This is a genomic window from Rhodococcus sp. BH4 (assembly GCF_002079265.1).
In the GTDB taxonomy this organism is placed as follows: domain Bacteria; phylum Actinomycetota; class Actinomycetes; order Mycobacteriales; family Mycobacteriaceae; genus Rhodococcus_F; species Rhodococcus_F qingshengii.
On record NZ_CP014941.1, the window covers coordinates 402,091 to 567,500 of the forward strand.

151 protein-coding genes, 2 tRNA genes and 1 other RNA gene (2 of these 154 only partly in view) are annotated in these 165,410 nt (G+C 62.4%); 94 read left to right on the forward strand and 60 right to left on the reverse strand.

The genetic code is table 11. The annotated features are described in order from the left end of the window. The 4 genes in view from gluQRS to A0W34_RS01935 are tightly spaced (at most 51 nt apart) and all read right to left on the reverse strand, a layout consistent with a single transcriptional unit that may run on beyond the window. On the reverse strand, positions 1-183 hold the start of the coding sequence (gene gluQRS / locus A0W34_RS01920; protein WP_064687952.1) for a tRNA glutamyl-Q(34) synthetase GluQRS. It extends 714 nt beyond the left edge of the window; only the first 183 of its 897 coding nucleotides appear in the window; the start codon lies at positions 181-183; its stop codon lies beyond the left edge, outside the window. A 1-nt stretch (position 184) separates the two neighbouring features. Continuing rightward, the gene (locus A0W34_RS01925) at positions 185-793 is read right to left on the reverse strand and encodes a TetR/AcrR family transcriptional regulator (protein ID WP_019746515.1); all 609 of its coding nucleotides are present in this window, start codon (positions 791-793) and stop codon (positions 185-187) included. 51 nt (positions 794-844) lie between these two features. Continuing rightward, positions 845-1,405, reverse strand: a complete 561-nt coding sequence (locus A0W34_RS01930) for a TIGR03086 family metal-binding protein (RefSeq protein WP_081557237.1) — start codon at positions 1,403-1,405, stop codon at positions 845-847. A 51-nt stretch (positions 1,406-1,456) separates the two neighbouring features. After that, positions 1,457-2,524: an Lrp/AsnC family transcriptional regulator gene (locus A0W34_RS01935; protein WP_064073653.1), complete on the reverse strand. Its 1,068-nt coding sequence runs from the start codon at positions 2,522-2,524 to the stop codon at positions 1,457-1,459. 111 nt (positions 2,525-2,635) lie between these two features. On the opposite strand from A0W34_RS01935, the gene argE reads away from it, so the two are divergent. Both argE and A0W34_RS01945 read left to right on the forward strand, forming a co-directional pair. Beyond that, positions 2,636-3,823, forward strand: a complete 1,188-nt coding sequence (gene argE, locus A0W34_RS01940; protein ID WP_030535737.1) for an acetylornithine deacetylase — start codon at positions 2,636-2,638, stop codon at positions 3,821-3,823. Positions 3,824-3,849: 26 nt separating this feature from the next. Beyond that, positions 3,850-5,139 (forward strand): MFS transporter, encoded by a 1,290-nt coding sequence (locus A0W34_RS01945; RefSeq protein ID WP_030535736.1) that lies wholly within the window; start codon positions 3,850-3,852, stop codon positions 5,137-5,139. A 22-nt stretch (positions 5,140-5,161) separates the two neighbouring features. Here A0W34_RS01945 and A0W34_RS01950 read toward each other — a convergent pair whose 3' ends face one another. Next, a complete protein-coding gene (locus tag A0W34_RS01950; RefSeq protein WP_003943809.1) occupies positions 5,162-5,941 on the reverse strand; it encodes a helix-turn-helix domain-containing protein in 780 nt (259 codons plus the stop codon). A 39-nt stretch (positions 5,942-5,980) separates the two neighbouring features. Continuing rightward, positions 5,981-6,652 (reverse strand): response regulator transcription factor, encoded by a 672-nt coding sequence (locus tag A0W34_RS01955; protein ID WP_007731581.1) that lies wholly within the window; start codon positions 6,650-6,652, stop codon positions 5,981-5,983. 134 nt (positions 6,653-6,786) lie between these two features. On the opposite strand from A0W34_RS01955, the gene A0W34_RS01960 reads away from it, so the two are divergent. Next, positions 6,787-7,095, forward strand: a complete 309-nt coding sequence (locus A0W34_RS01960) for a DUF6191 domain-containing protein (protein ID WP_081557238.1) — start codon at positions 6,787-6,789, stop codon at positions 7,093-7,095. 35 nt (positions 7,096-7,130) lie between these two features. Here A0W34_RS01960 and A0W34_RS01965 read toward each other — a convergent pair whose 3' ends face one another. From A0W34_RS01965 to A0W34_RS01980, 3 genes are all read right to left on the reverse strand, one after another. Next, positions 7,131-7,949 carry a pentapeptide repeat-containing protein gene (locus A0W34_RS01965; protein WP_081557239.1) on the reverse strand — a complete coding sequence of 273 codons (819 nt, stop codon included), beginning with the start codon at positions 7,947-7,949 and terminating at the stop codon, positions 7,131-7,133. 354 nt (positions 7,950-8,303) lie between these two features. Continuing rightward, positions 8,304-9,431: a Fic family protein gene (locus A0W34_RS01975; protein ID WP_232329969.1), complete on the reverse strand. Its 1,128-nt coding sequence runs from the start codon at positions 9,429-9,431 to the stop codon at positions 8,304-8,306. Positions 9,432-9,927: 496 nt separating this feature from the next. After that, positions 9,928-10,015, reverse strand: a tRNA-Ser gene (locus A0W34_RS01980). A gap of 136 nt (positions 10,016-10,151) precedes the next feature. Here A0W34_RS01980 and ffs point away from each other — a divergent pair. The 4 genes from ffs (at position 10,152) to A0W34_RS02000 (ending at position 13,639) form a co-directional block, all read left to right on the forward strand. Then, an RNA gene (ffs, locus tag A0W34_RS01985) (signal recognition particle sRNA small type) lies at positions 10,152-10,251 on the forward strand. A 41-nt stretch (positions 10,252-10,292) separates the two neighbouring features. Next, complete coding sequence (locus tag A0W34_RS01990) at positions 10,293-11,585, forward strand: aminotransferase class I/II-fold pyridoxal phosphate-dependent enzyme (RefSeq protein WP_003943985.1); 1,293 nt, start codon at positions 10,293-10,295, stop codon at positions 11,583-11,585. Positions 11,586-11,683: 98 nt separating this feature from the next. Further along, positions 11,684-13,039, forward strand: a complete 1,356-nt coding sequence (locus tag A0W34_RS01995) for a glycosyltransferase 87 family protein (protein WP_058227079.1) — start codon at positions 11,684-11,686, stop codon at positions 13,037-13,039. An 18-nt stretch (positions 13,040-13,057) separates the two neighbouring features. Then, the gene (locus A0W34_RS02000; RefSeq protein WP_003943868.1) at positions 13,058-13,639 is read left to right on the forward strand and encodes an HhH-GPD-type base excision DNA repair protein; all 582 of its coding nucleotides are present in this window, start codon (positions 13,058-13,060) and stop codon (positions 13,637-13,639) included. Positions 13,640-13,646: 7 nt separating this feature from the next. Here A0W34_RS02000 and A0W34_RS02005 read toward each other — a convergent pair whose 3' ends face one another. Further along, entirely contained in the window at positions 13,647-14,555 is a 909-nt protein-coding gene (locus tag A0W34_RS02005; RefSeq protein ID WP_007731572.1) for a LysR family transcriptional regulator, read from the reverse strand. A gap of 101 nt (positions 14,556-14,656) precedes the next feature. On the opposite strand from A0W34_RS02005, the gene A0W34_RS02010 reads away from it, so the two are divergent. Continuing rightward, entirely contained in the window at positions 14,657-15,703 is a 1,047-nt protein-coding gene (locus A0W34_RS02010) for a YeiH family protein (RefSeq protein ID WP_081557240.1), read from the forward strand. Here A0W34_RS02010 and A0W34_RS02015 read toward each other — a convergent pair. Continuing rightward, a complete protein-coding gene (locus A0W34_RS02015) occupies positions 15,696-16,700 on the reverse strand; it encodes an AraC family transcriptional regulator (protein ID WP_007731570.1) in 1,005 nt (334 codons plus the stop codon). The genes A0W34_RS02010 and A0W34_RS02015 overlap by 8 nt on opposite strands. Before the next feature lie 200 nt (positions 16,701-16,900). On the opposite strand from A0W34_RS02015, the gene A0W34_RS02020 reads away from it, so the two are divergent. The 7 genes from A0W34_RS02020 to A0W34_RS02050 all read left to right on the forward strand — a co-directional run bounded on the left by A0W34_RS02020 (position 16,901) and on the right by A0W34_RS02050 (position 23,954). Further along, entirely contained in the window at positions 16,901-17,875 is a 975-nt protein-coding gene (locus tag A0W34_RS02020) for a quinone oxidoreductase family protein (protein WP_054780790.1), read from the forward strand. Between the two features lie 30 nt (positions 17,876-17,905). After that, complete coding sequence (locus A0W34_RS02025) at positions 17,906-18,805, forward strand: TauD/TfdA dioxygenase family protein (protein ID WP_081557241.1); 900 nt, start codon at positions 17,906-17,908, stop codon at positions 18,803-18,805. 52 nt (positions 18,806-18,857) lie between these two features. Beyond that, positions 18,858-19,910, forward strand: coding sequence for a 3-keto-5-aminohexanoate cleavage protein (locus tag A0W34_RS02030; RefSeq protein ID WP_050656457.1), 1,053 nt, complete (start codon positions 18,858-18,860; stop codon positions 19,908-19,910). A gap of 97 nt (positions 19,911-20,007) precedes the next feature. Then, complete coding sequence (locus A0W34_RS02035) at positions 20,008-21,369, forward strand: MFS transporter (protein ID WP_081557242.1); 1,362 nt, start codon at positions 20,008-20,010, stop codon at positions 21,367-21,369. Further along, the gene (locus A0W34_RS02040; RefSeq protein ID WP_081557243.1) at positions 21,369-21,992 is read left to right on the forward strand and encodes an RBBP9/YdeN family alpha/beta hydrolase; all 624 of its coding nucleotides are present in this window, start codon (positions 21,369-21,371) and stop codon (positions 21,990-21,992) included. The genes A0W34_RS02035 and A0W34_RS02040 overlap by 1 nt, the downstream gene beginning before the upstream one ends. After that, the gene (locus A0W34_RS02045; protein ID WP_081557244.1) at positions 21,985-23,574 is read left to right on the forward strand and encodes a long-chain-fatty-acid--CoA ligase; all 1,590 of its coding nucleotides are present in this window, start codon (positions 21,985-21,987) and stop codon (positions 23,572-23,574) included. Before A0W34_RS02040 ends, A0W34_RS02045 begins: the two co-directional genes overlap by 8 nt. Positions 23,575-23,582: 8 nt before the next feature. Then, positions 23,583-23,954: a carboxymuconolactone decarboxylase family protein gene (locus A0W34_RS02050; RefSeq protein ID WP_020905896.1), complete on the forward strand. Its 372-nt coding sequence runs from the start codon at positions 23,583-23,585 to the stop codon at positions 23,952-23,954. A 6-nt stretch (positions 23,955-23,960) separates the two neighbouring features. Here the strand turns inward: A0W34_RS02050 and A0W34_RS02055 are convergent, their stop codons facing one another. Next, on the reverse strand, positions 23,961-25,274 hold the full coding sequence (locus A0W34_RS02055) for an ammonium transporter (protein ID WP_003943791.1): 1,314 nt from the start codon (positions 25,272-25,274) through the stop codon (positions 23,961-23,963). A gap of 162 nt (positions 25,275-25,436) precedes the next feature. Here A0W34_RS02055 and A0W34_RS02060 point away from each other — a divergent pair, with 162 nt between their 5' ends. From A0W34_RS02060 to A0W34_RS02090, 7 genes are all read left to right on the forward strand, one after another. Beyond that, positions 25,437-27,650, forward strand: a complete 2,214-nt coding sequence (locus A0W34_RS02060) for a DNA polymerase III subunit gamma and tau (RefSeq protein ID WP_058038219.1) — start codon at positions 25,437-25,439, stop codon at positions 27,648-27,650. A 677-nt stretch (positions 27,651-28,327) separates the two neighbouring features. After that, positions 28,328-34,438 (forward strand): type I polyketide synthase, encoded by a 6,111-nt coding sequence (locus A0W34_RS02065; protein WP_081557245.1) that lies wholly within the window; start codon positions 28,328-28,330, stop codon positions 34,436-34,438. After that, the gene (locus A0W34_RS02070; RefSeq protein WP_064687942.1) at positions 34,435-35,991 is read left to right on the forward strand and encodes a hypothetical protein; all 1,557 of its coding nucleotides are present in this window, start codon (positions 34,435-34,437) and stop codon (positions 35,989-35,991) included. Before A0W34_RS02065 ends, A0W34_RS02070 begins: the two co-directional genes overlap by 4 nt. 88 nt (positions 35,992-36,079) lie before the next feature. After that, positions 36,080-37,921 (forward strand): multicopper oxidase family protein, encoded by a 1,842-nt coding sequence (locus A0W34_RS02075; RefSeq protein WP_081557246.1) that lies wholly within the window; start codon positions 36,080-36,082, stop codon positions 37,919-37,921. A 222-nt stretch (positions 37,922-38,143) separates the two neighbouring features. Next, positions 38,144-39,358, forward strand: coding sequence for an acetyl-CoA C-acetyltransferase (locus tag A0W34_RS02080; RefSeq protein ID WP_007731553.1), 1,215 nt, complete (start codon positions 38,144-38,146; stop codon positions 39,356-39,358). Positions 39,359-39,403: 45 nt separating this feature from the next. After that, on the forward strand, positions 39,404-41,545 hold the full coding sequence (locus A0W34_RS02085) for a 3-hydroxyacyl-CoA dehydrogenase NAD-binding domain-containing protein (protein WP_030535720.1): 2,142 nt from the start codon (positions 39,404-39,406) through the stop codon (positions 41,543-41,545). Between the two features lie 140 nt (positions 41,546-41,685). Continuing rightward, a complete protein-coding gene (locus tag A0W34_RS02090) occupies positions 41,686-42,723 on the forward strand; it encodes a type IV toxin-antitoxin system AbiEi family antitoxin domain-containing protein (protein WP_003943834.1) in 1,038 nt (345 codons plus the stop codon). 36 nt (positions 42,724-42,759) lie between these two features. Here the strand turns inward: A0W34_RS02090 and A0W34_RS02095 are convergent, their stop codons facing one another. Beyond that, positions 42,760-44,061: a class I SAM-dependent methyltransferase gene (locus A0W34_RS02095; RefSeq protein WP_003943932.1), complete on the reverse strand. Its 1,302-nt coding sequence runs from the start codon at positions 44,059-44,061 to the stop codon at positions 42,760-42,762. Then, a complete protein-coding gene (locus A0W34_RS02100; RefSeq protein ID WP_007731548.1) occupies positions 44,058-45,461 on the reverse strand; it encodes an FAD-binding oxidoreductase in 1,404 nt (467 codons plus the stop codon). The genes A0W34_RS02095 and A0W34_RS02100 overlap by 4 nt, the downstream gene beginning before the upstream one ends. Positions 45,462-45,799: 338 nt before the next feature. On the opposite strand from A0W34_RS02100, the gene A0W34_RS02110 reads away from it, so the two are divergent. Continuing rightward, on the forward strand, positions 45,800-46,234 hold the full coding sequence (locus A0W34_RS02110) for an SRPBCC family protein (protein WP_003943959.1): 435 nt from the start codon (positions 45,800-45,802) through the stop codon (positions 46,232-46,234). A 54-nt stretch (positions 46,235-46,288) separates the two neighbouring features. On the opposite strand, the gene A0W34_RS02115 is transcribed toward A0W34_RS02110, so the two are convergent. The 3 genes from A0W34_RS02115 to A0W34_RS02125 all read right to left on the reverse strand — a co-directional run bounded on the left by A0W34_RS02115 (position 46,289) and on the right by A0W34_RS02125 (position 48,981). Continuing rightward, positions 46,289-47,800, reverse strand: a complete 1,512-nt coding sequence (locus A0W34_RS02115) for an alpha/beta hydrolase (protein WP_064073536.1) — start codon at positions 47,798-47,800, stop codon at positions 46,289-46,291. After that, positions 47,800-48,096, reverse strand: coding sequence for a hypothetical protein (locus A0W34_RS02120; RefSeq protein ID WP_030535717.1), 297 nt, complete (start codon positions 48,094-48,096; stop codon positions 47,800-47,802). The genes A0W34_RS02115 and A0W34_RS02120 overlap by 1 nt, the downstream gene beginning before the upstream one ends. A gap of 84 nt (positions 48,097-48,180) precedes the next feature. Next, entirely contained in the window at positions 48,181-48,981 is an 801-nt protein-coding gene (locus A0W34_RS02125) for an Rv3717 family N-acetylmuramoyl-L-alanine amidase (protein ID WP_030535716.1), read from the reverse strand. 109 nt (positions 48,982-49,090) lie between these two features. On the opposite strand from A0W34_RS02125, the gene A0W34_RS02130 reads away from it, so the two are divergent. From A0W34_RS02130 to A0W34_RS02145, 4 genes are all read left to right on the forward strand, one after another. Beyond that, positions 49,091-49,429: a YbaB/EbfC family nucleoid-associated protein gene (locus A0W34_RS02130; RefSeq protein WP_003943929.1), complete on the forward strand. Its 339-nt coding sequence runs from the start codon at positions 49,091-49,093 to the stop codon at positions 49,427-49,429. A 12-nt stretch (positions 49,430-49,441) separates the two neighbouring features. After that, on the forward strand, positions 49,442-50,062 hold the full coding sequence (gene recR, locus A0W34_RS02135) for a recombination mediator RecR (protein WP_003943917.1): 621 nt from the start codon (positions 49,442-49,444) through the stop codon (positions 50,060-50,062). Further along, complete coding sequence (locus A0W34_RS02140; protein ID WP_007731538.1) at positions 50,062-50,631, forward strand: TetR/AcrR family transcriptional regulator; 570 nt, start codon at positions 50,062-50,064, stop codon at positions 50,629-50,631. Before recR ends, A0W34_RS02140 begins: the two co-directional genes overlap by 1 nt. Positions 50,632-50,717: 86 nt before the next feature. Next, positions 50,718-52,190 (forward strand): MFS transporter, encoded by a 1,473-nt coding sequence (locus tag A0W34_RS02145; RefSeq protein ID WP_007731537.1) that lies wholly within the window; start codon positions 50,718-50,720, stop codon positions 52,188-52,190. On the opposite strand, the gene A0W34_RS02150 is transcribed toward A0W34_RS02145, so the two are convergent. Then, positions 52,177-52,890, reverse strand: a complete 714-nt coding sequence (locus tag A0W34_RS02150; protein ID WP_178377329.1) for a TetR/AcrR family transcriptional regulator — start codon at positions 52,888-52,890, stop codon at positions 52,177-52,179. The genes A0W34_RS02145 and A0W34_RS02150 overlap by 14 nt on opposite strands. A gap of 65 nt (positions 52,891-52,955) precedes the next feature. On the opposite strand from A0W34_RS02150, the gene A0W34_RS02155 reads away from it, so the two are divergent. From A0W34_RS02155 to A0W34_RS02205, 11 genes are all read left to right on the forward strand, one after another. After that, positions 52,956-53,534, forward strand: a complete 579-nt coding sequence (locus A0W34_RS02155; RefSeq protein WP_081557247.1) for an FAS1-like dehydratase domain-containing protein — start codon at positions 52,956-52,958, stop codon at positions 53,532-53,534. After that, complete coding sequence (locus A0W34_RS02160) at positions 53,531-53,959, forward strand: Zn-ribbon domain-containing OB-fold protein (RefSeq protein ID WP_081557248.1); 429 nt, start codon at positions 53,531-53,533, stop codon at positions 53,957-53,959. Before A0W34_RS02155 ends, A0W34_RS02160 begins: the two co-directional genes overlap by 4 nt. Then, positions 53,956-54,369: an acyl dehydratase gene (locus A0W34_RS02165; protein ID WP_081557249.1), complete on the forward strand. Its 414-nt coding sequence runs from the start codon at positions 53,956-53,958 to the stop codon at positions 54,367-54,369. Before A0W34_RS02160 ends, A0W34_RS02165 begins: the two co-directional genes overlap by 4 nt. Further along, a complete protein-coding gene (locus A0W34_RS02170; protein WP_047888076.1) occupies positions 54,366-55,547 on the forward strand; it encodes a lipid-transfer protein in 1,182 nt (393 codons plus the stop codon). Before A0W34_RS02165 ends, A0W34_RS02170 begins: the two co-directional genes overlap by 4 nt. A 32-nt stretch (positions 55,548-55,579) precedes the next feature. Continuing rightward, positions 55,580-56,788 (forward strand): DegT/DnrJ/EryC1/StrS family aminotransferase, encoded by a 1,209-nt coding sequence (locus A0W34_RS02175; RefSeq protein ID WP_047271586.1) that lies wholly within the window; start codon positions 55,580-55,582, stop codon positions 56,786-56,788. Between the two features lies 1 nt (position 56,789). Further along, positions 56,790-57,644 (forward strand): SDR family NAD(P)-dependent oxidoreductase, encoded by an 855-nt coding sequence (locus tag A0W34_RS02180; protein ID WP_042447783.1) that lies wholly within the window; start codon positions 56,790-56,792, stop codon positions 57,642-57,644. Continuing rightward, positions 57,641-58,771, forward strand: coding sequence for a steroid 3-ketoacyl-CoA thiolase (locus A0W34_RS02185; protein ID WP_081557250.1), 1,131 nt, complete (start codon positions 57,641-57,643; stop codon positions 58,769-58,771). Before A0W34_RS02180 ends, A0W34_RS02185 begins: the two co-directional genes overlap by 4 nt. A 27-nt stretch (positions 58,772-58,798) precedes the next feature. Continuing rightward, the gene (locus tag A0W34_RS02190; RefSeq protein WP_081557251.1) at positions 58,799-61,009 is read left to right on the forward strand and encodes an acyl-CoA dehydrogenase; all 2,211 of its coding nucleotides are present in this window, start codon (positions 58,799-58,801) and stop codon (positions 61,007-61,009) included. A gap of 17 nt (positions 61,010-61,026) precedes the next feature. Beyond that, the gene (locus A0W34_RS02195; protein WP_081557252.1) at positions 61,027-62,232 is read left to right on the forward strand and encodes an acyl-CoA dehydrogenase family protein; all 1,206 of its coding nucleotides are present in this window, start codon (positions 61,027-61,029) and stop codon (positions 62,230-62,232) included. A 1-nt stretch (position 62,233) separates the two neighbouring features. Then, a complete protein-coding gene (locus A0W34_RS02200; RefSeq protein ID WP_081557253.1) occupies positions 62,234-63,361 on the forward strand; it encodes an acyl-CoA dehydrogenase family protein in 1,128 nt (375 codons plus the stop codon). A 66-nt stretch (positions 63,362-63,427) separates the two neighbouring features. Continuing rightward, the gene (locus tag A0W34_RS02205) at positions 63,428-64,591 is read left to right on the forward strand and encodes a low temperature requirement protein A (protein ID WP_081557254.1); all 1,164 of its coding nucleotides are present in this window, start codon (positions 63,428-63,430) and stop codon (positions 64,589-64,591) included. A gap of 6 nt (positions 64,592-64,597) precedes the next feature. On the opposite strand, the gene A0W34_RS02210 is transcribed toward A0W34_RS02205, so the two are convergent. The 3 genes from A0W34_RS02210 to A0W34_RS02220 are packed head-to-tail and all read right to left on the reverse strand — an operon-like array spanning position 64,598 to position 67,524. Beyond that, positions 64,598-65,311 carry a type 1 glutamine amidotransferase gene (locus A0W34_RS02210; RefSeq protein ID WP_007731510.1) on the reverse strand — a complete coding sequence of 238 codons (714 nt, stop codon included), beginning with the start codon at positions 65,309-65,311 and terminating at the stop codon, positions 64,598-64,600. Then, positions 65,304-66,557: a Mur ligase family protein gene (locus A0W34_RS02215; protein ID WP_003943457.1), complete on the reverse strand. Its 1,254-nt coding sequence runs from the start codon at positions 66,555-66,557 to the stop codon at positions 65,304-65,306. The genes A0W34_RS02210 and A0W34_RS02215 overlap by 8 nt, the downstream gene beginning before the upstream one ends. Before the next feature lie 25 nt (positions 66,558-66,582). Continuing rightward, positions 66,583-67,524, reverse strand: a complete 942-nt coding sequence (locus A0W34_RS02220) for an EamA family transporter (protein ID WP_003943484.1) — start codon at positions 67,522-67,524, stop codon at positions 66,583-66,585. 89 nt (positions 67,525-67,613) lie between these two features. Here A0W34_RS02220 and A0W34_RS02225 point away from each other — a divergent pair, with 89 nt between their 5' ends. Beyond that, entirely contained in the window at positions 67,614-68,507 is an 894-nt protein-coding gene (locus A0W34_RS02225; RefSeq protein ID WP_003943476.1) for a LysR family transcriptional regulator, read from the forward strand. Positions 68,508-68,669: 162 nt separating this feature from the next. On the opposite strand, the gene A0W34_RS02230 is transcribed toward A0W34_RS02225, so the two are convergent. Continuing rightward, positions 68,670-69,047 carry an SHOCT domain-containing protein gene (locus A0W34_RS02230; RefSeq protein ID WP_003943489.1) on the reverse strand — a complete coding sequence of 126 codons (378 nt, stop codon included), beginning with the start codon at positions 69,045-69,047 and terminating at the stop codon, positions 68,670-68,672. A 240-nt stretch (positions 69,048-69,287) separates the two neighbouring features. After that, positions 69,288-71,096: a 2-isopropylmalate synthase gene (gene leuA, locus A0W34_RS02235; protein ID WP_003943488.1), complete on the reverse strand. Its 1,809-nt coding sequence runs from the start codon at positions 71,094-71,096 to the stop codon at positions 69,288-69,290. Positions 71,097-71,366: 270 nt separating this feature from the next. Between leuA and A0W34_RS02240 the strand changes: the two genes are divergently transcribed. From A0W34_RS02240 to A0W34_RS02255, 4 genes are read left to right on the forward strand one after another with little or no spacing between them, the layout of a single operon-like run. Beyond that, on the forward strand, positions 71,367-71,732 hold the full coding sequence (locus tag A0W34_RS02240; RefSeq protein WP_003943492.1) for a hypothetical protein: 366 nt from the start codon (positions 71,367-71,369) through the stop codon (positions 71,730-71,732). After that, positions 71,732-72,685 (forward strand): hypothetical protein, encoded by a 954-nt coding sequence (locus tag A0W34_RS02245; RefSeq protein WP_007731502.1) that lies wholly within the window; start codon positions 71,732-71,734, stop codon positions 72,683-72,685. Before A0W34_RS02240 ends, A0W34_RS02245 begins: the two co-directional genes overlap by 1 nt. Positions 72,686-72,734: 49 nt before the next feature. Next, positions 72,735-74,000 (forward strand): aspartate kinase, encoded by a 1,266-nt coding sequence (locus tag A0W34_RS02250; RefSeq protein WP_003943494.1) that lies wholly within the window; start codon positions 72,735-72,737, stop codon positions 73,998-74,000. A 6-nt stretch (positions 74,001-74,006) separates the two neighbouring features. Beyond that, complete coding sequence (locus tag A0W34_RS02255) at positions 74,007-75,041, forward strand: aspartate-semialdehyde dehydrogenase (RefSeq protein ID WP_003943474.1); 1,035 nt, start codon at positions 74,007-74,009, stop codon at positions 75,039-75,041. 62 nt (positions 75,042-75,103) lie between these two features. Here the strand turns inward: A0W34_RS02255 and A0W34_RS02260 are convergent, their stop codons facing one another. Further along, on the reverse strand, positions 75,104-75,445 hold the full coding sequence (locus tag A0W34_RS02260; protein WP_003943507.1) for an Imm51 family immunity protein: 342 nt from the start codon (positions 75,443-75,445) through the stop codon (positions 75,104-75,106). Between the two features lie 43 nt (positions 75,446-75,488). Next, entirely contained in the window at positions 75,489-76,139 is a 651-nt protein-coding gene (locus A0W34_RS02265) for a TetR/AcrR family transcriptional regulator (protein ID WP_007731498.1), read from the reverse strand. Positions 76,140-76,288: 149 nt separating this feature from the next. Here A0W34_RS02265 and A0W34_RS02270 point away from each other — a divergent pair, with 149 nt between their 5' ends. Further along, positions 76,289-78,070, forward strand: coding sequence for an acyl-CoA dehydrogenase family protein (locus A0W34_RS02270; protein WP_081557255.1), 1,782 nt, complete (start codon positions 76,289-76,291; stop codon positions 78,068-78,070). A gap of 1 nt (position 78,071) precedes the next feature. Then, the gene (locus tag A0W34_RS02275) at positions 78,072-79,004 is read left to right on the forward strand and encodes an oxygenase MpaB family protein (protein WP_081557256.1); all 933 of its coding nucleotides are present in this window, start codon (positions 78,072-78,074) and stop codon (positions 79,002-79,004) included. Positions 79,005-79,092: 88 nt separating this feature from the next. Here A0W34_RS02275 and A0W34_RS02280 read toward each other — a convergent pair whose 3' ends face one another. Continuing rightward, positions 79,093-80,397 carry an HNH endonuclease signature motif containing protein gene (locus A0W34_RS02280; RefSeq protein ID WP_081557257.1) on the reverse strand — a complete coding sequence of 435 codons (1,305 nt, stop codon included), beginning with the start codon at positions 80,395-80,397 and terminating at the stop codon, positions 79,093-79,095. 272 nt (positions 80,398-80,669) lie between these two features. Between A0W34_RS02280 and A0W34_RS02285 the strand changes: the two genes are divergently transcribed. Genes A0W34_RS02285 through A0W34_RS02295 form a run of 3 tightly spaced genes read left to right on the forward strand, consistent with a single transcriptional unit; the run spans position 80,670 to position 84,600 of the window. Next, complete coding sequence (locus A0W34_RS02285; protein ID WP_081557258.1) at positions 80,670-82,436, forward strand: multicopper oxidase family protein; 1,767 nt, start codon at positions 80,670-80,672, stop codon at positions 82,434-82,436. A 36-nt stretch (positions 82,437-82,472) separates the two neighbouring features. Then, a complete protein-coding gene (locus tag A0W34_RS02290; RefSeq protein WP_007732303.1) occupies positions 82,473-83,687 on the forward strand; it encodes a CaiB/BaiF CoA transferase family protein in 1,215 nt (404 codons plus the stop codon). Positions 83,688-83,703: 16 nt separating this feature from the next. Beyond that, on the forward strand, positions 83,704-84,600 hold the full coding sequence (locus A0W34_RS02295) for a hydroxymethylglutaryl-CoA lyase (protein ID WP_442971944.1): 897 nt from the start codon (positions 83,704-83,706) through the stop codon (positions 84,598-84,600). Positions 84,601-84,606: 6 nt separating this feature from the next. Here the strand turns inward: A0W34_RS02295 and A0W34_RS02300 are convergent, their stop codons facing one another. The 5 genes from A0W34_RS02300 to A0W34_RS02320 all read right to left on the reverse strand — a co-directional run bounded on the left by A0W34_RS02300 (position 84,607) and on the right by A0W34_RS02320 (position 88,373). Then, on the reverse strand, positions 84,607-84,912 hold the full coding sequence (locus A0W34_RS02300; protein WP_081557260.1) for a hypothetical protein: 306 nt from the start codon (positions 84,910-84,912) through the stop codon (positions 84,607-84,609). A gap of 47 nt (positions 84,913-84,959) precedes the next feature. Further along, positions 84,960-86,057, reverse strand: coding sequence for a hypothetical protein (locus A0W34_RS02305; RefSeq protein ID WP_065455112.1), 1,098 nt, complete (start codon positions 86,055-86,057; stop codon positions 84,960-84,962). Beyond that, positions 86,054-87,121 carry a sensor histidine kinase gene (locus A0W34_RS02310; protein WP_081557261.1) on the reverse strand — a complete coding sequence of 356 codons (1,068 nt, stop codon included), beginning with the start codon at positions 87,119-87,121 and terminating at the stop codon, positions 86,054-86,056. Before A0W34_RS02310 ends, A0W34_RS02305 begins: the two co-directional genes overlap by 4 nt. 131 nt (positions 87,122-87,252) lie before the next feature. Further along, a complete protein-coding gene (locus A0W34_RS02315) occupies positions 87,253-87,519 on the reverse strand; it encodes a response regulator transcription factor (protein ID WP_370333094.1) in 267 nt (88 codons plus the stop codon). A 143-nt stretch (positions 87,520-87,662) separates the two neighbouring features. Beyond that, positions 87,663-88,373, reverse strand: a complete 711-nt coding sequence (locus A0W34_RS02320) for a response regulator transcription factor (RefSeq protein ID WP_007732315.1) — start codon at positions 88,371-88,373, stop codon at positions 87,663-87,665. 183 nt (positions 88,374-88,556) lie between these two features. Between A0W34_RS02320 and A0W34_RS02325 the strand changes: the two genes are divergently transcribed. The 8 genes from A0W34_RS02325 (at position 88,557) to A0W34_RS02360 (ending at position 97,181) form a co-directional block, all read left to right on the forward strand. Next, positions 88,557-89,081 (forward strand): TetR/AcrR family transcriptional regulator, encoded by a 525-nt coding sequence (locus A0W34_RS02325; protein WP_232330044.1) that lies wholly within the window; start codon positions 88,557-88,559, stop codon positions 89,079-89,081. Next, a complete protein-coding gene (locus tag A0W34_RS02330; protein WP_081557263.1) occupies positions 89,078-90,562 on the forward strand; it encodes a flavin-containing monooxygenase in 1,485 nt (494 codons plus the stop codon). Before A0W34_RS02325 ends, A0W34_RS02330 begins: the two co-directional genes overlap by 4 nt. Beyond that, complete coding sequence (locus tag A0W34_RS02335; RefSeq protein WP_081557264.1) at positions 90,559-92,274, forward strand: GMC oxidoreductase; 1,716 nt, start codon at positions 90,559-90,561, stop codon at positions 92,272-92,274. The genes A0W34_RS02330 and A0W34_RS02335 overlap by 4 nt, the downstream gene beginning before the upstream one ends. Then, entirely contained in the window at positions 92,258-92,905 is a 648-nt protein-coding gene (locus A0W34_RS02340; protein WP_081557265.1) for a hypothetical protein, read from the forward strand. The genes A0W34_RS02335 and A0W34_RS02340 overlap by 17 nt, the downstream gene beginning before the upstream one ends. Positions 92,906-93,191: 286 nt before the next feature. Then, entirely contained in the window at positions 93,192-93,746 is a 555-nt protein-coding gene (locus A0W34_RS02345; RefSeq protein ID WP_003943517.1) for a Fur family transcriptional regulator, read from the forward strand. A gap of 31 nt (positions 93,747-93,777) precedes the next feature. Continuing rightward, on the forward strand, positions 93,778-95,229 hold the full coding sequence (locus tag A0W34_RS02350; protein WP_081557266.1) for a catalase: 1,452 nt from the start codon (positions 93,778-93,780) through the stop codon (positions 95,227-95,229). Positions 95,230-95,498: 269 nt separating this feature from the next. Next, entirely contained in the window at positions 95,499-96,185 is a 687-nt protein-coding gene (locus A0W34_RS02355; protein WP_064073526.1) for an HAD family hydrolase, read from the forward strand. Positions 96,186-96,191: 6 nt separating this feature from the next. Then, the gene (locus tag A0W34_RS02360; RefSeq protein WP_007732341.1) at positions 96,192-97,181 is read left to right on the forward strand and encodes an LLM class F420-dependent oxidoreductase; all 990 of its coding nucleotides are present in this window, start codon (positions 96,192-96,194) and stop codon (positions 97,179-97,181) included. Here the strand turns inward: A0W34_RS02360 and A0W34_RS02365 are convergent. Next, positions 97,078-98,457 carry a sensor histidine kinase gene (locus A0W34_RS02365; protein ID WP_042446646.1) on the reverse strand — a complete coding sequence of 460 codons (1,380 nt, stop codon included), beginning with the start codon at positions 98,455-98,457 and terminating at the stop codon, positions 97,078-97,080. The genes A0W34_RS02360 and A0W34_RS02365 overlap by 104 nt on opposite strands. After that, positions 98,454-99,158, reverse strand: a complete 705-nt coding sequence (locus tag A0W34_RS02370) for a response regulator transcription factor (RefSeq protein WP_042922831.1) — start codon at positions 99,156-99,158, stop codon at positions 98,454-98,456. Before A0W34_RS02370 ends, A0W34_RS02365 begins: the two co-directional genes overlap by 4 nt. A 167-nt stretch (positions 99,159-99,325) precedes the next feature. Between A0W34_RS02370 and A0W34_RS02375 the strand changes: the two genes are divergently transcribed. The 3 genes from A0W34_RS02375 (at position 99,326) to A0W34_RS02385 (ending at position 102,678) form a co-directional block, all read left to right on the forward strand. Beyond that, a complete protein-coding gene (locus tag A0W34_RS02375; protein WP_081557267.1) occupies positions 99,326-99,790 on the forward strand; it encodes a light harvesting protein subunit alpha in 465 nt (154 codons plus the stop codon). Positions 99,791-100,010: 220 nt separating this feature from the next. After that, a complete protein-coding gene (locus tag A0W34_RS02380) occupies positions 100,011-100,814 on the forward strand; it encodes a metal-dependent hydrolase (RefSeq protein ID WP_007732353.1) in 804 nt (267 codons plus the stop codon). Between the two features lie 118 nt (positions 100,815-100,932). Beyond that, positions 100,933-102,678, forward strand: a complete 1,746-nt coding sequence (locus A0W34_RS02385; RefSeq protein ID WP_039973296.1) for a cholesterol oxidase substrate-binding domain-containing protein — start codon at positions 100,933-100,935, stop codon at positions 102,676-102,678. A 5-nt stretch (positions 102,679-102,683) separates the two neighbouring features. Here the strand turns inward: A0W34_RS02385 and A0W34_RS02390 are convergent, their stop codons facing one another. Further along, on the reverse strand, positions 102,684-103,352 hold the full coding sequence (locus tag A0W34_RS02390; RefSeq protein WP_081557268.1) for a DUF6891 domain-containing protein: 669 nt from the start codon (positions 103,350-103,352) through the stop codon (positions 102,684-102,686). Between the two features lie 134 nt (positions 103,353-103,486). Then, positions 103,487-105,103 (reverse strand): DHA2 family efflux MFS transporter permease subunit, encoded by a 1,617-nt coding sequence (locus A0W34_RS02395; RefSeq protein ID WP_081557269.1) that lies wholly within the window; start codon positions 105,101-105,103, stop codon positions 103,487-103,489. A gap of 120 nt (positions 105,104-105,223) precedes the next feature. Here A0W34_RS02395 and A0W34_RS02400 point away from each other — a divergent pair, with 120 nt between their 5' ends. Continuing rightward, positions 105,224-105,700 carry a MarR family winged helix-turn-helix transcriptional regulator gene (locus A0W34_RS02400; protein WP_003943458.1) on the forward strand — a complete coding sequence of 159 codons (477 nt, stop codon included), beginning with the start codon at positions 105,224-105,226 and terminating at the stop codon, positions 105,698-105,700. 57 nt (positions 105,701-105,757) lie between these two features. On the opposite strand, the gene A0W34_RS02405 is transcribed toward A0W34_RS02400, so the two are convergent. Beyond that, positions 105,758-106,789 carry an ABC transporter substrate-binding protein gene (locus A0W34_RS02405; protein ID WP_003943522.1) on the reverse strand — a complete coding sequence of 344 codons (1,032 nt, stop codon included), beginning with the start codon at positions 106,787-106,789 and terminating at the stop codon, positions 105,758-105,760. A gap of 189 nt (positions 106,790-106,978) precedes the next feature. Between A0W34_RS02405 and A0W34_RS02410 the strand changes: the two genes are divergently transcribed. Then, positions 106,979-108,535 carry an acyl-CoA synthetase gene (locus tag A0W34_RS02410; protein ID WP_058038249.1) on the forward strand — a complete coding sequence of 519 codons (1,557 nt, stop codon included), beginning with the start codon at positions 106,979-106,981 and terminating at the stop codon, positions 108,533-108,535. A gap of 1 nt (position 108,536) precedes the next feature. On the opposite strand, the gene A0W34_RS02415 is transcribed toward A0W34_RS02410, so the two are convergent. From A0W34_RS02415 to A0W34_RS02430, 4 genes are all read right to left on the reverse strand, one after another. Then, complete coding sequence (locus A0W34_RS02415; protein WP_081557270.1) at positions 108,537-108,890, reverse strand: VOC family protein; 354 nt, start codon at positions 108,888-108,890, stop codon at positions 108,537-108,539. A 76-nt stretch (positions 108,891-108,966) separates the two neighbouring features. Further along, positions 108,967-109,290 (reverse strand): hypothetical protein, encoded by a 324-nt coding sequence (locus A0W34_RS02420; protein ID WP_003943496.1) that lies wholly within the window; start codon positions 109,288-109,290, stop codon positions 108,967-108,969. A 74-nt stretch (positions 109,291-109,364) separates the two neighbouring features. Then, positions 109,365-109,438: transfer RNA gene (locus A0W34_RS02425), tRNA-Pro, on the reverse strand. Between the two features lie 54 nt (positions 109,439-109,492). Then, positions 109,493-110,461 carry a metallophosphoesterase gene (locus tag A0W34_RS02430; RefSeq protein ID WP_003943461.1) on the reverse strand — a complete coding sequence of 323 codons (969 nt, stop codon included), beginning with the start codon at positions 110,459-110,461 and terminating at the stop codon, positions 109,493-109,495. Between the two features lie 132 nt (positions 110,462-110,593). Between A0W34_RS02430 and A0W34_RS02435 the strand changes: the two genes are divergently transcribed. Next, the gene (locus A0W34_RS02435; protein ID WP_003943491.1) at positions 110,594-111,070 is read left to right on the forward strand and encodes a GatB/YqeY domain-containing protein; all 477 of its coding nucleotides are present in this window, start codon (positions 110,594-110,596) and stop codon (positions 111,068-111,070) included. A 95-nt stretch (positions 111,071-111,165) separates the two neighbouring features. Here the strand turns inward: A0W34_RS02435 and A0W34_RS02440 are convergent, their stop codons facing one another. Continuing rightward, the gene (locus tag A0W34_RS02440; protein WP_003943525.1) at positions 111,166-113,535 is read right to left on the reverse strand and encodes a penicillin-binding protein; all 2,370 of its coding nucleotides are present in this window, start codon (positions 113,533-113,535) and stop codon (positions 111,166-111,168) included. 291 nt (positions 113,536-113,826) lie between these two features. On the opposite strand from A0W34_RS02440, the gene A0W34_RS02445 reads away from it, so the two are divergent. Beyond that, the gene (locus tag A0W34_RS02445; protein ID WP_007732375.1) at positions 113,827-114,150 is read left to right on the forward strand and encodes a WhiB family transcriptional regulator; all 324 of its coding nucleotides are present in this window, start codon (positions 113,827-113,829) and stop codon (positions 114,148-114,150) included. An 18-nt stretch (positions 114,151-114,168) separates the two neighbouring features. Here A0W34_RS02445 and A0W34_RS02450 read toward each other — a convergent pair whose 3' ends face one another. Next, positions 114,169-115,347: an ArsA family ATPase gene (locus A0W34_RS02450; protein ID WP_007732380.1), complete on the reverse strand. Its 1,179-nt coding sequence runs from the start codon at positions 115,345-115,347 to the stop codon at positions 114,169-114,171. Then, on the reverse strand, positions 115,347-116,360 hold the full coding sequence (locus A0W34_RS02455; RefSeq protein ID WP_037130910.1) for an ArsA family ATPase: 1,014 nt from the start codon (positions 116,358-116,360) through the stop codon (positions 115,347-115,349). Before A0W34_RS02455 ends, A0W34_RS02450 begins: the two co-directional genes overlap by 1 nt. A 53-nt stretch (positions 116,361-116,413) precedes the next feature. On the opposite strand from A0W34_RS02455, the gene A0W34_RS33075 reads away from it, so the two are divergent. The 9 genes from A0W34_RS33075 to A0W34_RS02495 all read left to right on the forward strand — a co-directional run bounded on the left by A0W34_RS33075 (position 116,414) and on the right by A0W34_RS02495 (position 123,766). Beyond that, the gene (locus tag A0W34_RS33075) at positions 116,414-116,578 is read left to right on the forward strand and encodes a hypothetical protein (RefSeq protein ID WP_003943454.1); all 165 of its coding nucleotides are present in this window, start codon (positions 116,414-116,416) and stop codon (positions 116,576-116,578) included. Between the two features lie 5 nt (positions 116,579-116,583). Next, positions 116,584-117,054, forward strand: coding sequence for a RidA family protein (locus tag A0W34_RS02460; RefSeq protein ID WP_003943508.1), 471 nt, complete (start codon positions 116,584-116,586; stop codon positions 117,052-117,054). Further along, positions 117,054-117,839, forward strand: a complete 786-nt coding sequence (locus tag A0W34_RS02465; RefSeq protein WP_007732381.1) for an MBL fold metallo-hydrolase — start codon at positions 117,054-117,056, stop codon at positions 117,837-117,839. The genes A0W34_RS02460 and A0W34_RS02465 overlap by 1 nt, the downstream gene beginning before the upstream one ends. A gap of 126 nt (positions 117,840-117,965) precedes the next feature. Then, positions 117,966-119,441 carry a 2-hydroxymuconic semialdehyde dehydrogenase gene (locus tag A0W34_RS02470; RefSeq protein WP_020905966.1) on the forward strand — a complete coding sequence of 492 codons (1,476 nt, stop codon included), beginning with the start codon at positions 117,966-117,968 and terminating at the stop codon, positions 119,439-119,441. Between the two features lie 42 nt (positions 119,442-119,483). Continuing rightward, complete coding sequence (locus A0W34_RS02475; RefSeq protein ID WP_003943526.1) at positions 119,484-120,257, forward strand: 2-keto-4-pentenoate hydratase; 774 nt, start codon at positions 119,484-119,486, stop codon at positions 120,255-120,257. Continuing rightward, the gene (locus tag A0W34_RS02480) at positions 120,254-120,706 is read left to right on the forward strand and encodes a RidA family protein (protein ID WP_007732394.1); all 453 of its coding nucleotides are present in this window, start codon (positions 120,254-120,256) and stop codon (positions 120,704-120,706) included. The genes A0W34_RS02475 and A0W34_RS02480 overlap by 4 nt, the downstream gene beginning before the upstream one ends. Further along, positions 120,703-121,224 carry a 3-hydroxyanthranilate 3,4-dioxygenase gene (locus A0W34_RS02485; RefSeq protein ID WP_003943511.1) on the forward strand — a complete coding sequence of 174 codons (522 nt, stop codon included), beginning with the start codon at positions 120,703-120,705 and terminating at the stop codon, positions 121,222-121,224. The genes A0W34_RS02480 and A0W34_RS02485 overlap by 4 nt, the downstream gene beginning before the upstream one ends. A gap of 3 nt (positions 121,225-121,227) precedes the next feature. Next, positions 121,228-122,223 carry an amidohydrolase family protein gene (locus A0W34_RS02490; protein WP_064112034.1) on the forward strand — a complete coding sequence of 332 codons (996 nt, stop codon included), beginning with the start codon at positions 121,228-121,230 and terminating at the stop codon, positions 122,221-122,223. A gap of 184 nt (positions 122,224-122,407) precedes the next feature. Further along, positions 122,408-123,766: an MFS transporter gene (locus A0W34_RS02495; protein ID WP_042446679.1), complete on the forward strand. Its 1,359-nt coding sequence runs from the start codon at positions 122,408-122,410 to the stop codon at positions 123,764-123,766. Positions 123,767-123,824: 58 nt separating this feature from the next. Here the strand turns inward: A0W34_RS02495 and A0W34_RS02500 are convergent, their stop codons facing one another. The 6 genes from A0W34_RS02500 to A0W34_RS02525 form a co-directional block, all read right to left on the reverse strand. Beyond that, positions 123,825-124,751 carry a LysR substrate-binding domain-containing protein gene (locus A0W34_RS02500; RefSeq protein WP_003943516.1) on the reverse strand — a complete coding sequence of 309 codons (927 nt, stop codon included), beginning with the start codon at positions 124,749-124,751 and terminating at the stop codon, positions 123,825-123,827. Between the two features lie 50 nt (positions 124,752-124,801). After that, complete coding sequence (locus tag A0W34_RS02505; protein ID WP_081557271.1) at positions 124,802-126,094, reverse strand: carboxylesterase family protein; 1,293 nt, start codon at positions 126,092-126,094, stop codon at positions 124,802-124,804. An 85-nt stretch (positions 126,095-126,179) separates the two neighbouring features. After that, positions 126,180-126,740: a TetR/AcrR family transcriptional regulator gene (locus A0W34_RS02510; RefSeq protein WP_007732404.1), complete on the reverse strand. Its 561-nt coding sequence runs from the start codon at positions 126,738-126,740 to the stop codon at positions 126,180-126,182. A gap of 15 nt (positions 126,741-126,755) precedes the next feature. Then, positions 126,756-127,226 carry a nuclear transport factor 2 family protein gene (locus tag A0W34_RS02515; RefSeq protein ID WP_007732407.1) on the reverse strand — a complete coding sequence of 157 codons (471 nt, stop codon included), beginning with the start codon at positions 127,224-127,226 and terminating at the stop codon, positions 126,756-126,758. 130 nt (positions 127,227-127,356) lie between these two features. Next, positions 127,357-128,031, reverse strand: coding sequence for a Crp/Fnr family transcriptional regulator (locus tag A0W34_RS02520; RefSeq protein ID WP_003943506.1), 675 nt, complete (start codon positions 128,029-128,031; stop codon positions 127,357-127,359). Between the two features lie 255 nt (positions 128,032-128,286). Further along, the gene (locus A0W34_RS02525; protein ID WP_039973294.1) at positions 128,287-128,559 is read right to left on the reverse strand and encodes a hypothetical protein; all 273 of its coding nucleotides are present in this window, start codon (positions 128,557-128,559) and stop codon (positions 128,287-128,289) included. Positions 128,560-128,639: 80 nt separating this feature from the next. Between A0W34_RS02525 and nth the strand changes: the two genes are divergently transcribed. Genes nth through A0W34_RS02545 form a run of 4 tightly spaced genes read left to right on the forward strand, consistent with a single transcriptional unit; the run spans position 128,640 to position 131,988 of the window. Beyond that, positions 128,640-129,425 carry an endonuclease III gene (gene nth / locus A0W34_RS02530; RefSeq protein WP_003943471.1) on the forward strand — a complete coding sequence of 262 codons (786 nt, stop codon included), beginning with the start codon at positions 128,640-128,642 and terminating at the stop codon, positions 129,423-129,425. Positions 129,426-129,431: 6 nt separating this feature from the next. Continuing rightward, the gene (locus A0W34_RS02535) at positions 129,432-130,085 is read left to right on the forward strand and encodes a TlpA family protein disulfide reductase (protein WP_003943500.1); all 654 of its coding nucleotides are present in this window, start codon (positions 129,432-129,434) and stop codon (positions 130,083-130,085) included. Next, positions 130,082-130,801 carry an NUDIX hydrolase gene (locus A0W34_RS02540; protein WP_007732411.1) on the forward strand — a complete coding sequence of 240 codons (720 nt, stop codon included), beginning with the start codon at positions 130,082-130,084 and terminating at the stop codon, positions 130,799-130,801. Before A0W34_RS02535 ends, A0W34_RS02540 begins: the two co-directional genes overlap by 4 nt. Continuing rightward, positions 130,798-131,988, forward strand: coding sequence for a MarP family serine protease (locus A0W34_RS02545; RefSeq protein WP_003946095.1), 1,191 nt, complete (start codon positions 130,798-130,800; stop codon positions 131,986-131,988). The genes A0W34_RS02540 and A0W34_RS02545 overlap by 4 nt, the downstream gene beginning before the upstream one ends. Positions 131,989-131,991: 3 nt before the next feature. On the opposite strand, the gene A0W34_RS02550 is transcribed toward A0W34_RS02545, so the two are convergent. The 3 genes from A0W34_RS02550 to nhaA are packed head-to-tail and all read right to left on the reverse strand — an operon-like array spanning position 131,992 to position 134,783. Beyond that, positions 131,992-132,927 (reverse strand): alpha/beta fold hydrolase, encoded by a 936-nt coding sequence (locus A0W34_RS02550; protein WP_064689106.1) that lies wholly within the window; start codon positions 132,925-132,927, stop codon positions 131,992-131,994. Between the two features lie 15 nt (positions 132,928-132,942). Beyond that, positions 132,943-133,452: a phage holin family protein gene (locus A0W34_RS02555; RefSeq protein ID WP_007732413.1), complete on the reverse strand. Its 510-nt coding sequence runs from the start codon at positions 133,450-133,452 to the stop codon at positions 132,943-132,945. After that, on the reverse strand, positions 133,449-134,783 hold the full coding sequence (nhaA, locus tag A0W34_RS02560; RefSeq protein ID WP_007732414.1) for a Na+/H+ antiporter NhaA: 1,335 nt from the start codon (positions 134,781-134,783) through the stop codon (positions 133,449-133,451). The genes A0W34_RS02555 and nhaA overlap by 4 nt, the downstream gene beginning before the upstream one ends. A 173-nt stretch (positions 134,784-134,956) precedes the next feature. On the opposite strand from nhaA, the gene A0W34_RS02565 reads away from it, so the two are divergent. Beyond that, positions 134,957-136,348: an MFS transporter gene (locus A0W34_RS02565; protein WP_063315960.1), complete on the forward strand. Its 1,392-nt coding sequence runs from the start codon at positions 134,957-134,959 to the stop codon at positions 136,346-136,348. 55 nt (positions 136,349-136,403) lie between these two features. On the opposite strand, the gene A0W34_RS02570 is transcribed toward A0W34_RS02565, so the two are convergent. The 5 genes from A0W34_RS02570 to A0W34_RS02590 form a co-directional block, all read right to left on the reverse strand. Continuing rightward, positions 136,404-138,089: a purine-cytosine permease family protein gene (locus tag A0W34_RS02570; RefSeq protein WP_042446692.1), complete on the reverse strand. Its 1,686-nt coding sequence runs from the start codon at positions 138,087-138,089 to the stop codon at positions 136,404-136,406. A 135-nt stretch (positions 138,090-138,224) separates the two neighbouring features. Beyond that, positions 138,225-139,283: an AAA family ATPase gene (locus A0W34_RS02575; protein WP_063315185.1), complete on the reverse strand. Its 1,059-nt coding sequence runs from the start codon at positions 139,281-139,283 to the stop codon at positions 138,225-138,227. A 10-nt stretch (positions 139,284-139,293) separates the two neighbouring features. Further along, complete coding sequence (locus A0W34_RS02580) at positions 139,294-140,331, reverse strand: aliphatic amidase (protein ID WP_003946093.1); 1,038 nt, start codon at positions 140,329-140,331, stop codon at positions 139,294-139,296. 26 nt (positions 140,332-140,357) lie between these two features. Continuing rightward, positions 140,358-140,978, reverse strand: coding sequence for an AmiS/UreI family transporter (locus tag A0W34_RS02585; protein ID WP_081557272.1), 621 nt, complete (start codon positions 140,976-140,978; stop codon positions 140,358-140,360). Positions 140,979-141,100: 122 nt separating this feature from the next. After that, a complete protein-coding gene (locus tag A0W34_RS02590; protein WP_064073519.1) occupies positions 141,101-142,180 on the reverse strand; it encodes a substrate-binding domain-containing protein in 1,080 nt (359 codons plus the stop codon). Between the two features lie 107 nt (positions 142,181-142,287). On the opposite strand from A0W34_RS02590, the gene A0W34_RS02595 reads away from it, so the two are divergent. After that, the gene (locus tag A0W34_RS02595; protein WP_042446697.1) at positions 142,288-142,713 is read left to right on the forward strand and encodes a MarR family transcriptional regulator; all 426 of its coding nucleotides are present in this window, start codon (positions 142,288-142,290) and stop codon (positions 142,711-142,713) included. A 37-nt stretch (positions 142,714-142,750) separates the two neighbouring features. On the opposite strand, the gene acs is transcribed toward A0W34_RS02595, so the two are convergent. Then, on the reverse strand, positions 142,751-144,682 hold the full coding sequence (gene acs / locus A0W34_RS02600; RefSeq protein ID WP_042446700.1) for an acetate--CoA ligase: 1,932 nt from the start codon (positions 144,680-144,682) through the stop codon (positions 142,751-142,753). A gap of 364 nt (positions 144,683-145,046) precedes the next feature. On the opposite strand from acs, the gene A0W34_RS02605 reads away from it, so the two are divergent. The 5 genes from A0W34_RS02605 (at position 145,047) to A0W34_RS02625 (ending at position 151,200) form a co-directional block, all read left to right on the forward strand. Then, positions 145,047-146,663 (forward strand): peptide ABC transporter substrate-binding protein, encoded by a 1,617-nt coding sequence (locus tag A0W34_RS02605; protein WP_007732431.1) that lies wholly within the window; start codon positions 145,047-145,049, stop codon positions 146,661-146,663. A 125-nt stretch (positions 146,664-146,788) separates the two neighbouring features. After that, positions 146,789-147,715, forward strand: a complete 927-nt coding sequence (locus A0W34_RS02610) for an ABC transporter permease (protein ID WP_019746637.1) — start codon at positions 146,789-146,791, stop codon at positions 147,713-147,715. Then, on the forward strand, positions 147,708-148,664 hold the full coding sequence (locus A0W34_RS02615) for an ABC transporter permease (protein ID WP_019746638.1): 957 nt from the start codon (positions 147,708-147,710) through the stop codon (positions 148,662-148,664). Before A0W34_RS02610 ends, A0W34_RS02615 begins: the two co-directional genes overlap by 8 nt. Before the next feature lie 5 nt (positions 148,665-148,669). Then, positions 148,670-150,394: a dipeptide ABC transporter ATP-binding protein gene (locus A0W34_RS02620; RefSeq protein WP_143173114.1), complete on the forward strand. Its 1,725-nt coding sequence runs from the start codon at positions 148,670-148,672 to the stop codon at positions 150,392-150,394. 56 nt (positions 150,395-150,450) lie between these two features. After that, positions 150,451-151,200 (forward strand): hypothetical protein, encoded by a 750-nt coding sequence (locus A0W34_RS02625; RefSeq protein ID WP_020905979.1) that lies wholly within the window; start codon positions 150,451-150,453, stop codon positions 151,198-151,200. 391 nt (positions 151,201-151,591) lie between these two features. Here the strand turns inward: A0W34_RS02625 and A0W34_RS02630 are convergent, their stop codons facing one another. Then, on the reverse strand, positions 151,592-152,410 hold the full coding sequence (locus A0W34_RS02630) for an HAD-IB family hydrolase (protein ID WP_003946123.1): 819 nt from the start codon (positions 152,408-152,410) through the stop codon (positions 151,592-151,594). A gap of 312 nt (positions 152,411-152,722) precedes the next feature. Between A0W34_RS02630 and ssd the strand changes: the two genes are divergently transcribed. The 7 genes from ssd (at position 152,723) to A0W34_RS02665 (ending at position 157,336) form a co-directional block, all read left to right on the forward strand. Further along, on the forward strand, positions 152,723-153,817 hold the full coding sequence (gene ssd / locus A0W34_RS02635) for a septum site-determining protein Ssd (RefSeq protein ID WP_081557273.1): 1,095 nt from the start codon (positions 152,723-152,725) through the stop codon (positions 153,815-153,817). Beyond that, positions 153,814-154,995: a TadA family conjugal transfer-associated ATPase gene (locus A0W34_RS02640; RefSeq protein WP_003946116.1), complete on the forward strand. Its 1,182-nt coding sequence runs from the start codon at positions 153,814-153,816 to the stop codon at positions 154,993-154,995. The genes ssd and A0W34_RS02640 overlap by 4 nt, the downstream gene beginning before the upstream one ends. Next, positions 154,992-155,780, forward strand: coding sequence for a type II secretion system F family protein (locus A0W34_RS02645; protein ID WP_081557274.1), 789 nt, complete (start codon positions 154,992-154,994; stop codon positions 155,778-155,780). The genes A0W34_RS02640 and A0W34_RS02645 overlap by 4 nt, the downstream gene beginning before the upstream one ends. Further along, complete coding sequence (locus A0W34_RS02650) at positions 155,777-156,361, forward strand: type II secretion system F family protein (protein ID WP_007732447.1); 585 nt, start codon at positions 155,777-155,779, stop codon at positions 156,359-156,361. The genes A0W34_RS02645 and A0W34_RS02650 overlap by 4 nt, the downstream gene beginning before the upstream one ends. A gap of 65 nt (positions 156,362-156,426) precedes the next feature. After that, positions 156,427-156,630, forward strand: a complete 204-nt coding sequence (locus A0W34_RS02655) for a DUF4244 domain-containing protein (RefSeq protein WP_007732448.1) — start codon at positions 156,427-156,429, stop codon at positions 156,628-156,630. Continuing rightward, positions 156,630-156,989 (forward strand): TadE family type IV pilus minor pilin, encoded by a 360-nt coding sequence (locus A0W34_RS02660; protein ID WP_003946102.1) that lies wholly within the window; start codon positions 156,630-156,632, stop codon positions 156,987-156,989. The genes A0W34_RS02655 and A0W34_RS02660 overlap by 1 nt, the downstream gene beginning before the upstream one ends. Next, the gene (locus tag A0W34_RS02665) at positions 156,986-157,336 is read left to right on the forward strand and encodes an Rv3654c family TadE-like protein (protein ID WP_007732450.1); all 351 of its coding nucleotides are present in this window, start codon (positions 156,986-156,988) and stop codon (positions 157,334-157,336) included. Before A0W34_RS02660 ends, A0W34_RS02665 begins: the two co-directional genes overlap by 4 nt. Here the strand turns inward: A0W34_RS02665 and A0W34_RS02670 are convergent. Next, positions 157,329-159,617 (reverse strand): DEAD/DEAH box helicase, encoded by a 2,289-nt coding sequence (locus tag A0W34_RS02670; RefSeq protein ID WP_081557275.1) that lies wholly within the window; start codon positions 159,615-159,617, stop codon positions 157,329-157,331. The two genes, A0W34_RS02665 and A0W34_RS02670, sit on opposite strands and share 8 nt — an antisense overlap. A gap of 456 nt (positions 159,618-160,073) precedes the next feature. Here A0W34_RS02670 and cspE point away from each other — a divergent pair, with 456 nt between their 5' ends. From cspE to A0W34_RS02690, 4 genes are all read left to right on the forward strand, one after another. Next, the gene (cspE, locus tag A0W34_RS02675) at positions 160,074-160,277 is read left to right on the forward strand and encodes a transcription antiterminator/RNA stability regulator CspE (RefSeq protein WP_003946117.1); all 204 of its coding nucleotides are present in this window, start codon (positions 160,074-160,076) and stop codon (positions 160,275-160,277) included. Between the two features lie 185 nt (positions 160,278-160,462). After that, complete coding sequence (locus A0W34_RS02680) at positions 160,463-161,047, forward strand: hypothetical protein (protein WP_003946106.1); 585 nt, start codon at positions 160,463-160,465, stop codon at positions 161,045-161,047. Positions 161,048-161,239: 192 nt separating this feature from the next. Further along, the gene (topA, locus tag A0W34_RS02685; RefSeq protein ID WP_003946104.1) at positions 161,240-164,176 is read left to right on the forward strand and encodes a type I DNA topoisomerase; all 2,937 of its coding nucleotides are present in this window, start codon (positions 161,240-161,242) and stop codon (positions 164,174-164,176) included. A 33-nt stretch (positions 164,177-164,209) separates the two neighbouring features. Then, a protein-coding gene (locus tag A0W34_RS02690) for a DNA polymerase III subunit delta' (protein ID WP_081557276.1) crosses the window boundary here: on the forward strand, positions 164,210-165,410 show its 5' portion. 29 nt of this gene lie beyond the right edge of the window; the window shows 1,201 of its 1,230 coding nt (coding positions 1-1,201); its start codon is at positions 164,210-164,212; its stop codon lies off the right edge, out of view.

Genomic DNA, 165,410 nt, shown 5'->3' on the forward strand with positions numbered 1-165,410 from the left:
CCTGCGCAGATCGTCGAGTTGTCGTTCCATCGCGCCGGGGCGGACACGGTCGAGATCCTCTACCCGAATGAGGAAGTCGCGCCCGCTGGTGCGGGCGAAAAGCCAAGCCAAGAGGGCGGTTCGGAGGTTTCCCAGATGGAGATCGCCAGACGGGCTCGGCGCGAAGCGTCCTGCTCCTTCCACGTCAGCTGGCGAGCCCGACGGAGGCGAGCGGGTTCTCGGCGTCGTGCAGGGTGAGGCGGATCTGGGTTTCCAAAGCGTGATCGAGGTACTGCGGCGGATACATGGCGGGGCTTCCGAGTGCGTCGAGTGCCAATCCATTGACGGTTGAAAGCAGAAGTGCCGCTCTGGTTTCCGCTTCCGGAGTTCCGATGCCGATCAGAACTGTCGAGATGCCGGTGCGGATTGTGAACAGGGTTGTCCGGCGAATTTCGGAGAGTGACTCACTGGTTGCGGCGCGCACGGCAAACGCGGCGAGCACATGCGCCTCACGCGTGCGTTGCTCGTCGAGGGGCAGGAGTTGCGAGAGCGCCTGGAACAGGGCGGTATGCGGGTCCGCGTCGGCGGACGATTCGGCCAGTCGCGTCAACAATCGATCGACGAGTGTTCGCAGTGCGAATGCGAACATCTCGTCCTTGGTCGAGAAATGATGTTGCACTGCGCCGATCGAGACACCCGCCCGTTTTGCGACCTCGCGAACGCTGGCATTTTCCAGTCCGGATTCCGCGGCGACATCGAACAATGCCGCCGCAAGCAGGTCTGGACTCGTGGAGGATTTTCGGCGTTCCGGCATACCGCGACATTACATGCGTATGGAAGTAATGCCCACGTCAGGGGTGCTTTTTCACGCCTTCCGGCCGAGGAAGGCAAGGAGTTTCGTCGCTTTGTCAGCGTTGTCCGGAACCTGTATTTCCGGGCCGCACACACCGCTCATGCGGATCGACTCGCCCAGGCCCGCGGCGATCTCCGACACCCACTCCACGTCCGCGTCTCGCATCGTCGTATCGGTGCCGGTTGCGGCCGCGAGGTCCCAACCGTGGATGACCAGATCGAAACACAAGAACCCCTCGACCGTGGCCCCGAGGTTGGTCCTGTCGAAGTGTCCGTCGTATTCCAGGGTGGACTTTGCCGGATCGTCCAGAATTTCCTGCATCGAATTGCGGACGGCCGCCCAGGCTGCCGACGGGTCGTCGTCGACCGACGGACCGGGTGCCAATTCCAGGCCGACTACCTTGACCATGTCTCGTTCGCTGTCGAGCACGTGTCTCACCACGTCGCGGGCGGTCCAGCCCTCGCAGGGGGAATCGTCGTCCCAGCGGTCGGCGGGTACGGCGTCGATCCGGGCCGTGAATCCGGCAGCCAGATCCCGATAACGCTGGGCGGGGGAGATCTCTGTTGAAGTCATGACAACAATCCTTCACCGCCACAGCGCATCGTGATTGATTATTTCGGACATTCACTCGATCTCCGGGGCTTCCGCCCAGATGTCCATCGGTACGACCCCGGCACTCTTGCCCTCGTCGTCGAGAAGTCGGCCCACCCTCTTCATCGATCGCAGCACCACTGACCTGTTCAGCACCACCAGGCCCGGTGCCTCTTGTGCGAGTTGTACTTCGGTAATGGGAGTTTCGCGAAGGGAGTGTGCGGCGATCGCGAGCAGTGTGTTGGCGCGTCCACCGGATATCCGCATGCACACCCGCGTTCCCGGCACTCGCTCCACCAGGGCACGAATCGTCGACCGGTCCGTGGGATCGACATATCCCCACACCCAGGTCACGAGGGGCCAGCCGGACAGTGGCAGAGACACGTCGCAGCGGAACACGATCTGGTTGCGCGACGTCAATTCGGCAAGTCGCCGCCTGACCGTACTTTCGCTGAGGCCGGTACCGACCGTGAGCTCGGCAATCGACGATCGACCGTCCTCACCCAGTTTCAATATCAATTGGCGGTCGACAGCGTCGAACGTCTTCCCGTGATGGCGCTGATCCGTCGGCGCGTATTTGTATCGCACAGGCCGGTCTGTCATCGTCGCTCGCTGCGCGGCATCGAGTACCTGCAATTTCCAGTCGTCTCCGATCGCGAAGACCTCGGTGACGAGGTGTGCACGCGAACTGACGATCCCGGGTACCGACGCGAGCGACCGAAGCAGGAAGCGCGACAGGAAAGCCATGTCTCTGACCTCGACGAGAAGTGTCAAGTCGCCTGGGCCGCTTGTGTGTTCGACGCTCAGTACGTGCGGCCAGCGGGCAAGTCGTTCTGCAATCGTCAACGCGTTCGAAGTCGTGCAGTCGACTTCGACAAAAGCCAGACACGACTCCGGACGGCCATGGCCGGTTGCCCTGGCAGAGACCCAGGCGGTGCCGGAATCCTGTAACCGCTGCCAGCGGCGAGCCACGGTAACCGGATCCACTTTGAGCGCGTCGCCAACCGTGCGCCACGACGCTCGCGGGTCGAGTTGCAGGCAATTGATCAGGGCGAGGTCGACGTCGTCCAGTACGGCGGAATCCTGCGTTTCTTCGATCATGGTGCAAGTATCGTGCATCTTCATTGTGTCTGGGATCACTTCATTCATGCTCGAAGGGCAGAACGCGGTGGCGAGTGCCCACCGCGTTCATGCTGTGAAAGGAGAAACCAGATGTCATCGACCACGTTGCCCGCTGTTCCGACAGAGAGAAGCCTCGAGTGGGTGCAACGCCTCATCGGAATCGATACGACGAGTGCCGTGAGCAATCGACCGTTGATCGATCTCATTGCGGCGGAACTACGTCGCCATGGGGTCGAGCCGGTACTTGTTGCCGATGACGAGGGAACGAAGCTCAACTTGTTGGCAACGTTCACTCCTCCTGACGGAAGTACTGCCGGCGGTGTGATGTTCTCCGGCCATACAGACGTAGTGCCGGTCGACGATCAAGACTGGAGTAGCGACCCTTTCGCGCCCGACGTTCGCGACGGAAGCCTGTACGGACGTGGCACGTGCGACATGAAGTCGTTCATCGGGATCGTCGTCGCTGCGATCCCCGACATCGTTGCTCGGCCGCTGGCGAAGCCTATTCACTTTGCATTCTCCTACGACGAGGAAGTCGGCTGCATCGGTGCGGCCGGGTTGGTCGAGGAGGTTGTTTCCCGGAACCTGTGCCCTGATGTGTGCGTCGTCGGAGAGCCGTCGGAGATGCGGGTCATTCGCGCACACAAGTCGATGAACGTCATACGTGTTGATCTGCATGGTGTTTCGGCGCACTCGTCGCTTACTCCGCAAGGAGTCAACGCGATCGAATACGGCGCGGAGTTGATTCGATTCGTCAGAAGCGCGGCCGACGAGCTCCGTGCGTCCGGCCCGTACGACGACGCATTCGACGTGGCCTGGACGACGTGTTCGGTCAATCTCGTATCCGGCGGGATCGCAGTGAACACTGTCCCCGAGGATTGCTCCATCACTTTCGAATTCAGGAGCATCAGCTCAGCTGGCGCCGCAGATTTGCTCGAACGCTTTGCCGCCGAGGCGAATCGGATCGAAAACCTGATGCAGGAGGAAAACCCGTCAGCCTCCGTGACGATGCACGTGTCGGCCTCGGTTCCTCCCCTGGAGACGGATGCGAATGCTTCGGCGGCCGCACTGGTCGAACAATGGGGTGGTCGGGCCTCGGACGAAAAGGTCGCGTACGCCACCGAGGCCGGGATGTTCGCGACTATCGGTATCCCCACTGTCGTGTGTGGGCCGGGAAGCATCACTCAGGCGCATGCACCTGACGAGTACGTGACACTTGACCAATTGGCACAGTGCGAGCAGTTCGTTCGGAACGTCATCGCTCACGCCCGCGCCTGACCCACCCTGACCCCCTAAGGAAAACCATGTCCACGGCAACTACGCCAACCTCCGGAACAGTCACCCCGGAACGCCTGGCCGCTGCTCGCAAGGCGGTGATCAGCAGTTCGCTCGGCGCTGCGCTCGAATGGTTCGACGTCATCGTCTACGCATCATTCGCAGTGGTGATCGCCCATAATTTCTTTCCCGGCGGCGACAACACGCTCGGTTTGATACTGACGTTCGCGACGTTCGCGATCTCGTACGTCATCCGGCCGCTTGGCGGGATGGTTCTCGGTAGCTACGCCGATCGTCGCGGGCGCAAGAACGCCTTGACGTTGACGATGATGCTGATGATGATCGGCACGCTCATCATGGCCGTGGCGCCGACGACCTCGATGATCGGACCGTGGGCCGGCGTCGTCATCCTTGTCTCACGTCTCATTCAAGGATTCTCCGCCGGCGGTGAATTCGGTACTGCTACAACCTTCCTCGTGGAGACTGCGCCACACAAGAAGGCGTTCTACTCTTCCTGGCAAGTTGCCAGCCAGGGTGCCTCGGTTTTCCTGGCATCGCTGTTCGGATACGTGCTCAACACTCACCTTTCGCATGAAGCGCTCTACTCGTGGGGCTGGCGCGTTCCGTTCTTCTTCGGCATCATCGTCGGGCCGGTCGGACTCTACATCCGTGCCAAGCTTGACGAAACGGACGATTTCAAGACGAGCGTTCCGGAAAGGGCTCCGCTGAAGACGACGCTGACCAGGCATCTCGGCCGGGTGCTGACCGGTGCCGCAGTAGTGGGCGTCGCGACTATCTCGATCTACCTCATCTTGTACATGCCGACGTTTGCCGTGAAGAACCTCGGAGTTTCCGCCTCGGCCGGCTATCTCGGCGGCATCGTCGCCGGACTGGTCACCTTGATCACCGTGCCGTTGATCGGGCATCTTGCAGACCGGGTCGGACCGGCGAGAGTTATGACCTGGGCCGCCGTTGCGGCAATCGTCTTGGCCTGGCCGCTCTTCAAATTGATGGTCGATCACCCGTCGACTCTGACCCTCGTCCTGGTTGTTTCGGTCCTGGGTGTCATCATGGCGTTTGCCTTCGGTCCCTTGCCCGCCCTGATGAGTTCGCTGTTCCCGGCAGAGATCCGGGCTACCGGAATGTCATTGTCGTACAACCTCGGAGTGACTTTGCTCGGCGGAATCGCGCCGTTGGTCTTGACCTGGTTGATCAGTACAACAGGCTCGCTCGACGCCCCCAGTTACTACTACATGACGGTCGCAGTTCTTTCCCTCGGTGGGCTGTGGTCGGCAAGGACGCTTTTCAGCCAGAAGTGACGGCGGGGGAGCGCGGTCGGGATTACGCGACCGCGTCTCCCTCCGCCAGCGCGACAACGGTATCCGACCCGTGCCAGTCGGGGGCTTGGGTGCGGAGTAGAGCCGCCGGGGTCAGCGACGAGATTCGGCGGCATTCACGGGTCAAGTGGGCCTGATCGCTGAATCCGCAGTGGGCGGCGGATTCAGCGAGTCCCAGTGCGGGTCGACTGCGAGCGAGCGCCATGAAGCGCTGGAGGCGCAGGATCGAGCGCAGCGTTGCCGGGCCGTATCCGAAGGCGTCGTTGCATCGACGTTGGAGTTGGCGCGAAGTCAGTGCCGCCGCGTCGGCGAGAGAGCTGACATTCCACGAATGTTCGGACAGTGCGGTGCGAACGTGGTTGATCACCGGATCGTGACGGAAACTCGAACTTACCCAACTCCGAACAGCGCTTTCGAGGATGGAGACCTGTTCGTGGTCTTCGGAATTTTCCAAGCGGTTCAACAGTATTCGTTCCGTGCGTGCGTCGGTTACATCGCTGAGATCGGCGCGAGAATCCCGAAGCTCGGACGCCGAGGTTCGCAACATCGGCGATGCCGATCCAGGGCGGAATCGAACACCCACGGAGCGTGTTCCGGGCGGAAGAGTGAATGACCATGCAGCGGTTTCGGGGCCACAGACGCGTATGCCGACGCCGCGTATCCACAGCACGTCCATGCAAGCATCGGGCACGAGGAGGTGTTCTCCTTCTGCGCACGCCGTCCAGCCACACACCAGGATGTCGGAGAGATCCGGGGCGACCGATTGTGGTGTGTACCAACCCATGACGAGAGCTTATCGAGCGGCACCGACACGAAGGCGACTTCAGTCGACCGGGCCGAAGCGGTATCCGAATCCCCTGATGGTTTTGATGTACTTCGGTTTCGCGGGATCGGATTCGAGTTTGGACCGCAGGCTGAGAATGGTTGCGTCGACTACACGCGTCCTTTCGTGGTCGGAACCCCACACGTTTCGGATCAGGTGATCACGTGAGTACACGCGCCCAGGCTCGGTCGACAGCTCCAGGAGTACCCGCCACTCGGTCCGACTGAGGACCAGCAGCTTTCCGCCCATCGTCGCCGTCATCGCACGTCGATCGAGGAGCAGGTCACCGTGACGTTGGTGTTTGCCGGGGGCGGGATGTGCGGTTTCACGAAGGATTGCGGTGACCCGAAGATCGAGCGCGTGAGAATCGATCGGGTTCAGCACAAAGTCCGAGACAGCGCGATGTGGTGCTTCGTCGATGTCCTCGTAGGTATCCACCAGCATCATGATCGGCATCGAACTGCGCAAGCGGATCTGCCGTGCGATCTCGTAGCCGTCGATGTCCGGCAGAAGGAGATCGATCACGGCGATATCGAAACTGTCGGTGTCCAGGTCATCGAGTAGGCGGCGCCCGGTGCGGACGAGCTGTATCTGGTGCCCGAAATGTATTAATTCGGTACCAAGCGTCTGGGCAAGCTCCGAACGATCGGTAGCTGCAAGTATCAAGCTCACGTGAAATCCTCCCCCCGAAGGTGTTACTAGTCGTAACAGCTTGCATTGTGGCAGATCATCGACCGCGGGACCAGACATAGGGCGGCCGATCGGAAGTCGAGGGGACCGGGGGCGTTCGTCGCTAGACTTCTTTCATGGGCACTCTGTTCGCGTTGACGCTGCAAGGCTTGCTCGTGCTGCTGGTCCTGTTCGCTTTCGCCGAGACTCTCTGGAACCGGCTCACCGGCGGCCGGGCACTGCCGTGGACTCGGGGACGTACGACTCGTCCGGTCTCGGCCGCGGGCTTCGAAGAGGTTGCTGCCCTGTTTCAGGGGTCCAAGCATCATGAATTCGAACAGCGTCAGAGCGCATTTATGCATCGTGAGGACGGAACGGACGGTGACCCGCCGTGGGTGTCTGTCGATCCGGAAGCTAACAAGGTCGTTCTCCGTCGACGGAGTTGACAGTCGTCAACAGTCGACGGAGTTGACAGTCGGGTTCAGGCCCAGTGGCTGGGGCGGGTCAGTGAATCGGGCAGCGTGGTAGCCGAATCGCCGATCGCCGCGTTGATCTGGAACTGCGTGAGAAAGATACTGCCGCGGAGTTTTGCGCCGCGAATGTCGGTGCCGCGCAAGTCTGCACCGATCAGATCGGCTCGATCGAGTTCGCAGTCGCGGAGGTCTGCACCGATCAGGTAACTCCCGCGAAAGTTGGCCCCACGTAGATCGGAACCACGAAATTTGGCGCCGATGAGGTCTGCGCCGCGGTGGTCGAGTTTTCGACCCTTCTTGGTTGAGATCGGTGAGCGCACAAGGTTACTCGTCTGCAAGAGCAGTGTGTTGACTGCCGCTCGGTGTGCTGAGACGTCGACGGTTTGAATCTGCGAAGGTGTGCCGTTGGTCAGGCTTTCCGTCTCTGCGAGTGCAGCGTCGAGTTCCTTTCGTATCGAGTGGGTTTGCTTCAGCGAGCGGGCTTCGGCGAGATACCAGAGCAGTTCGTGCAACTGGCGTATGACAGGGAAGGTTTCGAACATGTCTGACGCGGTCTCCGGGGCATCACGCCAGCTGACGCCGTCGTAGGTCTGCTGTGAAACCTTCTGTCCCGCACCGAAACAGTCGTAGACGGTGCAACCGGTGAAGCCCTTCTTTCGCAATCCGGTGTGAATGCCGCAACGGAAATCCTGCTGCAGGTTCTTGCAGGGGGCGCCGGCATTCTTGTTGGTCGCGAAGTCGGAGGACTTGGAAAAGGGGAGTGCGACGCAGCACAGACCGAAGCAACTGCTGCAATCTGCGAGCAGATTGGTCTGGCCGGCAATCACGCGTACTCCCGATGGTTGGGTTGGACGGAAAGTCTGTCCTCGGGTTTGTGAGTCTGTCAAACGAAATTGCGTGGTTCGGCAGCAAGAAGTCCAGCGGCTCCGAGGTCGTATCCCGCGCAATTGCGGGGTACCAATCCGGCAGACGTGATTCTGGACCACGCTCGTGAAGTAGGTCGAAAATCGGGTGGACGGCCCAGCTCGCTGCAACCAATCGTCGTGCGGTACCCGGCGGCAGAACCAGTGCGCCGACGAAGACCACAAATGTTGCGGCCACTGCACTCCATTCGCGAGTGGGAATGGAAACGTCGATCGTGCGCCCAATCGCCACCTAGCCCATCTGCGACCTGGCGAAAATCACGCCCCATCCAGATCGAGGAGCGATACCCCCCGTGCCGTGAGCCGGAAGCGCAGCGGTCTCTTCGTAACCGTCTCAATGATCCCGGCATCGTCCAGGCGCTGAAGTCGCGGGCGGGCGAACTGGCTGGATCGACCCACCACCTCGACCAGGGTGTTCAACTTGATGGCGCGGTTCGCCTCGAAGCAGTGGGCCTGACCCAGGGTGAACAGGACTGCGCCGATGTGGTTGCTATCAACCGGCGGCGTCGACTCGCGATCGAGTCCCAAGTTCAGCGGAAATTCCTCATCCTCCACCAGAACGCGGATACGCGCCTCGAGTGTGTCGATCTTATGCCGCCTCTCGGAGAGGTCGAGCAGCAGTCGATGTTGCGCCTCGGCGATGATCTCCAGCATATCGATCAGGTAGGGCGTCAGATCTCCGCGGTTCAATGGATTCTCCGCGTCAGAGAATGCTTTGTAGTAACGATCCTTGTTGTCGGCGACGGTCGCCGACAATGCCAGGCTCGCATACGGAGCCAACACCTGTCGAAGGTCCAGCGCGAGAAGGTAGCGTCCGGTTCGGCCGTTGCCGTCGTAGAACGGGTGCGTGTACTCGAAGATGAAGTGCGCGACCACTGCCCTGATCAGTCGTGGAATCGAGTCGTCGCCCCCCTGGCTCAGCATGAGGGTCAGCGCGTCGTCGATCGCTGACTCGGGTACCACACCGGTGTGCACGACCTTGATTCCTGACGTGATCGATACTGGCCCTTGCCGGAACCGCTTCCCATCGGGGGCGTCCTCGTCGCGAATCTCGCCCCGAGTTACCGCGTCGTAGACATCTCGGATGTCGTCGAGCGTCTGCGGACTCTCGGCCTGGTCGTTGCCGATATTGAGATAGAGCCGCGCCATCTCGGCGAACCGCTTGTTCGCGAGGGGTTGCTCCGCCCACACCATCTCGATTGCCTCGCTGATCTCCTTCCGGGTTGAGCGGACCTGTTCGATCTCGTTCGTTGCCTGGATCTCGTCGATCACCATGCGATGCAGGTAGTGGGTGCGCGCGAGGGCCGGCAGCCCGTTCCACTCAGCCCGGATCTTCGGCTCGAAGCTCATGATCCGTTCGATCAGCGCTGCGACTTCGGGTGTCATCAGTGCGAACGTCGAGTGTTCGCCGATCAGTAGGTCCCAGTGGACGGCGGCGGGAGAATCGCGTCGCGCTCGCTCCTCAGCATCGGCACCAGCACGATCTCGTTGGTGAAAGATCGATTTCAACGTCCTGTACGCCATCTGGTCTCTCCCTGTATCCACGCTATATTGCCGCCTTGCTTTCCATGCCTATCTTATCCAGAATGGGATCTGGATAAATAAGACTTGCGGCGCGGGTGTCATTTCATGACCAACGCGGGCTGCAGGAGCAGATGTGGCCATAGCTTCCCGAATCGGGTTCGGGCCATCGGCGGGCCACTCGAAATCACGCAGCAGCATTCCGATTCGGCGCGCTGCGGGATCGAAACCACCACGAGTCGGCAGACCGTCTGAGCTCGCAGAACATCGAGCTGAACCGAGACCCTGTTGCATTACTCGTTGCATGAGGACAGAAAAGAACCCCTGTGAACCGCTTCTCAGCAGTTCACAGGGGTTCCTTTGGCGGAGGATAGGGGATTTGAACCCCTGAGGGCGTTAACCCAACCCGCGTTCCAGGCGAGCGCCATAGGCCACTAGGCGAATCCTCCGTGGAGCAGCATACCCAATTGCGGGCGCGAAGCGTTAAACGGGTACCTGACCTGCGAAGAACCGGTGGAACTCGAGGTTTGCATCTCGGCCCCGGTAGGTGGTGTGCAGCGGCCGGAGAAAGCCGTCTACACTGTTCATTGGATCCCGCGCGGCGCGCATCCTGTGAACTCCCCCAGGGCCGGAAGGCAGCAAGGGTCAACGGGCTCTGCCGGGTGCGCGGGGTCCTCTATTTTTTCACATACCCGACCCCGCCTCGTCGGTGAAAGGCCGCTCCGGATGCCTATCCAAACCCAGATCGGGTTGATGAGCCATGAAGAACTCACCTCCGAGCATGAGAGCCAGAGCGCGAAGTACACGCAGCTCCAGGCGCAGAAGCTCGCACTCGATCTGACCCGCGGTAAGCCTTCCCCGGAACAACTCGACCTTTCCGCAGAGCTGCTGACGCTGCCCGGCGACGGTGATTTCCGTGACGGAAGCGGCACCGACTGCCGTAACTACGGCGGACTCACCGGTCTGCCGGAACTGCGCGCCATCTTCGGCGAGCTGCTGGGTATCCCCGTTGCGAACCTTCTCGCCGGAAACAACGCGAGCCTCGAGATCATGCACGACAACGTCGTGTTCTCACTGCTTCATGGCACACCGGATTCGGCCCGGCCGTGGGCACAGGAAGAGAAGATCAAGTTTCTCTGCCCGGCACCGGGCTACGACCGCCACTTCGCGATCACCGAGTCCCTCGGCATCGAGATGATCGCGGTGCCGATGAACCACGACGGCCCGGATGTCGTCAAGATCGCCGAACTTGTTGCGTCAGATCCGCAGATCAAGGGCATGTGGGCGGTTCCGGTTTACGCGAACCCCACCGGTGCCGTGTACTCCGAAGAAATTGTCCGTACGCTCGCGTCGATGCCGACGGCCGCGCCCGACTTCCGCCTGTACTGGGACAACGCGTACGCCGTACATCCGCTTGTCGGCGAGACTGCGCCTTCCTACGACATTCTCTCGATGGCAGCGGAGGCCGGACACCCCAACCGTCCGCTCGTGTTCGCGTCGACGTCCAAGATCACTTTCGCCGGCGCTGGTGTGAGCTTCTTCGGTAGCTCGGCGGAAAACCTTGCCTGGTACCAGAAGTTCCTGGGCAAGAAGAGCATCGGACCGGACAAGGTCAATCAGCTTCGCCACCTGCGTTTCTTCGGCAATGCCGACGGCGTTCGTGCGCACATGGAGAAGCATCGCGCGTTCCTCGCGCCCAAGTTCGAGCTCGTACTGCGGATCCTCGAGGATCGTCTCGGTGCATCGAAGGTCGCGTCTTGGACCGAGCCGAAGGGCGGATACTTCATCAGCCTCGACGTGGTCGACGGCACGGCCAAGCGGGTCATCGAACTGGCGAAGAACGCGGGTATCGCGCTCACCGCTGCCGGGTCGGCTTTCCCGTACAGCACGGATCCGGATGACCGGAACATCCGGTTGGCCCCGAGCTTCCCGTCCAAGGCTGAACTCGAAGTTGCCATGGACGGCGTGGCTACGTGTGTTCTGCTCGCAGCTACCGAATCGCGTCTCTCCGAGATCTGAGTTCTCGAAGCGGCGTGCCCGGTCGGTACTTTTCGGTCTTGTCTTGTACCGTTCGGAGCATCAATTCCCGACATAGGGTGTAAATCCCGGAGGTTGTAGTGACGGGCGCGATCAACGCTTCGGATGGGCCTTCTTTCGAGGCGCACACCGCGAAATCAGAGTCGGTCATCGAAGCTGACATACCGCGACGCACCCTCCGTGTCGGTGTTCTCGGATTCTCTGTACTCGGTGTTCTGGCAGTCGCGTCCGTGCTGATGGTTCTTTTCGCCGTGCCGATGAATACGCGGTACTGGGGGATCTTCGAAAATTTCCTCGATCTCGACGTCTACCGCCACGGCGGCAGCGTTGTGGTTCAGGGCCTTCCGTTGTACGACGGGCCAGTCCTGGACGGAATGATGTTCACGTACACCCCGTTTGCGGCTTTGCTGTTCACGGTGTGGGCGGTGCTCTCGTTCAAACAGGCGATTGTTGTGTGGACGGGTTTGAACATCGCTGCGTTGTTCGCAGTGATCTTGTTGTGCTGGAAGTACCTCGGTTATCGGCTCGACGTGAAGGCGTACGCCGTGAGTGCGTTGGCGACGACGATCTTTCTGTTCATGGAACCGATACGTACGACGCTCTGGCTCGGGCAGATCAACATCTTCCTGCTGCTCTTGATCGTGTGGGACCTCGGTCGGGACGAGAAGAGTCGGCTCCGAGGAATCGGGGCAGGCATCGCCGCCGGCGTGAAGCTCACTCCGGCCTTCTTCTGGGCGTACCTTTTCATCACTCGTCAATGGCGTGCGTTGGTGACGGCCGTCGTGACGTTCGCTGCGACCGTTGCGATCGGCTTCGTCGTGATCTACAACGATGCGTACAAGTACTGGACCGGCACTCTTGTCGACAGCGAACGCGTCGGACCGACGGATGCTCCGAGCAACCAGTCCGTGTCCGGTCTGATCGCTCAGCTCACTCACACTCCGACGCCGTCGCGGGTCCTGGTCCTAGTCTTCAGTGCGCTAGCGGTATGCCTCGGACTCGGTGCCGCGTGGATTGCTCACCGCCACGGCCAGAAATTGCTCGGCCTCACCATGACGGGGTTGACTGCGACCACTGTCTCGCCGTTCTCGTGGGGCCATCACTGGGTGTGGTTCGTCCCGCTGGTCGTCCTCGCCGCGCACTACGCGATGGTGTCGAAGAAGCGCTGGGCGTGGGTGGCGCCGTTCGTTTTCCTGCTCCCGGTCTTGAACTGGTCTCACACCTGGTGGGACCCGTCGGTCATTCCGGGTACGGATCGCTTCATCGGAATGGGCTTGTTCATGTTCGTGCCGCCCGAGTATCTGCGGATTCCGACCGTCGGCGTCTACCTCTGGGTCTTCACGCTTGCCGCGGTCTCGACGTTGGTTCTGTTCGGCTGGAAGAAGTGGAAGATTCCGGCCCCGGATGCGTCGGCGCCGGTCACAACTGCCGTCTGACGTGGCAGTATCGGACTCATGGCACTTCAACTGAACCTTGTCGGTGACCCCGAAGCTGATGCTCTCCTCGCCGAGGACCCGTTGGCGTTGTTGATCGGAATGCTTCTCGATCAACAGGTTCCGATGGAAACGGCCTTCCTCGGTCCGAAGAAGCTGGCGGATCGGCTCAGCGGTATCGACGTCAGGCGTATCGCCGACATGGACACCGACGAGTTCATCGCCGTCTGTGCCGAGCCTCCGGCTGTGCACCGATTCCCCAAGTCGATGGGTGAGCGTATCCAGCTCATGTGCCAGTTCATCGTCGAGAACTACGACGGCGACACCGCGGCGATCTGGACTTCGGGAAATCCCGACGGCAAGGAAGTGCTGAAGCGGCTCAAAGCCCTACCCGGTTACGGGGATCAGAAAGCCCGGATCTTCCTGGCGTTGCTCGGAAAACAGATCGGCGTCGAGCCGAAAGGTTGGCGCCAAGCGGCCGGCGACTACGGGCTCGAAGGTTCGAGGCGCTCGATTGCAGACGTGGTCGACGAACAGTCTTTGCTCGAGGTCCGCGAGTTCAAGAAGGCCGCAAAGGCAGCAGCGAAGGCCGACAAGAAGTAAGCCGCTTTCAGGACTTCCGGGACCCGCTGGCACGCACTACTTTCATCAGGTCGCCTGCGGGGCCCTCGAGCTGACGCGGCGGGCGCCACACTGCACGCAGGGATCGGTCGAGTTCCAAGCCTTCGACGGCTACGACCCGAAGTTCTCCCTGCTTCACCTGGTCCTCGACGGCCAGCGTGCTCAGTACCGCCGGGCCGACGCCACCGAGCACGCTGGTTCGAATCGCGGCCGAACTACCCAGTTCCAACAACGGTGCACCGCGCTCGTATTCGTGTAACGCCAGGTCGAGAGTCGTTCTGGTTCCCGATCCGGGCTCGCGCACCAGCAGCGGCGTCGCTGCCAGTTCGGCGACGGTCAGCGGCTTTCGTCGACGCGCCCATGGATGATCCGGATGAACGACCACGACCAGCGAGTCACGCGCGACGGTGACGCTGGACAGGCTCTTCGGAACGGTCGGTGACTCGACGAATCCGAGGTCGCACATTCCCACCTCGACAGCCTCGAGGACGCGGGTCGAGTTGTAGACCTGAAGGTGGACGGTGACACCAGGATGTAGTGACCGAAAGATACCGAGCCAGGCCGGAATCAGATGTTCGGCGACGGTCATGCTGGCACACACGGTCAATTCCGCGGATCGTTCGGTCCGCATCCCTTCGGCGACGTCGAGAAGCTGCCTCGAGTTGGCGAGGACGCGGCGCGCCCAGTGGACGATTACGGTCCCCTGCGGAGTCAAAGCCGCCCCCGTCGACCTTCGGTGTATGAGTGGCATCCCGAGCTGCCGCTCGAGTGCTTTGACGGCGCGGCTGGCATTCGGCTGCGCAATGTTTGCTGAACGGCTTGCCGCACTGAGACTTCCGTGATCATCGATGCCGATGAGTAGCTCGAGAGTGGTGAGGTCGGGCCACCGTCTGGTCATGCAAACAGGCTATACCGAACTTCACGTTCATATCGATTTGATATGCCGTGATGGTAGAAATCGCCCTACCGGAGCGATGGTGGCTCAAGGACGCTGGATGAGTGAACCGTGATGTGAAGTCCGTGGCCGAGAAACCCGCAGTCGCCCCTTCGTCAGAAGTACGACGGTGGTCCAGTGTGGCTGCATTGGTGCCCGGAGTTGCGTTGTGCGCCTTGGGGGCCACGGTCGCGCTGATAGCCGGTCGGTTCACCTCCGCCGTGAGTCCGTTGCTGATTGCGATCGTGGCGGGTGCGGTGTTGGCGAATACCGTCTCTTTGCCGGCGAAATTCCAACCTGGCCTGGCATTCTCGGCGAAACGGCTACTTCGGGTGGGTATCGCTCTGCTCGGGCTGCAATTGATGTTCTCCGACATCGTCGGTTTGGGCTGGGGAGTGATCGCCGTTGTGGTTGCGATTGTGTTCCTCGGTATCGCCGGGACCATGTATGCCGGAAAACTTCTCGGATTGGGTTGGTCGCAGAGAATTCTGATTGCCTGCGGCTTCTCGATCTGTGGCGCTGCCGCCGTGGCTGCTGCGGACGGTGTGGTGAATGCGCGAGAGGAAGAGTTGCTCACCGCTGTTGCGTTGGTGGTGATCTTCGGAACTCTGATGATTCCGACAATCCCACTGTTGGCCAACGCTTTCGGTATGAACGAGGTCGGTGCAGGCATGTGGGCCGGTGGGTCGATCCACGAAGTGGCGCAAGTGGTGGCTGCCGGCAGCGCTCTCGGCGCCACCGCGTTGGGTGTCGCGACCGTGGTGAAACTTGCGCGCGTGTTGATGTTGGCGCCGGTCATGGCGTTTCTGAGTATCCGGCAACGCAGGATGGTCGACAGCACTGCCGCCAAGCGTCCCCCGCTGATTCCGTTGTTCGTCGTGGCATTCATCTGCTGCATGGGCTTGCGCTCCACGGGCATCTTGCCGGATGAGCTTCTGGGGCTGGCGAAGACGGTGCAGACGGCGCTGTTGGCGGCCGCGATGTTCGCACTCGGGCTGGGGGTGCGGTTGAGCGTCATTCGTGGAGTTGGCGCCCGGCCATTCGTGCTGGCCGCGATTTCCACTGTGTGGGTGGCAACGATCGCCTACGTCGGAGTCGTGCTGGTCAGCTGATCGAGCGCTGAGTCCGCCACGCGCTCGGGCTCATCGAGAACTGAGTGCGAAACCAGCGCGAGAAACTACCCTGCGTCGAAAACCCGAGGTGCACAGCCACTTCGGTCAACGAATAGCGAGGGTTGGAGACAAATCGTTCCGCGAGGGAGCTTCGAACCGAATTGAGAACGGCCGTGAACGTATCTCCGGATTCGGCGAGATGACGGTGCAGTGTCCGCCGGTCGAATCCGAGACTGCGTGCCACCTGCTCGACAGAGCAGCGGCCGGTCGGAAGCAGAACTTCGATCAATTCCTTGGTGCGGCTGAGGGTATCGGAGGTTTCCGAGGCGGGAAGCGAGTCGAGGAACTGGCGAGCGTACGGCCGGAGTAACTCGTCGGAAAGTTGGTTAGCCGCATCCAGGTCGGCGGCGAAGAAAACGATACCGGTGAACTCGTGATCGAATTCCACCGTCTCGCCGAGGATTCGCCGATGCGTGCTCGTGTCTTTCGGGGCATTGTGCGTGAATCCCACGCTGACCGGTTGCCATCGAGAACCTAGGAAACTCCGCAGGATCTGCAGTGTCGCGCCGACTGCGAGTTCGACGCTCTGTCTGGTGTCGACCGGTTCGCCGACCTCGAGCGAGATTCGCAGGGTGGCGAGTCCGTTGACCTCGTTCAATCGAATGCGTAATGACTCGTTGTACGTGTGCTCGTATCGCATCAACACGTCGAGTGCGCTCCTGACGTCTGGTTCTTCCCTGATGACCAAGCTGAGGGGACCGAGATTGGACAGTCGACGCAGGCCGGCGAGTAGAAGCCCGAAGTCTTCGTGTCCGGACTCCGCTGCCGATCGCTCCAGGAGCGATGCGATGGAGGCGGCCGGTACCCATTGGTCGGGGTTCGCCAGGCTTGCCGGGCTCAGGCCGACACTCCTCATGAGGGCCACAGCGTCCACGTCCACTGTTCGGCACAGGTCGACGTATCGGTTCAGTGACGCGTAGCGGGCGAGTGGCTTCATGGGGCCCCCTTTACTCGATGTCCCGAAATGTTGTGTTGTGTGTCTCGTCAAGTTAAGCATGTGAGCCGGATCTCACATAGTTTTGTTCACATCAGTTCGGCACGACCAGGAAGCCGAGCACCGACTTCTGGAAGTTGTTGCGTACGAATACAGCTCGACCGTAATCGAGTCGAGCCCGCCCACAGAATTGGAGAGCATTGATGGCAAACGCCATTCGGTTCCACGAGATCGGCACACCGTCCGTCATGCGTTGGGAAGAGATCGAGGTAGGACGACCAGGCGCCGGAGAGGTTCGGGTTCGTCATGAAGCGGTGGGGTTGAACTTCGCCGACACCTACTTTCGAAGTGGCCTCTATCCTGCGCAATTGCCTGCCGGGATGGGCGTCGAGGGCGCCGGTGTGGTCGAAGAGATCGGCGAGGGAGTAGTCGATTTTGCAGTGGGGGACCGTGTGACCTACACCGGCAGTCCGCTGGGTGCGTACGCCACCGAGCGGATCATGGCGTCGTCCGACCTGATCGCGCTACCCGACGGCATCGCCTTCGACACCGCGGCCGCCATGACCATGCGAGGACTGACTGCCGCCTACCTTCTGCGTCGCATCTACCCGTTGAAAGCGGGAGACACCGTGTTGCTACATGCTGCGGCGGGCGGGGTTGGACTGATCTTCACCCAGTGGGCAAAACTGTTGGGAATCAAAGTGATCGGAACGGTGTCGAGCGACGAGAAGGCGAGCGTTGCCCGAGCTCACGGTTGCGATGAAGTCGTCATCTACACCCGCGAGGACGTCGTCGCGCGTGTCAAGGAGATCACCGGGGGCGTCGGCGTGCCGGTTGTGTACGACAGCATCGGGCAGTCCACCTTCGACATCTCACTCGATTGCCTTGCCAGGCGCGGGCTGCTGGTGTGCTTCGGAACGGCGTCCGGACCGACTCCGCCGATTCAGGCAATGCAGTTGGCAGTCAAGGGATCTCTCTTCGTCACCCGTCCGGCACTTGCTGACTACATCGCAGATCCCGCAGAACGTGCCGAATTGGCGGGCGAACTGTTCTCACACGTCGAGTCCGGGCGAATCAAGATCGAGATCAACCAGCGATATCCCCTCGAAGATGCGGTGCGCGCGCACCACGACATGGAGTCCGGTCGCAGTATCGGTTCCTCCGTCTTCTCCGTCTGAACCGAAACAGCACTTCCCAGAGGAATTGTCATGACCAATACTGCAACGCTGACAGAAAACCTGCTCCCGTCGACCAGCACGATCCACGTCGAGAAATTGACCTGTTCGATCGGGGCAGAGTTGTCCGGGGTGGATCTCGGAGAGGTCGCGCGAGACGATGCACTCTTCGCCGAAATCAAGGCATTGTTACTCGAGCACAAGGTCCTGTTTTTTCGCGACCAGAACTTCTCCAAAGCCGAGCACGTAGAACTTGCCCAGCGATTCGGTGAACTGGAGGATCATCCAGCTCTGGGCAGTGATCCCGACCATCCGGGCCTGGTCCGCATCTACAAAGACCTGGACAGCCCGCCGGAGCACTTCGAGAATGCGTATCACTGCGACGCCACCTGGCGCGTCAACCCGCCCATGGGATGTGTATTGCGTTGTGTGGAAACACCTCCTGTCGGCGGCGACACGATTTGGGTGAACATGGCACTCGCCTACGAGAATCTGCCGGCGCGGGTCAAGGAGCAGATCAAGGATCTGCGTGCCAGGCACAGTATCGAGTCGACCTTCGGCGCTCGGATGCCGATCGAACGGCGGCACCAGCTGAAGGAACGCTTTCCCGACGCCGAACATCCCGTGGTACGAACACATCCGGAGACCGGCGAGAAGATTCTCTTCGTCAATTCGTTCGCCACACACCTCGTGAACTATCACACGCCCGAGAACGTCCGCTATGGAATCGATTACGCCCCCGGCGCCGGGAATCTGCTCACTTACCTGGCGAGCCAGGCTCAGATTCCCGAGTACCAGGTTCGGTGGCGTTGGACCGAAAACAGCGTCGCGATCTGGGACAACCGTTCGACACAGCATTACGCGGTGCAGGACTACTGGCCCGCGGTTCGAAAGATGGAGCGCGCCGGAATCATCGGCGACGCACCGTTCTGATCTCTCTTCCCAGCCCCGAAGATAAATTCATTCACTCGATCGGAGTCACGCTATGCATTTCCACGACGATTCACTGTTCCCCGAAACCCAGGACAAGCTTGTCATCACCGTTGCTCCCTACGGACCGGAGTGGGAGCCGGACGATTTTGCAGAAGACCTCCCTCTGTCGATGGACGAGCACGTCCAGCAAGCCGTCGACTGTTTCAACGCCGGTGCCACAGTTCTCCACATCCACGTGCGTGAACTCGACGGCAAGGGCTCGAAGCGTCTGTCGAAGTTCAACGAGCTTCTCGGTCGCTTGCGTGAGGCCGTTCCCGAGATGATTCTGCAGGTCGGCGGGTCGATTTCGTTTGCCCCGGAGGGGGAAGGTGCCGATGCGAAGTGGTTGTCCGACGACGTGCGTCACATGCTGGCGGAATTGGAGCCGGCTCCCGATCAGGTGACGATCGCGATCAATACCAGCCAGATGAACATCATGGAACTGATGACCGACGACGACATCGCGGGTACGTCGATGCAGCGTCCGGAATTGGCCGATACGTATCGGGAAATGACTGTGCCCGCCGGTCCGGAGTGGGTGGCAGAGCACCTGCGCCGGTTGCAGGCCGCCGGAATCCAGCCGCATTTCCAGTTGTCCAGTATTCCGCAGCTCGAAACGGTGGAGCGGTTGATCCGACGCGGCATCTACACGGGTCCGGTCAACCTCACGTGGGTCGCAATCGGCGGCGGCTTCGACGGCCCCAACCCGTACAACATGATGAACTTCGTCCAGCGTGTTCCCGACGGTGCGTGCCTGACGCTGGAAACGCTGATGCGTAGCGTCCTGCCGGTGAACACGATGGCCATCGCGATGGGCTTGCACGCTCGTTGCGGCAACGAGGACACCATCTGGGGCCGCAAGGGCGAGAAGATGACGTCGGTGCAGCAGATCGAGCAGTTGGTGCGCATTGCAGGCGAATTGGGCCGCGAGGTGGCTACCGCGAAGGAAGCTCGGGACATCTACCGGATCGGTGAGGCATATGCCGACACCGACGAGACGTTGGCGAAGCTGGGTTACGCGCCCAACCGCCGGATCGGCCAGCTGGGATTCACGCAGCACGCCTGAGTTCGCACCCTCTCGTACAACAGTTCCGGGGGTACGAACCGCGACGGTTCGTACCCCCGAATCCCCCCGTCTACCTCGAGTACTTCCTAGGAGAGTCATGGGACTGCAAGCTCCCGCCACGCCACGTGTGGACACCGCGCTCGGAACCGGCGGACGACGAAAGTTATACCCGTGGATCGTTTTCGCCCTGGCTTTCGGTCTTCTGCTCTCGGACTACATGTCGAGGCAGGTGCTCAGTGCAGTCTTCCCGATCCTGAAAGCGGACTGGGATCTCTCCGATTCGCACCTCGCCTCCCTGAGCAGCGTGGTGGCATTGATGGTCGGGCTGTTGACGTTCCCGTTGTCGCTGCTCGCGGACCGCTGGGGCCGCGTCAAGAGCTTGATCTTGATGGCGGTGTTGTGGAGTGTCGCGACGTTGCTGTGCGCAATCGCTCAGACCTACGAACAGATGTTGGGCGCCCGGTTCCTGGTCGGTGTCGGTGAAGCGGCGTACGGCAGCGTGGGTATCGCCGTGGTCCTCAGTGTGTTTGCGCCCCGCGTGCACGCAGCTCTTGCCGGTGCCTTCATGGCCGGTGGATCGTTCGGTTCGGTCATCGGTGTGGCAATCGGTGGGTTCATCGCAGTCCAGTTCAGTTGGCGGTGGTCTTTTGCCGCCATGGCAATCTTCGGTCTGATTCTGGTCGCGCTCTTCCGTGCCCTCGTCACCGAGAAGAAGCTCACCGCTTACGCCGTCGAGGCCGCGCCGGATGCCGCCGGGGAAGCGGTGAGACACGACGGTTTTCGTGCGCCGGTGTCCTCGCTGTTCACCAATCCCGCCGTGTTGTTCGCCTACATCGGTGGTGGTCTCCAGATGTTCACCGCCGCTGTACTTCTGGCGTGGTTGCCGAGCTTCTTCAATCGTTACTACGATTTGGCCCCGGACAAGGCCGGCGTCACGGCTTCCGTGTTCGTCCTCCTGGTCGGAAGCGGGATGGTGGTCTGCGGTTTCATCACAGATAGATTCAGCCGCGACGATTCGGCGCGAAAATGGACCACCGCCATTGTCTACTGCGCCATCTCGTTGGTGACGCTGAGCATCGGGCTCCGGTTGGGCACGGGGACAGCACAACTCGTGTTGCTCGGTATCGGTGCATTCTTCTCCGCCGGTTCGTCGGGGCCGACGGCAGCGATGGTCGCGAACCTTACCCATCACTCGATTCGAGCGTCGGCCATGGGAACGCTCACCGTCGCCAACAACCTTCTCGGGCTGGCGCTCGGTCCCTTCGTTGTCGGCATCCTCGCCGATCACCTGGGTCTTCTCGGCGCTCTACAGCTTTCGCCCTTCGTCTATGTCGTCGCGGCCCTCGCGTTGGTAGCCGGCAAGCGTGCCTATCCCGCCGGGATGAGGCGGTTGGCGACGTTGCAGAATCGGCCCGAGATACCCGGCGCCACTGAAGTAGCAGAAGTTCGGAGTTCCTGATGGATGAATCAACTACGGTAGTAATGGTTCCCGGTCTGCGGGATCATGTCGAAGATCATTGGCAGACTCACCTCGCGCGCAGGCTCGACAACGTTCTGACGGTTCCTCCCCTCGAGACCGACAAGCTCAGCCGCGATGCGCGGGTTGCGGCATTGAACGAGGTGCTGACAAGTGTCTGCGGGCCGGTGGTCCTGGTCGGGCACAGCGCCGGAGTCATGACAGTTGCTCACTGGGCGAGGGCGCATCATCGAGAGGTTGCGGGCGCACTTCTGGTCACGCCGGCGGATCTCGAACTTCCGCTGCCCGAGTCTTATCCGTCTCTCGAAGATCTCGACCGACACGGGTGGCTACCGATACCGCGTCAGCGTCTGCCTTTTCCGAGCACGGTCGCGGCGAGTCGGAACGATCCGCTCGCCGGGTATCGCCGAGTTGTGGGTTTGGCTGAAGGATGGGGGAGTCGGTTGCTGGATCTGGGTGAGGTCGGACACCTCAATCCGGCGTCCGGATACGGGTATTGGCCGCGGGCGGAGTCGTTGGTGCGGGAACTGCTCGAGTCGGTGTCGCGCGCTGCCTCGTCTCATGCCACGGATTCCGATGCGCAGGAGGAACACAGTCGTGCTTGATCTTGCTGCTCTGCTGGAAGACTCGGCCCGGCGGTACCCGGAACGGGATGCGCTGGTTCTCGGGGAAGCGAGGCTGACGTATGCGCAGTTCGACGCCTACGCGAATCGCATCGCCCATCTGCTCGTCTCGCGGGGTGTCGAGCCAGGTGACAAGGTGGCGTTGTCCTGCCCGAACGTTCTCGAGTTCCCGATCGTCTACTACGGCATTCTCAAGGCCGGCGGCGTCGTCGTTCCTCTGAACATTCTGCTCAAAGGGCGCGAAATCGCCTATCACCTGGCTGATTCGGAAGCAAAGCTGTACTTCTGTGTCGAGGGAAGTCCCGAATTGCCGATCGCTGAGTACGCCATCGCCGGGTTCGAGCAGAGCGAGACCTGTTCGGCCCTGATCGTGATCAGCGCCGAGTCGGGTGCACCGTCGTCGATCCTCGGAGTCGAGACTCTAGGCGAAGCATTGGCATCCGTGTCCGGCACGGAAACGCCTGCAGTCGCGGTTGTTCGTGAACCGACGGACACCGCGGTCATTCTCTACACCAGCGGCACGACCGGAAAGCCCAAGGGTGCCGAACTCACTCACTGCAACATGGTCTTGAATGCACTGTCGACCAACCGGTTGTTCGAGAGCGTTCCGTCCATGCATGAGCGTTATCTCCTGACTTTGCCGTTGTTCCACTCGTTCGGCCAGACAGTGACCATGAATGCGGGAATCTGCGTCGGTGCCACTTTGGTGTTGATGCCGCGCTTCGATGCGACCGCGGCACTCGAGATCATGGAACGCGAAAAGATCTCGGTCTTCGCGGGCGTCCCGACCATGTATTGGGGACTGCTCGGCGTGCTGGAGGAGGTAGTGAAATCCGGGGTGGATATCGAGACCGTTGCACAGAACATGCGGTGCGCGATCTCCGGTGGTGCAGCGCTTCCCGTCGAAATCTTGACACAGTTCAGGGAACGCTTCGGTGTTCAGATCCTCGAAGGGTACGGGTTGTCCGAGACCTCTCCGCTGGCCTTGTTCAGTGACCCGGAGAGCGACCCCCGGCCCGGTTCGATCGGCGTGCCGATCTGGGGCGTCGAAGCGCGGCTTGTCGACGACTCTTGGCACACGATCACCGGCCCCGATGAAGTGGGTGAGTTGGCCATTCGCGGGCACAACGTCATGAAGGGCTATTTCAACCGACCCGAGGCGACGGCGGAAGTCATGCGCGACGGATGGTTTCGCACCGGGGATTTGGCACGGGTCGATACCGACGGAAATTACTACATCGTCGATCGCGCGAAGGACATGATCGTGCGGGGCGGATTCAACGTCTACCCACGCGAAATCGAAGAGGTTCTGCTCACTCACCCAGCCGTCTCACTCGTCGCCGTCGTCGGGGTGCCGGATTCGAGCCTCGGCGAAGAAGTTGTCGCGTTCGTGATCCGAGAGCCGAGTGAAGAGATCTCCGAATCGGATCTCGTGGAATGGACGCGGGAACAGATGGCCGCCTACAAATATCCGCGTCGCATCGAGTTCGTGCCGTCGCTGCCGATGACGGCAACCGGAAAGATTCTCAAACGTGAACTGAATCAAGCATTTTCGATGGTCTGAGGAGATCGATGACTGACGTTCGAGCAAGTGAAGCTTTTCCCGTGACCCAGGCCATGAAGGATTCGGGTGGCTGGAATCCGTTGTGGGACGGACTTTCGGAGCTGGATCCCGAGTGGACCGAGCTGTACATGAAGACAGCGATGCAGCCCTGGAACAGCGGGGTGCTGTCACCTCAGGTGATCCAGTTGCTGTGCATAGCCGTCGATGCGGCGAGCACACACATGTACGCACCCGGCGTACGACGCCATATTCGCGCCGCGCTCGACATGGGAGTGACCCCGAAGGAGATTCTCGAGGTGCTGAAACTGACCACCGTCGTCGGGATTCATTCCTGCAATGTCGGCGTTCCGATCCTGATGGAGGAAATCGCGAACCGGTGAGGGCGGTCAGTCCCGCTCGCGGTTCTCCCGTTCCTCCCGCTGACGCTGGAGGAACGGGCTCGGGTTCTGTCCGCCGATCGGACCGTGGCCGAGGACTCCGTGCTCGTAGGCCGACTCCGCGTGCAGGGCAACGTCGATTCCGCGGGCCTCGTCTTCACGCGAAATGCGGAAGCCGAAGGTCTTGTCGATGAGCTTTCCGAGACCGTAGGTCACACCGAAGGCATAGAGCGCGACCACGACGACGCCGACGAACTGCTTGCCCAACTGTGCGAATCCACCGCCGAAGAACAGACCTTCCGGACCGCCCGTCATCACGGCCGTCGCGAGGAGTCCGATCAGCAACGAGCCGACGATTCCACCGACGAGGTGCACGCCGACGACGTCGAGGGAGTCGTCGTAGCCGAGCTTGTGCTTCCATCCCACGGCGTACGAGCAGACGATGCCGGCGATCAGACCGATGACGAGCGCACCGAACATGTTCACCGTTCCGCACGACGGGGTGATCGCGACCAGACCGGCGACGACGCCCGAAGCTGCGCCGAACGTCGTGGGGTGTCCGTCACGATTCTGCTCGACGAACAGCCAGCCGAGTAGTCCGGTGCAACCGGCGACGAGTGTGTTGAGGAAGATCTGCGAGGCCATACCGTCGGCCGCAAGGGCCGAGCCGGCGTTGAATCCGAACCAACCGAACCAGAGCAGGCCTACGCCGAGCAGGACGAACGGCAGATTGTGCGGACGCATCGACTCGGCCTTGAAACCCATCCGCTGGCCGAGGACCAGTGCCAATGCCAGACCCGACGCTCCGGACACGATTTCGACCACGAGGCCACCGGCGTAGTCGAGTGCGCCCATCTGTGCGAGCCATCCCTGCGGATTCCACACCCAGTGAGCGACGGGGACATAGACGAGCAAGGACCAGATGGGGACGAAGATCATCCAGGCGGAGAACTTCGCGCGGTCGGCGATCGCACCACTGATGAGCGCTGCAGTAAGGATTGCGAACGTCAATTGGAAGGTTGCGAACAACACTTCCGGGACATTCCCGTGCACCGTCGACGGGTCGATGCCCGCCATGCCGATGTGCTCGAGTCCGCCGATGATGCCACCGTGATCGTCGCCGAACACGAGGCTGTAGCCCACGAACAACCACGCAACCGTGACGAGTGCGATCGAGACGAAACTCATCATGATCATGTTGAGTACGCCCGTCGAGCGGACCATGCCGCCGTAGAACAGTGCGAGTCCTGGCGTCATCAGAAGTACGAGTGCAGTACTGACGAGCAACCAGGCAGTTGCTCCGGCATCGATGGTGGCGGGCACAGTTTTCTCCTCACGCACGCGGACCAGCCCGCGTGCACGGAACCCACGATGGGTGCGTGCGGTTTCCTCCGCACTGCGATTGTGTTGCGAACATGTTTCGGGAGAAGTCGGCGTTGCACCCGCACCGGACCACCTGTCGTGGGTCGCCGGTAGTCTTTGCGCGTGGCCCTGTACCGGAAGTATCGACCCGCGTCCTTCGCCGAGGTGGTGGGGCAGGAGCATGTCACCGCACCGCTCAGCACGGCCCTCGACACCGGACGCATCAACCATGCCTACCTGTTTTCCGGCCCGCGCGGCTGCGGAAAGACGTCGTCGGCGCGAATCCTGGCGCGTTCGCTGAACTGTGAGCAGGGACCGACGTCGACGCCGTGCGACGTGTGCGACTCGTGCGTTTCGCTGGGCCCGGGCGGCACAGGCAACCTGGATGTGACGGAACTCGACGCCGCAAGTCACGGTGGCGTCGACGACACCCGAGAACTCCGAGACAAGGCGTTCCACGCACCCGCTGCTTCTCGCTACCGCGTCTTCATCATCGACGAGGCACACATGGTGACGGCGGCGGGTTTCAATGCGCTGCTCAAGATCGTCGAAGAGCCGCCGGAACACCTCATCTTCATCTTTGCGACGACGGAACCGGAAAAGGTTCTCCCGACCATCCGTTCGCGTACACACCATTACCCGTTCCGCCTGTTGGCGCCGTCGACCATGCGCGGACTCCTGGAAAAGATCTGCGCCCAGGAGGGCGTACCGGTCGAGCCTGCGGTGTATCCACTGGTCATCAAGGCCGGCGGCGGTTCCCCTCGTGACTCGTTGAGTGTCCTCGATCAGCTGCTCGCGGGCGCAGGAGAAGAAGGTGTCACGTATCCGCGCGCGCTCTCTCTTCTCGGAGTCACCGACGTCGCGCTCATCGACGAAGCAGTAGACGCCCTGTCTGCCAGTGACGGGGCCGCGTTGTTCGGCACTGTCGATCGCGTGATGGACGCCGGTCACGATCCACGCCGATTCGCGCTCGATCTTCTCGAGCGCCTGCGTGATCTCATCTTGATGCAGGCTGTTTCCGACGCCAGCGAACGAGGATTGGTCGACGCTCCGGAAGCGGAGCTGGTCACGATGCGTGAGCAGATTCAACGAGTCGGCCCGGCCACGCTCACCCGCTTCGCCGAGACTGTCCATGCCGGACTCAGCGAAATGCGTGGTGCGACGGCGCCGCGGCTGCTGCTCGAAGTGATGTGCGCGCGAATGCTGCTGCCGTCGGCCTCCGACACCGAGTCAGCTGTATTGCAGCGGCTGGAGCGCCTGGAACAAGGTATTCCGGCTGCCGGAGTCGCGGCTGCCCCTCGCGCGGCAGCAACGCCGGCACCCACCGTGCCGCCGCTCGAACCGGAGATTGCTTCCAAGTTCCAACGGCCCTCTCAACGCAAGGCCGAGCCTGAGGTGCGGCCGGAACCAGCCGCGCCTGCTCCAGCTGCGGCGCCGCCGGTTGTGGAGGCTCCTGTCGTCGAACCTCCGGTAGCGGCAGTTCCCGTCGTCGAGACTCCCACTGTCGAGATCGTGGAACCGCCGGTTGCCGAAGCTCCGGTGGTTGAAGCTCCGGTTGCCGAAGCTCCAATAGTTGAAGCTCCTGTGGTTGAACCACCGGTTACTGCTTCTGTCGAGGCGGAAGAGCTGATCGGGCTTGCCGAGCCGGAACCCGACTACGAGCCCGAGCCCGAGTTCGACGAGCCGGCGGTTGCCGAAGCGGCGCCGGTCTCGGCAGGCCCCACAGTCGAGACTCTCCGTGAATCGTGGAACACCTTGCGCAACAAGGTCGGTGAACGAAACAAGGTTCTTCCGGCCATGCTGTCCGCTGCGACGGTTCACGACGTGCGTGGACATGTCGTTGTCATCGCTCACGGCTCACCGGTTCTGGGTGCTCGTGTGACGCAACCGCACAACGCGGCGGTCATTTGCGAGGTCCTTGCCGAAATGTTCGGTGGCACTTGGCAGGTCGAGTATCAAGAAGGTGCGCCTACAGCGCCGACAGTATCGAGCGCAACCAAGGCGACGGAAGCTCCGAGCCGCCCTGCCGCTGCGCCCCGCTTCTCGCGGCCCAGTCAGGAGCGCGCAGCGCAGCAGCCCAAGGCCCCGCAGCCCCAGCGCGGAGATTCGGACGACATTCCGCCGCCCGAGGCCCCCGACTATCCGGAAGACCCTGGACCGGCCCCTGCTCCTGAGGTCGACTACGAGGCAACTCCTCCGCCTGCAACGCCGGAGGACGAGGACGAGATGTTTGCGGAGGCGGCTGAGCCCGCTGATCCGACTGCCAGACGTGATCCCGAGGATGTTGCAAAGGAACTCCTCAAGGACGTCCTCGGAGCTCGCCGCCTCGAAAGCTGAGTTGCCGAGTCGGTCCGTGTGCGTGAAACAGCTGTCGGAATCCAGCTGCACCACTGTGTGATCGAATTGTTATAAGTGCCGTTCTCTTTGTGTGCGCGCGTCTCGAAAGCGCGCCGGCTCGGCCTCGCAAAGCTGAATTGTATGTGGCTGGTTTGCTGGCACATTCGTTCGCTCAGTTCCGGTGTAACGAAACGTCGATTCGGACGATGGTCGCCGAAGAATATCTGGAATTTCTCGTTGTCTGATGGGCATTCGAGTGCTGCTGTTAAATTTCGGTGTGTCACGAATGTTCAGATTGATAGTTGTCGGATGTTTGATTTGCGGGGATCGACCAATTTGGGACATTCGGCGAATTGGCCACATATTCGGCATTGCGGCATTTCGGTGCATATTCAACTGAATATTTGCCGATCGCGAGAAAATGGCGGCCGTGAAACCGGGATCCGGTACGGATGTTCAAGCAGGAGCATGACCGGTTACGAAGCAAATAGGTAACTCCGAGTTACAGCTAACTCTCGATTGCTGTCAAATTGCTGAAACACGTTCATTGCGCCGAACAACCTTTGTTATTTGTTTATGCCTTGAGGTGAATCTGCGTTTTACACACCGATGAGGGCGTGGTTAGTCTTCGGTCGATTGAGTCTCCCGTGGATGCGCGCGAAAATAGGAAGTGTAAGATGACTGAAGATTCAACTAATCCTGCGATTGCGATAGTCGGGATGAGCATGTGGTCCCCCGGTGCACATGATCTGCAAGGATTTTGGGAGAACGTCCTCGCGCGTCGGATGCAATTCCGAAAGTTTCCGGAGTCACGGATGTCCCTCGACGACTACTGGAGCGCGAGCCCTGACGACGTCGACAAGACATACGCCGATCGCGGCGCGTTCATGGATGGTTTCGAATTCGACTGGGTCGGTCGCCGGATACCGGAGCGGACCTTCAAGTCGACAGATCTCACACACTGGTTGGCTCTGGAAACAGCACTCGGGGCTTTGACGGACGCGGGCTACAGCCGAGGATCGGTACCCACTGGACGCAGCGCCGCAATCGTCGGCAACTCCCTCACCGGTGAAGAATCCCGGATGTGGTCGATGCGTTTGCGTTGGCCTTACGTCAAGCGCGCACTCGCTGTGGCAGCCGAAGCGCGCCAGTTGGACAGTTCCGTCGCCGATGCTCTCGCCGAGACGATGGAAGAGGTCTACAAGGGCCCATTGGTGGAGCCGAGTGAAGACACTCTCGCCGGCATGTTGTCGAATACGATTGCCGGCCGGATCTGCAATTATCTCGACTTCAACGGCGGCGGGTACGTCGTGGACGGTGCGTGCGCGTCCGGAATGCTCGCGGTGGCGACTGCAGCCGAAAAGCTGGCGTCCGGCGCGGCCGACTTCGTCTTGGCAGGGGGAGTCGACGTCAGCTTGGATCCTTTGGAACTGGTGGGATTCGCCCGTTTGGGTGCACTGACCCGTGGCGACATGAACGTGTACGACGCAAGCCGAAGCGGATTCATCCCGGGTGAAGGTTGCGGATTCGTGGCCTTGAAACGACTCGAGGACGCCAGGGCGGACGGCGACTACGTGTACGCGACGATTCGCGGCTGGGGCATCTCCACCGATGGCAAGGGTGGAATCACCAAGCCCCGCGCCGAAACTCAGGCCGAGATGATCCGTCGCGCATACTCGCGAGCGGGATTCGCGGCCAGCGAGGTTGCCTTCGTCGAAGGACACGGAACTGGTACTCCCGTCGGAGACCCCGTCGAACTGGCCGGCGTCCAGCAGGCCGCTCAGACGGACGGGCCCGTCGAGGCTCGTAGCATCGGCATGACGTCACTGAAGTCGTTGATCGGGCACACGAAGGCGGCGTCGGGCATCCTTGCGCTGATCAAGGCGACCATGGCCGTCAATCAACGAATCCTTCCGCCGCTCGCCGGTTGCACCGACCCGAACCCGGCGTTCGGAACCGAAGCGCCGGCACTCTTTCCGCTCGTCAACGGTGAGATCAGAGATCCGTCCGAGAAGATGCGTGCCGGTGCGCAAGCCATGGGTTTCGGCGGTATCAACTGCCACGTCGCGATCGAATCGGCTGATGCACCATCCAGCAAGCTGACACCCTCGCAAGACGTCCGCACGATGATGGCGTCGTATCAGGACACCGAGGTTTTCGTACTTTCTGCAGATTCCGCGGTGGACTTGGCGACCCGAGCGCGGGATGTTGCAGATCTGGCGGTTCCGTTGAGTGTTGCCGAGCTGCTGGACTTTTCGGCGAAACTCTCTCGAGTGATCTCGCCGACCGCGCCCTTCCGTGCCGCAGTGGTGGCCGGACGTCCCGCGCAGTTGGCCGAACGCATGCGTCAGCTTGCCGTGATCTGCGAGAACTCCGCTCCTGCATCCGGTCAGGTGAAGGTCGTGAGCAACGAGATCTCGATCTCGAACGCCGTCCACCACGACATCGGATTCCTGTTCCCGGGACAGGGATCCCAACAACTAGAGATGGCGCGCGTGCTGATCGAGCGCTTCGAGTGGGCACGCGAACTGGCGACCGAGGCGGACGGCTGGTTGGAGGGAGTTGGAGCGGAGGCGATCACGCCTCGAATTCTGCGGAACCCGGTCAAGAGCGCTGACGCTGCGGAATTGGCGAAGTGGAAGCGGGATCTCGCCCAGACGCAGTTCACCCAGCCTGCCGTCGCTTTGGCTTCGCTGCTCTGGTTCGAGTACCTCCGCCGATTGGGTGTCACACCCAGTGCTGTCGCCGGCCACAGTCTCGGCGAGTTGACCGCGCTCTACGCGGCAGGAGCTTACGACCAGAAGACGCTGATCACCTTGGCTGCGGCGAAGGGTGCGGCCATGGCTGTCAGTGGTGGTGGAAACGGCGCGATGGCGAGCCTGACCTGCGACCGATCGACGGCTGAGGCGATCATCGCGGAAACAAAGGGTTACGCGACCGTCGCGAATCTGAATACGCCTACACAGACCGTGGTTTCGGGCACCAAAGACGCGGTCGACGATGTGGTTGCCATCGCGAAGACGCGCGGAGTGTCGGCTCAGGCGCTTGCCGTGTCGAATGCTTTCCACTCCGAGATGATGAACGAGGCCGAGCGGGAGCTGAAGTCCACTGCGCCCGTTGACGAGCAAGTCGATTCGCTGACTTGCCCCGTGTATTCCTGCGTCGAAGGGAAACGCGTACAGACGCCACTGGCACTTCGCGAATTGGTCACCAAACAGGTTGTCTCACCGGTCGACTGGGTCAAGACGGTAAGTGGAATCTCGCAGGACGTGGACCTGCTCGTCGAGGTCGGTCCCGGCCGTGTGCTGACCGGGCTCACCAAGGCGATCAATGGGACCGACGGCGTGCGCTGCTTCCCCGTTGCGTCCAAGTCCGGACGCGACGAGGACTTCAATGTCGCACTGGCCGCGATGTACGTACACGGCGCTCAGGTCCGATGGAACGAACTTTTCGACGGCCGGTTCGTGCGCGAATTCGTTCCTGCCGATCAGAAGGTGTTCATCGAGAACCTGGCCGAGGCGAAGCTGACGGTTACCTCTGCTCCCGAACCGCTCGCACTTGGTACGTCCGGCGGGGATCCGGCTGCGGCGCTGGCCGATTACCTGAGCCGACGCGGGACCTTCCTCGTCGACGTGATTCGTGCTGATGTAGGCAGTGGAGCGACTTCTCCGTCTTCTCCATCTGCTCCGACTTCGCGGGCAGTCACCAACGGCCACGAATCCGTGGCAGCGAAAGCTCCTTCGCCGGTTTCGGCTCCGGTAGTCGAAGAGCCGGCTGACGCGGGCGCTGGGTCCGTGGAAAGTGAGCTGATCAGGATCCTCGCCGATACGACGGGATTCCCCGCCGAGTCGATCACGACGGATCTGCGTCTGCTCGATGATCTGAATCTCGACTCGATCAGTGCGGCAGAGGCTATTTCGAAGGTTGCGCATCAGTTCGAGGTTGTCGACCTCGACCCTGCCGAGTTGGCCAATGCCACGATCGGAGAAGCAGCATCGCTGATCCTTGCGGCATCACCGAATCTCGGTTCTGCCGTTCCAGCAGCGAGTTCGGTGCAGTCGGACGTGTCGCGAATACTGCTCGAGGTAATCGCGGAGGACACCGGATTTCCGGTGGAGTCTCTCGATGTGGATCTCCACCTGCTCGACGACCTGAACATGGACTCGATCAAGGCTGCCGATGCGATAGCAACTGTGGCAACGCGATTGGGTGTTCAGGGTGATCTGGATCCGGCCGAACTCGTCAACGTCAGCCTGGGTGAACTCATCGAAGTGCTCGATCGATCCGCGAAAGAGATGTCGGGGCAGCAGCAGTCGGTTGCGCGGGCGCTGCCGGTGAAGGCAAAGGGTCTATCAGCCGACAGCTTCACCTGGGTTCGCGATTACACCCTGGAAAAGGTTCGGAGCGAGACAGCGTTGCACGGAGTCCGAGACCTCACGGACACGACGTTTGTCGTCATCGGTGACGACGCCGGTTTGGTCGGAAGGTTGGAATCCGAACTGCGAGGGCGTGGTGCTCAGGTCGACATTCGCACATTCTCCGACGGCGCTCCTGCGAATGCACAGCACGTGGTTGCCGTAATGCCGCGTGTGACCGATGATTCCGTCACCGAAATCGGTTTGCGCCGTGGGATCGAACACATGTACAAGATGGTTCCGGCGCAGCAAAGTGGAGGCGCACGAACCACATTGGCAGTGATTCAGTTCACCGATGTCGAGTTGGGCAATCCGGCGCCGGTATCGAGTGCGGCGGCTTTTGCCGCTTCGGTGCATCACGAGCGCCCCGAACTGGATGTCCGCGTCATAGGATTCGACGGCTCGACTGCGGACGCGGTGGTGGCAACCACCGTCGTCTCCGAGTTGGATTCGGTTGCATCCTATGTGTTCGCGACTTACGACACCGAGATGGGACGCACGGCACTGCAACCGCGGGTTCTTGCCTCGAGCGACTACACCGTCCGCGAGAGCGGGTTGGGGAGTTCGGATGTAGTGGTCGTGACCGGTGGCGCGAAAGGCATCATGGCGCAATGCGCTCTGGCTCTCGGTCGAAAGACAGGCGCCGAACTAGTGCTGATCGGAAGCTCTCAGCGACAAGCGGGTGACGAAATCGCTTCCACTCTTGCGGACTTCACGTCTGCCGGATTGAGCGCTCACTATTATCGCTGCAACGTCACGGATGCTGCGGCGGTGGCCGGCGTCGTCGCCCAGATCGAGGTCGAGGTTGGGCCGATCACCGGGTTTGTCCACGGTGCGGGGGCGAATGTTCCGCGGCGGTTCGAGAGAGTCGACAGCGCTGCGGCTTTCAAGGAGGTTGCACCTAAGGTCCTGGGCGCAGCCAACTTCGTCGAAGCGCTCGCTGATCGCGACTTGAAGCTGTTCGTGGGCTTCTCCTCCATCATCGGATTCACAGGTATGCCCGGAAACAGCTGGTATGCATACGGAAACGAGCTTCTCGACGAAATGGTGATGCGGTATGCCGCCGGGCACCCGAAGACTCGGACGTTCTCGCTCGCGTACAGCGTGTGGGGGGAGACCGGCATGGGCGCCCGCATGGGCAGTGTCAACCACCTCGCGAAGATGGGTGTCATGCCGATTTCCACGGCTGCGGGAGTGGATCATTTCCTTCGTCTGGTCGACAGCGGACCCGAGGCGAGTCGTATCGTCGTGACCAGTCGACTCGGCGGTCTGGACACCTGGGCGCCGGCAGTACCGGCTCTGCCGGCGGTGTCGCGGTACATCGACCAAGTGGTGACCATCGAGCCGCAGGTAGAACTGGTTACCCGGACGACGTTGTCCACCTCAGCAGATCCTTTTGTCCTAGACCATGTCTGGAAAGGATCGGCGCTGCTTCCGACGGTGTTCGGACTCGAGGCGATGTCGCAGGCGGCGGCTTATGTCACCGGACGCGTGACTCTGGGCCGCGTCCGCATCGACGACATCAAGCTGGATCGACCGATCGTCGTCGACACGGTCGAGGGCACCAGAGTCGAGATCAAGGCAAGCGTCGTGGAGCAGGATCGTGATGCTGCAGGAACGCGGGTGCATGTCACGATCGGCACCGAACGGACCGGGTACGGACGGCCCCATTTCTCGGCCGACTTCATCTTCGGGCTGGACGAAACACTGCCGGAGTTCGAGAAGGAGTTGCCGCGACCGGTGCTCGACATCGATCCGTTGGACGATCTCTACTCGTGGTTGCTGTTCCAGGAGGGCGATTTCCGCCGACTCGAAGAGATCTCGAGCCTCGATTCCGAGCACATTCTCTTCAGCGCTATTTCGCGAGCCGACCGTAAGCAGCACCTCCTCGGTGATCCCTACTTCCTCGATTCCCTGCTCCAATCGGGTCAGATCATGGTTCCGCGGGAGATCTGCCTTCCGGTCAACATTGCGCGAATCGACATGTACGACGGACGATTCGAGGCTCGTTCGTTCACCGCGTACGCCTACGACAAGGTGCAGACAGAGACCCACATGCAAGCCGACGTGGCGGTGGTGAAGGACGGACGAGTGGTGATGCAGCTCGAGGGATATCGCTCCCAGATTCTCTCCCACGACGAAAGCCGTCCTACGGCTGAGGAAATCGCGGATCCGACTGCGCGCGACGCACAGATCATTCTCGACAAGCTCGCGCAACACAGCCGGGCGTTGGGAGTGAAGAGCCCGCGGGTTGTGGTCGCGCATACCCCGGGGATTCACGAGTTGACCAAGTCGGAACGCCACGAGCAGGAGAAACCGATCGCCGAGGCGGCCGTGAACATTCATCTCGATGAGGATGTGGTGATCAAATGAGTAATGCCTTTGCCATCGAATGGCAGGAAACCGGAAAGCCCGTCGTCGTCGGTGATATTCCGCCCTCTGTGGATGTCTCGCTCTCGCACGACGGCAGCAAGTCACTCGGTTCGGCCGGCGACTGGCCTCAGGGGTGTGACATCGAACCGATTCGCTCCCGAACCGCCGTGCAGTGGAAGGCGCTTCTGGGTTCGGCGCGGATTCCGCTGCTGGACGAGTTGATCGCAGGCGGCGAATCACTCGATCGTGCGGGAACCAGGCTGTGGGCGGCGGCCGAGGCGATCCGAAAGGCCACGGGGCAGATGTCGGTTTCTCTGGCGATGGGCGCCAGGGAGGACGACGCAGTGACCTTCCGCGGCGGCGCAGAGGGAAGCGTGGTGGTTCTGACTTTTCCAGCTCTGTTGACGGACAACGAGGAGCGGATTCTCGCGTTTGTGACTCATGAGGAGGATGCGGAGGAACCGGCGCAGGACCCGGCACCGCAGTTCGACTCCGGACCGTTGTCGGCGAAGTCTCTCGCGCAGTTCGATCCGATGGCCTACGGCTCCGACGTGCATGTGGTGGCCCGGAGCGGCTATCCGGCGGTGTCGATCCGGTTCCCCGTCGGGTTCCGGGACGCGTGCAACGTCGGTGGATCAGTGGGGTTCGCGAGCTTCGCGCTGTGGTTGGGCGCTTTGCGAGAGAGGGGAACCGGACCGATCTCGAAGCAGATCGTGGAGGACATGGCGACGGGTCGTTGGGGCATGGTGACCAACAACTCCGAGGTGTTCATCGATGCGAACCTGTACACCGACGACATTGTCGAGGGGACGATCTGGATCACCGAGCTCACCGGTCCGGATCGGGCAACCACCAATCTGCATGTCGAATGGTGCCGGGTCGACGGCGAGACGCGCACTCACATCGGGTGGAGTGCGATGCAGACGACGTGGGTGGAAATCCTCTCCCACGGTGTGGTGGCGGCACGGCCGATGCCGCAGTACTTCCACGATTTCATCGAGCCGATGACGATTCCGACGGGGACGAAGAACATCGCTGTTCCCACCGAACCGAAGAACGTCGATCGTGGTTCCGTGATCCGCTCGGCTCCGATGGTGCCGCGCAATCCGTACCTGCTCGAATCCGAGGTGTTCTCGACGACGTTGCAGGACGGAAACGTCGTGGGCAACATCTACTTCGGCAACTATTACATCTGGCAGTCGAGGGTTCGGGACAAGTTCCTGGTCCGTTCTCAGCGTGAGGCCATGGCGGCCAGAGGCGCTCTCGGGGAACTTCGTTGTGTGCACACCAGGGTTGAGCATCTGCGCGAGGTCATGCCGTTCGACGACGTCCTGGTCACGATGTCCTTGTCTGCCCTCTACGAGAGGGGGATCGACCTCGAGTTCGAGTACTTCAAGGTCAACGAGGACGGATCACGGGAGAAGCTCGCGATCGCTCGGCACAGAACTGTCTGGACGATGCCGGGCGCTCCGGGAGAACTGGAAATCTCTCCGCCGTCGAAACTTCCACAGTCGCTGATCGATTCGGTGCTGGAGGCGATCGACGGAAAGTAGACGGGGGATTTTCCGAGATCGAAGTGGAGAGACGGGTTGCGTTTTCCTTGTGGGAGAACGCAACCCGTTTCGATGGGGAGGGGAATGTATGGGTATCGGGGTTTCCAGAAGATCGGTTCTGAAAGGGTCGGTAGTCGGCACAGCGGCTGTTGCTTTGGGTGCAAAGGCAGGTGCTGCTCCGGCGGGGAGTGTGGATATCGAGTCTCCGTTGATTTTTCATTCGCCGGAGTTCGAGCCGTTCTGTGACGAACTACATTCGTTGTCAACGCTTTCCGGAAACGAGATCACACTGACAGCGCAAGTGGGGCAACATGCCTTTCATCGGGATTTTCCCCCGTCCCCAGCACTGTCGTACCGCAGCGGAGAGATCGGTGGCGGTTATCTGGGCCCTACCGTCGAGGCGCATTCCGGCGAGCCGATCATGTTGACGTTCGAGAACGATCTGACCGGACATCCGTTGGCAGCGGACATGGATATGACGCTGCACGGAATGCAGGCCGACTTTCGTGCGCACCCGCCGACGTCGTTGCACTTGCACGGGGGAGTCACTTCACCTGAGAGCGACGGCCATCCGGAGCTGCTGGTGATGCCGGGACAGGCTGCGATGCATCACTTTTTGCACGGTCAGGAAGCCGCCCACCTCTGGTATCACGATCATGCGATGGGCATCACCCGGCTCAACGTCTACGCCGGTCTGATCGGCAACTATCTGATCAGGGATGAATTCGACACCGGCGAACTGGGAAATCCGTTGGGGTTGCCGGCCGAGGAATTCGAGATCCCGTTGATCCTGCAGGAGAAGATCTTCACGCCGACAGGCGCCCAGAACGGCCGATCCACCATCTTGATCCCGGAAGGATCGTGGGAAGGCGGCGCGGTGGGCGACGTCGGCTTGGTCAACGGCAAGGTGTGGCCGGAACTGTCCGTGGCTCGGGGCCTTTACCGCCTCCGCATCGTCAATGCGTCGTCGGCAAGTGTGTGGAATCTTCACTTCTCGAACATGATGACGTTCTGGGTCATCGGCAACGACGCCGGAATGCTCGACGCACCCGTCGCGGTCAATGCCTTCCGCTGCGCACCGGGGGAGCGGTACGACCTCCTCGTCGATTTCACCGGACTGTCGGAGGGATCGACGGTGGAGCTTCGCAACGACGAGGCGCCCCCGCTACCCGCCGCTGTCATCGGTGAAGTGACTATGCCGCTGTTCTGCCGGTTCCGCGGTGACGCCAGGCGCGGATTCACCGGTGGTGTTCCGTCGCAACTGCGCGGTGGGCGCCGGCAACGTGACGTTCTCGCCCCGTTGGAGCAGCCGACGGTAATTCGCACGGTGACGGTGAGCCAGCAACTGGAACTGCGGAATCCACCGGCTCAGATGACGCTGAACAACCTGACGTTCAGCACCACGGACGTCGAGAGGCCGCGGCAAGGCACCGTCGAGCAGTGGAACATCGTCAACACCACGCCGGACCCGCATCCGATACACCTGCACCTGGTGAATTTCCGGATTCTCGGCAGAACACCGATGCGGACGCTGGAGTACTTGATCCGACATCCGCAGCCGGTGATCGGCAACAAGTGGACTCCGTCGCCCGAAGGGCTCGAGGCGGGGCCGATGATCGCGCCGGCGCCGTGGGAAGCGGGAATGAAGGACACCGTCAGGGTGGACGGCGGCACCGTCACCCGGATCATCGTGCGATTCCCCACCGCGGATGAGCTGGGTTTCGATCCCGACGCGATGTTCGATCGTCTTCCGAGCGGTGGGATGACGGGCAGTGGGATGACGGGCGGTGGGATGACGGGCGGCGGGATGACGGGCGGCGGGCGCCACGATATGGCTGATTCTGGTCGACTCCAGGGATATGTGTGGCATTGCCATCTACTCGATCACGAAGATCACGACATGATGTTGCCGTATCGCATCGTGCCGTGAGTGCTTCCGGGGGCGCACCCGAAATGAACCGAAGCGGGCAGGCGTTCGCGCACCTGATCACCTCGGTCACCTAGCAGGATCGCTTCGGTCCTTCCCATGAATTTGGAACACGTTCTACAGTGAAAGGGCTGAGGTCTGTACCTCGGCCATGCGCCACCACCGAAGGTGGCGCGGACGATCTGCAGACCGGTTCGACGAATTACACGGAAGGAACACCTCACAGTGACCACAGAGGCATTCATTTATGAAGCCATCCGTACCCCGCGAGGCCGCGGCAAGAAGACCGGGTCGTTGCACTCGGTCAAGCCGATCTCGCTGGTCACGGGTCTGATCCAGGAACTGCGCGTGCGCTTTCCCGACCTCGACGAGGACCGGATCTCCGACCTCATCCTGGGCGTCGTCACCCCCGTTGGCGATCAGGGAATGGACATCGCCCGCGTTGCAGTCAACGATGCGGGACTGCCCGACACCGTCGGCGGCGTTCAGCTCAACCGTTTTTGCGCTTCCGGCCTCGAGGCCGTGAACATGGCTGCTCAGAAGGTTCGGTCCGGCTGGGACGAACTGGTGATCGCCGGTGGCGTCGAGTCGATGTCCCGCGTTCCGATGGGATCCGACGGTGGACCGTGGGCACTCGACCCCGCCACCAACTACGACAACTACTTCGTGCCGCAGGGCGTCGGCGCAGACCTCATCGCCACCATCGAGGGCTTCTCGCGTGACGACGTCGACGCATACGCCGTGCGCTCGCAGGACCTCGCCGCCAAGGCGTGGACCGGCGGATACTTCGCCAAGTCGGTAGTGCCGGTCAAGGACATCAACGGCATCACCATCCTCGACAACGACGAGCACATGCGTCCGGGCACCACGGCAGAGAACCTCGCCGGCTTGGCTCCCGCGTTCGGTGTGATCGGTGAAATCGGCGGATTCGACGCCGTGTCGCTGCAGAAGTACCACTGGGTCGAGAAGATCAACCACGTTCACCACGGCGGCAACAGCTCGGGGATCGTCGACGGCGCTGCCCTCGTGCTCGTCGGTAGCGAGCAGGCCGGCAAGGACATGGGTCTGACGCCGCGCGCTCGCGTCGTCGCCACCGCCACCAGCGGCGCCGACTCCACCATCATGCTCACCGGCCCGACGCCGGCGTCGAAGAAGGTTCTGGCAGCTGCCGGCCTGACGGTCGACGACATCGACCTCTTCGAGATCAACGAGGCATTCGCTTCCGTCGTCCTGAAGTTCCAGAAGGACCTGAACATCCCGGACGAGAAGCTCAACGTCAACGGTGGCGCGATCGCCATGGGTCACCCACTCGGTGCAACCGGCGCGATGATCACCGGAACGATGGTCGACGAGCTCGAGCGTCGTGGCGGCAAGCGCGCCCTCATCACCCTGTGCATCGGCGGCGGTATGGGCGTTGCCACCATCATCGAGCGCGTCTGACGCGGCGTCCGTCCTTCCAACGAGGCTTACCAGGAGTCAAGCAAAGTGACTGATCAGAACATCATCAACTGGGACCAGGACGCCGACGGCATCGTCGTGCTCACCATCAACGATCCCAACCAGGGCGCAAACACCATGAACGACGCGTACATCGCGTCGATGAAGGCCACCGTCGACCGTCTGGTCGCCGAGAAGGACTCCATCACCGGTGCCGTCATCACTTCCGGCAAGAAGACCTTCTTCGCCGGTGGCGACCTCAAGAACATGATCAAGGTCGGCCCCGAGCAGGCCGAGGAGATCTACAACCACAGCGTCGAGATCAAGGCAGACCTGCGTCGCCTCGAAACTCTCGGCAAGCCGGTCGTCGCCGCCATCAACGGCGCGGCACTCGGCGGCGGCCTCGAGATCGCTCTCGCGACCCACCACCGCATCGCGGCAGACGTCAAGGGAGTCAAGATCGGCCTGCCCGAGGTCACCCTCGGCCTGCTGCCCGGCGGCGGCGGCGTCGTGCGTACCGTGCGGATGCTCGGCCTGCAGAACGCGCTCATGGGCGTCCTGCTCCAGGGGCAGCAGCGTGGACCCGTTCAGGCCAAGGAAGTCGGCCTCATCGACGAGGTCGTCGGCTCGGTAGAGGAGCTGGTTCCGGCTGCGAAGGCATGGATCAAGGCCAACCCCGAAGGCGGCGTTCAGCCGTGGGATGTCAAGGGCTACAAGATCCCTGGCGGAACTCCGTCCACTCCGGCATTCGCTGCCAACCTTCCGGCGTTCCCCGCGAACCTGCGTAAGCAGCTCAAGGGCGCTCCGATGCCGGCTCCGCGCGCCATCATGGCCGCAGCCGTCGAGGGTTCGCAGGTCGACATCGACAACGCGCTGCTCATCGAGGCTCGCTACTTCACCTCGCTGGTGACCGGCCGCGTCGCGAAGAACATGATCCAGGCGTTCTTCTTCGACCTGCAGTCGATCAACGGCGGCGGTTCACGTCCGGCAGGCATCGAGAAGTCCACCATCAAGAAGGTCGGTGTCCTCGGCGCGGGCATGATGGGCGCGGGCATCGCGTACGTCTCCGCCAAGGCAGGCTTCGACGTCGTGCTCAAGGACGTCACCATCGAGGCTGCGAACAAGGGCAAGGCGTACTCCGAAGGCATTGAGGCCAAGGCGCTCTCGCGCGGCAAGACCACGCAGGAGAAGTCCGACGCACTCCTCGCCAAGATCACCCCGACGGCTGACCCGGCAGATTTCGCCGGCGTCGACTTCGTCATCGAAGCAGTTTTCGAGAGCCAGGAACTCAAGCACAAGGTGTTCCAGGAGATCGAGGACATCGTCGATCCCAAGGCACTGCTGGGCTCGAACACCTCGACGCTGCCCATCACGGGTCTCGCCACCGGCGTGAAGCGTCAGGAAGACTTCATCGGCATCCACTTCTTCTCGCCCGTCGACAAGATGCCGCTGGTGGAGATCATCCGCGGTGAGAAGACCTCCGACGAGACTCTGGCTCGCGTGTTCGACTACGTCCAGGCGATCCGCAAGACGCCGATCGTGGTCAACGACTCGCGTGGCTTCTTCACCTCGCGTGTCATCGGCACCTTCATCAACGAGGCCATCGGCATGCTCGCCGAGGGCGTCGAGCCTGCCACCATCGAGCAGGCCGGTATGCAGGCCGGTTACCCGGCTGCGCCGCTTCAGCTTTCGGATGAGCTCAACCTCACCCTCATGCAGAAGATCCGCAAGGAATCTGCCGACGCCGCCAAGGCCGAAGGCAAGGAACTGCCGGCAGATCCGGCCGGCGAGGTCATCAACACCCTCGTCGAGAAGTTCGATCGTAAGGGCAAGCTCGGTGGAGCCGGCTTCTACGATTACGCCGAGGGCAAGCGCACCGGCCTGTGGTCCGGACTCCGCGAGAACTTCAACTCCGGAACCTCCGACGCCCCGATCCAGGACCTCATCGACCGCATGCTGTTCATCGAGGCGATCGAGACGCAGAAGTGCTTCGACGAGAACGTCCTGATCACCACGGCGGACGCCAACATCGGCTCCATCATGGGCATCGGATTCCCGGCCTGGACCGGTGGCGTTCACCAGTTCATCGTCGGTTACGAGGGCGGCACGGCCGGCTTCGTCGCTCGTGCAAAGGAACTCGCTGCGCAGTACGGCCCGCGGTTCACCCCGCCGGCTTCGCTAGGGGCATAGCCCCCGTGCGCCTTTTTGGTAGTTACGGCTACCAAAAAGGCGCACAGGGGTTTATCCCCAGCTTGTGAGTTATCCACAGACGAACTCCGACAGCGAATTTCACGTCAGTCCTGTCGGAGTTCGGCCTGACGCTTGGTGCCATGACTACGTCTCATGGTGGAAGCGAGTTTCTCCGGATTCTCGATGCGCAATCCGGTCTGGTACGGCAACAGCAACTCTCGTCATTCGGATACAACCGAGGGATGCTGCGGAACTTTCTGGACCGCGGCGAATGGCAGCGCGTTCTACAAGGCGTGTATGCAGTGACCGCTGGCCCGCTCACCAGAGAAATGATCTTGAACGCCGCTTGGCTTTATGGTGGCCCGCAAGCGATTCTGAGCCACGACACTGCAGCTGAGGAATGGGGAATGCGTCGCATCGACGCAGACAAGCCAGTCCATGTCACCGTGCCCTACGGCAAGTCGGCTCGCTGTCAGTCCGCGACAATCCGCCGAGTTCCAGCGCGAACGTCGGGTGCACTTGTCAGAGTGGGTGGCGTGGTTCACCCTGGGGTAGTCGTCCACCGATCCCGAGCCCACCGATACATCGGCGTGCCGTCAGTCATACCTCGAACGTCGCGGGCGGATACCGCGATTGATCTTGCGACCGCCGAATCCACAGCGCGAAGCGCCTACGTTTCACTCATCACCACAGTGACAAATGCGCGAATTCCGTTGAACGATGTGCGCCGTCGGATTGACGAACGAACACCACATCGATTCAAGGGTGCGCTTTCCGATGCGGTACGACTCCTGGCAGACGGGGTGCAGTCAACGCTCGAATACCACTATGCGGTCGACGTGGAGCAGGCGCACGGGTTGCCGTCGGCCAGACGCCAGTCTCCGGTCCGCGTCGACGGCCGCACGCTGTACGAGGACTGCGATTACAGCGAAGTCAGTGTGCCGCTGATCGTGCGTCTCGACGGTCGGTGGGCGCATTCCATGGCCGAGGTGGCATTTCGTGATCGCCGCCGTGACAATGCGGCAGAGCTGGCAGGTCGTCCGCGGTTGGTCTACGGATTCGACGAGGTGATGAAGACCCCGTGCCAGGTTGCACATGAAGTGGAGACGGTCTTGCGGCGCGGAGGCTGGGTGAGGACGCAGTCGGGTGCCTGCGGCACCTGTGCGCCTTTTTGGTAGTGCCGACTACCAAAAAGGCGCACAGGGGCTTTGCCCCTAGGCCTTCCACCACGGGCGAAGCGGCACATGCGCCTCACCCTTGGGGCCGAGCTTCACGGCCAGAACCTGGTGCAGCTGAACGACATTGCGCTCGAACCCGAGTCGTGAGCCGGCCATGTACAGGCCCCAGACGCGGGCGGTTCCTTCGCCGACCTCGGCGACGCAGGCGTCCCAGTTGTCGACGAGATTCTGGCACCATCCGGCGAGCGTCAGTGCGTAGTGCTCGCGAAGGTTCTCTTCGTGACGCACCTCGAGGCCGACGTTCTGGATCTCGGAGATGATGCGACCCGAACCGGTGAGCTCCCCGTCGGGGAAGACGTACCGGTCGATGAATCCGCCTGCCTTGGCGCTGCTTCGGTTGTCCGGACGGGTGATGCAGTGGTTGAGCAGACGCCCACCCTCACGCAGCTTGCCCTTGAGGAACTCGAAGTACGCCGGGTAGTTTCCGACGCCGATGTGCTCGGTCAGGCCGATGGAGGACACTGCGTCGAATCCGGTCTCGGCCACGTCGCGGTAGTCGGAGAAACGGACCTGGGCGAGATCGGCGAGGCCCTCGTCCTCGATGGCCTTCTGTGCCCAATCCGCTTGCTCGCGAGAGAGAGTCACGCCGATCACCTTGACGCCGCGCCTGGCCGCGTAGCGGACCATCGAGCCCCAGCCGCAGCCGATGTCGAGAAGTCGATCACCCTTCTGGAGTCCGAGCTTCTCGAACACCAGGCGGTACTTGTTCTCCTGGGCTTCTTCGAGCGTCTGTTCCGCATTGTCGTAAGCGGCACAGGTGTACGTCATGGACGGGCCGAGGACGTACTCGTAGAAGGTGTTGGAGACGTCGTAGTGGTGATGGATGACTTCGGCGTCACGAGTCTTGGAGTGACGCAGTCCTTCTGCGACGCGACGCCAGCGAGGGAGATGTTCCTGGGGCGGCGGGGCGATGGGCCGCAACAGATCCCAGCCCAGGGAGCGCGTGATGCTGGCGAGCGTCAGTGCGGACGGGCGCTTGAGGTGGAGTTCGTCACCCATGATGCGCAGGATCTCGTACGGATCACCGGGGTGGACACCCTCGGCTTCGAGATCGCCGGAGACGTACGCGCGGGCCATGCCGAGGTCGCCGGGAGCTGTTGCGAGATAAGTGGTTCCGCGAGTCGACTTGAGGTGCAGTCCGTAGTCGGCATCTTCGGGGCCGGCGGTGCTGCCGTCGTACGCGGTGAATCGAAGCGGCAGCATGCCGTCGGAAAGCGTCTCGAGAATCTCGGCAATAGAGAGCTTGTCCTGGCTTTTGGAGTCTTTGAACGTGGTCATTTACGTTGCACCGCCTTAGAGAATAGATCCAATAAACGGGATTTCGGGTCGTAGCGTTCCTTGAGTCCGATGTACCGGTCGCCGCCGTAGTACAGCTCCTCGAAGTCTTCCTTCGAGTAGTAGGAGTCGGAGTAGAGCGATTTGTGTCCGTCGAAATCGCTGACCTTTTCTTCGATCAGTCGATTTGCTGCCCCCTCGCGCTCACCGGGAACGATCGGCACCGAAGACCAGAAGCCGATGTTGACGTAGGTGCGCTTGGGTTCGAGGGGGTAGAGGGGCCACGGCCGTGATGCAGAAGCGGCGGCCGGGCTTGGCTCACGAAGACGCAACGGGCACAACCACAGTGGTTCGATCGGGATTTCCTCGAGGAACCACGAGACGAAGTCCGCGGTTCGTTCGATGGGTACCTCGACGTCCTGGACGACGCGTTCGCGCGGGGGCTTGCCCTTGCGCTTTTCGAGGCGATCTCCGATGTCGTACTTGTGGTCGAGGGCGATCAGCTTCCAGTAGAAGCTGCTGCGCAGGTACTGCTTGGGCCAGAAGCGCCGGATCTTCGGGTTCTGTGCACCGAAAGCTCGTGAGCACCAGAACCAGTCGGTGTCCCAGCGCCACAGGTAGTCGCGAATGGTCAAGCGATCCGTCTTGGGCTGGGTGAGTGACGAATGCTGGATCGACCGGTAGAAGATGTCCTGGTCGGTGTAATCGCTGACCGGGCCTTCCTCGTCGGTTTGCACGCCGAGTGTGAGGTAGCTCTCGGAATCGGTGAAGACCACCCCGTCGAGATAGTCGACGGCGATCCCGTCGTACTCGCGTTCGGTGACGATGCGATCCATCGTTTCTTCGAGTTTCTTCAACGAATCGAAGCGCACGTGGCGCAAGGCGACGTACTTCTTGACGGGTTCGAGTGCGATCTTCAATCGCGTCGAATAGCCAAGGGTGCCGTAGGAATTGGGGAAACCGAAGAACAGTTCGGCGTGTTCGCCGTCCGGTGTTGCGGTGATGATCTCGCCGCTTCCGGTCAGTACGTCGATTTCGAGTACCGACTCGTGCGGCAGGCCGTTGCGGAACGAGGTGGACTCGATGCCCAGGCCGGTCACCGCACCGCCCAGGGTGATGGTCTTGAGTTGAGGCACGACCAGGGGCGCCAGCCCGTAGGGCAGCGTCGCGTCGACGAGGTCCTCGTACGTGCACATGCCGGCGACGTCGGCTGTGCGCGCCTGCGCATCGACGGCGATGACACCTGCCAGACCGCTGACGTCGAGGCCGGGGGCCGACGTCTTGGCGCGAGCGCGGAACAGATTGGATGTCTTCTTTGCCAGGCGTACAGAAGCATCGGCGGGAATGGCGCGGTATGACGCGAGTAGGCGTTCGACGCCTTCTCTGTGCTGCTCGAACCCCATTTCACGCGCAGCATCGGAACCCGGGCCTTGCTTTGTCCGGATTCGATCTAACTTCTGAACTACCCCATTGAACGAGAGAGTCACACCCTGACGCTATCGGTAGTTGCGTGTGCAAGCTATCCGGAGGGGTATTAATGCCCGAATTTGATCGAGTTGTTGCAATCGAACTCGGTAAATGCTCCGAGTGGTGAACCAGCTCACACGGAATGGGTAGATGGTCGAGATACCCGGGCGCAGCAGGCAGTATGGAAAGGAATATCTGCGCAGTTCGAGGTGCGGATTCGGGTAGTCATTCGCGGTATCGAGCCGCGTTGGTCGAGCAAGGAGACGTAGGGCATATGGGTCAGGTCAATGCAATGAGTTCGACAGTCGTCACAGCAGCACCCGACAAGGTGCTCGCGGCGCTCTCGGACTACGAGACGGTTCGCCCGCGAATCCTGTCCGAGCAGTACCTCGACTACAAGGTCGTCGAAGGTGGCCAGGGTGACGGAACCGTCGCGCAGTGGACGCTCAAGGCGACGGAAAAGCGCTCGCGCAACGTCAAGGCGACAGTGACGGTCGACGGCAACGTCATCACCGAGAAGGACGCGAACTCCAGCCTCGTCACCACCTGGACCGTTGCCCCCAACGGCACCGGAACGACGGTGACGACGCTCACCCAGTGGCAGGGTGCCACCGGTATCGGCGGCTTCTTCGAGCGCACGTTCGCTCCGAAGGGTCTGCAGCGCATCCAGGCCCAGGTCCTGGACAACCTCAAGCGCGAACTCGTCTAACCGATCCTGCATCACCGAGATGGCGTCGTACCTTCACCGGTACGGCGCTTTCTTTCACGGGCCGGTAATGATCCGCCCCAATTCGGTGAGTGCGGGGTTTCCGCTTTCCCAGTAATCGCTGTGAACTCCGAACCCAGGCTCCCCGGGAGATCCGGTGAATACCTGCGCGCCGAATTCCGGATCCGACGGGTCGAACCCGTGGACTCCGAGGATCTTGGGGATCAATTGGACCGGATCCCAGAAGGCCGTCGTCGAATGAACATGGTGAGCCATCTCGGCGGAGTCGACGCCGTCCAGGCTCAGTTCGTTCACGCGCTCGGCATCGACGCCGGGGCTTGCGACAAAAACCAGTTCATCGACGTCGAGAGAAGCGCCACGGGTAGTCGCGGCACCGACGACGGTGCTGCCGTAGGAATGACCGATCACCACGTTGTGCGAAGGCGGGCCGTCATGCGAGGTTCGTAACCCGTCCTGGAAGCTGTCGAGCCTCGGCGCTGCGGAGTTGGCGTACCGATCCGAGGCTGCGTCGGGAATGCCTGGGGGAGCGTCGTATCCGGACCACAGGATCACTGATGTGGCTTCCGTTGGCGCCGCCCTGACCGTCGCGTCGTACATGGCCTTGGTTCGTTGCAGGTCTCCGCCGACGCCCGACAGCCCGGAGCCGGTTCCGGGAACCAGTGTTGCGACGTTGCCGGCGGCATCGGGATTACCGACTGCCACGACGGCATGCCCATCCGTGACCGAGAGAAGGAACGTGTCCGGTCGAAGTTCGCCGCGCACGGCCGTGTATCCGGCAGCTACCGTTCGATCCGGTAACTGCTCGAGCGCAGAGAGGTACCGCCGGTTGTAGTAGTCCCGGTCCAGAGCGGGAAGGCCGTCCCGGCTACCGATGGACGGATCCCACCTCGCCAACGCGTCTTTCTCGTTGGGCGTGAGCGATTCCCAGAGTCGGTGTAGCTCCGTGGGTGTCCCGGGGAGTGTCGACCTCCCGTCGAGGATGTCGAGGACAGTGCGGTCGAGGCGATCAGGCTGATTGCCAAGGAGTGATCCGATCTCTCGGAATGCCGCACCCAGAGCAGTCGCGGCCCGGTTGTCTTCGTCGTCGAGTGCCGTCAATGCAGTGGAGATCTTCTGCTGAAAAACCTTTGCAGCCGTGTCGTTTTCGGAATCTTGCATGGCGTCGGCCAGATTCCACGGCTGCTTCGTCTCAGGTGCCGATACCGCTCCACTGTCTGACACCGTCAAGCCGTGTTCGAGAGTCGCCTCCTCGACCAGGTCCAGAACTGATTTTCGCGCCGCACCGATCGTATTGGACGCTCCGGCATACAGATCCGCAACTACGCGAACTGCAATCGACAGCCGCGACGAGGAAAGCGAGATGCCAGACCACTGCACTGCGGCTGCGCTCGACGCTTGTCCCTGCCAGAATTCGCGGACGGCGTCGATGCTGCGTCCGGCGTCATTGCCGAGGACTTCGATCTGCCGGTCGATGTCGATCAGTTCCGAAGCGCTTGTGCGCAATTTCTCCGGTGACCACGTTCGAAGCTGAGAGACGGTGGGCTGCATCAGTAGGCTCCGCGCAGTTCGGACACCACTTCGCCCTCGGCAGCGTCGTACAGACGTGCTGCGGCAGCGGTTCCCGACGCCATGAGTCCCAATTGCGTAGCCAGGTGCCGGTACGCGTCGGCGATGATGCCGGCATTCCCAGTCGACACAGCCGCGACAGCGGACGAGTTCAGGGCCGCCGCGGCTTCGAAAATCGGGCCGGCGGAATCGATCCCCGAGATCTGATCCGCAATTCGAGACAGATCAGCTGAAAGTTGCTGCAGAGCAGCGAAATCTACCTGAAGTATCGGCCCCATGGCAGAACCGTATCCAGGTGAGCGGGCTACCTCGGCGGTGCCGACATACCTGTGGACAAGTGGAATTTCTCCACAGAAGACAGGTCAGGGGGTTGTGAGGAAGGCGGTGACTCCGCTGGTGACGGCGGACGCATATTCCTGCTGACCGTCCGGGCTCGTCATGCGCGCTGCCTCGTCGGCATTTCGCATGTTGCCGAGTTCGACCAGAATCGACGGCCGCTGCGACAGATTGAGTCCCGTCAGATCGGCGCGTGGTGCCAGCCCGTCGTCACCGATGTAGGTCGACGGGGTGAGCCCGGCGGTGACGAGTGAGTCGCGCATGGTTTCGGCAAAGGCGACGGACGGGCCGGCCTGCACCGTGTTCAGCGGGGGCGCGGAGTAGCAGACGTGGAAGCCCTCGGCTCCGGCTGCTGCGCCGTCCGCGTGAATGCTCACCACTACGTCGGCGCCGGAGGAATTGGCGGCTTCGGCACGTGCGTCGACGCAAGATCCGACGCTGATGTCGTCCGGTCGACTCAGGACCACTGTGGCGCCTTGGCCTTCGAGTTCGCTCTTGACCAGGCTCGCGACTTCCCAGTTGAAGGTGTGCTCGGGGAACCCGGCATCGGTGTTGGTGCCGGTGGTCTGGCAGTTCTTGGTGCCGCCGCGGCCCGTGGGGACCTGGGTGTTGATGCTGTCGTCGTTCGCCCCGCTGTGCCCGGGATCGAGGAAGACGACCTTGCCGGTGAGCGCAGCGGGGACGTCAGCGGCGACAGTGCTCAGCGGAGACACCTCGACCGAAGTCGTGGCCTCGGCAGTCTCGGTCGGAATCGTGCACGCAGCGCTCAGAAGCCCGGCCCCGACCACGGCGATCAGGGCAGTGGAGCGGAACACACGTGATGCCATGTTTGACCCTCTTGATGGTTTTACGGTGTCTGACTGGTTCCGGCGCACCCGCTCACGGTAGCGCGCACCGACTACGCTGGTGGGGATAACTCTGTAGAAAGGACCGCTCGTGCAACCAGGTGGAGCACCCGACATGTCTGCTCTGTTGGCTCAGGCTCAGCAGATGCAGCAGCAATTGATGGCGGCGCAGCAGGAAATGGCTCAGGCCGAAGTGACCGGTCAGGCCGGTGGCGGACTGGTTGTCGCCACGGTCAAGGGCACCGGCGAGGTTGTCGGTCTGCAGATCGATCCCAAGGTCGTCGACCCCGAAGATGTCGAGACGCTGCAGGATCTGGTGATCGGCGCGATCGAGGACGCTTCGCGTAAGGCACAGGAAGTCGCTGCTGAGAAGCTCGGCCCGTTGGCCGGCGGACTCGGCGGAGGCCTTCCCGGTCTCCCCGGCTTCTAGAAACGAGAACGCGTGTACGAAGGTCCGGTTCAGGATCTGATCGACGAACTCGGGAAGCTTCCCGGAGTCGGGCCGAAGAGCGCTCAACGCATCGCTTTTCACCTGCTCTCCGTGGAGCCTCCCGAGATCGACCGTTTGAAAAATGCATTGCAGCGCATCCGTGACGGCGTTCAGTTCTGCACGGTGTGCGGAACTGTCTCCGATCAGGAGAAGTGCCGCATCTGCGCCGACGCACGTCGCGATCGCACGGTGATCTGCGTCGTGGAGGAACCGAAGGACGTCCAGGCCGTCGAGCGCACCCGTGAGTTCAAGGGTCGTTATCACGTGCTCGGCGGTGCGCTCAATCCGCTCTCGGGGATCGGGCCTGACCAGTTGCGTATCCGGGAGTTGTTGGCTCGCATCGCAAATCAGGAGGACGGCGTCGACGTGTCCGAGGTCATCATCGCCACCGACCCCAACACCGAGGGTGAGGCGACAGCTACCTATCTCGTTCGCATGATGCGAGACATTCCGGGGCTGACGGTGTCTCGGTTGGCTTCGGGTCTTCCGATGGGTGGCGATCTCGAATTCGCAGACGAGTTGACGCTGGGTCGCGCATTGTCCGGCCGTCGTGAATTGTCGCGGAACGCTTGATGAGCGGCACGGAGCAAGGTCAGCAGGTGCGTCGTACGTCCGAGCAGACGCGTGCGCAGATCATCGCGTCGGCCGGGAAAGCATTCGCGACTCGGCCGTACCGCGAAATCACGCTCAAGGACATCGCCGAAGACGCAGGCGTCAGCGCGCCTCTGATCATCAAGTACTTCGGTTCCAAAGAGCAGTTGTACGACGAGTTGGTCGACTTCCGGGCAGCGGCGGTCACGGTCTTCGATGCCCCGAACGACTCGCTCGGCGAGCGCATGGTCTCGCTGTTCACCAAGCCGTTGGAGTCGTACAAGCCGCTGTCCATGAGCTTGTTGTTCATGAGCGGCGTCAGTGAAGAGAGCAACCGCAAGCTGCGCGAGAACTATTCGACGCAGATGATCGACACCCTCGCCGCTCGCCTGTCCGGCCCCGACGCGAGATTGCGCGCGGAACTGGCGATGTCGATGGTGGTCGGAGTGGCGATCATGCGCCGACGGATGATGGCCGGCCATGCCACCGGCACCCAGGACGAGGTGGTTGCGCTGTACGCACCGCTGGTGCAAAAGCTGCTCGACGGGTGAGCGGCGTCACAATTCTTGCTAGGTAAATATCCGTTCACCTAATGTAGGTGAACGGATATTTACCTAGTGAGAACAGGCGGTGTGGGGTGACGACGCTCGACCGTCCGCCGGGCACGCCTGCAGTCACCACCTCCGATGCGGGACTCGCGCAGCCGCGCTCCCGCTTCCTGTTCCCCATCGTTGTCGCCGCCGCAGTGTTCCAGGCTGTTCTGCAGACGGTCATCGTTCCACTGCTGCCGGAGTTGCCGCACTTCACCGGCGCTGGACGCACGGCCGTGTCCTGGCTGGTGACCGTCACGTTGCTGGTCGGCGCTGTCGTCACTCCCATCTTCGGTCGACTCGCCGACATGTTCGGCAAGAAGAAGATGCTTCTGGTTGCTTTCTCGATGATGACTCTCGGCTCGATGTTGTGTGCGCTGTCGTCGGACATCGCTGTACTCATCTTCGCGAGAGCGTTGCAGGGGGCCGGGTCGGCAGTCATCCCCATCGGAATCTCCATGCTGCGTGACGAATTGCCACGTAACAAGGTCAACGGCGCAGTGGCCATGATGAGTTCGACGCTCGGCGTCGGAACCGCTTTGGGCATACCGTTTTCTGCGATGATCGCGCAGTACTCGAACTGGCACGTCCTGTTCTGGGTAACCACCGCCATCGGGCTGTCCGTGACTCTTGCTGCCGTGCTGTTCATTCGAGAGTCCGAGCCGAATCCGTCGGGAAGATTCGACGGCGTCGGGGCGGTTGGTCTGAGCGCCGCGATGATTGCTCTGCTTGTGCCGATCACTCAGGGGTCGAGTTGGGGGTGGACCAGTGGAGCGGTGATCTCCATGCTGGCCGCGTCGGCGGTGCTGTTCACGCTCTGGGTAATTCAACAGCGGCGCAACGTCAATCCGCTGGTCGACGTCCGTGCTCTCGTGAAACGTGCGGTGTTGATCCCGCATCTGGCGGCTCTGCTGGTCGGGTTCGCGTTTTTCGGGAACACACTGATCACCACACAACTGCTGCAGGGGATGAAGGGGCCGGGTGCCGGGTACGGCCTGTCGATCATCGCGGCAGCGCTCTGCCAGATTCCGGCGAGTATCGCGATGGTGCTGTTCTCACCGGTTGCGGTGCGTATCACCGACCGCTTCGGTTCACGGACCGCGATGTTGACCGGCGCCGTGTTCCTCGCCGGCGGGTACGGGATTCACGCCGTTGCCGGTAAGCCGCTGTGGGGAGTGGTTGCAGCACTGGGTATCACAGCGGTCGGGACTGCCATCGTGTACAGCACGCTCTCGCTGCTGATTCTGGTTGCCGTACCTCGTCAGCGACTGGCGGCTGCCAACGGGGTGAACTCACTTCTGCGGACGTCCGGAAGCACGATCTGCAGTGCGACGGTGGCAACCATTCTCGCTGCATTCGTGATCAGCGGTTCGGAACATTCCACGTCGTGGACCGGATTCTCCGTCGCCTACCTGGTGTGCGCGGGCTGCGCGGTGGTCGTGTTCGCGGTGTCGATCCTGTTGCCGCAGGGACGAACCCCGAAACATCTGGATTTGCCGGATCTGGTCAGGCGACCCTGAATCCCGAGAGGAAGAGCGTGATCATCAGATCCGCGAACTCGTCGGTGGTGTACTTCTGGCGATCCGGCCAATGCGTTGTCGACCACAAGGTGTCTCGTACCGATCGATAGAAAATTTCCGGTGCCACGTCTTTGCGGAAGATTCCCTGATCGACGCCTTCGGCAATCGCTTTCATCCAATGCTCGCGGACTTGGCGGGAAGGCCCGTCGACGGATTGCAGGAGATCGTTGTCGCGAAGATAAGCCCGATCGTTCTGGTAGATCGCCGTCGGGTGCGGGTGTAGTTCGATGACGACCAGCGTCTCGCGGATCAAGCCGCGCAGGACTTCCTCGGGGTCGTTTGCCGTCCTCTCCACCTGATCGAAGCGGAGCTGAATGTCGGTGATGAAGCCGCGCATGAGCTCGGCAACTATCGCATTCTTCGACTTGAAGTAGTGGTAGAGGCTGCCCGAGAACACACCGGCGGCGTCGCCGATCTCGCGAACGGTCGTGGTGGCGACACCCTTCCTGGCGAACAGCTCGGCTGAGCTCTCCAGGATCTTCTCCCGACGATCTGGTGATGCCACTGAAATCTCCACTGGTTGTCGGTCCTGCTCAGGGCAGGGTTTCGGGGGTGCCGGGCTGCCGGCGTCGAACGTAGCGCAATCCTGCCTGATAGCTCCGGCTCGAACCAATTCGTCGGTGAGATCGCGTGTTTCCACTTCCGGATTCCTATGCTAGCTTCAAAATCAAGCGCTTGCTCAACTTTCGTTCACGGAGGATTTCAGTGCAGAGCCTGCAGACGCAGTTTCCGAATTTCATCGGCGCAGAGGCCGAACCACCCCGCGTCGCCCGCTACGCCGTCAACGAGGCGATGATCCGCAACTGGGTCGAGGCGCACGACGACCGCAACCCGATCTACGTCGACGCCGAGGCCGCCCGCAGTACCGGTCGTCGAGACGTCGTCTGTCCGCCCGCCATGATCTCGACCTGGGTGATGGCGGGTTACCGACGTTATCGGCAGGTCCAGCATCTTCGTGCCGACGGAGTCTCCGAGGACTTCGCCTATTCACGACTGCTGGCGCTGTTGGACGAGGCCGGATACACCTCCGTTGTCGCGACCAACGTCGAGCAGGAGTATTTCGCGGAGCTGAGCCCCGGTGACCACGTCACCGCGCATTTCACCATCGAAGCGATCTCGCCGTTCAAACAGACGGCTCTCGGTCACGGGTGCTTCATCACTCTGTTCAAGAAGTACGTCGACCAGAGCGGAAAGGCACTGGTCGAGGAGCGATTTCGATTGCTCAGGTTCAAACCAGATGCCCAGACAGATACCCAACTCGAAGTCCAGGAGGTAATCGCATGAGCGAGACTGGCTCCCGCAACACCGCTGTTCCGAGACTCACCGTCACCGACGACAACGATTTCTTCTTCTCCGCGGCCAAAGAGGGCCGCCTCGAGATCCAACGGTGTGCGGATTGCAAGACGCTGCGCCACCCACCCGCACCCGCGTGCCCGGAATGCCGCTCGTTCAGTTGGGACACAGTCGAATCCACGCGTCGATGCACGTTGCACAGCTTCACGGTCATCCATCACCCGAAGGATCCTGCTTTCGAGTACCCACTCGCCGTCGGACTCGTCGATCTCGAAGAAGGCACGCGTCTGGTTGCCGACATCGCGGGGATCGATCACGAGGAACTCGAATTCGGCATGGAACTCGAAGTGACCTTCTCCGAGCACGCTCACGGCGAGATGCTGCCGCAACTGAGGCGACGGGGTTCGGTGCAATGACGAAACTGATTGACTGCGAAGTGGGTTCGGTCCTCCCCAGCCTCGAATTGCCGTTGGATCGAACGCTGATCGTCGCCACCGCGATCTCTTCTCAGGATTTCGAGGACGTGCATCACGATCCGGGCAAGGCACAGGATCGCGGAACTCCCGACATTTTCATGAGCATCAACACCACCAACGGGCTCATCGACCGCTACATCACCGACTGGTCCGGCCCGGCGTCACGGATCGTCAAAACATCACTACGGCTTGGTGTTCCGAACTTTCCCGGAGACACCATGACATTCACCGGCAAGGTCACCGCCACAGACGGCCGGGCGCTCACCGTGACGGTTCTCGGGAAAAACGCCAGCGGAACACACGTGACGGCCGACGTGACTCTCGAACCGGTGGAAAGGGTAATCGCATGACACGAGGATTTTCGAGGCAAGCAGCCATCGCCGGAATCGGCGCCACCGAGTTCTCCAAGAACTCCGGCCGCAGCGAATGGCAGTTGGCGTGCGAATCTGTGATCGCCGCACTCGACGACGCGCACATCGAGGCAGAAGAGGTGAACGGATTTGCGCTGTTCACCATGGAGAACAATCCTGAGATTGCGGTCGCACGCGCCCTCGGGATCCCGGAATTGACGTTCTTCAGTCGAATTCCACACGGCGGCGGCGGTGCCTGCGCACCGGTTCAACAAGCAGCGCTTGCCGTCTCCAGCGGAGTTGCCGACGTTGTGGTCGTCTACCGTGCCTTCAACGAAAGATCAGGTCACCGATTCGGCGCCGGCCCGCCACCTTTTGCGTACAACGCGTCGACGGACCAGGAGTATCGGAACTGGATCAACCCGTACGGGCTTCTGACCCCGGCGCAGCAGGAAGCCTTCCTCGCCAAGCTGTACATGCACAAGTACGGGGCAACCAGCGCCGACTTCGGCCAGATCTCGGTCCTCTCACGCAAGCATGCGGCGAACAACCCCAAGGCCTGGTTCTACGAACGCCCGATCACTATCGAGGACCATCAGAACTCGCGCATGATCGCTGACCCCATCCGTCTGCTCGACTGCTGCCAGGAAAGTGACGGTGGACAGGCGCTGGTCATCGTCAGCGCGGAGCGCGCCCGCGACCTGCCGCACAAACCTGCGATCATCAGCGGTGCTGCGCAAGGTGTAGGTCCACAACAGATTTCGATGAGCAGCTACTACCGCGAAGACATCGACAGCATGCCGGAAGTCGAACTCGTGGCGCGCCAACTGTGGGACCAGGCCGGTATCGGCCCGGACGACATCGATGCCGCAATTCTCTACGACGCCTTCACTCCGATGGTTCTGCTTCAACTCGAGGAGTACGGATTCTGCGGTCGAGGTGAGGCAAAAGACTTCATCGCCGACGGGAATCTCGAGCTGGACGGTCGCCTGCCGATCAACACCCACGGTGGCCAACTCGGTGAGGGATACATCCACGGCGTCAACGGCATTGCCGAAGGTGTACGCCTGATCCGCGGCACCTCCACCAATCAACCGACCAAGACTCTGGACAACGTGCTCGTGACCGGCGGCTCTCCCGTCCCGCACAGTGCGCTCGTCCTCTCGGCAGATCGCTGAATCTGCCGCCTATTCGAGAAAGCAGGAACAAGATGAGCGAGCGGATCACCTACGCCAGGGCCACCCACGGCGAGGAAGAAATACAGGCTGTTGTCGACGTCTTGCGCAGCGGGCATCAAGGATTGCGCATCGGCAAGAACGTCTTCGAGATGGAAGAACGTATCGCGGCCTTGGCCGGCAAGAAGTTCGGCGTCATGTGCAACTCGGGATCCTCGGGTTTGTACTTGGCAGTCGAGCTGCTTGGACTGCCGGCGGGAAGCGAGATCATCACGTCGCCGTTGACGTTCTCCACCGATATCGCACCGATCGTGCGTGCCGGTCTGGTGCCGGTGTTCGTGGACGTGGAACCCAACACGTTCAACGTCGACGTCACCAAGATCGAGGCAATGGTCACCGAGAAGACCGGTGCCATCCTGATGCCGAACCTCGCCGGCAACTGCCCGGACTGGGACGTCATTCGTGATATCGCTGATCGCCATGGACTCAAGGTGATCGAGGATTCGTGTGACGCGATCGGCGCCACGCTCCGCGGTACTCCCACCGGGTCTCGGGCGGACATCGTCGTCACCAGTTTCTCGATGGCACACATCATCACGTGCGCGGGAACCGGTGGAATGGTGTGCGTCGACGACGAAGCCAGCCGTGACAAGGCTTTGCTGCTTCGCCGCTGGGGCCGTCGTAGCGAGCCGAACCTGTTCGGCAGTACCAAGTCCGGCCGAGTCTTCCGTGAAGAACTCGACGGCGTCGACTACGACAACGACTTCATCTTCGAGCTCATGTCGTGGAACTTCGAGCCCTCCGAACTTGGCGCAGCTTACGGCGTCGTGCAGCTCGACAAGCTGGAACAGAACTACAAGACGCGTAAGGCAACATTTGCGGCCTTCTCGGCGGCATACGGCGCCCATCCTGAATTCTTCACGACGCCGGTAGAACTCGACGGTCTCGACACGGCGTGGCTGTGTTACCCGGTGATGATCAACGAGAACGCCCCCTTCACGCGCAGCGACCTGCAGGAAGCCATCGAGGCCGACGGCATCGACACCCGAACCGTGTGGAGCGGCAACGTCACTCGTCACCCCATGATGAACAACATCGAATTTCGCCAGCCGGCCGAAGGTTTGCCGGAAGCGGACGCAGTTTTTGCCCGCGGCATGACACTCGGCATGAGCCACGGTTTGCGTGACGACGAAGTTGCTCGGATTGCGGAGAGCATCAATCGCTTCGCCGCGAAGTGGAAGTAGCATGACCGATCGCTTCGAAGGACGCCGAGCGCTTGTCACCGGTTCCAGCCGCGGAATCGGTGCAGGCGTCGCAGAGAGGCTGGCAGCGGAAGGCGCTGACGTCGCTCTCGTGGCCCGGACGCTCGGTGCACACGCAACCCTGCCGGGCAGTCTCGAAGAGACTGCGGCTCGAATTGCCAAGTACGGAAACAAAGTCGAGATAGTTGTCGCAGATCTGACGGACGAGCAGCAGCGCGACACCGTTGTGCCGCTGGCGATCGAGAAGCTTGGCGGGACGATCGACATCCTGGTGAACAACGCGGCAGCGGCGATCTATCAGCCGCTCTCGGATTACCCACTGCGGCGGCGACGGTTGATGTTCGAGGCAAATGTCCATGCACCGCTCGATCTGATGCAAGCCGTGGTGCCGGGGATGGTGGCAAACGGATACGGCTGGATCGTGAACGTGTCCAGTGGCACCGTCAAGCCGTGGCATGGCCCGCCGTTCACGTGGGTCGAACCGGGAACTGCCATGACCGTGTACGGCGCGTCCAAAGCAGCGCTCAACAGGATGAGCAACGGCATGGGCGTGGAACTCTACGGCCAGGGGGTTCGCGTCAACACGGTTCAACCGCGGGCAGCGGTGCTCAGTGAGGGCGCCAGAGTCCTGGTCGGTGAGACTATCCGGCCGGATCAGGTCGAATCTATGGAAGAAATGGTGGAAGCGGTCACAGCGCTGTGTGATTGCGACACCGAGTTCACCGCGCGCTCGAGCGTCAGCTTGGACCTGATCGACGAGTGGTCCCTGACCGTGCGTGGTCTGGACGGCGCAGCATTACCGGAGAACCCAGCATTACGAACCGAGGAGTTGGCATGAAGCCCGTCATCGTGGACGCAGCACGAACGCCGTTCGGCAAGCGTGAGGGTTGGCTGTCCGGAGTCCACGCGGCGGAACTGTTGGGTTATGCGCAGAAAGGCGTGCTGGATCGGGTGGGCGTGGATCCTGGCGCGGTCGACCAGGTCATCGGCGGCTGTGTGACGCCTCTCGGTGAGCAGTTCGGAAACATCGTGCGTACGTCCTGGATGCATGCGGGCCTTCCGTTGGAAGCGGGCTGCACCACGATCGACGCGCAGTGCGGAACCGCGCAGCAATCGGTGCAGTTGATTGCCGGGCAGATTGCCATCGGTGCAGTCGACGTGGGTGTGGCGTGCGGTGTGGAACTGATGTCGCGGGCACCACTCACCTACAAGGTGGGTACCGGCCTCGGAACACCACGTCCGGAGTCGTGGTCACTCGATACCGTCGACCAGTACACCGCAGCGGATCGGATTGCTGTCAAGCGCGGTTTCAGCCGCGAGGATCTCGACTCCTTCGGGCTGCGCTCGCAGCAGCGAGCCGCAGCAGCATGGGAGGCAGGACGCATCGACTCGCACATCATCGATGTGGTCGCTCCGGGCTCTGACGCTCCGGTTCATCGGGATCAGGGTCTGCGCGAATCGAGTCTCGAAGGACTCGCGAAACTGCGGACCGTTCAAGAGGGCGGATTGCACACCGCTGGAACGTCTTCGCAGGTCTCGGACGGTGCGAGTGCCGCTCTGCTGATGTCCGAGGATCGAGCCAGGATGCTCGGGGTGCGGCCGCGGGCAAAGATATTGGCGCAGTGCGTCATTGGCGGAGACATCGAGTTCATGCTCGACGGTCCCGTGGACGCGGCAAACATCGTGCTCGGCCGCACCGGTCTGACGATCGACGACATCGACCTGTTCGAGGTCAACGAGGCATTTGCTTCGGTACCGATGTCGTTCGCGCAGGTTCACGGCGTCGATCCCGAATTGCTGAACGTCAACGGTGGTGCAATCGCGCTGGGCCACCCGGCCGGTGCAACCGGAATCAGACTGTTGGCCAATGTCATCGACGAACTGGAGCGTCGGGACAAGTCCATCGCACTGATCGCGATCTGCGCGTCCGCCGCAACAACCTGCCTGATTCTCGAACGCATCTGACAAGAACCGAAGATTGAGGAACCTGCCATGGCACTGCCCCTGCTCGAAGATCACCGTGACCTGGCGGAAGCGGTAGCCGCATTCGCGAACCGCTTCGGTGGAATCGCCGATACGCGGAGCAACGTCAAGCGGTACGCCGCCGGTGATCGGCCGGACTCGTGGGATGGATTGGTCCGTCAGGGACTGCACGCAGTGCACCTGCCGGAGCAGTACGGCGGTGACGGGGCAGGGCTTGCCGAACTGGCGGTGGTAGTCGAGCAATTGGGTGATGCGCTTTACCCGGGGCCGTACGTTCCGACGGTCATCGCCAGTGGGATCCTCGCGAAAGCTGCCGGCCCGGCTGCGGAATCAATGCTGATCGAATTGGCCACCGGCGCAACCGGAGCAGTCTGCACCGGCGTGGGATTGCGCGCGGCTCGCAGCGATGCAGGGTGGACCGTGAGCGGTTCTGCCGACCCGGCTCTAGGTCTACCCGGAGCCGATGTCGTTCTCGTGCAAGCGAACAGCGACGACGGCGAGTTGTGGTTCCGGCTCGAGCAGTCGTCTTCCGCTGCGGTGGAGGTCGAAGACGGAGTGGATCTGACACGCTCGATCGGGACGCTGACGTTGACCGATCACAAGGTCGACGCTGGGCTGATCGTCGAGGGTCTCCAGGCGCACCGAGTCGAACTGATCGTCAACACGGTGTTGGCTGCGGAGGCGAGCGGTATCGCCGGGTGGGCGCTACGCACCGCGGTCGACTACGTGAAGTCCCGGCAGCAGTTCGGCCGTCCGGTCGGAAGCTTCCAGGCAGTTCAGCACAAGGCGGGCATGATGCTGGTCCGCTCCGAGATTGCCTGTGCCGCAGCGTGGGACGCCGCTCGGTCCGAAGAGCACGACGAGGATCAGCACAGACTTGTCTCGGCTCAAGCTGCGTTGGCCGCTTTGCCCGTCGGCATCGAGAACGCCCTCGAATGTGTCACGTTGCTCGGCGGAATCGGATTCACTTGGGAGCATGACGCGCATCTGTACTGGCGCCGGGCAATCAGTATCGCTGCGGTGGCGGGTTCCGAGGTGAAGTGGGCACACACGTTGGGAGACCGGTCTGCCGATTCGGAACGGGATTTCTCCTTTGTCGACCCGGACATGCTGCCTGAACTACGAGGGCAGGTTCGCAGGGTTCTGGACGAGGTTGCGCTGCTGCCCGACGACGGAACTACCAGCGCCAGTTGGGCGCCGGCCAAGGGGAGCGCTCGACGCGCCCGATTTGCCGACGCCAAACTGGTTGCCCCGCACTATCGGGCGCCGTACGGGCTGGGAGCAGGACCGAGAGAACAGGCCGTCATCGCACACGAATTCGCGATGCGAGGTTGGGCTCAACCGTCCACGGTGATCGGGGAATGGGTGCTGCCCACGATTCTCGAACACGGCAACGCCGAGCAGCAGGACAGGTTCGTCGAGCCTTCGCTGCGCGCCGACATCATCTGGTGCCAGCTGTTCAGTGAGCCGGGCGCGGGATCAGACCTGGCCGGTCTGAGCACGAAAGCGCGCAAGGTCGACGGTGGCTGGGTCCTGTCGGGTCAGAAAGTGTGGAACTCGGGCGCGCACGAGGCCGATTGGGGAGTATGCCTGGCGCGTTCCGACGCCGACGCTCCGAAACATCGTGGGCTGTCGTACTTCCTGGTCGACATGACCTCGAAAGGTATCGACGTACGTCCGCTGAAACAAGCCACCGGTAAGTCGGAGTTCAACGAGGTATTCCTCGACGACGTCTTCGTCCCGGACGACTGCCTGGTGGCGGAGCCGGGGCAAGGGTGGAAGCTTGCTGCGACAACGCTGTCCAACGAACGCCTGAGTATGGGCAGCACGCTGCACCACGGTTCGAGTCGGCTGTTCCGTCAGGTTATTGCCGACGCGAGCCACGACTGCCCTCGCGAAGACGCAGTGGAAGGCCTCGGCCGCAGTATCTCTCGTGAGTTGGCACTGTCCGCGATGAATCTACGCGGGGTGTCGGCGCGACTGGCGGGTCAGGAACCGGGCTCCGAGATCAGCGTGTCGAAGGTGTACAACGCCCTGGCGCAGCGTGAGGGCTCGCGGGATCTGTTGCGACTGCTCGGACCTCGTGCCGCCGTTGTCGACCCGTCGGCGAATTACGCGATAGACCACATCGGACTTCCCTCGATTCTGTTCGGCGGCGGAACCGTCGAAATTCAACTCAACGTCATCGCGCAGCGCGTACTCGGCCTGCCGCGTTCGTAGATCTTAGGAGTTTCACCATGTACTTGGATTTGTCGGAGGAGTCGAAGACTCTGCGCAAGGAATTGCGGGCGTACTTCGCGGAGATCATCAACGACGAAGACCGCCGTGCTCTCGTGGATCAGACCGAAGGCGGCCCCGTCTTCGATCGCATTCTGCGCCGAATGGGTAAAGACGGTTGGTTGGGCTTGGGGTGGCCGGAGGAATTCGGCGGTCGGGGTGAGAACCCCGAAGCTCTGTACGTGTTCTACGACGAAGTGATTCGCGCCAATGCGCCGCTGTCGCTGGTCACGCTGAACACCGTCGGACCCGCTCTGATCAAGCACGGGACGCAAGCTCAGAAGGACTTCTTCCTACGTCCGATCCTGGCGGGCGAGTTGATCTTTGCCATCGGCTACACCGAACCCAATGCGGGCACCGATCTCGCGGCCCTCGAAACACGCGCCCGCATCGAGGGTGACGAGCTTGTCATCAACGGCAACAAGATCTTCACCAGCGCCGGTGTGTTTGCCGACTGGGTCTGGCTTGCCGTTCGCACCGATCCCGACGCGCCTACGCATCAGGGCATTTCCGTGGTCCTGGTACCGACCAGCTCGCCGGGGTTCTCGGTCACCGAAATTCATACCGTGGGCGGAATCAGCACTTCGGCAACCTATTACGAAGATGTTCGGGTGCCGATCACCAATGTCGTCGGTGAGCTCAATCAAGGGTGGAAGCTCATCACCAACCAGCTCAACCACGAACGTGTTGCCCTGGCGGCACGCGGTGGTATAGCCAACGAGCTCTTTGCCGAGGTGGTCGAATGGACAAAGACCGAACCCGCCGGTGACGGCCACGTCTACGACATCGGCTGGGTACGTGAGAAATTGGCGGAAGTCTACGCGCTGCTCAGTGCTGCCGACCTGATGAACCTACGACTGGTGGCGGACGTCGCCGCCAACACCTTGGGCGGCGGGGATTCGGCCGCGGCCAAGATCTTCGGTACCGAAGCTGTCGTCAGTGCGTACGGCATGCTGCAGGAAGTGCTGGGCGCCAAGGGCTTACTGCGCCCCGGCACACCCGGAGCGGTATTGGAAGGGCGAGTCGAGAACCTGGGTCGACGCGCCCAGAACAACACCTTCGGCGGTGGTACCAACGAAGTGATGCGTGAAATTGTCGCCGCAAAATGTCTGGGCATGGCGCTTGCTGCGCGTCGCCGGCCCGCTGCACAGAACGAAAAGAGCTGACATGGAATTCGAATTCGACGACAACTTGTCCGCCGTGCGGGATCTGAGTGAATCGATCTTCTCGGCGAAGTCCGGAGTGGACCGCCTGCGGGAAGTGGAGGGCGCCGGCGGTTTCGACGCCGAACTGTGGAAGCTCCTCGCCGACTCCGACGTTCTGGGAATTCCTCTGCCAGAGGAAGTCGGGGGAGCGGGACTCGGAATGCTAGGCCTGGCAGCGGTGCTCGAACAACAAGGCCGCCGGGTCGCCCAGGTGCCGCTCTGGTCGGTGATTTCGACGGCAGCGCTGCCGATTGCCGAGTTCGGCAGTACGGAGCAGAAAGCGTCGTGGCTTCCGGGACTGCTCGACGGCTCGGTGATCGTCACCGGCGCCTTCGACACCGGCTACAACGCCGAGACGGCAGTTCGCGCCGAGCCGGCTCCTGACGGCTGGGTTCTGTCGGGCCACGTCGACTCCGTACCGGCCGCCGAGTTCGCTGCCGCACTGGTGGTTCCGGTGACGATGCCGGACGGCGGTGTCACCGTGATGATCGTGCCGACGGACCGGGACGCGCTGGTGCGTACACCGCTTGCGGTGACGAACCGCGAGAGCAACAGCGCTGTGCAGTTCGACGGGGTTGCGGTTACTGCAGCTGACGCACTTCCCGCAGACGGCGCGGTGGTTCGAGACTGGACGTTACGACGTGTACGGGTGGCTCTGGCGGCCCTGGCTACCGGCGTCTGCGAGGAAGCGCTGGCGATGACGGCGAAATACACCTCCGATCGAGTGCAATTCGGACGTCCACTCTCGACCAACCAGGCAGTTGCCGTCCGGGCCGCCGACGCGTATCTCGACACCGAGAGCACCAGATTGACCACCCACCGCGCTGCCTGGCTGATGGACAGCGGAGTCGAGAGTGAAGCGGAAGCAGCGGCGCTGGTCGCCAAATGGTGGGCGTCGCGTGGCGGTTTGCGCGTGGTGCACGCGACCCAGCACATGCACGGCGGAATCGGCGCGGATGTCGACTATCCGATTCACCGCTATTTCCTGTGGGGACGGCAGATCGCCTTCACTTTGGGGAGCGCGGGGGCGATAGGCGCCGAACTCGCCGATCAGTTGGAGATCCGAGCCCAGATCGGGGCGTCGGCGTGAATATCTGAGACGACAGGTTCCAGTCACGGGCAGCGCGTCGGCAATCATCGCGCTACTCTGCCCTTCGTGAATCGCACCAGTTCGTTCATCAGGCCGTTGGTTCCGCGGGACCCGCACGAGCCGCACCGGGTGGCGACGCCGCTCGAACTGCTCACCGACCTCTGCTTCGTCGTGGCGGTCGCTCAAGCGGCCACCGGCCTGCACCACGCGATCAGCGAAGGGCACGCGGCTTCGGGCGTCGGGCACTTCGCGATGGCGTTTTTCGCGATCTGGTGGACGTGGCTGAATTTCACGTGGTTCGCCTCGGCGTACGACAACGACGACGGAATCGCCCGGCTGCTGACCATATTCCAGATCCTCGGATCGCTGGTCCTTGCAGCCGGCATCGTCCGCTTCTTCAACGACGACGCCCTGCTGATCATCGTCGGCTACGTCATCATGCGAATAGCCCTGGTCATCCAATGGCTCAGGGTCTCGCGGAACGACCCCGAGCATGCGCTCACGGCGCGTCGATACGCTCTCGGAATCGTGTTGGTCCAGATCGGTTGGATCGGTTTCTACTTCGTGCCGTCCGCCGTTTACGTCCCGACGTTCCTGGTGTTGGTTCTGTGCGAATTCGCGGTACCGATCTGGTCGGAGAAGCCGGGCATGACGCCGTGGCACCCGCATCACATCGCGGAGCGGTACTCGTTGTTCTTCATCATCGTTCTGGGCGAGACGATCCTTTCGACCACCATCGCGATTCAGGACGCCGTGGACGGTGAGCATCCGGCAGCGCAGGTCACCTACGTCGTGATCGGCGGCATTCTGATTGTCTTCAGCCTGTGGTGGTTGTACTTCCAACGCAATGCAGGCGAAGTGATCGGCGGTGACAACGTCTCACCCTTCGTCTGGGGGTTCGGTCACTACTTCATCTTCGCCGCCGCTGCCGCCATCGGTGCGGGGTTGGCCTCGCGCGTCGACTTCTGGACTCATGACGGTGACGGCAGCGCGTTGGTGACGGGTGCTGCCGTCACCGTTCCGGTCGCGGTCATCCTTGCCGCCTTGTGGTTCATCCACATTCGACTACACGACTCCTCGGTACGCACCCTCGTGCCGTTCTCGGTCGCGATAGTCGTCGTGCTCGGTGGTACCTACACCGCGGTGCCCGAACTGGTCGCGGGACTGGCCTGCGCCGCGCTGTTGGCCGTGGAACTGATTCTGACCGAGGGCAAATCCGAAACCGCCTGAACCGGGTCAGCGAATCGCGAGTCGCTCCTTGCGGAGCTTGTCGACCTCGGGCAGATGCAGGGGTTCAAGCTCGTTCACACCCAAGGCGCGCATGAGCAGGAGGTCCGCGAGTTCGGGGTTGCGAGCCAAAGCGGGTCCGTGCATGTACGTCCCGATCACCGAACCCTGCACGACGCCTTCGAATCCGTCGCCGACGCCGTTTCCGACACCATGGGTGACACGTGCGAATCCAGAGGCTGAGCTACCCAGAGTTGTTCCGCCGCGGTGATTCTCGAAACCTGAGAGGGGCGCGGTGAGTCCGTCGATCAGCGGCTTCGTGATGACTTCGCCGATGGAACGCTTCTCCTGCGGCGAGGTTGTGACGTCGAGCATCGAGACACCGTCGACGCGTTCGCCGCTGGAGGTTTCGTACCAGTTGCCGAGCACCTGAATGGCAGCGCAGATCGCCAGAACCGGTGCGCCACGCTCTGCGGCGCGTTGCAGACCAGGGTATTTCGCGAGGTGACGCGTTGCGAGGCGCTGAGCGGAATCCTCGGCGCCACCCAACGTGTACACGTCGAGCGAATCGGGGACCGGATCGCTGAGGGTGATGTCCACGATTTCGGCGTCGTAGCCGCGCATCCGTAGACGCTGACGCAGGATCAGGGCATTGCCGCCGTCGCCGTAGGTGCCCATGACGTCGGGGAGTACCAGACCGATGCGAACTGTCGAGTCAGACATTGCGAGACTCCTTCGCGATGGCAGTGTTGAGGTCACGGAAGGCCGTGTAGTTCGCCAGTACCTCCACACGTCCGGGAGGGCAGGAAGCGATGGCGCGCAACGGGTCCGGGTCGAGAGTGTGCTCGACGCCCGCGTACGTGAGGCGAACTGCCAGATCTGTTCCGCGTTCACCGGCGGCCACTACCTTGACACCTTCGAAGTGCTCGAACTTCACGTCCCACAGCCAGGAGAGGTCCTCGCCGTCCGGCACCTGACCGTTCACCGCGATGACCAGACCGTCCACCGTGGGATCGATCATCGACAGCGCTTCCTGCCAGCCGGCGGGATTCTTCGCGAGCAGCATGTGAACGGAGTGCGGTCCGACCTCGACGGTGCTGTATCGACCTGCGACTTCTTGAACCGTCGATGCGGCGGCAACTGCCCCGACCGGATCTGCACCCAAAGCCGCTGCAGCCGCTACGGCCTGAGCTGCGTTGCCGCGGTTGGCTTTTCCGGGGAGGGTCAACGTCATCGGAATCTTCAGGCCGTCGGGGCCGTAGAGATTGTCGTCGTCGAGCCACCAGGTCGGCTCGGGCCGCGCGAAGTCGGAACCGGTACTGCGCCAGTGCTTTCCCTCCCACACGATGGGTTCGCCGGTGCGCGGGCAGCTGACGGAATCGCCGGCCCAACCGCCGCCGGCAGCAACCCACACGACGTTGGTGGCGTCGTATGCCACGGAGGTGACCAGTACGTCGTCGCAGTTGGCGACGATCACCGCATTCGGATGCGCGTTGACGCACGCGCGCAGTTTCCGTTCGATCATGTTGATCTCGCCGACCCGGTCGAGTTGATCGCGGCTGAGGTTGAGCAGCACGATCACTTCCGGGTTCACGGCGTCGGCTACGTGGGGGACGTGCAGTTCGTCGACCTCGAGTGCCGCCAGCGTCGCATCGGTACGCGCGGCCAGGGCGGCCACGATCCCGGCATCCATGTTGGCGCCGTCGGCCTGCGTGGCGACGTCACCGAGTGTCGCGAGCGCTGCGGCGGTCATACGCGTGGTCGTCGACTTGCCGTTGGTGCCGGTGACCACGACGGTGCGCTTGCCGCGTCCGAGCTGAGTCATGAGCGTCGGGTCGATCTTGAGGGCGATCAGCCCGCCGATCATCGAACCCTTGCCGCGACCGGCCTTCTGCGATGCCCAAGATGCTGCTGCGGCAGCTCGCATGGCGAGCTTTCCGCGCGCTGTGATCGATAGTCCAGTTCCCACGGCCCGAGTTTGGCACAGGGCGTCGTCAGACGCCGAGTCGCGCCGGTGGTGAGGCTGCAGGTGTGTCCGAGAAAACAGTGTTCGCGGGCTTACGCCTCATCTGTGCGGCGCTCGCTCCGGCGATCACGATGACCGCCCCGACCAGTGACAACGGGCTCGGATCCTCGTGCAGGAACAGCCAGGACGCGCCGATTCCCACGACTGGCACCAGCAAGGAGAGCGGCGCCACCATGCCGGCGGGATAGCGGCCCATGAGCATCGTCCAGAGCCCGGATCCGGCGATGGTGCCGAGCAGAATGATGTAGGCCAGTCCGACCAGCGACGGCCAGGCGTCGGCGCTGAATGCGGTGCCGAGTGCGTGCCAGCCGACTGTGGGGCCTTCGACCACGGCTGACAGTGCGAGCATCGGTAACGGCGGGATGACACACATCCACAACATCAAGCGCATCGGTGCAGGCTCGCCGACGGTGTTTGCCGCAGCCAAGCGGCTGCCGAGATTGCCGAACGCCCAGGACAGGCCGCCGAGGAGTGTGAGGACGACGGGCAGCAGTGCCGCGTGGTGCGAGCGGTCCCAGCCGATCAAGGACATCCCGCCAACGGCGACGGCGATACCGGAGACTTGCCAGACGCTGAGCTTCTCGCGGAGCAGGAAAGCGCCGAGTAGGACGGTGAACGGTGCTGACGACTGCAGGACAAGTGATGCAAGGCCCGTCGGCATCCCCGAATGCATCGCCCAGAAGAGGAAGACGAACTGGCCGAATCCGAAACCGAATCCGTAGAGCAGCAGCCAGCGGAGCGGCACCTGTGGACGCGGCACGAAGATGACCACCGGAATCGCGATGATCAGAAACCGCAGCGCTGCGAAGAAGAACGGCGGGAAATGATCCAGGCCGACGCGAATGGCCAGGAAGTTCAGACCCCACAAGACGATCACGGTCAGGCCGAGGAGACGGTCGCGGGGAGTCATGCGTTAATCGTGAGCCTTACGAAGCATCAGAACAAGCGAATATAGATGCACTATCCATGTAGTTTTGCTACATGGATATTCGTCACCGTATGGATGCCACGCGCTTGCGAATCCTCCGCGAGCTCGCCGACCGAGGAACCGTCGGCGCTACTGCTCTCGCCCTCTCGATGACGCCGTCCGCCGTCTCGCAACAACTCAAGATCCTCGGACGAGAAGCGGGGGTCTCGCTCCTCGAACCGGACGGGCGCACGCTGCGCCTCACCGACGCGGGTCGAGCGCTGGTGCTTCGCGCCGACGACGTGGTGGCGGCGCTAGACAGGGCGGCGGACGAGATGGCGTCGTACCGAGGCTCGCCGCGGGGAAAGGTGCGAGTCGCGTTCTTTCCCTCCGGCGCGGCGCTCCTGCTGCCCGGTGTCCTGACGGCGCTGAAGAACTCGGACGTGGACATCGACGCCTACGACGTCGACAAACCGGCGTCCGCCGTCCCTGGGCTGTTGGCCGATCACGATGTGATCCTCACCCACCGTGACGAACGCGGAGCCGAGACGTCGTTTCCCCGGGTCAGCGTGCAACCGCTGATGCGTGAACCGATCGATCTGGTGCTGCGGCCTGATCATCCACTCGCCGAGCAGGATTCGGTCCGGCTGGAACAATTGGCCGACGAGAACTGGATAAGCGTGCGCGGCGGGTTTCCGGTCGACGACGTTCTGCTGTCGGTTGCATCGGTAACCGGCGTCCAGCCTCGCGTCGCTCATCGGATAAACGATTTCCGCGTCATCGAAGAACTGGTGGCGGCGGGCCACGGCGTGGCTTTGATGCCGCGATACGCGATCACGCATCCCGGAGTGTCGAGGAAACCGGTGGCGGGAGTGCGCGCTGCACGAGTTTATGAATTGGCGACTCGGTTACACGCCAACCGCAGTCCGGCTATCGGAGTCGTGCTCGACGCCTTTCGTGACGTCGCGCGTGCTGTCGGTGAATGAAGGTTGTCGGTGAATGAAGGGCCGTTGGTGAATGAACGGCTGTCGGTGAATGAGCAGCTGTTGGTGAATGAACACAAAACGGGAGCGACACGATTAGTGTCGCTCCCGTTTCGGTAGTGCAATCCTCACGGTTTAGTGAGGGCCGCTTAGTGAGGGCCGGTATCAGGCGAGAGCCTTGGCCTTCAGTGCTGCGAATTCTTCTTCACTGATGGTGCCGGCGTCGAGAAGTGCCTTTGCATCTGCGATGGATTCGGCCGGGGACTTTCCGGCAACCTCACGGATGTAGCTGTCCTGTGCGTTCTTGACCTGCTGCGCAGCCTCGAGGGACCGCTGTGCCATTCCGTCACTGCGAACGATCAGGTAGACGAGCGAGGTGAGCAGCGGAATGAAGAACAGGAAGACGATCCAGATTGCCTTCACCCAGCCGGAGGTCTTGTGATCGCGGAACAGGTCGGTGATGATCGAGAAGAGCAGGATCAAGTACGCGATGAACGCGAAGCTGATGATGATCAGCCAGAGGAAGTCCCAAAAGGAATCCATTGTCGAGCTCCATTTCACAAGTCGGATTTGTCTGAGCTGACTATCTCACGCGCACGTGGCGTCTGCATCATCCTCGATGGGTGAATTCTTTTTGTTAACTTCGCTAACCGACTCTTTCGGGACCAATGTCATGCCGAATCGAAAACATCGACCGAAAATCTTCAGTGCTCTGAAAACGACCCTGGCCCCACCCGAAAATCGGGTGAGACCAGGGATTGTTCACGAGTCAGGAGCTGAGTGTCAGCTGGCGCGGTTCACTGCCGAGACCACAGCGCGCAGCGAGGCCGTCGTGATCGACGTGGCGATACCCACACCCCAGACGACGGTGCTCTGACCCTCCGGGCCCGTCACGGCGCACTCGACGTAGGCCGCGGCCTGGGCGTCGTCACCGGCGGACATCGCGTGCTCGGAGTAGTCGAGGACACGAACGTCGAAGTTGATGCTTCCCAGCGCGTCGACGAAGGCAGCGAGCGGGCCGTTGCCGGTTCCCGAGATCTCCTGCTCCTTGCCGTTCACCTTGACGATTGCGGTGATCGCATCGGTGCCGCCGTCCTCCTCGGACGCGGTGACCTTCTGCTTCATGCGCTCGAGCGGGGTGATGGGAGCGAGGTACTCCTCGTGGAAGACGTCCCACATTTCCTTCGGCGAGACCTCGCCGCCCTCGCCGTCGGTGATCTTCTGGACCGACTGCGAGAACTCGACCTGCAGACGACGCGGCAGCACCAGACCGTGATCGGCCTTCATGATGTATGCGACGCCGCCCTTGCCGGACTGCGAGTTCACACGGATGACGGCCTCGTAGCTGCGGCCGACGTCCTTCGGGTCGATCGGCAGGTAGGGGACCTGCCAGAGAATGTCGTCGACGTCGGAGTTCTGGCTGTCGGCGTCGACCTTCATGGCGTCGAGGCCCTTGTTGATCGCGTCCTGGTGGCTGCCGGAGAACGCGGTGTAGACCAGGTCGCCGCCGTACGGATGACGCTCGTGGACGGGCAGCTGGTTGCAGTACTCGACCGTGCGACGGATCTCGTCGATGTTCGAGAAATCGATCTGCGGGTCGACGCCGCGCGTGAACATGTTCAGAGCGAGAGTGACCAGGCAGACGTTGCCGGTGCGCTCACCGTTGCCGAACAGGCAGCCTTCGATGCGGTCCGCGCCGGCCTGGTAGCCCAGCTCGGCTGCAGCGACACCCGTGCCGCGGTCGTTGTGGGGGTGCAGCGACAGGATGACCGAATCGCGGCGGGCCAGGTTGCGGTGCATCCACTCGATGGAGTCGGCATACACGTTGGGTGTAGCCATCTCGACGGTGGCGGGCAGGTTCAGGATGACCGGGTTGGCCGGCGTCGCACCCAGGGTTTCGGTGACGGCGTCACATACTTCCTTGGCGTACTCGAGCTCGGTGCCGGTGTAGGACTCGGGCGAGTATTCCCAGCGCCAGTTCGTGTCCGGGTACTTCTTCGACTCGGCGAGGACCAGTTCGGCGGCGTCGGTGGCGATCTTCTTGATCGTGTCCTTGTCGGCGCGGAACACGACGCGGCGCTGCAGAATCGAGGTGGAGTTGTAGAAGTGCACGATCGCGTTCTCGGCACCTTCACAGGCCTCGAACGTGCGCTTGATCAGCTCGGGACGCGACTGCGTCAGCACCTGGATGGTGACGTCGGACGGGATGGCGCCGTCCTCGATGATCTCGCGAACGAAATCGAAGTCCGTCTGGCTCGCGGACGGGAAGCCGACCTCGATCTCCTTGTAGCCCATACGAACCAGGAGATCGAACATACGACGCTTGCGCGCCGGGCTCATCGGATCGATCAGCGCCTGGTTGCCGTCGCGCAGGTCAACGGCACACCACTGGGGTGCTCGGTCGATGATCTTGTCCGGCCAGGTGCGGTCGGGCAGCGTGACCGTCTCGACCTCTTCGGCGAACGGGCGGTAGCGGAACGTCGGCATCGACGAGTTCTTCTGCGTGTTCCACGCAGGCTGGTCGGACGGTGCCGGCTTCGTGGGCGGGGTGATGGTGCGAGTGCCGGTGGTGAATGCGTCAGCGGGGGACATGGGTGTGATCTCCAGGATTGTGGACCCGGCCTGTTGACCTGTTGGTCAAGACCATGAGTCCGGAAGGCTTGGTCGACCGGCGCACAAAAACCCCGCGGCGGGAGGCCAGTCTGGATCAGACCCCGTCGCGGCAACCAAGAAGGAGTGCGCGCTGCATGCACAGCACTCTACTCCTGGATTTCGCGAGAAATCGGTGGGGTTCGCCCTCATGTCCAATTTGTCGCCGAATTGTGCTGCCGTTTCGGCCCCGAAAATGGTGGACTGTCGTCCATGGATCCCCGAATCGCCGTGGCGAGCACGTACCTCGACGCGCTCCGCAGTCACGATGGCAGTTCCGTACCGCTGGCTCCGGACGCGGTACGCCACGAGGTCGGGCTCAAGACCGGATTTTCGGGGAATCATTTGCGGCGCAGCCTTTCCGGAGGTCCTCAGTATCGCGTGATCCGCGACATTCGTGAGGTGGAGTGGACGGTCGACGGGGACGACCTGACGGCTGACTACCTCCTCGACGCCGGGTTGTTCGGGCGGAACCTGATGACCGTTCGGGTTACCGAGACCTTCCGGATACCCGCTGACGATCACCGCATTCACCACATCACCGCGAAGATTCGACCGGCGCGCGCCAAGCACACGTGATGCGCTCGATCCGCTGGATCGTCTGTTCACTGCTGATCGTTCTCGCTGGTCTCGGTGCTGCCGGCTCGGTGCTCGCGCTGTTCGTCCACACCCAGGTGAACGACACCGACAGCTACGTCGAGACGGTTGCCCCGTTGGCTTCCGAACCTGCTGTCCAAGCGGCGGTAGTTGATCGGCTGACCGAGGAACTGACGCAGCGGTTGGACCGGTTTCCGCAGGTGGTGACGAGACAAGCCGAGAAACTTGTTCGGGAGGCGGCTCAGTCGTTGGTCTCCAGCGACCAGTTCGCGACGCTCTGGACCGCGGCCAACCGTCAGGCGCACGCGCAACTTGCTGCGATGGTGACCGGCAGAGCCACCGACGGCATCGTTCGGTCCGACGACAGCGGAACAGTCACCTTGTCCCTCGAGCCGATCATGACAGAACTGCGGACGAACCTCCGCGATCGCGGATTCACCGTCGTCGATCGTCTTCCGACGTTCGATCCGCAGTTCGAGATCCTGCAATCCGACGAGCTGGTGCGGGCCCAGGACCTCTCGAACACTCTCGACCGGGCAGCGGCCTGGCTGCCGTGGGTGTCGCTGGCCTGTGCGATCGCGGCCGTCGCAGTTGCGCCGAGGAGAATGCGCGCACTGTCCCTGGTCGGGCTGGCGACGGCGGTGGCGATGATCGCCCTGTTGGTGGCGCTGGCCGTCGTGCGGCGGGTCTATTTACAGAATTCAGACATACCGTCATCTGAGGCGGCAGTCGCGGTGTACGACGCGCTGGCAGTTTCGCTGGTCAGCAGTATCCGCGTGCTTCTCGCCTGCGGAGTTGCCGTCACGGTGGTCGGTTACGTTGCCGGTGGCTCGCGTTCTGCGACGTTGATGCGATCGCGGATCTCGCAACTGATCCCGCGCGGATCTGAGGCGAACAGCAGTACGCATCGGGAAGTCCCAGGACCACCTCGGTAAGCTCGACCTCTGGTATCTGTAAACAATTTCGACCTGGAGGTAGAAACGCGTGGCTCTCGTCGTCCAGAAGTACGGCGGATCCTCGGTGGCAACCGCCGAGCGCATCCGACGAGTCGCTGAACGGATCGTCGAGACCAAGAAGGCCGGCAATGATGTCGTCGTCGTGGTGTCAGCGATGGGCGATACCACTGATGAGCTGCTCGATCTGGCTCAGCAGGTGTGCCCTTCCCCGCCGGCCCGTGAAATGGACATGCTGCTGACCTCGGGTGAGCGCATCTCCAACTCCTTGGTAGCGATGGCAATTCACTCCCTCGGCGCCGAAGCTCGTTCGTTCTCGGGCTCACAAGCCGGAGTCATCACGACCGGCAGCCACGGAAACGCCAAGATCATCGACGTCACGCCGGGCCGTGTTCGCACTGCGCTGGACGAAGGCTCGATCGTTCTGGTCGCCGGATTCCAAGGCGTCAGCCAGGACAGCAAGGACATCACGACGCTCGGACGCGGTGGCTCGGACACCACTGCCGTGGCGTTGGCAGCTGCACTCAACGCCGACGTCTGCGAGATCTACACCGACGTCGACGGCGTTTTCTCCGCCGATCCGCGCATCGTCCCCGACGCTCACCGCCTCGAGACGGTTTCCTTCGAGGAAATGCTCGAACTCGCAGCGTGTGGTGCGAAGGTGCTCATGCTCCGGTGCGTCGAGTACGCCCGTCGTTACAACGTGCCTGTGCACGTCCGTTCGTCATACACCACCAAGCCCGGAACAATCGTGTCCGGATCGATGGAGGACATTCCTGTGGAAGAGGCCCTGATCACCGGAGTCGCGCACGATCGCGGCGAAGCCAAGATCACCGTTGTCGGATTGCCGGACACACCGGGACACGCTGCCAAGGTGTTCCGCGCAGTCTCCGATGCCGAGATCAACATCGACATGGTGCTGCAGAACATCTCCAAGGTGGAGACCAACAAGACGGACATCACCTTCACGCTTCCGACGGCCGACGGCCCCCGCGCCGTCGAGATCCTGACCAAGCGTCAGGAAGACATCGGCTTCACGCAGATCTTGTTCGACGACCACATCGGCAAGGTTTCCCTGGTCGGCGCCGGAATGCGGAGCCACCCGGGCGTCACCGCTACGTTCTGCGAGGCGCTGGCCAAGGCAGACATCAACATCGACCTCATCTCGACCTCTGAGATCCGCATCTCAGTGCTGGTCAAGGACACCGAATTGGACGACGCTGTACGTGTCATCCACGACGCTTTCGGGCTCGGTGGCGAAGAAGAAGCAGTAGTACACGCTGGAACGGGACGGTAATTTCTCATGACGACTATCGCTGTTGTCGGTGCGACCGGTCAGGTCGGCATCGTCATGCGCACTTTGCTCGAAGAGCGGAACTTCCCCGCGGACAAGGTGCGGTTCTTCGCATCTGCACGCTCCGCCGGTAAGAAGCTGCCCTTCCGCGGCGAAGAGATCATCGTCGAGGATGCGGCCGCCACATCGGATGAGGACCTGAAGGGCATCGACATCGCCCTGTTCTCAGCCGGTGCGACGCTCTCGCGCGCCCAGGCTCCGCGCTTCGCTGCTGCCGGCGCGACCGTTGTCGACAACTCTTCGGCATGGCGCAAGGATCCCGAGGTTCCCCTCGTTGTCAGCGAGGTCAACCCGCAGGACACGCAGAACCTGGTCAAGGGCATTATCGCGAACCCCAACTGCACCACCATGGCAGCGATGCCGGTGCTGAAGGTTCTGCACGACGAAGCCGGTCTGCAGCGTCTGATCGTCTCCAGCTACCAGGCCGTGTCCGGTAGCGGCATCGCCGGCGTCGAGGAACTCCTCGGCCAGGTGCGCGCCGTAGTCGGAGACGCGGAGAAGCTGGTTCACGACGGCAGTGCTGTCGACTTCCCGGCCCCGAACAACTACGTCGCCCCCATCGCGTTCAACGTCCTGCCGCTGGCAGGTTCGCTGGTCGACGACGGAAGCGGCGAGACCGACGAGGATCAGAAGCTCCGCAACGAGAGCCGCAAGATCCTCGGACTTCCCGATCTGTTGGTTTCGGGCACCTGCGTGCGCGTTCCCGTCGTGACCGGGCACTCGCTCGCGATCAACGCAGAGTTCGCCAACCCGCTCTCAGTTGCTCGCGCCAAGGAGATCCTCGCCGACGCTCCGGGCGTCGAGCTGGTCGAGGTTCCGACGCCGCTGGCCGCTGCCGGTGGCAACGCGTCGCTGGTCGGTCGTATCCGTCAGGATCCGGGTGTCCCGGAGGGACGCGGACTCGCGCTCTTCGTTTCGGGCGACAACCTGCGTAAGGGTGCCGCGCTCAACACGATTCAGATTGCCGAGCTGTTGGTCGGCTAGATCTTTCGTTCGGTACCGGCCCCGCACCTAGGTGTGGGGCCGGTGTCGTTTCGACCGGCGCTCTAGTCGAGTTCGGAAATGGCGACCAGGCCACCGAGGTACTCGGCATCCGAATACGCTTTGGCGAGTAGCGCTCCGAGCTCACCGAGAGCTCCGTTGTCGCTGCCGTACGCAACAAACATGCCCGCTTCGGGATCGGTGCCGAAGCGGCCCTCCAGATGCGGTGCATCGCGACCTACCACTGCGTGGGCGACCGACGCCCAGTCGTAACCGGAGCCTTCGAAACCCTCTACCTGCTCGAATATCGATGCCACCTTGCCGAAATGCTGGTCGGTGAGCATCAGTGACCAGTTGCCCGGAGACGTTTCGAAAAGCTGTAGCGGTTCGATCGATGGTGATGTCATGCGTGTATTGAAGCAGATCCGACCGACAGGTTTCAGTCGGCCGCTAACGCCCGACCGATTGTGCGAGAGCCACGGCAAAACTGGAAAGTCGTTCTCGGGTATAGGTTTCGGGATCACTGACGGCCAGTCGTCCGAGCATTTCGGCGAACGACATCATGGTGTGTGCGAGGAGAACCGGATCAAGGCCTTCGAGCTTCGACTCGAGGGCAATCCCGGCGCGGGCCAGTTCTTCGGCGCGGGCGAAGACAGCTCCGCGAGAGAGCTTCAACAAGCCGTGATACTCGCTGGGGGCGTTCTCGACAGACGTCAGAATCAGGCGCCAGCGCGTCGGGTTCTCCAGTACGGCGTCGACGAAGGCGCCGACGGTCCCGGTGTACGACGCCGCTGGGCCGAGTTCGCTCAGATCTGTCGGCATGGTTTCGAGCACCTGAGCGATGGCTCGCTCGTGCTCGCGGCGCAGCAGTGCAGCGACGAGATCGGTCCTGGTATCGAAAATCGTGTAGAGGACGGGCTTGCCGACACCGGCTTCGGCAGCGACGGATTCCATGCTGAGGTTGTGCAGGCCAACGCGGCCGGTGACCTCGAATGCTGCGTCGAGGAGCTGCTCGCGACGTTGCTCCGGCGCCATGCGAGGGGCGTACTTGCGCCGCGGTGTATCCGTTGCGTCAGCTTGTGACCTGGTCATCGTGTGCATCACCTCCGCTCTCACCCTAATCTGCCTGCCACTTCTTCGTGAATAATACGCAACCGTTGTATTCATCGTCTGCAATTGTTACGGTGGCGTTGTATTCGAATGGTGCTCAGTGAGGCGCCTCTGCCGAGATCTCGAGGAGAACAACCGCTATGACAGCGTCGACCTCTTTAGTGCCGAATGATCTGCTGCTCCATCCCTCCACGTACGATCGGCCGGAGTTCGACGCGACCACGCGGAGACTGCTGGGCGCGACCGTCGACTGGTTCGAGGCGCGTGGAAAGAACCGACTCCTGGCCGACTATCACGACAAGATCTTCTACTCCGATTTCCTCGATTTCGCGGCGAAGGAAGGTCTGTTCGCCACATTTCTGACGCCCGCCCGCGACAGTGGTGGCGACTCTGACAAGCGCTGGGATACCAGTCGTATCGCCGCGCTGTCCGAGATCCTCGGCTTCTACGGACTCAACTACTGGTACCCGTGGCAGGTGACCATCCTCGGTCTCGGGCCGGTGTGGCAGAGCGACAACGAGACGGCAAGGGCGCGAGCAGCTTCCGCTTTGGCTTCCGGAGGCGTTGCGGCATTCGGACTGTCCGAGAAAGAGCATGGCGCGGACGTCTACTCCACGGACATGGTCTTGACGCCCAACGGCAGCAGCGGGTACCTGGCCAGCGGTTCGAAGTACTACATCGGAAATGGCAACTGCGCCAACACGGTCTCTGTCTTCGGCCGTGTCGACGGAGTGGAGGGCACTGATCAGTACGTCTTCTTTTACGCCGACTCGGACCATCCGGCATTCACCGTGGTGAAGAACATCGTTCCGGCCCAGATGTACGTAGCGGAGTTCTCACTCGTCGACTATCCCGTTGCGGCAGAGGATATCCTGCATACCGGCGAGGCAGCATTCAGTGCCGCACTCAACACCGTGAACATCGGAAAGTTCAACCTGTGCTTCGGCGGAATCGGTATGTCGACTCATACCTTGTACGAGACGATTACCCACGCGCACAATCGAATCCTGTTCGGCAATCCCGTCACGGCGTTCCCACACGTACGACGTGAATTCGTCGACGCGTACGCGCGCCTGCTGGCGATGAGGCTCTTCTCGGATCGTGCGGTGGACTACTTCCGCACCGCATCGCCCGAGGACCGCCGCTACCTCTTGTTCAATCCCGTCACCAAGATGAAGGTGACAACCGAGGCACAGAAGGTGATCGGACTGCTCTCCGACATCGCTGCGGCAAAGGGCTTCGAGAAGGACAGCTACCTCGCGGTGGCCAAGATGGATGTCGACGGGCTGCCCAAGCTCGAGGGGACCGTCGCCGTCAATCTCGCCCTGATCGCCAAGTTCATGCCGGCGTACCTCTTTGCCCCCGAGTCATTTCCGGCGATTCCGACGCGCAACGATGCAGCCGACGACGAGTTCCTGTTCCGTCAGGGCCCGGCACGGGGGTTGTCGAAGGTTCGATTCGACGACTGGCGAGCGGTGTACGCGAAGTTCGCGGATGTTCCCAACGTTGCACTGTTCATGGAGCAGGCAGAAGCGCTCGTGACCCTTTTGGCCGAAGCTCCACCGGATGCGGCGCAGCAGGTCGACTTGGACTTCGGCCTGGCGATCACCGAACTCTTCACCCTCGTCGTCTACGGCCAGTTGATCCTCGAACAAGCCGAGATCTTGGGATTGGACGAGGGGCAGCGGAGCGGTGGGGTGCTGGATCAGATCTTCGATGTCCTGGTCCGCGACTTCAGTGCTGCAGCGGTGGAGTTGTACGGAAAACCCAGCGCCAGTGAAGATCAGCAACGGTTGGCACTGGCATCTATTCGGCGCCCCACGTTCGCGGCGGAGCGATTCGAGTACGTCTGGCAGCAAGTAGTCGCCTTGTCTGGTGCCTACGAAATGAACGGTGCCGGCTCAACGAACGGGGAGGAATGAAATGTCTGAACTGACGATGAATCGACCGCGTGAGGATTACGGCTTCTTCGGCCCAGGATCACCCAGTTGGAAGATCTGGGCCGCGCCGACAGCGCTGATCGGGTTCCAGCGGTCGGTGGTGCTCGAGCACTTCGACCCCTTCTTGGCTGCCGCAGTGGCAGACATGAGCGGGATTTACAGCGATCCGGCCGGGCGACTCGACCGAACCTTGGCGTACTTCCTGACCGTCGCCACTGCCGACGGGCGGACAGCACTGGCGCTGTCCGACCACCTCATGACAGTTCATGCTCAGGCTACGGGCGTTGAACCGATCACCGGAACTCGTTACAGCGCAAACAATCCGGCGTCACAACTCTGGATCCACGTGACGGGTTGGCATTCGGTGCTCAAGTGCTACGAGATGTATGGGCCGGGCCCGCTTTCAGCTGTCGAAGAGCAGCGGTACTGGGAAGAATGCGTGATCGCTGCCGAACTACAGACATGCAAGACCTCCGACGTTCCACGCTCCCGAGACGAGGTACGTGAGTACTTCGCTGAAGTCAGGCCCAGATTGTGTACCTCCGAGCGTGCCAACCGGGCGATGCACTACTTGTTGAGAACACCGAGAGCGCAGGGGAAGACGAAGTTCGCGACATTCAGCCGATTGGTCGCGCCGGCCACTATCGCGACTTTGCCCGGCTGGATGCGAACGATGGGTGGGTTCGATCAGCCAGCGTTGTTGGACAGAGCAATTGCGCCCGCGGTGCGAACGGCAGTCCGGTTGGGTAGTTCACCGAAGAACATGACCACTGCTCTGAAAGTCATTGCGCCGATGACGGGCAAGGTGTTGGAGCGCCACCTGCGTGACGAGCAACCCCTGGACCCGAGAGTTGTCACGCCAGCGGAGATTCGGGAGCGATTCCCGCGAGCCGCCAAGGTTGCGCAGGCCGTCTGACGGGTTCGCCACGGCCTGTTGGCACCGCATCGGGGGGATCCCTTCGATGCGGTGCTCGGCCGTGTTCTGTTGTGCCTGAGGTTCGTTCTCAGGTTTTGAATGTGGTGTTCGCTGGGCGCGGTTGCTGCCCGGGGTCGATCGAGGGCGGCGGGATGAACCAGGGTTTGTTGTCGACTCCTATTCGGATTTCCCATTTCCCGACGAACCCGGATTTGCGGTGCATCAGCCGGTGATGTGAACGGCACAGCAGGACCAGGTTGTTCATCACCGTCGGGCCACCGTTTGCCCAGTGCCGGATATGGTGCGCATCCGTCCAGGCGGGCACGCATGTGCAGCCCGGGAAGGCGCAGCCTTTGTCTCGGGCGATGAGGGCGACGCGTTGTTCGGCGGTGACCAACCTCTTCCCTGGTTGCGCATCCAAGGGCGCGCCGTGATCGTCGAGCAGAACGGTCGACAGGAAACAATCACACCCGAGAAGCCTGGTCTGCGACACCGAGAGTGGCCCGAGCCAGGGCATGTGCCCGACATCAAGATCCGACAGAGACTCTTCACCATCAGCAGTGGAGGGTGTGGCGGCGCAGTCTCGATGCTCAGCGAGATCATGGGCATTGATGTGCACGTTCACGTGCGGACGTTGGCCACCGTCTTTGCCGGTTTTGGCGCAGTCGAGGTACCGGCGGATCAGTTCGGTGAACCCGTCCGCGGTCCGCTTCGCTGCCGACCGGGCGTCGGGGGTTCCGTCCGGTGCCGGGGTGGGCATCGTCAGATTCGACAACGCGGAGAGCAGCATTTCGCCGGTGAGGGCGTCGAAATCGCCGCGCACCACCACCCGACCGTTCAATGTCGAGGCGATCCGCAACTCGTTCCGGTCGACATCTTCGGCGGGCGGGATCTCATCGGATTCGAACAACCGCTCCAAGGTCGCGATCACGTTCCGCACCTTCGTCGTCGTCGCCTCCACCCCCGACGCAGCCGCAAGCAGTAGGTCGATACAACGAGGGAGCGCCTCCTCCGGCATGCCTTTCGGCGGTGACTCACAGAACGCCACGATCAACACGGCATGATCGAACGAGCAATCCCCGCCATCGAACCGAGCAGCCACCGCCGGAAACGGCCGCAAAGCTGCACCCAGGGCGGCGATCTTCTTCCCGTCCCGGACCTGCAGCATCGTGTTGGCCGCCAACCAGGACCCCACTCCGCGGCTGGCAATCACCTGATCATCCGGGCGCAACGACAACTCGTCCACCACGGCCACTCGAACCGCCTCGAGGCGCAGAATCTCCGCACTCGCCTCGACAGCAGCCTCACGCAACTCAGCAGCAGTCAACTGCCACAGACGTCCGCGCAACCCCACCGCAGAACCAGACACCACATCCGACAACAAGACACTCATTGAATCCCCCGATCCCCTCCCCAAATCATACTCGAACATGCGTTCGAGTCAAGAGCGTTTTCGAATCTTCGGCTTCTCGCAAAGCTGCAAGAGTGCATCCGTTGTCCGCAAACGTGTTTCGTCGGGACGGAGGAGGTCGTCGAGTACGGCGACCGGTGCGGTGGGGTAAGGTCGCCGATTTTCGAGCTTTGGTTGGAGAAGGTGGTCGGTGTTTGACCGTGCGGGCACACGGGTAACCCGCTCCGGATGCCGTCAGCGTGAGGGGGCCGTGAGTGGACGAGTCACACAAGATCCGTCGCCGATCGTTTGTTCAAGGGCTTGGCCTGCTGGCCGGTCTGAGCGCGTTGTCCGCTGGATCAGCGACGGCTCGACCACCTGATGTCGATCCACTGCGCCCGTTCCAACTTCCGTCACCCCGGCTGGAACCGTTTCGGGAGACCCTTCCTGTCCTGCCGGGCATTTCGGGTGGCAACCTGGAGCTTCGCGCGGCTTCGTCGATGCACCGTTTCCATCCGGACCTACCGTCGTCGCCGTCGCTGGGTTACGGCGGAATGGATTATCTCGGCCCCACCATCGAAGCTCACGTCGATCAGCTCGTCACAGTCCGATATGCCAACGACATTTCTGCGTATCCGCTTGCCGCGGATGTCGATCCGGGTCTGCACGGCGTCAGCAACCTCGACCGCACACAGGTCCCCACCTCGCTTCACCTGCACGGGGGAGTTACTGCACCGCAGTTCGACGGGCATCCGGAGCTGATCCAGCGTCCGGGCGAAGGTTTGGTTCACGAGTACACGAATGGTCGTGCAGCCGGCAATCTTTGGTATCACGATCACGCCATGGGAATGACGCGCCTCAACGTCTACGCCGGGCTGGTCGGGATGTATTTTCTCCGTGACGACGCAGATACAGGCACCACCGGGAATTCTCTCGGCTTGCCGTCCGGCGAATTCGAGCTTCCGATGATTCTGCAGGACAAGGTCTTCACCTCCGACGGTCAACAGAGTGTCCGTTCCACGTGGCTCACTCCGCAGGGTTCCTGGGATCCGGCGACTCCCGGTGACGTGGGTGTAGTGAACGGCGTCGTATGGCCGAAAGTGGAGGTGGCTCGCGGACTGTACCGATTGCGACTGCTCAATGCCGCAACCTATTCGGTGTGGAATCTGCACTTCGCAAATCGTATGCGGTTCTGGGTGATCGGTTCCGAAGGAGGATTTTTGGCCGCTCCTGCGCCGACGGATCACGTCCGGCTGAGTCCGGGTGAACGCGCTGATCTGCTTGTCGACTTCAGTATGCTCGAGCCGGGCACGACGGTGGAATTGCGCAACGACGAACCGGTACCCCTTGCGGTGGCGCAACGCGGCACGCAGGTGATGCCGGTCTTCTGTCGGTTCGACGTGGGCAGCGCAAAGGGATTCACCGGCTCGATCCCGCAGCAGCTGAATTCCGTTGCTGCCGAACCGGCGTCCCCGGATGTGGTGCGAAATCTCACGATCATGCAGCTGTCGCGTCCCTCGGATTACCCGTCGATCGCTATGTCGCTCAACAATTTGCGGTTCACTGATTCGGATATCGAACTGCCGCGTCAGGGAACCATCGAGCAATGGAATCTGATCAACATCACCACGGAACCACATCCGATTCATCTGCACCTGGTGGCGTTCCGCGTTGTGGGACGCCAAAGCCTCGACACTGCAGCACTGATGCAGCGGTATCCGGTGCCTGACTTGGGGGTCCGGTGGACGCCGTCGGCAGAGGAATTCGTGACCTCTTCGCTGCGGCCTCCCGAAGTGTGGGAAACGGGGGAGAAGGACACTGTCATCGTGGATGCCAACTCGATCACCCGCGTGATCGTGCGCTTTCCGACGGCCGACGAGTTGGGCTTCGATCCGGATGCAACTTTCGCGAGAGGTTCCATGGCAGACCACTCGGCACACGGAGAAGCCGGTATGGGGGACCTGCAGGGGTACGTCTGGCACTGCCACATGCTCGATCACGAAGACCACGACATGATGTTGCGATATCGGGTGGTGACGTAGCCTTCAAGGGGAGAAAAGTTCCCAGAGGAGGCAGCTGTGTCGGAAGGTGCGCCCACCGGGCCCCTGGACGGATATCGGGTGATTGAACTCGGAACCTTGATCGCCGGGCCCTTCGCCGGGAAACTGCTCGGCGACATGGGCGCCGACGTGATCAAGATCGAATCGCCGGACCGCCCGGACCCGCTTCGTACCTGGGGTCAGGCCGAGCAGGACGGTCATCGATTCTTCTGGACGGTTCACGCCCGCAACAAGCGGTGTGTGACGTTGGACCTTCGCGTCGACGCGGGACGAGACCTGTTTCTGAATCTGATCGAACATGCCGATGTGGTGGTCGAGAACTTCCGGCCGGGCACCCTCGAGAAGTGGGGCCTGGGATTCGACGTTCTCAGTGCGCGCAATCCGAAGTTGGTGTTGGCCAGGGTATCCGGTTACGGGCAGAGCGGACCGCAAGCCAAGAGCGCCGGCTACGCCTCGGTTGCCGAAGCGGTCAGCGGATTTCGGCATCTGAACGGTTATCCAGGGCAGGCGCCTCCGCGTATTGCCCTTTCGCTCGGAGATTCTCTCGGCGGGATGTTCGCCGTTCAGGGAGTGCTGGCGGCGTTGCTCTCACGAGAGCGGACCGGCCGTGGTCAGGTGGTCGACGTTGCCCTCACGGAATCCTGTCTGGCGGTGCAGGAATCCACGATCCCGGATTACGATCGGGGCGGGATCATCCGGCAGCCCTCGGGAACGAGATTGGAGGGTATTGCGCCGTCCAACATCTATCAGACCTCTGAAGGAAACTGGGTGGTGATCGCAGCCAATCAGGATACGCTCTTCGTGCGTCTGTGCACCATCATGGGGCGACCGGAACTAGCGCATGACGACCGCTTCTCCAATCATGTTGCCCGTGGCAAACATCAGGACGAGCTCGACGAACTGATCAGCGCCTGGGTCGCGCTCCAAGATCCCACCAGCCTGGTGGAACGCCTCACCGAAGTGGGAGTTGTTGCCGGGCCGATCAATACGGTTGAAGATGTCGTCAAGGATCCGCAGCTGATCGAGCGGGGGATGCTCGTCGACCACTACGACGAGCGGATCGGTGAAAACGTCCTCGGCTTGGGCGTCGTGCCTACCTTCAGTGAGACACCCGGATCCGTGCGCAACGCGGGAGCGTCGGCGCCGGGTCACGACAACTCCTCGGTGTGGGGCGGGCTCCTCGGACTCTCGGACGACGAGCAGGCAGAACTGAAGATGAAGGGCGTGATCTGACATGTCGGTACCTGGCGTGGGTATTCCAGCAGTCAGTATTCGTGAAGTCGGACCACGGGACGGGTTGCAGATCGAAGACCCGGTGTCGCTGGCGGAGAAACTTCGTCTTGTCGACGCTCTGGCTGCGACGGGTGTTTCGCGTATCGAGGCGACGTCGTTCGTCTCACCGCGCGCTGTGCCGGCGTTGGCCGACGCGGAATTGTTGGCCGCAGAACTGCACCAGTGGCCCGGCATCGAGTTCTCGGCATTGGTCGCCGGAATCGGTGGAGCGAAACGGGCCGTCGCCGCAGGAATGAAAACCGTCGAATATGTTGTGTCGGCATCGAATGGCCACAGCGAGGCCAACACTCGGTCGACGACGGAGCAAGCGACCGAACGTATCGGAGAGGTCGTCAGGATCGTCCACGACGCCGGAGGACGGGTGGAGGTCATCGTGGCCACAGCCTGGGACTGTCCGTTCGACGGTCCAACCGACCCGGATCGTGTTCTGCGGATTGCGGAGCAGGCCAAGGAGCTCGGTGCTGATCAGTTCTCGATCGCAGATACCATCGGCACTGCCACGCCGGGACGTGTCGGACGATTGATCGACGCTGTGGGCGAAAGAGTAGGTGACTTCGGCTTGGGTGCGCACTTCCACAACACGCGTGGCGCTGGTCTTGCTTGCGCGTTGGCGGCTGTGCAGCACGGTGTTCGAAACCTGGACGCGTCCACCGGAGGTCTCGGTGGTTGTCCGTTCGCTCCCGGTGCCAGTGGCAATATCGCGACGGAGGAACTGGTCTACATGCTCGAAGACATGGGCATCGCGACAGGTATCGACCTGGATGCGAGCATTCGTGCCGCTGCCGTTGCAGAGGAGATAGTGGGCCATACGGTTCCCAGCAATCTTCTCCGCGCCGGCGATCGGAAGCGGTAGGGACCTTTACTCTTCTCGGTTGGGTGATGCCAGCTGCAGTTTGACCAGCTGCTCGTGCGCCGCCGGCGGCCAACCGATGCGCTGCTTCTCCAGATACCATGCACCGGCGGCAAATATGATCGCGAGGACGATCCAGATCGCGACGCTTCCGATCTGAGAGCCCAGGTCGCTCGACGAGGACACTTCGCCCGTGCTGTAGTCGTATTCCGTTGTCGTGGTGATTCCCTCTACTGCGAAGGTCCACAGAATCGGAAGGGCGCACAGTGCGGCGAGGGCACGTGCGACATGCGCTGGACGCAGTTCGAAGATCATTCATTTCTCCTGGTGATCGACGCGGTGAATCTCACTCTCCTCGAAAGCTATTCGGGTTCGACGGCGCTGTCTGTAGTCGGATCGACGGACATGGACGAGGTGCCGAGTTCCCCCCGGTCTCCCTGCCGTAGCAGCTGCATTCCGTTGTGATCGAACTCGATTCGTCGAACGTCTTCAGTGTCGACCAGCATCGTGGCCATAGCGGTACGCCGAGGTGGAAGGATCCGTATGGTCACTTTTCCTCGCGTGATCGCGGTGAGTTCCCGGACGATGCTCGAGTGGATTCGGTCGCGCACGTCGGGGTTCGCGCCATCCATTCCGTGGTCGTCGAGCAGGACCACTTCGACGCCACGGTTTCGAGCGGCACGCACAGCATCGATGACATCTGTTTGTTGTAAGCCTGTCGCCCTCAGCGAATCTCGGAGTTGCGCCTCGAGGAGTTCGCATTCTTGCCGCTCGGTGGTTGTCAGTGGAACCCCGGAAGCGACCCGTTCGAGGAGCGGGCGTGCAAGGACATCGAGCCTGTCGAGTTGAGCGTCGCGTTCCTCGAGAATCGCAGCACTGGCGGATGCAGAGGCAATTCGTTGGGTGGACTGCTCACGAAGTTCGTAGATAACCCTGGCTTGAGGACGGATGGTGTATGCGAAGAAGGTCGACATCAGAACAGGGCCCGCGTTGATGACCGTCAACGACACTCCGTACATGGCCCCCTGGCCGGTGGTGGAGGACCAGATGGCGGTCACCAACACCATGAGTCCAAGCCCGAGCCACGCGAGTGCTGTACGCCCACGAACGCACATGAAGGTGAAGACTGCCGTCGACATCCCGAACATCCAGAGTTGAGTCATGTCGTTGACGGGGACTGGAACCACTGACAACACCAGGCCGCTCGTGACGGCGCCGGTCAGAGACACCAGAACGCTCTGCCCCAGCGGCATCGGGTCGCCTCTGCTCAGAACGAGTGTGAAAGCCGCAGTCGAGCACACGATAATTGCCAAGATCATCGGCCAGACTGCGCGGACGTCGGACGACGTGTAGGCGACCGAGATCACGCAGGTGAGCGCGAAGCATGCAGCCATGAATCGAGCAGCACGGCTGTGCATGCCGAGAAGATCGCGGACATCTCGTCCGTCCGGTCTGGTCATGTCATCACCGCTACGGGCAAGCTCAACGTCAGAGTCACCGAAGTGCCGCGGCCGGGTGACGATCGAATGGTTGCCGATCCGCCGTCGAGTTGACGCATTCTGCCGCGGATGCTGACAGTGATTCCGAGGCGGTGCGTCTCGACGGAGCTCGGATCGAAGCCGACGCCGTCGTCGGTGACGACTACTTCGAGGTGGGTGGCGGTTGCCGTGACCGTGACCGAACGCCGTGCACTGCTTCCGGCGTGTTTGACGCTGTTGCGCAGTGCCTCGGCCATCGCACCGGCCATCGTACGAATCGAGTCGGGTGCGTATCCGCTCGGATCAGACCCGTCGGAGAGGGCGGTCTCGAACGTGATGTTTTCGTCCACTTCCGAAGCGGCTGAACGCAACTGAGCGAGGATTCCGTCGAAGTCGAAACTCGTCTCGTGGTCGGTTCCAGAGCGCAGTTCGTCGAGTCTTGCCACCGTCCTTCGCGCCTGAGCGACGACCGAGGGATCGGCATCGTTTCTCGAAGCAGCGAGCAGAGTCGACATCACGGTGTCGTGGATGAGTGCGTCGAATCTCTCGCGTTCGACGGATTTGGCCTCGGCCGCGGCGGCGCCGGCGGCAGCGGCATGAGTGGTGGCGATGGTCGCATCCAGTACTCGTCCGGTTCGCAAGGCCATGACGGCCGCTGCTACGAAAACCGCGCAAAATGTCCAGGCGAAGGCGAGGTCGGGAACCAACAGGTGCGTCGTGGGACTCGTCCGGATTATGTGATTGGTCAACTGTGCGAGTGTTGCCACTACGAAAAGGTGCACGACGGCAGCGGCCGGTCGCCAAGCTGCAGCGGCAGCAAGGCTGGCGACGCCGGGGAAATTGGAAATCCACAAGGTGAAATCTGTGACGTGGTCACCATTCCACGCCGGCCACCACAGGAGGATGACCACGACGTAGAGAACCGCATTTGCGCTCGCAGTTCGTTTCACCCATCGGGTGTCGGCGTGGAACGTCGATGCTCCCAGCGCCAGCCCACTGCCGAAAGTCGCGACCACCGCCAGTGGAGTCCACCACGACGCAGACATCGTGGTGGCTTCTGCAATCGCAGGGGCAAGCAATATCAGATAGCAGACATAGCCGGCACCGATGAAACGGCCGAAGAGCCTCAGAATTTCGTCAGAAGCACTGGCTGTTTTGTCGAAAGCAACTCTGTCGATCAGAGTTCGTCGATCGTCACTATCTGATCTTGTATCGCTCGCACGAGTAATTCGCATTTCGTCGGTGCGTTCCTTCCAACGTCGGCATACTTCTCGCGAATCCGCGACAGGTGGGTCCCCACCGTTCCCACGCTGATGTAGAGGTTTTGAGCGACGCGTGACTTCGAATCACTCAGTAGCCATTCCCTGAGAACCTCGATTTCGCGCTCCGAAAGGTGCGGTCCGACGGGATCCTGTGCCATGCAGTTTTCCACAGTGACTGTCATGAGTTTCGTCCTTACTTCTCTGTAGCGGAATGACAGACCCCCGACAGTGCCGTCTTCTTGTCAGATGAATGTAATTCGAAGAGGGAAATTTTTCCCAGACATCAATTCCTCTGCCCATATTTTCAGGGGCAGCGCTGTGAGAGTTATTGTTGCCGAACCTCATTGTTAGTCAAAGTCAGCTTTTTTCCGGAAGTAGGCCGTTCAGGAATTGGTAATACCCCGTCTTCGACCGCGCGTTTGTACAAATCCGTTTTTGTCGGTGCGGGTCGTCCGACAGCCGCATATTTCTGCCTGATGCGCTGGAGGTAGTCGTTAACCGTCTGCGGCGCCAAACCGGTGAGTCGCGCAACTCGATCCGCCTTCTCTCCGGATGCGTAAAGTTCGAGGACCTCGAGTTGTCGAGGGCTCAGACCCACTTCGTCGAGACCTGGATCCCCGTCGATTGCGGCAGCCCACTCTGTCGTCACCACCTGCCTTCCCGACGCGGCGGCGCGTATCGCATCAACCACGACGGCAGTCGGTTCGGACTTGCGTACAACACCCAGTACGCCGGCACGGGCGGCCGAGCGAACGAGGTACGGGTTTTCCGCCCCGGTGAAGATCAATGTCTCGAGCCCGGCGGCCCGCAGTTGCTCGACATTGCTCTTGGGCGATGAACCGTCGGCCAGCCGGAGGTCGAGGATTGCCAGATCCAAGGCGACGTTCTGAGCGAGCATCTCGGACACAGTGGTCGCGATGCACACCAATTCGAGGTCCGGCTCGTCCTCGAGCATCACGGACACGCCGATTGCTACCGACTCGTGGTCTTCCACCAACCCGACACGGCGGTGTGGAAATGCTGTTTGCTCTGGCATAGCGATTGTTTCCCTCCGCTCGTTGCGAGGACGTTATCAGGCAGAGCTGACTGACCGGTATGTTACGTGTCAAGATTTGAAGTCAGCCTGGACTGTTTTACGTTTCGGCTCTACAGTTATCTTGTGACCGAGACCACTTCCGATGCGAAAGTAAGCCGTACCCAGGCCGAACGTACAGCGGCGATGCGTGGGCGCCTCCTCGACGCCGCCGTCGAATCGTTGGTCGAGCTGGGCTACGCACGGACCAGCACGCAAGAGATCGCCCGCCGCGCAGGCGTCTCGCGGGGTACGCAACTGCATCATTTTCCGACCAAGGAATCGCTGGTCGTCGCGGCCGTCGAGTATCTGGTCGACAAGCGGCTGGAAGAATTCCTCACCGTTGAAGTGGATCGTGGTCGAGGCCTCGAGGTCCTGTCGGACGCGTTCTCCGGGCCGCTGTTCTATGCCGCCCTCGAATTGTGGGTCGCGGCGCGGACCGATCCCGTTCTGCATGCGGCGACGGTGCCCCTCGAACGCAAGGTGAGTGAGGCGCTCGAGTTCGGCAGCGCCGAGTTGTTCGGTGATCGGTTCGACTCCGAGTCGGTCGAACTCACCATCGAACTCGTTCGTGGGCTTGCCGTCTCAGCCCTGTTTCGTACATCCGAAGCCGACGACGCGCTCAGAGCGCGACTGTTGCCGGCCTGGCAATCCCGAGTGGAGAAGAAGTGAAGCTTCCCGAACATGTCGAAACGCTGATCGTCGGTGCCGGATTTGCCGGTATGGGCTTGGCCGCCAGAATGCTTCGCGACAATCGCGCTGCAGACGTCGTGTTGATCGAGCGTGGAGCTGACATCGGCGGCACTTGGCGCGACAACACCTATCCAGGCTGTGCCTGTGACGTGCCGACGGCGTTGTACTCGTATTCTTTTGCGCCGAGCGCCGATTGGAGTCATACCTTTGCTCGTCAACCCGAGATCTACAACTATCTGAAGAAGGTGGCCGCAGACACCGGCATCGTGGAACGCGTAGTCCTGAACTGCGAACTCGAAGCTGCTGTGTGGGACGAGGATGCGGCGCTGTGGCGTATTCGGACATCTCGAGGGTCGTTGACGGCCAAAGCTCTGGTCGCCGCGACCGGAGCGTTGTCGACGCCCAAGATCCCGGATTTTCCCGGTCTCGACCAATTCTCCGGGACCACTTTCCATTCGGCGACGTGGAACCACGAACACGAACTGCGCGGCGAGCGCGTAGCCGTGATCGGAACGGGAGCGTCGGCGGTTCAGTTCGTTCCCGAAATTGCCGACCCTGCTGCCCATGTCACCGTGTTCCAGCGAACTCCGGCCTGGGTGATCCCTCGGATGGATCGCACCCTGCCTGCTGCACAGAAGGCCGTGTACTCGCGGATTCCCGTTACACAGAAGGTGATTCGAGGGTGGGTTTACGGCTTCCGCGAGCTACTCGGCGCCGCGATGTCGCACGCGACGTGGGTGCTGCCTGCCTTCGAGGCGGCCGCGCGCCTCCATCTGCGCAGACAGGTGAAAGATCCGGAGTTGCGCCGGAAACTGACTCCCGATTTCACGATCGGTTGCAAGCGCATGCTTCTGTCCAACGACTGGTTGCGCACCCTTGACCGCGCGGACGTGAGTCTGGTCGACAGTGGGCTCGTCTCGGTCACCGAAAACGGAGTGGTCGACGCACGCGGAGTCGAGCACAAGGTCGACACCATCATCTTCGCCACGGGGTTCACGCCGACGGAACCGCCTGTTGCGCATCTGATCACCGGAAAACGTGGCGAGACGCTGGCCGCACATTGGAACGGTAGTCCCAACGCGTACAAGGGTACTGCGGTCAGCGGGTTCCCGAATCTGTTCCTCATGTACGGTCCGAACACCAACCTCGGACACAGTTCGATCGTGTACATGCTCGAGTCCCAGGCCGAGTACGTCAACGACGCCTTGAACACCATGAAGCGAGAGCGGATCGATGCCCTCGACGTGAACGAGACGGAGCAGGTGCACTACAACAAGGGAATTCAGCACGAGTTGCAGCACACGGTGTGGAACAAGGGCGGATGCTCGAGTTGGTACATCGATCCGGAGGGGCGCAACTCGGTGCAGTGGCCGACGTTCACTTTCAAATTCCGTTCGCTGCTGGAGCATTTCGATCGGGAGAACTACTCCGCTCGCAAGATCGAAAGCGTCGAGGCATGACCGCGACGCACTACGACGTGGTGGTTATCGGTTCGGGATTCGGTGGCAGTGTCGCCGCTCTTCGCCTGACGGAGAAGGGCTACCGTGTCGGGGTGCTCGAAGCCGGTCGACGGTTTGCCGACGACGAGTTGCCTGAAACCAGTTGGAGACTTCGAAAGTACCTGTGGGCGCCGTGGATCGGATGTTATGGGGTTCAGCGCATCCATCTTCTTCCGGATGTGCTCGTGATGGCGGGGTCCGGCGTCGGAGGTGGGTCGTTGAACTACGCCAACACGTTGTATCAGCCACCCAATCGGTTCTTCGAAGACCGTCAGTGGGCGCACATCACTGACTGGCACGACGAACTGGCGCCGTACTACGACCAGGCCAAACGGATGTTGGGTGTTCGCACCAATCCGTCCTTCACTCCTGCCGATGCGGTGATGAAGGACGTAGCCGAAGAGATGGGCGTGGGGGAGACCTTCACGTCCACCCCCGTCGGGGTTTTCTTCGGGGAGGCAGGAGTTTCCGTGCCGGACCCGTTCTTCGGCGGAAAAGGACCCGAACGCACAGGTTGCACGGAATGCGGGGGATGTATGACCGGCTGCCGAGTCGGTGCGAAGAACACGCTGGTCAAGAACTACCTCCATCTCGCCGAGCAAGCGGGCGCCAGGGTTCATCCGCTCACGACCGTCACCGACCTTCGGCCGGCGGCAAGCGGTGGTTACCGCCTGCTCGCGAGGCGAACGGACGGCGTCCGCCGGCGAGAAGTTCGGTTCACCGCCGATCAGGTGGTGGTTGCCGCCGGAACGTACGGAACGGCGAGACTGCTGCTCGGTATGAAGGAATCCGGTGCCCTGCCGGGCCTGTCGGACACTCTCGGCACCGTCGTACGTACCAATTCCGAAGCCGTACTGGCCGCAACGTCGAAGTCGCGTCGACGGAACTTCACGCAGGGCGTAGCCATCACGTCGTCCTTTCACCCGGATGATCACACGCACATCGAGCCGGTGCGATACGGCAAGGGCAGCAATGCAATAGGACTTCTGCAGACCGTCCTGAGTGACGGCGGTGGGCGAACTCCCCGGGTGCTGAAGACTCTGGCAGTCGCGGCCCGACACCCAGGAGCGTTCTTGCGGTCGTTGTCGGTACGGAACTGGTCCGAGCGAACCGTCATCGCGCTGGTGATGCAGACCGACGACAACTCCCTCGAACTTTCCAAGAACACCAAACGATTCGGGCGCTCCCTCACCAGTAGACCGGGACCGGGCGATCCACCTCCTCAGTGGATTCCGCAGGGTCATACAGCCATTCGCAAGGTCGCCGAGAAGATCGACGGCGACCCGGGTGGTTCCATCGCCGAGATCGTGAACATCCCGATGACGGCACACTTTCTGGGTGGCTGCGCGATCGGTGACAGCGCGTCGAGTGGCGTCGTCGATCCGTATCTGCGTGCATACGGTCATGAGGGACTGCACGTCATGGACGGTTCGGTGGTGAGCGCAAATCTCGGAGTGAATCCTTCCCTGACCATCACTGCGCAGGCGGAACGAGCGTGCGCGATGTGGCCGAACAAGGGTGGCGCGGACGCCCGCCCGAAGACCGGCGAGCCATACGTACGTATCGATCCGACTTTGCCGTCCGATCCGGTGGTGCCGACGCATGCACCAGGCGCTTTGCAGCTTCCCCTGACCATTCGAGCTGAGAAGGTGTCCGATGTGGAGCGTGCCTGAATCGACAAGTGACCGCGTCGATTGGCCGGTGAGTGATCCGCCGCCGTGGCCGGCTCGCGTTCGCGCGACACTGTGGTGGCACCGCAGTACGTCGGCGGCACGCGAGCTCGGCCCGGATGGTCGAACGATTCCGATGACGGTGGCCATGATGGTGGACTACCTCGATTCGCCGGTCGGCCCGTATCGCGAGATCCTCGCCAGTCCGGTCTTGCATGCGCCAGGGAAACGGATCGGGCCTATGCCGCGGATGGCGGTCCCTTTCATCGCGGTGGATTCGGAACCGTCGGTGCACGGTGGGCGAGTCCACTGGCAACTACCCAAGGTTCTGGCCGAGTTCGACGGAGACGTGCAGCAGAATTTCACTGCAACCGGCGACGGATGGCGGGTGCGTTCGGATACGCGGATGCTCGGGCCGCGTCTGCCGATTGCCGGGGCGTTGGGATTTGCGCAGCCGGAGTCCGGTGGAGGTCTGGCGATCGCGTCGGCAAGGCTGACGGGATCGTTCCGATACGCGCGCGTGAGCGTCGAGGCAGAGGGGCAGACCCTGCCGGACTGGTTGGCTGCGGGCACCCATCACGGCGTCGTGATTCTGGGCGGAAAAATGACTACGGGAGCGGCCAGGCGTCGGTAACGGGGGTTTGACCTGCGAAAAAGCGACCAAGGCCGCCCGTCAGTGACCGGGCGGCCTTGGTCGTGTGGTGTGAAAGTCAGGTGTCGACGTCCCACAGGCGCCTCTCGGCGGGTGGTCGCTCGCAGCGACAAAAGGGGTGGGGCCCGGGGCTTGTTCGGACGCCGACAGGGTGTTCAACGGCGGTCTCCCCGGATTTGTTCCCGTCCTTGATATGTGACACCGGTCTCGATTCAACTTAGGCAATCCTTTTCTTGACTAATTCCAGAAAAGCGGCATACTGGGAAACATGCGAGACGGAGAGCATGACTTCGACCCCCGAGCGCAATTGCGCGCCGTCGGGTTGAGGGTCACTGCTCCGCGCCTCGCCGTGCTGGATGCGGTTACAGCCCAACCGCATTCAGACGCCGATTCTGTTGCAGCACTCGTGCGGCAGCAGCTCGGATCGGTATCCACACAGGCCGTTTACGACGTGCTGAAGGCATGCGTGAACGCAGGATTGCTGCGACGCATCGAGCCGGCGGGTTCGCCCGCACGGTTCGAGACGAGGACTGGTGACAACCACCATCACCTCGTCTGTCGCGGCTGCGGCAAGGTCGTCGACGTCGATTGTGTTGTCGGCCAAGCTCCCTGCCTCGAACCTTCCGATAATCACGGCTTCGAAATCGACGAAGCCGAGGTCGTGTTCTGGGGCCGTTGCGAAGATTGCCTGAAGAATTCTGCCGAATCCGACACCGAGTCGGACGCGGTCTCGCAGAATCGAATTGATGCGTCCAGAACCTCCGAGTCAGCCACCTCGCATGCAGCCCATGCGTTCGACTCGGATGCAGCCCCGCTCCTCTGACGCCCAGCCCACAACGCTAGGAGGCTTCGCCATGACCAAGCCCACCACCAACAATTTCGGTATCGCGGTCGCAAGTGATGACGAATCGCTGACCGCGGGTATTCAGGGGCCGGTGCTCCTTCACGACCACTACCTGATCGAGAAGCTCGCGCAGTTCAACCGCGAGCGTGTCCCGGAGCGCATCGTCCACGCCAAGGGCGGCGGCGCTTTCGGTGAACTCGTCATCACACACGACGTCAGCAAGTACACCAAGGCCGCGTTCCTGCAGCCGGGTAAGAAGACCGAGTCCCTCGTCCGCTTCTCCACCGTCGCCGGTGAGCAGGGCAGCCCGGACACCTGGCGCGATCCGCGCGGTTTTGCGATGAAGTTCTACACCGAAGAGGGAAACTACGACCTCGTCGGCAACAACACCCCGGTGTTCTTCATCAAGGACGCCATCAAGTTCCCCGACTTCATTCGTTCGCAGAAGCGACTGCCCGGCTCCGGTCTTCGTGACCACGACATGCAGTGGGACTTCTGGACTCTGCGTCCCGAGACCGCTCACCAGGTGACCTGGCTGATGGGTGACCGCGGTATCCCGAAGACCTGGCGCAACATGGACGGCTTCGGATCGCACACCTACCAGTGGGTCAACGCTGCGGGTGAACGCTTCTGGGTGAAGTACCACTTCAAGACCGATCAGGGCATCGAGTTCCTGACGCAGGCCGAAGCAGACAGCCTCGCCGGTAGCGATCCCGACTACCACCGCGCGGATCTGTACAACGCCATCGAGGCCGGTAATTTCCCGAGCTGGACACTCAAGGTTCAGATCATGCCGGTCGACGAGGCCGAAGGCTACCGCTTCAACCCGTTCGACCTCACCAAGGTCTGGTCCCAGAAGGACTACCCACTGATCGAGGTCGGCAAGTGGACGCTGAACCGCAACCCGGAGAACTTCTTCGCGCAGATCGAGCAGGCTTCGTTCGAGCCGTCGAACGTGGTGCCCGGCATCGGATTCAGCCCGGACAAGATGCTTCTCGGCCGCGTCTTCTCCTACGCCGACGCACATCGTTACCGCATCGGCACCAACTACGCCGACCTGCCGGTCAATGCCCCGAAGAACGAGGTGAACTCCTACTCCAAGGAGGGCGCCATGCGTTACAGCTTCAATTCCCCGTCGACGCCGGTGTACGCACCGAACTCGTACGGCGGACCGCATGCCGATCCGTCGGTTGCCGGTGACGAAGGACTGTGGGCGTTCGACGGCAAAGCAGTGCGCGCCGGATACATCGAGCACGCCGAGGACGGCGACTTCACGCAGGCCGGAACGCTGGTCCGTGAAATTCTCGACGACGCAGCTCGTGAGCGCCTGGTGAGCAACATCGTCGGCCACGCCCTTGCCGGCGTCAGTGAGGAAGTTCTGTTGCGTGTCTTCGAGTACTGGAAGAACGTCGACGCAGATTTGGGCAAGCGCGTCGAAGAAGGTGTACGCGCAGGTCAGTGACCCGCTGACATGAGCATCGCTTAGGTCTACCGAATGCGGACCGCTGCAAGGGAAATCACTTCCCGGCAGCGGTCCGTTTCCGTCTACCCAACTACAGAAGCGCAAACCAATAGACGAAGCATGCGAGAAGGAATACAACGACTGACTCCATGACGACACCCCTGTTCGACGTTCACTTCTGCTGTTCGCACTCTCCATGATCCGCTTCTCGAGCTGAGAATGCTCGGGGCACAAGTTTCGCGAACCGAGGTGTTGGGCAGTCAATTCCCATGGCAATAGGTGCGGTTCTCTTCGACATCGACGGAACGCTCGTCGATTCCAACTATCTGCACGTAGAAGCGTGGTCGCGAGCTTTCTTCGAGGTAGGTCGCCCGGTCGACGCGTGGCGGGTACACCGCAGCATCGGCATGGACGGAGACCAACTACTGGAGTCCTTGCTCGGCGAAGACATCGACGGGTGCGGACCGCGAGCCAAAGAACTTCACACCACGTACTACCGGCAGTCGGCCGACCGTCTCCGAGTACTGCCGGGAGCGCGCGAGTTGATCCGCCGAGTTCACTCGCTCGGACTGCACGTGGTGCTCGCTACCTCGGCGCCGGACGACGAACTGAAGTTGCTACGCCGGACGCTCGACATCGACGAAATGATCTACGCCGCCACCTCTTCGGAATCCGTCGACGAGGCCAAACCTGATCCGGACCTGATCGAGGTCGCGCTCGCGAAGGCAGGTGTCGACGCGGGCGATGCGGTCATGGTCGGGGATGCCGTCTGGGACATGAAGGCGGCGACATGGGCGGGCGTTGTGGCTGTGGGAGTGCGCAGCGGCGGCATGTCGACCGACGAACTCGAAGGTGCGGGTGCGGCTGCCGTGTACGACGACGCCCGCGACCTCCTCGACCACCTCGACGGCAGTGTGATTTCCGAACTCGTTTCAGGCCTAGATACCGGGAGTTGATCAGTGATGGCACGATTCGGCTACACCTTGATGACGGAGCAGGCAGGTCCGAAAGAACTGGTTCGCCATGCAGTTCGGGCCGAAGAAGTCGGCTTCGACTTCGAAGTGATGAGTGATCACTACTCGCCGTGGCTGACCGAGCAGGGGCATGCACCCTACGCCTGGTCGGTGCTGGGGGCAGTCGCCCACGCCACCGAGCGAGTCGGTTTGATGACGTACGTGACTTGTCCGACCGTGAGGTACCACCCCGCCGTCGTCGCTCAGAAAGCTGCGACGATCCAGATCCTCGCGGACGGACGCTTCACCCTGGGATTGGGAAGTGGCGAGAGCCTGAACGAGCATGTGGTCGGCGAGGGTTGGCCGTCCATCGACACCCGCCAGGACATGCTGCAGGAGGCGGTGAGCATCATTCGCGCACTGCTCGCCGGAGATCTGGTGAGCTGGAAGGGGGAGTACTTCGACGTCCAGTCCGCCAGGATCTGGGATCTCCCCGAGAACCCGGTTCCGCTGGCGCTGGCCATGTCCGGAGACAAGTCCGTCGAGCGTTTCGGTCCGATGGCCGACGATCTGATTGCCGTGCAACCGGATTCGGAGCTAGTGCACTTGTGGAAGCATGTGCACGGCCGAGCATACGGATTGGCTCCCGCAGGCCGGACCATCGGTCAGATTCCGATCTCGTGGGACCCTGATCGCGACACGGCAATTGCACGAGCTCATCAGCAGTTCCGGTGGTTCGGCGGAGGGTGGTCCGTGAACTCCGAACTGCCGACGCCGGCGAGCTTCTCGGGTGCGACTCAGTTCGTGCGCAAAGAGGATGTAGCTGAAAGCATTCCGTGTGGTCCCGATCTCGATGTGATCGTCGAAGCGGTCAAGGCATACACCGACGCCGGATTCACCGATGTGGCACTGGTACAGATCGGTGGAGATACCCAAGACCGATTCTTCGACGAGGCGGCCAAGCCGCTGCTCGAGGCTCTGCACGTCGAATTGGGTTGATCGAGAAGATCAATCGAGTTCCGCCGAGTGGGCTCTTGTCGAGTCGCGCGCTACCGCCGTGCAGCCTCGCCTGCTGCGCGACGAGGGCCAGTCCCAAACCGCTTCCGGCGTCGCCCGCACCGGTACCACGAACGAATCTCTCGAACATCGCTTCGCGTTCCGAAGGCGCGATCACGGTGCCGTTGTCGTCGACGAAAACCGTCGCCGAACCCGTCGCAGCCCCTGATCGGACGGTGATCTCGACTTCGTCGGCATTGCCGTGCCGAACGGAATTGGTGACGGCGTTGGTCAGCACCAGACGGATACCCGCGGGAAAGGCCTGAACCGAAAGTTCTTCCGGTGCTTTCAAACGAACGTCGACCTGCGGGTGCAGACGGCCTGCGTCAGCAACGGCGCGATCGGCAACCTCCACGAGATCGACGTCGGCACAATCCTCGGGATCGGCCACGTCACCCAGGGCTAGAGTCTCGAGGTCGGTCAGGGTGCGCTCGATCTGGCGCTGCGCTTCCAACAATTCGCCGGACAGTTCGCGCCGTTGGCTTTCCGTGAGATCGAGTGTTGCGAGAACTTCGAGATCGGTACGCATCGACGTGAGAGGTGTGCGCAGTTCGTGGGCGGAGACGCGAGCGAAATCGCGTGCCGACTCCAACGCCTCCTCGGTGCGGCTTCGATCGCTTTCGATGCGACTGAGCATGCTGTGGATTGCCTCCGACAGTTCTTCGGCTTCTCGCGTTCCACGTACCGACGGTGCCCGGCGCGAGAGTCCGTCGACGTCGAGGTTGTTGCCGATCGAACTGGTGGTCTCGGTCAATTGCTGTAGTGGCCGGACGGCTCGGCCGGTGAGGAACCAACCGAGCCCGGCCGCGGCAAGGATGGCGACCACTGCTGCAGCGGCCACTTGGAACTGCTGCTCACGGATTGCCTGGGTCAGTGGGTCTTCGGGGATGCTGACGGCCAGTGCGGCGCCGCTGTCGCCGGGCACCAGAACATCACGACTGCGAACATCGGTGGTAGCCAAGGCGCTGACGGTCGCGGCGTTGAATCCGGGGCTGACCACGGATGGTTCTGTTGTTGCAGTTGGTGTTTCGATGAATAGCGGGCTCGGCGCACTCGCCGCGACGCCCAGGGTGACGGAATCGAGAGTGCGTTCGAGTTGTTCGGATCCGTTGACACGCAGAAAGACCGCGAACGCAATTCCGATCGCGGCAATCACGATTCCGGCGGCCAGGCCCGAGGCGATGGCTACGCGAGTCTGAAGTGACAGCGGCCGCTTCATCGTTCGGCCCTCAGGACGAAGCCCACCCCACGCACTGTGTGGATCACGCGGGGAGTCCCGTCGACTTCGAGTTTCTTGCGTAGATAGGTGACAAAGACGTCGACGACATTGGTGTCGGCAGCGAAGTCGTAACCCCAGACGAGTCGCAGGAGTTGTGCGCGACTGAGTACGACACCGGCGTGCTCGGCGAGTACCGACAACAGGTCGAATTCTCTTTTGGTGAGTTCGATTCGTCTACCGTCGATGTGCGCTCGATGGCCACGGAGATCGACCGTCAGCGGTCCCACCGTGATCGGATGGTCGACCGACGGGGTGGCTCGCGTCGTGCGTCGAAGCAATGCGCGGAGTCTGGCGACGAGCTCGGCCAACTCGAAGGGCTTGGTGAGGTAGTCGTCGGCGCCCGCCTCCAGCCCCGCGATGCGATCACCCACGGAACTTCGGGCGCTGAGCACGCAGATCGGAACCTCGTTGCCGATCGCGCGCAGGGCGGTCACCACCCCGACGCCGTCGAGGCCGGGCATGTTGACGTCGAGAACGAGCGCGGCCGGGCATTGCTTGTTCACCGATGACAAGGCCGATCGTCCGTCGACGGCAGTTGCCGTGTCGAAGCCCGACAATCGGAGTCCACGTTCGAGCGAATTCAGAACCTTCGCGTCGTCGTCAACGATCAGGATGCGCTCGCGTGTACTCACCCCAGCCATGGTGCCATCGGATCAAGGCCTGGGGCCTCGCTCGGAGCGAGGGCCGTCGCATTCTCATCAACTCCTAAGAAACCGACAACAGATCTGCAGTGTTGGCTTCATAACCTCGGGTTTCTCGGATGCGACCGCGCCGAGAACTCGAGAACGTTCGATCAAGGAGAACTACGATGACGCGATTGAAAGTGAACGGCAAGCGGGCCCGCCGTACCGGTGTGGTGGTGGCGTCCGTGGCGGTCCTCGGTATGGCAGTGGCGCCGGGAATCGCCTGGGCTTCCAATCCGATTTCCGACGGGTCACCGGTGGCGGTGCGGTCGATCGCGACCGCTCCGTCCGAGTTGGGTGTGGCTCCCGAAGTAGCGTGTGGTGTCGCGGCGCCGATTTCCGACGAGGAGCTGCAGAAGCTCATCGACGAGGGGAAGGTCGTGCGCGCGGAGGAGGCCGGTACGGCCGCAGTCACTATCGAAGTGCCGAGCGAAGCTGCGACATTCGTTGCGCGTGAAGGGGTGCCGGCGTTGCCGACCGTCGAGTGGGCTCCGACGACCGAAGGTGTTCCGGCAGAGGTGCTCGACATGGCAGGCGTCGCTCCGCTGGAGGAGGGCGTTGCCCTGTCATGCACGGTTGCCACGGGCTGACGAGCGAAAAAAGCTCCGCATGAACCGCTTTGACCTGGAACGGTACGGCCGTACTCAACTGGGTCTGGAGGTTGGTCAAGCCTGTCGGTAGCACTTGCTACGTTCGGGGCGGTCTCGGCGAGCATGCCGGGGCCGTCGCCGACGGCGTCATGTGTGTGGTGTCTTGCAGAGGGTGCGGTACGGCCTGATGCGGGGCGCGTTTCGAAAGGTGTTGTGTTTCATGGTCATGGGCCCCACCCACGCGATGTCCGGTGCTGCTGTGGGGTTGGTGGTTGCGGAGTTGTTGCCTCTCGACTGGGGAGGGCCCACATCCACTGCGGAAACTTTGACCTTTGCCGGAGTGTGTGCCGGAGCCGCCTTGCTTCCCGACCTCGATACCGGTCAGTCGACGGTTTCGCGATCATTCGGTCCGCTCAGCAAGGCTCTGGCCAAAGGCATCGACGCAATTTCGGTGACCTTCTACCGCATCACCAAAGGCAAGAAGGACGGCAAGCGTCGTGGTGGGCATCGGACGCTCACGCACACCGCGCTGTTCGCCGCCGGGTTGGGTGCCGGGGTCTCGGCGCTGGTTGTTCAGTTCGGGAAGCCAGCCATCATCATCACCCTGTTCTTCTGCCTCGGGTTGGCCATCCGTGGATTGGCGGGTGAATTGGCCAAGGAGAAGGGTTGGCTCGCGGTCTCCGCCGTTGCGTTGGTGCTCTCTGCCCTCACCTGGCAGTGGTATCCGAGTGAGGCTGGATCCACGGGGCTAGGTGTTGCGGTGGCCTTGGGCTGCGCCACGCACTGTCTCGGCGATGCGATCACTAAGGAAGGGGTGCCGTTTCTCGCGCCCCTGATTCCGCTCGGCGGCAAACGATGGTGGGAACAACGGCTGCCGTCATTCCTGTCCATCCGTGCAGGTGGGAACCTCGAGAAGATCCTGATCGGGCCGGCGTTGACGGTTCTGACTGCCTGGTTGATCATCAGTGCGTTCGACGGTGCCCCGGAAGCGATCTACGCGGTCTTCGCTCCGATGGTGCAGTGAGCTTCGGAAAACTTTTATTACGGAACCACTGGCATCGTAATCATATTTGTTCTACGTTCGTCCCTGACATGAACCGAGTCGGCTGACGGAGTGAGCAGTGGTGCATCAAGCAGAGCGCATGGCAGAGCACAGCTCGAGCGAAGACGGTGTGAGCCGGCGCGGATTTCTCGCAGCGAGTGCCGGCGCAGCTGCTCTCGCGGGCATTTCCTGGGCGCCGGCTGGAGCAGTTCCCTGGGGTTCGGCATCGACCATCGCGCCACCGCCCGGATTTCCGTCGGACATTCCGTTGTCACAGCAGGCGTACGCGAACTGGTCGCGAGAAATCATGCTCGACAGCGTGTGGACGGCCACGGCACGTCACAGCGATGACGTCGTCACCCTCGCCAACTGGGCGTTCGACAACGGGTACACAGTGCGTGCGAAGGGAACGATGCACGGGTGGAGTCCGTTGACGGTGGTGCCCGGCGCGCCTTCGGATCGAGTTCTGCTGGTCGATACGATGGCCAAACTGAATTCGGTTGTGGTGCAGCACGGCACGCCCGCAACGGTCACGGCGGGCGCCGGCGCCAGTATCGAAGCGATTCTGACAGCGCTCGAGCGAGAAGGGCTCGGCTGGGCCAACTCTCCGGCGATCGGTGAGCTGTCCATCGCCGGCGCGCTGGCGATCGGTGCTCACGGGGCAACCTATCCGGCTGTGGGGGAGACGATCACCCCTGGTCAATCGTATGGTTCGCTGAGCAACCTGATCACCGAGATCACGGTGGTGGCGTGGGAGGAAGGCATCAATCGGTACGCACTGAAGACATTTCACCGATCGGACGTCGAGAGCACCGCCTTCCTGGCCCATCTGGGTCGAACCTTCGTCACCTCCGTGACGCTGCAAGCCGGGGAGAATTATCGGCTGCGGTGCCAGAGTTTCACCGACATTCCGTGGCAAGAACTCTTTGCTGCTCCCGGGTCGCCAGGGCGTACCTACGAGAGTTTCGTCGAGAAATCCGGACGGGTGGAAGCAATCTGGTTCCCGTTCACGCAAACACCGTGGCTCAAGGTCTGGACACCGACCCCGGTCAAACCGCCGGAGTCCCGAGAGGTGAGCGGGCCGTACAACTACTTCTTCTCCGACGCGATTCCCGAAGAAGTCACCACCCCGTTGGGGATGGTGGCACAGGGTCTCCAAGCTGCGACGCCGCTGTTCGGCGCCTCTCAGTTCGGCGCTGTAGCAGCAGGATTGGTGCTGACTGACACCGACGATCTCTGGGGTTGGTCGAAAGACGTTCTGTTCTACCTCCGGCACACGACCTTGCGCGTCGTAGCCGGGGGCGGAGCCGTGATCACCAAGCGGTCCAACATCGGCCGAGTCGTCCACGAGATGACGAGTTGGCTGAACGAACGAATGACGCACTACGCGTCGCTGGGGCAGTATCCCGTCAACATGCCGTTCGAAGTGCGTCTCTGCGGTGTCGACGATGACGGCGAGGTGTTGGTCGACAGCGCCGGAGTGCCGGACCTGTCAGCGGTGCGGCCGCGGGCGGATCGTCAGGACTGGGACACAGCGATCTGGATGAACGTGGTCTCGATTCCCGGCACCGCGGGATTGCCTGCCTTCCTTCGCGAAATGGAACGGTGGATGGTCGCGAACTACTCCGGCGATTACGCGACCTTCCGTCCGGAGTGGTCCAAGGGGTGGGCATTCACCGATCAGGCGGCGTACCAGGACGACGAATTCCTCACCAGCACAGTGCCTGCCACCTTCCGTGCCGGTGGCGACGGGAATTGGGACTTCGCTCTCGCCACTCTCGACGAACACGACCCACACCGCGTCTTCAGCAATACGTTCCTCGACCGCGTATTGCCACCCAGCTGAATCTCCTACTGCGGAAGCGGTTTGCGCCAACATACGTCGGTGACACGGATACGCTGATTGTTGTCACCGTTCCAATCGACGCTCAGCCCCTGAGTTCGGAGTGCGTCGGCTACCTGGCGCCCGACGGTCTGATCGGTGTGCGCGATCATGTGTGCCTTGGCGGTTTCGTCGCCGCCGAAGGCAGCGGCGACCAGCGCGGGATCGAGATCGTGGGCCGGACGAAACGCACTGTAGGACAAGTAGAGATCGGACGGCTCGTCGCCGAGACGCTCCGCATCTTGCATGTGGAAGAACGTGTACGCCCACTGAGCAAAGGGATACCCGTTCTGGTCGGGTTCGGACGGCGTGCGTTCGTCGTCGATTTCGGTAGTGCCGCACTGCATGCAGCAGGTGAAGTTCATCCGGGCCACGATGCCGTTGCGTTCGAGTTCGGCGAAGGCTGCGGAGAGGCGCTCGAAGTCTCCGGGAGCCGTCCACTGGGTCTGCTCCTCGAGTCTGTGGTCCCAGACCTCACGCACTACTGCGTCGATCTGACTGCCGAGTTCGTCGTTCTCGAAGCCGCCCTCGACACAGTCTCGGGCGGCTTCGCAGATTTCGTCGAACGTCGCGAAACCTGGGACTACCAGTTCGCGTGCTTGCTCACGTACGGCGACGATGTCGGCCTCACTGAGCACCGGTGCTGACCGTGACTGTGCAGACCGTGACTGTGATGACCGTGACTGTGCTGACCGTGACTGTGCTGACCGTGACTGTGCTGACCGTGACCAGGGCAATCGCATACCGGCACCGTACTGCACCGATCCGACCGTCAGGCGACGTCGGCTGCTGCTTTCGTTTCCTCCTCGTTTGACGGGGCAGGCTTGTTCGGGATGAGCGCCGTGGCGATCAGGCCCACCACGACAAATCCGGCCGCAAGGTATCCGCCGAGTGTGATGCCGTGAGTCATCGCAGATTGGGCAGCGTCGGCGACGAAGGCAGTGTTCGGTAAACCGGCCAGCGAGTCGATGGCGGCGCCTGCGCTGTCGGTGACTGCCCGCGTCAACTGATCAGCCTGAGCTTGGTCGACACCGGATCCGGTGAGGTCGTTGTTCAGCGTCGAATTGAGAGTGCTGAAGAAGACCGTGGTGAGGACAGCGATGCCCAGTGCGGATCCGAGTTGGCGGAACGCGCTCTGAATGCCGGAGCCTTGACCGGCGCTCTGCTCGGGAATCTCCTCGAGCACGACGTTGGTCACCTGGGCAGTCGCAAAACCGACGCCGATTCCGTAGAAGAACAGCACTGCGGCGATAGTCCACCAGGGGCTGTCTGTCGCAGCGATGAATCCGAGGCCGGCGAGACCGAGCGCTTCGAGAGCCAGGCCGATACGGACCAAGCCCAACGGCGAGACCTTCGATGCCAGCCCGAAGCTCGCACCACTGGCGACAAAGCTGCCGATGGCAATGGGAACCAGCGCGAGCCCTGCCTGGAGGGCGCTGTATCCGAGCGTGAACTGGAGCCAGAGAGGAAGCACCGCAACGATTCCGAACTCGCCGAGTCCGATGATCAGCGTCGCGATGTTGCCGTTGCGGAACGACGAGATGGAGAACAACCGTACGTCCATCAGTGCCCGCGACGGATCGGCGCTGCGGGTGAGCATGGTTTGACGGTAGGCGAACGCACCGAGCGACAGAACGGCGAGAACCAGCGCCACCAGAACCGGCGACGGTCCGCTAGACCATGAAAGACCGAACAGATCGAAGGGTTCCTTCGTGGTCAGCCACCCGTACGTTCGTCCCTCGACGAGGCCGAAGGCCAGCAGGCCGAGCCCGGCGATGGACAGTGTTGCTCCGGTGGCGTCGATGCGCCCAGCGGTGCGGGGTGAGGGCGCGATGAACAGCACTGCGCCGATCAGAATGAGCGCAGCAAGCGGAATGTTGATCCCGAATGCCCAACGCCATGAGGCATGTTCGGCAAGCCAGCCGCCGAGCAATGGGCCGAGGGCGGATGCAGCGCCGATGGTGGAGCCCCAGACCGCGAAGGCCTGGCCGCGCGCCTTTCCGGTGAACATCGCGTTCAGAAGCGACAGTGACGTGGGCAGGATCATGGCCGCGCCGGCGCCCTGCAGGAAGCGCGCCAGGATGAGCAGACCGCCGTTCGGCGCCAGTCCGGCCAGCAGGCTCGTTGCGCCGAACACGACGACACCGGCGATGAAGATACGACGGGCGCCGACCAGGTCGGCAACTCTGCCGACCAGAAGCAGGAGTGCCGCGAACACGATTGCGTAGGACTCTTGGATCCATTGAGCCTGAACGGAATTGATCCCGAGATCTTCGATGATCGAGGGAACTATGACGTTGACGATCGTGGTGTCGACGACGATCAGTGCCACGCCGAGTGCAATGGCGATCAGGCCCAACCACTTGCGGGTGGTGGGTGAGATGTTCACGAATAAACCTCCATTGTGAAGTAACTTTATTATGAAGGTATATTTGAGGCGGTAAGTTGTCAACGTGCGCGCTGGGTTCGACCGGCCGCCGTCTGGCACAGGAAAGGTGGGATCACCGAGGTGGAAGCACCGCGCGACATCTCCGTGGAGCGGGAGCGGCTGATGGACGAATTCCGCGCGTACGGTGGCACGTTCACCGAATTCAGCCATCGATTCGCGTCGTGGCTCGGCCTGCATTCCACCGACGCGACTGCCTTGATGGAAATCACCGCTGCCGAGGAGAAGGGGACGCCGCTCTCACCCGCCCGCCTCGGAGAGCGGATCTCGCTGACGTCGGGTGCAACCACCGCGTTGCTCAACCGCCTGGAGAAGGCGGGACATATCGTCCGGACCCGAGAGAATGCCGACCGGCGAGTGGTCACGCTGCACAGCAGTGCGCATGTGCAGGACCTGGCGGACGAGTTCTTCGGGCCCCTTGCCGTGCGACTCGACGCCATGATGGCGAAGTACCCGCCCGAACTGCTCAGTCGATTCGAGGAATTTCTCGTCGACCTTCACTCGACGATGAACGAACACCTCGAGCAGGACAACCGCTGAACAAAGAACGCCGCTCGACTCCGGAGAGTCGGGCGGCGTTCTTTGCGCCGGTGACGGCTACTTGCCGAGCTTGGCCTGCAGGTCGTCGAGAACCAGGCCGGCACCTGTCGGGCCGAGGCCCAGGAACCAGGTCTCGTCGCTCACCTCGGTGGCGCGTCCTTCCTTGACTGCGTCCATGCTGGCCCACAGCGGTCCGGCAACAACCGTGGTCTGGCCCGTGTCGGCGGGATTTCCGTAGCTGGAGTAGAAGATTCGGTCACCCTCCGCCTCGGTGATCGTTTCGGGGCTGACCTCGACGGCCAGTTCGTCGATGTCCTGGATCGCCGGGCGGGGCAGGCCGACGTCCTTCAAGATGACGCCGATGAACGACAGATTGCCGTACAGGCGCAGCTTCCCGGACATGAAACGAACCAGTGAAACGGTCGGGGAACCGTCGATCGACTCACGTACCTTGTCGGCGTGCTCTTGGTAGTCGTTGAGAACCTGCTCAGCCTTGGTCTCCTCGCCGAGTGCGTCACCGGCAAGGAGGAAGTTCTCCTTCCACGGAAAGCCGGGGCGGATGCTGAAGACCGTCGGAGCGATTGCCGCGAGTTGCGGGTAAAGCTTGTCCTGGCGCAGCTTGCTGCCGAGGATCAGATCGGGCTGGAGTGCGGTGATCGCCTCGAGGTTGAGGTTGTTGGTCGTGCCGACGTCGGGGACACCGACCAACTTGTCCGCCAGGTACGACGGCTGACCGGCGGCGCTTTCCGGGCTGGCGATGCCGACCGGGGTGATCCCGAGCGAGAGAACCTCGTCGAGTTCACCGCTGTCGAGGACGACGACGCGGGTCGGCTTGGCCTCGAGGGTGGTCTCACCCAGGGCATGGGTGATGGTGCGAGGGAACTCGCCTGGCGCGGCATCGCTGCCGAGCTTCGCTGTTTCCGTGTCGGCGGTGCTGAACAGCTTGCCGCCGGTCGCGACATCGGTGTTGCCGTTTGCGTTGCCGCCGGCGTCGGAAGAGCCGCAGGCCGTAGCGGCAAAAACAGTCGCCAGGGCAACCATGGCGACCCGGACCGACGTGCGGCTCCGGAGAGTGGTGCGTGAGTGCATTAGGCTACCCTACCTTTCGGCTATCGGGCTTGGTCAGGGAGGTATCCGCACCGTTGATGCCAGGTGAGCGGCGCGTCAGGTCTCGCTCAGCGGGACCGCTACGCAATTCGGACTACAGGGTGCGACCAACGTGTTAGCTTCGCGAAAGACCTGTACTGGTAAGCGAAGACGCGTGTAGTGAGGATTTCGATGACCCTGAACATTGCCGATCTGTTCGAGGCCGTTGCCGATGCGATCCCCGATCGAGTTCCCTTGATTCTGGAAGACGTGCGATTGAGCTACGCCGAGCTCGAACTGCGATCGAACCGACTCGCTCATCACCTGCAGTCGGTGGGCGTCGAGCCTGGGCAGCACGTCGGTATTCACATGCGTAACTGCGTCGAGTACGTCGAAGCGCTCCTGGCTTGCTTGAAGATCAGAGCGGTACCGATCAACGTCAACTTCCGCTATACCGATGCAGAACTCCTGTACATCTACACCAACTCTCAAATGGTGGCACTGCTGGTCGAAGAGGAATTCGCGCCGACGGCATTGGCCGTGGTTCCGCAGTGTCCGGAGATCACCCACGTGCTGATCGTCGGCGAAGACTACGAGAACGCCCTTGCCGCGCAGACTGATACCCGCGACTTCGGCCCTCGCAGCAACGACGACCATTTCATCATCTACACCGGCGGCACAACCGGAATGCCCAAGGGTGTGGTGTGGCGGCACGAGGACTTCTTCTTTGCCGCCCTGTCCGGAGCGAACCTCAGCGGGCCGCCGCGTCGTAGCCTCGAAGAGGTTGTGGATGCAGCTGTAGCGAACACCAATCCAACTGTGCTGCTACTCATCCCGCCGCTCATGCATGGAGCCGCAATCTATTCACTGCTCACGGCATTCCTCATGGGAGCGCCCCGAGTGCTGACCCGCAGCTTCGATCCGATGGAAGTGTTGCGACTGGTCGAGGCCGAGAAGATCACCGGAATCACCGTCGTCGGCGACGCGATTGCTCGACCGATCGCCGACGCCATCGCCGCAAGCGAAGGGCGCTACGACCTTTCGACTCTCCAACTGATCGGGTCTGGTGGCGCATTGTTCTCGCCGAACCTGAAGGCAGAACTGACAACCCGACTACCGGGGTTGGTGATCAAGGATGCATTCGGTGCTTCGGAATCCGGCAACGACGGCGTCGTCGAATTCGGTGAGGACGGTTCCAAGCGAATTCGATCCAACCCCAACATGATTCTTGTCGACGACGAATTCCGTCGCATCGAACCAGGCTCGGACACAGTCGGTTTCATCGCCCGGGCCGGCCATGTTCCCGTTGCCTACTTCGGCGACCCGGCCAAGACTGCTGCAACTTTTCCTATCGTCGACGGGGTTCGTCTGGCGGTACTCGGGGACATGGGCACGATGGAAGCCGACGGAACCATCGTGCTGCTCGGGCGCGGTTCGATGTGCATCAACTCCGGCGGCGAGAAGGTCTACCCCGAAGAAGTGGAGCAGGCACTCAAAACTCACCCGGCAGTTTTCGACGCCTTGGTAGCGGGCGCGCCCGACGCACGATTCGGCGAGAAGGTCGCCGCGGTGGTGCAGGTTCGACCGGGATTCGAAGATGTTGCGACGGAATCATTGTCGGAGCATTGCCGCACCCACGTCGCCGGGTACAAGATCCCCCGCTCGATCGTGCTCGTACCAACCATCCTCCGCTCGCCCAGCGGTAAGGCCGACTACCGTTGGGCTCGCGAAACCGTAGCGGGAGCGTAAATCACCTCCCGGCACTTCGGACGACGCACCACTCGTTTCCCTCGGGATCCAGCAGCACCTGAAAGGTGCCGGCCGGGTCCTGCTGGACAGTGCCGACCCGAGTTGCGCCGAGGCGCTCGGCAGCGTCGGTCGCAGCGACGACGTCATCCACACTGACGTCGATGTGTAGACGATTCTTCGTCAGCTTGGATTCCGGTACACATTGGAAGGCGAGGCGAGTCCATCCTGGAGGGTCGACAAACGCCCACTCCGCGCTCCGCTCCACCGGCTGCCCACCGAGGATTCCGGCCCAGAAGGTCGCCAACTGGGCTGGTGCGGAGCAATCCACAACTACTTCATCGACCTGCCCGATCACCGCTTCACAGCTCCGCTGAATTCGGCTGTCACAGCTGCACTCAATTCGGCTGTCACACCTGCGCTGAATTCGGCTGTCACAGCCAGGGCTCGATCGGCTTCTTCACCCACATGATCTTCTCGTCGGGATGCTCACGCCGAGCTTCGGGACGGTCTGGGTTGGCTGCTGCCCACACGGCTTTCTCGTCGAGCAGTCCGGCCGCGATCGTCCAGGTCTCCCGCGTGCTCGGCGGATTGGCGCCCGCCGCCCGCGCAAGCTTGCGCAGCCGATCGTCGGGCATGTCGAGCAACTCTGCACTACTGATATCGCGATCCCAGGCGAACTTGGCAAGACCGACAGCTTTCTCACGTCGGCTACGGCTCGCCATGTCGTTGTGCGCGAAGTCTGGTTCGGATGCCACGGCTTCACCTTATCGTCAACGAAATCGAGGCCCTCCCGCGTAAGCGGAAGGGCCTCGATTTCTGTTCTTCACTGTCGGGGTGGCGGGATTTGAACCCACGACCTCTTCGTCCCGAACGAAGCGCGCTACCAAGCTGCGCCACACCCCGTGTCGAACCTCGGTTAGCTTACATTACCGAGTCGACTGACATTAAATCCGCAGGTCAGTTGCGTAGAACCGACGCTGGAGACTCTGCGGAACTGTGTGCGGAGACATGCTCCGGTTCGCGCCTGGTCGCCGGAACCAAAGTCAGCAGAGTTGCCTCGGGGCGGCAGCAGAAGCGTGCCGGAGCCCACGGCGAAGTGCCGATGCCTGCTGAGACGTGCAGCTGGGTGTGTGCGCCCCACTTCGACGGTCCCTTGACCCGGGATCGGTCGATCTGGCAGTTGGTGACCAGCGCGCCGTAGAACGGAAGGCACAGCTGACCACCGTGCGTGTGGCCGGCGAGCACCAGGTCGTAGCCGTCGTCGGCGAACCGGTCGAGAACTCGAGGTTCGGGTGAGTGCGTCAGGCCGAGCTTGAGCTGGGCGACGGGATTGGGTGTTCCGGCGACGGTGTCGTAGCGATCGCGCTTCAGGTGCGGATCATCGACGCCGGCGGCAGCAATGCGAATACCGGCCACTTCGAGTTCGCGGCGCACGTGGGTCATGTCCAGCCATCCACGTTCGGTGAACGCGGCCCGCAGATCGCCCCAGGGGAGGGGATCGCCGGTGATGCGCTTGTCCTTGTTGAAGATGTAGCTCAGTGGATTCTTCGGTTTCGGAGCGAAGTAGTCGTTGCTGCCGAAGACGAACAGACCCGGCCGAGCCAACAGATCGCCGAGCGCCTGGACCACTGCCGGGACGCTGCGCTGATGCGACAAGTTGTCGCCGGTGTTGACCACGAGGTCGGGGTCGAGGCCTTCGAGTTCACGCAACCAATTCTGTTTCAACCGTTGGTTCGGCATCATGTGCAGGTCGCTGAGATGGAGGACCCGCAGCGACGACGAACCGGGCGCCAGGACTGGCATCGTCACCTCACGCAGTGCAAATGCATTGCGTTCGATGCCGGATGCGTACCCGATCCCTAGTGCAGCGGCGCCCGCGGCACCAAGTGCGGTGCGGGTCAGATTGGTGCGGAACTGGGAAGACACCTCTCAAGGATACGGGTGTGGCGTTCTTCTGCGTCGCTCTCGCCGCCTTTTACAGCTATTCCACAGAGAATTGTGTCCGGGCGGAGGTAACTATCGGCACGCTCGAAACGCCGAGCGCGTAGCGTTTCCACCATGTCCGACACGACACCATCGCTCAAAGCCACCCTCCGAACCGACATGGTTGCATCCATGAAGGCGAAGGATCCGCTACGTACAGCCACCCTTCGGATGCTCATGGCAGCCATCCAGACCGAAGAGGTTGCCGGTAAGGAAGCACGGGTCCTCACCGACGAAGAAATCATCAAAGTCCTTGCAAAGGAATCGAAGAAGCGCGGCGAATCGGCCGAGATCTACACCGAGAACGGCCGCGGTGAACTTGCCGCGAAAGAGCGCGCCGAAGCTCAGATCATCGACGAGTACCTGCCGACGCCGTTGACCGACGCCGAACTCGTCGACGTCGTCGACACCGCCCTCGCTCAGGTGTCCGAGGAGCTCGGTGAGCGTCCGGGTATGCGTCAGATGGGCCAGGTCATCAAGGCCGCCAGCGCGCTGGCCAAGGGCAAGGCCGATGGCGCACGTATCTCTGCAGCAGTGAAGTCCCGCCTGTAGAAGCGCGCCACCGGAAACCGAAAACGGCCGCGAACTCCGAGTCACTCGGAGATCGCGGCCGTTCTTGTTTTCAGAGCCGTCAGTTTTCAGGGCCGTCAGTTCGGTGGGGTCCCCGCAGGCGGTGCGGGTTCGCCTCCCGGCGGAGTCGCATCCGGGGGAGTCGCGCCCGGTGCCGGAGCTGCTGGAGCTGCCGGGGATGCGGGTGCTGCCGGAGCCCTTACGGACCCGTCACTGATGTAGATCGTGACGGTCGAACCCGGGATCGCGGACCCGGACGGCGAAACTCCGGTGACCGTTCCCGCGCGTGCTCCGGACGCCGTGGTCACGGAATTGACCGTGAAGCCGGACGCCTGCAACCTCGACGTCGCCGCCGACTGGCTCAGGCCGACAACCTCGGGAACCTGGCCGTTCTGTGATCCCCGTGCGTACTTCTCGTCGATCGGAGGCAGCGAGGTGGGCCCGAAGTTGTTGGCGACCGGGTTCATTGCCGCGAACCAGGATCTCGCCGGTTCGGTACCGCCGTACAGGTTGCCGCTGTAGCAGGGGCGTAGCGGGCTCGAGCAGATCTCGCCGGGTGTCGGGGAGTCGCCGAAGATGTAGACGGCCGCAGCGAGGTTGTTGGTGAAGCCGAGGAACGCCGAGGACTTGTGGGTCTCGGTGGTACCCGTCTTGCCCGACATCGGCAGGCTCCATCCGGCGCTGCTCGCGGCACCGGCAGACGTACCGGCGCCGACGTCGTCACGGCTCATGGCGTTGGCGAGTGTGTCTGCCAAGCCGGGCTCGACGACCTGCTCACAGCCCTGCTCGGTGACGGCCACCGGCTTGCCGTAGCGGTCGAAGACCGAATCGATGGGACTCGGCGGGCACCACTTGCCGTGCGAGGCGAGAGTGGCTGCGACGTTGGAGAGTTCGAGCGGGTTGATCCAGGTGGGGCCGAGGGTGAACGAACCGAGGTTCTGTTCCTTCTGGAAGTCGGCCATGCTGCGCTCGTCGAAGCCCGAGGTGTTGGGATCGGCGTACGAGCGCATGCCGAGACGGACAGCCATGTCGACGGTCGGCGTGACGCCGGTCGCCTCGATGAGCTTGACGAAAGCGGTGTTTGGGGACTGTGCCAGGGCGTCGGTCACGGACAGCGTCGGCGGATAGTTGCCGGCGTTCTCCACGCAGTACGTCGAGACCGGGCAGCCTGCCGCACCACCGCTACCCATGCCCTTGGCTTCGAAGCGCTTGGGCACGTCGAGGGTCGCGTTGATGCCGAGGCCCTTCTCCATCGCCGCAGCGGTCGTGAAGATCTTGAAGACGGAACCCGCACCGTCACCGGCAAGGGAGTACGGCTGCGCCTGGACGGTTTCGTCGGCGTCGGCATTGAGTCCGTACGTGCGACTGCTGGCCATCGCGATGACCTTGTGTGAATCCTGGCCCGGCCTGATCACGTTCATCACGTTCGCGATGCCGTCGAGGTTGGCGCTCGCGTTCGCGTTCAGTCCGGCCTTGGTGGACGCCTGGACCTGCGGATCGAGAGTGGTCTTGATGAGGTAACCACCCTCGTTGATCTGGTCGCGGGTGATTCCGGCATCCGAGAGGTACTTCAGTGCGTAATCACAGAAGAATCCGCGATCGCCTGCAGCGATGCAGCCGCGCGGCAAGTTGTTGGGGGTTTCGAGGACGCCGAGGGGCTCTTCCTTGGCTGCACGGAACTCGTCGGCACGATCCGGAATGTTCGTGATCATGGTGTCGAGCACGGTGTTACGACGCTCGGTCACGCCCTCGACGTTCGTGTACGGGTTCAGCGCGGAGCTGGACTGAACCATGCCGGCCAGCATCGCGGACTGCGGAACGGTCAGATCTGCGGCGTCGACGCCGAAGTAGGTCTGAGCCGCGTCCTGAATGCCGAAGGATCCGTTGCCGAACGGTACGAGGTTGAGGTACCGGGTGAGGATCTCGTCTTTCGTGAGTTCCTTGTCCAGCGTCAGCGCCATCCGGATCTCGCGGATCTTTCGGGCCGGGGTGGTCTCGATGGCAGCGCGGCGCTCGGCATCCGTCTTGGCCACGACCAACAGTTGGTAGTTCTTCACATACTGCTGATCGAGTGTCGACGCGCCCTGCTGCACTTCACCGGTCGTCGTGTTGGTGAGGAAGGCGCGCAGCGTTCCCTGCCAGTCGACGCCCTTGTGGTCGGGGAACCGGCGGTCCTCGATGGAGACGATCGCCAACTTCATGTTGTTGGAGATCTTCTCGCTCGGGACTTCGAAGCGTCGTTGGTCGTACAGCCAGGCAATGGGATTGCCTGCCGCATCGACCATGGTGGACACCGCGGGGACCGTGCCTTCGACCAGTTCGGCCGAGACGTTGTCGACGGTATCGGCGGCGCGATTGGACGCGAATCCGAATCCGCCGGCCACCGGGAACATCACCCCTGCGACCAGGACACCCGCCAATGCGGAGCTTCCGGCGAGCTTCGCCACTGTTTTTGCAATCGACACGATCTACAGAGTACGTGTGCCCACCCATTGGAACCGGTTTCAGTGTTTTGCGGGTGTTCAAAACCTCCTGAACACGCGCTTTGTACTGCTGTACCAAAAAATGCTCCCAACCGTCTTGCGTTAGGGGCGTTCTTTACCTAAATTGTGATCAGTGTGATCGACGTAACACTCGATCACGAATGTGTCTCAGCTTTCACGTGCTACCGCGAGACGGCTGAGATGGTGCGCTGCTCGCCTCATGGCGACGGTCAGACTTTGTAGAGGGGACCCAGAATGTACACAGCCACCCCGAGTAGCCGTTTGGACATCGAGCAGGCCGAGGCACGAATTGCCTGGGTAACTCAGGCGCGATGCCGCGAGGTCGATCCCGACCAACTTTTCGTTCGTGGCGCCGCACAGCGCAAGGCAGCCACCATCTGCCGTCACTGCCCGGTCCTCATGCAGTGCGGAGCAGATGCTCTCGACAACCGTGTCGAGTTCGGTGTGTGGGGCGGAATGACCGAACGTCAGCGCCGTGCACTGCTCAAGCAGCACCCCGACGTCGACTCCTGGTCCGAGTTCTTCGAAGACCAGCGCCAGCATCACTCAGCAGTCTGATCCAGGTCGATCGGGGGATCAGCCCTTACGAGTGAGCTGATCTCCCACCGCGCGCAGCGCCTCGAGGTCCGAGACCTCGAACGGTAGCGACGGAACACCGATCAGCGGCACCCTCGGGTGAGCTGCGGTGAATCGACTCAGCAAGGCGATTTCTCGCTTCGCGATCACTGCCCGATGGGCATGGATGCGGAGAACGGCTGCGGTGAGGGCCTCGGCCTCGGTCGCATTTTCCTTCGCTTCCAGTTTGTCGGCGGCGGTCACCGCATGATCGGCAGGCAGAGCCGTCAACGTCGGGTGAGTGCGGTTGAGAACCAGACCGGCCAACGGCATCGAGTCACCCGCAAGGCGATCGACGAAGAACGCCGCCTCACGGAGAGCGTCGGGCTCGGCCGCTGCGATCACCAGGAAATGAGTCCCCGGCTGACGCAGCAACTCGTAGGTCTTCGTGGCGCGTTCACGGAAACCGCCGAACATCGAGTCGAGCGACTGCACGAATGCCGATGCATCCGAAAGCATTTGGCTTCCCACGATGGTCGAGACACCCTTCAGGGCCAATCCCATCGCGCCGGCCACGAGCCTGGTCAGGCCACGGCCGGGTGCCGAGAGCAGCCGGATCATCCGTCCGTCGAGGAATGTTCCGAGCCTCTGTGGAGCGTCGAGGAAGTCGAGCGCATTGCGCGACGGCGGGGTATCGACGATCACCAGATCCCACGCGTCGTTCGACGCCAGCTGCCCCAACTTCTCCATCGCCATGTACTCCTGCGTTCCGGAGAACGATGTGGCAACGGTTTGGTAAAAGGGATTCGCCAGGATCTGCTCGGCCTTCTCAGGGCTCGAATGCTCGATGACCATCTCGTCGAAAGTCCGACGCATGTTCAGCATCATCGCGTGGAGTTCGCCCGTAGCCTCGGGACCCAGCTTCACCGGCTGCGGAGTGTTGTCGAGTTCGGCCACACCCAAGGCCTGTGCGAGGCGACGGGCCGGATCGATGGTGAGGACGACTACGCGTCGGCCCTCTTCGGCTGCCCGCAACGCCAGCGACGCAGCCGTCGTGGTCTTGCCGACGCCACCTGCGCCGCAACACACCACGATCCGGGCCGTCGGGTCCTTGATGATCGCCGAAATATCGAGGGCAGGAGCTGCGCGTCGGCCGGTCCTGGAACTGCCGACCGTCACGTTCTCGGTGGTCTCGGTCATCACACGCCCTGTTCCGTGAGGTATTCGGCCAGCTCGTAGAGCCCACCGAGATCGACGCCGTCGGCGAGTGCGGGAAGTTGCACCCGCGCGCCGTCGATCTCGCGGAGCTTCTCCGCACTGGATTCTTGAGCTTCGAGCACCGACGCGTGCTCGATCGTCTCGGTGAGCAGGCCGGCGAAGTCGTCGTCGGACAGATCGATGCCGACATCGGAGAGCGTCGACCGGATCGAAGCTGCATCGATGTTGCCGGCTGCAGCACCGGAGAGTTGGTCTTCGGGCAAGAACCTCGGGCTGGCGCGGTTGACGATGATGGCACCGAGGTTGAGGTCGTCACGCGCCAGTTCTGCGGCGGCGTCGGCGGTTTCCTGAACGGGCAGCGCTTCGAGAAGCGCAACAAGATGTACGACGGTCTCCGGCGAGTGCAGCAGCCGAACGACGCCTTCACTCTGCGAATGCACCGGGCCGCCCTTGGCGAGGTCGGCCATCGCCTTGGTGACGTCGAGGAAGCTGCCGATCCGCCCGGTCGGGGGAGCATCGACGACAACGGCGTCGTACACGCGTTTGCCGGTTCGATCGGTGCGGATGACGCACTCCTTGATCTTGCCGGTGAGCAGAACGTCGCGAAGGCCTGGAGCGATTGTGGTGGCGAATTCGATGGCGCCGAACTTACGCATCGCCCGGCCGGCGAAGCCGAGGTTGTAGAACATTTCGAGGTATTCGAGGAACGCGGTCTCGATGTCGACGGCCAGAGCCATCACTTCACCGCCACCTTCGGCGGCCGCGACCTTGGTCTCCTGCGGTGGAAGCGGTGGTACGTCGAAGAGCTGCGCGATTCCCTGGCGGCCCTCGACCTCCACGAGGAGAACGCGCTTGCCGCCTTCGGCCAACGCGAGCGCCAACGCGGCGGCAACCGTGGACTTACCGGTTCCGCCTTTACCTGACACAAAGTGCAGGCGGGCCTTCGTCGCAGACTCGGGCCAGGTCCTGCTCAGCTCATCTTGGGATGCAACCACACCGCGAGCCTATAAGTCTGGGGCCGAAGATGTACGCGGGATAGGCTCACCGCATGAGCGAAATAACTTCCTGGGAATACACCGTGACTCCGTTGCTGGTCCACAATCCGAAGGCAATTCTCGACAACTGGGGTGTCGACGGCTGGGAACTCGTCGCCGTCCTGCCGAGCGCGTCGGGCGAGCAGCACGTCGCGTACATGAAGCGTCCGAAGGGCTGAATCACATGGCAGAGGCAACGCAGACCTGGTCGGAGCGTCTCGCCGAACTGGGCATTGCACTTCCCGCCGTCGCGGCACCCGTCGCTGCGTACGTTCCCGCGGTTCGCAGCGGCAACCACGTGTACACGTCGGGTCAGCTCCCGTTCGTCGACGGAAAACTGGCGCTGACCGGCAAGCTCGGCGCGGGCGTGTCGGATGAGGACGCCAAGGCCGCGGCTCGCACCTGCGCGCTCAACGCTCTTGCTGCCATCGACGCCCTGGTCGGCATCGACAACGTCGTTCGCGTCGTCAAGGTTGTCGGCTTCGTGGCATCCGCCGAAGGATTCACCGGCCAGCCCGGCGTGATCAACGGCGCATCCGAGTTCCTCGGCGAGGTGCTCGGCGACGCCGGTATCCACGCCCGTTCGGCAGTCGGCGTGGCAGAACTTCCCCTCGGCTCACCCGTCGAGGTGGAACTGATCGTCGAAGTTCGCTGATGTCGACGGTCCATCCCGCCTACGCGCAGCTACGCCGCGTCACCGACATCGCTTCGGTCTTGCTCGAGAACAACCCGGGCATGATGACGCTGGACGGTACGAACACTTGGATTCTGCATGCTCCGGGCAGCGTCGAGTGTGTTGTCGTCGATCCAGGCGACAACGACGAGGAACACCTGCAACGTGTCGCTGGTATCGGTCCGGTAGCGCTGACCTTGATCACGCACCGGCACTACGACCACACCGGCGGGGTAGACCGTTTCCACGAATTGACTTCGGCTCCAGTGCGTTCCGTCGACCCTACTTTTCTTCGCGGGGGCGCTTCGGCGCTTGTCGACGGTGAAGTGATCGAGGTAGCGGGCCTGAAGTTGCGGATCCTCGCGACGCCGGGCCATACCGCGGATTCGGTGTCGATAGTCATCGAGAACGATGCGAGCGTGCTGACGGGCGACACCATTCTCGGCCGCGGCACGGCAGTTCTCGACGACTCCGACGGCGATCTGGGGGACTACCTCACCTCGCTGCGATCGCTGGCCGCACTCGGCGAAGGACTGACGGTTCTTCCCGGGCACGGTCCGGACCTACCCGATCTGCAGGCGATTTCGCAGCAGTACCTCGCCCACCGCGAGGAGCGTCTGGATCAGGTGCGGGCTGCTCTGTCGACGTTGGGCGAGTCGGCCTCGGTGCGCGACGTAGTCGAGCACGTCTACTCCGACGTCGACCCGAAGCTGTGGCCGGTCGCGGAGAAATCCGTCAACGTGCAGTTGGCGTATCTGCGACGCTGAGGCGCTCGGCGCCGACACGAAGAGCTGAGTTGTGTGGCCGAACTGCCGCCATCTATGCCGATCGAGGTATAGCTGGCGGCAGTTTTTGCATTTGTTTGATATGGGTCACGGGCCAATAGTTAGTCCATGACCTCACAATGCGACGGATGGATCCGCAATTACGTGGACGGCTCCTATGTCGAACCCGACGAGTCGTCGAGCTTCGATCAGGTCGACCCAGCAACGGGCCGTGTTCTCGCCCGGGTCCACGAGGCCGACAAGGCCCTGGTCGATCGGGCCGTGACCTCTGCCAGACGTGCTCTGGACAACGGTTGGGCCGATACGCCGGTTCGAGAGCGGACGGCTCTGCTGCGACGCGCCGCCGACCGGATCGAGGAGCGATTCGAAGAGTTCGTCGCCGCAGAGATGGCGGACACCGGCAAGCCGATCACGCAGGCACGCGAACTCGACGTCGCGCGCGCCCTGACGAACTTCCGCACCTTCGCCGACATCGTCGCCGCGGCGGGACAGGAATCGTTTGTCACGGATCTCGCGGGCGGCAAGCAGGCGCTGAACTACGCGATCCGCAAGCCGCTCGGCGTCGTCGCCGTGATCGTTCCGTGGAACCTGCCGCTGCTTCTCCTGACCTGGAAGGTTGCGCCCGCGCTCGCGTGCGGAAACTCCGTGGTGGTCAAACCCTCCGAGGAGACCCCGGCGACTGCGTCGTTGCTGGCCGAGGTGCTCGAAGAGGTCGGCCTGCCTGCCGGCGTCTACAACGTCGTCCATGGATTCGGTGCGAACTCGGCCGGCGAGTTCCTCACCACGCACCCCGGTATCGACGGGGTCACCTTCACCGGATCTTCGGCAACGGGTTCGCATGTCATGAAAACCGTTGCGCCGCGAGTCCGTCCGGTCTCGTTCGAGCTCGGCGGCAAGAACGCCGCGATCGTCTTCGACGACGTCGACATCGACGAAGCTCTGACGGGCCTGACCAAATCGGTGTTCACCAATACCGGCCAGGTCTGCCTGTGCACCGAGCGGGTGTACGTGCACCGCAGTATTTTCGACGACATCGCCGGTGGACTCGTCGAGCGGGCAGCAGGATTGCGTCTGGGCGACCCGACGCTCGATGCAACGACGACCGGACCGCTCATTTCGCAGGCGCATCGGAAGAAGGTTCTCGACTACTTCGAGATCGCCGAGCAGGAAGGCGCGAAAGTGCTGACCGGCGGCGGTATTCCGGACCTCGGACAGGAACTGTCGGGCGGATCCTGGATCGAACCCACCCTGTGGACAGGCTTGACCAACAAGGATCGCGTCGTGCGCGAGGAGATCTTCGGACCCGTCGCAGCACTCATTCCGTTCGAGACCGAAGCCGAGGCGATCGCCCTGGCAAACGACACCGAGTACGGCCTCGCTGCCTCTGTGTGGACCAACGACCTGCGCCGCGGACACCGCGTCGCGCAGAAGATGAACGTCGGAATCTCCTGGGTCAACACGTGGTTCACCCGCGAACTGCGATCTCCCTTCGGCGGTATGGGCCTGTCCGGCATCGGACGTGAGGGCGGCGAGTCCTCGCTGCACTTCTACACCGAACCGACGAATGTATGTGTGCAACTGTGAACATCGAAACCGCAAAAGTTTTCCAGAAATGAGCGAGGCGTGATGACAGCCCCCGAAGACACCGTATCCGCGCTCGCGCGTCGCCTCGACGACGCTGCGCAGACGCGCACCGACACGCCGAGCCTCGCCGACGAACACACCATCGACATCGACCAGGCCTACCGGATCCAGAACGAACTCCTCGAACGGCGCACCAGCCGTGGTGAATCGATTGTGGGCATCAAGCTCGGCTTCACGAGCAAAGCGAAGATGGCGCAGATGGGTGTCTCCGAAGTGATCGTCGGTCAGTTGACCGACGCGATGTGCGTGAGCAACGGCGGCGAAGTCGACCTGAGGACGTTCATTCATCCCAAGATCGAACCCGAAGTGGCATACCGCTTGTCGAAGGACGTCGATCTCGACGATCCGAACGTCGACATCGAAACCTGCGTCGACGCACTGGCTCCCGCAATGGAGATCATCGACTCGCGGTACCGCGACTTCCGCTTCACCTACACCGACGTCGTCGCTGACAACACCAGCGCTGCCGGGTACGTGATCGGGAGGTGGCTGCCGCTACAGAACGTCGAAGACCGTTCCGTACGTATGGAAGTCGGCGGCGAGACGGTAGTCGGTTCCACGTCGGCCATTCTCGGCGATCCGGTGCGAGCTCTGCATGCACTGCTCGACATCGCTCGTCGACGCCGAATCCCGTTGCGCGCCGGGCAGGTAATTCTGGCCGGTGCCGCCACAGCAGCTGTGCGACTCGACGAGGGCGTCGCACAGTGCACGATCGACGGACTCGGAACCGTCACGGTGAAAGGTGTGAAGCGATGAGTGGGGCGCAGGTCATCGAGAAGCTGGCGAAGCCGCGCGGAAAGTTCCCCCACGTCAAGGTGGTCGGCGATTTCGTCTATGTCTCCGGGACCAGTTCGCGTCGACCCGACAACACGTTTGTCGGCGTCGAGGTCGACGAGATGGGGACCACGGCGCTCGACATTCGGGCGCAGACGCGTGCCGTCATCGAGAACATCACGGCGATTCTCGCCGAAGTGGGCGGAGAACTGAGTGATCTGGTTCAGGTCACCTCCTACCTGGTGTCGATGAACGACTTCGGCGGATACAACGAGGTGTACGCCGAACTGTTCGACGAAAACGGTCCGACGAGAACGACTGTGGCTGTTCACCAGCTGCCCCACCCTCACCTGCTCATCGAAATTTCCGGCGTGGCGTACGTGCCCGCCTCCCGACGCTCGGCGTCCGAAGATACGGAGAATGCATCATGACCACGATTCCTCCCGTCATCGACTTCAAGAAGTGGATCGACGACAACCGCCACCTCCTGCAGCCGCCCGTCAACAATCAGACGATGGCGCTCGGAGACGATTTCATCGTGCAGGTCGTCGGCGGCCCCAACCAGCGGACCGACTACCACCTCGATCCGTACGAGGAGTGGTTCTACCAGCTCGAAGGCGACATCCACGTCAATGTCATGACCGAAGACGGTCCTCAGCGCGTCGACATTCGCGAGGGTGAAACTTGGTTGCTGCCAGGAGACATTCCGCATTCGCCGCAGCGTCCCACCGCGGGCTCGATCGGCCTGGTCATCGAACGCGTCCGCAAGGAAGGCACGCTCGAGAAGTTCCAGTGGTACTGCCTCGAATGTGATCACAAGATTCACGAGGTCGAACTTCAGGTGCGCGACATCGTGGCCGACCTTCCGCCGGTGTTCGTCAAGTTCTACGAGAGCGAAGAAGCCCGCACGTGTGACAAGTGCGGCACGCTCCATCCCGGCAAGGGCTGAGCTATGAGCAACCTGATCGACATCCACACCCACTACGTGCCCAACGGGTGGCCGGATCTGACCGAAGACGCGGGGCCGCAAGCGCCGTGGCTGAAGGTCGAGTCGGAAACCGAAGCAATGATCATGATGGGCACCAAGGAGTTCCGTCGCATCCAATCCGATGCCTGGGACGCCGAGGTGCGGCTTCGGGACATGGATGCCGACGGCGTGCAGACGCAGGTCGTCTCACCTACTCCGGCGTTCTTCAACTACGGCCGGAGCGGTGAGCAGGCAAGTCGCATTGCACGGATCTTCAACGACCTCGCACTCGAGATCGTGGAGCCGGCGAAGGATCGGTTGATTCCGTTCTGCCAGGTGCCTCTGCAAGACACCGACGCAGCGTGCCGTGAGTTGGAGCGGTGCATCGCGAACGGGCACCGCGGTGTCGAGATCGGCAATCATGTCGGCGATCTGGACCTCGACAGCGAGGGCGTGGTGACGTTCCTGCAGTACTGCGCGTCGCTGGACGTGCCGGTATTCGTGCACCCGTGGGACATGGCCAACTCTCCGCGCCTCGATCGCTGGATGGCGCAGTGGCTCACTGCGATGCCGGCCGAAACGCACCTGTCGATACTCGCACTGATTCTCGGTGGGGTGTTCGACAAGATCGACGATCGTCTCAAGATCGGATTTGCGCACGGTGGTGGATCTTTCGCGTTCTGGTTGGGACGGATGGAAAACGCCTGGCACGGCCGCAACGACATCATCGGTACGTCGCAGTTCCCGCCTTCGCACTACCTGGGAAGGTTCTACGTGGATTCCGTCGTCTTCGACGAGCGTGCGCTGCGACTGTTGGTGGACACGGTGGGGGTGGACCGTGTGATGGTGGGTAGTGATTACCCGTACCCCTTGGGGGAGCGTCCGGTCGGTGAGGTGGTTCGCAAGAGTGAGTTCTTGGACGATACTGCGCGCCAACTGATTTCGCGGGGGAATGCCGAACGCTTCCTGGGTCTCGTCTGAGGCCCCGGCTATACCTTTTCCGGTATGGCGGACGGTGAATTCGGCATTTGTGAGTCATGTCTCGAGCGAGCACAATTCCAAACACAACGATCGACGACGCTCGTGATACCGACAATCCCGAAGACGGGGTCGGTGACTACAGACTTCATCGTCCGCCTGCCCCATCCAATCGATAGGTTCCGCGATGTCAGACAAGATATCCAACAGCACTACGAGCGACGGAAAGCCGTTGCCGGAGAAAGCGGCCCGTAGCCGAGTTGCCATGGCAACCCTGGCCGGCACAACTCTCGAATGGTACGACTTCTTCCTCTACGGCACAGCCGCCGCGTTGATCTTCAACAAACAATTCTTCCCGAGCCTGAGCCCCACGGCCGGCACGCTGGCTGCCTTCAGCACCTTCGCCGTCGGGTTCATTGCACGGCCGGTGGGTGGACTCGTGTTCGGGCACTTCGGTGACCGGATCGGGCGCAAGGCCACGCTCGTGGTCTCATTGGTGATGATGGGCATCGGGTCCACACTCATCGGCCTCATCCCGAACTACGACTCCATCGGTTTCTGGGCGCCCGTCCTCCTGGTGGCGATGCGCGTCGTTCAGGGCATCGGTCTGGGCGGTGAAGGCGCCGGCGCGACACTCATGTCGATGGAGCACGCGCCGGCGGGGCAGAAGAATCTCTATGCAGGTTTCCCTCAGATGGGCACACCCGCCGGACTGGTTCTCGCCAACGGCATCTTCCTGACGACCAACGCCGTGATGTCGGACTCGGCATTCGCTTCGTGGGGTTGGCGAATCCCGTTCCTGCTCAGCTTCGTTCTGGTGGCGATCGGTCTGGTGATTCGCCTGCGCGTCACCGAGTCGCCGTCATTCGCCGGGATCATGGAGAAGGGCGAAATAGTCCGCTTCCCGCTGCGTGAGTCGCTCAAGGTCGGCTTCCCCCGTTTGTCTCTCACGCTTGCCGCGTGCTTGGCGAACTCCGCCGTGGCGTACGCCTTCATGGTGTTCACCCTGTCGTACGGAACTCAACATCTGGGCTACGACAAGCAATTCCTGGTGCTCAGCGTGACCGCGGCAGCAGTCCTGTGGTTCCTTTCCATCCCGTTCTGGACAAAGATCGCCGACAAGTACGGGCGTCGGCACATGTTCATCGGCGGATCTGCCGCAATCCTGTTGTGGTGCATCGTGTTCTTCCCGCTCCTCAACACCGAGAACAAAATGGTCGCCGTCATCGCGTTCCTGGGCATGGGCCTGATCGTTCCGGTCACACATTGTGTCCAGGGCAGCATCATCGCCGATACCTTCCCGGCCAAGGTCCGCTATTCCGGCTCGTCTCTGATCCTCCAGAGCGGTGCAATTCTCGGCGGTGGACTGGCACCGATGATCGCCACGGCTCTGCTCGACGCCACCGGATCTTCGGTCGGTGTGACCTGGTATCTCGCCGGGGTGTGCACGATCAGCCTGGTCGGCGCCATCGCACTGTTCAAGATTGTCCCCGATTCGTCGCGGGGCTTGGAGCACGAGGAGATTCGCGTCTCCGAAAACGCCTGAGTCCTGGTTGATCCGACATCGGCCCGTTCCCTCTGGAGGGAACGGGCCGATCGGCGTTTCACGGTCGCATGAGCTCAGTTGCAAAGGACTCCAGCGTCGCGATCAGGGCCTGCGCGGACGGACTCGACGTGCGAGTCGCCGACGAGGTGATGCCGACGCTGTGCCCGATCGGATCGAGTGTGATGGACAGGGTGGTCAAGCGCGCATCGTCGCGGGGGATGAGGCTCGGTAGTACCGCGATCATGTCGGTCTCGACCAGTAGCTGACGCACGGTGAGGAAAGAGGTTGCCTCGACCCGATTTTCGGGCAACGGCAAGCCGTTCCGGGCGAAGAACTCCTCGAGTTCGCGTCGGAGCACTGTCTCGACCCCGGGAAGGATCCAGGGGAAGCCGCGTAGTTCTTCGAGTTGGACGTCCTCGCGGTGAGCGAGCGGGTGATCTACGCGGGTGACGAGTTCGACGGACTCCGCGTAGAGGTTCCGTCTTGTCGCGGTGTCATCGGTAGGTGAGGTGAGCCGGCCGACGATCAGGTCGATTCGGCCCGCTTCCAGATCGGTGAGCAACTGCTCTGGCGTACCTTCGCGCACGACGACGGTGAGCAACGGGTGGTGAACCTTCAGGCGCGCGATAGCGCCGGGAAGCAGCACGTTGGATCCGGCGAGATGTGTTCCCACGATGACGGTTCCGCGATTGGCGTCGGCAAGTTCGACGACGTGTCGCCCGGCTTCGGTCAGCTGCGCGATCACGGCCCGTGCATGAGTTGTGAAGGCCTCGCCGAAAATGGTCGGGGTGATGCCGCGTGGGCCGCGGTCGAAGAGCGAGACGCCGAGAATGGACTCGATGTCGTGCAGACTGCGGGTCGCGACGGGTTGCGTGATGTGAAGTGCGGCAGCGGCGCCGACCACACTGCCCTGACGGCTCAATGCGTCGACGAGCAGGAGATGGCGGAGTTTGAGTCGCCCGTCGAGGAGCTTGGGCATGTCCATGGAGCAATCCTAGACGGGATTTCTCCGGGTGGGTAGGCGCCCGAAGTTGCTCAGGAGAAGGTGATTCCGATCGATTGGGACGAGGCGTACTTCTCCCAGGTTTCGCTGCTGTCCGGACTTCCCGTGTGCGCAAACGACGTCCAGTGCCGGCGTATCCGACGGCCCAGTGCGTCGATGCTCTGCCAGTCGCTGCTGCCCAGCATCGGTGAGCCCTGCCAGGACTGCTCGGTTCCCAACACGAAGGGTAGTTCTATGCAGTGAGTTGCTCCGAAGACGTCGTCGGTCGGTGCCCAGTCGAAGCGGTACGTGTACACCGACGCGCCGGCCGCTGTGAAGGTCTCGGCCAGCTCCATTGCCGGTTCGGCAAACATGTTCTGTGTCAGTGCCTTTTCGGCGACGTGTTCGGGATCGGGTACTCCCGCTACGTCGCGCACGAAAGCAGATCCCTCGTCTCGGGTGTATCCCACGATGACGTCAGGCGCTGTTTCGAAAGTTCGGATCACCGGTTCCAGTTCGGAGATCGGCGCGAAGGGCGGTTGCACGACATTGGGGGACCGCCGGCTGAACTCGACAGCCGTGCCGCGGAATGCGTCGAGAATGTGGGAGAGCGGCGCGGTCCGAGGATCTCCGTCGAGCAGTCGGGCAAACGTCTCCCCGTTCTCGATCGCGGCAGCCTGCGTGAAGTTGAGGTCCGGCCGTGGAGTGCTCTGCAGAATTACTCGATGGAACAGGGTTCGAGAGTTGTTACTGCTCAACAGATTCACAATCGAATGAGCGCCGGCCGACTGCCCGAACACGGTGACCGAGTCGGGGTCGCCGCCGAATGCCTCGATGTTCTCGCGCACCCACTCGAGCGCTGCGATCTGATCGTGGACCCCGAGATTGCCTTCGCTGACGCCGTCGAGGAGGAGGTATCCGAGCACGCCGACGCGATAGTTGACCGACACCACGACGACGTCGCCCTCGGCTGACAAAGCGCCGCCGTCGTACCAGGGGAGTGAGCCGCCGCCACTGGAGTACCCGCCACCGTGAAGCCACACCATCACCGGGCGATGACCGGTCAGCGACGGGGTTGTGACGGTGACGGTGAAGCTGTCCTCGCTGTGCTCCGGTTCGGGGAGCGGTGGCCCCATGATGCGTTCGAGTCGTGAAGGTGGTTGGGGGAAGACCGTTCCAAGCGCTGTGGCGTCGAAGACGTCGGAGAACGGTTCCACCGGTCGCGGCTTCTCGAAGCGCGGTGCGCTGGCGTAGGGGATCGCACCGAAGTAGTAGGAACCGTCACGCTTTCGGCCGCGGACCTTCCCCGAAGGGGTGGATGCGATCACCGTCTCGAACGAGGGCATGGGTTCCTTTCTTCTTGTGCATGCTTTTTCGAGCATGCCAGGTGGATGCCGCGGCACAAATGCCTTTGTGGTCGTGCGGTATGCGTTACGGCGTGAGTGCCTGTACCAGTCGATCTTCGAGTCGCGTCGTCACTCGGCTGTATACGGAACCGTCGTCCAGGGCCCGGGACATCACGATCGCCCCTTGGATCCCGGCCACGGCTTCTTCGGCGAGTCCGATGGAATCTTCGGCACCGACGAGTGCCGCCTCGAGAGCCGCTGTCCATTCGTCGAAGTATGTTCGCACCCTGGCGCCGAAGCGGTTTCGCTCTTCACCGAGTGCAAATGCGCCGAACAGGCAAATGCGTTGCCCTGACCGAAAGTAGTCGCCCGCGGTAGCGAACATGCTCTGGATGCGCTGCCTCGGTGGAACCGATTCTGCTCGAAGAGGTTCGAAGACTTCGATGCGAAACCATCCGTCGACCTCGTCGAGTACGGCCTCGGCCATCTCTTCCTTCCCGCGTGGAAAGAAGTTGTAGAGACTGCCTTTGCCTAAACCGGTGTGTTCGGTGATGACGGCCAGGCTTGCTCCGTCGAACCCGTAGGTTCGAAACACGTTCGCGAGAGCGGGAATCGTGTCCGATCGTTCAGCTACCTGTCTGGCCATGGATTCATCCTTTCATCACAGACCCAACTCGCTCAGGCCCGGATGATCGTGCGGGCGTGGTCCGGTCGGATCCCAGAAGAACTTTCGCTCGGACTCCTCGATGGGAACGTCGTTGATGCTGGCATGACGGTGGTGCATGAGTCCGTCGGCGTCGAATTCCCAGTTCTCGTTGCCGTAGGAGCGGAACCACTGCCCGTCGTGATCGTGCCACTCGTACGCGAATCGCACTGCGATGCGGTCGTCGCTGTGTGCCCACAACTCTTTGATCAACCGGTAGTCCAGTTCGCGGGTCCACTTCTCGGTCAGAAGTTCGACGATCTCGGATCGGCCGGTCACGAACGTCGACCGATTACGCCACCAACTGTCCGGCGTGTAGGCCAGTGACACCTTGTGCGGGTCGCGGGAGTTCCATCCGTCCTCGGCGAGGCGGACCTTCTGGACGGCAGTTTCGTGAGTGAAGGGCGGAATCGGTGCTCGGACGGTCATTGCGGGGCCTCTCGATCAGATATGTACCTATCGGTACAGACTTTACCGATAGGTACAACAAGAGTCCAGTGAACGACTTCGGCCGCCCCCACCGAAGCGGGAGCGGCCGAAAGAGTCGAACCGGAAGAAACTAGCGCGCGCGACGAGCGAGGCGCTCGGAATCCGAGATCAGGACGCTCTTGCCTTCGAGGCGAAGCCATCCGCGGTGTGCGAAATCGGCGAGCGCCTTGTTGACGGTCTCGCGGGAAGCGCCGACGAGCTGGGCGATCTCTTCCTGCGTGAGGTCGTGAGTGACGCGCAGGGCGCCACCTTCCTGAGTGCCGAAGCGCTGCGCGAGCTGCAGGAGCGCCTTGGCGACACGGCCGGGAACGTCCGTGAAGATCAGGTCGGCCAGGGTGTTGTTGGTACGTCGCAGACGGCGGGCGAGAACGCGCAGAAGCTGCTCGGCGATCTCGGGGCGCTGCTGGATCCATGCCTTGAGAGCGTCGCGGTCCATGCTCACGGCGCGAACCTCGGTGACGGTCGTAGCCGTCGAGGTGCGGGGGCCGGGGTCGAAGATGGACAGTTCGCCGAACATGTCGGACGGGCCCATGATCGTCAGCAGGTTCTCGCGACCGTCGGGTGAGCGTCGACCGATCTTCACCTTGCCGGACACGATGATGTACAGGCGGTCACCGGGTTCACCTTCGTTGAAGATGACATGTCCACGGGGGAAGTCGACGGGCTGCAGCTGCTTTGTCAGCGCCGCTACCGCTGAGGGCTCGACTCCTTGGAAGATGCCGGCTCTTGCCAGGACGTCGTCCACGTGCGCTCCTTGTTGGGATTTGTTCGTTTGTGGTGTCATTTTTGCGCTATCTATCTTTGTACCCTCGCTGCGCACAAACCGTCGTACACAGGCTCAGCCCTCATGAGTGAGACACTGTGTCCAATGCAATCTGTGTTCAATGCAACAGGTACGGCATCGAAGTCTACGTCCCGTTAGCTCGCGACGAGTGATTGATGCCACGTAAGAGCCGAAAATTCTTCCGGAATCTGCTGCGGTGACTACTTTGTATGGCCGTCAACTTGCCCGTTGTGTCCGGATTTCGCCCAGGCTGGCGCTCTCGGGAGCCTCCGACTGACGGCCCTTACGCCTCCGGTGGAAGCGGGCGAACGCATGGGGAAACCCATCGCTTGCCAGGCGGGCGACGTCGTCGTGACTTGCCTGGTCGAGGAAGTCTTCTACTTCATGCTCTTGGACCGAGAGCCGACGCAATCGCCCTTCGACTCGTTCCATCGCCAGGGCAAAGAGCATAAGCAGTAGCGGAAAGAGAATTACTGCGAGTCCTTGCATAGGGGGAAGTAAACACGTCGAAGGTCTCAGAATCGACACGACGGAGTCTCCACTCATGTCGTATCCGTACAGTTGTCTGAGTGCAGACCACCCCGACAGGCAGTTCAGAGCAGCGGAAGAAACCGCGTTCGGGGGGTGCGCGGAAGGAAGAATCACACCTCGGATTGGTACGCCGGGCGCGTCGGATGAATCGTGAGCTCGCTGTGGCTTTCCCACACGTGTACTGCGAACTCGACTTCACGACTCCGTTGGAACTGGCAGTGGCGACAATCCTGTCGGCGCAATGCACCGACGTCCGCGTCAACATGGTCACGCCGGCACTCTTCGCCCGTTATCCCGACGCAAAGGCATACGCGGAAGCCGATCGGACCGAACTCGAGGAGTACATCCGCTCCACCGGCTTCTACCGGAACAAGACGACGTCGCTGATCGGACTCGGTCAGGCGCTACTCGAACGCCACGACGGGCAGGTCCCGAACAAGCTCGAAGATCTGGTGAAACTCCCAGGCATCGGACGCAAGACCGCGAACGTCGTGCTGGGCAATGCCTTCGACATTCCGGGAATCACCGTCGACACCCACTTCGGTCGGCTCGTGCGTCGGTGGAAGTGGACCGAGGAAGAAGATGCCGTCAAAGTGGAACACGCCGTCGGGGCACTGATCGAACGTAAGGAATGGACTCTGCTCTCGCATCGCGTGATCTTTCACGGCCGACGGGTCTGCCACGCGCGCAAGCCCGCGTGCGGTGTGTGTGTTCTGGCCAAGGACTGCCCGTCGTACGGTCTCGGCCCGACCGACAAAACCGAGGCCGCGGCCCTGGTGAAAGGCCCCGAGACCGATCATCTGCTCGCCCTGGCAGGGTTGTGATCGCCGATGACAAGTGCCGGAAGATGGTCTCTCGCTGCGCTCGTGGTCGTCGCGGCTCTCGTCGTGGCGATCTGGCCGCGCGGGGGAGACGACACGACGCCCACGTCGACGGGCCCGTCCTCGTCCGCGTATCAGCCGCCGACGTTCACTCCGTCGTCGGAATCGCTCGATCAACTCCGTAGCCAGGCGGCTCTGGCCTCCTGCCCGACTCCGACCGGCGAAGCGCCTGCCGGCTCGGCTCTCGCCGGAATCACCCTCGACTGCGTCTCCGACGGAGCGCCCGTCGACCTTGCCGCAGCGGTGGGCGGAAAGCCGACCCTGCTCAATCTGTGGGCGTACTGGTGCGCGCCATGCGCCGAAGAGCTTCCGTACCTTCAGGAATTCGCGGAGCGCGCCGACGGCAGCATCAACGTGCTGACCGTGCATTCGGATCCGAATCAGGAGAACGCTTTGACGCGACTCATCGACTACTCGGTGCGTTTGCCCGGCGTCCAGGACGGTGACGGCAAGGTACGGATCGCAGTGGGCGCACCGCCGGTGCTGCCGGTGTCGGTGCTCGTGCGCGCGGATGGAACAGTCGCCAAGGTCTTGCCCCAACCCTTCCGCAGTGCGGACGAGATCGCCGCCGCTGCGGCGCAATATCTGGGAGTCGTCGTATGAGTACACCGGTTCCCGAGTGGTTGCGCGCTGTCGCCAGCACCCAGCCCACCGATCCCCATCGGATCAACCCCGTCCTCGAGCGTCGCGCGCCGCGCGGCACCGTGACGCGTCCGGCCGCGGTGCTCGTGCTCTTCGGCGGACCGCGTGAGGCCGACCCTCTCGCCGTCGGCGGCTTGCCGGAGGGCGCAGACGTCCTGCTGACCCAACGGGCGTCGACGATGCGTCAGCACAGCGGACAGGTCGCATTCCCGGGCGGTGCCGCCGATCCGGGCGACGACGGCCCCGTCGGCACCGCGCTGCGTGAAGCGCAGGAGGAGACCGGGCTCGATCCGAGCGGAGTTCAGCCGCTCACCGTGCTGCCGGAGATCTTCATCCCGCCGTCGGGTTTCGACGTGACGCCGGTGCTCGGCTACTGGGAGCAGCCGACGACGGTGGGCATTCAGGACGAGGGCGAGGTCGGACGGGTGGCCCGGGTGCCGCTGCGCACGTTGCTCGACCCAGACAACCGGTTTCAGGTTCGACATCCCCTCGGATACCAGGGCCCGGCGTTCCGCGCCGACGGCATGCTGGTCTGGGGGTTCACAGCAGGAATCCTCGCGGCGCTGTTCACGGTGTCGGGCTGGGAGATTCCGTGGAATTACGAGGACGTGAGAGACCTGGACACAGCGCTGTCCGAGTTCGGTGAAGGTGTCGAGGATTCGGCGGTGCCGCGATGACAGGTTCTCGTTGGGTGGACATCGCCATCGTTCTGGTCGCCCTCATCGCGGCCACGTCCGGATGGCGTCAGGGCGCGGTGGCGTCGGCGCTGGCGTTCGTCGGCGTGATCCTCGGTGCCGTCGCCGGGATTCTGTTGGCGCCGCACCTGCTCGTGCACGTCACCGAAGGCAAGCTGCGCATCCTCGCGGGCATCTCGCTGATCGTCGTGTTGGTCATCATCGGCGAGGTCGCCGGCATGGTGCTCGGACGCGCGGCGCGCAGCGGAATGCACAGTCCGACGGCGCGATCCGTCGACAGCGTCATCGGTGCGGGTCTACAGGCGGTGGCTGTCGTGGTCGCGGCGTGGTTGCTCGCGATTCCGCTCACTTCCTCGTCGCAGCCGAATATTGCCGCCGCTGTTCGTGGTTCGGACGTTCTCGCCAGCGTGGACGAAGTGGCGCCGCAGTGGCTGCGCCGCATCCCGACCGAGTTCTCGGCGCTGCTCGACACCTCCGGCCTGCCTGACGTCATCGGCCCGTTCGGGCGCACGCCCATCACCGAGGTCGAAGCACCCGACGCGAGCGTTCTCGCCAGTCCGTTGGCGGCGCAGTTGCGTCCGAGTGTTCTCCGCATCAACGGCGTCGCACCGAGTTGCCAGCGCGCGCTCGAGGGATCCGGATTCATCGTCGCCCCCGAACGCGTCATGACCAACGCCCACGTGGTTGCCGGAACCGAGAGCATCACCGTGGACACCATGGAGGGCGCACTGCCCGCGCAGGTGGTGCTCTTCGACTCCGCCGTGGACATCGCGATTCTGGCGGTTCCCGGATTGGACGCGCCGGTGCTGCCGTTCGCTCCGGAGCAGGCTCGGACCGGTGACAACGCGTTGGTGCTCGGTTACCCCGGCGGTGGTCCGTACACGGCCAGCGCAGCCCGCGTTCGTGAGGTCCTGAACCTGAACGGGCCGGACATCTACAAGGCCGGAACCACCCAGCGTGAGGTCTACACCGTGCGCGGATCCATCCGGCAGGGCAACTCGGGTGGACCGATGGTCGATGATCAGGGGCGGGTCCTCGGCGTCGTGTTCGGTGCTGCCGTCGACGACAGTGACACCGGATTCGTCCTCACCGCGCAGGAAGTCTCGCGCCAGTTGAACGCGGCTGCCTCGGCATCGACGCCCGTACCGACGGGCGCGTGCATCCTGTAGCGGTCACTTCTCCGTAAGGAGGAAGTCCCCGAGTTCGCGATTGACGCGCTCGGGGGCTTCCTGATGCGCGTAATGACCGACTCCGGCAATGGTGCGCAGTTTCTCGCCGGGAGCCCAGTGCTTGTCGCGACGCACGGTACGGGTGAGCACGTACGGGTCGAGTTCGCCGTGAATCTGGACGATCGGAATGCGAAGAACCTGATCCATCAAACGCATGAAACGTCGGCCCTCGGGGCGGAGCTGGCTGCGGAAGGCCCAACGCTGGTACTCCAAGGTGGAATGCGCGACGCCCGGGATCCGGATCGCGGACCGCATCTTGCTCATGACGTCTGCGAATTCGGGTTGCTGCGGCCAGGTGGGGCCCGACCGCGAGCGAACCAGACGCTCCACTTCGGCGCCGTTGTCGGCCGTCAACCGACGTTCCGGGCGTAGCGGTACCTGATAGGCCAGGAACGAGGGCAAAAGCGCGCGGCGCTGATAGGGGTCGCGGACGACTGCTTTCTTGAGCGCCATCGGGTGTGGAGACGAGATCAGCGCTATCGACCGCACCAGGCGTGGATGCAGGAGCGCGGTCGCCCAGCACACCAACCCGCCGTCGGCATGACCGATCAGCGTGGCCTTGCCGTAACCCATCGCACGAATGAGGCCGGCTACGTCACCGGCGAGCGTCCAACCGTCGTAGCCACGAGGGGGCTTGTCGGAGTCGCCGTACCCACGAAGGTCCATCGCGACGACGCGGAAGCCCTGCTCGGACAGTGCCGTCAATTGTTGGCGCCAGGACCACCAGAAGTCGGCGAATCCGTGCAGAAGCACCACCAACGGAGCATCCGGCTCCGCGTCGCCTACCTCGACGACGTGAAACCGGATGCCGTTGGCGTGAATGTCCCGGTGAATCCAGGGGCCGTCGAACCTGACGGTGGATGGATCTGGGGCTGCCACTTTCGATCAGACTCGCTACCGGCGCGCGTTGAAATCGACCGACGGCTTTGCGTCGTCATGGCTGCCGGGGATGACGTTCTTGGCCTGCTTGAGCGATTCGATCGTCTTCTCCGGAGCCCTCAACTTGCGCACGCGCAGATAACCGAGCAGCGCCAGAATCGCGGTGGTCACCACCATGATCAGGAAGACGATGAGGAACGCCAGCCAGCGCGGCACCCAGGTGTCGAGCATCTCGGCCAGGAAGAAAAAGAAGAAGAACGAGCTGAACAGCAGAACCGTGAAGGCCAGGATGAAGAAGACGCTGCCCTGCAGACCCTTCTTGACCTCGCCCGTCACCTCGGCCTTGGCAAGTTCGACCTCGGCGCGCACGAGGGTGGAGACCTGTGCGGTCGCGTCCTTGACGAGGGCCCCGATGGTGGCCTCGCCCGGCGTGCGGGCGTCCACATCGGTGAGAGGGATGGAAGAGACCGTGTTCGGTACTCCATCTCCGGTGAAGCGCTGGCTCTCTCCGTTGGTCAAGCTCACTTGTCGACCTCTCCAGGTAGTTCTCTCGCGTCCGTGGCAATGGCGGTGGAAGCGTCGTCTCGAGCCGCATGAACTCGTCCACGTCGCCACAGCAGCGCTGATCCGATCAGCGATGCCACCAACGATGTCACGAGAACTGCGGCCTTCGCTATCTCGGCCTCGCTGCCATCGCCGACCCCGTCCAATGCGAGGTCTGCTACAAGCAGGCTAACGGTGAACCCGATGCCACCGAGAACTGAGAGGGCAAACATGTCTCTCAATTCCAGTGTCTTGGGTTTGGTTGCTATCCCCAATTTGATCGCGAGCAGGGAAATTCCGAAGATTCCGACGGTTTTGCCGACCAGAAGACCGACGACGACCGATTGCCCTACTGGGTCGGTGAAAATGTCGCCGAGTACCGCCGCGTTGATCGGAACACCGGAGGCGAACAGTGCGAAGACGGGGACACAGAAGCCTGCGGAGTAAGGCTGAATGCGGTGCTCGAGACGGCTACCGGGCGCGTACTCCTCGTCCGGATCGCGCCTCACCCGGGTGAGTAAGCCGAGCGCGACGCCCGCGAGTGTGGCGTGTATCCCCGCTTCGTGCATCGCGTACCAGGTCAGTAGTGCCAGCGGGACGTAGAGGAACGGCGTCGTGATGCGTTTGTGTTGGGCGTAGGCGTAGGCAGCCAGGGCTGCGGCCGCGGTCAGCAGCCACAACATCGCGAGGGAACCGGTGAACAGTACGGCGATGAGGATGATCGCGAGCAGATCGTCGACGACGGCCAGGCTGAGCAGGAAAACTCGGGCGCTCGCCGGGATCTTCGAGCCGGTCAGCGCGAGCACGCCGAGGGCAAAAGCGATGTCCGTCGCGACGGGAATGGCCCAGCCCTTGTCCATGCCGGGCGTGCCGAAACCGATGGACGCCGCGATGATCGCGGGAACCAGGACGCCGCCGCACGCCGCGATGATCGGGAGCATCGCGGCTTTGCGGTCCGCGAGTTCGCCGACCACCAGTTCACGTTTGAGTTCGAGGCCGGCGACGAAGAAGAAGACGGCAAGCAGTCCGTCCTGCGCCCACGTGCCCAAGCTGAGGTCGAGATGGAGTGCGGACGGACCGATCTGGAAGTCACGTAGTGCGATGTAACTCTCACCGAAAGGAGAGTTCACCCAGATCAGAGCGAGGGCGGCAGCGATCAGGAGGATCGATCCGCCCACCGTTTCGGTGCGGAGGTAGCGGGACAGTTCGGAACGCAGGGTGGAGATCACGCGTGGGGACGACCTTTGTTCGTGCAACCGAATTCGGATGCAACAGACATGAACGTGATCGACGTTGTGACGCATCGAATGCACGTGCCGACCAGACTTCCCGGCTCACCTTTACGGAATTTTATCGCGGATTGCCCGCTGAGCCGAATTCGCGAACCGAATTTGCGTCGGAAAACCCCGCGGGTGTTCAATTCCTACTGATTGGGACACTATCCCACCAATTGGACATCTTTCGTATAACGGCGCAGGAGCATGTTTTGAGCACGTCAGTCAGTGAGAATCCACCCAAGCCGGAGGGCGGCGACGCAGATACCGTCGCCGGAGTGCCGCGCAGCCGAATCGTGGTCGCCAGCATGGTGGGTACGTCCATCGAGTTCTACGACTTCTACATCTATGCAACAGCGGCAGTATCGGTGTTCCCGCACCTGTTCTTCCCGAAGGGCAACGACACCACCGCGCTTCTCGCGTCGTTGGCGACGTTCGGACTCGCGTTCGTCGCCCGTCCCCTCGGTTCGATTCTCTTCGGACACTTCGGTGACCGCGTCGGACGCAAGGCAACTCTGGTCGGCTCGCTGCTGACGATGGGCATCGCGACCTTCCTCATCGGACTGCTGCCCACTTATCACCAGATCGGACTGCTGGCCCCGGCGTTGTTGGCGCTCATGCGTTTCTGCCAGGGTCTCGGGCTCGGCGGCGAATGGTCGGGTGCGGCGCTGCTCGCGACCGAGACAGCCAAGGAAGGCAAGCGGGCCTGGGCGGCGATGTGGCCGCAACTCGGTGCGCCCATCGGCTTCTTCATGGCCAACGGACTGTTCCTGATCATCACGTTGTTCATGAACCACGACAATTCCAGCCCGGACCTCGAGGGCGCCTTCCTGAGCTGGGGATGGCGAATTCCGTTCCTGCTCAGCGCAATCATGGTGATGATCGGCCTGTACGTCCGGCTCAAGCTCGAGGAAACCCCGGTGTTCGCGCGTGCAGTCGAGCGCGGCGAGAAGGTCAAGACTCCGGTCGCCGAGGTATTCAAGACCAGCTGGCGTCAGCTGATCGTCGGTACGTTCGTGATGCTCGCGACGTACACGCTGTTCTACATCATGACCACCTGGGTTCTCAGCCACGGAACCGGCAAGACGCCGGCCGACGGTGGAACCGGTGCGGGCTTCAAGTACACCGATTTCCTTGTCCTGCAGTTGATCGCAGTCGTGTTCTTCGCTGCCGCCGTGCCGGTCTCGGGTTGGCTCGCCGACCGTTACGGGCGTCGTATCACCTTGCTGATCATCACCGGTCTGATCATGGTGTTCGGCTTGACCTTCGGTGTCTTCCTCGAACCGGACGGAATGAACGACGGTCGCATGTTGGCGTTCCTCATCGTGGGCATGCTGCTCATGGGCCTGACCTTCGGCCCGATGAGTGCCGTTCTCCCGGAACTCTTCCCGACCAACGTCCGCTACACGGGCTCGGGAATCGCGTACAACACGGCCAGTATTCTGGGCGCAGCGGTGGCGCCGTTCATCGCCGTCTACCTCGCGAAGAACTACGGCGTCGGTTGGGTCGGCATCTATCTTCTCGTAGCGGCGACGCTGACTTTTGTCGCGCTGCTGGTCATGCGTGAGACGAAGGGTGAGTCGCTCGACGATGTAGGGGCATAACCCTGCTGTGCGCCTTTATTAACCCCCGGCGGTTAATAAAGGCGCACAGCAGTTGTCAGGGAAGCTGAGCAGGCAGGACGTGCTCACCGGTCTTGTCGGTGCTCAAGGCCAGGGAGCTGATGTACTGCTTCTCGCCGTTCGGGCCGGGAACGTTCGACGCGAGCATGTCGGGACGCTCGAATTCGATTCCGCTGACGCAGCACAGAAGCGTTTCACCGGAAGGGTTCCCGTACTCGTCGAACATTGGCAGATCGATGCCGTCGTCGGTGCGTCGTAGGTAGTACTTTCCCTTGGTGGCGACGGCCAGGACCGGCGGCATCACCAGCGCGATGACGATTGCGACGATCGGGGAGAACGGCTTGATCGCCGAACCGAAAGCACCGAAGAACACCAGGATCGAAATGCCCGCGGCCAGCAGCATCGACACGAAGCCGACGGGGTTGACGTCGTAGAGCATCCCGCGTCGGAACTCGGGGACTTTCGGGGAGAGCTTCAACCAGTACTTGTTGATCGCGATGTCCGAGGCGACGACCACGACCCAGGCGATACCGCAGTTGGCGTAGAAGCCCAGGATCGTGTTGAGGAAGTCGAACATGTTGGCTTCCATCAAGATCAGTGCGATCGCCAGGTTGACCAGAACGAAGACCATGCGTCCGGGGTAGGTCTTGGTGACGCGGGTGTACGAGTTGGTCCAGGCCAGTGAGCCGGAGTACGCGTTGGTGACGTTGATCTTGATCTGGCTGATGACCACGAGGATCACGGCCAGCGTCATGGCCAGCCAGTGAGGCATCATGTCCTGGTAGATCTCGAGGAACTGGTGCACGGGCTGGTTGGCGATCGAGGATCCGTCGACGACGTTCGCGATGATGTACACGGCGAGGAACAGTCCGACGATCTGCTTGAACGCGCCGAAGATCACCCAGCCGGGGCCGGCGAGAATTACTGCAGCCCACCAACGGCGGGTGTTTTCCGGCGTCTTGGGCGGCATGAAGCGTAGGTAGTCGATCTGCTCGGCGATCTGTGCGATCAGCGACAAGCAGACACCCGCGGCCAGCATCACCGATCCGAAGTTGACGCCCTTGCCGTTTGCGCCGTCCTCACCGCCGAAGGCGAAGAACGCGCTCACCGAATCAGGGTGCTTGAACAGCAGATACAGGAACGGCAGCACCATCATGACGAGCCACAGAGGCGTCGTCCACACTTGGAGCTTTGCCAGAGCCTTCATTCCGTAGATGACCAGTGGAATGACCATCAGGGTCGAGACCGCGTAGCCGATCGAGAGTGGGATCCCGAGCCCCAGTTTCAAACCCTGGGCCATGATGGAACCTTCGAGCGCGAAGAAGATGAAGGTGAACGTCGCGAAGATGACGTTGGTGACCACCGAGCCGTAGTAGCCGAAACCGCTTCCGCGAGTGATCAAATCGAGGTCGATATTGTATCGCGCGGCATAGTAGGCAAGTGGGAAGCCGGTCGCCATGATGACGACGGCAAACACGGCGATGCCCAGCAATGCGTTACCGGTGCCGTACGAGATGCCGATGTTGGCGCCGATCGAGAAGTCTGCGAGATACGCGATTCCGCCGAGCGCGGAGGTCGCGACGACGCCGGTTCCCCATTTGCGGTAGCTGCGTGGCGCAAATCGGAGGGTGTAGTCCTCCAGAGTCTCCTTCAGTGCGGCATTCTCACCGAGATCTGCCCTGTCCGGTGCGCCGGCGGACACCTGCTCGTTCACTGCTGTCATGACGTCACTTCCCCTGGGTGCCTGTGCATGTGCACTTTGTGGTGCAGGCACCCAACCTAGGGAGGTGGCGTTACGCGGACATGTTTGAAATGTGTCGCCCACGTTGCGGATTCGATCCGCAACGTGAGCGAGCACTCATGGGACTTTCTTTACCTGTATCTGATCACCAACTGCCCGCGCCTGCAAGGCGAGTGGTTGCGTCCCGACCGGCCGAAGGTCGAGAACGGCGGCGGCCACCGGGTCGGCCAAGACGTTCCGGATGGTGCGGCGCAGGCCACGTGCTCCGTACACCGGGTCGAACCCGCGCCGTTGCAACAGGGCGACGGCGCAGTCCTCCACCTCGACGTCGATGCCTCTCCTGGCCAACCGAGTCGTGATCAGTTCGATCTCGAGACGGGTCACTTGTTCCGCGGTCTGTTCGTCGAACTCGTCGAGGATCACGGTTTCGTCGATGCGGTTGAAGAATTCGGGGTCGAAGAACTTCTCCAACGCGCGTTGCACCAGATGATGACCATGGCGCGGTCGATCGATCCGGACGCGATCGGCGAGCTGCCGCAGGTGGGATCGCCGACGTTCTGCCACCGCAGCAGAGCCGAGATTCGAGGTCAGGAACACGTAGCTGTTGCGGAACGAGATCTTCTGCTGACCGTTCGCCAACCGGAGTTCGCCGTTGTCGAGGACCTGCAGGAGCGCACGCAGCACGGTGGGGTCGGCCTTCTCCACTTCGTCGAACAGGACGATTCCGGGGGTGTACGGATCGCCCTCGACGGTGTTCTTGTCGAACAGCGTGAAGGACTCCTTGCTACCGGCATATCCAGGTGGAGCCCCGGAGAACGACGCCGCATAATGCTCTTGCGCAAGAGCATTCATGTCTATGCGGCACAGATCATCGGGTCCTGACCGTAGTTCTGCGGCCACGCGCCGCACCAATTCCGTCTTGCCGACGCCGGTCGGGCCAACGAGAAGGATGTTTGCGAGCGGACGCGTCGGATCCGTGGCACCGACATGCGCGATCGAAATCGCACGAACCACTGCGTCGACGGCGGCCTGTTGTCCGACGATCTTGGAACTCAGGGCTTTCGAGAGCTTGCGAGCGTCGAAGGCCCCGACCGGTACGGGTTCGGTTCGTTCCTCGGCCGGCGGTGGTGCTGCTGCACTGTTCCGGTCATGGAGCATGTCGGTGATATAAGGCACAGTGAGATCCTTACGCTTCGATTGTCTTCTCGACCGGCAGGTTTCCAACGCGACAATCCGCTACACCCACTGTGTCTCGGGTGATGGCCTCGACGCGTTCCTGAGCCTTCTGGGCGTCGGTGACCCACAGCTTGTAGAACTCGAACGGGCAGTCCGCGACGCCCTTGTCTCCGTCACCTGCTGCGTGGACACCGGAGTAGCCGCGATGGAGGAGTTTGAAGATGTGGTTCTGGGACTGATCGTTCTCGCGTGCGTCGCGAATGGCTGAGACGGAAAGCTGCGCGTACTGGATTCCGTATTCTTCTTCGCCGGTTTCACCCAGCGTCCGGCCGTCGAATCCGATGATCGCGGAGTGTCCGAAGTAGGAGTAGACGCCGTCGAATCCGGCCGCATTGGCAACTGCCACATAACAATTGTTGGCCCAGGCCATTGCCTTGGACATCATCACCTGCTGGTCCTTGGCGGGGTACATGTACCCCTGGCAACGGACGATCAGTTCTGCACCCTTCATCGCGCAGTCGCGCCAGATCTCCGGGTAGTTGCCGTCGTCGCAGATGATGAGCGAGATCTTCAGCCCCTTCGGGCCTTCGGTGACATACGTCGTGTCTCCCGGGTACCACCCTTCGATGGGGCACCAGGGCAGGATCTTTCGGTACCTCTGAACGATCTCGCCCTTGTTGTCGATGAGGATCAACGTGTTGTACGGGGGCTTGTTCGGGTGGTCTTCGTGCTGTTCGCCGGTGATGGAGAAGATTCCCCACGTGTCGGCTTCGCGGCACGCTGCGGAGAAGATCGCGGTCTCGTCGCCCGGGATGGTGGCTGCTGTCGCGTACATCTCCTCCTCGTTGTACATGATTCCCTGCGTGGAGTACTCGGGGAAGACCACCAGATCCATTCCGGGGAGGCCGGTCTTCATGCCGATCATCATGTCGGCGATCTTGCGCGCGTTCTCGAGGACACCGGCGCGATCGTGCAGGCGGGGCATCTTGTAGTTGACCACTGCTACGCCGACCGTGTCGTTGCTCGAGGAGATGTCACCGTGTCGCATTGTCTTTCACTCCTTGGTTGTGTCGATCAGTTGAAGACTGGACGGGATTGGTGTACTGCGGTTTTGGGTGCAGCGAGGATCTTGGCCAGGCCCAGGAGAACCAGAAGCGCTCCGGCCCAACCGGCCGCGACGGCGGGTGTGGTGTGGAAGTTGTCGGTCAGGATCAGAAATGCGGGGACCGTGCACGTGGGCTGGCTCAGGAGGACCGCTGCCCAGCCGGTGAAGCGACTGAGATTCTCGCGGCCGAGCCCGATTACCAGGAAGAACAGCGTCCACAGCGCTGCCCATGCGAGCCAGATGACCCCGAAGACGGGGTCGTTGCTCACTGTGAAAGAGAGGAAGGAGTACACGAGCGCGGCGCACGCGACGAACAGCGAGAACCACCCGATTCCTTCCGGCTCGAAGCCGGCGAGATTGCTGATGCCCACGTAGAGATAGGTGAATCCGAACAGATAGAGCCCTGAGGCCGCCAGGACGGCACTCGAATCTCCCTGAGCCTGAATCAACATGACGGTGGGGACGACGCATTGAAGTGCGCCGACGAAGAGGTTGAGGACCGAGGCGGATCGAACGGGAACTGTGCCGAGCAGCATCAGTCCGTTGACGAAGAGGACGGCTCCCACGTAAAGCAAACCAACACTGCCCATCGGGCACCTCCGGTTACTTCGGGACGGTTACTTCGGGACGGGTTACTTTCAAATGAAATGATTCCAAATGAAACTAAGTGATGCGCGCCACAGAAGTCAAGAGGGAGATCTCAGGGAAAATCTCAGAGCGTTGCGATGATCGAGAAGTCGAGTCCGTCGGCGACGGCGAGCTGAATCTTCTGCCGTGCAACACGATCACGAAACTCGACGGTTCCGCGAGGCCCGTCGTACGCGGCACCCTCGACGACGGCGTCCAGGTCACGCGGATGAGTGCTGTCGGCGCGCCGCACCAGGGCCGAAAGGGTATGTATCCCTTCGTAACACGATTCGGCGGCATTGTTCAGCGCCGGAGCGTGCGCGCCGTGCAGTGCAACGTAGCGCCCGAGAAGATCCATGGAGTTGCCGTCGACCATCGAACGGAAGTACGCGGCGGAGGCAAACAGGTTGCGGGTTGCCCTCGGCCCGCTCGCGAGCAGCATGTTCTCTTCCATCAACGGGCTGAACCGGATCATCGACTCGTCGAGGCCGCGGCGGGCGAAGGCGCGGTTGAAATCGACGGCGTCCTGGCCGACGAGGAGCATGATCACGCCGTCGCAACCGGAGTTCGAGACGGTCTCGACCAACTGCTTCATGTTTCCGCGCCCGAGGTCGACAAACGAACCGCCGACCAGGCTGAGATCGAGTTCGGTGGCGAATTGCCTCACGGCTCCGAGAGAGCTGTGCGGCCAGATGTAGTCGTCCCCGACGACAAACCACTTACGCGCTCCGACGTTGTCGCGCAGCCACTTCAGCGCCGGCGCGATCTGCTGACGTGGTGTCTCACCCGAGCAGTAGATGCCGGACCTGACCTCGCCGCCCTCGTAGAGCGAGGTGTACGAGTACGGAATACGGCCTGCGACCACCGGTGCGAGTGCGTGGCGGACCGAGGAGATGTGCCAACCGCTGACGGCGTCGATGTCGCCGGCGTCGAGTAGTTGTCCCACGCGGGCGGCGACGACGCTCGGCGTCGCGCCGCCGTCGATCACTTCGATCTGGACTTCGCGTCCCAGTACGCCACCGGAGTTGTTGAGGTCGCGGGCGGCCAATTCGCTGATTGCTTCGCAGGAGGGGCCGAACAGTCCGGCCGGCCCCTGAAGGGGAAGCACCATGCCCAGGCGCCACACCGCGCTGCGCGCGCGTTCCAGCGCGCCGGTAGCGCTCATGCGTCGCCGCCGGAATCGGGAGTCAGCGGCCTGGCCTGGGTTACTATCATTTCATTTGAAAGTATTGCCCGAGAAGTGTGAACTGCGCAACAGCGGGGGAGCGATCAGTGGGAAAAAGTGACTCCGGAATTCTTGATGCGTCGCTGACGACTGCGCTGGTCCGAGCAGCTCGAATGGCCGCGGCAGCGGCGGAGAAGGCGCTGGCGGCAGAGAATCTCACTCTTGATCACTGGATGACGCTCGAAGCCCTGGCGTCGACCGAGGGGCTGACGATGGCTGAGCTGCGCGATCGAACGGGAACACCGGCTCCGACGCTGACGCGAGTTGCGGACAAGTTGGTCTCGCTCGCGCTCATCTACCGCGAAGTCGGGGAGGACGACCGTCGGAAGGTACGCGTGTTTCTCTCCTCGCGCGGAAAGTCCTTGCACAAGAGGGTTGCCGCAGACATCCGCGTAGCCGAGGAGTCCTGGCTGACGTCGAAAGAGGAAGTGAAGTTGCGAGAGGGGCTTCGCCCCTGTGTGCCTTTCCGGTAGTGGGGACTACCAAAAAGGCGCACAGGGGCCGAAGGCCCTACTTGCCGCGGATGGCGTCGAATACCTTGGGGTCGACCAGGGTCGAGGTGTCTCCGAGGTCGCGGCCTTCGGCGACGTCGCGCAGGAGGCGGCGCATGATCTTGCCGGACCGGGTCTTCGGCAGTTCCGGCACGATCGTGATCTGACGCGGTTTGGCGATGGGGCTGATGTCGGTGGAGACCTGAGCCTTGAGTTCGGCGATGAGGACGTCGCCGGTGTTCTCGACGCCTTCACGGAGGATGACGAACGCGACGATGCCCTGTCCGGTGGTCTCGTCGGCGGCACCGACGACGGCGGCTTCGGCGACTCCGTGATGGTTCACCAGTGCTGATTCCACTTCGGAGGTGGAGATGCGGTGACCGGAGACGTTCATGACGTCGTCGACGCGGCCGAGGACCCAGAGTGCGCCGTCGTCGTCGTACTTGGCGCCGTCACCGGCGAAGTACCAGCCTTCTTCGGCGTAGCGGGACCAGTAGGTGTCGCGGTAGCGGTCCATGTCGCCCCAGATGCCGCGGAGCATCGCCGGCCACGGCTCGTCGAGGACGAGGTAGCCGTTGCCGCCGGGGCCGAGGGGCTTGGCGTCGTCGTCGACGATCTTCGCGGAGATGCCGGGCAGTGGTGCCATGGCGGATCCGGGTTTGGTGGCGGTGATACCGGGGAGTGGGGAGATCATGATCGCGCCGGTCTCGGTCTGCCACCAGGTGTCGACGATGGGGGCTTTGTTGCCGCCGATGACCTCTCGGAACCAGCGCCACGCTTCGGGGTTGATGGGCTCGCCCACAGATCCGAGGAGGCGGATCGAGGACAGGTCGTGGGCGTCGGGGATCTCGCGGCCCCACTTCATGAACGTGCGCACGAGGGTGGGTGCGGTGTAGTAGATGGAGACGCCGTACTTCTCGATGATGTCGAAGTGGCGGTGCTCGTTCGGGGAGTTGGGGGTGCCTTCGTAGACGACCTGGGTGACGCCGTTCGAGAGGGGTCCGTAGACGATGTAGGAGTGTCCGGTGACCCAGCCGATGTCGGCGGTGCACCAGTAGACGTCTTGTCCCGCTTTGTGATCGAAGACGTTGTGGTGGGTGTACGAGGCCTGGGTGAGGTAGCCGCCGGAGGTGTGGATGATGCCCTTGGGCTTTCCGGTGGTGCCGGAGGTGTAGAGAATGAACAGGGGATGCTCGGCGTCGAAGGCCTGCGCCTCGTGCTCGGGTGAGGCCTGTGCGACGGTTTCGTGCCACCACAGGTCGCGGCCGTCGGTCCAGTCGACGTCGATGCCGGTCCGGTTGACCACCAACACGTTCTGGACGGATTCGGCGCCGGCGACGGATTCGTCGACCGCTGTTTTGATGGGTGCTGCTGCGCCGCGTCGCCACTGCCCGTCGACGGTGACCACGAGTTTGGCTTGGGCGTCGTCGATGCGTGAGCGTAGGGCGGTGGCGGAGAATCCGGCGAAGACGACCGAGTGGGTCAGGCCGAGGCGGGCGCAGGCGAGCATGGTGACGATCGCTTCGGGGATCATCGGCATGTAGATCGCTACGCGGTCACCGGCGACGAGGCCGAGGTCGGTGAAAGTATTTGCGGCGCGGCTGACTTCGGCGAGGAGGTCGTTGTAGGTCAGGTCGCGGGAATCGCCTGGTTCGCCTTCGAAGTGGATGGCGATGCGGTCGCCGTTGCCGGCGACGACGTGGCGGTCGACGCAGTTGTAGGCGACGTTGAGCTTTCCGCCGACGAACCACTTGGCGACGGGGGCGTCGGTCCAGTCGAGGACGTCGGTCCATTTCTCGTGCCAGTGAAGGCGCTCAGCCTGATTCGCCCAGAAAGCGAGGCGGTCGGTATCTGCGGCAGCCTGCAACTCCGGTCCCGCGTTGGCGGCCGCAGCGAACTCTGCGCTCGGCGGATACGCCTGGGGGACGTCTGTTTCGGCTGCGCTTGTCATGGCTGACGGCCTTCTTTCCACTTTGATCGACACTTTTCTGACTCCGTGTGAGGGTAGTCACAAGCTCGCGTAAACGCACCGTTGCATCACGTTGCAACCCGTTGTCCTGCGACGATCGGTCGAATTGATGCGACGGGTGGTCGCTTCCGCCGACGAGTGAATGGGCGCGGACAGATTTCCCTCGGAATTGCGGACAATGGGTGCGATGCGCGCCCCGCGTCGGATGTGTCTATTGTCAAACCATTATTCGACCACAACTCGAAGTCACGTTCACTTTCAGTTGTAGGCGACACGACGCCGGCAGTTACGGCTGTCGGCAGGCCGCGAGCATGCTCGGGGTCACTTAGATGTGGAAGGAATTCCTTTGCGTATCTCACGCATAGCGACGGGCGCGGTCGCGCTCGGAATGACGGCAGTGCTGATCACGGCATGTTCGTCCGGCGATTCGTCGGGCGGATCGTCCAGTGGCGTCGTCAACGCCTGGGCGGGCGAGCCTCAGAACCCGTTGATCCCCACGAACACGAGTGAGAACATGGGCGGCCGCGTCCTCGACTCGCTGTTCTCCGGTCTCGTTTCGTACACCGCAGACGGCGGTACGGAGAACGAGGTTGCCGAGTCCATCGAGAGCACCGACGGTCAGAACTTCACCGTCAAGCTCAAGGACGGTTGGACCTTCACGGACGGCACCCCCGTCACCGCGAAGTCGTTCGTCGACGCGTGGAACTACGGCGCCCTCTCCACCAACGCTCAGCTTCAGGCATCGTTCTTCGATCCGATCAAGGGCTACGACGAAGTTGCCGCCGAGGTTCCGACGGCACAGACCATGTCGGGTCTGAAGGTTGTGGACGACTCCACCTTCACCATCGAACTCAAGCAGCCCGAGTCGGCGTTCCCCGATCGCCTCGGCTTCACGGCGTACTACCCGCTGCCCGAGGTCGCGTTCAAGGACATGACCGCCTTCGGTGAGAACCCGATCGGCAACGGCCCGTACAAGCTCGACGGAACCGGCGCGTGGCAGCACAACGTCCGCATCGACACCGTCGTGAACCCGGACTACAACGGCAACCGTAAGCCGAAGAACGCCGGCGTCGACTTCATCATGTACAACAGCCTCGACACGGCGTACACCGATCTCCTGGCCAACAACGTCGACGTTCTCGACCAGGTTCCGCCGAGCGCCGTCACGACCTTCGAGTCGGACCTGCCCGGACGCACCGTCAACCAGCCGTCGGCAACCATCGAGACGTTCACGATCCCGGGTCGCCTGCCGCACTTCAGCGGCGAAGAGGGCATGCTCCGCCGTCAGGCGATCTCGATGGCGATCAACCGCGATCAGATCACCCAGCAGATCTTCAACAAGACCAGGACGCCTGCACTCGACTTCACCAGCCCCGCAATCAAGGGCTGGAACGACTCGCTGACCGGTAACAGCAACGTGAAGTTCGATCCCGAGGCGGCCAAGGCTGCTTGGGCCAAGGCCGACGCCATCGCACCGTGGTCCGGCAGCTTCGAGATCGCCTACAACTCCGACGGCGGACACCAGGAATGGGTCGATGCCACGGCGAACAGCATCCGCAACACCCTCGGTATCGACGCAAAGGGCAAGCAGTACGCCACCTTCGCTCAGATCCGCACCGAAGCCACCGACCGCACCATCCAGAGCTCTTTCCGCTCCGGTTGGCAGGGCGACTACCCGCAGCAGTACGGCTTCCTGGCGCAGAACTACCAGACCGGCGGCAGCTCCAACGACGGTGAGTACTCCAACCCCGAGTTCGACCGCCTCCTGCGCGAATCGGCCGGCCAGACCGATCAGGCGAAGGCTCAGGAACTGCTCGATCAGGCCCAGGAAGTCCTGCTCAAGGACCTGCCCGCAGTTCCGACGTGGTACCGCAACGCTGCCAGTGGATGGTCGGAGAACGTTTCCAACGTGACCATCAGCTGGAACGGTGTTCCGGTCTACGAAGACATCGAAAAGAACTGACGCGTAGAACGATCCGCATCTGAAACGTGAGTTCGGGGCGGCAGGCGCCCTGCCTGCCGTCCCGAACTCGTGTTCACACCGGACTGTCCGCTGACGTACACGATCATCGACAAGGAGGTGATCCGATGCTCTGGTACATCGGTCGCCGAGTGCTTCAAATGATCCCGGTTTTTCTCGGGGCCACTCTTCTGATCTACGCCATGGTCTTCCTGCTTCCCGGTGATCCGATTGCCGCGTTGGCGGGCGACAAGGCGCTCAGTCCGGCTGTGGCAGCACAGCTTCGGGAGCGCTACCACCTCGATCTGCCCTTCTATCAGCAGTACCTGCTGTACCTGAAGGGCATCTTCACGCTGGACTTCGGCACGTCGTTCTCCGGACGACCTGTCAGTGAAGTTCTGGCACAGGCATTTCCGATCACGATGAAACTTGCCTTCATGGCACTGATCGTCGAGACCGTCTTCGGTGTCGGCTTCGGCCTCATCGCCGGCCTGCGTAAGGGCGGATTCTTCGACAGCACCGTCCTGCTGTTCAGCCTCGTTCTCATCGCCATCCCGATCTTCGTGATCGGCTTCCTGGCTCAGTTCTTCATCGGCGTCAAATGGGGCATCGTCCCGCCGACGGTCGGTGGCAACACCAGCTTCACCAATCTCCTGCTCCCTGCCCTGGTTCTGGGTTCGGTCTCGTTTGCGTACGTACTGCGACTGACCCGAACGTCCGTGGCGGAGAATCTGACTGCCGATTACGTCCGCACCGCTACCGCCAAGGGACTTTCCCGCGGACGAGTGGTTCGCGTGCACGTGTTGCGCAACTCGCTGATCCCCGTGGTCACGTTCCTGGGTGCCGACCTCGCAACGTTGATGGGCGGCGCCATCGTCACCGAGGGCATCTTCAACATCAACGGCGTCGGCGGCACGATCTACCAGGCCGTGACCAGAGGTGAAGCGCCGACGGTGGTTTCGTTCGTCACCATCCTGATCGTGATCTACCTGATCGCGAATCTGCTCGTCGACCTCTTGTACGCCGCGCTCGATCCGAGGATCCGCTATGTCTGAGACCGTGAAGACCGGACGCGCAGTCCGGCAAAGTCATTTCGTGGCACCGCCCGAAGTTGCGGCACCGGGGGAGACGGACGCCGTCAAACTCGATCAGGCGCCGACCAGCATGTGGACCGATGCGTGGCGCGACCTACGCAAGCGCCCCCTGTTCATCATCTCGACGATCATCATCCTCGCGGTCATCGTCATCGCAGCGTTTCCGAGCTTGTTCACGAGCACCGATCCGCGGTTCTGCGACCTGACCTACAGCATGCAGGGGCCGACCTCAGGGCACTGGTTCGGTTTTGACCGCCAGGGCTGTGACGTGTACTCGCGCACCATCTACGGTGCTCGCGCATCCGTACTCGTGGGCGTCGGCGTCACGGCGTCGGTGCTGGTGATCGGCGTGATCTTCGGTGCGCTGTCCGGTTTCTACGGCGGATGGACCGATTCGATCCTCTCCCGTGTCGCCGACATCTTCTTCGGCATCCCGCTGATCCTGGCTGCCATCGTCCTGATGCAGCTGTTCACCGATCGCACCATCTGGACCGTCGTCGGCGTGCTGGCGCTCTTCGGCTGGCCGCAGATGGCAAGAATCGCTCGAGGCGCGGTGATCTCGGCGAAGAACAACGATTACGTCATGGCCTCGGAAGCGTTGGGTGTCTCGAAGCTCAAGACACTGATCCGCCACGTCATCCCGAACTCGTTGGCGCCCATCATCGTGGTCGCCACCATCTCGCTCGGTACGTACATCGTTGCCGAGGCGACGCTGTCCTTCCTCGGTATCGGTCTTCCGTCCACCGAGGTTTCGTGGGGCGGCGACATCAGCAACGCTCAGGTGACGCTGCGTCAGGGTTCGACCATTCTGTTCTACCCGGCAACGGCTTTGGCGATCACCGTTCTCGGATTCATCATGATGGGTGACGCTCTGCGCGACGCCCTCGATCCCAAGTCGCGGAAGCGGTGAGCACGATGACCACCAAGGAAACTCTCACCTCGGAGGAAACTCCGTTGCTCGAGATTCGTGATCTCGAGGTGTCTTTCCAGTCCAATTCCGGTCCGGTTCCGGCAGTTCGAGGCGTCAGCCTGACCGTCTACCCGGGTCAGACGGTCGCGATCGTCGGCGAATCGGGTTCGGGTAAGTCCACCACCGCCCACTCGATCATCAATCTGCTTCCCGGCACCGGCAAGGTGACGGCAGGCGAGATCATCTTCGACGGCAAGGACATCTCGAAGGTCTCGGAGAAGGACTTCGTCCACATCCGGGGAAGCCAGATCGGTTTGGTTCCGCAGGACCCGATGTCGAATCTGAATCCCGTGTGGAAAGTGGGCTTCCAGATCGAGGAAGCACTGGCCGCCAACGGAATTGCCAAGGGCAAGGCAGCCAAGGTTCGGGCCGCCGAACTGCTCGAGGAGGCCGGCCTCGCCGAAGCCGAGAGCCGGTTGGGCCAGTACCCGCACGAGTTCTCGGGCGGTATGCGTCAGCGCGCACTCATCGCGATCGGGTTGTCCGCTCGTCCGAAGCTCCTGATCGCGGACGAGCCGACGTCGGCGCTCGACGTCACCGTCCAGCGTCAGATCCTCGACCACCTCGACGGTCTGACTACGGAACTCGGCACCGCCGTTCTGCTCATCACTCACGATCTTGGCCTGGCCGCCGAGCGCGCCGAGCATCTGATCGTGATGAGCAAGGGTCGTATCGTCGAATCCGGTCCGGCACTGGAGATTCTGAAGCGCCCGCAGCATCCGTACACGCAGAAGCTGGTCGCGGCTGCGCCGTCGTTGGCGTCGAAGCGGCTCAGCTCGTCGGTGGCGCGCGCCGAGATTCGCGAACAGGCGGAAGAGGTCGCCGAAGCGGTCAAGGCCGAGGAAAGTGCGGCAGAGTCCTTCGGCAAGGTGACCGACGACGTTCTTGTCGTCGATCATCTGACCAAGGTGTTCAAGCTGCGCAAGGGTTTCCGCAAGACCACCGACTTCACAGCCGTGAACGACGTGTCCTTCAAGGTCCGCCGCGGAACCACGACTGCAATCGTCGGCGAATCGGGTTCCGGTAAGTCGACGGTCGCACAGATGGTCCTCGGTCTGCTCGAGCCCACTGCAGGCAACGTGGTCTTCGACGGTCAGGACGTGGCGAAACTCGGTGCGAAGGAAACATTTGCGTTCCGTCGACGAGTGCAGCCGATCTTCCAGAACCCCTACGGCACACTCGACCCGATGTACTCGATCTACCGCACGATCGAGGAGCCGCTGCGTACCCACAAGGTCGGGACCAAAGCCGAGCGTGAGGCTCGCGTCCGCGAACTTCTCGACAAGGTGGGTCTACCGCAGTCGGTCATGCGTCGGTTCCCGAACGAACTCTCCGGTGGACAGCGTCAGCGCGTCGCGATCGCGCGAGCACTGGCCTTGCAACCGGAGGTCGTGATTTGCGACGAGGCGGTCTCCGCTCTCGACGTGCTCGTGCAGGATCAGATCTTGACCCTGCTGAACGACCTGCAGGCAGAGTTCGGGTTGACGTATCTCTTCATCACGCACGACCTGGCCGTGGTTCGTCAGATCGCGGACAACGTGTTGGTGATGTCGCGTGGCTCGATCGTCGAATCGGCACCGATCGACGACGTGTTCGGCAATCCGCAGCAGGACTACACCCGCAAGTTGCTCGACGCGATTCCCGGTGGGTCCATCAAGCTGGGAAGCTGACGCAACAGGTAGGTAGGCAAGTCCGCAGAGGGGCTGCAAGGGTACCGTCGTTGATCGTGACGGACCCCTTGCAGCCCCTCGTCGATCTTCCAGGCGTACGCGCCGCCGCCGATCATGCGCGCGATGCTCTGGGTGAGGTTCATCGGCACAAGACCAACCGTCGCGGTTGGCCCACCACTGCCGCTGAAGCCGCGGTTCGCGCTGCGCGCGCTTCTGCATCGCTGGCCGGTGGCACCACCGAATTGCCGGCCGAGGGCATGGCCGGTGATCCGATTCTCGCGGGTGCTCTGCGCGTGGCTCAGGCTCTCGACGGCGACAGCCTTCCGCTCATGGAGTCGACGTGGAAGCGAGCCCCACTTCAGGCTTTGGCCCGGCTGCACCTGTTGGCCGCGGCGGATCTCGTCGAGGACGCAGATCAACTGGGGCGGCCACGGTCGGATCGCGGAGTGGGGGAGCGGTTGGACGCTCTCGCCCAACTCGTTACTGGCGGAACCAGTGCACCGGCACCTGTTCTGGCGGCCGTCGTACACGGAGAACTCTTGGCGCTGAGCCCGTTCGGCACCGCTGACGGCATCGTCGCCCGCGCGGCCTCGCGTCTGGTTGCGGTCTCGTCGGGGCTGGATCCGCACAATCTCGGGGTCCCCGAGGTCAGTTGGCTTCGGCGGCCGCAGGCGTACACGGACGGCGCGGCAGGATTCGCTTCGGGAAATCCGGCGGGCGTCGGCAGCTGGGTGATTCTGTGCTGTGGTGCTCTCGAAGCCGGTGCGCGAGAGGCGACTTCGATTGCCGACGCCGCTACCGGATAGTCCGGCAAATTGCCCCTGCCGGAACATAACGAACGGGCGGCGCTGCCGATAAATCGACTTCGCCGCCCGTCAGCACGGACTACTCGTTACCAAGCGTGCTCGGTGGGTTGTGTGGGTGGCCTCGGCGAGGGATCGCACTTTCTGAGGTCGTCCCCGCAACCTGTGCGGGGTCCTCGCTCAAATTGAACGAATCTCGCAGGCCCACAACGCTTCTGCCCTTATAGTGGCTTGTGCTCCGCGTGGGTGCCCTAGTGCCCGTGCTAGGAATTTCGGTTGGGGAAACGGTCCTTCTCTTCCGAGCCGTTCCTGGCCTTCCGTTCTTCCGTAACTCCTTTGTACCCTGTGTCCGGGCTCACAGCAAGTACCAATTTTTGTTTGTGGGCCTTGGATTTCAGCGTTTCCGGCGCAGTAGCCCGAAGGTCATGGCGCCGGCCACCAGAGCTGCGATTCCCACCGCAGCGGTAGTGGCCACCGTGGTCGTGGACTGGGCCGACAATCGGGCACGAAGTGAGACCGGATTCGAGAAAGTCAGTATGGGCCAACCGTTTACGGCCGCTTCCTTGCGCAACGCTCGATCGGGGTTGACTGCGGTCGGATGTCCGACAGCCTCGAGCATGGGTAAATCCGTCACCGAGTCGGAGTAGGCGTAACTGGCGGCGAGGTCGTAACCGTACTCCGCGGCGAGTTTTTCCATGGCTTCGACCTTGCCGGGGCCGTAGCAGTAGAAGTCCACCTCGCCGGTGTAGTGGCCGTCTTCCTCCCTCATCGACGTCGCGACGGAATGGGTGGCGCCGAGGGCGCGGGCGATCGGTGCGACGATCTCTTCACCCGAAGCAGACACGACGATGACGTCGTGTCCACGCAGCTTGTGATCTGCGATCAGATCGGCCGCCTCGGCGAAGACGAGTGGATCGACGATGTCGTGCAGAGTCTCCGCGACGACGGCCTTCACCTGTTCCACGTCCCAGCCCGCACACATCGCCGTCAGATGCTCGCGCATGCGCTCCATCTGATCGTGATCGGCGCCGGACAGTAGAAACAGGAATTGCGCATAGCTGCTCTTGAGAACCGAGCGTCGATTGATCAGACCCTGTGCGAAGAATGGCTTGCTGAACGCCAGGGTGCTCGACTTCGCGATGATCGTTTTGTCCAAATCGAAGAAAGCGGCTGTCCGCCCGGTATTCAGTCCGTTCGCAGGCTTGTCGGTCACAGGATTGAGGATAGTCCGACAGGCGGTTCGTGTGCTCTTCGGCAAGCGTCCTCTTTCGGCGAAAAACAGCAGTTCAGTGCAGCTCAGGCTTGCATTTCTCGCCGATGGCGGGTGTAAGATCGTTGCTGTTCGATTCGTTCGAACTAGTTCAGCCCGACCCCCCGGGGCTGAACTCAGACGGCCCCCGCCTCCTCCCCCCATTGGCGGGGGTCGTCCTCTGTCTCAGGCCTGTTTCTCCCCAACCTCCCAGTTGTCCACAGGGTTGTTCGGCCCACTGTTTTCGGTGCCGGTGCTCGTTCAGGCTCTGCAGTCATGAACACGACGATCAGCTCTCAGGAAACCGGGGCTCCCATTCTGGTTCTCGTCGACGACGCGAAAATCCTCGCGAGCATGCGACGCGTCGCTGCCGCGGTGGACCGCCGGCTGGACGAGGCCGAACATCCCGTGTCCCGGCAACAGTGGAACCGGGCCTCGGCGGTGGTACTGGACGCGTCGGCGGCGCGAGATGCTCTGGCTCGTTCCCCCAAGCGAACGCGAGTGTTCCTCGTATGCGACGGCACACCGACCGTCGACGATTGGAAGAGCGCCACCGCGATCGGAGCCGACAGCGTTCTGTCCTTGCCCGAGGAAGAGAACGCGCTGGTCGCAGTTCTGGCCGACCACGTCGACGTCAGTGGTGACGGCACCGTCGTGAGCGTGGTGGGTGGTTGTGGCGGCGGCGGAGCCTCGGCAACTGCTGCGGCAGTCGCGTTGACGTCGGCGGCACGTCACGTCCCGACGCTGTTGGTGGACGTCGACGCACTCGGTTCCGGCGCCGACGTGCTGTTAGGTATCGAGACTGCTCCCGGATTACGTTGGGGTGCACTGACCGTCGAGGGCGGGCGGTTGTCCCCGGATGCGCTGCGCGATGCACTGCCGGCGAAGGGAAAGTTTCTGAGGGTTCTGGCGAGCAGTCGCCGGGAGATCGACGGTCCGACAGTGACCGCCGTTCGCGCCGTGCTTGACGCAGGTCGCAGTTCCGGCGGGCTCGTGGTCTGCGACGTGCCACGGCATCCCAGCGAGGTAGGTCAGGCCGTGTTGGAGATGTCGGATTCGGTGCTCGTGGTGGTTCCGGCCACCGTGGCCGCATGCGTCGCGGCCGAGAAGGTCGGAGCCTGGGTGGTGCGACACAACTCCAACGTCGGTCTCGTCGTGCGTGGGCCGGCACCGGGAGGCCTACGCGGCGCCGATGTGGCAGACATGCTCGGCCTGCCCCTGACGGCCGTGATGCGCGGCCACCGATCGCTGGCGCCGATGCTCGAGCGTGGTGGCCTCGAATTGACCCGCGGTTGTCCGTTGAGTGCGGCGGCAACAGCGGTACTCGACGCCGTCGAATCCGGCGCACGCCCGCGCAGGGCTGCGGCATGAGTGCGTTGGTCACGGCCGAACTGCTCGACCGAGTTCGCGAGCGATTGACGGCGTCGTCGGTCGCCGAGCCGACGGCGGCCACCGTTGCCGATGCCGTGCGAGCTGAGTCCTCGGGCGTTCTGGCGGACACGGATCTGTTGGAGGTCGTCAGGGTGCTCCAGACGGAACTGACAGGCGCGGGGCCGCTCGAACCTCTACTGCACGAACCCGGGGTCGCCGACGTACTGGTGACCGCGCCGGATCAGGTCTGGGTGGACCGCGGGGTCGGCCTCGAAAGGTCGGGGGTCCGGTTCACCGACGAGGCAGCCGTGCGTCGACTGGCGCAGCGGTTGGCACTGTCGGCAGGTCGACGCCTCGACGACGCCCAACCGTGGGTCGACGGCCGCCTGCGGGGCGTCGGCGACGGGCACTTCGGGGTACGACTTCATGCCGTACTCGCACCCGTGGCCCAGGGTGGAACCTGCGTGTCACTGCGAGTGTTGCGGCCCGCGACCCAGGGTCTCGACGCGCTGTCCGCCCACGGCGCCGTGGAACCGGACGCGCGGGAGCTCCTCAATCGCATCATTTCTTGTCGCTTGGCTTTTCTGGTGATCGGCGGGACCGGTGCGGGAAAGACCACGCTGTTGTCCGCCATGCTCGGCGCGGTCGACCCGCGCGAGCGAATCGTCTGTGTCGAGGACGCGGCCGAACTGGCGCCGCCGCATCCGCACGTCGTCCGCCTCGTCGCCAGAGCTCCCAACGTCGAGGGCGTCGGAGAGGTGACGGTGCGCGATCTGGTTCGGCAGGCACTACGAATGCGTCCCGATCGCATCGTCGTCGGTGAGGTCCGCGGCGCAGAGGTGACTGATCTGCTCACGGCGATGAACACCGGCCACGACGGCGGCGCCGGCACCGTTCACGCCAATTCGCCCGAAGAGGTGCCGGCCAGACTCGAGGCGTTGGCGGCGCTCGGCGGTATGGATCGCCACGCGTTGCACAGTCAACTTGCCGCGGCAGTTCAAGTGATCCTGCACGTGCACAGATTGGCTGACGGATCGAGGCGTCTCGAACAGATCGGTGTCATCGACCGCGGTGCGGACGGGTATGTACGAATCATGCAGGCGTGGCCGGACGGCGGTTCGGGTCGTGAGCGGCTCGAGCGGATGTTCCGGCTTCGCAATCGAGAGGTCGGGACGTGACGGTTTCCCTCTTGGCCTTCGCGTTGGCGGTCTCGATTGCGCCGGTGCGGGATTCACGTGCTCGGCTCGCCACGTACACCCCGAGCGTCCGCAAGTCCTCCCGGCAGATTCCGTGGCAGTTCGTCGCCGCATTTCTCGCGATTTCGGCCGCGTGGATCCTCGGAGGTCTTCCGGCAGGGTGTGCGGCTGTCATCCTCGCCGGGACCCTGATCCTCCGTGGCCGACGCGCGAATGCAGCCGAAACCCGGGATCTCTCAGAGAAGATGCTGCTCTCCGGTCTGGAGGTGCTGATCGCCGAGCTGAGCGTCGGCGCGCATCCTGCAGCGGCCAGTTCTGTTGCAGGCGAGGAATGTACCGGAGAAGTGAGTGCCGTATTCCGTTCCGCTGGGGCCAGGGCGCGTCTCGGTGGTTCTGCCGCAGCGGCCTTCGCGGTACCGGATTCGTGCATCGAGCGTGAGTTCTCCCGCATCGGATCCGTCTGGCGGGTCGCCGACCAACACGGGCTGGCACTGGCGGAACTACTCGGCGCCGTCCGGACGGACATGTTGGGACGTAGACGCTTTCGTCAGCGTACCGAGGCCGGGTTGGCGGGCGCTCGGGCGACCGCTGCGGTGTTGGCCTTTCTCCCGCTGTTGGGGATCGGTCTCGGGCAATTGATGGGTGCTTCGCCGCTGCGCGTGCTGTTCGGAGGTGGGCTCGGCGGCGTGCTCCTGGTGATCGGAACCGCTTGTGTCTCAGCTGGTCTGCTCTGGACCGACCGGATAACTGCGAAGGTCACGTCGTGAGTTGGGCATCCGTGGCGATGATGGCGTTGGCGTTCGCGATCATTCCCGCTCGTCGCGGTGCTTCGGCCAGGGCGGCAGAAATTCTCTTCGCGGACACAACAACAGAAGATTCGGTTCCAGTCCCGGACAAGCCGGATCCACTCGCAGTTGCCGCAAGTCTCGACCTTCTCGGGGCCTGCCTACGAGCGGGGCTTCCCGTCTCCGCCGCGATCACAGCGATGGCGTCGACGGCACCGAAACCGATGGCCGACTCGCTTCGTCGCGTCGCCGACCTTCTGGCGCTCGGTGCCGATCCCGACGCCGCGTGGAGCGAAGCCGCTCTCGATCCCGATACCGAGGCGCTCGCCAGAATGGCTCGGCGTTCCGCCCGTTCGGGTTCGTCGCTGTCCTCATCCATGGCCGAACTCGCCGAGCGCAGTCGAGGTGACGCCGAGGATCTTGCTGCTGCCGCAGCCGAACGCGCGGGAGTGCTGATCAGCGGTCCACTCGGGCTGTGTTTCCTGCCGGCGTTCATCGCCTTGGGCATCGTCCCGGTGGTGATCGGGCTTGCCACGACTGTGCTCGGTAACGGCCTGCTGTGAGCCGGATCCGAGTGAAAGCTCCTGCGGCAGAAGTGCTGCCACAGGTTTCGATTGAAGGGGGAGAAATGATTTCGAAGACGCTCAGGACGGTGTCGGCCAGATTTGCGCTGTTGGTTGCCGAGGACGACGGCATGTCCACCGCGGAGTATGCGATCGGCACGATTGCGGCTGCCGCATTCGGTGCCGTCCTGTACACGGTTGTCACTGGCGACTCCATTGTCTCGGCGCTGACAGGCATCATCGACAAGGCGCTCAAGACAGCTGTGTGATGTTGTCCACGAGAGGTATTCGGCAAGCCGACGACGGCGCCGTGACGGTGGAGGCCGCGATTGCTCTGGCTTCGATCGTCACGGTGGTCGTGCTGTGTATCGGCGGAGTCCTGGCGGTGTCGATGCAGGTTCGGTGTGTCGACGCCGCTCGTGAGGCCGCGCGGTTGGTGGCACGTGGTGATCGTGAGTCTGCGGTCGCCACGGCCCGCCGGATCGCACCCGAAGATGCGTCGATCTCGGTGGAGATCGTGGACGGCTTTGCGGTGGCCGTTGTCAGCGCCGAGAGTGCGTTGCTGCCGTTGGTCGACATTTCTTCCGAGGCGGTGGCAGCAGTGGAGTCGGGAGTGGAGGAGGGGTGAACCTACGTGACGACGAAGGTGTTGCCACGGTTCTGGCGTGCTGCGTTCTGGCGGCGATCGTGATGGTGACCGGTGGGATGCTGCATGTCGGTTCCGCAGTGGTGGCTCGGCACACGGCTCAGTCGGCCGCTGATCTTTCGGCTCTCGGCGGTGCGGGCGCCTTGGACGGCGGCGACGAGTCGGCGTGTGAGATGTCCGCGGTGATCGCGGAGCGGATGCGTACGGTGCTCGAGGAGTGCGAGGTGCAGGGGTGGGATGTATTGGTCGAGATACGCGCACCGGTGTTGTTGTCGGGCTTCGGGATCGGGGATGCGCAGGCTTACGCGCGTGCGGGTCCGGTCAGCTGATCGTGTCGATCACGGCGGTCAGAACCTTGACCGCGCCGTCTTTGTCGAGTGGGTCGTTTCCGTTGCCGCACTTGGGTGAATAGACGCAGGACGGGCAACCGTGAGCGCACTCGCAGGACAGTATGGCGTCGCGCGTCGCGGTGAGCCATCGGGACAGTTCGCTGTGCCCTCGGTCGGCGAACCCGGCGCCGCCGGCATGACCGTCGTAGACGAAGACGGTCGGGAGTCCGGTGTCCGCGTGCATCGCGGTGGACACTCCGCCGATGTCTCCGCGGTCGCAGATCGCCACCAGTGGCAGCAGGCCGATTGCGGCATGTTCGGCGGCATGCAGTGATCCGGGGAACCGTTCGGGCGGGACCCCGATGGATTCGAGGAGTTCCGGCGTGACCGTGTACATCACTGCCCTGGTGGGCAAAGTGTGTGCGGGCATGTCGAGTTCGATCGAGTCGAGGACTTCACCCGAAGTCAACCGTCGTAGGTATCCGACGACTTGATGTGTCACCTCGACCTGGACGAGAGCGACGGCGATGTCGCCGTAGTTCTTGTGCTCGAGTTGTTCGGTGATCGTGATTTCGGTGGTCTCGCGGGCCGAGGTGGTCCAGTCCGGATTCTCGGTGTGTACCAATGCGAGTCCGACGTCGAGGTCCAGTTCGTCGACGACGTAGGTCTCGCCTTGATGGATGTGCACGGCGCCGGGATGAACTGTGGCCGGAGCGCGGCCCGCGTCGACAGTGCCCAGCATCCGGCCGGATTCCCCGTCGACAATGGCCACCTGAGTTCCGATGCCGCCGCGAATGTCCAAAGAGCCGTGGGGGTTCGAATCGGCGGTGACGAACCACCCGTGCTTTCGGCGCCGGATCTTGCCTTCCTCGGACAGTCTCGTCAGAACCTCGAGAGCCCCGAACGCGTCCACCTCGGCATCGGAAAGTGGGAGTTCCATTGCAGCGCAGAGAAGTTGTGGTCCCAGGACGTACGGATTTCCGGGATCTGTCACCGTCGCCTCGACGGGTTTGTCGAGTACCGCTGACGGATGGTGAACGAGGTAGGTGTCGAGTGGATCGTCGCGGGCGATCAACACGACGAGTGAACCCTCGCCGCGTCGCCCGGAGCGACCCGCTTGCTGCCAGAACGAGGCGACGGTGCCCGGGAAGCCTGCCACGACAACGGCGTCGAGGCCTGCGATGTCGACGCCGAGCTCCAGTGCGTTGGTGGTGGCTGCGCCCAGCAGTGTGCCGTCGGCGAGTGCAGCTTCCAGTTCGCGTCGGTCCTCGGCCAGATATCCGGCGCGATACGACGCGACTCGCTCGGCGAGGTCCGGGTCCACCTCGGCGAGTAGACGTTTGGTGGCCATCGCGGTCAGTTCGGCGCCGCGGCGGGAGCGGACGAAGGTGAGAGTGCGGGCGCCTTCGATCATGAGGTCGGCCATGATCCGCGCGGCTTCCGCGCCCGCGGGACGTCGTACCGGGCTACCGTTTTCGCCGGTCAATGCCTCGAGTAGCGGCGGCTCCCACAGCGCGACGGTGCGTGGGCCGTGCGGCGATCCGTCTTTCGTGACCTCGGTGCAGTGTGCGCCGATGAGCCGCGATGCCGCTGCGCCGGGATCTGCTGTGGTCGCACTCGCCAGGATGAAGGTAGGTTCGGCGCCGTAACGGGCTGCAATTCTGCGTAGTCGCCGGATCACGAGCGCGACGTTGGATCCGAAGACTCCCCTGTAGGAGTGGCATTCGTCGATGATCACGTATTTCAGGTTGCGGAAGAAGTGCGCCCATCGCTGATGGGTACGAAGCAGCGAAATGTGGATCATGTCGGGGTTGGTGAAGAGCCAGCGTGAGTTCTCACGTGCCCAAGTGCGGAGTTCCTGAGAGGTGTCGCCGTCGTACGCACTGGCGTTCGTGCTGCGAAGTTCGACGTCGAAGTCGGTGAGGGACAGCACTGCTCGCAGTTGATCGGAGCCCAGCGCTTTGGTGGGGGAGAGGTACAGGGCTGTTGCGAGCGGATCGGTCGCCATGGCCGTCAGCACCGGGAGTTGGTACGCCAGTGACTTACCCGACGCCGTACCGGTGGCCACGACCACGTGTTTTCCGGCGTAAGCGAGGTCGGCGGCCTCACTCTGGTGGATCCACGGGGACCGCACGCTGTGCTCGGCGAGCGCACGTACGACGCTGGGGTGCACCCACTCCGGCCATTCGGTGAACTCGGCTACGCGAGCAGGTAACTGCGCGGTGAACATCAGTGGGTTTTCGCTTCCACTGACCCCGGCGACGACCCGATCGAGCAGCATCTGCCCGTAGGTCTCGCCAGGCTTCCCTCCCGGGGCGGGGATCGGGGAAGGTGCGTTCACGTGACTCTCCGGGCTCGGCGTTGGGGTGTGGCGGCAATCGGAAACTGTCGCTACCTGCAGTTTTGATGATACGCAACGGTCGGCGGTCTTGGTGGAACCGGGTGCTCGGCGCGCGCGCGGGAAACCACGATCGTGGGCTGTTTTTCTCGTAGCGAACTTTTAACGTTTTTAGTTCCCTTTTCGACTGTTGTGCACGCGGAGAACATGGTTGACTGACAATCGGTCGCAGCTTCTGTGTTCGTAGGCTTGAGAAAGTGCACGCTCGCAGGATCGTTGTTGCGGGCGCGGTGCTCTGCCTTTCCTGAGGGGGAAATAAAGACGTACAGCGGTCGGAACCGGCCCGGTGGACTGTAAGGGCTGTTCACCGAATCCGGTGTTAGAAAGAGAAGGAAAAGCATGGCACAGGGCACTGTGAAGTGGTTCAACGCTGAAAAGGGCTTCGGCTTCATCGCTCCCGAAGACGGTTCCGCAGACGTCTTCGTTCACTACTCCGAAATTCAGGGCAACGGCTTCCGTACCCTCGAGGAGAACCAGCGTGTGGAGTTCGAGGTCGGCCAGGGCACCAAGGGTCCCCAGGCTACCGGCGTTCGCGCGGTCTGATTTTTCCGCTCACTTGCTGAGCGAATAGTTCGGACAGTATTTGTCCCCCATCGCATCCGTGCGGTGGGGGACAAATCTTTTCGGGCTGAGTTAGTACTTTCCCTGTCCGAGGTGAATGCACGCAGCTGTTCGGCCACGGCCGGTCGTCTATGCCGTCGATACCTTCGTGGCTTACGTTTCACTCTGTGAGCCAACTGTCCTTTTTCTCTGCCGAGTCGATTCCACCTGCCGTGACGGACCTTGCCGGAATGCTGGCCGGACCGGGGCAGGTCGTGACCTCGGAGGATCGCGCGCGGATCTCGATCGTCGTGGATCGGGACTGGAGAGCACAGGCCGTTGCCGAGTTGATCGCGCAGTGCGGACTCGGGGCCGAGGTGACGCGTAGCGAAGAAGGCAGCCCACTCGTCCGAACTCAGTCGACGCCCGCACTCCTTCCGCTGTCCGTGCAATGGACCAAGGGAGCAGTGAAGGCCGTGCCGGTCGGGTGGGTTCCTAATTCTCGCCAACTCCGGGTGTGGGCCGTCGCCGCCGGCCGCCTCGAAGAAGGCGGTGAACGATTCGTGTTCGGCCTCGACCCCCATGCGAAAGAGACACACGCACCGCTGGCTCAGGCCTTGATGAGGGTTGGTATCGCGCCGACTCAACTGGGTAACCGGACACCGGGTCCGGGGCTCCGTGTGTCGGGAAAGAAGAGACTGACAAAGCTCGTCGAATACCTCGGTGAGGCGCCGAAACACGTCGACACCTCGGTCGCCTGGCCGCACGTCTGACAGAGCTGATGCCGCGTGTCCGCCGGTGCTGATGTCGCGTGTCCGACGGAGCCCATACTGTACTGATCTGCACGAATGTCTTGCGGGTATGTCACTCTGTAAAGAGAGACACGGGGTATAACTTGCTCCACACGTCTAGTTCTGAAGAACTGCCGACGGCAGTGAACGTCCAAAGGAAGGCTCGGGCAGCAGGTGGCTAAAGCGGACAACGGCAGCGGTCAGGGAGCGTCCGGTAACCCTCGTCGCCTCGTGATCGTCGAGTCACCGACCAAGGCGCGCAAAATCGCTCCCTACCTCGGTAAGGACTACGTCGTAGAGGCATCGGTCGGTCACATTCGCGACCTGCCACGAGGCGCAGCAGACGTTCCGGCCAAGTACAAGGGCGAGTCGTGGGCCCGTCTCGGCGTCAACGTCGATCACGACTTCGAGCCGCTCTATGTCGTGAGCCCGGAAAAGAAGGGCAAGGTCGCCGAACTCAAGTCTCTGTTGAAGGACGCCGACGAGCTCTTCCTCGCAACTGACCCCGACCGCGAGGGCGAGGCAATCGCCTGGCATCTCCTCGAGACTCTCAAGCCCAAGATTCCGGTTCGTCGAATGGTCTTCCACGAGATCACCGAGCCGGCAATCCGTGCTGCCGCCGAAGACACCCGCGAACTCGACACCGACCTCGTCGATGCTCAGGAAACCCGCCGCATCCTCGACCGTCTCTACGGTTACGAGGTCAGCCCGGTTCTCTGGAAGAAGGTCATGCCGAAGCTCTCGGCCGGCCGCGTCCAGTCGGTGGCCACTCGCGTCATCGTCCAGCGTGAACGCGAGCGGATGGCGTTCAAGTCGGCGTCGTACTGGGATATTTCCGCGACGCTCGACGCCGGTGCAGAGGCGAGCCCGCGTAGTTTCGGTGCGCGCCTGGTCTCCGTCGACGGTTCGCGTGTCGCCTCCGGTCGCGATTTCGGAGCTGACGGAAAGCTCAAGGGCAGCGCGGTCACCGTGCTCGACGAGGCATACGCGCGTCGTCTCGCGGAGGCGTTGCAGGGCGTCGACCTCACTGTTTCCTCCGCCGAGGACAAGCCGTACACGCGCAAGCCTTACCCGCCGTTCATGACGTCGACGCTCCAGCAGGAAGCCGGACGCAAACTTCGTTTCACGTCCGAGCGCGCCATGCGTATCGCGCAGCGTCTGTACGAAAACGGCTACATCACCTACATGCGTACCGACTCGACGACTCTCTCGGAGTCGGCGATCGCTGCCGCTCGTGCGCAGGCCACCGAGTTGTACGGTCCGGAATACGTGCATCCGACGCCGCGTCAGTACACCCGCAAGGTCAAGAACGCGCAGGAAGCCCACGAGGCGATCCGCCCCGCCGGCGACGTGTTCCAGACCCCGGGTCAGCTGCACTCCAAGCTCGATTCCGACGAGTTCAAGCTGTACGAACTGATCTGGCAGCGGACCGTCGCTTCGCAGATGGCCGACGCCCGCGGTACGACGTTGACGCTTCGCATCTCCGGCACGGCAGGCACCGGCGAGGACTGCACGTTCTCCGCTTCGGGTCGCACCATCGTGTTCGCCGGCTTCCTCAAGGCTTACGTCGAGAGCGTCGACGAAGAGGCCGGCGGTCAGTCCGACGACGCCGAATCCAGGCTTCCGGTGCTGGTCAAGGGTCAGGAAGTCACGGCCACCAAGCTCGATCCGGACGGACACAGCACCAACCCGCCCGCTCGCTACACAGAAGCCAGCCTGATCAAGACGCTCGAAGAACTCGGCATCGGCCGTCCTTCGACCTATTCGTCGATCATCAAGACCATTCTCGATCGCGGATACGTCTACAAGCGTGGCAGCGCGCTGGTTCCGTCCTGGGTGGCGTTTGCCGTCATCGGGCTGCTCGAGGTGCATTTCGGCCGGCTGGTCGACTTCGATTTCACGGCAGGAATGGAAGACGATCTCGACGCGATCGCCGGCGGCCGTGAGCAGCGTGGCAACTGGCTGAGCAGCTTCTACTTCGGCGGCGAGACAGGCGCAGAAGGTTCGGTCGCCCGCGAGGGCGGGCTGAAGAAGATGGTCGGTGTCAATCTCGAGGAGATCGACGCTCGCGAGGTCAACTCCATCCGTCTCTTCGACGACGCCGAGGGCCGCGAGGTTCATGTGCGCGTCGGCCGGTTCGGCCCGTATCTCGAGCGCATGGTTCAGAACCCGGACGATCCCGAAGGCGATTTGATCTCGCAGCGGGCAAATCTTCCCGATGACCTGCCACCGGACGAGCTCACTCCCGAGTACGCCGAGAAGTTGTTCTCGACGCCTCAAGAGGGCCGCAAGCTGGGCGTCGACCCGCTGACGGGCCACGAGATCGTCGCGAAGGAAGGCCGCTTCGGTCCCTACGTGACCGAGATCCTGCCCGAACCGCCGGCCGAGCCGGAACCGGACATCGTTCCCGTCACCGCTCCCGAGCCGGAAGAAATCAGCTCGGGCAGCACCAAGACTGCGGTGAAGAAGGCCGCAGCCAAGAAGGCACCCGCGAAGAAGGCTGCCAAGAAGGTCGCAGGCCCCAAGCCGCGGACGGGATCGCTGCTCAAGTCCATGGATTTGGCGACGATCACCTTGGAAGATGCGCTGCGTCTGCTGTCGCTTCCGCGCGTCGTGGGTGTCGACCCCGAATCGAAGGAAGAGATCACCGCGCAGAACGGCCGTTACGGTCCGTACCTGAAGAAGGGCACGGACTCACGCTCGCTCGCCAACGAAGAGCAGATGTTCACCGTCACGCTCGACGAGGCCCTCAAGATCTACGCCGAGCCGAAGCGTCGTGGGCGTCAGGCGTCGGCAACGCCTCCGCTGCGTGAGTTGGGCGTCGATCCGGTCAGCGAGAAGCCGATGGTGATCAAGGACGGCCGTTTCGGTCCGTACGTCACCGACGGCGAGACCAACGCCAGCCTTCGTAAGGACGACGACGTCGAATCCATTTCCGATGCTCGGGCGTCGGAGTTGCTGGCTGATCGTCGTGCGCGCGGCCCGGTCAAGAAGAAGGCAGCAGCCAAGAAGGCTCCGGCAAAGAAGGCCGCTGCCAAGAAAACAGCCGCAAAGAAGGCCCCGGCAAAGAAGGCCGCTGCCAAGAAGGCTCCGGCGAAGAAGGACTCGTAAGGCTTCGTCGGTGCCGACGGTTAGGGTTTTTGCATGAGTACTGAAGTGGCCGAACGAGGTGTGTTCGGTCGGCTGGTGGGTCAGCACGACGTCGAGCAGAGCCTGCGTGATGCTGCACTGTCGGCTCGTGGAGATTCCAGCGGCTCGGAGATGACCCACGCGTGGCTCTTCACCGGGCCACCCGGCTCTGGTCGTTCGGTGGCTGCTCTCTGCTTCGCCGCTGCCCTGCAATGCACCTCCGACGGTGAACCAGGGTGCGGTGAGTGTCATGCGTGTACGACGACGATGGGTGGAACCCACGGTGACGTACGACGGATCATCCCCGACGGCCTGAGCATCAGCGTCAAAGGCATGCGCGAGATAGTCAACATCGCTTCGCGTCGACCGACGACGGGGCGGTGGCAGGTGATCGTGGTCGAGGATGCCGATCGTTTGACCGAAGGCGCAGCCAACGCCCTCCTGAAGGTTGTCGAGGAGCCGCCGGACCGCACGGTCATCCTGCTCTGCGCGCCGACGACCGATCCGGAAGACATGTCTGTCACCCTCCGATCGCGGTGTAGGCACATGCCGTTGGTGACGCCGTCCGTCGAATCGATCGCCCAGGTACTGATCGACCGCGACGGGCTGGATCCGGAACGGGCGAGAATCGCCGCATCGATCAGCGGCGGACATGTCGGCCGGGCTCGGCGTCTCGCCACCGACGAGAGCGCGCGCGACGAGCGTCAGCGTTCGCTTCGGCTGGCCGCCGACGCGATCGGGGCTTCGACGGCGTACAAGGCCGCAGAGAACTTGGTGAAGTCGATCGAGGCTGACACCAAGGCGTTCTACGCCGAACTCAAGGAACAGGAGCTCGAGGAGCTCAAGGTTTCCTTGGGTGGTGGTGGAACCGGCAAGGGAACAGCCGGGACTCTGCGCGGATCGGCTGGTCTGATCAAGGACCTCGAAGCGCGTCAGAAATCGCGCGACACCCGGGCCCGCCGCGATCTTCTCGACCGGACGCTGATCGACCTGGCCGGCATGTACCGGGACGCGCTTTCCTATTCGCTGGGGTCGACGTCGACGGCGACCCATCCCGACATGGCTCGGCAGGCCGCCGAGTTGGCTGCACGAACGTCCCCGGAGGGGTTGCTCAAATGCATCGAAGCGGTGCTCGAATGCCGCGAGGCCGTCGACTTCAACGTCAAGTTGCAGTGGGCGCTCGATGCGATGGTTGCCTCCATCGGAGCCGCTTTCC

Bases quoted from the DNA above. Each gene is read 5' to 3' on its own strand.
- A0W34_RS01925 (WP_019746515.1), bottom strand. From the start codon at position 793: ATGCCGGAACGCCGAAAATCCTCCACGAGTCCAGACCTGCTTGCGGCG.
- A0W34_RS01930 (WP_081557237.1), bottom strand. From the start codon at position 1,405: ATGACTTCAACAGAGATCTCCCCCGCCCAGCGTTATCGGGATCTGGCT.
- A0W34_RS01935 (WP_064073653.1), bottom strand. From the start codon at position 2,524: ATGATCGAAGAAACGCAGGATTCCGCCGTACTGGACGACGTCGACCTC.
- argE (WP_030535737.1), top strand. From the start codon at position 2,636: ATGTCATCGACCACGTTGCCCGCTGTTCCGACAGAGAGAAGCCTCGAG.
- A0W34_RS01945 (WP_030535736.1), top strand. From the start codon at position 3,850: ATGTCCACGGCAACTACGCCAACCTCCGGAACAGTCACCCCGGAACGC.
- A0W34_RS01950 (WP_003943809.1), bottom strand. From the start codon at position 5,941: ATGGGTTGGTACACACCACAATCGGTCGCCCCGGATCTCTCCGACATC.
- A0W34_RS01960 (WP_081557238.1), top strand. From the start codon at position 6,787: ATGGGCACTCTGTTCGCGTTGACGCTGCAAGGCTTGCTCGTGCTGCTG.
- A0W34_RS01975 (WP_232329969.1), bottom strand. From the start codon at position 9,431: ATGACACCCGAAGTCGCAGCGCTGATCGAACGGATCATGAGCTTCGAG.
- A0W34_RS01990 (WP_003943985.1), top strand. From the start codon at position 10,293: ATGCCTATCCAAACCCAGATCGGGTTGATGAGCCATGAAGAACTCACC.
- A0W34_RS02000 (WP_003943868.1), top strand. From the start codon at position 13,058: ATGGCACTTCAACTGAACCTTGTCGGTGACCCCGAAGCTGATGCTCTC.
- A0W34_RS02005 (WP_007731572.1), bottom strand. From the start codon at position 14,555: ATGACCAGACGGTGGCCCGACCTCACCACTCTCGAGCTACTCATCGGC.
- A0W34_RS02015 (WP_007731570.1), bottom strand. From the start codon at position 16,700: ATGAAGCCACTCGCCCGCTACGCGTCACTGAACCGATACGTCGACCTG.
- A0W34_RS02020 (WP_054780790.1), top strand. From the start codon at position 16,901: ATGGCAAACGCCATTCGGTTCCACGAGATCGGCACACCGTCCGTCATG.
- A0W34_RS02025 (WP_081557241.1), top strand. From the start codon at position 17,906: ATGACCAATACTGCAACGCTGACAGAAAACCTGCTCCCGTCGACCAGC.
- A0W34_RS02030 (WP_050656457.1), top strand. From the start codon at position 18,858: ATGCATTTCCACGACGATTCACTGTTCCCCGAAACCCAGGACAAGCTT.
- A0W34_RS02035 (WP_081557242.1), top strand. From the start codon at position 20,008: ATGGGACTGCAAGCTCCCGCCACGCCACGTGTGGACACCGCGCTCGGA.
- A0W34_RS02040 (WP_081557243.1), top strand. From the start codon at position 21,369: ATGGATGAATCAACTACGGTAGTAATGGTTCCCGGTCTGCGGGATCAT.
- A0W34_RS02050 (WP_020905896.1), top strand. From the start codon at position 23,583: ATGACTGACGTTCGAGCAAGTGAAGCTTTTCCCGTGACCCAGGCCATG.
- A0W34_RS02065 (WP_081557245.1), top strand. From the start codon at position 28,328: ATGACTGAAGATTCAACTAATCCTGCGATTGCGATAGTCGGGATGAGC.
- A0W34_RS02070 (WP_064687942.1), top strand. From the start codon at position 34,435: ATGAGTAATGCCTTTGCCATCGAATGGCAGGAAACCGGAAAGCCCGTC.
- A0W34_RS02075 (WP_081557246.1), top strand. From the start codon at position 36,080: ATGGGTATCGGGGTTTCCAGAAGATCGGTTCTGAAAGGGTCGGTAGTC.
- A0W34_RS02090 (WP_003943834.1), top strand. From the start codon at position 41,686: ATGACTACGTCTCATGGTGGAAGCGAGTTTCTCCGGATTCTCGATGCG.
- A0W34_RS02095 (WP_003943932.1), bottom strand. From the start codon at position 44,061: ATGACCACGTTCAAAGACTCCAAAAGCCAGGACAAGCTCTCTATTGCC.
- A0W34_RS02100 (WP_007731548.1), bottom strand. From the start codon at position 45,461: ATGGGGTTCGAGCAGCACAGAGAAGGCGTCGAACGCCTACTCGCGTCA.
- A0W34_RS02110 (WP_003943959.1), top strand. From the start codon at position 45,800: ATGGGTCAGGTCAATGCAATGAGTTCGACAGTCGTCACAGCAGCACCC.
- A0W34_RS02115 (WP_064073536.1), bottom strand. From the start codon at position 47,800: ATGCAGCCCACCGTCTCTCAGCTTCGAACGTGGTCACCGGAGAAATTG.
- A0W34_RS02120 (WP_030535717.1), bottom strand. From the start codon at position 48,096: ATGGGGCCGATACTTCAGGTAGATTTCGCTGCTCTGCAGCAACTTTCA.
- A0W34_RS02125 (WP_030535716.1), bottom strand. From the start codon at position 48,981: ATGGCATCACGTGTGTTCCGCTCCACTGCCCTGATCGCCGTGGTCGGG.
- A0W34_RS02140 (WP_007731538.1), top strand. From the start codon at position 50,062: ATGAGCGGCACGGAGCAAGGTCAGCAGGTGCGTCGTACGTCCGAGCAG.
- A0W34_RS02160 (WP_081557248.1), top strand. From the start codon at position 53,531: ATGAGCGAGACTGGCTCCCGCAACACCGCTGTTCCGAGACTCACCGTC.
- A0W34_RS02165 (WP_081557249.1), top strand. From the start codon at position 53,956: ATGACGAAACTGATTGACTGCGAAGTGGGTTCGGTCCTCCCCAGCCTC.
- A0W34_RS02170 (WP_047888076.1), top strand. From the start codon at position 54,366: ATGACACGAGGATTTTCGAGGCAAGCAGCCATCGCCGGAATCGGCGCC.
- A0W34_RS02175 (WP_047271586.1), top strand. From the start codon at position 55,580: ATGAGCGAGCGGATCACCTACGCCAGGGCCACCCACGGCGAGGAAGAA.
- A0W34_RS02180 (WP_042447783.1), top strand. From the start codon at position 56,790: ATGACCGATCGCTTCGAAGGACGCCGAGCGCTTGTCACCGGTTCCAGC.
- A0W34_RS02185 (WP_081557250.1), top strand. From the start codon at position 57,641: ATGAAGCCCGTCATCGTGGACGCAGCACGAACGCCGTTCGGCAAGCGT.
- A0W34_RS02190 (WP_081557251.1), top strand. From the start codon at position 58,799: ATGGCACTGCCCCTGCTCGAAGATCACCGTGACCTGGCGGAAGCGGTA.
- A0W34_RS02195 (WP_081557252.1), top strand. From the start codon at position 61,027: ATGTACTTGGATTTGTCGGAGGAGTCGAAGACTCTGCGCAAGGAATTG.
- A0W34_RS02200 (WP_081557253.1), top strand. From the start codon at position 62,234: ATGGAATTCGAATTCGACGACAACTTGTCCGCCGTGCGGGATCTGAGT.
- A0W34_RS02210 (WP_007731510.1), bottom strand. From the start codon at position 65,311: ATGTCTGACTCGACAGTTCGCATCGGTCTGGTACTCCCCGACGTCATG.
- A0W34_RS02220 (WP_003943484.1), bottom strand. From the start codon at position 67,524: ATGACTCCCCGCGACCGTCTCCTCGGCCTGACCGTGATCGTCTTGTGG.
- A0W34_RS02225 (WP_003943476.1), top strand. From the start codon at position 67,614: ATGGATGCCACGCGCTTGCGAATCCTCCGCGAGCTCGCCGACCGAGGA.
- A0W34_RS02230 (WP_003943489.1), bottom strand. From the start codon at position 69,047: ATGGATTCCTTTTGGGACTTCCTCTGGCTGATCATCATCAGCTTCGCG.
- leuA (WP_003943488.1), bottom strand. From the start codon at position 71,096: ATGTCCCCCGCTGACGCATTCACCACCGGCACTCGCACCATCACCCCG.
- A0W34_RS02240 (WP_003943492.1), top strand. From the start codon at position 71,367: ATGGATCCCCGAATCGCCGTGGCGAGCACGTACCTCGACGCGCTCCGC.
- A0W34_RS02245 (WP_007731502.1), top strand. From the start codon at position 71,732: ATGCGCTCGATCCGCTGGATCGTCTGTTCACTGCTGATCGTTCTCGCT.
- A0W34_RS02255 (WP_003943474.1), top strand. From the start codon at position 74,007: ATGACGACTATCGCTGTTGTCGGTGCGACCGGTCAGGTCGGCATCGTC.
- A0W34_RS02260 (WP_003943507.1), bottom strand. From the start codon at position 75,445: ATGACATCACCATCGATCGAACCGCTACAGCTTTTCGAAACGTCTCCG.
- A0W34_RS02265 (WP_007731498.1), bottom strand. From the start codon at position 76,139: ATGCACACGATGACCAGGTCACAAGCTGACGCAACGGATACACCGCGG.
- A0W34_RS02270 (WP_081557255.1), top strand. From the start codon at position 76,289: ATGACAGCGTCGACCTCTTTAGTGCCGAATGATCTGCTGCTCCATCCC.
- A0W34_RS02275 (WP_081557256.1), top strand. From the start codon at position 78,072: ATGTCTGAACTGACGATGAATCGACCGCGTGAGGATTACGGCTTCTTC.
- A0W34_RS02280 (WP_081557257.1), bottom strand. From the start codon at position 80,397: ATGAGTGTCTTGTTGTCGGATGTGGTGTCTGGTTCTGCGGTGGGGTTG.
- A0W34_RS02300 (WP_081557260.1), bottom strand. From the start codon at position 84,912: ATGATCTTCGAACTGCGTCCAGCGCATGTCGCACGTGCCCTCGCCGCA.
- A0W34_RS02305 (WP_065455112.1), bottom strand. From the start codon at position 86,057: ATGACCAGACCGGACGGACGAGATGTCCGCGATCTTCTCGGCATGCAC.
- A0W34_RS02310 (WP_081557261.1), bottom strand. From the start codon at position 87,121: ATGTCTGCGTCGTGGTGGACTCCACTGGCGGTGGTCGCGACTTTCGGC.
- A0W34_RS02315 (WP_370333094.1), bottom strand. From the start codon at position 87,519: ATGACAGTCACTGTGGAAAACTGCATGGCACAGGATCCCGTCGGACCG.
- A0W34_RS02320 (WP_007732315.1), bottom strand. From the start codon at position 88,373: ATGCCAGAGCAAACAGCATTTCCACACCGCCGTGTCGGGTTGGTGGAA.
- A0W34_RS02325 (WP_232330044.1), top strand. From the start codon at position 88,557: ATGCGTGGGCGCCTCCTCGACGCCGCCGTCGAATCGTTGGTCGAGCTG.
- A0W34_RS02335 (WP_081557264.1), top strand. From the start codon at position 90,559: ATGACCGCGACGCACTACGACGTGGTGGTTATCGGTTCGGGATTCGGT.
- A0W34_RS02340 (WP_081557265.1), top strand. From the start codon at position 92,258: ATGTGGAGCGTGCCTGAATCGACAAGTGACCGCGTCGATTGGCCGGTG.
- A0W34_RS02345 (WP_003943517.1), top strand. From the start codon at position 93,192: ATGCGAGACGGAGAGCATGACTTCGACCCCCGAGCGCAATTGCGCGCC.
- A0W34_RS02350 (WP_081557266.1), top strand. From the start codon at position 93,778: ATGACCAAGCCCACCACCAACAATTTCGGTATCGCGGTCGCAAGTGAT.
- A0W34_RS02355 (WP_064073526.1), top strand. From the start codon at position 95,499: ATGGCAATAGGTGCGGTTCTCTTCGACATCGACGGAACGCTCGTCGAT.
- A0W34_RS02360 (WP_007732341.1), top strand. From the start codon at position 96,192: ATGGCACGATTCGGCTACACCTTGATGACGGAGCAGGCAGGTCCGAAA.
- A0W34_RS02365 (WP_042446646.1), bottom strand. From the start codon at position 98,457: ATGAAGCGGCCGCTGTCACTTCAGACTCGCGTAGCCATCGCCTCGGGC.
- A0W34_RS02370 (WP_042922831.1), bottom strand. From the start codon at position 99,158: ATGGCTGGGGTGAGTACACGCGAGCGCATCCTGATCGTTGACGACGAC.
- A0W34_RS02375 (WP_081557267.1), top strand. From the start codon at position 99,326: ATGACGCGATTGAAAGTGAACGGCAAGCGGGCCCGCCGTACCGGTGTG.
- A0W34_RS02380 (WP_007732353.1), top strand. From the start codon at position 100,011: ATGGTCATGGGCCCCACCCACGCGATGTCCGGTGCTGCTGTGGGGTTG.
- A0W34_RS02385 (WP_039973296.1), top strand. From the start codon at position 100,933: ATGGCAGAGCACAGCTCGAGCGAAGACGGTGTGAGCCGGCGCGGATTT.
- A0W34_RS02405 (WP_003943522.1), bottom strand. From the start codon at position 106,789: ATGCACTCACGCACCACTCTCCGGAGCCGCACGTCGGTCCGGGTCGCC.
- A0W34_RS02410 (WP_058038249.1), top strand. From the start codon at position 106,979: ATGACCCTGAACATTGCCGATCTGTTCGAGGCCGTTGCCGATGCGATC.
- A0W34_RS02435 (WP_003943491.1), top strand. From the start codon at position 110,594: ATGTCCGACACGACACCATCGCTCAAAGCCACCCTCCGAACCGACATG.
- A0W34_RS02445 (WP_007732375.1), top strand. From the start codon at position 113,827: ATGTACACAGCCACCCCGAGTAGCCGTTTGGACATCGAGCAGGCCGAG.
- A0W34_RS02450 (WP_007732380.1), bottom strand. From the start codon at position 115,347: ATGACCGAGACCACCGAGAACGTGACGGTCGGCAGTTCCAGGACCGGC.
- A0W34_RS33075 (WP_003943454.1), top strand. From the start codon at position 116,414: ATGAGCGAAATAACTTCCTGGGAATACACCGTGACTCCGTTGCTGGTC.
- A0W34_RS02460 (WP_003943508.1), top strand. From the start codon at position 116,584: ATGGCAGAGGCAACGCAGACCTGGTCGGAGCGTCTCGCCGAACTGGGC.
- A0W34_RS02465 (WP_007732381.1), top strand. From the start codon at position 117,054: ATGTCGACGGTCCATCCCGCCTACGCGCAGCTACGCCGCGTCACCGAC.
- A0W34_RS02470 (WP_020905966.1), top strand. From the start codon at position 117,966: ATGACCTCACAATGCGACGGATGGATCCGCAATTACGTGGACGGCTCC.
- A0W34_RS02475 (WP_003943526.1), top strand. From the start codon at position 119,484: ATGACAGCCCCCGAAGACACCGTATCCGCGCTCGCGCGTCGCCTCGAC.
- A0W34_RS02480 (WP_007732394.1), top strand. From the start codon at position 120,254: ATGAGTGGGGCGCAGGTCATCGAGAAGCTGGCGAAGCCGCGCGGAAAG.
- A0W34_RS02485 (WP_003943511.1), top strand. From the start codon at position 120,703: ATGACCACGATTCCTCCCGTCATCGACTTCAAGAAGTGGATCGACGAC.
- A0W34_RS02490 (WP_064112034.1), top strand. From the start codon at position 121,228: ATGAGCAACCTGATCGACATCCACACCCACTACGTGCCCAACGGGTGG.
- A0W34_RS02495 (WP_042446679.1), top strand. From the start codon at position 122,408: ATGTCAGACAAGATATCCAACAGCACTACGAGCGACGGAAAGCCGTTG.
- A0W34_RS02500 (WP_003943516.1), bottom strand. From the start codon at position 124,751: ATGGACATGCCCAAGCTCCTCGACGGGCGACTCAAACTCCGCCATCTC.
- A0W34_RS02505 (WP_081557271.1), bottom strand. From the start codon at position 126,094: ATGCCCTCGTTCGAGACGGTGATCGCATCCACCCCTTCGGGGAAGGTC.
- A0W34_RS02510 (WP_007732404.1), bottom strand. From the start codon at position 126,740: ATGGCCAGACAGGTAGCTGAACGATCGGACACGATTCCCGCTCTCGCG.
- A0W34_RS02515 (WP_007732407.1), bottom strand. From the start codon at position 127,226: ATGACCGTCCGAGCACCGATTCCGCCCTTCACTCACGAAACTGCCGTC.
- A0W34_RS02525 (WP_039973294.1), bottom strand. From the start codon at position 128,559: ATGCAAGGACTCGCAGTAATTCTCTTTCCGCTACTGCTTATGCTCTTT.
- A0W34_RS02535 (WP_003943500.1), top strand. From the start codon at position 129,432: ATGACAAGTGCCGGAAGATGGTCTCTCGCTGCGCTCGTGGTCGTCGCG.
- A0W34_RS02540 (WP_007732411.1), top strand. From the start codon at position 130,082: ATGAGTACACCGGTTCCCGAGTGGTTGCGCGCTGTCGCCAGCACCCAG.
- A0W34_RS02545 (WP_003946095.1), top strand. From the start codon at position 130,798: ATGACAGGTTCTCGTTGGGTGGACATCGCCATCGTTCTGGTCGCCCTC.
- A0W34_RS02570 (WP_042446692.1), bottom strand. From the start codon at position 138,089: ATGACAGCAGTGAACGAGCAGGTGTCCGCCGGCGCACCGGACAGGGCA.
- A0W34_RS02580 (WP_003946093.1), bottom strand. From the start codon at position 140,331: ATGCGACACGGTGACATCTCCTCGAGCAACGACACGGTCGGCGTAGCA.
- A0W34_RS02585 (WP_081557272.1), bottom strand. From the start codon at position 140,978: ATGGGCAGTGTTGGTTTGCTTTACGTGGGAGCCGTCCTCTTCGTCAAC.
- A0W34_RS02590 (WP_064073519.1), bottom strand. From the start codon at position 142,180: ATGAGCGCTACCGGCGCGCTGGAACGCGCGCGCAGCGCGGTGTGGCGC.
- acs (WP_042446700.1), bottom strand. From the start codon at position 144,682: ATGACAAGCGCAGCCGAAACAGACGTCCCCCAGGCGTATCCGCCGAGC.
- A0W34_RS02610 (WP_019746637.1), top strand. From the start codon at position 146,789: ATGCTCTGGTACATCGGTCGCCGAGTGCTTCAAATGATCCCGGTTTTT.
- A0W34_RS02615 (WP_019746638.1), top strand. From the start codon at position 147,708: ATGTCTGAGACCGTGAAGACCGGACGCGCAGTCCGGCAAAGTCATTTC.
- A0W34_RS02620 (WP_143173114.1), top strand. From the start codon at position 148,670: ATGACCACCAAGGAAACTCTCACCTCGGAGGAAACTCCGTTGCTCGAG.
- ssd (WP_081557273.1), top strand. From the start codon at position 152,723: ATGAACACGACGATCAGCTCTCAGGAAACCGGGGCTCCCATTCTGGTT.
- A0W34_RS02640 (WP_003946116.1), top strand. From the start codon at position 153,814: ATGAGTGCGTTGGTCACGGCCGAACTGCTCGACCGAGTTCGCGAGCGA.
- A0W34_RS02655 (WP_007732448.1), top strand. From the start codon at position 156,427: ATGATTTCGAAGACGCTCAGGACGGTGTCGGCCAGATTTGCGCTGTTG.
- A0W34_RS02660 (WP_003946102.1), top strand. From the start codon at position 156,630: ATGTTGTCCACGAGAGGTATTCGGCAAGCCGACGACGGCGCCGTGACG.
- A0W34_RS02670 (WP_081557275.1), bottom strand. From the start codon at position 159,617: ATGCTGCTCGATCGGGTCGTCGCCGGGGTCAGTGGAAGCGAAAACCCA.
- cspE (WP_003946117.1), top strand. From the start codon at position 160,074: ATGGCACAGGGCACTGTGAAGTGGTTCAACGCTGAAAAGGGCTTCGGC.